Consider the following 185,137-nt stretch of genomic DNA (forward strand, 5'->3'; position numbering starts at 1 on the left):
GGTACGCGCGGTGGCCGATGCCGACGACGTCCTCGGGGTCCACGCGGGCCTCGTCGACCGGGCGGCCGTTGAGGAACGTGCCGTTGTGGCTGCCGAGGTCGTGGATCCGGTACGTCCCGTCGGGGTGGAGGCGCAGCTCGGCGTGGTGGCGGGAGACCACGAGGTCGTCGACGACCACGTCGTTGTCCCCGGCGCGGCCGATGCGGACGGTCCGGTCCGGCAGGGGGCGCACGGAGGTGGGGCGGCGGAAGGCCCCGGTCGGGGCGGACGGCGACACGGGCGCCGGCGCGGGTCCGTCCGCGGCGGCCGGCGGGGGAGGGGCGGCCGCCCCGGCGTCCGACAGGACGGCGGCCGGGCCGTCCTGCGGGTGGCCGAAGCGCAGCACCGTACCGGCGTGCACGTCCCGCTCGGCGACGCGCAGGCCGTCCGCGTACGTGCCGTTGGTGCTGCCCTCGTCCCGGACCGTCCACCGGCCGGCCTCCTCGCGGAACACCGCGTGGTGCCACGAGACCCGGCCGTCGGCGAGGGGGATGTCGCTCGCCGGGTCGCGCCCGACGCGGTAGACGTGGCTCGGGCGCAGCACCGTGGAGCATCCGTCGACGTCGACGACCAGCTCGGGTGCGGTGGGCACGACGGACCGCTCTCCCATGAGGGAATTCTAGCTTTTCGCCCCCTGATGCGCCCGATGGGCGGAGTGTGCCTCCCGGGGGAGGGGAACGCGGAGACCGACCCGACCGCCCGACAGGAGGACCCATGACGCCCGACCGCACACCCGAGAACCCCGCGACCGCCCACCCGAGGCCGGACTTCCCCGAGCAGGAGCAGCCGCACCCGGGCCGCACCGACGCCATGCGGCCCCGCCCCGACCACGGCGAGGAGTCCTACCGGGGCGGCGACCTGCTGCGGGACCGCGTCGCCCTCGTCACCGGAGGCGACTCCGGGATCGGCCGCGCGGTCTGCCTCGCCTACGCGCGCGAGGGTGCCGACGTGCTCTTCGCCCACCTCCCGGAGGAGGCCGACGACGCCCGCGAGACCGCCCGCCTCGTCGAGGACGCCGGCCGCAAGGCCGTCGCCGTGCCGTGCGACATCCGCGACGAGGAGGCGTGCCGGGCCCTCGTCGAGCGGGCCGCGACCGAGTTCGGCCGCATCGACGTGCTGGTGAACAACGCCGCGTACCAGATGGCCAGGACCGAGGGGATCGAGGGCATCACCACCGAGCAGTTCGACCGGGTGATGAGGACCAACCTGTACGGCATGTTCTGGATCACCAAGGCCGCCCTGCCGCACATCCCCGAGGGCGGTTGCGTGATCAACAGCGCGTCCGTGCAGGCCTACAAGCCCAGCCCGCCGCTGCTCGACTACGCCATGACCAAGGGCGCCATCGTCACCTTCACCCAGGGCCTCGCCCAGGACCTCGCCCCGCGCGGCATCCGCGTCAACGCCGTGGCCCCCGGGCCGGTGTGGACGCCGCTGATCCCGGCGACCATGCCGGAGACGGCGGAGTTCGGCAGGCAGTCGCCGCTCGGGCGGCCGGCCCAGCCCGCGGAGATGGCCCCGGCCTACGTCTTCCTCGCCTCGCCCGGTGCGAGCTACATCACCGGCGAGATCATGAACGCCACGGGCGGCACGCCGCTGCCCTGACGGCGCCCCGCCGTGCTCCGGGTCGCCCCGCCCGTCACCGCGCCCGGCGGCGCCTCCGCCGGGCGACGCGGCCCCGGAGCACCGGCGGCCACCTCCTGGTGTCCCGCGGCTCCACGTACGGCTCCTCCGTCGGGGGGAGGCCGGCCAGGATCGCCCGCTGGCGGGCCAGCTCCGCGTCCAGCTCCAGGCCCAGCAGCACCGCCAGGTTGGTCAGCCACAGCCAGACCAGGAAGACCACCGCCCCGGCCAGCGTCCCGTACGTCTTGTTGTAGGAACCGAAGTTCGCCGCGTACAGCGCGAACCCGCCCGAGGCCAGCAGCCACAGCAGCACCGCCACCACGCTCCCCGGACCCAGCCAGCGCAGGCCCTGGCCGCGGACGTTGGGCGCCCGCCAGTACAGCAGGGTCACCATCATCGCCACCAGGAGCACCAGCACCGGCCACTTGGCCACGCCCCACGCCGTCACGGCCGCGTCCCCGGCGCCGATCACGTCCCCGGCGCGGCGCGCGAGCGGCCCCGTGAACACCACGATCACGGAACTCGCCGCCAGCAGCACCATCAGCAGCAGCGTGAGCCCGACGCGCAGCGGCGTCAGCTTCCACACCGGGCGGCCCTCCGGCAGGTCGTACACGGCGTTGGCCGCCCGGATGAACGCCGCCACGTACCCGGACGCCGACCAGACGGCGGTGGCCAGGCCCACCGCCGCCACCAGCCCGCTCGTCCCGCGTGCCTCCTGCAACCGGCGCACCGCGCCGCTCAGCAGATCCCGCGCCGGGCCGGGCGCGAGCTGCCCGAAGCCGTCCAGCAGGGAGCGGGTCGCCGGGTCGCCGGCCGCGCCGAGCGAGGCCACCAGCACCAGCAGGGCCGGGAAGACCGACAGGACCCCGTAGTAGGTGAGGGCGGCCGCCCGGTCCGGGAGCTCGTCGTCGAGCGCCTCCCTGGCCGTGCGCCGCACCACCGCCCGCCAGGACCGGGCGGGCAGGTCGCCCGGACCGTCGTCGTGATTCACCATGCCCCCACGGGTTACCCGCCGCGGGCGGCCCAACCCGGCCGCCGTCCGGAGCGGGCCGGACGGCGGCCCCTGCGGGCGGGGGCTCTCAGAGGGGGACGACCACCTCGTCCGCGGGCGGCGGCCCGGGCGGCGTCCCGTCCCCGAACGGGCGCCCGCCCAGCTCCTCGCGGTGGTGCGGGGAGCGCCAGCCGCGCAGGTCCGGGCCGCGCGGGACGATCCGGGTCGGGTTGATGTGCCCGTGCACGACGTAGTAGTGGCGTTTGACGTGGTCGAAGTCCACCGTGTCGCCGAAGCCGGGCGTCTGGAACAGGTCCCGCGCGTACGCCCACAGCACCCGGTCCTCGGCCAGCTTGTTGCGGTTGCACTTGAAGTGGCCGTGGTACACGGCGTCGAACCGCACCAGCGTGGTGAACAGCCGCACGTCGGCCTCGGTGATCGTGTCGCCCACCAGGTAGCGCCGCCCCGCCAGGTGCTCCGACAGCTGGTCCAGCCGGGCGAACAACCGCCCGTAGGCCTCGTCGTACGCCTCCTGGGAGGTCGCGAACCCGGCCTCGTAGACGCCGTTGTTGACGTCCCGGAAGACGCCGTCCATCCGCTCGTCGATCTCGTCGCGCAGGTGCTCCGGGTACAGGTCGGGGGCGCCGGGGCGGTGCAGCCGGGTCCACTCGGTCTCCAGGTCCAGGGTGATGCGCTGGTAGTCGTTGGTGACGAGCCGGCCGCTCGGCACGTCGACGACCGCCGGCACGCTCACCCCGCCCGGCTGCCCCGGCTCGCGCGCCTCGTACGCCTCGGACAGGAACCGGATGCCCAGCACCGGGTCGCGGCCGTCCGGGTCGAGGGTGAAGCGCCAGCTCCGCTCGTCCTGCACGGGGTCCGCCACGGCCAGCGACAGCGCCTCCTCCAGCCCCAGCAGCCGCCGCACCACCAGGGAGCGGCTCGCCCACGGGCAGGCCCTGCTCACCACCAGCCGGTACCGCCCCGCCTCCACCGGCCAGCCGTCCCGCCCGTCCTCGGTGATCCGGTCGGCGAACCGGCCGGACGCGCGCTGGAAACGTCCCTCGTCACCCATGCGCCGGCGGGTACCCGCCCCGGACCGGCCGATGCCGCCCGGCACGGTCCCGCGGCGGAGGGCCCCCGTACGCCCGGATCACCCGGGGCGAAGCGGTCGGGCCAAAGGACGCCGCCGCGCTCGGCGGACCCGTCGGCCGGTGCCCCGCCGCCGGCCCGGGCCCCCCGGGCGGGGAGGGCGGCCCCTCACCGGGACCCCGCCCTCCCCGCCCGGGCCGTCACGCCCCCGCCGGGCCGATCTCGCACCACACGGCCTTCCCCTCGCCGCGCGGCTCGACGCCCCACCGCGCCGACAGCGCCTCCAGGAGCAGCAGCCCCCGCCCCGACGTCGCCGCCTCGCCCGGCGTGCGGCGCCGGGGCCAGGCGCTGGACCGGTCCCGCACCGTGAGCCGCACCCGCCGCACCGGCTCCGGCAGCACCTCCAGCGTCAGCACCGCCCCGCCCTCCGTGTGCAGCAGCACGTTGCCCAGCAACTCCCCGGTGAGCAGCTCGGCGTCGTCCGCGTACCCGCGCATCCCCCAGTCGCGCAGCGCCCGCCGCACCACCGCCCGCGCCTCGGACAGACCCTCCGGATCCGCCTGGTGCACGTACTGGTGGACGCGCGGCGCCCGTGCCGTGCCCGGGTCCGGACTGCGCCGCAGCACCAGCAGGGCCACGTCGTCGCCCGCCCCCCACCGCTGCCAGAGCCTCCGCGACAGGTGGTCGGCGAGGGCCTCGGCGTCCGGCGGCCCCGCCGCGACCGCCTCGGCCAGCGCGTCCACGCCCCGGCCGATGTCCGCGCCCGGCTCCTCCACCAGGCCGTCCGTGCACATCACCAGCGTCTCGCCGGGCACCAGGTCCAGCCGCGTCTCCGGGTACTCCTCGTCCCCGAACACCGACGCGATGCCCAGCGGCAGCCCGCCCTGCAGCTTCGGCATCCCCACCCGCCCGTCCGTGTGGCGGATCAGCGGCCCCAGATGCCCCGCCCGTACCGCCCGCGCCGTGCCCGTGTCCAGGTCGACCTGGGCGTACGTGCACGTCGCGAACCGCTCGGTGTCCAGCTCCGCCAGGAACCGCGACGCCCGGGCCAGCACCGTCGAGGGCGCGTGCCCCTCGCCCGCGTAGGCGCGCAGGGCGATGCGCAGCTGGCCCATGATCGCCGCGGCGTGGGTGTCGTGGCCCTGCACGTCGCCCACGACGATCCCGACGCGCCCCCTGGGCAGCGGGATCACGTCGTACCAGTCGCCCCCGACCTGCCGGCCGCTCCACGCCGAGTGGTACCGCACGGCGATCTCGCCGCCGTCGATCCTCGGGATGCGGCGCGGCAGCATCGTCGCCTGCAGGCCCGTGGCCAGCTCCCGCTCCTCGTCGAAGAGGATCGCCCGCTGGAGGGACTGCGCGACGATCGCCGCGAGGCCCAGCGCCAGGTTCCGCTCGTCCGCGCTGAACGCCGTCCGGCGCCGGTAGAACAGCACCATGCCGCCCAGCGTGCGCGCCTGCGCGACCAGCGGCAGGTACGCCGCCGCCCGGAACGGCAGCCGGCCCGCCAGCGGGGCGAGCAGCGGGTACTCCCCGATCAGCTCCTGGAACGAGCCGGTGAACAGCGGCCGCCCGCTCAGCACCGTCTCGTGCAGCGGCAGCCCGCTCTCCAACCGCCGCGCCCCCAGGCCCTCCAGCGCCTCCAGGGACTCGCCGCTCAGCGCGATGAGGTTCAGCGAGCCGTTCTCCACCAGGCCCAGCGCCAGCCCGTCGGCGCCGAGCCGGGCGAGGCCGCCGGGCCCGGTCAGCGCCGCCGTCACGTCGTCGACGGTCACCGCCCGCGCCAGGGCCCGCGTCGACCGCTCCACCATGTCGGTCTGGCGCCGGCGGCGCCGCTCCAGTTCCGTCACGAACTCCGAGTGCGTCACCTCGGCGGTCGCGTCGCGGACGATCCCCACGATCCGGTGGGCCCGGCCGTCGCGGTCCCGCAGGATGCGCGCCTGCACGTGCGTCCACTGCCCCGAGCCGTCGTCCCGCACCAGCCGGAAGTGCGCCGCGTACGAGGACCGGCCGCTGGTCAGCGCCTCCTTGACCACGCCGTCCAGCCGCTCCCGCTCCACCCGGTCGAGCCGCCCCACCAGCGTCTCGGGCCTCGCGTCGAAGGCGTCGGGGTCCTGTCCGAACACCAGCAGCCCCGCCACGTCGACGTCGATCGTGCCGGAGCCGAGGTCCCAGTCGAAACTGCCCGTGCGGTTCATGGCGAGCCGCTCGGCCGGCCCGATCTCGCCGCCGTGCCCCCGCTCCCCGCCGAACGCCCGTCTGTCCGTCATCCCCCCCATTGTCGAGCCCGCCGGCGGGCGGCGCCAAGGCGTCGGCGCCGCCCGTCCGCGGCGTTCCCGCGGTCGCGCCGCCGGGAACGGCGGAGGCGGGGCTCCGCACGGAACCCGGCCGCCCGGAGCCCCCGTCGCCCCGGGGCGCACGGGCGGCGGATCGCGCGCCGCGCGCGGCCGGTGGGCGGGGGACGCGGCCACCGCGCGCCGCCCGGTCCCTCCGCGGGGCGCGAGCACCCCGCCGGGCGGGGGCGCCCCGCGGGGCGGCACGACCGTCGTGAAGGAGCCGGGACGCGGACGGCGACGGCCCCCGCGCCCGTGCGGGCCGCCCGCCACCGCCGGCCCCGGGCCGCGACCCCCTTCCGGGAAGCGGTCCGTCCCGAGGTCGCGCACGCGCCGGCCGGCGACGACAATGGCGAGTGCCGGACGAACAAGGAGGCGGCATGACCGAAGAACCCGAGACGAACTCCCGGCGGGGCGGCGTCACCCCCGACGCCCTCCTGCACAGCGGCGCGGAGGGCGAGTTCAGCGCCGAGGACCTGGTCCTGGCCTCCGGACGCGACGTGAACCCCGAGAACCTCGCCTGGGCTGAGCGCAGGATGGCCGAGAAGGGCAGGGCGGCCCTCGACGAACTCCTGCCCTGACCGACCCCGTCCTGACCGACCCCGCCCCGGGAGGCCCGTGCCGCGCACCGCGCCCGGAAGGGCCCGCCCCCGGAAGGGCCCTCCCGGGGGCCGCCGCCCCGCTCAGTCCTCGCCGTCCCCCGCGCGGCCGCGCGCGTCCGGGCCCTCCACCCCCTCCGCGTCCTCCCGGTCCAGGGGGCGCGTCGCCGGCCCCTCCACGACCCGCCCCTCCACGTCGAAACGCGACCCGTGGCACGGGCACTCCCAGGTGGTCTCCGCGTCGTTGAAGTGCACCACGCACCCGAGGTGCGTACAGCGCGCGGACACCGTGTGCAGCGCCCCCTCCCGGTCCCGGTGCACCGCGAGCAGCCGCCCGCCGACCCGCACCACGGCTCCCTGGCCGGGACCCACGTCCGCGGCCGAGTCGGCGTACGCGCCGGGCGTCCGGTCGCCCACGAAGTGCTTCGCCACCCGCGCCTGGAGCCGCAGCATGGCGGGCACCTCCCGCAGCGGGCTCAGCCGCACCGGGTCGTACAGCGACGTCCAGGCCGAGTCCCGGCCCCGGATCCGCGCCGCCAGCAGCGCCCCGGCCATCACCCCGCCGCTCATGCCCCACCCGGCGAACCCGGTCGCCACGTACACGTGCCGCGCCCCGGCGTGCAGCCGCCCCACGTACGGCAGCCGGTCCGTCGTCCAGTTGTCCTGCGTCGCCCACCGGTGGGTGACCTCCAGCGGACCGAACCGCTCCCGCGCCCACTCCTCCAGCCGGGCGAACCGCTCGCCGACCTCGCCCTCCCCGGCGGTGCCCGGCGTGAACTTCTCACCGGTCACGATCAGCATCCGCGTCCCCTCACGCCCGGTGGGGGCCGTCCGGACCGACCGCGTACCGCCCTCCGACGTCAAAAACACCCCGCCGGGGTCGCGGTCCGCCGGGATCGGGCCCGCCACGACCAGCTCCCGCTTCGGCTCCAGCCGGGTGAACAGCAGCGCCCGGTCGAACACCGGGTAGTGCGTGGCCACCACCACGTGCCGCGCGACCACCGTGTCGCCCCGCTCGGTGGTCAGCTCGCACGGCGTGCCCTCCTTCAGCCGCGTCACCCGGGTCCGCTCGTAGATCCGCCCGCCGAGCCGCTCCAGGTCCGCGGCGAGCCCCAGCAGGTACTTCCTCGGGTGGAACTGCGCCTGCGCCTCCATCCGCACCGCGCCCGCCACCGGGAAGGGCAGCGGCGTCCGCGTCACGTACGACGCGGGGAGCCCCGCCTCCAGCGCCGCCTCCGCCTCGGCCCGCAGTTCGTCCGCCCGCCCGGGGTCCTCCGCGTACGTGTACGCGGGGAGGCGCTCGAGGTCGCAGTCGATGCCCAGCTCCTCGCTCACCTCGGCCACGCGCTCGACGGCCAGCTGCTGCGAGTGCGCGTACAGCCGTGCCGCCCGCGCGCCGTGCGCCGACCTCAGGTCCGCGTACACCTGCCCGTGCAGCGCCGACAGCTTCGCCGTCGTGTGCCCGGTCACGCCGGTGGCGATCCGGTCCGCCTCCAGCAGGACCACCGGGTGGCCGGCCCGCGCCAGCTCCCAGGCCGTGCACAGTCCCGCGACGCCGCCGCCCACGACGGCGACCTCCGTCTCCACCGGCCCCGCGAGGGCCGGCCGGGCCGGTCCCGGCGCGTACTCCATCCACAGCGAACCGGACAGCGGGTCGAAGACCATGGACACCCTCCTCCTCGGCGGCCGTACCCGGACCGCCAGCACGGGCCCGGAGAGGTCCGGGGTACCCGGAGAGGACGCATGAAATCCCCGGAGCTGCGCACCCGTCCCCCATGACCCACCACATCAACCCCCCAGACCCCGACCCCGACCGCACCGCCGGTCTCGACGCCGGCGGCTCGGCGGTCCCCGGCGACACCCCGCCGGCCGAGGGCAGCACCTCCGGCGCGGGCCCCCAGGAGACCCACAACCCCCCGACGGGCTGGGCGAAGGCCCCCATGACGATCATCATGGTCCTGGTGGTTCTGGTCGCCGCCCTCTTCATCGTCAGGGCGGTGACCCTCGCCGACTGATCCCGGGCGCGCGCCGCCCCGTCCCGGGGCGGCGCGGGCATCCGTGTCGGCCCGTACGGATCCCGCCCGCAGGGCGCCATACTGGAGGCGCCGGGGAGGCGCAGCGAACGACGGGGGCGACAGCACGCGATGGCGGAGACCAGGGTCATCCACGGCCGCTACCGGCTGCTGGAGGTGATCGGGCGCGGCGGCATGGGGGGAGGTGTGGCGGGCCACCGACGAGTCGCTCGGCCGCAGGGTCGCCGTGAAGTGCCTCAAACCGCTGGGGCCGCGGCAGGACCCGGACCTCCTGCGGGTGCTGCGGGAGCGGTTCCGGCGCGAGGCCCGCGTCGCCGCGTCCCTCCAGCACCGCGGCGTGACGGTGGTCCACGACTTCGGCGAGGCGGAGGGCACGCTGTACCTGGTGATGGAGCTGCTGGAGGGCCGCGACCTCAGCCAGCTGCTGGGCGACAACGCGAACCACCCGCTGCCGGTGCACGATGTCGTCGACATCGCCGAACAGGTCGCCGACGCCCTCGCCTACACCCACAGCCGGGGGATCGTCCACCGCGACCTCAAACCCGCGAACATCATGCGGCTCGCGGACGGCACGGTGAAGATCTGCGACTTCGGGATAGCCCGCCTGGGAGCCGGCCTCGGCGCCTCCTCCCGCCTCACCGGCACCGGCATCGCCATGGGCACGCCGCACTACATGTCGCCCGAGCAGATCGGCGGCGGCCCGGTCGACCACCGCAGCGACCTGTACTCCCTGGGCTGCGTGCTCTACGAGATCGCCACCGGGGCCCCGCCGTTCGACCACGAGGACGCCTGGGCGATCGTCATCGGCCACCGCGACACCCCGCCCGAACCGCCCAGCCGGCGCCGCGCGGACCTGCCGCCCCCGTTCGAACGGATCGTGCTGGACCTGCTCGCCAAGGCCCCCGAGGCCCGCCCCGCCGACGCGGGCGACCTGCGCCGCCGCATCACCGGCACCCGCCACGCCGCCCTGCCCGCCGGCACCCTCCACCGCCCGGACGCGCATCTGCCCGACGCCTACCGGATCGCCCCGCCGCACCGCCCGGGCGCGAACCCCTCCGGGTCCGCCGCCCCCGGACTCCCCGCCTGGACCCGGTCCATGACCGTCGGCCGCCGATCCGTCGCCGCGGTCCCGCCGTACGCGGCGTTCCCGCCGGACGATCCGGCGGGAGTGCTCACCGGCCGGTGGACGATCGGCGCGGCGACGCCTCCGCGCCCGGCGCACCCCGCCCCGGTCACGCCCCCCGTTCCGGCCCTGCCCCCCGTTCCGGCCGCGCCCCCCGCGCCGCTGCCGGCCCCCGCCCCGGAGCCGCGCCTCCTCGCCGTCCTGGCCGGCCGCCACAGCGCGGGGCTCAGCCTGGGCCGCCTGGGCCGCTGGACGGAGGCCGGCGAGGTGCACCGGGCCGTCGCCGACGAGCGCGAACAGGTCCTCGGACCCGACCACCCCGACACCCTGGCCAGCCGGTACGAACAGGCCTTCGCCCTCAGCCGCGCCGGCCGGTCCGTCCAGGCGCTGCGCCTGTTCGGCCGCGTCGCCGAGGGCCGCGCCCGCGTGCTGGGCCCGGACCATCCCGAAACACTCACCGCCCGCCAGGAGACGGCCCACGTCCTGGGCCGGCTCGGCCGCCACGGCGAGGCCCACCGGGCGTACGCCGACGTCCTCGCCGCCCGCGAGCGCGTCATGGGCGCCGACCACCCGGACACCCTGCGCTGCCGCCACAACCTCGCGTTCACCCTCGGCCGCCTGGGCCGCCTGGAGGAGGCGTACCGCACGGCGTACGAGGTGGCGACCGCCCGCGCCCGGCTCCTCGGCCCCGGCCACCCCGACACGCTGGCCACGCTCCACGAGGTGGCCCACACCCTCGGCCGGCTCGACCGCTGGGCGGACGCGCTGGGCACCTACCGGGAGGTCGCCGCGGGCCGCGCCCGCACCCTGGGCCCGGACCACCCCGACACCCTCGCGGCCCGCTACGAGGCGGGCATCTGCCTGGGCCGCCTGGGCCGTGGCCGGGAGGCGCTGGAGCTGTACCGGGAACTGGTCGGGGCACGCACCCGGGCGCAGGGGCCCGACGACCCGGAGACCCTGCGCGCCCGGCACGCCCTCGGGGTCAACCTGGGCCGCCTGGGCCGCTGGGAGGAGGCCCTCGCCGAGGCCCGCGAGGTCGCCGCGGCCCGCGGCAGGACGCTGGGGCCGGACCACCCGGACACGCTGGTCAGCGGCCGGGAGGTCGCCGTGTGCCTGGGCTGGCTCGGCCGCTGGGAGGAGGCGCTCACCGGGTACCGGCACGTCGCCGCGGCCCGCGAGCGGGCCTTCGGCCCGGACCACCCGGACACCCTCGCCAGCCGCAACGACGAGGCGCAGTGCCTGGAGCAGCTCGGCCGGCACGCCGAGGCGGTCGAGGTGTACCGGCGCGTCGCCGCCGCCCCCCGGCGGGCGGCGGACGGCTGAAGCCCCGACGCGGCCGGCGGGCGGCCGGCCCCGCCCGCCACACGGCCGGTGGAACGGCCGGTCCCTTCGCCCCGCCCGGACGGCGGTGCGGGCGGGCACCCGTGCCGGATGCCCGCCCGCCGTGCGCCGCCGCAGCGGTCAGTCGAAGGACCAGCAGGCCCCTTCGAGCTCGGCGACCACGGCGTCACCCGCCTGGGCGTAGCTGCCGTCCACCCAGCAGCCCTTCATGTCCGCGGCGGCGGGGGAGGCGGTGAGGAAGCCGACCGCGAGCAGACCGGCCAGGACCATCGAGACGCGCCGAAGCATGTTTCTCTCCTTCGAGTAGGGGAACTCGCCCCGACTCTCCACCAGCCGCGGCGGGACCGCACGCCGGGACGCGCGACCGGGTGGCCCGAGGCCCGTCCGGGGAACGGAGGGTCAGGTGCCGGGCGGGGGTTCCCGGTGCTGCCCGCGGTCGCGGCCCAGCCGGTTCTTGACCTGCTCCTGCGCGGCGCCGATGTGGCGGCTGTGCCGGCCCCGCGTCTTCTTGTCGGCGTAGTCGCCGGCCTTGTCGACGCCCTTGCCGACCTGGTCCTCGTGGCCCTTCAGCATGTTCTTGATCTTGCCCATCACGGACATGGGTCGTCCTCTCGCCGAGTGGCCCCCCGCCGTCCAGTCTCCCCGCCCCGCCCACCGCCCGCATCCGGTGCGGCACCGTGTCGTCGGGCCCCTCCGGCGCCCCGCCCCGCGGGCGCGGCCCCTCCCGGTGGGCGCGGCCCACCCGTTCCCACCGGGCCCGCCCGGTCGGCCGCGTCCCGGCCGCCCGGAGCGCGGCGGACGGCGTCCGCGAGCGGCCGGGCCACTCGTCCGGGGCGTCCGCCGGGCGCCGCTGCGCGCCCGCCGCCCCGCCCGGCCGCGAACCGGCGCACCGACGGCTCCGCCCCCGTCCCGGGCGGCCGGACCGGCCGGACTCCGGCGTTCCGTACGGGACCCGCCGCAGTGCGCCCGTTGCGGCGCGAACGGCCCCCGCGCGGACGGCTCCGCCGCGGACGGGGCTCCGCAGGAGCGGTGCCGGGACGGCCCGGGTGCCCCGCGCACCCCCTCGGATCACGGTGCTCGACCCCAGGGCGCCGGGCCGGCGGGCGGGGGAGGCCCGGCTCAGTCGGCCGACGCCGTCCAGCCCTCCGCCTCGATCAGCGCCGCGTCCGCCGGCCGCGCCTCGTCGAACAGGGTCCGCCCGCCGTCCAGGACGCGCAGCCCGTCCACGTACACGCCGCGTCCCGTGTAGCGGGCGTCCGCCGTGTACCGCCACCGCAGCCGCAGGGCGCCGACGCCCGCCCACGCCGACAGGTCGGCCTCCAACCGGTGCCAGACCCGCCCCGACCAGCCCGTCACCGATCCACCCGGGCGCTCCACCGGTTCCCCGCCCGGCCGTACGGTGACGAACGGCACCGGCCGCCACCCCCGGCCGGATCCGCCGACGCCTCCAGGACCAGACCGTCCGCACCGGGCTCGGTGTCCCACCACAGGGCGCACCGCAGCCGTGCCCGCCCCGTCGCCGGCCGTACGGCGGGCAGGGCCAGCGTCGCCGTCGAGGCCGGCGCCGTCCCGGCGGACCAGGCGGTGCGGCCGTGCGCCGGCCGCACCGGTACCGCGCGGGCCATGCGGTCGGCTGCGGCGACCCGCGGCGCCGACCCCGAGCGCCAGCTCCGCACCGGGTGCACCGAGTTGCCCAGCAGTACCAGGAACGAGTCGGTCGTCGGGTCCAGCACCAGACTCGTCCCGGTGAACCCGGTGTGCCCGGCCGTGCGCGGCGTGGCCATCGCACCCATGTACCAGTGCTGGTACAGCTCGAAGCCCAGCCCGTGCCCGTCGCCGGGGAAGGCGGTGTTGAAGTCCGTGAACATCAGCTCCACCGACTCCGGCCGCAGGATCCGCGCGGAGCCGTAGGAGCCGCCGTTCAGCAGGGTGCGGGCGAGGACCGCCAGGTCCCAGGCGCGGGAGAAGACGCCCGCGTGCCCGGCGACCCCGCCGAGGGCGTACGCGTTCTCGTCGTGCACCTCGCCCCGCACCATGCCCCGGTCCAGTCCCGACCACGGCGGGCGGGCGTCCTCCGTCGCGGCGACCCCCGGCCGCCAGGAGGCGGGCGGCCGGAACCGGGTGCGCCGCATCCCGAGCGGCGCGGTGATCCGCTCGCGCAGCAGCGCGTCCAGCGGACGCCCGGTGACCTCCTCCAGCAGCAGCTGCAACGCGATCAGGTTGAGGTCGGAGTACCGGTACGCCGTGCCGGGCGGGTCCAGGGGCCGCTCCTCCCACAGCAGCCGCAGCATCCCCTCCCGCGTCGGCTCCCGGTACAGCGGCAGCCAGGCGCGCAACCCCGAGGTGTGCGTCAGCAGCTGGCGCACCGTGACGCCGCCCTTCCCGCCGCCGCCGAAGTCCGGCAGCCGCTCGGCGACCCGCCCCTCCAGCTCCAGCGCGCCCCGCTCCAGCAGCTGCACCGTCAGGATCGAGGTGAACAGCTTGGTCAGCGACGCCAGGTCGAAGACGGTGTCCCCGCGCATCGGGACCCGCCGCCCGGGCGGCAGCTCCACGCCCCGCCCGGTCGTCTCGTCGTACGCCTCGTACCGCACCGCGTGACCGATCGCCCGGTGCAGCGCCACGACCGGTCCGCGTCCCGCGAGGAGCACCGCGCCCGCGTACCAGGGGTGGACGGGGGAGGGGCCGAGGAACCGCTCGGCGTCGGCGACCAGCAGGTCGAGGTGGCAGCGCAGCAGCCCGGCCCGTTCGGCCGTGCCGTGCCGCAGCACCGGCCCGGCCGCCTCCCGCGGGGCCGCGGCCGGGCCGCCCCGCGGCGCCCCGGTCCCCTCCCGGCCCGCCGCGGCGCCGCCCGTGAGGGGACCGATCACCAGCGCACCTCCCAGTGCCAGCACCCCGCCGCCGAACGTACGGCGGTCCATCCCGCCCGCAACCGGCTCCCGCACCGTCCCGCCCTCCCCGTCCGCAGCCCACCGCCCGGATCGAAACCCCCACCGTCGGGCACACCGGGTGAAACCATCCCGCCGGCGCACCCGCGCGTCAAGGAGGCGGGCGGTGGAACTGAGACCCCATCAGCCCCGGTCGGGGTGCGGGCCGGACACCGCGGTGGCAGCGTGGCCGCATGGGCACGCAGACCGGCGGGGACCGGGGCCGCGCCCCCGGCCCGGGGCCCGGGGGCCGGCCCGCCGCGCCGCGCCCGTGGCGGGAGCGCGCCACCTGGGCCCCGCTCGCGGCGCTGGCCGTCCTGGCCCTCGGCTGGGGCCGCGACCTGTCTGGGCCCGCCGTCGCCGTCGTCGGGCTCTGCCTGGCCGGGGCCGTCCTCTCCGCCGTCCACCACGCCGAAGTGGTCGCCCACCGCGTCGGCGAGCCCTTCGGGTCGCTGCTGCTCGCCGTCGCCGTGACCGTCATCGAGGTCGGCCTGATCGTCATGCTGATGGTTTCCGGCGGCGACGAGGCGGCCACCTACGCACGCGACACGGTGTTCGCCGCGGTCATGATCACCTGCAACGGCGTCGTCGGGCTGTCCCTGCTCGCGGCGACCCTCCGGGGCCGCGTCGCCGCCTTCAACGCCGAGGGCTCCGGCGGCGCCCTCGCCACCGTCACCACCCTCGCCACGACGACCCTCGTGCTGCCCGCCTTCACCACCGGCACCCCGGGTCCCGAGTTCACCGGGGCGCAGCTGGCCTTCGCCGCGGTCGCCTCCCTGAGCCTGTACGGGCTCTTCGTCACCGTGCAGACCGTCCGCCACCGCGAGTACTTCCTGCCCGTCACCGCCGAGGGCCGGCCCGTCGACCCGGCCGCGCACGCCCCGCCGCCCACCCGTGCGGCCACCGGGTGGAGCCTCGGTCTGCTCGCGGCCGCCCTGGTCGCCGTCGTCGGCCTGGCCAAGCTCGTCTCCCCGGCGATCGAGGCCGGAGTGAAGGCCGTCGGCCTGCCCACCGCGGTCGTCGGCGTCACCATCGCCCTGATGGTGCTGCTGCCGGAGACGCTGGCCGCGCTGCGCGCCGCGCGCGGCGCACGCGTCCAGACCAGCCTCAACCTCGCCTACGGCTCGGCGATCGCCAGCATCGGGCTGACCGTGCCGACGATCGCGCTCGTCTCCGTGTGGCTGCCCGGACCCCTGATCCTGGGACTGGGCCCCGTCCACCTCGTGCTGCTGGCGCTCACCGCCCTGGTGAGCGCCCTGACCGTGGTGCCCGGACGCGCCACGCTCCTGCAGAGCGGCGTCCACCTGCTGCTGTTCGCCGCCTTCGTGTTCCTCTCGTTCAGCCCCTGAGCGCCCCGGGGCGCGGTCCCCGGGGCCCGGCCTCCGGGGGGACCGGTCCGGGCGGCCCGGTCCCCCCGGGGGGTCACTGCGTCACCCGCACCACCCGCAGCGCCGGGTCGCGCAGGATGTCCCGCTCGCAGAACCGCGCGGTCACCCACCGCTCCTGCGAGTACAGCAGGGTCTGGTCGGCGTGGTGCGGCGATCCCGGGTCGGACGACTGGGAGTACGCCAGCAGCGTCCGCGCGACCGGGCACCGGCCGTCGTCCCAGCCGACCGCCTGGACGTGGCTCGTGCCGTGCCGCACCTCCGTGTAGCCGCCGCCCGCCGCGTTCCACACGGGCACGGTCATGTTCCACACGCCCGTGCCCGTCCCCCCGTGCACGGGGATGCGCCGCCCGTCGCGCACCACGAACTGGTGCTCGCCCAGCGGGGCGTCCAGCGGGATGCCCGCCGCGCGCAGTTCGGCGACCGCCCCGCGCAGCGCCGTGGCGAAGCCGGGCGCGCCGGTGTCCAGGCCGCGGGGCGTGCCCACCGGGTCGGCCGCGGAGAACGGCACCCTCCACCGCCCGGCACCCGTCGTCTCCCGCTGCAGCCGCCCCCAGAACCGGTCGAACAGCAGGGCGCCCCGGCTCCCGGTGTCCATGCGGCGGTCCCAGCGCGCGAGGGCCCCGCACGCCTCCGCGTCACCCGGCAGCGCCGCCGGGCACGCCCGCACCACGTCGTCGGCGGCCAGGTCGGCGGCGGGCACCCGGTTGGCGAACTGCTGCTCCTGGAGGTCGGCGACGGTCAGCCCGCCCCGGCCGGCCATCGCCGCCACGTCCTCGACCGCGCCGCGCGTCCGCAGCGACCGCTCCGTCCCGATGTCGCCGAAGACCCGCTCGTACCCGGTCAGCGGCCGGTCGGCGTTGGCCAGCCAGGCGCTGTCGTTGGAGTTCTCCGCGTACGGGGCGCCGTGGAGCAGCGGCCAGCGGTCCGGTCCCATGATGCCGGGCTGCACCGCCCCCGGGTCGCTCCCCAGCGCGCAGTCGCCGCGCGACCCGTCGAGCACGGCGAAGCCCGTCGCCGGGTAGACGGTGCGGCCCAGCGGGGTCGAGCACCGCTCGGCCAGCTCGTCCGTGATCCTCGGCACGACCTGCGCCTGCGTGAAGAGCGTGCCGCCGTGCCGGTCCGAGGCCACGGTGTTCACCCAGGGCAGGCCCTGGGTGCGGCGCAGCGCCGCCGCCACCTCCCGGGTGGAGCGCGCCTTGGCGAGGCCGAGCGAGGAGTCCACCATGCGGAGGTTCCCCGCGTTGGGGTCGTGCAGCGCGTACGCGGTGGTCGCCGTCCACGGCAGCGGGTCGCCGCCGAAGGACGTGACGACCGGGCCGTACCGGGTCCACCACTGGGTACGGGTCACCGGCTCCCCGTCCGCCACGGGCACGGTCACGGTCCGCCGCACCATCGGCTCGGACCGGCCGTCCACCAGGTACGCGGTGGGGTCGGCCGGGTCGAGGGCCAGCTGGTGCAGGTTCGCGGTCCGGCCGGTGGCGACGGTGTGGCTCCACGCCACGTCGCCGGTGAAGCCGATCTGCACGAGTGGCGAGCCCAGCAGCGAGGCGCCCTGCACGTTCAGCTCGCCGGGGATGGTCTGCTGCGACTGCCAGAACCGGCGGCCGCCGTGCCACGGGTAGTGCGGGTTGCCCAGCAGCAGGCCGCGGCCGTTCGCGGTGGTGGCGCCGGCGAAGGCGACGGCGTTGGACCCCATCGTCGCGTTCCGCTCGGCGAACAGCTCCCGCACCGCCCCGGCCACCCCCTCCGGGTCGGCCCCCGGCCCGGGAGCCGACCCCGGGGCGGGCGGCCGGGCCGCCGTGATGGAGTCGACGAGGGCGCCCTCTCCACCGACGACCGCCAGCGCGTACGCCCGCCGGGCCACGTCCAGGGCGCTCACCGGGCGCACCCACGCCTTGCCGGCGCAGGCGGGGTCGGCCACCTGGTTCTTCCTCAGCCAGGCGTTGTAACCGGCGGCCCAGCCCCGCATCAGCTCCTTCTGCTCCCTGCTCGGCCCGGCGGGCGCCGGTTGGGCGAGCAGCCGCTCCACGGTGCCCGCGTCGCGCACGCCCGTGAAGTACAGGTCGCTGGAGAGGTTCGTGCGGGCGGACGACAGCGACCCGTCCGTCGCGGCGTCCGGACCGAAGTGCCGGGAGCGTTCGCCCCGTACGGTCACGAACCCGTCGGCGAGCACGCACACCTGGTCGGCGGCCTGCGCCCAGCCGGTGCCGAAGCCCAGGCCGGCGTAGTCCTTCGCCAGGATGTGCGGGATGCCGTACTCGGTGTAGCGGATGGTCGCCGACAACCCGTCCGCCGACGGGTGCCGGCCGCCCGCCGCGGACGGCGGGGCGGCGGCGGCCGGCAGCGTGGCCGCGGCCGTGGCGAGCACGGCCGCGGTGGCCGGCAGCAGGCGTTTCAGACTGGTACGGAGGCGCAACGTTTCCCCCAACTCGACTTCGTGCGCGATCGGTTGGTCCATGCACTCATCCGCGCGGGCGCAGTGTCATCCCCCTCGGGACGGATCCGCGATCCGTCTCGGGTACCCCCGGCGACCCGGACTCTCCTCGGGGTTCACCGGAGGTCGACGATCCGCTTGATCTTCCCCACCGACCGCTCCAGCGTCCCCGGGTCCACCACGTCCACCGCGACCGTCACCCCGACGCCCTCCTTCACGGCCGCCCGGACCTCCCGCGCCGCCTGCGCCCGCCGCTCCGGTGCCGCGTCCGGGCGCGCCTCGACCCGTACGGTCAGCGCGTCCAGCCGCCCCTCGCGGGTCAACCGCAGCTGGAAGTGCGGCGCCAGCCCCGGAGTGCGCAGCAGGACCTCCTCGACCTGCGTCGGGAAGAGGTTCACCCCGCGCAGGATCACCATGTCGTCGCTGCGGCCCGTCACCTTCTCCATCCGCCGGAACACCCGCGCGGTGCCCGGCAGCAGCCGCGACAGGTCCCGCGTCCGGTACCGCACCACCGGCATGGCCTCCTTGGTGAGCGAGGTGAACACCAGCTCGCCGCGCTCCCCGTCCGGCAGCACCTCGCCCGTCACCGGGTCGACTACCTCGGGGTAGAAGTGGTCCTCCCAGACGTGCAGCCCGTCCTTCGTCTCCACGCACTCCTGCGCCACGCCCGGCCCGATCACCTCCGACAGGCCGTAGATGTCGACCGCGTCGATCGCGAACCGCTCCTCGATCTCGCTCCGCATCTCCTCCGTCCACGGCTCCGCGCCGAAGATCCCCACCTTCAGCGACGTCGAACGCGGATCGACGCCCTGCCGCTCGAACTCGTCCAGCAGCGTCAGCATGTACGAGGGCGTCACCATGATGACCTCCGGCCGGAAGTCCCGGATCAGCCGCACCTGGCGCTCCGTCATCCCCCCGGAGGCCGGCACCACCGTGCAGCCGAGCCGCTCCGCCCCGCCGTGCGCTCCGAGTCCGCCCGTGAACAGCCCGTACCCGTACGCCACGTGCACGATCTGCCCCGGCCGGCCTCCGGCGGCGCGTATGGACCGGGCCACCACGTCCGCCCACACGTCGAGGTCCCGCTCGGTGTAGCCGACCACCGTGGGCGTGCCCGTCGTACCGCTCGACGCGTGGATCCGCCGCACCCGCGACCGGTCCACCGCGAACATCCCGAAGGGGTACTCCCGCCGCAGGTCCGCCTTGGTGGTGAACGGGAACCGGCCCAGGTCCGCCAGGGACCGGCAGTCCTCCGGCCGCACCCCCGCCGCGTCGAAGGCCCGCCGGTGGAAGGGCACGTTGTCGTACGCGTGCCGCAGCGTCGACCGCAGCCGCTCCAGCTGCAGCGCCGCCAGCCCCTCCCGGTCCAGCCGCTCCCCGGCGTCCCGCAGGTCCTCCGTCATCACCGTTCTCCGTCCGTCCCACACCGGCAGGCCATGCGGCAGCCGGCCGTCCGGTCGGTCCGCTCCCGATCAGTTACCCCGCCGGGCACCTTCCCGGCAAGCCCCCGGCGGTGCCGCCCCCGGCCCCCGCCCGGCACCGCGGAGCCCGTCCGCCCGCGCCGTCGGCCCCGCCCCGGAGGGCGTCCGCCCGCGCCGTCGGCCCGCCGCCGCCGACCCGCAGGGGCGGCCACTCCCGCCGTCGCCTTCGTCGCCCCGTCCCGCTCCGGCAGGCCGGCGCCGCCCGTCGGCGGCGTCGTGCGAACCGGTGAACCGCCCGGCGCGGCACCCCCGGCCCTCCACCGCGCCCCGACCCGCCCGGCGCGCGCAGCCCCCGTACGATGGCCCCATGTCCTTCCTCCGCCGCCGCAGCCCCGCCACACCCGCGGGCCCGGACTTCGACGTCCTGGCCATGGACCCGGGCGACTGGCCCGGGAACCTCGGCGCCGGCCTGCTCCCCGCCCCCGACGGCACCTGCCAGGGCGTCTTCCTCCGCTACGACCTCTTCGGCGGCCGCGGGCCCGCGATGATCATCGGCAACCTGCCGGAGGGGTCCCCGGCCCGCGACCTCGCCGAGGGCCAGATCCCCTTCGAGGCCGCCCAGCTCCTCGCGGCGCTCGACATGGACGAGGACGTCGAGGTGGTCGGGACCGAGGACGTCCCCGTCATGCAGGGCGACAACCTCCTGATCGTGCGCCGCCTGAAGCTCAGCGAGAGCCGGATCTCCTGCGTCCAGTTCGACCGCAGCGACAACGTCCTGGTGACCATCGCCAGCTGGGACCGGCCCATCACCGACGACCTGTACGCCCTGCTCAAGCCGCTTCCCGCGGAACTCTTCCAGCAGGGCTGACCCCGAGGACCGCCATGGCAGCCACGGACGAGGCGAACCCGGACGCGACGGCGCGCGTCGACAGCTGGATCTGGGCCGTACGCCTCACCAAGACCCGCTCCCAGGCCGCCACGGCCTGCCGCGCCGGACACGTCCGCGTCAACGGCGACCGCGCCAAGCCCGCCCAGTCCGTCAAGCCGGGCGACGAGGTGCGGATCTTCCACGCCGGCCGCGAGCGCGTGGTCGAGGTGAGGCGGATCCTCACCAAGCGCGTCGGCGCTCCCGTCGCGGCCGAGGCCTACACGGACAAGACCCCGCCCCCGCCGCCCCGCGAGCACGTCGCCCTCGCGGGCGTCCGCGACCGGGGCGCGGGCCGCCCCACCAAGCGCGAGCGCCGCGAACTCGACCAGCTCCGCGGCGCCCGCCGTTCCTAGACGCCCCGGGCGCAGGGCCGCGGCCGACGGCTCCCCGGCTTCACGGGGGACGAGGGCGGGCCGGCTTCCCGACGGGGACGCGGCCGCCGGGGGCTCGTCGGGAAGCCGCCAGACCGGACGAGGGCCGACGCGGGACCGGACGGCCGCGCGGAACAGGCCGGCGCGGGAGCACCCGGACGGAGGCGCACCCCGCCCGGCAGCCGGTGCACGGCGGCGCCGCGCGTCCGTCGCGCGCGTCCCGGACGCGCGGTGCGCCCCCGTCGCGCGGTCAGCGCGTGCCGACCGCCGCGCGCACGGCCCGCCGTGCCAGCGCGCAGTCGTCGTGCAGCCGCCGCAGCAGCAGCCGCTGCTCCTCCCCGGGCGAGACCGCACCGGGCTGCACGGGGACCGAACCCGCGGGCGGAGCCTCTCGTATCGTGCGCTGCACCGCCGTCTCGTACGTCCGGATCTCCCGCGTCAGGATGAGCATCAGGTTCACCAGGAACGCGTCGCGCGCCGCGGGACCGCCGGCCTGCGCGAGCTGGCTGATCCGCCGCCGCGCGACGGGCGCGTCGCCCAGCACGGTCCACAGCGTCGCCAGGTCGTAGCCGGGCAGGTACCAGCCGGCGTGCTCCCAGTCGACCAGCACCGGGCCGGCCGGCGACAGCAGCATGTTCGACAGCAGCGCGTCGCCGTGGCAGAACTGCCCCACGCCGTGCCGGCCGCCGGCCTGCGCCAGGCCGCGCAGCAGCTTCTGCAGGTCGTCCCGGTCCCGGTCGGTGAACAGGCCCAGCTCGTGGTACCGGGCGATCCTCGACGCGTAGTCCAGCGGCGCGTCGAACGTGCCGGCCGGCGGACGCCACTCGTTGAGCCGCGCCACCGCCCCCAGGACCGCCTTGACGTCCGCCCGGGGCGGGGCCTCCGCCACGTGGCGGCTCAGTGCCGCGGCCCGGCCCGGCATCCGCTCGACGACCAGCGCGCCGTTGTCCGGGTCCGCCGCGATCAGCCGCGGCACCCGCACCGGGGGACGGTGCCGGACGAACGTGCGGTACGCGGCGATCTCGTGCCGGAACCGCTCGACCCACACGGGGGAGTGGTCCAGTAAGCACTTCGCGACGGCGGTGGCCCGCCCCGTCGCGCCGACGAGCAGGACCGAGCGCCCGCTGCGCCGCATCACCTGCACGGGGTTGAACTCCGGGCAGATGCGGTGCACCGACGCGATCACCCTCCGCAGCTGGGCGCCCTGCGGTCCCGACAGGTCGATCCTCCCGCTGAGCGGACCGGTCACCGCCCCCGCCCAGCGCCTGTTCCGGCCCGCCTGGGCCGGGCCCGGGTGCGGACCGCCGCCCGCCGGTACGGTGCGGGGCCGGGGCGAGGCGGACACGGAGGACGATGCTGTGTACATGGGCGAGGCGGATCCCTTCGTGTGCCGACGGCTGCGTACGCTGCCCCGTCCCGCCTCCGGCCCGGCACCCTGGGGAGTGGGAGCCGTCGCCGGGACGGGGTGGCGCGTTCCTACCTGACACCCCGCCACGGGTGGCTGACCACCTTGCGCCCCCTGGCGAACCCTGGCGAATAGTCACCGGTCCCATGACGGAGGGCTACTGTCAACTCAGCCGAGAACCTGGGGGCTTGACGTGGCAGGACAACCCAACACCCGCCTTTCCGACCTGTTCGGCCTCGCCGGCTGGTCGAAGGGCGAACTCGCGCGGCTGGTCAACCGGCAGGCGGCGGCCATGGGCCACCCCCAGCTGGCGACCGACACCTCGCGGGTGCGGCGCTGGATCGACATGGGGGAGACCCCGCGCGATCCCGTGCCGCGGGTGCTGGCGGCCCTGTTCACCGAGCGACTCGGCCGTGTCGTGACCATCGAGGACCTCGGGTTCGTACGACACGGGCGCGCCGGGAGACGGCGGGACGTCAGGCACACCGACAACCCCGACGGGCTGCCCTGGGCACCCGAACGCACGGCCGCGGTCCTCACCGAATTCACGGGAGTGGACCTCATGCTCAACCGACGCGGCCTGGTGGGCGCGGGCGCCGCGCTCACCGCGGGCTCCGCCATCACCAGCGCCATGCACGACTGGTTCCGCACCGACGCCGGAGGTCCCGGTGCCCACGGCCCCTCCGGTACCCGCCGTGTGGAACCCGCGGGGCTGGACCGCTACGAGGCCGCCCCCGTCGGGCTCCAGGAGGTCGAGGAACTGGAGGCCTCCGTCGAGGTGTTCCGCGCCTGGGACGCGGCCAAGGGCGGCGGTCTCCAGCGCAAGGCCGTGGTCGGCCAGCTCAACGAGGTGGGCGGAATGCTCGCCTACCGCCACCCCGACGCCATCCAGCGGCGCCTGTGGGGCGTCGCGGCCAACCTCGCCGTCCTCGCCGGCTGGATGTCCCACGACGTGGGGCTGGAGCCCACGGCGCAGAAGTACTTCGTCATCGCCGCGCACGCGGCCCGCGAGGGCGGCGACCGGCCCCGCGCCGGCGAGGCCCTGTCCCGCTGCGCCCGCCAGATGGTCCACCTCGGCCGGCCCGACGAGGCGCTGGACCTGCTCCAGCTCGCCAGGCTCGGCTCCGGCGACGAACTGCTGCCGCGCACCCGGGCGATGCTCCACACGATCGAGGCGTGGGCGCAGGCGTCCATGGGCCGGGGGCAGGCGATGCGGCGCACCCTGGGCGAGGCGGAGGAGCTGTTCGTCTCCGACCGGGAGGACGCCCCGCTGCCGGTGTGGATGCAGACCTTCAGGTCCGAGGACCTGTACGGCATGCAGGCCCTCGCCTACCGGACGCTCGCCGAGCACGAGCCGTCCGCCGCCAGGCAGGCCCAGCACTTCGCGCGGAAGGCCCTGGAGCTGCGGGTCGACGGACGCGAGCGCTCCAAGATCTTCGACCACCTCTCCATGGCCTCGGCCTGCTTCATCGCCGACGACCCGGAGCAGGCGGACCGGTACGCCCGGCTCGCGCTGGCCGCGATGGCGGGCAACTCGTCCCGGCGCACCTGGGACCGGCTGCGGGAGATGTACCGGCTCACCGGCCGTTACGCCGACTACTCCGGGATCAGGGACCTGCGGGAACGGATCGAGCGCGCGCTGCCGAAGGAGCGGGCGGGGAAGGCGGGGGTCGCAGGGGCCTGACGGGGGCGGGCCGGCCGGAGCGCCGCTCCGGCGCCGGCGCCGCGCCCGGCGGCGCGCCCCTCACGACGGGTCGCCCACCCTGGCCGCCACCACACAGGCGCCGCCGGTGCACCCCGTGCCGCCGAACTCCTCGGCCACCATCCGCACGCACTCCTGCGCGCCGCGCGCGCGGGCGAACCCCGGCGCGAGCGCCAGCAGCCGCTCCGTGTCCGGCGGGGGCCCGTCGGACGCGACCCCGCCCCCGGTCAGCCCGTCCGTGTGGAGCAGCAGCAGATCACCGGGGTGCAGCCGGACCTCGGCCTGCTCGTAGGGGGCGCCCGACGCGGTCGCGCCCAGCGGGAGGCCCTCCGGCCGGTCGAGGACCCGCCCCGCCCCGTCGCGGAACAGCAGCGGGGCGGGGTGTCCCGCCCCCGCCCAGTGCAGGGCCCCCGCCGCCGGGTCGTAGCGGCAGCACAGGGCGCTGCCGAGGGCGGGCTGTCCGGCGGCCTCCACCATCTGGTTGAGGTGCCCCAGCAGCGGCCCCGGCCGGACGCCGGCCAGGGCGAGGCCGCGGAGGGCGCCGAGCAGTACCGCCACCGACGAGGCGGCGGGCACGCCGTGACCCGTGAGGTCACCGACCGTGAGCAGCGCGTCCCCGTCGGGCAGCCCCAGCACGTCGTACCAGTCGCCGCCGGTCCGGCCGTCGGCGGACGGCAGGCGGTGCCCGGCGACGTCCAGCGAGGCGGCCCCGCCCCCGGCGAGTCGCAGCGGCCCGCGCCGGAACGGGAGCACCGTCTCCCGGAGTTCCGCCGCGAGCCGGTGCTCGGCCTCCTGCCTCTCGTGCCGCCGGCGCAGCGACTCGCGGGACTCGCGCACGGCGCGCTCACTGCGGCGCACTTCGCTGACGTCCCGGAAGACCGCCCACATGGACGCGGTGCGGCCCTCGCCGTCGAGGGCCGGCTCGCCCGCCATGTGAAGGGTGCGCACGCGGCCGTCGGCCCGTACGATCCGGAACTCCCCGTCGATCGGCTTGCCGTCGACGAGGCAGTCCGTCAGCAGCCGGGTGAGGAGCGGCTGGTCCTCCGCGAACACCAGGGACGGCAGCTCGTCCAGGGACATCGGACCGGCGTCGGGGGAGCGGCCGACGATCCGGTACAGCTCCTGGGACCAGTCGGCCTCGTCCGTCAGCAGGTCCCACTCGGCGCTGCCGACGCGGGTGAGCGGGGGGCCGGCGGTCCCCCCTCCGGACGGGCGGCCGTCCCGGTCCTCCGGCCGGGGGGCCTCCTCCGCGGTCGCCCCCCTTCGCGCGGGCTGCTCCGGGACGCCCTCCCTGAGCTGCCCCAGGTGCGCGCCCAGGTCGTCGAGCTGGTGCACGGCCAGGTCGTACAGGGCGCGCTGCCAGCGGGCCCGCGGGTCGGTTCCGCCGGACGCGGCGTCCTGGCGCACGGCGTCCACCTCTCCGCGCAGCCGGCGGGTCTGCGAGATGAGGGCGTCCACCTGGCCGTCCTCCGGCGACTGGTGGGAACGGTCCGCGAACAGGGGGGACGGCATGGGGGTACTCCGATACAGGTGCGCGGCCACGGGGGGGCAAGGACCACCCAAGACTGTGACACAGGCACCGAGTGACCGTGCGCCGTTTGGCAACAAGCGGATCGGCCATGCCTTCGGCATATGCCCAGGGCCGGAAGGGTTCCGGCCAAGATGGCCGGAAGACGGGGGGAACGCGGACGAAGGCGACATCCCGGCGGTCCCGGCCTCCCGTCCGCCGCCGGGCCGCCCCGCACGTCGCGGGCCTCCGCCGCGGCGCGGCGCGGCCACCGGGCCTTTCCGCGGCGCGGAGGTGAAGCGGCGCGAACCGGGCACCGGGCACGCCCCGGGGGTGCATCCGCGCGCCGCCCGGACGAGACGCGGGGTTCAGCGGACCGGACGGCGACCGGAGGACGGCGCCCGTGGCCGCGCGGCCCGGCGGGAGGGCCGTCGCCACCGCGCCCCCGGAGCCGCGCCGCCACCGCGCTCGCCGGGGATCCGCGTGCCCGGCTCCTTCCCCGGTCCCGCCACCGCCGCGGAGTTCTCGGCGGCGGTGCCCACGGGGCGTACGCCCCGGCGGCCGGTCCGCCGCGGGGCGGGCCGGTCCCGGCGCGCTCCTCGACGCCGAGGCGGCGCGCCTGCCGCGCCGGGCCGCCCGCACCGTGCTCGCCACCGTCCGGGCGCTCCGCCCGGCGCCCCCCTTCCGCAACCGCCCGACGCGTTCCCGCAGGAGCCGCCGGACCGCCCCCGCGCCCGGGACGAACCGGGCGGAACCCGCGGCACACCGTTCCGGAGGACGTCGAGGAGTCCCCGCGGAGGACGCGGGAGGGCCGTCGCCACGGGCACGGCCCCGCCGCACCCCCGCAGGGCGGCCCCGGCCGCGCACGGCCGGGGCCGCCCGCGTCGTACGGGTTGCCCCGCGGGGACCGGTCTCAGTCGGGCGGCTCCACCGCCCCCGCCTCCGCGCTCACGTCCGTCGGCCCGGGAAGGGCCTCGGCCCGTTCGGCGGTCCCCGAGTCCGTCAGGGTGAACAGCCCGCCGTCCGGGTCGCGCAGCGTCGCCTGCACCCCCGGCTCGTGGGAGACCACCGTCCCGCCGTGCCGCAGCGCGGCCGCCACCCGCCCCTCCACGTCCGTCACCGGGAAGTGCACCTGCCAGCGGGGCCGGATCGCCGGGTCCGGGGCCGCCTCCAGGGCGCCCGAGGACAGCCGCGCCACCGCCCGCCCGGTGCCCCGCAGCACGACCTCGTCGCCCTCGTACTCCACGTCGCAGTGGCCCGCCCGCCCGCAGGCCCAGTCCAGGACCTCCCCGTAGAAGATCGCCGCCTCGAAGGCGTCCCGCGTGTGCAGCCGCACCCACGCCGGCGCCGTCGGCCACCCCTCGCCCCAGCCGGTGGGCAGCTCGCCCTCCCAGATGCCGAACACCGCCCCGTCCCGGTCCGCCGCCAGCGCCCCGCGCCCCAGGGCGAACGCGACCGGCCCGACCGCCACCGTGCCGCTGCGCTCCCGGATGCGTCCCGCCGTCACGTCCGCGTTCCGCACGGCGAAGTACGGCGTCCAGGCCACCGCCACATGGAACGCCGAGGCCAGGGCGCCCATCCCGGCGACCACCCGGCCGCCGGACAGCGCGACGCTGAAGTCCTTCCCGAGCCGCGCGGGCCGGAACTCCCACCCCATGACGGCTCCGTAGAAGTCGTGCGCGGCCTCCAGGTCGCGGGTCATCAGGCTGACCCAGCACGGCGCGCCGTAGAGCGCGCCGCTCGATGTCGCTGCCGCTCCCGAACCCGTGGCAGCCGTCGGTTCTCTGGTCATGTGCCAACCATCCCGGTATCGCCTCGCACGTCGTCCGACCGCTGTCCATCCTGTCACTGTTTGCCCTCTGTGCGCTCCTCGCCCGGTCCCTTCGCGGCACGCGGTGCCGCGCGGCGCGCCGGGAGGCCGGCGGAACGGCGGCACGGGAGAACCCCTCTACGGTGGGGGACCAGTGTTCCCCGGAAGGCAGTGGTGACCATGGCCGTCGGCGCGCCCCGCGTCACCGACCCCCACCCCGACGACGAGGGCGCGCGGCGCGGCGGTCCGCGCCCCGTCCGGCCCGCCGTCACGGCGGGCGTCCCCGCCCTCGCGGCCCTGCCACTCGCCCTGCTGGCCGCGGCCTCCGCCCTGGGCCGGCACGTCCGCCCCTCGGCGGACGAGTGGTGCTTCCTGCCGCTGGTCCGCGACCGCGGTGTCGCCGGGGTCGTCGAGCAGTTCTACGCGGTCGACAACGGCCGCCTCGCCAACGGCCTCCTCGTCGGCCTCTACGCGAGGTTCCAGGTCGCCGGGCACCAGTGGTACGCCGCCGTCAGCGCGGCGGTCGTGCTCGGTCTGCTGTGGGCCCTGACCGCCCTGCTGCTGCGCCGCGCCGGGCTGCGGGCGCCGCGCGGCACGGCGCTCCTGGTCGCCGCCGTGACGGGCGCCGTGTTCCTGCTCGCCACCCCGAACACGTACAAGACCTTCTACTGGCCGGCCGCCTCGGTCTCCCACACCCTCGCCCCGGTCCTGGCCGCCGGGGCCGCCCTGCCGCTGCTCGCGGCCCGCGGCCGGCGGGGCCGGGCCGCCGCCCTCGCCACCGTCCTCCCGGCCGGGGTGTTCATCGGCACGCTCTCCGAGGAGGCGTCGGTCGTCGCCCTGGTCGTGCTCGGCACCGCCGCCGCCCTCGCACCGGGGGTCCTCGCCGGACGGGCCCGCCGCACCGTCCGCGTCTGGGCGCTCACCGGGGCGGCGGGCGTCGCCGCCGGCACGCTCCTGCTGGTCGCCTCCCCCGGCTCGCGCAACCGCCGCGAGCGCCACGACGCCGGGACCGCCTCCATGCTCGCCCCGGACTCCCTCCTCACCTCCCTCAAGCTGTTCGCGCGGATCCTGGGGGAGATCCTCACGACCTGGCAGTACGCGGGCGCCGTCGCCGCGGGCGTCCTGCTGGGCCTCCTGGCCCGCCGCCGCCCGGACGCCGGGCCCGCCGCCGTCCTGCCGTACCGCCCGCTGCGGCTGCTGTCCCTCGGCGCGCTGGTGTTCCTCGTCTCCGGCTACCTGTGCACTGTCGTCACGTACCCGGTGTTCGGCACCCGGGTCCTGACCACGGAGCGCACCTGGAACGACTACCTGCTGCCGTACGTCCTGCTGCTCGTCGCCGCCGGCGCCCTCCTCGGCCGGTCCCTGCGCCGCGCCGGTCGGCCCGCCGCCCTCCGGCGCGCCGCCGCGGCCGTCTCCGCCGCCGTGTGCGCCGCGGCCGTCCTGGGACTGGCCGTCCCGCTGCACCAGCTCGGCGGCGACATGCGGGCCCGGGCCGAGCGCTGGGACCGCCAGGACCGCTTCCTGCGCGAACGGGCCGCGAGCGGCGCCGAGACCGCCCCGTACACGCCGAACACCGTCGCCCGGATGCTGGAGCCGTTCGGCGGGGGCGGCGGGCGCCGGTGGCCGGCGGGCTGCGTCGCCGACTACTACCGCCTGGACCGCGTCACCGACGGCCGGCGCGCTCCGCGGACCCCGTCAGGGGCGGCGGCCCGCCCCCGACGGGGCGGGTCCGGCCGCGGGGCTCCCGGGCGCGTCCCGGTCGGTCTCCCGCACCACGTAGTGGGGGCGCCGCTTCGACTCGTGGTAGATCCTCCCGACGTACTCGCCGATCACCCCGAGCGTCGCCAGCTGCACCCCGCTCAGCCCGACCACGGCCGTGATCAGCGTGGCGTACCCCGGCGTGTCGACACCGTCCAGCAGCGCGTTGGCCACGATCCACGCGGCGTAGGCGAGCGCCGAGAGGAACAGCCACAGCCCGGTGTGCACGGCCAGCCGCAGCGGACGGCTGTTGAAGGACAGCAGCCCGTCGACGCCGTAGTCCAGCAGCCGCCTGCGGCCCCACTTCGACGCACCCGCGGCGCGGCACGCGTTCTCGTAGCGGAAGGAGACCGTGTCGAAGCCGATCCACGAGAACAGGCCCTTGGAGAACCGGTTGCTCTCCGGCAGCGCCAGGACCGCCGCCACGGCGCGCCGCGACAGCAGCCTGAAGTCGCCGGCCCCGTCGACGACCTCCACCTCCATGAACCGCCGCACCAGCCGGTAGTAGGCGCGGCTGAGGACCCTGCGGACCGGGTTCTCGCCGGACCGGTCGCGCCGGGCCACCACCTGGTCGTAGCCGTGCCGGCGCAGCTCCAGCATCCGCGGCAGCAGCTCCGGCGGGTGCTGGAGGTCGGCGTCCATCAGCACCACCGCCGCGCCCCGGGACATCCGCATCCCGGCGAGCATCGCCGACTCCTTGCCGAAGTTCCGGCTGAACGAGGTGTACCGCACCCGCGCGTCGGCGCGGGCCAGCTCCCGCAGCCGCTCCACGGTCCCGTCGCGACTGCCGTCGTCCACGTAGCAGAGCTCGAAGGCGGCCCCCGTGGGCTCCAGCGCGGCCACCACCGCCGTGTGGAAGGCGCCGATCACCTCGCTCTCGTCGAAACACGGAACGACGACCGACACGTCCACCATCGCTGACCCACTCCATGCACGCCGGTGCGGGACGCCCCTCCGGCATCCGCCGCGCGGAGGGTGCCGGAGGGCCGCCGAGGCTGCCTCCGCCTCGCCTCCAGCGCCGCACGGCCGCGGCCCGCCCGCCACCGGGGGAGCCCGTACGGGTGCCGCGCCGTCCCGGGACCCGTCGTACGGACGGCCCCGGCCCCACCAGGGGGCCGGGGCCGGGCACCGGCGCCCGCGGTGTCCGCGCGGGACGGCGGCGGGTGGTCACCCGCCGGCCGCCCGCGCGGCCCTCCTCACCGCGGCGCCCGCCAGGGGTCCGTTCCCGCTTCCGCCGGTCGCGGCGGGGGACCGGCCGGCGGAAGCGGGAACGGACGTCCCTCGTGATCGGGAACCCGGTCCCGGGTCTCCCCTGGTACAACCGGAGACCGGGTTCCCCGCCATGTGCGCGGGACGGACGGTGCGTCCCGCGGTCCGTCCCGCCCCTACGGGAGGGACGTGAACGGTGCCAGGAACGCCCGGGCACCGGGCGCGTCCAGGCGGTAGGCCACGTTGGTCGCGTAGCACGGGCCGTCACCGGTGATCGTCGTCGCCACCAGCGTCCGCTTCCCGTCGAGCACGGCGAAGTTCGGGCCGCCCGAGTCGCCGTAGCAGGCCCCGCCGTTGCCCTGCGGCGCGGTCATCCCGAGCCGCACCCACGCCGTGTTGAGCGCGTTGAACGACACGGGCGCCTTCATCCGCACGCCGCCGCCCGGGTGGGTGTGGCCGCCCGGCCCGCGCCGCGACTCCTGCGTGCCGTACCCGGCGACGGTGAACGACGCCTCCTCCAGGCCCCGCGGGCCCAGCGCGCCGAGCGCACCCGCCCGGGGCAGTTCCGCCGGGGTGAACGACCAGCGGGCGGCGACCTGCGCGGCGGGCAGTTCGACCACCGCGATGTCGTACGTGTCGGAGGCGGAGCCGGGGTAGCGCGGGTGGTTGTGCACGGTCCCCTCGACGGCGACCTCGCGGGCGACGGCCGCCGGGTCACCGGGGTGGCGGCCGGCCGCCTCGTCGAGGGCGCCCCGCACGTCCTGGTCGAGGGAGACGAAGAACCGGGCGTTCTCCGGCCAGTCGGTGGTGCAGTGCGCGGCGGTGAGGAACGTGTCGGCGTCGACCATGGTGCCGGAGCACACCCAGTCGACCCGGTCCGGCGTCGTCGCGTCGCCGTCGTCGTCCCAGGTGGCGACCAGCGCGCCGACCTCGGTGCGCTCGGGCGCCGGGGCCGCGTTGTACGAGTTGATGGCGGAGGACGGCACGGCCGCGCCGACGACGACGGCGCAGGCGGCCGCCAGGGCGGCGCTCACGCGGGCGGGGATGACGCTCAAGAGAAACCCTTCCGGACGGCGAGTGAACAGGTGCTTCTCCTGTGGGGTGACCGAAAGTGAAGCGCGTGGCGCCCGTCCCCGGAAAGAGGGAAACCCCTGGCCCACCCCTACACCGCGCGGGGGTGCGGACGGGAGGAGGGCACGGCCGGGCGCGTCGGGGCCGGGCGGCGGACGGGCGCGCGGGGCCCGGCGGGACGGCTCCCCTCCGCCGGGCCGGCCTCCGCGAGCGGCGGTGAGGACCGGCGGGGCGCACCGCCCTACTCCGGCAGTACGGCCTCCGCCCACGTCAGGTCGGCGGAATCCTCCAGCGTGTGCGGCGTCCCCTCCAGCGCCGCGCGGAGCGCCGCGGCGCGGCGGGGGTCGCCCGGCATCGCGACCAGGCTGACGGCCGGCCCCTCCGGCCCGTCCTGCACGCCCAGGACCAGCTCCTCCAAGGACCCCCGGTCCGCGAGGGCGGCGGTGAGCACGGCGCGCAGCAGGGCCGCGCGGGCGGGGGTGTCGACCGGCGGGGCGCCGTCGCCGGCCCGGGCGTGGACCGTCACCTCGCAGCCCGCTTCGCGGGCACGGCCGACCAGGTCGCGCAGCGGCCCGTCCAGGACGCCCGGCAGGTGCAGCTCGTCGCGGACGGACCGGGCCAGCCGGTCCGCCCGGGTGCGGACGGCGGCCGGGTCGGGGGCGTCGCCCGCGGCGACCGCGCGGAGGAAGGGCACGATCTGCGCGTCGATCTCCCGCAGCCGCCGGCGGTGCTGCTCCGCCCCGGCGCGGGCGGCGGACTCGGCGGCCACGACGGCTGTGCGGTGGTGGTGGGCGTCCAGCACCGCCCCGCCCAGGGCGACCAGGGTGCGCCGGATGACCAGGCCCATCACCACCCCCGTCGCGGGCGACAGCATCGCGGGGAGGACCATGACGACCGCGCTCGCCGTCGATCCGGAGCCCGGGGGGTCCACGGCGGTCAGCACGAGGATGCCCACCTCCTCGCACGCCAGTGCGAGGACGGTCTGGCGGACCGGGCGCACGATGACGAGCAGGGTCAGCAGCGGGGTGACCGCGCCGATCGGCCACGAGCGGTAGTCCGCGACGGCCTCCGCCGGGAGCACCGGCAGGCAGCTCACGGCCCCCACGACCGCGACCGCGAGCAGCGGGAGGGCCACCCGTCCGCCGATCCGGCGGTCGGCCCGGCGGATCAGGACGCAGGTGGCCGTCGCCAGCGCCAGGTACCACAGGAGGTGGCCGGAGAGCACCGGCGTGCCGACGGTCTGGAACACCGCGACGGCGGCCATGACCACCAGGTACGGCAGGCACACCGCCGCGAGCGGGCCCCGCACGTCGCCCACGGCGGCGCGCAGCACCTCCTGTTGCCGGCGCGGGCGCGCCGTCATGCCGCCGTGCGCGTCCGGTGCCGGGGCACTCCAGCGCAGGCACACCGTCGTGCCGTGGCCGGGCCGGCTGCGCACGTCGGCCGAACCGCCGACCTCGGCCATCCTCCGTACGACGGAGTCGCGCAGCCCCAGGGCGGCCCGGCGGACCCGGCCGGGCGCGAACCCGCGGCCGTCGTCCGCCACGGTCAGCTCCAGGCCCCGGTGGTCCCCGTCCAGCCGGACGGCGACGTGCGCGGCGCCGGCGTGCCGTACGTTGCGCAGAGCCTCGACGGCCGCCCCCGCGCAGGCGGCGGCGACCTCGTGCGGCACGGTCAGCTCCGGGGGAAGCGGGTCGTCACCCGCGGTCGGGGGTCGCCGCCCACGGAGGTCGCCGCCAACCCCTCCAACAGCGGTACGAGGTCGGTGGCCGCGCCGTCGTCCGGCCCGGCCCGGCCCGCCGTCAGCGCGGCCACCGCGCGGCGGGCCTCGGCACGCCGCTCCGCGGCCGGTACGCCGCTCATGCCCGCCACGCGCAGCGCCGCCCCGACGTCGTCGTGCAGCAGCCGTTGGAAGTCGCGCCGGCTCCGCCGGGCGGCCCGCTCCCGCGCGGCGTCCGCGCTCGCGTCCTCGTCCTCCCGCATGGCGGTGTCCGCCCGGTCGCCGGCGGCGCGCAGGACGGGGGCCACCGCCGTCGCCGCCACCCCCGCGGCGAGCGCCGGCCAGGCCCCCTCCAACGCGGTCGCCGCGCCCTCCTGCCACCCGGCGGCGACCTGCGCCGCCAGCGCGGCCGCCGACGCCGGCCGTCCCCGGCCCCGCGGCAGGTAGGCCGCGGAGAGGAGGACCGCCACGGCCGTCACCGTGGAGCGCAGGCCCACCGACCACTCGGCGGGCCGATGCACCGCGTACGCCGCGTGCACGACCGCCGCCAGGGCCAGGGCGCACCAGGCGTCGACCGGGCCGATGCGGACGAACGCCCCCCGGTGGACCCAGGCCGTCGCGGCCGCGGCGACCAGCACGGTGACCCCCAGGGGGAGCGGACGCGGACCGGGCGGGACGGACAGCGGGACGGCCGTGAGCCACCAGACCGACGCGATCAGCAGGCAGAGCCCGGCGAACGCGCGGCGCAGGGCGGTCTCCACCCCGGACCGGTGGGTGCCGCGCCGGGTCACCCGGCGGCGCCCGGGGGCGGCGTACCCGGTCCGTCGGAACCGGCCGGGCCGAGGTCGATGTGGCCGTCCGCCATCAGGCGGTACACCAACTCGGAGGTGCCGGCCGGCCGGGTCCCCCGGTTCCTGCCGAACGCCTCGATGGCCCGCCGCCGGTGGGTCCGGACCGTCTCCTCGGTCATGTACAGGCGGCGGGCGATGGCGTCCGTCCTGAAGCCGCGGGCCAGCAGCTCCACCACCTCGAGCTGGCGGGGGCTCAGCCGCACCCTTCCCCGGGGGTCGTTGACGATCTGGTGGGCCAGCCGGCCGGACACGTACGCGTTGCCCGTGTGCGCCGCCCTGACCGCCTCGACGAGCTGGGCCTCCGGATCCTCCTTCAGCACCAGTCCGAGCGCCCCCGCCTCGATGCCCCGGCGCACCACCACGGGGCGGTGCTCGCGGCTGAACAGCATGACCCGCGGGCCCCACGCCCGCAGGCGGCCGACGTTGTCGGCGACGTCGCTGCCGTCGTTCAACTCGATGTCCAGGAGGACGACCGAGGGCAGCGCCGTCACGGCGGACGGCAGCGCGCCCACGTTCCCGGCGCTGCCCACCCACTCGATCTCGGGCGCCGACTCGGTGAGGTACGCCGGGATGCCGCGCAGGATCATCGAGTGGTCGTCGACCGCGGCCAGGCGCGGTCCGTTCGCGGCGGCACCGCCGTCGCCGTCGTGCGGTCCCCGGGTGTCGTCCATACCGCCCCCTCCTCCCGCGGCCCGCCGGTCACCCCGCCGGTCCCGGCCGCCCGGCACCCAGGTCTACCACCGGCGGCCGCCCCGCGTCTGTCCCCGTGGGCGGGGACAGACGGGCGGGGGGATCCGGGGGCAGGGTGTGAACGGGCCCCGGCGGGCCGCGGGACGGGAGCCGGGGGCGTACGGCACCGATATTCAGGAGGACGTTCATGGGCAGGTTCACCAAGCGGGTCGGCACCTTCGACTCGCCGCACTCGGTCGAGGACACGCTGCAGGTCCTCTTCAAGGGCGTCGCCGAGCAGCTCAGCGACCCCTCGCCGGACGTGTCGGCACCCGGCGTGGAGGCGTCGGTCTACCTGAGCCGCTTCGACACCGGCGGCCTGAGCGTGACCGCGGGCAACAGGATCGAGACCTACTTCACCTTCCACGTCGACCTCACGCCCACCGCCGGCGGCTGCACCGGCGAGGCGTACTTCGACCGGCGGATGGGGGCGATCACCCGCTGGATGGGCAACGCCATCGGCCTGACGGGCGGGCTGTCCCTGGTGTTCCAGCGGTGCAGCGTGCGCACCCGCGGCTGGACCATCGCCTGAACCCGGAGGGAGGAGAAGCGATGGGCGAGCTGACGTGCAGGTGCGGGCAGCACCTGGAGCGGTGCTGTTCACGGGGGTGCGGCCGCTGCACCTCGGGGCACCGGTGCCCCCGGCACGGCAAGGACTGGGCCGTCACGACCGGCGGTGGGTTGTTCAGCGCGGGCCGGTCGGGCAGCGGCGACAGGTGCCGCAAGGACCAGGTCCCGGTCGTCAACTGCCCGCACTGCCGCGGGCGGCGAGGCAGGACCTGCGGAACGTGCGGCGGCACCGGCCAGACGTGCCCCGTCCACGGCCGCTTCTGGACGTGACCCCGGCCGGGGCCCGGGGCGGGGCGGCGCGGTGCGGGAGACCGCGCCGCCCCGCCCCGCCGGTGCCGCCCCGCCACCGGCACGGACCGGGACCGTCCGGGGCGAGCGGCCGGGACGGGGGGCGTGGACCGGGGGGCGTGGACGGTCGGGGCCCGGGAGGCGGGGCCGTCCCCCCGGAGCCGCCGGGGTCGGGGTCCGCGCCCGTTCTCCGCCCGTCCGCGCCCTCCGCGCGTCGGCGGGGCGGCGCCGGACCGCGGCCGGGGACCACCCCGGTGCGTCGGCGAGGTGCGGGAGCGGCGGGGGAGCGCCGCGAGCCCGGCGGCCGGTGCGCGGCCGACCGGTGCGTACACGGGACCGGGGCGTGGCGTGCCGCGGGAAAACGTGTCGGCTATGCGCGTGAAGGAGCGCTCCGAGAAGGGGCGCCCCTTCGCGGATGGGCTTTCGCCTCACCACGGCGCCGGTAGGCGCCCCTCCACGCCGTCTTTCCGCTCCCTGCACCGCGCTCCTTCGTTCAGGGGGTTTGGCCGCTTCGACATGTGATTTCGCGATTGTGGGATGGATTCTGGTTCGGCACCGTCGCGCCGCCACGGCCGACGGGCCCACCGGAAGGAGAAATCCATGTTTTTCGCGCGCAAGACGGCTCTGGGCTGCACGGTCCTGCTGGCCCTGGCGTTCACCGGCGTCGGCACGGGCCAGGCGGCCGCCGCGGCCCCCGAGGGCGCCGCCCAGGCCGCTCCGCAGACCCTGGTCCTGCGCACGGTCAAGGACCCCAACATGGTGGCCGACATGGCCTACGGCTCCCCGACCGCGGGGAACCCGGTCACCCTGTACCCCTACCACGGTGGGACGAACCAGCAGTGGGAGGTCGTCCCGGTGCAGGGCGACTGGTTCCAGCTTCGCAACAAGGCGTCCGGCACCTGCCTGGTCAACGGCTACCACAGCGTGGAGAACGGCCACAAGCTGGCCGGCTACGGCTGCAACAGCGGTTACGAGGACCAGCTCTGGACCATGGTCGGCGTCGAGAACACCAACCAGTTCACGCTGGTCAACAAGTACAGCGGCAAGTGCATGGACCAGACCCTCAACGGCACCACGCAGACCCAGCTCACCCAGTGGCAGTGCCACGGCCAGGTCCAGCAGCGGTGGACCGCCGCAGTGGTCTGACCCGGTCCCACCCCGTCGCGGTTCACCGCGGCCCGTCCGCCCGGCCGTCCGGGCCGGGCGGACGGGCCGCGCCCGGCCCGGGCCGGGCGCGGCCGCCGGTGCGGTCCGCGGCCGACCCGTGTCAGTGAACGTCGGTCGATCGCCGGCGAAGGGCGACCGACCGACTTCTGCGCCAGGCGGGGCTGACTCCTCGTGGGTTCGTGACAGTGGGGGATGGCCGCTGTCCTGTCCCATCGGAGGGCGGGCGGTCCCCACGCACCTCGAGCACGGTGGGTGCCGGCCGTCGGCCCCGGGCGCATCGCCGGCTCCGTGTCACAGCCGCGTGGTTGGGTGGCCGCATCCCTGAAGGAGGACCACGTGACCGATCTCAAAGCGGAGTTGCACCGCGCGCTGCAGGCAGGACGGGCCGGTCTGCTCTCCAAGCTGGAGGGACTCGCCGAATACGACATGCGCCGGCCCATGACACCCACCGCCACGAACCTGCTGGGCTTGGTCAAGCACCTGGCGGGCCTTGAGTACGGGTACCTCGGCGAATCGTTCGACCGACCGGCACCAGAACCGCTGGTCTGGGTCGAGGACGGTTCGATCTGGGAAGGCGCAGACATGTGGGCCAGGCCCGACGAGTCCAGCGAGTACGTCATCGGGCTCTACCGGCGTGCCTGCGCGCACGCCGACCGGACCGTCGCGGATCTCGCGCTCGAAACCCCGGGTCAGGTGCCGCACTGGCCCGAAGGCCGCCGGGCCACCACCTTGGGCGTGCTGCTCGTTCGTATGGTCTCCGAGACGGCGCAGCACGCTGGCCACGCGGATGTCCTGCGAGAGCTCATCGACGGCAGAGCCGGACCGGATCACGACGGCTTGGGCGACGATGCCGAGTGGCAGCAGTATCACGCCCGCATCCAGGCGGCGGCCGACGCCCACCGTGCTTGAAAGATGTGTTGAGACCGCCCGGCCTTCGACGAGACGGGACAGCGGCCGTCGATCGGCGGTCACTGGCACGGGCCGGCGGCGGGTGCGCACGTCGCGGGGCGCCGACCGCGTGGAGGAGGCCCGGGCCCCGGTGATCCGCCGGGCGGGTCACGGAACCGCGCCGTGGCGCCGGCCGTCCGGGGCCTCGGCCGGTTCCCGGAAGCCCGGTGCGCCGTCCAGCGACTGCTCCGTCCAGACCGTCTTGCCGTCGCGGGTGTACCGGGCGCCCCAGCGCTCCGTCAGCTGCGCGACCAGGAACAGCCCCCGGCCGCCCTCGTCGGTGCTGCGGGCCCGTCGCAGGTGCGGGGCGGTCGTACTGCCGTCGGACACCTCGCAGATCAGTGCGGAGTCCCTGATCAGGCGCAGCTGCACCGGCCCCGACGCGTACCGGTAGGCGTTGGTGACGAGCTCGCTCGCGATCAGCTCCGTCGTGAGCACCAGGTCGTCCAGCCCCCACTCCGCGAGCTGCGCCGCCGTCAGCCGCCGGGCCCGCTGCGCCGCGGTCGGCTCGGCCCGCAGCATCCACGTGGCCACCCGGTCCGCGGAGAGGACCCGCGTCCGGGCCAGCAGCACGGCGACATCGTCGGTGGGGTGCTCGGGCATCACGGTCCGCGTCACCTTCGCGCACAGGGCGTCCAGGTCGCCCTCCGGCCCGCTCAGCACCCCGTACAGCAGCTCCAGTCCCTCCTCGACGTCGCGCCGGCCGGACTCGACGAGCCCGTCCGTGTAGAGCGCGAGCAGGCTGCCCTCCGGGAGTTCGAACTCGGCGTTCTCGAAGGGCAGGCCGCCCAGCCCGAGCGGCGGGCCGGGGGCAGAGCGGCGAGGACGGCCCGCCCGTCCGGCGTGACCACCACCGGCGGCGGATGCCCGGCCCGGGCCATCGAGCAGCGCCGCGAGACCGGGTCGTACACCGCGTACAGGCAGCTGGCGCCCACGATCTGCTCACCGCCCAGCGGGCCCGTCCCCTCCTGCTCCCCGGCGATCCGCCCGACCAGGTCGTCCAGCTGCGACAGCACCTCGTCGGGCTCCAGGTCGAGGCCGGCCAGCGTGTGCACGGCCGTGCGCAGCCGCCCCATCGTCGCCGCCGCCGGCACGCCGTGCCCCACCACGTCGCCCACCACGAGGGCGACGCGCGAACCGGACAGCGGGATCACGTCGAACCAGTCCCCGCCGACCTCCGTGGCGCCGCCCGCCGGCAGGTACCGGTGGGCGATCTCCACCGCCGGGTGCTCCGGAACGCCCGCCGGGAGGAGGCTCCGCTGCAGCGACAGCGCCGCCGTCCGCTGCTGGGTGTAGCGGCGGGCGTTGTCGATGGAGACGGCGGCCCGCGCGGCGAACTCCGCGGCCAGCGTGAGGTCGTCCTCCTCGAACGGTTCCGGGCGGTAGGCCCGCCACAGGCTCACCACGCCCAGTACGGCCCCGCGGGCGCCCAGCGGCACCGCCATCAGCGAGTGCGCGTCCACCTCGCGCCCGGTGCCGCCCGCGCCCGCCGCCGGGCCCGTCTCCAGTACGGGCCGCCGCAGCCGCAGGCACCGCTCCTGAACCGGCCCAGGGGCGAACACCGCCTCGCCGTCGGGGCGGCGCGCGGCCGGCGGCGGCGGCTCCGTGACGGAGCCCAGCGCCACCCGGTGCAGGCGCGCCGAGGCCCCCGGCCCGGGCTCCCCGCCCCGTACGACCGGCTCCAGCAGGTCCACGGCCACGCAGTCCGCGAGACCGGGCACCGCCACCCGCGCCAGTTCCCGGGCCGTGCGGACGACGTCGAGGGTGGTGCCGATCCGCTCACTGGCGTCGTTCAGCAGGGCGAGCCGCCGCCGGGCCCGCTCCCGTTCGGTCACGTCCTCCACGAACTGGGTGACGCCCAGCACCTCCCCGGCCGGATCCTGCATCCGGAAGGCCGACACGGCCACGAACCGCTCCCGGCCCGGCGGGTCCGCCAGCAGCCGGCACGGCTGCTCGGTGAAGATCAGCGGGCGGCCGGTCTCCAGGACCGACCGCAGCCCGCGCTCCGCGGTCCGCGCGTCCGGCGCCACGAGGAAGTCGCCCATCCGGGCTCCCCGCAGCGAATCCGGGGGTGCGTCCGCGAACCGGGCGACGGCCCGGTTGACCCGCAGGATGCCCAGGTCGGGTCCGTGCACGCTGACGCCGATGGGGCAGCGGCGGAAGATCCCGTCGAGCAGTGACCGGTCGGTCTCCCACTGGATCACCTCGTCCGCCGGCGCACCGACGAGGAACCACTCCCGGCGGTGCCCGTCCCGCAGGACGAGCCGGGCGCGGAAGCCCATCAACAGCGGTGGCCCGTCCTTCCTGCGCACCGGCAGCACCCCGAACCACCCGCCCGCCCCGACGCACGTCGTGACCACCCCCGCGGCGGCGTCCCGGTCCTCCGGGCCGATCAGCACGTCCAGCGCGCGGCGGCCGATGACCTCCTCGGGCCGGTAACCGAGCAGGTCCTCGGCGAGCGCGCTCCAGCCGACGACCGTGCCCCGCTCGTCGAGGACGGCCGTCGCCGCCCGGTGGAGGGAGAAGGGGTCCTCCGGGCTCTCGGTGAACGTTCGCAGCGGCGTGCCCATCGCCATCACCCTCGTACGGGAAGACGGACCCGGCAAGCGCTGCCGGGGCCCGGGGGGACCCCCGCGCCCGGCGGTCACCGCGCGTCCAGCGCCTCCGACAGCTCCTCCAGGGCCTCCAGCAGCCGACGCGCGGCCGCCCGTACCACCGGGTCGGCGGACCCCTCCGCCGCGCCGAGCGCCGCCCGGACCCCCTCCCAGCGCGGCACCCGCCCCTCCCGTACGTCCGCCGCGCCCCGTTCCGCCGCCCCGCGCAGCGCCTCCACCAGCGCCGCGGCGCCCGGGGACGGCGCGGCCGAGCGGTGCGGCGGGTGCGCCTCCAGCACCATCGCCGCCCGCGAGAGCCGGCCGATCGCCCGCCCCGCCGCGTCGGTGGCCGCCTCCGACGGCCCCCGGTGCCGCACCGGCTCGTGCGCGGCCCGGTCCACGGCCTCCCGCCAGGCGATCCGGGCGGCGCGGGCCTCCAGCAGCGCCTCCCGCACGGCGCCCGCCGCGGGCCGGTCCGGCCGTGCGTACCGCTCCAGCACCTCGGCGGCGTACCGGACCGAGGCCGCCAGCCAGTCGGCCAGCCGGGAACGCAGCCGCGGCGTCTCCCACGCCGGGTACACGGCGTAGGCCAGCATCGCGAGGGCCCCGCCCAGCAGGGTCAGCACCACCCGCTCGCGCACGGTCTGGGTCCACTGCGCGCCCGCCATGCCCAGCAGGAACACGACGTACGCGCAGAGGGAGACCTGCATGGCGGTGTACCCGGTCCGCAGCAGCAGGTACGTCGCGAAGGCGGCGGCGACGGCGAGCGCCGCCGACGCGTACACGCCCGGGTCCGCCAGCCGCACCACACCCGTCGCCAGCGCGACCCCCACCAGCGTCCCGGCGAGGCGCGCCACCGACCGCGCGTACGTCTGGCCGAAGTCGGGCCGCATCGACATGACGGCGGTGAGCGGGGCCCAGTAGCCGTGCCCCAGGGGAAGCGCCGACCCGAGGAGGTACCCGGCCGTGGTCACCGCCGTCACCCGGACCGCGTGCCGCAGGTACGGCGAGTCCCGGTGCCGCACCTCCGCCCGGACGTCCCGCACGGCGACCGGGACCAGGCTCAGCAGACCCGGGCGCACGCGGAGCTCCTCCGGGTCCGCCCGCCGGCCGCCGGGCGCCGCGGCCTCCACCACCTCCTCCAGGAGCCCGGCGAGCCGGTCGGCGGCCCGCCGGGCGGGTGCCGTCCCCAGCACGGCGGGAGTGTCCGGCGCGCGCAGCGCGGCGAGGGCGCCGGACGGCACGTCGGGAGGACTGCCGCGCCGGACCGCCCGGGCGGCCGCGTCCAGCACCTCCCCGGCCGCGCCCAGCAGTTCCCGCACGCGGTCGCGGCCGGGCCCCCGCGCCGGTACGCCCACGACCGGGTCGGCCAGTGACGCGAGGACGGGGCGGATCCGCTCGGCCGGTCCCCGGGCGCCGTGCAGCTCGCCGGGACGGCGCCGGGCCTGCCGGGGGTGACGGCGGCGGCGCTGCGGGCCGTCATCAGGGGGGCCGGGTCGAACGGGGCGTACGGGTCGTGGCGCAACCGCCGCGCGTAGTCCGCCACGCCCGCCAGCGCGTCGGCGAGCGCGTCCCGCTGCGGACCCCAGCCGCGCACCGGCAACAGCACGACCAGCCCTGCCTGGACCACCCCGCCCGCGGCGATCACCGCCGCGTGCACGGCGGCGTCCCCGACGGACGTGGGCAGGGTGACCGTGACCAGCATCATCGCCACGTTGGACGAGGCGATCAGCCCCACCGTCGGCCCCTCCGTCCACGCCAGTCCGGAGACGAACGTCCACACGGCCAGCAGCGCGAGGAACGCCGCCGGGTGCCCGGCACAGACGTACCCCAGGAACGTGGACACCGCCAGGCTCAGCCCGGACGCCAGCGCCAGGGTCGGCCGCGGCCGCCAACTGCGCTGGAACGTGGCCATGGCCGCCTGGAACGCGCCGAACGCCGAACTGGCCGCCGTCGCCGGCCCGCCCACGGCGGCGCTCACCAGCACCACCAGCGCCAGCCCGGCCGCCGCACGCAGCGCGGCGAGGGGCTCCAGCCGCCGCCGCTGCACCGCGAGACCCGAGCGGGCGGTCGCCTTCAGGGAGCGGAGCCAGGTCATGGCGCCGAGCGTAGGCCGGGAGGAGGCTCCCTCCCCGTACCCGTCCGGCCGCCCGGCCCGGTGTGTCGCCCCGCCCGCGGACGGTACGCCCCGTGTCCGCCGGGTACCCGGTGGTCCCCACGCCGACCTGGGAGGCAGCATGAACGACGAGACCCCGCGCGACCGGGCCCGCGAGCGGAGCCGCGAGGCGCCCGGTGCCGGCTCGGGCGCCGAGGACACGGCGCACCGCCGCGACGTGCCCGGCACGGCGAGCACCGCCGAGGGGTACCGGCCCGGCGAGGGCACCGCCGGCGGCGAACCGCTCGCCGGAGTGGAGGCGGACCGTCCGGAGGGCGGCGAGGACCCCGACGGCGGCGAAGGCCCGGACGGCGGTGAGGACCCGGACGGCGCGGGCGGCGGCCGCGGGTCCTAGCGGCCCGGGCACGGAACGGCCCCGCGGAGCCCGCGGGGCCGGAGCCCCGCGGTCCGGGGACCTCCGGCCCGCGGGGCCGGGGCCGGTACGGCGGCGCGCACACGGGCCGGCCCCGCCACCACGACCGCGGTGACGGGGCCGGCCCGCGGACCGGCGGGTCTCACTCGGCGAGGACCCGGAACGTCTCCAGCGACCCGTCGGCCGCGTCGGGCACCAGCATCCCCGCGGCGACCCCGCTGCGCAGGTAGTCCACCACCTCCCGGGTGATGACCTCGCCGGGCGCGACGGCCGGGACGCCCGGCGGGTAGGGGCTGATCGTCTCCGCGGCGATCCGGCCCGCGGCCTTCTCCGCCGGCACGTGCTCCGCCTCACCGAAGAACGCGGTGCGGGGCAGCACCGCCTGCTCCAGTTCCAGCGCGCCCGGCTCGGGAAGCCGCACCGGCCGCGGCCGCTCGATGGAGTCGGCTCCCTCGACCAGCGCGCGCAGGGCGCCGCACAGGACGTTCTCGGTCCGGTCGTCGTCGCCGTGCGTGAGGGTCGCGCTGATCCGGAACGTGTCGGCGGCGCCGACGTCGACGCGGCGCTCCGTCCGCAGCCACTCGGCGGCCTGCATGCCGCTGACGCCCAGCTCCCGCACGTCGATGGTGATCTTCAACGGGTCGATCTCCGCCGCGAGGCCCTCCCGGACGACGGCGTCGTCCATGAGCCGCAGCCCCGGCAGGCCCGCGACCACCTCGCGCACGCGGCCGGCCCGGCGCAGCGCGGTCTCCAGCAGCTCGCGCCCCTGCTCGACCATCTGGCGCCGCCACCCGTCGAGCGTGGCGTACACCAGGGACGACGAACTCGTCGTCCCCAGCAGGTCCTCCCGCTGCCGGAGCACCTCGGGGGACACCCGGTCGCCCCGGAGGTGGAAGACGGAGCTCTGCTCGACCGCCCCGCCCATCTTGTGCACGCTGGTCACGACCAGGTCGGCCCCGGCGTCCATGCCCCACACCGGCAGCTCCGGGTGGAACGGCAGGTGGGCGCCCCACGCCTCGTCGACGATGAGCGGTACGTCGTGCGCGTGGCAGGCCTCGGCGGCGCCGCGGACGTCCGCGCACGACCCCCAGTCGGTGGGGGTGATCAGCAGCATGCCCTTCGCGTCCGGGTGGGCCCGCAGGGAGCGGCGCACGTCGTCCGGCTCCGGCGGGTGCGCCAGGTGGCGCCCGGCGTCCCACTTCGGGTGGACCCACACCGGCTCGACGCCGTTGACGATCACGGCCGAGATCACCGACTTGTGGGCGTTGCGGGAGACCAGCAGCTTCTCACCGGGACCGGCCACCGCCAGCATCGCGGTCTTCACCGACAGGGAGCTGCCGCAGGTGGAGAAGAAGGCGTGGTCCGCCCCGACCGCGTCCGCCATCAGCTCCTGGGCCCGGGCGAGCACCCCCCGCGACTCGCGGCGGTCGTCCAGGCCGTTCAGCGACAGCACGTCGGCCCGGAACAGGTCCTCCCCGAGGACCTCCAGCACCCTGGGGTCGACCCCGGGCCCCTGCTTATGCCCCGGAGGTCCGTACACCACGTCCCCGCGCCGCCTGAACTCCTCCAGGGCCTCGAGGACCGGTACCCGGGAATGGTCCATCAGTCGTCTCCTCCGTACGGTCCCCTACCGCCCCCGGGCGCCCCGGGGGCGGTCTGCGGCTCCGGCCGTTCCGGTCCGCCGCCCCGTCTCACAGCAGCGGGCCGAGCGGCCCCAGATCGATGTTCAGGTCCTCCGGTTCCAGTCCGAACCGGGTCCGCAGGACCTCCATGCGGTCCTCCAGCAGCATCAGCGTCATGCCGATGCGCTCCTCCTGGTCCTCCGTCAGGTCCCCGTCCTCCACCCGGCGCAGCGCCTGGCGTTCCATCAGCTGGCGCAGCAGTTCGACCACGGTGAGGACGAGACGGGCGAGGTCCCGTTCGACGGAGTCGGGGTCGAGCTCCACCCGGCGGCGCGGCCCGCTCACCCGGACCGTCCCCACGGCGTCGGCATCCCGTCGCCGACCGAGCTGATCAGCGCCTTCAGGTCGACCCGCACGAGATCCACGTCGGCGATGCTGAGCGTCAGGTCACCGGTGAGGACGACCCCGCCGGCGAGCAGCCGGTCCAGCAGGTCGACGAGGGCGACCCTGCGGTGCTCCACGCTCACGCCGCTTCCTCCTCCTCCGCGATCCCGGCGAACGAGTACGGCGCCCACGGCCCGGTCAGCTCGACCCGCACGCCCTCCTGCCCGTCCGCGCGGCCCACGAGGGCCACGAAGCCCTCGGCCTGCTCGCGGGTGACGAGGTAGGCGGCGTTCAGGACGTTGACCCCGTCGGCGTCACCGGTGAGCCGCGGGTCCTGCGGCGGGTGGAGGACGGCCGCCTCGGCGTGCGCGGAGAGCCGCCCGTGCAGGGTGCGGCCCGTCTCCTCGGCGCGCCGCCGGCCCTCCTCCCGGCCGCTGCGCTCCCGCAGCCGTCGGCGCAGGTACTCCCGCCCGCCGACCGCTCCGGACGGAGCTTCCCGGGGGTGGTGGGCCGGGGGGCGGACGACGTCCGCGCGTAGACCTTCACGCCCCACTCGACCCTCCCGTCGAGCCGCTCCAGCGCCCGGGTGAACCGGTCGCGCCCCTCGTCCAGCAGCCGCCGCACCCCGCTGTCGTCGCGGCACACCGTGGCGAGCCGCAGCGGCAGGGGCGAGGTGACCGCGGTGAGGGCCGCCAGGACGGCGTCGTGGCGGCGGGCGGTGGCGGCCAGCCAGTCCAGGTCCTCCAACCGGGCGCGCAGCGGCCCCTCCTCGAACTCCTCGGCGGGCACCGCGTCCACCACGGCGACCAGGTCCCCGTGGTGGAGCAGCCGGGGCGGCTCGCCGGTGATACCGGCGGCGCCCTCCGGGAGGACGCCGTCGAAGGGCCGGCACACGGCGTACACGTACCGCAGGGGCGGGGTGGGAGTGGTCATGCCGTACGCTCCTCCAGTTCGGCCAGGCGCCGCCGCAGTTCCTCGTTCTCGTTCGCCAATGCGTCGCGGCGGGCGTGCGAGGAGAGCGCCGGATCGTGGCGCCACCAGTCGATGCCCATCTCCTGGGCGCGTTCCACCGAGGCGACGACGAGCCGCAGCTTGATGGTCAGCAACTCGATGTCGAGCAGGTTGATGCGGATGTCGCCCGCGATGACGACGCCCTTGTCGAGGACGCGCTCCAGGATGTCCGCGAGGTTCGCGCCCCCGCCGTCGGACGCGAACGGGGAGGGCGGGCGTCCGGGTGTCGTCATGGGCGGTCGGCCCCTTTCTCCAGTCGGTCGAGGAGTTGGTCCTCCAGCCGGTCGAACGTCTCCTCGTCGATCTCCCCGGCCTCCAGCCGCTCGGTGAGGCGGGCGAGCTCGCGGCGGACGGCGGCCGGGTCGTAGTACTGCCGCTCCGCCTCCTCGACCACCCGCCGCAGCACCCAGGCGGTACCGCGCAGGGGCGCGGCGGGCAGCAGGAGGATCTCTCCGAGCAGGCCCACGGCCTACTCCACGAAGCTGTACGGGGGGAGCGGCCCGGTCACCTGCAGCACCAGGTGCCCGTGCTCCTTGCCCAGGGCGTCGGCCGCGTCCGCGAACGCGCCGGCCCGGTCCCGCTCGACGAGGAAGGACAGGTTCGCCAGCCTCCCGGTGCCCTCCGGGCCGGGCCGGCACTCCGCCGCGGCCTTCTCCAGGGCCTCCTGCACGAGGACCGCGTCGCGCGCCTCCCGGTGCTTCACGGCCGCCGCCACGCGCTCGCCGAGGGCGAGCTTCTGCTCGTAGGTGCCGCCGCCCGCCGCCCGCTGCTCCTGGCTCAGCGCCCGCAGTTCGGGGTTGTCGGCGAGGACCTGGTGCAGCACGGCCTCCTCGTCGTGGACGGCCTTCACGTTGTACTCGACCTTGCCGTCGAGGCTCTGGAGCCGCTCCAGGTAGTGTTCCTCCCGCTCCCGCAGGACGGCCAGGACGGCGTCGTCGTCGGGGGAGACCCCGCCGAACCGCAGCGGGAGGACCGTGCCGTCCGCGCCCGCCGCGCCGAGCACGTTCTGGTGGGCGAGGAGGTCCCGCCGCTTCGGCCGCAGGTTCTCGGGCGCGTCGCTCACCAGCGCGGCGACCCCGCCGTGGGTGAGGACCCGCACGGGGCGCGGCGGGTCGCCCACGCCGTCCACCTTCTCCGGGAGCGCGGGGTGCGAGCTGCGGGTGATGCCGTAGACGTAGGTGCTCACTTCTCCTGCTCCTCCTTCTTCTCCTGCCGGGACGTCGACCGGCCGAGGGTCTCGGACACCGTCTGCGCCGCGCCCTGCAGCGCGCCCTTGGTCTTGCCGCGGGCACCGGACTTGGTCATGTCGTCGACGACGTCCGTGAGCTGCGCCGGCGCCTTGCGGCCGGTCTCCAGGTCGAGGCGGTTGCACGCCTCGGCGAAGCGCAGGTACGTGTCGACGCTGGCGACGACGACCCGTACGTCGACCTTGAGGATCTCGATGCCGACGAGCGAGACGCGCACGAACGCGTCGATGACCAGTCCGCGGTCGAGGACGAGTTCCAGGATGTCGTACAGGCCGCTGCTGCCGCCGGAGCCGCCCGGGGTCGTTCGAGTGTCAACCGTCATGTCTTTCCGCCTTTCTGACCAGGTGTCAGCGGTCGGGTGATCGTTGTCGGTCCGTGCTCTGCAAGGGGCCCGGGGCCGCCCGGCGCGGGGCGGCGGCGTCCGCTCGGATCAGCGGGCCTGGCCGTCGGCCCGGCCGCGCTCGTAGCGGCGGACGCGTCGGTAACCGGTGAGCCCGCCGTCCTGGTCGAGTTCCACCTCGTACGAGGCGAGCAGGCTCGTCGTGTCGGGGATCCGGGACAGTTCGACGACCTCGACGGTCAACCGCCAGCCGTCGTCCGTACGGTGGAAGGACGACACGGACTCGGGTTCCCGCCCGGTGAGCTGGGCGAGTTGCTCGCAGGCGAGCCGCAGGGTTTCGGGTGTGTTGGCCATGACCGCCTCCGGATTGCCGCCTCTCGGGGACCCAAACGTCGGGGACCGGAAGGCGGCGGCGCCCCGGTGGGGAGCCGCCGCCGTACGGGTCAGGCGTGCCGGCGCGTCCGGCCGGCGCCGGTGAAGAGCCGGTACAGGGCGAGCAGGATCACCGAGCCGATGATCGCGGCGACCCAGGTGGAGAGGTCGAAGAAGCCGTCGATGGAGTCGACCCCGAAGAGGACCTTGCCCAGCCACCCGCCGAGGAGCCCGCCGGCTATGCCGATGAGCATCGTGATGATGGCGCCGCCGGGGTCGCGCCCCGGCATCAGGGCCTTGGCGATCATGCCGGCGAGCAGGCCGATGAGGATCCACGCGATGATGCCCATGGAGTCTCCTACCGTCGTGTGCGGATGTTTGCCTCGCCTCAGCGCTTTTACCGTCCCGGCACTTCCAAACCCCCGGCCTGGGGCGGACTTTCTCCCGCACAAGCGGCCGCCGCGTGACTTTTTGGGCATTTTCGCCATGCGGAGCGGCTGGAACCGTTTCAATGCCGTGGTGACGGTCAGTCGCATCAGGTACGCGGTCGTGCGCAGCCGGAGGACCGTTGTACTCACCGACGAGCGAAGGAGACTTCCGTGGAGGACTGGCGACAGTCGGCCGCGTGCCGCGACGAGGACCCGGACCTGTTCTTCCCCGTGGGCACCAGCGGCCCGGCCCTGATGCAGGCGGAGGAGGCGAAGCGGATCTGCGCGGGCTGTCCCGTGCGCGAGCCGTGCCTCCGGTGGGCGTTGGACGCCGGCCAGGACTTCGGGGTGTGGGGCGGCACCGGCGAGGAGGAGCGGCGCGCGCTGCACCGCCGCGCGGCCCGCGCCGCCCGCCGGGCGGCCGGCTGAACGCGCGGCGGACGGCCGGCGGACGGCGTGCGCCGTACCGGTCGGCCGGCGGCGACGGCCGGCGGCGAAGACCGGCCGCCGGCCCGGTGGGTCCGGTGCGCCGCGGACGTCCTCCATCGCGATCCCGCGGCGCGGGATCCGCCCCGCCCCCCTCCCGGAACCGCCCGCCGGTTCCGGCGCCCTCCCCTTGCGCGCCTCCCCGGCGGAATCCCCTCCCTGGAAGGAGGGGGAGCGGAAGGGAGAAGGGGTGGGCCCGTGCGCGGGCGGGAAGGCGCACCGCATGACGGAGAGCCACCCGCCCCCTCCCTGGCGCCTGCACGGAACCCTGCACGCCGCCCTGTGGCGGGTGCCCGGACGCCGCCTCCCGCACTGGCCCCTGCCGGCCGGGGTGGACGCGCTGCGGTTCGGACGGTGGCGCGCGGTGGTGACGTTCTGGGTCGACTACCGGCCGGGCGGCACGCTGGCCTACCGCGAGTTGCTGGTCGCCCTGGCCGTACGGTGCGGCGGGTCCCCCGGCGCCTGCGCGGTGGAGGCGTGGGTGGACGACCCCCGGTCCCTGGTGGGCGGCAGGGTCCTGTGGGGCATCCCCAAGGACCCGGCGGTGTTCGCCTTCACCCGGCAGGCCCCGGGGCTGCTGGGCACCGCGATGCGCGCGGACGTGTCCCCGCCGCGCTCCCGGCCGGCCCCGCCGGTGAGCGCGGTGCACCGCCCGCTCCTGCGCCTCCCCGCCGGACTCACGCTGCGGGCCCGTCTGTTCCAGCCCGCCCCGGACGGCCGGGGGGAGCCCTGCGAGGTGCCGCTCCGCCTGACCGGGACGCCCTGGGTCACCCGCACCCGCCTGCACACCGCCCCGGGCGCCCCGCTCGGCTACCTGGCGGGCCTGCGCCCCCTGGCCGCGTGCTCGCTGCGGGACTTCGACTTCACCGTCGCCCCGGCCCGGAGCGTGCGCACCGGGTGACGCGCCCGCGCCCGGCCGACGCGCGCCGACCCCTCCACCGGCTGCGGGGCCCGCGGGCGGCCCCGACGGGTGCCGGCCGCCTTCGCCGGGGCCGCCCGCGGGCCCCGGGACCCGGTGCCCGGCGCGCCCGCGCGGAGGGCCGCCGTGCCGCCCGGCCGCCGCCGCGCCCAGGGCTCCCGGCACCCGCACCCCGCCCGGTCGGCATGGCGCCGGACCGTCGTGTCCCCTCACCTCCCAAAGGGGGTGAATGTTACTTTTCGCCGCAGAACGCATGTGCCGCGAAGGCAGGGGAGTACCCACGTGAAGGTCGTCTGCGTCGGCGGCGGGCCCGCCGGGCTCTACCTGTCCATCCTGCTCAAGCGGCAGGACCCGGGCCACGACGTCACCGTCTGCGAGCGTGACCCGGCCGGTTCCACGTACGGCTGGGGCGTCACGTACTGGGGCGGCCTGCTGGAGAGGCTCTACGCCTACGACCCCCGTCCGCGCAGGCCGTGGGCGGGAACTCGGTCGGCTGGAGCGGCGGCACCGCCCACATCCGCGGGACGACGACGACCCGCCCCGGCGATGACGGCTTCGGCATCGGCCGCCACCGCCTGCTCGACGTCCTCGCCCGCCGGGCCGCGGAACTGGGCGTGCGCCTCCGTTTCGGCCACGAGGTCGGCGCCGCCGACGAATTGCCCGGCGCGGACCTGGTCGTCGCCGGCGACGGCGTCCACAGCGCCCTGCGCGACCGCCACGCCGACCACTTCGGCACCCGCGCCGCGACCGGCCGCAACAAGTACCTGTGGCTCGGTACGACCCGGGCCTTCGCGACCTTCACCTTCGCCTTCACCGAGACCCCCCACGGCTGGATCTGGTGCTACGCCTACCCCTACGCCCGGGACCGCGGCACCTGCGTCGTCGAGTGCTCGCCCGACACCTGGCGGGCCCTGGGCCTCGACCGGATGGACCACCCCGAGTGCCTGGGCGCCCTGGAGGACCTCTTCGCGAAGCCCCTGGCCGGCCACCGGCTCACCGGCCGGCCGCGGGGCGACGGCCGCGCCCCGTGGCTGTCGTTCCGCACCCTGACCAACCGCACGTGGTTCCGCGGCAACCTGGTCCTCGTCGGCGACGCCGCCCACACCACCCACTACTCCGTCGGCGCCGGCACCACCCTCGCCCTCGAGGACGCCATGGCGCTCGCCGACGCGCTGCGCGCAGCCCCCACCCTGCGCCACGCGCTCACCCGCTACGAACGCGAGCGCACCACCGCCCTGCTGCCCCTGCAGAGCGCGGCCCGCTACAGCGCGCGCTGGTACGAGAACCTGCCCCGGTACGCCCGCCTGGAGCCGCGCGAGATGTTCGCCCTCCTCGGCCAGCGGCACTCCCCCTCCTGCCGCACGTACCGCCGCGGCTGTACTACCGGATCGACCGGACGGCCCACCGGCTGGGGCCGCTGCGCGGGCTCAAGCGCCGACTGGGCCCCAGGATCGCCCGCGGCCTGGAGTCGGTCCGCTCCCGTTAGGCGCCGACCCGGACCGGCCGCCGCTCCGGCCGGTCCGGGTCCGGCGGAGGGCCGCCGCTCCGGCAGGGAACCACCGGGGAGCGCACCGCGCCGGTCCCGGCGGCCGGGGCGCCCCGTGCGGGGAAGGGGACCCGCGACCGGCGGCGTGAGCGGCGGGGGCCGACCGCCGCCCCGCACGGCCGGCTCCCTTCCCGGCCGCTGAGGCACCGCCCTGACCGCGTGGGCGTAGCATGTCCGATACTCTCCGTCACGCCCCCGGCCGCCCCCGTCACGGCCCCGGAAGCGCCCCCACCGGGCCGCACGGCAGCGCCCATGCGGAGGATCCCGGTCATATGGTGGCCGAATACCGCCCTCCCGCCCGTCCGGTCCGGGCGGTCCCGGTCCGGTTCGTACGGGGCGCCGGGCACCGGCCGGTGTGCATTACCTCTCGTTCCGTGACCCGCTGTCACGGCTTCCCTCTAAGCTGCCGTGAGACACGCCGTGGGCGGGCCCCGTCCGCGGCGACAGGAGAAGCCCTACAGAAAGCAGAGTCAGCCTGTGTTCCAGGAGACCCCGATCTACAGCCGGCTCGTCGAGGAGAGAGGCGACGTCCCCCAGGCGGTGCGCGGTGAGGCCGAACGCATACAGCGGGACCTCGGGCGGCTGATCGCCCTGAGCCCGCAGCCCCAGGTCGGTGGTCACCACTACCACCCCCAGCCGGCCCACTAGCCGCGGTGCCACCGCCGTACGGGCGTGGCACCGCGGCACACGCGACCCGGAGGAGACCCCTCGCGCCGCAGGGGCGCCACACGCCCGCTCCGCGCCCCGGGCAGGGCGACCGGAGCGGGACCTGCGCGGAGCGCCGGCACCACCCGACCCCCCGATTTCGCACATCGGCACGCCCTGCCGGGGGAGAAGACCGCGATCCGGGGAAGGCGGAAAGCGTGGACGACAGCGAGGAGGGCCGGGAGCGGTCCAGGGAACTGCTCGACGGGCTGACCGTCGACAGCAGCAGGCCCGAGCAGCCCGTGCTGCTGGACGGGTCCGGCGCGGCCATCGAGACCTGGCGGGAGAACTACCCGTACGCGGCGAAGATCCGGCGCGGCGACTACGAGCGGCGCAAGCGCGTGCTGCAGATCGAGATGCTGAAGCTCCAGCGGTGGGTGAAGGACACCGGCCAGCGCCTCGTGGTCCTCTGCGAAGGGCGCGACGCGGCCGGCAAGGGCGGGACCATCCAGCGGTTCACCGAGCGGCTCAACCCCCGGGGCGCCCGCGTGGTCGCCCTGGACAAGCCCACCGAGAAGGAGGCCACCCAGTGGTACTTCCAGCGGTACGTGGCGCACCTCCCGTCGGCCGGTGAGATCGTCTTCTTCGACCGGTCCTGGTACAACCGGGCCGGCGTCGAGCGCGTCATGGGCTTCTGCACCGATGAGCAGTACGGGCTCTTCCTGAGGCAGTGCCCGCTCTTCGAGCGGATGCTCGTCGAGGACGGCGTCCTCCTCGTGAAGTTCTGGTTCTCCGTCTCCCGGGCCGAGCAGCGGACGCGGTTCGCGATCCGGCAGGTGGACCCGGTGCGGCAGTGGAAGCTCTCGCCCGTCGACCTCGAGTCGCTGGACCGGTGGGACGACTACACCACCGCCAAGGTCGAGATGTTCCGCGCCACCGACACGCCCTACGCCCCCTGGACGGTCGTCAAGAGCAACGACAAGCGGCGCGGCCGCCTGGAGGCGATGCGCAGTCTGCTGTGGCGCTTCGACTACGACCGCAAGGACGAGCAGGTCATCGGCGAACCGGATCCGTTGATCGTGGGCGCCGCGGACACCCTGCTGGAGGCGGGGGAGGAGAGCGCGGCCCTCTCCCCGACGCCGCTCGCCCACCCCGCCGGCCGCCCCGGCGTCCACCCGGAGGACCCGGCGGAAGGACCGGAGGGGGACCCCGGGGACGCGGACCGGCCCAAGGAGGGATCCCCCGGCCGCTGACGCCGCCCCGACCGGCGGACCGCCGGTGACGCTCCGACGCCCACAGGCCGGGCGGCCGTGCCGGTTCCGAGCCGGACACCACGTCGTCTGGTGGCCGGTCACCCGGGCGCCGGTCCGCAGAGCGGAGGCGGACGACGGTTCCCGGCCGGCCGGTGACGCCTGGTCCGCAGGGCCCGCCCGGCCCCTTCCCCGGCAGGAGCCCGGAGGGACGGGCCCTGCCTCCCGGCCGAGGTCGACCCCCTCGGGCCGGGCTCGATCGAGCCGCCGGCCGCCCCGGCCGAACATCCGGGGGAACGCCCCGGAAGTCACGTTCCGCTCCAGCGGAGCCGGGGGCGCCGATGGGAAGGCCGTCACCGGCCGCAAACGGCGGCGGCCCTGCGGGGAAGCCACCCGTGTGGGCGGACGCGGGGGCGAACGGCTGTGGTGGGCGAAGCCTCGCGGGGGCGATCGACGATCGTGGGCCGTCCCTCGCCGGACCCGGGTGAGCCGGCTGAACACCGGACGCTGCCGGGGGACGGGCACGGGCCCGTGTCCGGCGAACGCGGCGCGACGGGACCGCGCTGGCCGCGCCGCTCAAGCCCTGCACGCGGTACGGCCGGTCTCCCCGGGGCCGGTCCGGGCCGTCGGGCGGGGCGGTGGGGCCCGTCGCCCGGCGGGGACGGGCGCCTGGAGCCGAGACGGACGCGCACGGGTGGACCGGCCGGGCGATCGAGCACCACCCGGGCGCAGGTCCGCGGGCAGCTCACGGAGCGCGAGCGTGAGGTCCTTGTGCTCGCGGCGCGTGGCCTTTCCCATGCCGGCATCTCCGAGTACCTCCACCCCGGCAACGGCGCCGTCAAGGCCCGCGTCGGCCGGCTGCTGGGCAAGCTGCGTGCGCGGGACCGCGCGCAGCTGGTGACCGGCGCCTACGAGGCGGGGCCCGTCGGCGTCGTTCATCGATCGGCCGATCGATGCGCAGGACCGGTAAGCGGGGGCGCGGAGCCGGATCGGCACCGGATCGCGCCCACAAACCGGATCGCGCCCATAAAACGGTGTCGGGGAGTCGGTGGGCTCAAGAGCTTGAGGGGCACTCTTTCCCGTGCGATCCGGCGGATGCAGCCACCTCGGGACGACGGCACCGCCGGCCTTCTCCCACCTGCTCTGGCCGTACGGACCGGCGGCCTCGTGGGATACCCGCGCGCATCCACCGAAGGGCAGGTGCTGGACCGGCGGATCCACGCTCCCACCGGAGCAGGGGGCGTCCGGGCCCTCGCCGCCGGGAAGTCCGGCGGGAACGCCGAACGCGAGGAACCGCGGAAGGCCCTCGACCGCCTGCGCGCGGAAGGCGCCGGTGCCCGTAACCGCCCTTCGTCCCGCCTCGTTCAGCAGCGGGACCACCGGGGAGACGAGGAGACGGCCCATGGCCCGCTGGCCGCGCGGAGTCCGCGCCCTGACCGCCGCCGTGACGGCGGCGGCCCTCACCCTGCCGGGCGGCATGGCCGCCGCCTCCGCACCGGCCGCCGGGAGCCGGCCCCCGGCCTGCCGGGGGCCGGCTCCCGAATGCGTACGGGAGGCGCGCCGCGCCCTGGAGGCCGTCCGCGACGAGTTGCGCTGCGACCACCGCGCGCCCTTCCCGGCGATCTACGTCCGGCTCCAGGAGTCGCTGGAGGCGGCGGTCGCCGGCAGCGGGGGCTTCGAGGAGCCGTCCTGGCTCGCGGGTGACCTCAACACCGGTTTCCTGAGCCTGTACTTCGACGCCTACGAGGCCGATCGGGCGGGCCGCCCCGTGCCGGAGGCGTGGCGGGCCGCGTTCGACGCGGCACGCAGGTCCGACGTCAACGCGGGCCAGGACGTGCTCCTCGGCGCGAACGCCCACATCCAGCGGGACCTCCCCCACGTGATCGCCGCGCTGGGGCTCACCCGGCCCGACGGCGGCTCCCGCAAGCCCGACTACGACCGTTTCCAGGCGGTCCTCGACCGCGCCCACGGGCCCGCCGTCCAGGACGTCGCCCGCCACTACGATCCGCTCGTCGCCCTGGCGGACGACCGCCGCAACCCCCTCGCGGGCCGCACCGCCGGCGAGCTCCTCCGCTCGTGGCGCGAGCAGGCGTGGGAGCACGCCCGGCAGCTCGCCGGCGCCCCGGACCAGCGGGCCCGCGACCGCGTCGCACGGAGGATCGAGACGAACGCCGGACGGTGGGCGGGGCTGCTCGGGACCGTCCGCGTACCGGGCTACCGGGCGGTCCGCGACACGTACTGCCGCAGCCGCGGCACCCGGGACGGCCTGCCGTCGGCGTCCGGAGCGGCCGGGCGGTAGGAACCGGCCGGCGCGGTGAGCGGTTCGGCGCGCGGCGGGCGCAGCAGGGCGGACGTCGCGGCGGCGGAGGTCTCGGCGGAGACGCTGCGCGAGATCGGGACCGGACGGGCGCCGGCTCCGGCGTTCTTCCCCGCGGCCGCGCCCGGCGTCTCCCGGGACGAGCCGGCGGCGGCCTGCGCGGACGACCGGGAGCAGGGCGGCCCGGCGGCGTTCAGCGCCTGAACGGCGTCCTCGCGGCCGGGGCGCCCGCCGCGTTCAGCGCGCCAGCCGGTCGAGGGCCGCGAGGACGGGCGCGATGCCGTCCTCCTCGGCCAGGCGGGTGGCCAGCGCCCGGGCGCGGACGCCGTGGGAGCGGTCGGCCGTCGCCCGGCGCAGGGCGCGGGCCAGGGCGCCGGCGGTGAGGCGGCGCAGGGGGACGGCCTCGGGCGCGGCGCCGAGCGCGACGAGCCGGGACGCCCAGAAGGCCGCGTCGAACTGCACGGGCACCGGCACGCTGGGCACCCCCGCCCGCAGGGCGGCCGCGGTGGTGCCCGCCCCCGCGTGGTGGACGACGGCGGCCATGCGGGGGAAGAGCAGGGAGTGCGGCACTTCGCCGACGGCGATCACGTCGTCGCCTTCGACGGCCAGGCCCGCCCAGCCCCGCTGGACGACCCCGCGCAGTCCCGCCGCGCGCAGGGCCGCCACGGTCTGCCGGCTGACCCGCCCGGGGTCCGGCACGGTGGCGCTGCCCAGCCCGACGAACACCGGGGCGGGCCCGGCGGCGAGGAACGCCTCCAACTCGCCGGGGAGCCCCCGCCCGGTCTCGTGCGGCCACCAGTAGCCGGCCACGTCCAGTCCGGGACGCCAGTCCCGCGGGCGCGGCACCACCAGTCCGCTGAACCCGTGCAGCACCGGCCACAGCCGGCGCTCCCGTGCCCGATGGGCCGCGAAGGGGCCGGTCGCCCGGAGCCCGTACCGCCGCCGCAGGGTCCGTACGGGCCCTGCGGCCACCCGGCCGACGGCGGCGGTGACGGCCAGTCCGCTGAGCCGGTTGCCCACCGGGCCCATCGGCCGCACCCCGAGGACCGGCGCCGGGAACTCCCGCGTCGGGTGCTGCGGCTGGAGGTGCAGGCCCAGGCCGGGCAGCGACAGGCCCTCGGCGATGGCGTACCCGAGCGGCCCCAGCGCGCCGCCGACCAGCAGGACGTCGGCCTGCCGGGCGGCCTCCACCAGGGACGCCGTCATGTCGTCGGCCGCCGCCCGGGCCAGGGACGCCAGCCGCACCAGCTTGCCGGCCCCGGTCCTGCTGTCGTGCAGCTTCCGGCCGCGCGCGGAGTGCAGCTCGGCCCGGGGATCGACCGGCAGCGCGTGGAACCGCACCCCCGAACCGGCCATCAGCGGCTCGAACACCCCGTGGGCGGCGAGCGTCACCTCGTGCCCGGCCCGTACGAGACCGGCACCCAGACCCGTGTAGGGGGCCACGTCGCCCCGCGACCCCGCCGTCATCATCACCACCCGCATCCCGTCAGTCTGCCGCCCCGTGCGACGGCGGGACAGGGGACCCGCCCCACCCGGCCGGGTCCCGCGCCGCCCTCCGGCCCCGGGCCCCCGACCCCACGGGCCCGGCCCCCCGCTCCCGGCCCGGTACCGCGGCCCCGCGCCCGCAGCCCCGCGGCGCCGGAGCCGCGCCCCCGGCACCGCGGGGAGCGGCCCCCGGTTCCCCCGCCCCGGATCCGGCGGCGAGCGGTCCCTCCCGTACCCGCCCGGACGCGGCGCGGTGACCCGACCGCGAGGGGAGACGCACAGCATGGACACGGGACATGAGTCGCGGTGGGAGGAGGACGCGATGACGGTGGAGATCGTTTTTGCGCTGGTGACCGCCGCCGTGCCGGCTGGGGTGGTCCCTGCCGTGGCCCGGACCCTCGTCCTGGCCCTTGGCCTGTCCGGTCCGGCGGGGAAGGGCGTGTCGCCGGGGGGCGCACTGCTCGGTGCTGTGGCCGGAGCGCGGCGTCCGGTACGGGTGCTGCTCCGGTTCGACGAGCAGCGCCGAACGGGCCGCTGACGTTCTCTCAGCGGTGATCGTTTCCAGATTCCGTCGAGGACGGGGGCGGCGCGGGCGATGCCGCCCGTCCGGCTGGGGCTGATGGTGACCTGCTGCAGGGTGCGCCGGCGCTGCCTGGGTTCGGCGGCGGCGCGTTCGCCGAGGGCGCGGATGCCTCCGACCGAGCCGTCGACGGCTCGTGTGTCCGTGCGCGGGCCCCGCCCGGACCGGCCCTCCGGACGGCGGACGGGGACGTGGATGCCGGTCCCGGCACCGATGCGGCCCTTGCCGGCCAGGGCAGGCGGGCCGTCGGCCGCGGCTTTGCACAGGGCGGGCGGGCCGTGGAGGCGGGCGACGGCGGTGTCGGGGCGGCGCCGGGCTCGACGCCGGAGACCCGCGGCGGTGTGCCGTTGGGTGCGGCCGGAAGCCGGATGTCTCCGGCGGAGCGGCGGGCCTTGCCCGAACGCCACGGGTCGCCGTTCTCCCGTACCCCGGCCACGCGGTCGCAGCCGGTCGGGGCTCCGTACGGGATGAGGCGGCTCACCCCCTCGCCCCGGCAGCGGTCGAGGGGTGGGCGCGGGCCGGGGCGTGCTCGGCGAGGGCGGCGATGGATCCCCTGAGGGCCGGGATCCCGCCGGGGACGTACACGCCACTGCGTGGAATAGGTATTCCAGCAGGTGAAATGGTATGCCACAGGCGTGTCGTCCGATCTTCAGGGCAGTCGGACAGTGCGAGCGCGGTCGAGCCGCGCACTGGCCTGAGGAGTGACGGTGACACTGGCTGTCGGAGTGGAAGAGGAGTTCCATGTCCTCGAGGTGGAGACCGGGAAGCTGGTCCCGCGGGCCGGAGACGTGCTCCAGGGCCTGCCGAAGGGGCGCTTCACCACGGAGCTCCTCCAGTCGATCGTCGAGTCGAACAGCGACGTCCACACCACGCTGGACGCCCTGTGGGCCGATCTGATCCAGTCGAGGGCACGACTCGGCGGCAGCGCCGCGGGCCACGGCCTGGCGGTGGTGGCGGCGGGCACCGTACCGCTCGCGGACAGCGGGGCGGACCGCGTGACGCCGGACCGCCGCTACCGGCACATGGTGTCGGAGTACCGCCGCATCGCCGACGAGCAGCTGATCTGCGGCACCCACGTGCACGTCGACGTCCCCGACCGCGACACCGCGGTCCGGGCGATGTGCACGATCTCGCCCTGGGTGCCGGTGCTGCTGGCGCTCTCCGCCAGCTCGCCCTTCTGGGCGGGCGCGGACACCGGCTACGCGAGCTGGCGCACCATGCTGTGGCAGCGCTGGCCCACCGCCGGCCCCGCCGGGTGCTTCCCCGACGCCGCCGGGTACGACACCGCCGTCAGCGAGCTGATCGCGTCCGGCGTGGTCACCGACCCGGGGATGATCTACTACGATCTCCGCCCCTCCGACCACCAGCCCACGCTGGAGCTGCGCGTCTGCGACTCCTCCCCGAGCGCCGAGACGGTCGTCCTGATCGCGGCGATCTTCCGGGCGCTGGTGATGCGGGCGACCGCACGCGTCGCCGCCGGCGGGGCCCCGCAGTGCGACGGCCGGCACGAGTGGCTGCGCGCGGCCACCTGGCGGGCGGCGCGCTCGGGCCTGGAGGGCGACCTGGTCGACCCGGTGTCCCGCCGCCCGGCCCCCGCGGCCCGCGTCGTGCGGACCATGCTGACGCGGCTGCGCCCGGAGCTGGAGGAGTGCGGCGACTGGGCGACCGTGCGGGAGCTGACCGAGAAGGCCATCGCCGACGGCAGCGCCGCGTACCGGCTGCGCCGCACCGCCGCCGGCGAGGACCTGCTGGCCTGCGTCGACGAGCTGATCGCCCTGACGCGCGGGCCGGGCGGCCGGGCCGATCTCGCCCAGACGGTCGTCAGGGGCCCCCGGCCGGGCTGCGCCGCGGGTCCGTGGAGCCCATCGGGGGCTGACCCGCGGCCGGGCGCACGGCGCCCTCGCGTACCCGTCCGGACGGTCCGGTGCGGGACACACACCGAAGGAGGAACCCCATGTGCGGCGACACCACACTCGCCTGCCGCATGAACGCCCGGGCCCCGCGGCCGCGCGGCGGCGAGGAGGACGAGGCGCTCCGCGCGGGAGGTGAGACGCGATGTGCGGCCTGAGCGGCGAGATACGGTTCGACGGCGGACGGCCGGACCTGGACGCGGTACGGCGCATGAACGACCGGCTGGCGCCCCGCGGCCCCGACGGCGAGGGCCTGTGGACCCGGGGCCCCGTCGCCCTCGGGCACCGACGGCTGAAGATCATCGACCTGTCCGACCGCGGCGCCCAGCCCATGACCGACGGCCCCGACGGCCTGGTGACCGGTGTCTTCAACGGCTGCCTGTACAACTACCAGGAACTGCGGCGGGAGCTGCGACGCCTGGGTCACCGCTTCGTGTCCACGTCGGACACGGAGGTGCTGATCAAGGCGTACCTCCAGTGGGGCACCGAGTGCGTCGACCGGTTCTACGGGATGTTCGCGTTCGCGCTCCTCGACCACCGCACGGGGCGGCTCGTCCTCGGCCGCGACCGGCTCGGGATCAAGCCCCTGTACCTGGCGGCCGCCCCCGGGCGGCTCCGGTTCGCCTCCTCCCTGCCCGCCCTCCTGGCCGCCGGCGGGGTGGACACCTCGATCGACCCGGTCGCCCTCCACCAGTACCTGACGTGGCACGCGACCGTCGCGGCGCCCCGCACGATCCTCACCGGCGTGACCAAGCTGCCCCCGGCCACGGTCCGCGTGGTCGAGCCGGACGGCACCCACCGCGACCACCGCTACTGGGAGCCGTCGTACACCCGCCGCCCGGAGCACGAGGGGATGAGCGCCGACGAGTGGCGCGACGCGGTGCTGGAGGCGCTGCGCGTCGCCGTGCGGCGCCGCATGGTCGCCGACGTCCCCGTGGGCGTGCTGCTCTCCGGCGGCCTGGACTCCAGCCTGGTGGTGGCGCTCCTCGCCGAAGAGGGGCAGCGCGACCTCGCGACGTTCAGCGTCGGCTTCGAGTCGGCCGGCGGCGAGGAGGGCGACGAGTTCCGCTACTCCCGGTTGATGGCCGAGCAGTTCGGCACCGACCACCACGAGCTGATGGTGCCGTCCACCGAGGTGTCGGGCGCGCTGGACGCGGCCGTCGCGGCGATGGCCGAACCCATGGTCAGCCATGACGTGATCGCCTTCCACCTGCTGTCGCGGCAGGTCGCCGAGCACGTCAAGGTGGTGCAGAGCGGCCAGGGCGCGGACGAGGTCTTCGCCGGCTACCACTGGTACCCGCGCCTCGCCGTGCCCGAGCGGGAGAGGGCGGCGGAGGCGTACGCGGAGGCCTACTTCGACCGCACGCACGCCGACCTCGGCCGCATCGTCCAGCCCCACCTGCTGCCCGGCGAGGACGTGTCGCGGCGGTTCGTGGACGAGCACATGGCCCGTCCCGGGGCGGAGACCGCCCTCGACGCGGCCCTGCGGCTGGACACCCACGTCATGCTCGTCGACGACCCCGTCAAGCGCGTCGACAACATGACCATGGACTGGGGCCTGGAGGCCCGGGTGCCGTTCCTCGACCACGAGCTGGTCGAGCTGGCGGCGGCCTGCCCGCCCGAGCTGAAGCTCGCCCACGACGGCAAGGGCGTGCTCAAGGAGGCCGGACGCAAGCTGCTGCCCGCCGAGGTGGTGGACCGGCCCAAGGGGTACTTCCCCGTACCCGCGATCAAGCACATGGCGGGCCCGGTGCTCGACCGGGTGCGCGACGCGCTGAACGCACCCGAGGCCAGGGCCCGCGGCATCTTCCGGGAGGAGTACGTGGCGGAGCTCCTCGCGGCACCCGACGAGCACCGTACGAGGCGAGGGGCGAACGGTCTGTGGCAGGTAGCGTTGCTGGAGCTATGGCTGCAGAAGCACGGCATCAGCTGACGGGTCCCCGCGAGGACGGCCGGGAGGCGCCGGTCGCGGCGCCCTCGGCCGTTCCCCTGGCGCCGGCCGAGGGCGCCCGCGACGAGCCCGTCCGGCTCACCGCCCACGGCTGCTGGTACCCGTCGGCCGACCCCTACGGGGCGCGGATCGCGTTCGTCTGCGACCGCGGCGGCGTGCCGCAGCTGTGGACGGGCCCGGTGGACGGCGGGGAGGCGCACCTCCTCGACGCGGGCCCCGATCCCGTCTCGGAGGTGTCGTGGTCCCCGGACGGCCGGTGGATCGCCTACACCACCCGGCCGGGCGGCGGGGAGCACTCGCGCGTGCTGTGCGTGCGCCCCGACGGCACCGGACGCCGCGTCCTGGCGGGCGCGGAGCCCGGTACCTCCGCCTACCTCGGGTGCTGGCTCCACGACGGGTCCGCCGTCGCGGTCACCGTCGCCTCCCCGGCCGGAACCGGTCCGGCGCCCGTCACCGCGGCGCCGGCCGGGGAACCGGCCGGGGAGGGCGAGCCGCACGCCGTGGCGCCGCCGGCCGGCTGGAGCGAGCGCGACGGCCACGCCGTCCTGCTGGGCGGCGCGCACCGGGGCGACGTGGACCCCGCCGTCCGCGCCCTGGGGGCCGCCGCCTTCGGCGCGCGGCTCCCGGGCGCCCCGCCCGCGGCGCACCGCCCGCCGCTCCCCGGCGCGCCCACGGTGCGGGCGGGCAACGGACTCGCGGCGTACCTCATCGATCCCGACGGGGTGGCGGCGCCCGTGCTGGTCGCCGTCGAGCAGACGGCCGCCACGCTCCGCGTCTGCGACGTGAGCCGCGACGGCCGGCTGGCAGTGCTGCGGCGAGGGCCCCGCAACCGGCGGGAGGCCGTCGTGGTGCGCCTGGCGGACCTGGAGGCGGCGGCCGCCGTACCGGTCGCCGACGGCGATCCGTGGGTCGGCGCCTTCTCCCCGGACGCGCGCCGGCTCTGGCTGCGCAGCGACGCCGGGCGGGAGTTCGCGGCCCTGCTGGGGGCGGACCTGGCCCCTGACGGGAGCATCACGGGCCTTTCGGCGGCCGCCGAGCGCGACGGGGCGGGCCTGGAGCTCCTCGCCGTGGCCCACGAGGGCCGGGGCGCCTTCCTGGCGTGGAACGACGGCGGGATGAGCGAGCTGGAGTTCCGGACCCTCCCGGACACCGCGGCCGGGCCCGCCGCGGCGCCCGCGGTGGCGGCGGGCCGGGGGGGTGCCGCTGCCCCACGAGGTCGTCACCCGGATCGCGCCCGCCGGTGCGGGCGGCGCGGCCATCGCCCTGAGCGGCTCCCGGCGGCGCCCCGGGATCTGGTGGTTGCCGGAGGCCGGCGCCCCGCTCATGACACCGTGGTCCTCCCGTGACGAGGACGCGGTGCCACCCGGACGCCGCCCCACCCGGCCGGTCCGGCACCGGTTCACCGCGCGTGACGGGACGCCGCTGAGCGGCTGGTACTACCGTGCGCCGGGCCGGGCCCCCAGCCGGCCCGCGCCCTGCGTCATCCACCTGCACGGCGGGCCCGAGGAGCAGGAGCGGCCCGTGCTCGACCCGCTCTACCACGAGCTGCTGGGCCGCGGGCTCGACGTCTTCGCGCCGGACGTGCGCGGCTCGTCGGGCCACGGGCGGTCCTTCGTCGACGCCGACCTCGGCACGGGCCGGTTCGCCGCGATCGAGGACGTCGCCGACTGCGCCGCGCACGCCGTGCTCGCGGGGCCCGCCGACCCGTCGCGGCTGGCGGTGATGGGCCGCTCGTACGGCGGCTACCTCGTCATGGCCTGCCTGGTGTGGCACCCGGAGCTGTTTCGCACCGGCGTGGCCGTGTGCGGCATGTCGGACTTCCGGACGTTCTTCGCCGGTACGGAACCCTGGATCGCCGAGTCGGCGGCGCACAAGTACGGCCACCCCGAACGCGACCGCGACCTGCTGCGGTCGTTGTCGCCCCTGCACCGGGTGGACGCCCTGCGCGTGCCGGTCCTGGCGGTCCACGGCGAGCACGACACGAACGTGCCGCCCGGCGAGTCGGAGCAGTTCGTGCGGGCGGCACGGGAGCGGGGCGTCCCCGCCGAGATGCTGACCCTGCGCGACGAGGGCCACGAGTTCCAGCGGGCCGACAACCGGCGCCTCTTCCGCCGTACCGCGGCCGACTGGCTGGAGCGCCACCTCGCCGGCGGGGGCGGCGGCCCGGCGCCCCTCGGCCACGGCGAGGACTGACCGGCGGGCGCGCCGCCCCGCCCGCCTCCCGGCGCGCCCTTCCCCGGCCTCCCGCCCCGCCGCACCGCGCCCGCTCTTCGGTGCCGCACCCGGCCTCCGGCCGCCCGGCGCGTCCCCGCGTTCCGCCCCGCCCCGTCCGCCGCGGGCCGGGGCGGGCGGGGTACCGCGGCCCGTACGGCGGCGTGTCCCGTTTCGTACAGTGGAGGGCGGACCGTCCCCCTCGGCGCGAGCGGTCCGCCCCCCGCGGGCGCGCCCCCCCTGTACGTCCCCGTTCGGCATCGGAGCCCCCGGCATGGTCACCCAGCACCCGTCCACCGGCGCGGACGGCGCCCAGGAGGGGCTGTTCCCCGTGGACGATCTCGTGCGGGCCGGCGGCGGCCCGGCGCGGACCCGCGCCTTCCGGGACTCGCCGGAGGCCCGCAGGCTGCTGGACGTGCACGAGATCCACGCGGAGCCCGCCGCGGCCGCCTCCCCGCGCGGCCGGCAGATCATCGCGCGCTTCCCCGGGGCCCGGGTGGTGGAGACGGCCTCGCACTGGCGCATCCCCGGACTCCACGGCGACGAGGGCAACGCCGAGAGGTGGGTCCGGATCAAGAGCCGCACCCTCGTGCTCGGCGAGCGCTCCTCCCTGACGACGCGCCCGAACGGCAGGTCCGCGGACTGGATCGCCCCGGGCCTCAGCAACGGGTGCGCGATGGCCTGCGCCTACTGCTACGTGCCGCGCCGCAAGGGGTACGCCAACCCGATCACCGTCTTCACCAACGTCGAGCAGGTCGTCCGGCACCTCGCCCGCCACGTCGCCGCGCAGGGCGCGAAGCCCGCCCCCAACCAGTGCGACCCGCACGCCTGGGTCTACGACATCGGGGAGAACGGCGACTGCTCGGTGGACGACCTGATCTGCGACAACACCGCAGACCTGATCCGCGCCTTCCGGGACTGGCCCACGGCCAAGGCGTCCTTCGCGACCAAGTTCGTCAACCCGGACCTGCTGGAACTCGACCCGCGCGGCCGGACGCGCATCAGGTTCTCGCTGATGCCGGCCGCCGACTCCAGGACGCTCGACATCCGCACCAGCCCGGTCGAGCGGCGCGTCGCCGCGGCCGCGGACTTCCTGGACGCCGGGTACGAGGTCCACTTCAACCTGTCGCCCGTGGTCGTCCGCCCCGGCTGGGAGCGCTCCTGGTCCGAGCTGCTCCGGCAGCTGGACGACGTGCTGCCGAGCCGCGTGAAGGAGCAGGCGCGGGCCGAGGTCATCACCCTCACCCACAACGAGCGCCTCCACGAGGTGAACCTCGGCTGGCACCCGCGCGCCGAGGACGTGCTGTGGCGCCCCGGGATCCAGCAGGCCAAGCTCTCCCAGAACGGCGACCGCAACGTCCGCTACCGCAACGACGTGAAGGCCGCGTCGATCGAGACCCTCCGCGGGCTGATCGCGGCCGAGGCCCCCTGGCTGCGTGTCCGCTACGCCTTCTGACCCGGCGCCGCCCGCCGACGAGGGGCCGGTGGGCGGCGCGGCGGTGCCCCGACCCGGATCCGCCCGCACCGGGGAGGGGCGGCTCCGCCGAACGGGAGGGCGTGGGCCCGCGCCCCCGCCGGTCCGCGCCGCGGGCACGGGTCAGGATCCGGATGAGGGCGCGGGGGCCGGCCGGGGGCCGGTGCCCAGCCGGTGGGCGCGGCAGGCGAGCTGTAGGGCGAGCCGCTCGTCGGCCGTGTGGAGGCCGACGCCGAGGACGGTGCAGGCGCGGGACAGCCGCTGGGCGACGGTGTTGCGGTGGAGGCCGAGGCGGCGTGCGGTGTCCGCGGCGGAGCAGCCGCAGTCGAAGTACGCCTCCAGGGTGCGCAGGAGCTCGGGGCCTGCGGGGTCTTCCAGGAGGGGCGTGAGGAGACCGGCGGCGGTCTCGCGCATGGTCGGTGAGGTGTAGGAGGCCATGAGGACCTGGGTGACGCCGAGGCGGTCGACGTGCTGGACCCCGCCGGGGACGTCGGCGAGGGCGGTGGCGAGTGCGGCGTGGCGGGCCTCCGCGAGGCTGGTGGCCAGCCCCGCGGGCCCCGGGGAGGGGCGTCCGATGCCGGCGACGAGCGGGGTGGCGCCGGCGCGGGCGTGGTAGACGCGCAGGGCTTCGGCGACCCGGGCCACGAGGGCGGGGCCGTCCTGACCGGCCGGGGGGCGGTCGGAGGTGATCCACCCGGCCCAGCCGTCGGAGCGTTCGGCAGGCGGGCCGAGGGCGAGGCCGGCGCCGGCGAGGGCGTCGGTGAGGTCGCCGGCGGCGGGGGGCGGCGCGTGGCGGTGGAGCCGCAGGAGGTGGACGGCGGTGTGCCAGCCGGCGAGGCGCCAGCCGATGCGTCCCGCGGCGGCCGCCGTACCGGCCGGGAGGTCGTCCGCGTGGGAGAGGATCTCCTCCAGGAGGGTGGTGCGGAACCGGGCGTCGCGTTCGGCGCGCATGAGGGAGACGGCCAGCGAGGCGGTGGCGTACGCCTCGGCCAGGCCGAGGGCGGCGAGGGCGCGCTCCCCCCACTGGGGGCCGCCGTGGGCGCTGTGCGCGGCCAGCCATGTACCGGGGGTCCCGTTCTCCGAGCGCAGGGGGTGCGCGGCGAAGGCGTGGCCCTCGGCGGTGCCGGTGAGGGGGGCGGGGACCCGCAGGTGCGGCAGGAGGTCGATGCCGAGCCGGTCCCCGGCGATGGTGGCTCCGTCGGGGGACAGGGCGGCGACGGCGGCGTGCAGGTGGCGGGCGAGGGTGCGGGTGATGCCCTCCAGGGAGGTCTGGGCGCGCAGGGCGCGCGCGATGCCGGTTAGCTGGTGGGCGCGCTGGACGTCGGGGCCCCGGGTCCACAGGAGGAGGGCGGCGGCCGTCTGCGCGCTGGAGTGGTGGGGGGCGAGGAGGAGGGGCAGGCGCATGCGGTCGGCCAGCCGCCGGGGGGCCCGGCTGAGGCTCCCCTCGGGCAGCCCGCAGAGCACCAGGGCGGCCGCGCCGGCGACGTGGTGGCGGTGCAGGGCGATGTCGACCAGGTGGGAGGCGCTGAGGCCGCGGACGGGGGAGAGGTCGGCGCAGGAGACGCGGCCGGGGACGGGGGAGGTGCCGGCGATGTCCGCTGCCTCCACGTCGCTGACGGTGTTGTCGAGGCCGGCGTGCCCGGCGACCGGGAGGAGGTGGCGGGGCGGCTGGGAGGCGATCAGGTCACGGACCGTGGTGCGGGGCATGGATGTCCTGGGGCAGGTCGCGGAGGCCGTAGGAGGCGAGGCCGACGAGGGAGGAGGACGGGGAGCGCCAGGCGGGGGCCGCGGGCAGCGTGAACAGGGCGACGCGCTGGTGCCCGGTGACGGCGTCGGGAGGGACGAGCCTCCAGGTGAGGGGGTCGAGTACGCAGATCACCTCCGGTGTGACGGCCAGGGGCACCCCGTCGTCGAGGACCAGGACGTACTCGTCGCCGGCTTCCAGGCGCAGGGTCCGGGCGGGGTCGGCCCGGTCCTGGACGGTGATGGTGGTGTGGGCGCCGGTACGCGTCTCGCGGCGGCGCACTTCGCACACGGTGCCGCTGCGCAGGGGGGTCCCCTGCCAGCGGGCGACGAAGGCGGCGCGGGTGGCGGGCGGGGCGTCGGCGGCGTGCAGGTAGGCGGCGCCGAGGGCGAGGGCCCGGGTGACGGAGTGGTCGACCACGGCGCCCCGGTAGGTGCGGGCGGCGGCGGGGTGGGTGGCGATGGCGCACCAGCCGCCGAGAGCGGGCAGGGCCTCGCGGACCAGGACCTCCAGGGTGCCGTTGTCCGGGACGTCGACGGTCAGGGTCGTACCGCGGGCGTCGGCGAGCGCGGTGGGCGAGGCCGGGTGCCCGGCGGCGGAGAGGGTGGTCTGGTCCAGGCGTGGGAAGGCGCGCCCCATGGCGTCGGCGTCGATGAGCGGGAGGCCGGTGCGGGCGGCGGCCGCGAGGGCGAACAGGGCGTTGACACCGCCGATCTCCAGGGGCTGGAGCGCGGCCAGGGGCGTGCCCAGCCTGTCGTTGAGGGTGTCGACGACGGCGGTGAACTCCGTTCCGCCGGGAGGCCTCTCGGCCAGCGCGGTGGTGGAGCCGACGGCGCCCACGCAGGCGACCGGGGCGTCGGGGTCGAGGTCCGGCAGCCGGACCAGGGGCACGGGCCCGTACTCGGCGAGTTGGTGGCGGGCCAGGAGGGTCGCGGTGTGGGTGTCCCCGCCGCCGCCGGAGCCCAGGAGGGCGGCCCCGGCGGCCAGGTCCCCGACGTCGTCCGGGGTGACGTGGCGCAGGTGCCCGTGCCGCCGGGGTGCGGGGGGACGGGTGAGGGTGTCCGTCATGGTCTACTTCCTGTCGTTTGCGCACCCGTCCGGGCCGCGCCTGTGGGGACAAGGCCGTCCGCACCGCCGTCCCGGCCGCGCGGTGCGCCGGTCGGCGGTCTGGGAACGGTTCTCGAGCCGGTGGCCGTCGCTGTCGATCGGGACGACCTCGCAGGGGTGTGGCGGGCGGCCGGGGCACGGAGGCGGAGCCTCCCCGCCGCAGGCCCCCGGCCGGCGGCGGCGCGCCGCCCGCGTCGGGGACGGCGGGGTGCGGCGTGGCGTGGGGGATGTCCCGGCCCGGCTACCGGCCGGGGGCGGGCGCCTCGCGGGCGGGTGCCGGGCGGCGATCCGCGTCGAAGACCGTCGGGCGGTACCGCAGCGGGGGGAGGACCGGGTGAGGGCGTACGGCCCGGTGCGCGACCGCCCGCCCCCCGGGGGCCGTGGGCCGGGTGGCGGTCCGTCCGCCGCGGCGGCGCCCAGGCGGGGTGCGGGGCGCTCGTCCGCACGACCGGGGGAAGGCATCGTCCGGCGGGCAGGGGGTGGGCGGGGGCGCCGCGGCGGACGGCGCGGCCGGCTCCCCCGCGCCCGCGCCCGTGCCCGCGCCCGTGCCGACGGTCCGGCGGCCCGGTACGGGCCTCTTCGCGATCTTCCGGAGGCCCATCGCGCCGGGTCCGCGGAGCGGACGGGACCGCCCCGGCTCCAGTCGGCGATGTGGATCCAAGACCACCGTCAGCCCCTCCCTGCCTCCACGAAACCGACAGAAGACTCGCGGTCTCCACGGGTCGTCCACACCCGGAACGGTTCACTTTCGCCTGAAGGAGCTAACGCACGCTCATGCGTGCGATTGTCTTCTGGTTCTGACGCGGGAGGAGGCCGTTCCTCAGGGCGGCCCGCCGGGGCCTCGGCGCGACGGCCGACGGCGTGAAGCGGCCGCCGGGCACCGCTGCCGACGCGGACGGGCGCGGCCGCCGCTCGGGGGCGCGGACCGCGTCGCCTCGCGCCCCCGGCCCCGGTGCCCGCCCGGCGTGCGGCTCCTGGGCGGACCGGGGCGTGCGGAAGGGCCCGGTGGAGGGCCGGGCGGGGCGGCGCGGCCGCCGCGGGAGGGCGACGGCCGCGCCGCGGGACCTGTGCGCGCTCCCGCCGCCGGCGGGCCGGGCGGCCCCGCGCCTGACGGGACGTGCGCCGGCGGACGGTGTCGAGGGGTGCCGGGGCCTCAGACGGCTCCGGCTACGGGGCCGCCCGTCCGGCGGGCCCCCGCGGCCGCACCCGCCGCGCCCGGGTGCCGGCGGCGGGCGCGGCCCCGTTCACGCCGTCACGGCCGAGGAGGTGGCGCTGACCCGGAACTCCGGGTGGTTCTCCACGGTGTTGTGGACCTTGCACCGGTTGCCCGCCCGGACGAGGGTCCGGACCTGCTCTTCGCTCAGCGAGGCGGGCAGGGTGTACGTGACGTGGATGGTGCTCATGCGGACCGGCCTGACCGCGCTGTCCGCCCCCACCCTGACCGACGCCCCCTCGACGGAGAGGCCGTTGGACCGGGCGTAGTCGGCCATGGTGGCGAGCATGCACGCGCCGACGCCGGCGAGGAACAGCTCGGTCGCCATCCACCGGCCGGGCTCGGGGCCCCAGGCGAGGTCGACCTCGCTCCGGCCGTTGCTCGCGGTCAGGTCCATCGTCCCGCTGTGCCGGACGGTGACGGTGTAGTCCATGGTGTTGCCTGCTTTCTGTTTCGTGGGTCCACCGCCGCCGGGCGGCGCGCCGCCCGGCGGCCCGGCGGCGGTGCGCCGCCCGGATCGGTCAGACGGGGCTCGGCACCGGGGCGAGCTCTTCGACGGGCGTGTAGTCCAGGTCGTAGCCGAAGTAGCGGGGACCGGTGAGCTCAAGGCCCTGCGGGGTGCGCCACCGCGGGTCGCAGGGGGCGCCGATGACGCTGACGCGGGCCCCGTAGCGCATGGACTCGGTCGTCACCGGGGCGCCGGTCTCCGCGTCCAGGACGCAGATCAGGTCCGGCACGGTGGCCACGGGAACCCCGTCGCGCAGGGCGATCAGGTGCTCGTTCTGGAACCGCAGCACCATGTGGTGGTCGGTGTCCGCCCCCAGCCCCTGCAGGCGGGCCTCACCGCGGACGAAGCCGCCCTCGGTGCGCCGGGCGACGTCCGCCACCTTGCCGGTGAACAGCACGTGCCCCCGCAGGACGGCCGCGGCCGCCCGTGCCGGGTCGCGGTGCGCGGCCCGGGCGTCCCGGATGGCCCGCCCCAGCTCCAGCGCCCAGCTGAGCGTGGCCGGGACGAGGGAGGCGGCGGCCTGCTCCCCGCGCATCGGGTACAGGGCCATGAAGGCCGCTCCGCCCATCTCCACCGTGGTGGCCCTGGCCAGGCGTTCGGCCCACCGGTTGTCCACGGTGCGCAGCACCGAGGCGTTGCCGTGGGCGTCGGCGAGCGCCATCGGGGTGGCGGCCACGCCGGCCAGGGTGGTGAGGACCATCTGGATCTCGGGGAAGGCCCGCCCCATGCCGTCGGCGTCGATCAGCGGCAGACCGGTGCGGGCGGCGACGGCCAGGGGGATCATGGAGTTCACGCCCCCTGCCTCCAGGCACGCCACGTACTGCGCCGGGCTGCCCAGGACCTCCTGGAGCGCGCCGAGCACCTGCTCGGCCTCCGCACCGGAGGGGGTCTTCTCCAGCAGCACGGTCGGCGCGCCGATCACGGCGACCGGCAGGACGACGGCGGAGGGCTCCACGTCCTCGACGGCGACCACGCGCACCGGCCCGTGGGCGCGGATGGCCTCGGCCGCGATCAGCTTGCCGATGTAGGGGTCGCCGCCCCCGCCGGTGCCCAGCACGGCCGCGCCGCGCGCCAGGTCGTCCAGATGCTTCGCGGTGATGTACCGCATCACGCTCCCTCCCCGGGCAGCAGCAGGTCGCCGACCGCCTTGACCTTGATCCGCACGGCGTTGCCGGGCAGGTACGCCATCGGGTACTCCTCGACCTCCACCACGCGGACGGTGTCCGCGCGGGCACCGGCGGCCACCGCCTTGTCGGCGGCCTCCTCCCTGGCCTGCTGCAGGACCTCCTCTCGGGAGCGGCCCTGCAGGACCTCCACCCGGTCGACCTCGCCGCCCACCTGGGCGATGGCCGCGCCGATGGCGTTGGCGACGGCGTAGTGCTCGGGCCGGACGGTCTCGAAACCGGGCAGCCCGTCGCCCACGATGGCGCTGCCCCCGCCCACCAGCACCACCGGGACGGGGGCGGAGGAGGTGCGCATCCGGTCCACCAGCGCGGCCACCTCGCCCGCGATGTGCGCCACCGCCCGGCGCACCAGGCCCCGGTCCAGCCCCGCGACCGCGTCCCGGTCGCCGAAGTCGACGAGCCCGGCGGCCGCGGCGATGTCGGAGGCGGTCAGCGTGTCCCCTCCGAAGACCATGCTCCGCTCCGTCAGCCGGTGCCCGACGCTGTCGGGCCCGACCTGTACGGCGTCGTCGACGGTCCGTACCAGGCTGCCGCCGCCGATCCCGGCGGCGACCACGTCGGGCATGCGGAAGTTGGTGCGCACCCCGCCGATGTGGACCTCCGTCCCGGCCGGCCGGGGGAAGCCGTTGACGATCATTCCGACATCGCTCGTCGTGCCGCCGATGTCGACGACGGCGCAGTCCGACAGACCCGACAGCATCGCCGCGCCCCGCATGGAGTTGGTGGGACCGGAGGCGAAGGTCGCCACGGGGTAGCGCCGGACGAACTCGACGTCCATCAGGGTGCCGTCGTTCTGCGAGAGGTACACCGGCGCGGTGATGCCGGCCTGACGCAGCGCCAGCTGGAAGGCGTCGCAGACGAGGTCCGCCAGCTCCCCCAGGGACGCGTTGACGAGGGCCGCGTTCTCCCGCTCGACGAGCCCGATGCGCCCGAGCTCGTGGCTGAGGGTGATGCGCAGGTCCGGGGCGCGGGCACTCAGCAGGTCCGCGACCTGCTCCTCCATGTCCCGGTTGACCGGGGAGAACACGCCGGTCACCGCGACCGCCCGGACGCCGGCGCCGACCATCTCGTCCGCGGCCCGCTTGATCTCGTCCGGGTCGAGCGGGGAGATGGGGCGGCCGTCGAACTCGTAGCCGCCGTGGCACAGGTGGTGGTGGACGCCCAGGGCACGCGTCAGCCGCGGCGGCCAGTCGGCCATCGGCGGCACGGCCGCGGTCGCCGGCAGGCCGAGCCGCACGCAGCCGGTCGGCGCCAGCCCGCGGGCCTCCACGATCGCGTTGGTGAACTGCGTGGTGCCGATCATCACCGCGCGGGCTTTGTCCAGGGTGATCGGCGACTGGTACTCGAGCTGCTTGAGGGCGGTCACGATGCCGGCGGTGACGTCGTCCGTGGTGGGGCTCTTGACCGCCGCCACGACCCGGTCACCGTCCATCAGCACCGCATCGGTGTTGGTGCCGCCCACGTCGATTCCGATTCGCACCGTCATGACTGGTTCCCTTCGTGGAAGGTCGGCTGGACCGGGCGGGCCGCGGGTGCCGGCACGTCCTTCGGCCCCCGTACCAGACCGGCTTTCCCGAACGCCGTGTACAACAGGAAGGCGACGCCGATGGAGTTGACCGCGGGGACCCCCCAGGCCACGTGGTAGCCGACGAGGCCGCCGGCCGCCCAGCACACCAGCGCCGCGGGGACCCACTCCGGCGCCGCGGCCGGGATCCGGCCGACGGCACGGGTCCGCTCCAGGTCGGCCCGCCAGGTCTTCACCACGAAGTACTCGGCGATCATGATCCCCGCGATCGGGGGAGTGGCCACGCCCAGGATCGTCAGGAACTCCACGAAGTGGTCGAGGATCCCGACGGCGGACAGGACCGACCCGCACGCCCCGACGGCCAGCGTGGCCGCCGCGCGGGGGACCTTCCGGCCGAGGATCGCGTCGGCGCTGTTCACCACGCCCAGCGAGGACGAGTACAGGTTCCAGTCGTTCACCTTCAGGATCGCCGCGACGAGCACCGCGGTCCCCACGAGACCGGAGGAGGAGGCCACCGCGGCCGCCACGTCGGAGCTGCGGGCCGCGTGCGCCAGCAGCACGCCCGACAGGGCGATCACGTACTCGCCCAGCGTCACGCCCAGGAGGGTCTGCTTGACGACGTCGGCGGAGGTGCGGTTGTACCGGGTCATGTCCGGGGTCATCACCGCGCCGACGATGAAGCCGCCCGCCACGATCGTGGTGCCGGCCGCCAGCGACAGCGGGGGGCCGGCCGGCGGGGAGTCCAGCAGGGCCCCCATGTCGTGCCGGGACAGCTCCGACACGATCGACCAGGTCACCAGCAGCATGAACGCCGGCACCGTCGCATAGGCCGCCCAGGCCATGAAGCGGATGCCCCACACCACCAGCGCGCTGACCCCCAGGCCGCCCACCAGGGCCCACGCCCACTCCGGCAGGACGCCGACCAACCGGTGCAGGCCCTGGGCGAAGACGGCGTTCTGCACACCGAACCAGCCCATCAGGCTCACCGCGATCAACAGGCCCACCAGCGCCGACCCGCCGCGGCCGAACCCGGTCCAGCGCGCCAGGACGGAGGTGGACAGCCCCTCCCGGCACCCGGCGACGCCCACCAGGATGGTGGCGAACTCCAGGACGACCGCACCCAGCGTGATCGCCAGGACCGCGTCCCAGAACGTCATCCCGAAGCCCAGCGTGGCTCCCAGGAGGAACTGGCTGAACGACGACAGCTGGCCGAACCGCTGGGTGGCGACGCTGAACCACGAGTACCGGTGCTCGTCCGGCACCCGCTCCAGCGAAAAATCGTCATTTCCCAAGGAATTTTGTGTGATGGCTTGTCTTTTCATCCCGCCCCTGGCTTCCTCGCCTCATGAACGAACCGTCTGGACAGTAGGGCCCCTTCCGGTTGCGCATAACTGGCATGAAGCACAGCAATCCTGGCATCGCAGTGCACCCTGCACATCGCAAACCGGACAGCGTGTTCCGTGCACCGGGATCCGGACACCACGGCCCCGGACGCGGGGCGCCGGTACACGCCTTCCGCCCTGGCCGACCGCGCGGACCGGGCCCGAACCGCCGCCGCCCGCGCGGCCGGAACGCGGCGCCCGCCGCCCGGACGCGAGGCCCTCGGCCTCCACGGCACCCGGGAAGACCCGGGGCGGTCGTCTTCGCGGACCCGCCGGAGGACCGGAACGCCGCACCTGGAGCCCCGGTCGCGGATGTGCCATGGTGATCCCATGACGTGGGACGGCGAGGAGTACCAGGCGCGGATCGACCGTATCGCCGCGGAGGGAGGGGACATGCACGGTGAGGCCGCGCTGGTTCGTTCCTTCGCGCCGGCCAGGGTTCTCGACGCCGGCTGCGGCACCGGGCGGGTGGGCATCGAGCTGGCCCGCCACGGGATCGCGGTGGTGGGCGTGGACGTCGACGAGTCGATGCTCGCCGCGGCCCGGAGCCGGGCGCCGGAGATCCCCTGGCACCGGCGCGACCTGGCAGGGCTCGAACTCGGGGAGTCGTTCGACGTCGTGGTGATGGCGGGCAACGTGCCCCTGTTCACCCCGCCGGGAACGGAAGCGGCCCTGGTCGCCGGGGCGGCGCGCCACGTCCGGTCGGCCGGGCGCCTCGTCGCCGGGTTCTCCCTCGACCGGGCCTACACGCTGGCCGACTACGACGACCACTGCCGTGCGGCGGGCCTCGTCCTCGAAGCCAGGTACGCGACCTGGTCCCGCGACCCCTACGCGGGCGGGGACTACGCCGTCTCCGTGCACCGCAGGCCCTGAGCCGGGTCGGGGTGACGGCGCCGGCGGGACCGACCCCTACGGGGACGTCGTAGAGGAGCGCGCGGCCGGTACCCCGGTGCCCGTCCCCGGTGCGGTGGGTGCCGGGAGCGGCCGCCGGCCGCGTGAGGCGGTGTGCGGTGTCCCCGGCGGACGGGGCGGCCCCGCGCCCACCTCACCGGGGCTCGGCGGTCCGGCGGGGGTCCGCCGCCCGTAGCCGGTCCCGCTTCCCCGGGAGCGCGTACGGGCTGTGCGCGGCACCGCCGTCGGCGGGATCGCGAAGAGGCGGCCGAAGCTCCGGGCGGACTCTGGGACGCGGCCGGGGTCCGGGCCGGCGAGTCCTTCCTGCGGCCGCTCGCGGCGGAGGGGTCCGGAGCGGCGCCTCACAGGGGTGCCTCCATGTCTTTCGTCGAGCGAGGCGAGGGCTTCTCGGTTCGCAGAAGGTTCCGTCGCGGAGCACGGCGAAGAGGACGCTGACGCGGTGGCGGGCGAGGCGGAGGAGGGCTTGGGCGTGGGCCGGCGCCACATCGCCCGCGGCACCGCCCGCTCGTCCGTGAAGGGGCCGCACGGTCGCGGCGGCCCGGGTGCGCCCCTTCGGCCGCCGGGCACCGGGGGAGCGGACCACCGGCGGCTCGTCGAGGCGGCCTTCTCGCCGAAGGGCCCCCGGACCTCTCGGTCCGGGGGCCCTACCGGGGGTGTCTGCCGGACGGGCCGGCCGCCGTCTCCCGCCGGGGCGGCGCGGCCCGGCCCGGCCCGCACCCCGCGCCTCCCCCTCCGCGCGGGCACGGACGGAGGGGGAGGGACGGATCACACGCCCGCGATGCTCTGGATCCAGGAGCGGTACGCGGTCACGTTCGTGTAGGCGGTGGTGGTCTGGCGGTCGCTGGTCGAGGCGACGCCGACCTGGGCGCCGTTGGCCATCATCGGGCCGCCGGAGTCGCCGCCCGCGGTGATGCCGTTGCCGCGGCGGGCGCAGATCGCCGAGCCGCCGTAGGCGTCGCGGCAGGCCCCGGTGACGTAGACGTCGGCGACCTTGAGGTACTGCGACTGGTAGTCGATCTCGGAGCCGCTCTGGGTGGTCGCCCCCCAGCCGTAGACCTGGACGGCCTGGCCCACGGAGACCGATCCCGGCTGGCCGAGGCGGGCGTACGTGCCCGCCACCGAGCGGTCCAGCCTGACCAGGGAGAGGTCCGCCGAGGGGTGGTTCCGGACGGTCGCGCCGTTGGCCACCGTGCCGCCGCGGGTCTGGTCGAGGCTGCCGATGCGGAAGGACAGACCGCCGTTGACCACGCAGTGCTTGGCGGTCAGGATCCAGGTCGGGGCGATGATGGTGGCGCTGCAGGTCTGCCGGCCGTTGGAGAACAGCCGGGCGGCCCACGGCGCGCTGTTGGCGTAACCGCCGCCGATGATGGGCTGGACGGAGGCGACCCGGGCCGTCTGGGCGGGCGCGCTGGCGGTCGTCGGCTGGGCCGTAGCGGTGGGGGCGAGCCCCAGCACCGCCAGGGCGGTGGCTGCGAGCGCGGGGATCAGTCTGCTGGTTCGCACGTCGGTCTCCTGTGTGGGGGGAACGGTCCTTCGTGAGGACCGCGCCGCACGCCCGTGCGGCGCGCGGACGCACGCGAAGGTTGGGTAAGCCTGTCGCGTGCATGTCAATTACGGCTGCGGTGAATGTGGCAGACAGGCCGCCGCCGGTACAAGGGGTTCGTACGGGAACCGGCCGAACATCGGCGCCGGGAGGGCGACTTCCAGCCAACTCACCGGTGTGCCGACCGGATGTCCGCGCGGTTCGGGCGCGGGGCGGCGGCGCACCGGAGCGGGGGCGCCCACTGCCCGGCGCGCCCGGCCGGCCCGCGGCGACGGAGCGGGCCGGCCGGGGTCAGAGCGACCAGCGGTACTGGTCCGGCACGTGCACGTCGCCGCCGAGTCCGCGCGCCGCCTGCTGCGCCCACGACGGGTTGCGCAGCAGTTCGCGGCCGAGGAGTACCGCGTCCGCCTCGCCGTTGGCCACGATCTTCTCCGCCTGTTCGGCCTCGGTGATCAGTCCGACCGCGGCGACCGGCAGCCCCGCCTCCTCCCTCACGCGCGTGGCGAACGGTACCTGGTAGCCCGGGCCCACCGGAATGCGCACGCGCGGCGCGTTTCCACCGCTCGACACGTCGAGCAGGTCCACGCCGCGCTCCTTGAGGAGGGCGGCGAACCGCACGGTGTCGTCGGCCGTCCAACCCGCCCGCCCCTCCAGCCAGTCGGTGGCCGAGACGCGGAAGAACAGCGGCAGCTCCCCGGGCCACACCTCGCGCACCGCATCGACGACCTCCAGCGGGAAGCGCGTGCGGTTCTCGAAGGAGCCGCCGTACGCGTCGGTGCGGCGGTTGCTGTGCGGGGAGAGGAACTCGCCGATCAGGTAGCCGTGGGCACCGTGGACCTCGACGACCTCGAAGCCCGCGTCGAGGGCGCGCCGCGCCGCCGCCGCGAACTGCCCGACGACGGACCGGATCCGGTCCGGGGACAGCTCCTCCGGTACCGGGTGGCCCCCGGTGAACGGCACCGGGCTCGGGGCGACCGGCCGCCACCCCTGCCCGGCGGCGCCCACCGGGGCACCGCCCTTCCAGGGGCGGTCGGTGGACGCCTTGCGGCCGGCGTGGGCGATCTGGATGCCCGGAACCGTCCCCTGCTCCTTGAGGAACCCGGTGATCCGGCGCAGCGCTGCGGCCTGGGCGCCGTTCCAGATCCCGAGGTCGTGCGGGCTGATCCGGCCCTCGGGGGAGACCGCGGTCGCCTCCAGCAGGATCAGTCCGGTGCCGCCGGTGGCGCGGGCCGCGTAGTGGGCGAAGTGCCAGTCGCCCGCCACGCCCGCCCGCGGCCCGGACGCCTCGGCGCTGTACTGGCACATCGGCGCCATCCAGACGCGGTTGGGGACGGTCAGCGACCGGAGGGTGAGGGGTTCGAAGAGCGCGCTCACGACGGACTCCATTCGGGGCGGTGCCGGATACGATTCGTACGATGGTCATCGTAATACGCCATGCGTCAAACTACGAGGCTCCTCGTACAATGAAGGCACCCGACGAGTCTGGAGCCCTTCGTGACCCGTGTGACCGCCGCGGCCGGCCCGCGCGAGCTCGTCCACCCCCCGCGCGACGAGATCCGGCTCGAAGGCGTGCTCCACGCGCTCTCCGACCCGATGCGGCTGAGGGTCGTCCGCGAACTGGCCGTGGCCGGGGCGGAGGTCGCCTGCTCGCACGTGGACCTGCCCGTCACCAAGTCGACCGGCACCCACCACTTCCGCGTGCTGCGGGAGGCCGGCGTCATCCGCCAGACCTACCGGGGCACCGCCAAGATGAACGCCCTGCGCCGCGACGACCTCGACACGCTCTTCCCCGGCCTCCTGGACGCCGTCCTGGCCGCCGCCGAGGCGCAGTCCGCCCGCCCCGCCGGCTCGTAGCCCGCCGCGGGGCGACCGCGTGGCTCCCGCCCGGCCCGGTGCCACCGGGCCGGGACGTCCTCCACCACCGGCGTGGGGACGCCCCTCCCGGGCGGGAGGCGCGGACCGCGAGTGGGTGGCGTGCCGCCGCGGGCGGGGAGCACGTGCCTTCGCGTTCGGCCGCGCCGCCGCCCGCCGGACCGTCCCCGCGGGAAACGGGCTTCCCGGCCTGCGGCCGCGTTCACCGCGGCCCCGGTTTCCCGCGGCCCTCGCCGAAGGCGACGCGGCGCCCCCGCTTCAGGGGAGTGCCCGGTACTCGGTCCGGTACGGCAGCGGACACGCCGGTACTTCTCCGGGAGACGCCGGCCTTCCGCGGCCCGGCGTTCCCGGTCCTCGACGGCTTGGTCTCCCCGGCCTCCTCCCAGGCCACCCCGGAACGCTGACCAGGTGTCGGCCCCGCCCCCTGCCGACCCCGGGCCGCGCCGTCTCGGCGACACCGGCGCCCGGTTTCACGGCGGCCGCCTTCACCGCGGTGTACCGGACGAGGCGGTTGGGCAGGGCTCCGCGACCACGCGTACCGAACGCCTGCGAAACCCGGTGGGGCGAAGGGGAGGGGACGGGCCGTCGGCCCGGCCGTCCCCCGCGGAATCGGGCTTCCAGCGGCCCGGGGGGCGTCTCAGAGCCGCCCCTGGCCCCGGTGCGGCCGACGGGTCGAAAGGAGGCCCGGTCCACGTCCTTCGCACCATCCTGACCGGAAGGCACGTACACGCCGGAGCCTGCCGCACTGGAGTTCCTCGACCCCGACGTGAGGTTCACCCAATGCCCGCCACCCGACCTCACGCCGTGGGAACGCGGCGGAATCGACCGCCTCTGGACGGAAACCCGCGCGCTCAACCCCGCCGCATTCGACGGACCGCTGGTCGTCGCCCTCGGTACCGACCGCGTCGGGCCAGGGCCGTCGGCGGTGCGGTGGGCGACGATGACGTACCGGTACCGCGCGCTGCGCCGCCTGCGGCCGGCCGGGCAGGTCCCCGGCTCCCTCTTCGTCACCGCCCTCGTGCCCACCGGGAGCGGCCTCGTGATCGGACGGGGGTCACCCGTCACCGCGGCGCCCGGCCGCTGGACCCTGCCCGGCGGCACAGCCGAACCGCCGCCGGCCGGGGAACCCCTGGACACGGAGGTGCTGCGGCGGCACGCCGCCCGTGAACTGGCCGAGGAGACGGGGGTGCGACTCGACGCGGAAAGACTGCGGTTGCGGGGGGTCACCCGCGGCCGGCGGTTCGGAAGCCTCGGCTTCCACCTCCTCGCCCCCGTGACGCCCAGCGCACGCGTGCGCCACCTGCACGCGGGCTCGTGCCCCGTCGGAGGCGGCACCGTGCCGGAGCTCGACGGGATCGCCCTCGTGCCCGCGGCCGGGAGAGCCATCGCCCCGGGGCCGTCCGCGGACCACCTGGCCCAGACCGTCGACCGGTACTTCACGCGGTGACCTCCTCGGCACGAAAGCGGCGGGGCCACCGCGGCCGCAGGGGAATCCGCACCGCCTCCATCGGCATCACCCGCGTCGACGGCCCGACGGCGCGGGCACGGAGGCCGCGCGACACCGGAGTGCGGCGAACGGCGACGGCACGGAAAACGGAAGGCCGGACGTCGAGGAGCCGTCCGCCGCGGTGTCCGGGCCCAGGGGCGCCGGGTCGCCGCGGCAGGACCGAGGGCCCCCGACGCCGGAGGAACCGGGGGCCGCCGCGCGGGAGCCGGGCGTGCGGGTGGGGGCGGGGCGGTCAGGTCCGCGCGATCAGGGCGTAGCGTTCGTCGTCGACCGGGCGGCCCCACAGGGCGGGGTCCGTACTGAGACGCCGGATGCGCAGGTCGCCGACGAGCGGGCGTACCGCGGCGGCCAGGTCGTCGGCGGTGACCCGCGGTGCCAGGGCAGGGTGTCGGCGCCGGCGACGTAGGGCACCGCGCGCTGTCCGGCTTCGCGCCAGCGCCCTTCGACGAGGACGAGGAGGCCGCCGGGGCGGAGGCGGGCGGTCCACTCCCGCAGGGCGGCGTGCGGGTCGGGCAGGGTCCACACCAGGTGGCGGGAGAGCAGGACGTCGAACTCCTCCTGGCCGGTGGGCGGCTCGGTGGCATCACCCACCAGGAACCGGCCCGGAAGACCGGCGGCCGCCAGCTTGGCGCGGGCGGCCCGGACCATCCGCGGCGCCAGGTCCACTCCGGTCACCCGGTGCCCCGCTCCGGCGACCAGTTCGGAGAGCGACCCGGTGCCGCAGCCGACGTCCAGCACGTCCACTGGACGGGGCGGGAGCCAGGCGGTCAGCAGAGCCGCCCATGCGGCACGGGTCTCGGCGGCCCTGAGGCCGTGATCGGGCTCGTCGTCGAAGTCCGGGGCGGCGGCGTCCCAGTAGGCGGCGATGGCGGCGGCGGGGTTCGTCATCCGCCGATCCTCCCGGCCGGCACCGACAGCGGGGGCCGCCGCCGTGGCGGATCGTGCCGACGGTGGGGGAGGGGCCGGTGCGGACGGCCCCGACCGTCAGGTCGAGGGGTACGCGGATGAGGGGGTGCCCGGCGGCGACCACCGGCGTGCGGCGGCGAAGGGGGGTCGCTGTCCACGACGTCCGAACCGCTCCGGCGGTCGGCGGCGGGCGTGCTGCGGCGGGAAGGGGGCCGGTCGGCGGAGCGGCGTTCGGCGCCGGGGGCCGCCGCGGTCCCCGGGGCGTACCGCTGGACGCCGACCGCCACGCCGCGCGCCGCTCCCCGCCGGCCCCGGGAGAGGTTCCGCCTTCCGCCCGGCCCCGCTCGGCGGCCGCGGGCGCGTACGCGCGCCGCCCTCCGGGACCGCTCCCGTCCCTCGTCCCTCGCGACCCCCCGATCCGACGACTTCTCCTGACCACTTGCTGAACCTATCGAATATCGATAGTTTCCTATCGCATTTCGATCGAGAGGGAGAGTCATGGGAAACCTGCCGGTGCTGGCGTTGCGCGCCGTGATCGCGGCACTGCTCACGGGATCGGTCCTCGTACAGGCGGTGATGGTCCCGCTGCTCGCCGTCGACCTGGAGGAGAGCGGCGGGGAACTGGGGCACCTGCGCGTCCCGATCGTCGCGATCGTGCTCCTGGGGATGGTGGCGGCCCAGGTCGTCCTGGTCTGTGTGTGGCGGCTGGTGACGATGGTGCGACGCGGAACCGTGTTCTCCCACGCGGCCTTCCGCTACGTGCACGTCGTGATCGGCGCGACGGCGGCGGCCGCCCTCCTCGTGTTCGGGCTCGGAGTCGTCCTGGCACCGGGTGAGGCGGTCCCCCCGGGCGTGGTACTGCTCGTCGGAGGGGTGGGCGTGGCCGCCCTGGGGGTCGCACTCGTCGTGCTGGTGCTGCGGATGCTGCTGGCCCAGGCCGTCGCGCGCGACGCCGAGGCGGCGCGGATGCGGGCCGAACTGGAAGAGGTCATCTGATGCCGATCGCCGTCGACATCGACGTGATGCTGGCCAGGCGGAAGATGTCCGTGGGCGAGCTCGCGGAGCGCGTCGGGATCACCCCCGCCAACCTGGCGGTCCTCAAGAACGGCCGGGCCAAGGCGGTGCGCTTCGCCACGCTCGCCGCGCTCTGCGAGGCACTCGACTGCCAGCCCGGGGATCTGCTGCGCTGGGAGGCCGACCGGACCGGCCGGACCGACCAGGCCGTCCGAGTCGGCGAGACCGGTGAGGACGGGGGAGCGTCCGGGGCGTGACACCGGTCCGGCGTCACGCCCCCGGCGGGTCCGGCGCGACGGCGGGGCGTGACGCGCCCGTCCGGTTCCCGGCCCGGAGCGCCCGGCGCCCGCCCGCGGTCCGCTCGGTCCCCGGTCCGCGGGCGGGGGTGACGGGGCGTCGGCCCGTCCTACCGCTTCCACCAGGGCCCGGAGGCGTCTCGCAGGGTGTTGGTACCGCAGTGCACCTCGCCCATTCCGAGGTGGTACGTCTCCCAGTCGTCGATGTACGAGACCTTCAGCCCGGCGCGGGTGTACGCGGCGGTGACGGCGGCGGTGAACACGTCCTCGCCCCCGATGACCGGCCCCCACTGCCTGGGGGCCAGGTACCGGTCGCGGCCCATCAGCACGCCGTTCACCGCGCCCGGCACGTAGGCGCTCGTCAGCACGGCCGAGCCCGGTCCCGCCACGCGGTCCCCCGTGCGCGTGAGCCGCTTCTGCTGCCCGTACCGGCGGATCGCCTCCGGCACGCCCCCGGCGCCCAGGCGCATCAGTCGCGGCACGCGGTCGCCGCGCTCGCCCTGCTCCGTGCCGCGCGTGTACAGCGCGGGCACCCGGATCACCTCGGCGTCCGTCACGCCCGTCTCCCGCTTGAGGACCTCCAGATTGGCCCTGATGCGCCGCGCGGCCATCGTGTTGTCGGCGACCAGCCACTTCGAGCCGAGCGCCTGGTCGATGGTCTCCCTGGGCGCGGGCAGGTCCCCGCTCCCCGGCACGGAGAACATCCGCGTCCCGCCGTGCCCCGCCTCCTGCGCGTCCCGCAGCAGCTTCAGTCCCGCCTCCGGGTCCGCGACGCCGATCCGCCATCCGCGCGGCGTGCCCGGCGCGGGCAGGAACTGGACGAACTCGTCGACGTGCCCCACGTGCAGCCACGAGGTGTCCAGGAACAGCGGGTCCTGCAGGCCCTGGGCCCGCAGGAGCGTGCGCATCGCGAGCGCCGGCTTCGAACCGTCGTCGCGGCGCTCGCCCATGATGACGCGGCCGGCGGGGAAGGCGCGCCCGGCGTGGGTGTACGGCGGGATGGTCTCCAGGTTGCCCATCGAGTTCAGGGTCCACTCCTCCGACTCGCGGACCCCCGAGACCTGGACGACGCCGACGCCCTTGCCGCGCATCCGCTCGAACAGCTCCCGGCCGGACGGCCGGTCCGGCTGCGCCGAGCGCAGCATGACCCGGATGAACTGGGGGCGGCCCCCGGGACCGGCCATGCTCACGTACCCGGGCTCGACGAAGTTCTGCGTCCAGATGTCCTCGTACCCGTCGAAGGTGAACGGCGGACCGCCGACGCCGGCCGCCCGGACCTCTTCGGCCAGCTCCCGCACGAACGCCCGCTGCCGGCGGGAGAACGGGTCCGTCCCCGGCAGTCTCGTGACGAGGATCCGCCGGGCGTCCTGCAGGTGGTGGTGCGTGAGCAGGGGAGCCGCGCGGAGCGTGACGTCGTCGGAGGTCGAGGAGGCGCCGGAGGCGACGGTGAGGCGGAGGACGGCGCGGCCGCCCCAGAGCGCGGGGTCCCGTACGACGTCGGTGGCCTCCACGCCGAACTCCACACCGGCCCTCAGCTCGGCGGCCGTCAGGCGCGTGGCGGCGGTCACCCACTCCCAGCCCGTGCCGCGCCTGACGAACACCCTCGTGCTCCTGGCGCCGCCGACGACCCGCAGGGTCCCGCTCGCCGACGCGGACAGGCCCTTCATCGGTACGGAGCGCACACGCGCCAGGTCGCGGGCGTCGGGGGTGCCGTTTACCTTCGTGTCGGAGGCGTCGTTGCAGGCCGCGAGCCGCGCGTCCGACAGGGGCCCGCCGTGCGGGTCCGTCGTCGGGCAGCGCGTCGCGTCGTCGTCGATGTTGGGGAGGAGGACCGCGCCGCGCGCCGGAGTCCAGGTGTCCTCGCCCGCGTCGTCCGTCGCCCCGGCGACGTCCACCCGGCCGTCCCGGTCCACGTCCGCGCGCAGGTCCGCCCGGGGCTGCGGCTCGGCCGCGGCGGCGGGCGCGGCAGGGGCGAGGATGGCCGCGATGACGGACAGGGCGAGTGTCGCGCGCCGCGTGTGGCTCGTACGCACCGTGTGTCCCTTCGTGAGAGTCGATGGTTCCGAGCCGGTAGAGGGCGTACGGCGCACCCGCGTTGCGCGGGGTGCGCGGGGCGACCGCCGATCGGCCGGATCCCGCCCGTGGGTGCACGGGTGCCCGGCGCCGCGCGGCGGCGACCGCACACCCGTGCCCCGCGCGGTGCGTCGGCCGGCGGACGGCGGGCGTCGGAGGGCGGGCGGTGGCGGGGACCGGCTACACGGCGTGCGGCAGCCGGTGCAGACGCACCTCGGCCAGCCGGCCGGACGAGATCCGCGCCGTCATGTACGTGCGGTGCGGCTGGCGCCGCCGGTCGGTCGGCGAGCCGGGGTTCAGCAGCCGCAGCCGGCCGCCGGCCGTGGAGTCCCAGGGAATGTGGCTGTGGCCGAAAACGAGCAGGTCCGTCTCGGGAAACCGTTCGACGCAGCGCCGCTCGCGCCCCCGTGCCGCGCCGGTCTCGTGCACCACGGCCAGCCGCACTCCCCCCAGCTCCGCGTACGCCACCTCCGGCAGCCGCGCCCGCAGGTCCGGGCCGTCGTTGTTGCCGTACACCGCCACCAGCCGGCGCGCACGCGCCTCCAGCAGGTCGAGCGTGGCCGTGTCGACCCAGTCGCCCGCGTGGACCACGACGTCCACGGCCGGCACCAGGTCGAGCAACTCGCGCGGCAGCACCTTGGCGCGCGAGGGCACGTGGGTGTCGGACGTCAGCAGCAGCTCCATGGGCCGACGGTAACGGGCCGCAGGGCCGCCGCAGGCGCGGCACCCCGCTGCCCCGGTGACCAGGAGGCCCGGTTCCCCGAGGCCGGCCTCGGGGACCATCGGTACAGCGGTTGTCAGTGAGAACGACCATGGTCCGGTCGGCGCGAGCGCGCTGATCCGGGCCTCGTATTCGCGTCGGGCCTGCGTTGGGCCGGGACCGCCGGGGCGCCCTGGCCGCCGTCGAGAGGCAGGCAGCGGGCGAGGGGCTGGCGGTGGGGAGCGGGGGCGGCGGTGACGCGCAGGGGTAGCCCTGGTCGCGCCGTAGGGTCGTCCCTCGGTCGAGCACGGTCCGCTCGGCGGGCCCCGGCTCGGTGGCGCGGGGGAAGTCGGCGACCTCACCCGGCCCGTTCCGGGAGCGCCCGCCCGGCGGCCCGCCGGGCGGGCGCTCCCGGCGCCGGGCCGCGCATCCGCGGCGGGGCCGAACCCGCCGCGGATGCGCGGGCCGACGCCCGGTGCGTACGGAAGGGCTCATCGCGCCGGTACGTACGCCAGGCCGTGGGCGCCCGGTTCGCCGGCCCTGGGGACCTCCAGCACGGCGACCGCCTCGAGGGCCTCCAGGTCCACCACCGTCACGGTGCTGGACACGACGGCCGAGACGTAGCCGTACCGCCCGTCCGGCGACGAGGCGATGGTCAGGGGGAACGCCCCGACGGGCACCGCGGCCGGCGCGTGTCCCCGATCCGGCGCGTGGACGCGCAGCAGGCCCGGAGCCTGCGCGCCCAGCCCGGAGCCGCCCGGCCTCGGCCCCGCCGCCGCGAAGCGCAGTTCGCCGGCGAGCACCCGGCCCCGGGAGGTGACGTGCACCGGGAAGACGAGGCCGTCCGCGGGCAGGGTGCGCACTACCCGCCGGGTCCGCGTGTCGATCACGCGCACTCCCGCGCCGCGCACGGCCGGGGCCGCGCCGAAGTCGCCCTTGGGCGCCGCCACGTACACGTGCCCTCCGTCCGGGGACACGGCGATGCCCTCGCTGCCCGGCACCGGGACGCGGTCCTCCTCGCGACCGGTGGCCAGGTCCACGACGGTCACGAAGGGCGCCTCCTTGTTCGAGGTGTACGCGTGCCGCCCGTCGGGGGTGAGGACGAACCAGTGCGGGCCGGGCGCGCCGACGGGTATCCGCCGGACGGTCCTGCGGGTCACCGGGTCCACGGCGACCAGCGCGCCGGGTTCCCCTTCCACGCTGACCCAGAGCAGATCGCGCACGGGGTCGGTGAGGACGCCGTGCGGGGCCTCCTCGGGCGAGAGGTCCAGGACCTCGACGACCCGGTGGGCGTCGGGGTCGATCACCACCAGTTCGCGGGCCCGGCCGGTGTGGGCGTGGTAGTAGCCGGACCGGTAGGTGACCGTGCAGTAGAGCAGCCGCCGCCGGGGGTCGAAGCAGAGTTCGTGGGGTTCGCCGGGGACCTCCAGGACCTCCAGGGGCTCGTGGGCGGCGGCGTCGAAGAACGTCACGGTGGGGCCGCTCTGGCTGACGACGGCGAGCTGGTCGTGCGGAACGCGTCTCATGCCGCCACCCTGCGGCGGTCCGGGCGGACGACTCCAGTGAAACCTGGGCAAGGTGACGTTGCGTCGTGCGCAAAGAACGTGGCGGCGACCGACGGAGCCGTACCGGACCGTGATCGGAGTCACACCGTGGAGTCGCTCGACCTGAACCTGCTGGTGGCACTGGACGCCCTGCTGGAGGAGGGCAGCGTGACCGGCGCCGCCCGCCGACTGCACCTGTCGGCGCCCGCGATGAGCCGCACCCTGGGCCGGATCCGCGGCGCACTCGGCGACCCCGTGCTCGTACGGGCCGGGCGGCGCCTGGTCCCCACCCCGCTCGCCGTGGAACTGCGGCCCCGGGTCGCGGCCCTGGTGCGGGAGGCGCGGGGACTCCTCGCACCCCGCCCGGAGGCCGACCCGGCGGCCTTCACGCGGACCTTCGCCGTCCAGGCGGCCGACCCGCTGCTGGGGCGCGTCGCGCCCCGGCTGCTCGCGGCGGTCGCCCACCGGGCCCCCGGCGTGACCCTGCGGTTCCTGACCGAGGCGCTGGAGGGCCCCGACGCCCTGCGCGACGGGACGGTCGACCTGGAGGTGGGGGTGGTCGAGGACACCGGGCCCGAGGTGCGGACCGAACCCCTCGGGCAGGCGCGCATGCTGGGTGTGGTCCGCCGGGGGCACCCCTGGCGGACGCCGCACGGCCCACCGTCCGGGCCTTCGCGGCCGCGGCGCACATCGGGGTCTCCCGCAGGGGGCGGGTGCGCGGCCCGGTCGACGAGGCGCTCGCCGAACGGGGCCTGCACCGCCGGATCGCGGCGGTGGCGCCGAACCTCGCGGTGGCCCTCCTGCTGTGCCGGGACACCGACCTGGTGTGCCTGACCCCCCAGGGCATCGCGGGTCACTGGCCGGACGCCCTGGGGCTGCGCACCTTCGAGGTGCCGCTGCCGCTGCCCGCGCTGGAGGTGGCCATGGCCTGGCACCCGCGCAACGACGCCGACCCGGCGCACCTGTGGCTCCGCGACAGGGTGCGTGAGGCCTGGCCGGAGTGAGCCGCCCGCCGGGGCCCGGGCCGCCTCCCCGCCGGCGGCCGGCGCGGTACCCCCTCCGGGCCCGCCGGGGCGCCCGCCGCTACGCTCCTCCGCATGACGCACTCCCTCAGCGACCTGCTCCGCGCGGCGGCGGACCGGTCCCTCCCGGTCATACGCGCCGTCCCGGACGGACGCCTCGCCGACCCGACCCCGTGCGGCGAGTACGACGCCCGCCGGCTCCTGGACCACCTGTTCCACGTGGTGGTCAACTTCCAGCTGCTCGCCGCGAAGAAGGCCCCCGACTTCTCCGCCGAGCCGGAGCCCGTGACCGCGCGCGCCGACTGGCGCGGCGCCTTCGCCGCCGAGACCGCCGCGCTGGTGGACGCGTGGGCGGCACCCGGAGCCGAGGACGGGACGACGGGGACGATGGACCTGCCGGCGAAGGTGGTCGGGCGCATGGTCCTCGGCGACCTCGTCATCCACGCCTGGGACCTGGCGCGTGCCACCGGCCAGGACTACACGCCCGATCCGGCGGTGGTCGACGACCTGCTGGCGGTGTTCGCGCAACTGGCCCCGGCCGGGCGGAGGATGGGCGCCTTCGGTGAGGAGCACCCGCTGCCCGGCGGCGGTTCCGGGGCGTCCGCCTGGGACCGGCTGCTGGCGCTGACCGGGCGGGATCCGGGGTGGACGCGGCCGGAGTGAGGCCGCCGGGCGGACGCGGACGTCCGCCCGTACGCCGGCCGCCCGGCGGTGCCGGCCCGCCCGCAGACCGGGCCCCGCCGCGCCGCCGGCCCGCCCGCTCCGTACCGGCTCAGTTCCGCAGCGGCACCGCGCGGGCGGCCCCGCCGTCCGCCGCCGGCGAGCCGTGGACGGAGAGCGGGGTCGCGATGTCCTCCAGGGACCTGCGCTCGGCCGGCACGGCGAGGAAGAGCGCGACCAGGCCGCCCGCCACCATCACGGCCGCGCCCAGGCAGAAGGCGAGCACCGTGTCGGCGACCGCGCCGCTCCCGGTCAGGCCCGCGAAGATCAGCGGGCCGGAGACGCCGCCGGCCGCGGTGCCGACCGCGTAGAAGAACGCGATGGCCATGGCGCGGGTCTCCATGGGGAAGATCTCACTCACCGTCAGGTACGCCGAGCTGGCGCCCGCCGAGGCGAAGAACAGCACCGCGCACCAGCACGCCGTCAGCGTCGTCGCGGTGAGGTGCCCCCGCCCGAACAGCCAGGCGGTGGCGAACAGCAGCCCCCCGGAGAGCAGGTACGTCCCGGCGATCATGGGGCGCCGCCCCCAGGTGTCGAAGAGGTGCCCCAGCAGCAGCGGGCCGAGGAAGTTGCCCAGCGCGATCACCGCGAAGAAGTACCCCGTCGATCCGCTGGGCACGTCGTAGAAGGTCGCCAGGATGGCGCCGAAACCGAAGGTGACGGCGTTGTAGAGGAACGCCTGCCCGACGAAGAGCGCGAAGCCCAGCACCGCGCGGCGGGGGTACGTCCGCACCAGCGTCCGGGCGATCTGCCCGAAGCCGACGCTGTGCCGCCGCTTGACCGTGATCGGCCCGGCGGGTTCCGGCAGCGGCCCGCCGGTCTCCCGCTCCACCTGCCGCTCCACGTCGGCGACGATCCGCTCGGCCTCCTCGGCGCGGCCGTGCAGGAACATCCAGCGCGGGCTCTCCGGCACGTGCCGCCGTACGAGCAGCACGCCCAGGCCGAGGACCACGCCGAGGCCGAACGAGACCCGCCAGCCCACGTCCCTGGGGAGGACGTCGGTGTCCAGCAGGACGACCGAGAGCAGCGAACCGCCCAGGGCGCCCAGCCAGAAGCTGCCGTTGATGATCAGGTCCACCCGGCCGCGGTACTTGCTGGGGATCAGCTCGTCGACGGCGGAGTTGATCGCCGCGTACTCGCCGCCGATGCCCATGCCGGTGAGGAAGCGGAAGACGAAGAACCACCAGGACGAGTACGACAGGGCCGTCAGCGCGGTCGCCCCCAGGTAGACGGCCAGGGTGATCAGAAACAGCTTCTTGCGGCCGTAGCGGTCGGTGAGCCAGCCGAAGAGGAGGGCGCCGGTGCAGGCGCCCGCCACGTAGAGGGCCGCGGCGACGCCCGTCACCTGGGCGCTGCTGATGGCCAGTCCGCTGCCCTCCTCCGAGAGACGGGCGGCCATGTTGCCCACGATGGTGACCTCGAGCCCGTCGAGGATCCACACCGTGCCGAGCCCGATCACGACCATCCAGTGCCACCGCGACCACGGCAGCCGGTCCAGGCGGGCGGGCACCCGCGTCGTGAGGGTCCCGTCCGGGGACCGCCCGTCCTGCGCCATGGGTCACCTCCGCGAGTGAGAAGCCGCATCCGCCTACCCCCGGCCCCCCTGCCGGAAACGGCTCGCGGAAGGCGCCGGGGGAGTCCTGCGGCCGGGCGCCGGGGAGCCCGCCCGGCCCCGGCCGGGTGCGCACCGGCCCGGGCCCCTGGGCCGGCCGGGGCCGCCGTGCGGCGGTGGGCCCGGCGACCGCCCGGGGCACCGGGACCGCCGGGCCCAGGTGGGCCCCGCGCCCCGCAGTCCGGGCCCGCCGGGCGGCGTACCGGCCGGACCGCCTCCAGCGAGGCGCGGAAGCCGTGCAGTCCCTCCGGCAGCGCCGCGCGGACCGACGGCTGCACGGCGGCGAGGGCCGCGGTGAGCGTCCTCCCCCCGGCGGGCACGCAGCTCGCCGAGGCAGGCCTTCGCCGGGGCCGTCGGACGCAGTTCCAGCTTCCGGCGGCTGACTGAGTTCGGCGGCTTCTCGACGAAGCCCAGGGCCTCGAGCCGGTCGCACAGGCGGCTCACCGGGAAGGGGGCGGACCCCAGCGGCCCGCTGGGCGTGCGGGGGGTTGATCCCGTCCTCCCGCTCCAGCGCGTACAGCGCCCTCGGCCGGGTCGCCGGGACGGGGACGGGGAAGACCGCCTCGCGGCCGTGCTCCCAGAACGTCTCCGGCAACTCGACGACCTCGCCCGCCACCCCGGCGGCGACACCGCCGGACCCGCGCGGGGGGCGGTGGGGGCTTCACGTCCACCAGTGCACTCCCGGTCACGCGTAGCCGGCTCGGGCACCGGTCCCGCACCGCAACGCCCGGGACGGGAGCGCACCGCCGGCGACGGGACGCCCGCCCGCGCCGCAACCCCGTCTTTCCGTCGCGCGGCGGCCCGGGGACGCGGCCCTCCGCGGGCGGTCGCGGCGCCGGGGCGGGCGGCGCGGTCCGGCCGCGGCACCGCGGGCACCGCCCCCGTTCCCGGCGGGCCCCGGACCCGCCGGGAACGGGGGCACGCGAGCGGGCCGCAGGGCGCCCGCGGGGCGGGCCGATCGATTCCCTGGGCGTGCGTACGACACGGTAGGCTGGCCGCATTTGCCGCATGACAAAGGTTCGCGGGGGCATCCTGTCGGGCCCAGGCAGCGCTAACGAGGATGGTCATGGCTGAGACAGGCGACAACCCCCGCCCCGTGCCGCGGTCACGCACGCGCCAGACCGGTGCGGTGGGCGAACCGGAGCTGCGCGGACTGCTGGCCGGACTGACGGCGGTGCGGGACGGCGACTTCGGGACGCGCCTGCCCGAGGGGGCGGACGGCCTCCTCGGCGAGATCGCCACCGTCTTCAACGGCATGGTCGACCAGCTGGCGCTGTTCACGTCCGAGGTGACCCGCGTCGCCCGCGAGGTGGGTACGGAGGGCACGCTGGGCGGCCAGGCGGTGGTGCCGGGGGTCTCCGGCACCTGGGCGGACCTGACCGACTCCGTCAACGCCATGGCGGGCAACCTCACGACCCAGGTCCGCGACATCGCGCAGGTGGCGACGGCGGTGGCCAAGGGCGACCTGTCGCAGAAGATCGACGTGGACGCCCGGGGCGAGATCCTGGAGCTGAAGAACACCATCAACACGATGGTCGACCAGCTGTCCGGCTTCGCGGACGAGGTGACCCGTGTCGCGCGCGAGGTGGGCACCGAGGGCAGGCTGGGCGGCCAGGCCGACGTCAAGGGCGTCTCCGGCACCTGGCGCGACCTGACCGACTCGGTGAACTTCATGGCCGGCAACCTCACCTCGCAGGTGCGCTCCATCGCGCAGGTGGCGACGGCGGTGGCCAAGGGCGACCTGTCGCAGAAGATCGACGTGGACGCCCGGGGCGAGATTCTGGAGCTGAAGAACACCATCAACACGATGGTCGACCAGCTGTCCGCGTTCGCGGACGAGGTGACCCGTGTCGCGCGCGAGGTGGGCACCGAGGGCAGGCTGGGCGGCCAGGCCGACGTCAAGGGCGTCTCCGGCACCTGGAAGGACCTCACCGAGTCCGTCAACGTCATGGCGGACAACCTCACCGCCCAGGTCCGCTCCATCGCCGAGGTCACCACCGCCGTGGCCCGCGGCGACCTGTCGCAGAAGATCCGGGTGGACGCCCGGGGCGAGATCCTCGCCCTGAAGGAGACCATCAACACGATGGTCGACCAGCTGTCCGCGTTCGCGGACGAGGTGACCCGTGTCGCGCGCGAGGTGGGCACCGAGGGCAACCTCGGCGGCCAGGCCACCGTCCGGGGCGTGTCGGGCACCTGGAAGGACCTCACCGACAACGTCAACGTGATGGCGTCCAACCTCACCGGGCAGGTGCGGTCGATCGCCCAGGTCGCCACGGCCGTGGCGCGCGGCGACCTGTCGCAGAAGATCACGGTCGAGGCGAAGGGCGAGGTCGCCGCGCTCGCCGGCGTCATCAACACGATGGTCGACACCCTCTCCGCGTTCGCGGACGAGGTGACCCGCGTCGCCCGCGAGGTGGGCACCGAGGGCATCCTCGGAGGCCAGGCGAGAGTGCCGAACGTCGCCGGCACCTGGAAGGACCTCACCGACAACGTCAACTCGATGGCGAACAACCTCACCGGCCAGGTCCGCAACATCGCCCTCGTCACGACCGCCGTCGCCAACGGCGACCTGTCGAAGAAGATCGACGTCGACGCGCGCGGCGAGATCCTCGAACTCAAGACGACCATCAACACGATGGTCGACCAGCTGTCCTCCTTCGCCGCCGAGGTGACCCGCGTCGCCCGGGAGGTCGGCAGCGAGGGCCGGCTCGGCGGCCAGGCCGAGGTGGAGGGCGTCTCCGGCACCTGGAAGCGCCTGACGGAGAACGTCAACGAGCTGGCCGGCAACCTCACCCGGCAGGTCCGCGCCATCGCGGAGGTCGCCAGCGCCGTCGCCGAGGGCGATCTGACGCGGTCCATCACCGTCGAGGCGTCCGGCGAGGTCGCCCAGCTCAAGGACAACATCAACGCGATGGTGGAGTCCCTGCGCGAGACCACGCGCACCAACGAGGAACAGGACTGGCTCAAGACGAGCCTCGCCCACATCTCGGGCCTGATGCAGGGGCACCGCGACCTCGCCACCGTGGCCGGGCTGGTCATGGAGGAGCTGACGCCGCTCGTGTCGGCCCAGTACGGCGCCTTCTACCTGGCGGACGACTCGGCCGGGGACCCGGAGCTGCGGCTCGTCGGTTCGTACGGCCGCCCGGTGGGCGGCAAGGGCCCCGACCGCTTCCGCATGGGCGAGGCCCTGGTGGGCCAGGCGGCCCTGAGCCGGCGCACCATCGTCGCCGAGGGCGTGCCGGGCCAGTACATCAGCATCACCTGCGGCCTGGGGGAGATGGCGCCGGGCAGCGTGATCGTCCTGCCGATCCTGGTCGAGGACCAGGTCCTCGGCGTCATCGAGCTGGCCTCGTTCAGCCCCTTCACCGCGGTCCACCGCGACTTCCTCGAGCAGCTGATGGAGATGCTCGGCGTCAACGTCAACACCATCGTCGCCAACGCGCGCACCGACGAGCTGCTGGAGGAGTCCCAGCGGCTGGCGTCGGAACTCCAGGCGCGCTCCGAGGAGCTCCAGGTCCAGCAGGAGGAGCTGCAGCGGTCCAACGCGGAGCTGGAGGAGAAGGCGGCGCTCCTCGCCGACCGCAACCGCGACATCGAGCGCAAGAACCTGGAGATCGAGCAGGCCCGCCAGGAACTGGAGGCACGGGCCCAGCAGCTGTCCCTCGCCTCGAAGTACAAGTCCGAGTTCCTGGCCAACATGAGCCACGAACTGCGCACCCCGCTCAACAGCCTCCTCATCCTCGCCCAACTGCTCGCCCAGAACCCCACGCGCAACCTGACGCCGAAGCAGGTCGAGTACGCGGGCATCATCCACTCGGCCGGCTCCGACCTGCTCCAGCTGATCAACGACATCCTGGACCTGTCGAAGGTCGAGGCGGGGAAGATGGACATTAACCCCAATACCAGTGACTTAAGGATTCCGGACGCGTCTGGCCTTGGAGGATGAGGTAATAGGGGCGGTGCGCCAGTGGGGGGCGATGGTTACGGCGTCGTCCGGGTCGCGGGTGGGCTGGGGCCACGTGCGGTGCTCGTCGCGTTTGACGCCGAAGTTGGACATCTTGCGTTTGACGACGCGGGGGTTGGTGCGTCGGCGTCGCGGCGGTAAGAGCCGGGCCGCTATTTCGTCGAGTCCGTGGGCCAGCGCCGCCGCGAGGTGGTCAGGGGAAAAGGCCGCCTGCGCGGTGACCTGGCGGCGCGCGAGGCGGATGGTGCGGGTGAAGGACAGCCTGTCGGGGTCGAGGCCGGCCGCTTCGGCGGCGTCGTGCATGAGCGCGCGAATGGCGTGATGAACAAGCAGGTGACCCCAGACTTCCTGCTCGACCCCGCCGGGTGACCGTGAACGCAGGACCTCGGCGGGCCCGCGCTGGTGCGTCTTCAGCTCGTCCAGCGCGTTTTCGAACTCCCACCGTTCCTGGTAGAGGGCGGCCAGCTCCGTCGCCGGGGCGGCCTTGGAGTCGAGGACCGTGGTGATCAGGCGGTAGGGGGCTTCCGGACCGGGCCTGCCGGGATCCTCCAGCGTGTACTCGATGACCCGCACCACTTCCGGATCAGCTCGCTTGCGATGGTCCTTGGCTGCGACGATCTCGGACAGGTAAGAGCCGTCGGGCAGCTCCTCGCGCACGGGCAGCACCTGGTGGGCGCGGACGCGCCACAGCAGGTCCGCTCCGCCGGCCGCCGCGGCCCGCCACAGCTCCAGGCCGGTGAAACCGCGGTCGGCCAGCAGCAGGTCACCCGCCCCCAGGCTGCCGAGCACCTGCCGGGCCAGTACGGGTTCGGACACCGTGCGAGGTCCCAGCGCGGCGGCGGTGATGGCGTGAGTGCCGCACTCGGCCAGCGCCACCACCCGTACCTGCGGGAACGCACACCGCTCGGTGCGATGTGTTGTGGGGCGCCCGAAGTAAGCGGCGTTCTCCTCGCTGTCCGGCACGTCGAACACCGTGCCGTCGACGGCCATCACCCGCCAACTGCGGTAGAAGGCCCCCGGCGACGACTCCGCCGCCAGAGGCCGGGCCACCTCGGCGAACAGGGCCTTCAAGGGCTCGGGGCCAAGTCTCGCGCGGGCCCGTGAGATCGCCGCCGTGGTCGGCACGTTCCAGGACCCTGACCAGCGCTTCACCCATGCCAGCCCATGCGTCAGCAACCGGGCGACCTCTTCATAGCCCTGGCCGGAGAACAAGCACATCGCCAGCACGAAGTAGACCACCACGCGGGGCGGCAGCAACCGGTTGCGCTGACCGGACCGGCCGCACTCGGCCACAACCCTGTCCACCAACTCCGGCGGAAATGACCTCGTCAGCAGCCCGACCGCAATGCGATCCGACAGCCGCTCATCCGTCTCCGGCTTAACCTGTCCCGGCCGCGGCATCTCAGCACCTCCCGACCAGACATCCTACCGACTTGAAGTCTTAAGTCACTGGTATTGACATTAACCCCGAACGAGTCCCCCTGCGCCGCCTGCTCGACTACGTCGAGGCCACCTTCCGGCCCATGACCACGCAGAAGGGCCTCGACTTCGCCATCACCACCGCCCCCGGCGTCCCCGCCGACCTGCTGACCGACGACTCGCGGCTGCGCCAGGTCCTGCGCAACCTGCTGTCCAATGCGGTGAAGTTCACCGAGCACGGCAGCGTGGAACTGGTCATCGAGCCGGTCCCCGACGCCGGGGTCCCCGTCTCCGTCTCCCGGCGCGACGGCCCCGTGGTCGCCTTCCGGGTCGAGGACACCGGCATCGGCATCGCGGAGGAGCAGCTGGAGAGCATCTTCGGCGCCTTCCAGCAGGCGGACGGCACCACCAGCCGCAAGTACGGGGGGACCGGCCTGGGCCTGTCCATCAGCCGGGAGATCGCCCACCTCCTCGGCGGCGCCGTCACCGCGGAGAGCACGCCGGGCCAGGGCAGCGTCTTCACCCTGTACCTGCCGGTGACGCACACGGACTTCCACGCCGAGCTCGAACCGGCCCCCCACCGCGCCGAGCTGGAGGAGGCTGAGCGGCCCGAGCAGCCGGCGAACGGGGCCCGGCGGGGGCCCGCCGCCCCGGCGCCGCGCCCGACGCGCCGGCTGCTGGTGATCGAGGAGCGGCCGCGCGGCCTGCTCTCCCTCGTCGCCGAGAGCGCCGTCGCCGAGGTCGGGGGCGGGGACGCCCGGCCCGACGACGGCGTGGACATAGAGGTCATCCCCGCCATCGGCGCCCAGGAGGCCGCGGCGGCCCTCGCCGCCGAGCCGTTCCACTGCGTCGTGCTGGAGCTGGACATGGCCGGGGGCGAGGCCCTGCGGTTCCTGGACGCCATGGACGGCGACGCCGCGCTGCGCACCGTGCCGGTCCTCGCCCACACCAGCCGCCGCCACGACAGCGCCCAGGAGCTGGACCTGCGGCAGCGGGCGGGCAGCCGCCCGTTGGAACTCCTGTCCAGCCTCGACGAGCTGCGCGAGCGCATCGCCCTGCACCTGTCGGCGGAGCAGCCCGGCGACGTGGTGGTGCCCCTGGTCCGCACGGAGGAGCTGCCCCACCTGACGCCCCTCAAGGAGCTCGACGGGGAGCTCCGGGGCCGCACGGTCCTCGTCGTGGACGACGACGCCCGCAACCTCTACGCGCTGAGCGGGATCCTCGAACTCCACGGCCTGCGGGTGCTGCACGCGGAGAACGGCCGCAGGAGCATCGAGGCGCTGCACGAGCACCCCGAGATCGACCTCGTCCTGATGGACGTCATGATGCCGGAGATGGACGGGTACGCGGCCACCGCCGAGATCCGGCGCATGCCGGACCACGCCGACCTGCCCGTCATCGCCGTCACCGCGAAGGCGATGCCGGGCGACCGGGAGAAGAGCATCATGGCGGGTGCCAGCGACTACGTGACCAAGCCGGTCGACGCCCACGACCTCATCGCCCGCGTGCGCCACTGGATGCGCGTCAGGACCGGCGGGGCGGAGACGACGCGATGACCGCCTCCGACACGAGGAGCGGCTCCGGCCCCGCCGGTGCGCCGCACACCGGCCCCGGTACGGCGGCGGACCGCGCCGAGGGCTCCGCACGGCACCCCGCGCCGTACTCCGCGGCCGCGCCCCCGGCCCCCGGGGCGGAGCAGGACTCCGCGGTCGGCCGGCTGGCCGCCACCGTGGAGCGCCTGCGGCGGGAGGTGCGCGCCGCGCAGGCGGCCGCCGACGGGCGGGCGCTGATCGAACTCGCCAAGGGCGTGCTGATCGAGCGGCTGCGCTGCGGGCCGGCCCAGGCCGCCCGGCAGCTGTCCGAACTCGCCGAGCAGGCCGGGGTGGCACCGCTGGAACTGGCGGCCGACATCGTCAACCAGGCCGCCCGGGACCACGTCGCCGAGGTCGTCGACGACTTCGTCCGCCGTACCGGCGGGACCCCGTCCCGGGAGGACGGCGACGCGTCCGTCGCCGTGCGGCTGCGTACGGCGGAGAGCGCCGCGCTGGCCGCCGGAGACACGCAGAGGATGGCCGAGTCCCTGCTGGAGCACGCGCTGGCGCCGCTCGGCGCGACGGGCGCCGCCGTCTGGACGGCAGGCCCGGACGGATCCCTCACCCTCTCCGGCCACGCCGGCTTCGGCACGGAGGAGGCGGGCCGCTGGTGGTACGTGCCCCCGGGCGTGGCGACGGTGGCCCGGCGGGCGCTCGACTGCCGGGAGACGGTGTGGATCACCTCCCTGACCGGCTCCGGGGTCCCCTCGATCGGCCGCTCCCAGTACCCCCAGGGCGGCCGCGTGGCCATGCCCGCGGGCACGGGCGGCCGCGTCCACGGCGTGCTGGAGATCTGCTGGCCCGCCCCGATCGGCCCGCAGCCCCAGCCCGTGGTGCGGCAGCTGGAGGCGCTCGCCGAGCTCTGCGCGCACACCCTGGAGACCCTCCCGTCCTCCACGGTCTACCCGCCGGGGATCTCGCGGGAGTTCGCCGACGTGTCGGAGCTGGCGGACCTGGCCGACGGGCTGTACGACCCGGCACTGGTCCTCACCCCCCACCTGGACGCGGAGGGGCGGCTCGCCGACTTCCGCATCCGCCACGTCAACCACCGCTTCCAGGACCCGGCCGGCCGCCCGCGCAGCGCGGTCTCCGGCGCGCTGCTGCTGGAGGCCTATCCCATGGCCGCCGGGGAGAGCGACCTCTTCGGCAAGGTGGAGCGCGTCTACGCGACCGGCGAGCCGTTCCGGGCACGGCGGACGACGCTGACGGCGCTCGTCGACCAGGTCCCCCTCGCACTGTTCGCGGACATCAGCGTCAGCCGGCACGGCGGCGGCGTCCTGCTCATCTGGCGCATCGAGGACGAGACCGCGCGCCTCGCCCGCCTGCTGCAGCACGCCCAGCGCCTGGGCCGCGTCGGCGGCTTCGAAGAGGACCTGGCGACCGGCGAGATCACGTGGAACGGCCAGTTGTTCTCGCTGTACGGAAGACCGCAGGCCGAGGGGCCGGTGTCGCTCCAGGACCTGACCTCGTACGCGCATCCGGACGACGGGGTGGCGATCGGCCGGTTCCTGCGGGCGGTCCTGCACCACGGCCGCCCCGACAGCGTGGCGTTCCGGCTGCAGCGCCCCGACGGCGTCACCCGGCACATCAGGGTCATCGCCGAGCCCGTCCTCGACGACGGCCGCCTGGTCGCGGTCCGCGGCGCGTACCAGGACATCTCGTCGCAGCACTGGACCGAGGTGGCGCTCGCCGCGACGCGCGACCAGCTCGCCCAGACCGAGCAGGAGGCGGCCGAGCGCAACCGGCTGGCGCTGCAGCTCCAGCACGCCATCATGCCGCCCACCCGCTCCCCGCTCGACGTGCCGGGCCTCGACGTCGCCGTGCGGTACCGGCCCGCCGAATCCGAGTCGCTGGTCGGCGGCGACTGGTACGACATGGTCGTCCTGCCGTCGAAGCACATCCTGCTCTGCGTCGGCGACGTCGCGGGCCACGGCATCGAGGCGGCCACCGGCATGGTGGTGCTGCGCAACGCGCTGCGCGGGCTGGCGGTCACCGGAGCCGGCCCCGCCCAGCTGCTGTCCTGGCTCAACATGGTGGCCCACCACCTCACGGAGCAGGTCACGGCCACCGCGGTGTGCGGCGTGTACGACCCCGCGACGCGGGTGCTGCGCTGGGCGCGGGCCGGGCACCTCCCGCCCGTCCTGGTGCGCGAGGAGACGGCCGAGCCGCTGCCGATGCCCCAGGGCCTCCTCCTGGGGGCGCTCTCCGAGGCCGAGTACGAGGAGAGCGTGGTCACGCTCGAACCGGGCGACTCCCTTCTCATGTACACCGACGGCCTCGTCGAGAGGCGCGACACCGCCGTGCAGGACTCGCTCAACCAGCTCCTGACCACGGCGCGGGGCCCGGCGCCGTCGCTGGGGAACCGGCTGGACCGGCTGCTGACGCACAGTCGCTCCGACACGGACGACGACACGTGCCTGATCGGCATCCACATCGAGTGAGGACGGACCGGTCCCGCGGCACGCCGCGGGACCGGCGGCCGGCCGGCCGACCGGGCGCGGAGCGCTCCGGTCTGCGGGTGGGGCCGCGGGACGCTTCAGAGGCCTTCCCGCCCCGCCCGGAACCCGGCCGGAAGGCCCCGTGGGGCGGCCCGGGGACGGGAGTCCGGCCACGACGGTTGCCGCTCGGCGGCTCCCCGCCCGGCCGGCGCCGGCCGGGCGGGGAGCCGCACGCCCCCGGACGGCGGCGGCACCGCCGCGCGGGGACGCGCACCGGGCCGGTGGCGCCGGCCGTACCCGCGGCGGGCCGGTCGGGGCCGTCCCCATGCGGACCCCGCGTCGGGGTGACGTTCCGGAGCTCTTCTCGGTGCGGCCGGTGGCAGAGGGGGCCGCAGGGTGTGAAAGGAAGGCCATTTCGCCCGGGCCGTCGGACCGGATGCCGGTCCGAAATTTCCAGGAGGGTGTTTCCGGTTTGCGGACCGTGCACCGGGCCGCTGTTTCCCGTTCGTTCTCGCGGGTCGGCCGGTGTCGCTTTTTCCCGTCGGCTTTCCTTGTTCTCCGCTCCGCTGCTCCGGTGATTGTCTCACCCCTATGGCGGCGCAATTCATTTCGGCCGCCGGCCCCCGGCCGGGCGGACGGGTACCGTCCGGTTTCCTGCACGCCGCGGGCGCGTCGGCGGACCGGTCCGCCGGAGGCCCGCCTGTGCGGGGGAGACCCCGTGCTGCCCGTACTGCCTGCTGCGACCCTCCCTGACGGGGGGACCGGCGGCGCGGCGCACGGCCGGGGCACCCGGGCCCGCCCCGGAAGCCCCGGACATCCGGAGGGCCTCCGCGGCGGGAAACTCCACCGGTCGCCCGCCGGGGCGCCGTTCCGGACGGGGCGGCGGTATCGGGCAAGGAGGCAGGGCCGACACCACTCGGTTGGAGCAATACCCCCGCAGGTTGCGCTTCGTTTACCGGTCGGTGATGGTCGAATGTGGCACTAATGCCTTTCCGGATCAGTGCCGTGACGGCAGACATGACCACGTCCGGCGCTGTGGCCGAACGCGACTGAATACCGGTCACGCAGACGCCCCGCCCCGCCGGGACAACGACACGGAAATCCCTCAGACCCAGAAGGAAAAGAGAAGGATGAAGCTCAAGAACGCCCTCGCCTGCACGTTCGCCGCTCTGGCCGTCGCCGGTGGCGCCGCCGGTACCGCCCAAGCGGCCGACGACGACACGTCGAAGTTCGACAGCAGCAGCCAGGTCCTCAGCTGCGACGTCATCGAGGTCATCGACATCCCGATCCTCTCGTCCGCCGACAACAACATCGACTGCTCCGAGAACGTCAAGGAGGAGGAGAGCAAGTCGGTGCACATCGTGGACGAGGAGAACGCCGAGGCCACCGCGGTGCTCCTCCCGCGCAACCGCTGACCGTGCGGTCCGCCCCCTGAGAGGGGCCGGGCCGTCGTCCACAGGGTCCAGCCGCCCCGGAACCCCCGGGGCGGCCGGACCCGTCGGGCGTTCGGCGGGCAGGGAGCGGCGGTGACGGCCGGGGAGCCGCGCCGGTGCGGGCGCCCCCGGGTGCCGGTGTCCCGTCGCGGCCGCCGCCGTCCTCGGGCCGCGGCCGCCGAACGGCCGCCACCGGCGCTCCGGGCGGGCGGCGGGCCGGCGGGTGAGCGGACGGGAGTACCCCGGGCCGGCCGCGGGCATCCGCAGGGCGTGGAGAATTCCGACGAAAAGCTCCCGCGGACGGCGGCCGCGCGCCGCGGGACCCCGTGGTGGTTCACCGTCCCCGCCGTCCTGCTCACACTGGCGGTCCTGTTCACCGTGGCGGGGCGGTTCGGCGCCCTGCCCGGCTGGGCCGGCCTCTTCGGCGAGGAGACCCGCGACCGCTCCGGGCCCGTGCTCCTCCAGTCCATCCAGGACCTCAGCCGTTACGAGGGCGCCGCGGGCTCCTACCAGATCGTGGTGGACCTGGAGAAGGACGCGAGATTCCTGCCGGACGCCATCCGCGGCACGCGCACGCTGTACGTGGCGGCCGGCACCGTCGGCGCGTACGTCGACCTGGGGAGGACCGGGCCCGAGGACGTCACCGTGGACGAGGCGCGCACCTCCGCCGTGATCCGGCTGCCGCGCGCCGTGCTGGGCCCGCCGGCCCTGGACCCGGAGCGGTCCTACGCGGTGTCCAAGCAGCGCGGCCTGCTGGACCGGCTCGGCGACCTCTTCTCCGACAACCCCAACGACGAGCGTGCCGTGCAGAGGCTGGCGGCCCAGCGGATCGGGGAGGCCGCGCGGGGGAGCGGACTCACCGAGAGGGCCGAGCGGAACACCACCGCGATGCTGAAGGGCCTCCTCGGTTCCCTGGGGTTCGAGCGGGTGACGGTGACCTACGGCTGACCCCCTCCGGGGCGGAGGACGGGCGGGAGCCCCGGCCGGGGGCGCCGCGGCGCGTAGGCTGCGAACCGGCTCGGCGAAACGGCCGGGCGGGCCGAACGAGGAGGAGCCGTCATGTCCAGACCGCCGCTGCCCGAGGACGCCGTCGCCGTGCTGCGCAAGCCGAACCCGGCCGTGCTGGCGACGCTGCGCCCCGACGGCCAGCCGGTTTCGGCGGCGACGTGGTACCTGTGGGAGGACGACGGCCGGGTACTGGTCAACATGGACGAGGGCCGCAGGCGGCTGGGCCACCTCCGCAGGGACCCCCGGGTGACGCTCACCGTGCTGGACGAGGGGTCCTGGTACACCCACGTGACCCTGGTCGGCCGGGTGGCGGAGCTGCGCGAGGACGAGGGACTGGCGGACATCGACCGGCTGTCCCGGCACTACCTCGGCAGGGAGTACCGGCGGCGCGACCGCGGCCGGGTCAGCGCGTGGATCGAGGTGGAGCGCTGGCATGGCTGGGGCGCCCTGAAGGACAACAACCAGGCGGTCTGACCCGGCGGGAACCCGGCCGGTGGGCGCCCACCGGCCGCGCCGGCCCGCCGCACCGCGGTGCGCCCCGTCACCGGCGCCCGCCCTCCGCCGCGGACCGGCCGCGCCCGCCCCGGCGGAGCCGCGCGGCGGCGGGCACCCGAGGGGCGGACGCGGGCCGTGTCCGGGGCGCCCCGCCCCGGCGTCAGGGACGGGGCCCGACCGTCCTCCAGCCGTCGCGCACGACGATGGCGAGCGCCGGGCAGGAGTCCGCCGCGTCCAGGGCCCGCTCGTCCTCGGCGATCTCGGTGCGGACCGGTACGGCGTACGCGTCCTCCAGCCGGAACAGGTCCGGGGCGAGGGCCGCGCAGATGCCCGAACCCATGCACGTCCCGGAGTCGACCCCGATCGTCCAGGTCATCGGCGTCACCACCCCACCGGCATCTCGCGCGGTCCGCGGACCAGCATCTGGTTCTTCCACACCACGTCCCCCGCGATGTGCAGGTCAGGGAAGCGGTCCAGCAGCGCCAGCAGCGCCTCCTGCAGCTCGACGCGGGCCAGGGGCGCCCCGAGGCAGTGGTGGACGCCGTGGCCGAACCCGAGGTGCTGCACCCCCGTACGGGTGATGTCGAGCCGGCCGGGTTCGGTGAACTTCAGCGCGTCGCGGTTGGCCGCCCCGACGGCGACGAGGACCGGCTCACCGGCACGCACCAGGGTGCCGCCCACCTCGATGTCCTCCGTGGCGTACCGGGGGAAGGCGGCCGCGCTGCCCAGGGGGACGAACCGCAGCAGCTCCTCCACCGCGCCGGCCACCAGCTCCGGCCGCTCCCTGAGCAGGGCGAGCTGGTCGGGGTTCTCCAGCAGCGCGTAGACGAAGTTGGGGATCTGGCTCGCCGTGGTCTCGTGCCCCGCGATCAGGAGCCCCACGCAGAGGTCGACCAGTTCCAGCTCGGTGAGCCGGTCGTCCGTGTCGCGGGCGTCGATCAGCGCGGTCATCAGGTCCTGGCGGGGGTTCTCCCGGTGGTCCCGTACCAGGTCGGACATGTAGGCGCGCAGCTCCTCGCGGTTGCGGAAGAACTCCTCGGCCGTCAGCGAGCTCGTGGAGAGGGCGGCGTCGCTCCACACGCGGAACCGCGGCCGGTCCTCCTCCGGAACCCCCAGCATCCGGCAGATCACGGCGACGGGGAGGGGCAGGGCGTAGTGCTCGACGAGGTCGACCGGGGGCCCCGCGGCCTCCATCTCGTCGAGGAGCCCCTGCGTCAGCTCCCGCACCTGCGGGCGGAGCTTCTCGACCCGGTGCATGGTGAAGGCCTTCGCCACGAGGGTGCGCAGACGGGTGTGCTCCGGCGGGTCCATGCTCAGGATGCCCGAGTCCTGCTGCGCCTCGGACTGCCGGGGCTCGTCGTGCCGCCGGGCCTCGGCCCGGCTGAAGCGCCGGTCGCCCAGGACGAGACGGGCGTCGGCGTACCGGGTGGCCAGCCAGGCGGGTTCGCCGTAGGCCATGCGGACGCGTAACAGGCCCGGCTGCTCCAGCGCCTCCACGTACGCGTCCGCGAGGTCCAGCCCCTCGGGTTCGTTGAACGGATAGGCGAGCGGCGTCTGTTCGCGCGCGGTCGTCACGGGCAACCTCCCTGGTGTAAGCAGTTGCTTACCAACCTAGAGTTGGCGACGGCGTCGGTCAACGGCGCCGGGGGATCCCGATCCAGGCGTGGTACGGCGGAAGTTGGGGGTGGCCGGGTGGACGACGGGACGCGGGCCGAGGCGGCGGGTCCCGGGGGCGGCGTACCGCTCCGGGGCCGGGCGGGCGGCGGGTCGACGCGGGAGCGGCTGCTCGCCGCCGCGTCCGAGCTGTTCGCCGAGCGCGGGTACGAGCGGGCGACCGTGCGGGACATCGCGGCCCGTGCCGGCGTCAACCAGGCCCTCCTCTTCCGCCACTTCGGCTCGAAGCGCGCCCTCTTCGGGGAGACGATGTCGCGCGGCGGCCTGGAGCGGTTGCGGGCCACCCCTCCCGACCGGCTCGTGGAGGTGATCCTGTCGAACATGCTCGCGCCCCCGCCGGACCGGGACGGCTCCGCGTCCGGGGCCGGGAGGTCCCTGGAGACGCTCCTGCGGTCGGTGGGGGCGCAGGACGAGGTGGCGGCGGCGCTCGCGTCCCTGAGCACCGACTACGCCCGCGTGCTCGCCACGGTGAGCGACGCCGACGACCGGGCGCTCCGCGCCGACCTCGCCCTCTCATGGCTGCTGGGCATCGGGCTGATGCGCGTGGTCGTCCGCAAACGCCCCCTGGCCGACGCGGATCCCGCCGAGGTCACCCGCCTCGTCACCGATGCCCTGGCCCGCCTCCTGGACGGCCCCGCCCCGCCGCCCGCGCCCCCCCACCCCCGGCCTCTGAATCCGGCCGTGCCGCCGCACGCCTCGGTACGGGTCCCCGGCCGCCCGGACGGCGCCCGCGGACCTTCCGTCCGCCGCTTCGCGCACCGATCCGCCCGACGCCCGCGAGCCGGCTCCGAGCAGCGCGGAGGAGAGGGGGCGCGGCCGGGAGCGGGCACCCTCCTGCCGCGGGGAGACGCCGGGCGCCGGCCGCCGCGCGGGATCAGCGGGGCGCGACCACGGCCGTGATCGTCCTGCCGTCGGCCGTCACCGTGACGGCGAGGCGGCGCTGAGGCGCTGGACGAGGGGCCGGCCGTAGCCCCCGGGAAGCGGCGGCGTCGCCACGCGGAACGGTGCGCGGCAGGACCGGCGAACGGTCGGTGACGCCGATGCGGACGGCGTGCGCGTCGAGCGAGGCGTGGAGGCGGCTGGCACCGCCGCCGTGTCCGAGACGTCGGTGACGAGTTCGGACGTCACCAGGAGGACGTCGTCGACCGCCGTCCCCGGGACGCCTCCATGTCTTTCGTCAGGCGAGGCGAGGGCTTCTCGGTCCGCAGAAGGTTCCGTCGCGGAGCATGGCGAAGAGGACGCTGATGCGGTGGCGGGCGAGGCGGAGGAGGGCTTGGGCGCGGGTCTTGCCGCGGGGCGGGCCGGCCCCCGCCGGCGAGGAGGCGGCGTACGCGGTCACGCGCCGCCGCCGCGGCGGCGGGGCGGTGCGCACGGCTCGTCGCGGTGTCGGGGGCCGCCACGCCCTCCTCCACTCCCGTCGTCTGCCCGCCGTCCCGCTTCGTCCGCCCACCGGGGCGGATCCGGTACCGGCCACCCGCCCCCGGGCACCGCCCGGGGGCGGGTGGCCGAGGCGGCCGCGGTCACCGAGGCGACGAACGTGAAGGACCGGGCCGTGTCGGTGATCTCCGGCAGCCGGACGACCGTCGGGCTCGGCCGGACCGCGAACAGCGGCACCCCGGCCGCCCGGCGCCGTTCCCCGGCCCGCAGGAGGACGTGCAGGAAGGACGAGTCGGCGAACGCGACCTGGGACAGGTCGAGGACCGTCCCCGCGGGGGCGTCGCCGGGGGCGGGGGCGAGCGCGCGGTCCAGGGCCTCGGCCGTGCGAACTCACCGCCGACGCGCACGATCCGTACGCCGGCGGCCGTCGACACCAGGACATCGGGTTCGCCGCTCGTCGGGGCATCATCCCACCGCCCGGCCCCGCCGGGGAGGGGAGCCGGGCGGGCGCCGCGTCCCCGCCGCCGCGCCCGCGACCGGCCGCCCCTCCCGCGTACGCCCCCCGCGTCCACCGCACGCCTGCGCCCGGTCGGCCGCGCGGCCGACCGGGGCCGAAACGGCCGGTGCGCCTCCGGCACCGGCTTGATAGCCCGGCGGCACCTGAGGGATGGTGGAGGGCCTTGTCCTTCGACGGAAGGTGGTGAGGCCCGACTGCCGGGTCTCCGCTCATGACGACTCACGAGGGCGTCACGCCCCTGCAACCAGCCTCCGCGTGCGGTGTGGCCACGTCGTGGGCCCACGCGCCGTACCCCGCCTTCGTCGCGGACGAGACCGGGGGGATCGTGCAGATCAACGGCGCCGCGGCCGCCCTGTTCCCCGGGGCGGTGCCGGGCTCCCCGCTCGCCGACGCCGTTCCCGGGTGGCTCGCCGACGCGCACCGCGACCTCGCCCGGCGCGGCGGCGGTGACGGGGTCCCGGGCCGCCCGGTCGGAGGCCGGCACGGCGACCTGGCGCTGGAGGCCCACCCCACGCCCGGCGTGGACGGGAACGTGGTGTGGTGGCTGATCGACGACACCGACCGGTTCCTCGCCGAGCGGGCCCTGCGGCACGAGCAGGAGCGGACCGCTTTCCTCGCCCAGGCGTCCACCCGGCTGCTGGCGTCGCTGAACGTGCAGCGCTGCATGGAGGTGGCGGTGGAGCTGGCGGCCGGGTACCTGGCGGACGCCGCGGTCCTGATCGCCCCGGCCAGCGGCCGGCGCCACCCGCTGGCCGGTTGCGTCGGCGGGGCGGCCGCGGAGTACCGGACGGCCCGCGTCGACCCCGCCGAGGTACCGGGCCTGAGCGAGGCCCTGCAGGGCTTCCCCCCCGTCCCGTCGCGGTGGATCGACCCGGCGTCGCTGCCCCCGTGGGCGGTGCCCGACGGTTTCGGCGGCCGGGCGGGCTCCGCGGTCGTCACCCCCCCTGCCCGGACACGGGGTGCCGGCCGGGGCGCTGATCCTGCTGCGGCACGGCGACCGGGCGGCGTTCGACGCGGCCGAGGAGGTCTTCGCGGGCCTCTTCGCGGCACGCGCGGGAGCGGCGTTGTCCGCGGCGCGGCTGTACACCGAGCAGGCGGGCATCACCGCCACCCTGATGGCGGAGCTGCTGCCGCCACCCCTGACGCAGGTCCGCGGGGTGGAGTTCGCCGGGGGGTACCGCCCCTCGAAGGACACCGAGCGGATCGGCGGCGACTTCTACGACGTGCACCCCGCCACCGAGGAGGGGCAGGAGACCCTGGCGGTGCTGGGCGACGTCTGCGGCAAGGGACTGGACGCAGCCGTCCTGACCGGCAAGATCCGCAACACCCTCCACGCGCTGTTCCCCCTGACCGGCGACCACGAGCACGTGCTGAGGCTGCTCAACAGGGCCCTGCTCAACAGCCGCCACTCGCGCTTCGCGACCCTCGCCCTGGCCTCCGTCGTACGCCGCGGAGGCAGGGTCCGGCTCCGGCTGACCAGCGCGGGCCACCCGCCGCCGCTGATAGTCCGGCACACCGGCGAGGTCGAGCAGGCCGACACCAGGGGCACCCTCATCGGCGCGCTGCCCCACGTCCGCGCCGAGACCGCCCATGTGGAGCTGGCGCCCGGTGAGACGTGCCTGCTGTACACCGACGGCATCACCGAGGCCAGGGGAGGCCCCCTCGGCGACGTCCTGCTCGGCGAGCAGCGGTTGAGCGCGGCACTGGCCGAGTGCGCCGGGATGCCGGCCGAGGCGATCGTCGAGCGCGTGCAGATGCTCGCCGCCGAATGGGTCGGCGGCAATCCGCACGACGACATGGCGTTACTGGCCATCACCGCTCCCAACGGAGCCCGGCTCACCGCCGTGGACGGCCGGACTCCGGGCAGGTACACGGCATGACACCGACCGGCACGGGGACCGCGGCCGTCCGCGGCCCGGACGACCGCCTGGCGCGGGCGCGCGCCGGGTTGTGGCTGGCCGTGCGGGCGCGGGACGAGCACGCCGCCGGCAGGGCCGTCTTCGACCTGCTGGACGAGGGGGCCGCGGCGGAGAGCGTACTGCTCGACGTCATCGCCCCGGTGCAGGCGAAGGTGGGGGCCGAGTGGGCCGCGAACCGCGTCACCGTCGCGCAGGAACACGCCGCCACAGCCATCCACGACCGGATCATCGCGGCGATGGCGCACCGCGACCGGCCTCCGGAGAGGGGACGCGGCCCGGGCCGGAACCGTGACGGTGGCCTGCGCGGACGGCGAGTGGCACGCCCTGCCCGCGAGGATCCTGGCCGAGGTGCTGCGGGGCCGCGGCCACCGGGTGGACTTCCTCGGCGCCCAGGTCCCCACCCCCCACCTGGTGGAGCACCTGCACCGGACCGCGCCGGACGTCCTCGCCCTGTCCTCCTCGATCACGACCCGGCTGCCCCGGGCGCACGCGGCCGTCACCGCCGTCCAGGCCCTCGGCGTGCCCGTCCTCGTCGGCGGCGCCGCCTTCGGTCCCGACGGCCGCTACGCCCGCCTCCTCGGCGCCGACGCCTGGGCGCCCGACGCCCGCGCCGCCGCGGACCTCCTCGCCCGGGGCGTGCCGCGGCCGCTCCCGGCGGCCCTGCGGCAGGTCGGCGACGACCTGCCGCACCTGACCGACCAGGAGTACACCCTGGTCACCCGCGCCAAACGCCGGCTGGTGAAGAACACCCTCGCCGTCCTGGAGGAGCGGCTGCCCGCCATGCGGACGTACACCGACGCACAGCGGGAGCGGACCGCCGAGGACGTCGCCCACATCGTGGACTTCCTCGCCACCGCCCTCTACACCGACGCGGCGGAGATCTTCACCGGCTTCCTCCGCTGGACCGGCGACGTCCTCGAAGCGCGGCACGTCCCCGCGACCGCCCTGCTGCCCGGCCTCGACGCCCTCGGCGAGGAACTGAAGGACTTCCCGCGGGCGCTGGGCCTCCTCTCCCTCGGCCGGGACGCCGTCGACGGCCGGCGCCCCCGTCCTTCGACCCCCGCCCCTGGAACGCCCACATGACCACCTCGCCCGACGACTCCCTCCGGCTCACCGTCACCGCCGGCGGTCGCGAGCCGTGCGTCGCCCTGGCCGGCGACCTCGACTACGACACCGCCGACGACCTGATGCGCACCGTGCGGGAGCAGCTGGCCGCGCACCCCGCTCCCGACGCCCTGCGTCTGGACTGCGGTCGGCTCGCCTTCTGCGACTCCACGGGCCTGGCCACCCTGCTGATGGTCCACCGCCTCACCACCGGCACCGGCACCGCCCTCCACCTCCACGACCGCCCGGCCTTCCTCGACCGGCTGCTGCGGCAGACCGGCACCCTCGACCACCTGGTCCGTCCGGACCGCGCCGACGACCAGGAGGCGGAGGCGCACACCGGCCCGCCTAGGCAGCCCTGACCGGCCGCGCGCCCGCCCGCGCCTCACCGCGCCGGGCCGGCCGCGCCCGGGACCGCGCCGGAGACGGCACACGCCGGGGCGGTGCTCCACCCGGCGGGCGCCCGCGTCCGCGCCCTTCCCCGCCGCGTCACCGGGCGGTGGCCGTCGCGGTTGCGGGGCCTCTACCGGACGGCGGCCGCCACGGTCGCGGGATCCTCGCCGGTCAGTTCCACGATGCGCTCCAGGGACACGCCGGCCGCGATCGCCCGGCCGAGGAGGGCGTCGCGGCCGTCGGTGTACTTCCGGTAGGCCAGGAGCTGTTCCTCGACGTCGGCGAGCGCCCCCGGGGCGCCGTGGCGCCGCAGCCGGCTCAGCTCCTCGTCGCCCAGGGGCACCGGAAGCCGCTCCGCCCGCTCCGGGATGGCCGCCGTCTCCTCCGGAGCCACCAGCCGAAGCCGCGGGGACGTCGCCGCGACGCCCTGCGCGTCGAGCCACGCCCGCACGGCGGGGGTCTCCATGCACGCGAGTTCGCCGACGGAGGCCGGCGGCACGCCGAGCTGCGTCGCCGGGTCGTCCAGCAGGAACAGGTAGGCGTCGTCGGTCACCTGTGGCTCCTTCGGGGAAGTGGTCGGGGCGTTCGCCGTCCTCCTACCCGGCCGTAGTCCGTTCATCGTCGGCGCGGGCCGGGCGTCACACCTCCGGCCGCCCGTCCCGGCCGAGGCGCGCGGCGGGCCGGGGGACGCCACCTCGCCCGGCCCCGCCCCTCGCGGACGACCGACCCGCCCGGCCGCGTCCGTCCGTGCCACACCGGTCGGCGGGCTCAGCCGCGCGGCGGTGCGCCGCCCGGCCGCGCGCCCGCGGAGGGCGGGACGGGCCCGTACGGAGCCGGCGCCCGGTCCGCCGCCCCCTCCCGCCCACCGGGCCACCGGGCCGGCGCGGTGGGCGGAGCGGGCCGAGGCGGACCGCTGACACTCCTTCGGCCGCCATGGCATCCGGGTTCGGGGGTATGCGGGCGTTCACGGCAAGAGGAGCCCGCGGCCCCGCACAGGGGCCGCACCGAACCACAGGAGGAGTTCGCCCATGTCGCAGGTCGAGGAATCCATCACGGTCGACGTCCCGGTCCGCACCGCGTACAACCAGTGGACCCAGTTCGAGACCTTCCCCGAGTTCATGGACGGCGTGGAGCGGATCGAGCAGATCACCGACACCCTCACCCGCTGGACCACCAAGGTGGACGGGGCGGAGAGGACGTTCGACGCCGAGATCACCGAGCAGATCCCCGACGAGCGGGTGGCCTGGACGACCGTGGGCGGCGATGTGAAGCAGGCCGGCGTCGTCACCTTCCACCGCATCGACGACACCACCACCAAGGTCATGCTCCAGATGGACTTCGACCCCGACGGCGCCGTGGAGACCGTCGGCGACAAGCTCGGCTTCGTCAGGCGGCAGGTCGCCGGCGACCTGAAGCGGTTCAAGTCCTTCATCGAGAGCCGGGGCGCCGAGACCGGCGCGTGGCGCGGCCAGGTCTGAGTCCGCACGCGCCCCGGCGCTCTGCCCCGCGCGCCGGGGCGGTCGCGGTGCGTACGCGGGTACCGCCCGGCCGACGGGCGGCCCCGCCGGGGACCCGGGTCGCCCGGGTCCCCGGCGGGGCCGACGCGGACACCCCGGCCCGGCGCCGGGCGGCAGCGGGCGCCGCGCCCGCGCCCCCGGGCCCGGAGCCACCCCCGCGGTACGGGTGGGTCAGCCGACCTCGCCCTTGAGGTATTCGTTCAGCGCCTGCCCCGGCCGCAGGACCGCCGTACCGCCCTCGAGGTGGAAACTGCCGAAACCCATGAGGGTGACGGTCCGGTCCCGCCGGAGCCCCTGGGCCAGGGCCCCGGCGTCCGCCACCGTGCCGAACAGGGCCTCCAGCACCCGCTCGACGTCGTCGGCCGAGACCTGGCCGCCGCGCTCCGCCGTCTTCCGGGCCGTTGCCTCCGCCAGTTCTGACCTGTCCACGAGCAGCTCCAAGATCCGTCACCGGGATGCGGGGAGGCCACGACCGCCGGAGCGGCCGGCCCCCTCCGACGCTAACGGCAGGACCGCCCGCCGCGCACAGCCACAGGCCACCGGCGCGGCCGAACGGGGCAACCGGCCCCTCGCACTCCGCACTCCGGGTGCGCCGTGGCCCGGGGACCGCCCGGTGCTGACGCGCGGTCTCGGGTACGGGCGCCCCACCGTCCCCGGCCACGGCCGGGGGCGTGCGGCCGCCCGCCTCGCCCGGACCCTCCGAGGTGGTCCCCGCACCGCGCGTGCTGGACCCCGTGCCCCTCGGCGAGGCGCCGTGGCGCTGCGACGTGGGACCCGCCGAGAGGCGGTGGCACCGGTTCCCCGCGCCGGTGGGCCTCCCGCGACCGGACCTCGCGGACCGGCCCCGGATCCCGTACGCGGGCCCGCCACGGGCCGCATCGCCCCGTGAAGCCCGGGGACGCCCCGGTGCCGAGGCCGCCGGGGAGACGGACGCCGAGCCCGCCGGAGGTCAGGGCTCCGGCGCCCTCGAATCCTCCTCGGCGTGGGGGAGGGCCGTGTGCCCCTCCGCCCAGTTGTTCACCCAGCCGCACACGCCGCACGCGTACCGCCCGTTCAACCCCGACACCTGCGATCCGCACGCCGAACACATCGTCGTGGTGATCTCCGGCGTCGTCTGCGTCGCCGCGGTCCGCTCGGGCTCCGGTTCCCATCTACTGGTCATCGCCGGAAGAACCTACCCCTGCCGGCGGGGGCGACGCGCTCGACCAGCCGCACGCCTGAGAACACACCCAGCCACCACCCTGCTGCAATGCGGGCGCACCACACCGTTGGCAATTCACCAGTGATCCTCCATCCGGGCTACGCCGACCCTCGGTCCTGCTCGGCGACCAGACTCCCCCGGCCGGTACGGCCACGGGAAGGGTACGGACGGCAAAAGGTTCCCGGGACCGGACCGCCGCCGCCCGTGCCCGTCCCGGTGACGGGACCGCCACCGCCGGCGCGCGGTGCCTCTCGCCCTCAGGGGCGCGGCAGCCGCCCCCGCGCCCGTGGCGGCGGGCGTCGCGCCCCTCCCCGCGCGGTGTGCGCGCTTCTCGGGCCCGGAAGCCGTCCGGCCCACCGCGTCGTCCCGGCCCATCGCGCCGACGGGGGGACCGGGCGGGCGAGTTCCGCCGAGGGCGGGGCGCCCCGGGAGGACGGGCGGGGCGCCCGAGGAGGGGCGGAGGCCGACCGCCGCGCCCGGCAGGGCACGGCGAAGGCCCTTCACGGCCTCACACCGTGCCCTTTCGGGGTGAACGCCCTGATCAACGCGGCCATGGTGTCCGGCGCGCTGTAGTGGGCCGCGTGCGCGGCGCCCCCGACCTCGGCGATCCGCCCGTCCACGACCTTCCGCGCCACCCTCCGCACCCAGGCGCCGGACGCGACGGGGTCGCCCGCTCCGCGGACGACCAGCGTCGGCACCCTGATCCGGGCCAGGTTGTCCTCGAACGGCCCGGCCGCGTCCCGCAGGGCGTGGCGGAAGGACGCGGCGAAGCGGAGCGGACCGGTCAGCAGGTAGTCGGCCGTCGCCACCGCGAGCAGGGAGAGCGGTTCCCGGGGCGCGTCCGCGAGGAGCCGCCCCACCTGGCACCAGGCGGGCACGTCCGGGTCGAGCGCCGGCCCGATCAGCACCGTCCCGTGCACCAGACGGGGGTGGCGGGCGGCGAAGGCCGCGATGACCTGGCAGCCGACCGAGTTGCCCACGAACAGGCAGGAGGGCAGGGAGAGCCGCCGGTGCCAGCGGGCCATCGCGTCGGCGGTCGCCCCGATGTCCGGCGCACGGCGCACGGCGGCCCGCGACCGCGCGTTGCCCGGCAGGTCCGGTACGAGCACGCTCGCACCGCCCGCCGCCAACCGCCGTGCGAGCGGCACGAAGTACCGCCCCGAGAGCCCGAGGCCGTGCACCAGCACCACGGCCGGCACGCCCTCGTGCGGCGAGGGACCGAACCGGCGGGTGAAGAGGCCGGTGTGCCTTGTCTGTTCCATGTGTCCACTATCGGGTCGCGGAAGCCGCCGGCGGGGAGGCCGCCGGCCATGGACTCCTGCCCGCTTCGGGCCGCCCTCATGAGGGGACGGGGCTTCCGGCACGACCGTTCCCTCCGCGGACCCGGGATCCGGTACGGCGCCGTGCGCCCGCGCGGTCCCCGCGCGTCGCGGCCGCCCCGGCAAGGCGCGCTCTGCGACCGCCTGCTGACGCCACGCCGGCCGCCGCCGGCGTCCCGTCGGGCGGCGGCCACCGCGCGGGCGGGCGACCGGGAGCCCCGCGACCGCCCCGGACCGGCGACGCCGGGGGAGTGGGGGCGCCCGCGCGCCGCACCCGGGAAGCCCGGCACGGCCACCGGCCGTTGCACTCTGGGACGGAGCGATTCGCGTACGCGCGCCACGCCGCCCATGCGATGAGGAGGACCCCATGGACGCCGCCGGTGAGGGACGGCAGCAACTGGACGCGGTCAGCGTCCTCAACGCGAGGAGAACGCTCCTGCAGCTCCTCGGCCGGGCCGGGATCTCCTCCGGCGAGGCGGAGGAACTGGTCGGGTCCGTCGAGGCCGGTGCCCTCGCCCTCGCGCACGAGGAGGTCGGCGCGGGCGGCCGGAGCGCTCCGGGGGGCAAGGGCGAACCCTACGAGTCCGGCTGGCTCGACGGGGCCCGGGCCGTCGTCGACGAACTCGGCGACCTCGCCGCACGGGCCGCGCGCCGCGCCGTCGCCTCCGGGCCCCCGGCCTCCTCCCCGGGCCGGCGCCCTCCGGCCGGGAGGATGGAGGTGGAGCGGGCGAAGGCGGCGGTCGTGCCCCTCTACCTCTCCTTCACCACCGCTTCCGACCTCGATCCGGAGGTCTCCGACCAGGTGCTCGCCGCCGTCCTCGAGACCATGGGCCCCGGGGAGCGGGCCGGGTACGCGGGGCGGCTGGCGGAGTTCGCAGAGGCCCACCGCGTACGCCTGGAGCGGCTATACGCGCAGTACGGACCGGGCAGCGCCACCGCGGTCCACGGCCGGTACTCCCTTCTGCACTCCCCCACCAGTCCCGCCGTACTGGAGCGGCTCGCCGCCGCACCGGAGGCGCTGCGGGAGGAGTGGGACGCGGCCGAACTGCCGCCCGCGTGGCTGGAAGGGCTCTCGGCGACCTGGGACCGGGCGGCCTGACCGGTGGCCGCCCGGTGGAGCGGGACCGCCGGAGGGCCGTTCCCGCCGCCGGCGCTTCCGCCTCCTCAGCCCTTCCGCTTCCCCTCGGAAGGCCTTCCCTCACCCGGCGGCGGTTCGGCCGCCTCACGCCCCGGCCCCCCGGCGTCCCGGCCGTTCCGCTCCCCCTGGCCGTCCCGTTCGCCCCGGCCGCCCGCGTCGTACGGGCGGCCGGGGTCCGCCCGGGGCCGGGTGGCGGAGGCGGGGGCCCGCCGGTCACCGACGGCCGGACGGTCCTTCCCGGACGATCCCGCGGTGGCGCGGGAAGCCGCGGACGGCTCGGGGGCGGGGGCCTGCGCGGTGGGCGAGGGGGAGGGGCCGGGGAGAGGCTCCGGGGAGGGCGCCGGCTCCGCCGTGGCCTGGCGCGCCGGCCGGGAGGCCGCCCCCTCCGCCTCGGTGGGCTGGCCACCGATCGAACCGGTGAGCGTGACCGCGAGAACGGTCAGCACCGCGCCGGCCGCCAGCACGGCGCGGTCGGTGCGGAGCCGGGGGCCTGCGGGGGTGGCGGGACGGCGGGCGTCCGGCCTTCCGCCGGTCCCCGCCCCGCCCCTCCGGCCGCCGCCGGCGAGGGTGGTCACGGGGAACGGCCGCAGCGTGACGTCCCCCGTCCCCTCCCCGCTCCCCCCGCTCCCCCCGCCCTCCGCGGTCCCGTCCCCGTGGGGGGACGGGACCGCGGAGGGCGCGTCCGGCGGTACGGCGGCCAGCGCCCGCGAACAGGCGGCGGCGTCCGGCCGGTCGTCCTCGTCCGACGCCGTCATGGCCGCCACCAGTTCGGCGAGGTCGCCCGGCAGGTCCGGCGGGACGACCGGGGGCCGGTGCAGCCGCGCGACGGCGGCCTCCAGGGGGACGCCCGGGTACTCCACCTCGCCCTTCAGGCACTCCAGGAGGACCAGGCCCAGGCCGTAGACGTCCGCGGCCGGACCGGCCCCGCGCCCGAGCACCTGCTCGGGCGCCACGTACGCCGCGGTCCCCACCAGCGCGCCGGCGGCGGTGCGGGTGGTGGAGTCGAGCAGCCGGGAGATGCCGAAGTCGGTCAGGTACGGGGCGCCCGACCCGTCCAGGAGGATGTTGGAGGGCTTGACGTCGCGGTGGACGACGTGAGCCGCGTGCACGTGTGCCAGCGCCGAGGTCAGCGCGGCCCCGATGCGGCGGACCTCGGCGGGATCCAGGGGGCCCGCGGCGATGCGCCGGCGCAGCGTCGTCCCCTCGACGAGCTGCATCACCAGATAGGGCCGGCCGTCCTCCTGGCCCGAGTCGTACACGGTCACCAGACCGGGGTGCTGGAGCTGGGCCAGCAGACGGCCTTCGTCGGCGAAACGCTCCTCCGGTTGGCCGTCGCCGTCGGGACGGAAGACCTTGACCGCCACCGGCCGCCGCAGCCGCAGGTCCAGCCCTTGGTACACCTCGGCCGTTCCCCCGTGTCCGAGCAGTTCGTCGAGGCGGTAGCGGCCGGCGACCACGTGGGCCGTGAGCCGCCAGTCCGGTGGGGTCGACCACGGGCGGACCTTCATCTGTGCTCCCTGCGCTCTGCCGTCACCTGCCGTCGTCCGCCCGCCCACCCGCCGTCGTCCCGGCATGTCCGGTCCGTGTCCGGCCCCCGCCTCCCGGCGGCCCCGTCGTCGGGCCGCCCGGCCGCAGGCCCGTCCGTGTGCGAGCACGGATTACGCGTGCCCCCTGAGTCCGCGGGCATCCGCCGACCCGGCGGGCAATCCCGAACCGGTGGGGCGCGGGACGCCGCCGTCCGGCCGCCCGTACCCGGAGGACGGCGGAACATCCCGCCGCCGAAGCGCGGACGCGCTCCTGCCCCGCGCACTCCACGTGCTCTGCGCGCTCGGGGCGCTGCTCGAGCGCGGCAGGACCGGCCCGCCCGGTGCGGCCCCGGTACGCGGACGGCCGGCCACCGCCGCGCCCCGGCCACCTGCCCACCGGTACCGCCCGGCGGGGTGTGCGCACCACCGGCCGTGCTCGCCCCGCCGGACCGGGACCGGCGGCACCGGGCGCCGAACGGGCGTCGTCGGACGCGGTGCGGGTGCGGTCGGGAGCCCGGAAACGGAACCGCCTCCGCCACCGGGGCGCGCAAACCCGTGAGAGGGCGGCGCCCCGGTGACGGAGGCGGTCACCGAGCGGTTCCGAGGGGCGGCGGGTGCGGCCTCGACGAGCGTGCACGGACTCACCCGGGCGGACTCCCGCCCGCGAACGGCCGCAGGTCGAGGCGGTGCGTCACGGCAGCGGGCCGGAGCCGGGGACGCCGCCCCGGGAGTGTCCGGAACCCGGCCCCACCACCGGTGTGCGGGCGGGCCGTCCGCCGGAGCGGGCGGACCCGGGGGCCGACGGGTGGAAGACCGTACGGCTGCCGGCGGTGCCCGTGCCCGTGGAGCGGGCAGCCGGACCGAATCCGCCGGAACCGGCGGCCCCCCTCCTCGCCGGCGGCCCTTCCCCGGTCCACCGCGCCGGCCCCGTGCCGTCGCCTACCGTTGCGGGGCCCCACACGCCCGTCGCGCCCCCGGCGGAGCGGCCGGGGGCGTTCCGGGCCGGTGGAGGGGAGCGGGCCGCACGGTCAGCGGTGCTCGTGGTGGCGGGGGAAGAGCATGTCGTTCACCACGTGCACCAACTGGGTCTCCTCCTCCTTGACGTTCTCGGAGCAGTCGATGTTGTTGTCGGCGGAGGAGAGGTTCGGCTGGTCGAGGACCTCGATGACGTCGCAGCTGACGACCTGGCTGCCGTTGTCGAACTTCTTCGTGTCGTCGTCGGCCGCCTGGGCGGTCCCGGCGGCACCGCCGGCAACGGCCAGAGCGGCGAACGTGCAGGCCAGGGTGTTCCTGAACTTCATGGTTGTCTTGCCCTTCGAGAACTTTTCCTTGGGTGCGCCGATGGGGAGCCGCGCAGTCGACCACCGGTCAGGGTGCACGGACCTCTTCGCCGTCACGGCGTCGATGTCCGCAGGGCGCCCGACCCGTGCCCACCACCAAGCGGTGAACGAAGCGCCGTCCGGGAAGGTATTGCTCCGAGTGGGTAGCGCCGGTGCCCTTCCCCCTCCCGAGCGCCCCGCGCGCAGCCCCCTCCCGGTACCGCCGCCCCGCCGTGGAAGGGGCCCGCGTGGAGCGGAACCGCACACGGCGGACGGTACCGGCGGCCGCCGCCCCGCGCGGGCCGGCGCGACCGACGGCCCCGTGGCCCCGCCGGCAAGGCCCCGTGCCGAGGGCCGGCGCCGACGCCTCCCGTCCGGGCCCACCGCGTTCCCGGCGGCCCCGCACCGCCCCGGCACCGTACGGACCCCGCCGCGAGTCGGCAGGCATACTGGACCGGTGAACACCCCGAGGGCATCGTGGCGCAACACCACGCACGACTGGGCGAGCGGGGTGGACTTCGACCACCTCGCCGGTGTCCGCCGGGATCCGGCCGCGTTCGCCCCCGGCGGGGTCCGGCACCTGATCCTCGAAGTCGTCGCCTACGCGGCCGACGAGGCGGAGTCCAACGGCGGCGGACGCTGCACCGTCACGCTCCACCCCGACGGTTCGGTGTCCGTGGCCGACGACGGGCGGGGGACCGACACCCGCCTCGACGAGCACGGCCGGATCGTGCGGAAGCCGATCATGGCGTCGAAGGACCTCCGGTTCTTCGACCACCCCGACGCGCGGTCGCTCCCCGACGGCCGCCCGCGCCGGGGCATGTCCGTCGTCGCGGCGCTCAGCGAGTGGCTCCTCCACACCAACCGCCGCCGGGACGGGGCCTGGACCCAGCGGTACGAGCACGGCGTCCCCGTGACCGGCCTGGAACCTGTCGCCGGCGACGGCACGACCGGGACGGTCGTCCGCTTCCGCCCGGCCGAACCCGTGCGTGCGGCGGGCACGCCGACGGGGGACGAGCTCGTCCGGTACGCCACGTCCTGGCGGCACCTGTCCGTCGAGGTCGACGACCGGCGTGCCGGCTGACCCTTCCGGCCGCTCCCGCCCCCGCCCGCGCCGGAGGGCTCCGCCCCGACGGCGGCGGCGAGGACGTGGCGCTTCCGGCGCGTCCCGGTGCGGGGCTCCCGGGCCCCCGCGGAGGAGGCCCCGGTGAGGCCGGTGGCGTCCGGGGCCGGCCGCTTCTCGTCGGCGGCCGCCCGCAGCATCGCGAGCGCCGGCTGGGCGGAGAGCCTGCCCGGCCGTCACCGCTGCGGCGGCGGCCGGCCCCGGGCGGCGCTCAGCCCTGCAGGCGGCCCGCGATGTCCGCCAGATGGCGGCCCTGGTAGCGCGCCGCTTCGAGGGTCGCCCCGTCCGGCCCCTCGCCGCCGCCGCTGGGCCAGCTGGTGCCGTAGGGGTTGCCGCCGGCGGCGAAGAGCAGGGGGTCGGTGTAGCCGGGCGGGACGATGACGCAGCCCCAGTGGTAGAACACGTTGTTCAGGGAGAGGATCGTCGACTCCTGGCCGCCGTGCCGGTTCATCGCCGAGGTGAAGCTGGTCACGGGCTTGTTGTGGAACACGCCGGCCTGCCACTGCCCACCGGTGAGGTCGATGAACTGCTTGAGCTGGGCGGTGACGTTGCCGTAGCGCGTGGGTGTGCCGAAGGCGTAGGCGGTGGCCCACTCGAGATCCTCGAGCGTCGCCTCGGCCACCCGGTCCTTCGTGGCGTCCACGTGCGCCCGCCAGGCGGGGTTGCCGTCGATGGCCTTGTCGGGCGCGAGTTCGGCCACCCGCCGCAGCCTGACTTCGGCACCCGCGCCCTCGGCTCCCTCGGCCACGGCCTCGGCGAGCGCGTGTACGTTTCCCGTGGCGCTGTAGTAGACGACAGCGACTCGAACACCCATCAGCTGCTCCTCGAGCATCGGTCTTTACGATCCATGGGTGCCCATGCCGGGACGACTCTCACGGTTACCGCCGAACGACCGCCGATCGGACGCATCTGCGCCGTGGCGCCGGTGTACGGGCGCCCGGTGGTCCGACCCGGGCGGGCCGGGCCGGGCCGGTCTCCACCGGCACCGGAGGAGGGGCCGGCCCTCCGCGGCACCGGGGCGGCTCCGTCCGCGTCGGCGGTCGGCGGGCATCCGGTAACGTCGGTGGCGTCGGCCCGCGGCGGCAGGATGAGGGAGAAGAGGGAAGAGGGGACCATGCGGACTCGGCCCGTGCTCGTCTACGACGGAGACTGCGGTTTCTGCAGCACCTCGGTGAGGTTCGCCGAGCGGTACGTCCGCCCCCGCTGCACGGCGACGCCGTGGCAGTTCGCGGACCTGGAGGAGCTCGGCGTGACACGGCGGCGCGCCGAGCACGAGGTCCTGTGGGTCACCCCGGCCGGGACGGTGTACGGCGGATCCCGGGCCGTCGCCAAACTCCTTCTGGGCTCACCCGGGGGATGGCCGGTCCTGGGGGCGGTGCTGACCCTGCCCCTCGTACGGTGGGCCGCCCACGGCGTCTACCGGCTCGTCGCCGACAACCGCCACCGGATGCCGGGCGGCACGGCGGCGTGCGCGCTGCCGGCCCGGCGCGGCACGGACGGGTAGTCCGGCCCCCCGCGGAGGCGGGGGAGCGGACCTCGGGCCCCCACGGGGACCGGGCGCAGGCCGCCCGGTCACGGAGCGCCCCCGTTCCGCCGGGCCTCGGCGGGGCGGCCGGTCTCGGGCACCCCGCCCAGGTCGGCCGCCTCCCCGGTGGGGGAGGGGTCGGGGCCGAGCCACTGGCAGAACAGCACGGTGGCGTCGTCCTGGAGCCGGTCGCCGTGGTACTCGAGCACCGCGTGGACCACACGGCGCAGGGTCTCCGGGACGGACAGGCCGTCGGCGTGGTGGCGGATGAGGAGGTCGGTGAAGCGTTCGATGCCGAACCGGGGGCCGCCCGCGCCGCCGGCCTCGACGATGCCGTCGGTGTACAGCACGACGCGGTCGCCGGGCTGCAGCTGCTCGCGGCACACCCGGCTCTCCAGCCCCAGACCGGTGCCCATCGGATGGGCGGGAGGGCACTGCGGGTGGGCGACCCACCGCCCGTCCCGGATGATCACCGGCGGGTGGTGGCCGCGGTTGACCCACGACAGCACCCCCCGTGCGGGTGTCCAGGGCGGCCAGGATCCCGGTGACGTAGCGCCGCTGGTCGTACTGCTCGATCAGCTCCGCCTCGACGGCCTCGCCGCAGGCGACCAGGCCGCCCCCCTGGCGCCGGGTGTTGCGGCAGGCACCGACGGCGAGGGCGGCGGACAGGCCGGCGGCCGTGTCGTGCCCCATCGCGTCGAAGACCGACAGGTGGACGACCGGGCCGTCGGTGGCGTAGTCGAAGGCGTCGCCGCTGATCCGGTACGCCGGCTCCAGCGCCCCGGCGATCACCACCCGCCCGTCGGCGTAGACGCGCGGCGGCATCAGCTTCCACTGCATCTCCGCGGCGACGTTCAGCGGCTCGACCCGCTCCAGCCGGGCCAGGAGGTCGCTGCTCTCCCGCCTGCTGTGGAGGATCAGCGCGATCAGCGAGGCCAGCCGCTCCATGGCCTCCCGCGCCCGGTCGTCGTCGTGGACCGCGGTGACCCGCAGCACGCCCATGCGCTCGGTGCCGTCCAGCACCGGTACCCACCAGTCGCGGCCCCCCGCTCCGGCGGGTCCGGCGGGCAGGATCCGCCCGTACTGGAAGGCCCTGCCCGCCACCGTGCCCCGGACGGGCAGCCGCCCCCGCCGGCCCTCGGTGCCCGCGCCTTCCCCGGGCAGCAGCCGCAGCACCCGCCGTTGCAGGTCGCACAGGTAGATCAGCACCCGGGGGAATCCCGCCCCCGCGGCGTTCTCGCGGATTCTGGTCGGCAGTGCCTCCAGCGGCATCAGATGGCTGTCCGCCAGCAGGCCCGACAGCATCCGCCACCCGCCCGCATCCCTGTCCGCTCCGGACGAAACCACATCACCCTCCCGGCAGGATCCGGGTGCGTCCCGGCGGGCACACCCGTGTCCACCCGTCACGACTACCCCTGATCACCGCTCCCGACCACGTTCGCGCCGACCCGGTCGCGCCCCGGGGAGGAGGGCTCCGGCCCCCGGCGGGCGGGCCGACGGGGGCGGGCGGCGTGCGCCCCTCCTACCAGGCCCGCATCGGCTCCCCCTCCACCGCCTGCGAGACGAACCCGTCCGGGCCCTTCGCCGGCTCGCCCAGGACCGTCACGCGGTGCATGACGCGGTCGACGTCCAGGTGCGCGAAGTCGGTGGGGGCGAAGTGGCAGGTGCTGCGGTTGTCCCAGAAGGCGATGCTCCCGGGCTCCCAGCGGAAGCGGACGGTGTACTCGGCGCTCGTCAGGTGCTGGAAGAGCAGCTCCAGGAGGTGGCGGCTCTCGAGCTCGGTGAACCCGGTGACGCGGGTGGTCGAGCCGGGGCTGACGAAGAGGGCCTTCTCCCCGGTCTCGGGGTGGACGCGGACGACCGGGTGGACGGCGACCTGCGGGTCCTCGCAGTAGATCCTGAGGATCGCGCGGTCGCGTTCGTCGGAGTGGCGCAGGTTGACCGCGGTGAAGAAGGCGTGCTCGGCGGTCAGCCGGCCCACGAACTCGCGCAGCGGGGCGGAGAGCCCCTCGTAGGCCGCGACCGTGTTGGTCCACTGGGTGTCGCCGCCGAAGGCCGGGGTCTTCTCGGCGCGGAGGATGGACATGTCGGGCGGGTTGACGTACTGGGTGAGGTCGCTGTGCCAGCCGGCGAGCGGAGAGGTCCACTTGCGGCGGTAGTGCTCCTCGAAGTCGGCGCCGTAGCGCTCGGTGTCGGCCTTCGGGTCGACGGTGAGGATCTCCGGGTGGCCCTCGGGGTGGACGCCGTGCTTGCCGCCCTCGCGCCGGGTGAGGGCGCCGAAGCGGCGGCCGAAGGCCACGTGCCGGGCGTGGCCGATGTCCTGGCCGCGGAAGAAGACCACGCGGTGGGTGAGGACGGCCCGGCGGATCTCGGCCACGGTGGCGTCGTCGAGCTCCTCGCGCAGGTCGACACCGGAGATCTCGGCTCCGATGCGGCCGGCGACCTGCCGGACGGTGATACGGGTGAACTCCACGGTCTGGGACACGTCGTTGCCTTTCACAAGCGGGTACACAACTGGTCACACCACCCGCGTCGGGGGTGGTCAGCTCGCGTGCGCCACCCACTGCATCCACAGCGGGAGCAGCAGCAGCGCGACCACCGAGCTTTTGACGACGAGGGCGGCGGACAGATCGACGTCGACGTCGTAGCGCTGGGCGAAGATGAACAGGTTCTGCGGCGCGGGCATCGCGGCGATCAGGACGAGGTAGTGGAGCCACTCGTCCCGGACGTCGAAGAGGTAGCGGCACACCGCGAAGGCGAGCAGGGGGAAGGCCACGCACTTGAAGGCGATGAGCCGGATCTCCTCCGCGGTGGTGCCGCGCACCTGCAGGCCCGTGCCGCCCAGGTGCAGGCCGAGGGCGAACAGCGCCACCGGTGAGGCGCTGTCGCCCACGAACGCGAAGCCGTCGAGGACCACTCCGGGCAGTTCCACGGGCAGCAGGTTGAGCGCGATGCCGGCGTTGCAGGCGATCACGACCGGCGTCGTCAGGGAGGCGGTGACGGCCGTCGTGAGCCGCCTGCCCGGCCCGCCGGTCCGGTCCGGTCGGCCCAGTTCCATGATGGAGATGACGACGAGCGACAGGACGCAGACCTGGAAGAGCAGCACCGGGAAGATCGGGGCCGCGTTCCCGAACAGCATGATGAACACCGGCACGGCGAAGTAGGCCGTGTTCACCTGGACCCCCGCCATGATGCGCAGCGCGATGCCCCGGGGGTCGCGCTCCCCGAAGGCCCGCGCCAGCGCGCCCACCGCCACGACCGCGAGGACCGCCGCGGCCGCGTAGCCCGCGATGGCCCTCCAGTCGAACAGGGCCGCCAGGTCGCTGCGGTAGATGTTGCCGAACAGGAAGCACGGCACGGCGAAGAGGAAGGCGTAGTCGGCGAAGACCTTGGAGCTCTCGGCCGGCACCACCTTCCTCCTCGCGAGGAGGACCCCGCATCCGAAGGCCAGCACCACCGGCGCCAGTTTCTCCAGAGCCTCTACCGCTCCCATGCACGCACCCCTGCTCTCACGGCCCCCCTGGCGGGGCCTCGTCCTGCACGGTGACGGTTACCGCCGCGCCCACACGTTCGGCACGGTCACGTCACTGCGGCCCTCGATCATCTCCCGGTATCCGGTGATCAACTTCCGGATGACGCCGTTCCCGCCCGGGTCGTAGCGGTACCCGTCGATCCGGGAGACGGGGAGGATCTCGCAGGCGGTGCCGCAGACGAACGCGCCGTCCGCCTCGCCGGCGAACGCGGGCGGCAGGTCCCCGACGGTGCACGCGATGCCCTCGCGTTCGGCGATCGCCAGTACGCAGGCCCGCGTGATGCCGTCGATGGTGCAGCGGGTCGTCGGGGTGTGGAGCGCGCCGTCCTTGGTGAAGAACAGGTGCGCGCCGGTGGCCTCGACGTAGTTGCCGCCGTCGTCGAGCAGCAGGGCGTCGTCGAAGCCGGCCCGCAGCGCCTCGTTCTTGCTGACGGTGCCGATCATGTAGTTGCCGGCCGCCTTGCTCTTGACCGGCGCGTACTCCGGGCCCGGGCGGCGGTAGCGCCCGGTGACCAGGGAGATGCCCGTGTCGAGCGCGTCGGCCGCCGCGTAGTAGCCCTCCGGAAGCTCCCAGGCGGCCACCGAGGTGTGCACGGACGTCTTCAGCGCCGCGGTCTGGATGATCTCGGAGCCGCGCCAGGCGTTCATGCGGATGTAGCCCTCGGTGATGCCGGCCTCGGCCACCACCTCCAGGGTCGCCGCGTGCAGCGTCCCGTCGTCGTACTCGAGGTCGAAGTCGAGGATGCGCGCCGAGGTGCGCAGCCGCGCGACGTGCTCGGCCAGCATGAAGGGCCTGCCGCCGTAGACGCGGACGCCCTCGAAGATGCTGGACGCGTAGTGGAGGCCGTGGCTGAGCACGTGCAGCTTCGCGTCGGCCCACTCCACGAGGCGGCCGTCGTACCAGATGCTGCCGGTGCGCTGGTCGAAGGGTGTCACGGTGCCTCCTCAGAGCGCGAGGTCGAAGAGCGGGTGCTGCAGGTCGCCGACGAGGGCGATGAAGCGCCGCTGGTGGTGGGTGAGGCTGCGCACCGACACGCCGTGCAGGGCGAGGCGGTTGATGGGGTACATCACCAGGGTGTTGGCCTCGTAGGGGATGGTGGCGACCTCCTCGACGTACTGCGGGTCGATGTCGAAGCGGTTGTCGCCGTACTCCGAGGCGCTGGTGTAGAACTTGTGCGCCTCGGTCCGGTACCGGTACAGCACGAGGTCGCCGCCGACGGCGTCGTCCTCGGGCAGGCGCATGTAGAACAGGCCGCCGTAGAGCTTGTACGGCTTGTCGACGTGGGGCCCGCGGTAGGCGGAGGGCTTGCCGGTGACGGCCGAGTTGATGACGGCCGTGCAGTCCAGCAGGATGTCGTGGGTGTCGAAGCCGTCCCGGTGGCGGCGGCCGACGCGCAGGTCGCGCAGCGGCCCGACGGTCTCCTCCGCCGCCGGCAGGTTCGCCAGCAGGTCCTCCTGGAAGAGGTCGAGGAACTCCTCGTAGAACGCGGGCGAGGCGTGGTAGGTGACGAAGTCCTTCCACACCCGGGCCATCGTCTCGTCGCCGAGGATCAGCTCGGACATGTAGTTGTAGCGCTCGTTCGAGGTGATCGGCTTGCCGATCTTCCCCCCGATGTACTCGGCGGTGGGCATCGACTTCGACAGCGCGTTGTACAGCTCCTGCGGCAGCGCGTCGCGGACGACGACGTGGGGGAACGGGTTGCGGCGTATGTCGTCCTTGGTGACGTTGGCCAGGAGCGAGGTGATGGCCGGGCCGGTCCCGGGGGCGTGCGTCATGATGGCGTCTCCTTGGGGTGGTGTGGGTGCCTACGGGGACGGGAGTTCGTGGTCGCGCGCGGAGAGCCAGGTCTCCAGCACCAGCAGCGACCAGAGGGCCTCGGCGGCGTGCGCGCCCGGACTCTCGGTCTGCAGGCGGAACAGGTCGTGGACGGCGTCCCTCCGGACGTAGTCGCGGCAGCGGGCGCCGGAGCCGAGGAGGACGTCGCCGACCATGTCGTACAGGGCCTCGCCCGGCCTGATCATCGCCGTGATCGGCAGGGTGAAGGGCTGCTTGGGCCGGTTCACGATGCTCTCGGGCACCCAGCGGCGGGCCGCCTCGGCGACCGGGGCCTTCACCGTGTCCCCGGCCACCTTGACGGCGGCGGGCAGGGCGTGTGCCAGGCGCACCACGGCCGGCTGGAGGAACGGGATGCGGGCCTCCACCGAGTGGGCCATGCTCAGGTGGTCGACGCGGCGCAGGATGTAGTAGGGGAACCGCTCGAACTGGTCGTAGCGCAGCAGGGTCTCCAGCTTGCCGTGCCGGCCCGCGCGCACCCGCCGGTCGAGCTCGTCGCCGCTGCGGTCGCCGAAGAAACCGCCGGCGGCCCCGACGAGCGCCAGGTGGTCGGGGGTGTAGAGCCGCTGCAGGGCCGTCGTGCCGACGGCGGCCATGGTCCCCTGGTACGCGCGGTGCCAGGTGGCGGAGGCGTCCCGGTCGGCCTTGACGAAGCGGGCGTACCCGGCGAACAGCTCGTCGGCGCCGTCACCGGTCAGCGCCACCTTGAACCCGGCCTCGTGCACGGCCTCGAACAGCGCGAAGGTGCTGAGGCTGTGCGGGGCGTTGTTGGGCTGGTCGAGGTGGCGGACGAACCGCTCGACGAGCGCGGGGAACCCGGCGGGGTCCAGCAGCACCTGGTGGTGCCTGGTGCCGCAGTGCCGCGCGGCCTCGGCGGCGAAGTGGCGCTCGTCGGCGGGCCAGTCGCCCTCGTAGGCGATGTTGAACGACGCGACGCCGGAGACCTGCTGCGCGGCGAGCGCCGTGGTGTAGCTGGAGTCCAGCCCGCCGCTGGTGATGACGCACACCGGGACGTCCGCGTCGAGCATGCGGGCCATCTCGTCGCGCAGCACCCCGTCGAGCATCTCCGCGGCGGCCGCGACGGTCGGCGTCCCCCCGGGCCAGTCCGGGTCCGCCGGCTCCAGCGACGTGCGGCGGACGGACAGCCGCCCGTCGGCGAACCGCAGCACCGACCCGGGCTCCAGGGTGTGCACCCGGGTGTAGACGGTGCCCGGACCCCAGACGGCCCTGCCGCCGAGGTACCGGTCGACGGCGAGCGGGTCGAGTTCGTCGGGGAAGTCCGGGAAGCGGCTGAGGGCCCGCAGCTCCGAGGCGAAGCACAACCGCCGGCCGTCGGCGGACCGGTAGTAGTACAGCGACTTCATGCCGGCGTGGTCGGTGAACAGCTTCAGGCACGGCTCCTCGCGGCGGTCGACGATCGCCACCGCGTACATGCCCTCCAGCCGGGAGACGAACGCGTCGCCGTACAGCTCGTACAGCGGGAGCAGGACGTCGCCGTCGCAGTCGCCCTCGAAGGAGTAGCCCTCGGCCGCCAGTTCGGCGCGCAGCCGCCGGTGGTTGTAGATCTCCCCGTTGAAGACGCAGCACAGGCCGTCGCGCGCGAAGGGCTGGTGACCGTGGGCGACGCCCTGGATCGCGAGGCGGTTGTTGCCCAGCGCCCAGCCGTCCCCGAGCCGTACGGTCTGCTCGTCCGGGCCGCCCGACCGCATCGCCCCCGCGACGCGGTCCAGCACGTCGCGGCGCGGGGTCTCGCCGCCGAAGGAGCCGTAGACGCGGCACACGGCTCACACCTCCGTTCGGGGGACGGCGCCGGCGGGCTCCAGGGCGCGGCCGGCGGGGCTCTGACGTGCGGCGGGGTGGTGGCGGTCGAGGAACTCGACGACGATCTCGACCTGCCGCAGGATGTCGTCGAGCTGCGCCGCCGTGGGGTTGACCCCGTGGCCGTCCAGGGCGCTGTTGCCGGTCTTGAGGTAGACGGGCGCGGCGACGCGCACGATGTCGGCCGCCTCGTAGGTGCGGATGAAACCGCCGGACGCCTTCGGGTTGTCCACGTGGCAGTCCAGGGGGATCGCCACCGCCTGGCGCAGCGCCGCGATCATCGGGATGGACAGGTCGCGCACGGGGTTGAAGCTGTTCGCGCCGAGCATCTCCAGCATCTGGGCGGAGGCCGGGTTGCCCTGCCCGCAGTGCGCGGAGACCTTCAGGTGGACGTCGGCGGGCAGGTCGCCGGCGGTGCGGAGCCTGCCGAGGACCCACAGCAGGCCCTCGTCGTAGACGACGAACCCGCGGACGCCGAGGTCGATGCCGCGTTTGACGTCCTCGATGGCGCGCACCAGCTGCTCCTGGCCGCGCAGCCGGTAGCCGATCCGGGAGCCTTCCGGGGTCTGCACGCCCGCGCCGACGTCGTGGACGGCGCGGGGCCCGACGGACATCAGGATCTCCGCCCCGTACTCCTGCCCGAGGGCCACGTAGTCGGCGATCTCGCGGGCGGTGTGCCGGTACATGCCGCGCGTCTCGGTGATGCGGTTGACGGTGAAGCCGCGGCGGCGGCTCTCGGACAGCAGCGTCCGGGCGGCCTGCGGCGAGTTGACCGTGGGCACCTCGATGCGGAAGTGGCAGCCGTCGGGGAAGACGGCCTCGGACCCCGCGGTGCAGGGCGGGTCGCCCTCGGGCAGTCCCATCCGGGCGAGCTGCTCCCGGGTCCGGGCGTAGAACGCGGTCATGGCCGTCACCTCGTCACCTCGATACCGAGTAGGTCGGCCGTGCGGCCGACGATGTCCTCGGCGATGCGTATGGACGTCTCGCGGTCGGGGTGTACGACCTGGACCTCGCCGAAGTTGCCGAGGTTGCCCCGGCAGGGAAGGAGCACGTCGCCGTCGGGGAACCGGACGGTGAACGCGTGCAGGCTGTCGCCGTACTCGGCCGCCCAGCCCAGGTCGGGCACGCGGGCCGGTTTCGGCGTGAGCTCGGCGGCGCCGAACCAGCGGACGGTCGCGTACCGGGAGAACGCGGGCGCGGCGGGCTCGATCTCCTCGTCCAGGTGGACGCGGACGAGGAGTTCGAAGATGTCGCCGCCGCCGGCGAGCGTGAACAGGTTCGGCAGGCAGGACCCCATGATCCGCGGGTTGACCTCGATGAGGCGGGGCGTGCCGTCCTCGCCGAGCATGACCTCGACGTGGAAGACGCCCAGCCGCAGGCCCAGCGCGCCCACGACGGCCTCGGCGAACTCCATGACGCGGTCGTGCTCGTCGGCGCCGATGCCGGCCGGGATGGTCGTGCCGGTCTCCAGCGCCTCGTGCCGGTGCCAGGTGGAGCGCTCGCTGACGGCCAGGCGCAGGAACCGGCCGCGCGCCAGGCCGATCTCGGCGGAGAGGAACCGGCCGCTCAGGTACTCCTCGACGAGGACGCCGGCCGCGTACGCGTCCCCGTCCCCGGCCCGGTGGAGGACCTCGCGGAGCCGCTCCTCGTCCGCGACCACGTGGGCGCCCTCGCTGCCCGACCCCCGGGCGGGCTTGACCACGACGGGGTACCCGGTGGCGGCCGCGAACGCGGCGGCCTCGCGGAAGCCGCCGACGACCGCGTGCCGCGTGGTGTCGACCCCGGCGGCCGCCAGGACCTCCCGGCAGCGGTTCTTCTGCTTGGCGGTCTCGGCGGCGCGCGCGTCGGTGAACGGCACGCCGATCTCCTCCGCGATCCGGGCGACGGGCACCACGAGCGCGTCGACCGTGGCCACGAACCCGTCGATCGGCCGCCGCGCGTGGACGGCCAGCACGCACTCGCGCAGGGCGCCGGGGTCGGTGGCGTCCTCCAGCACGTGGACGCGGTCGACGAAGCGCGCGTACGGGGAGGCGTCGAAGTCGACGTTCTGGGACTGCTCCATCGCCAGGGAGCGGACGAGCGTCACGTGGTGGCCGAGCCTCTTGGCGGCCTCGAACGCCGGGGCGTTGCCGGCCTTCCAGGTCACGAACACCACGTGCTTCGGGCCGTCGGGGCGGCCGCTCCGGTCCTGCGGGTGGGTCATCGGGTCCTCCTCGCGAATCGCTGGCCGATCCGGACGTATCCGGGGACGTCGGTACCGGGGACGGGGATGAAGGAGATGGAGCCGGCGAGGACGTTCCTCTCCGACATGGAGCTGAAGCCGCCCGCGCCGGACAGCACCAGCTCGCCCTCGTCCAGGTGGAGCCACGTGCCGTCGGGCCGCCGCTCGGCGTACTCGTAGCGCAGGTGGTCGGCGCCGTGCAGGACGTTCAGGCGGTAGCCGTCGGAGGCGTACAGGCCCACGCAGTCGTCGAGGTCCATCTCGAAGGGCCGCCCGGTGCGGATGAGGCCCTCGCCGGTGAGGGACCGCAGCAGGTCCTCGTACAGGCCGAACGCGGGGTAGGCGTTGGCGAGCAGCAGCAGGAAGGAACGTTCCTCCGGGAAGATCTGGATGAAGTTGTGGTGGCCGCTGCCGTTGGAGTTGAAGCCGAAGGCGGACGGGCCGAACATCAGCCACCCCAGTCCCCAGGCGTGCATGAAGTGGTGGCCGGGGACGGGGACCTGGGGGGTGCGCATCTGCTCGGCGAGTTCGGCGGACAGCAGGCGCTCACCGCTCGGGGCGACGCCGTCGTCCAGGGCGAGCCGGGCGATGTTCGCGAGTTCCTCCAGGGTGAGGCAGACGGAGAACGAGCCGGCGGCGTCGTCGGCGACGGTCTGCCTCGGCGGGTCGTGCCGCACGTAGCGCTGCGCCTGCTCGTTCCACAGGTAGCCGACGGAGACCGCGCCCCCGTAGTGGCCCCCCTCGACGAGGGACTCGGGGATCTCCCTGATGCCGAGCGGGACGAGCATCAGCTCGTTGACGGCGCGCCGCCAGGGCACGCCGAGCAGCTTCTCGATCAGCGCGGCGACGATGGAGGTGCCCACCGCCGAGTAGGCGAAGACCTCGCCCGGGTCGAAGAGCTGGCCGTACCGGTCCAGGGTGTCGATGTAGGCGTCGAGATCGGGCAGGTCGGTGTCGTGCCAGACCTCGTAGGAGTCGTCGACGCCGCTGGTGTGCGACAGCAGCTGGCGCAGGGTCACCCGGACCGTCTCCCCGCCGCGGCGGCGGAACGCCTGCGGCAGCAGCCCGTCGAGGGGCTCGTCGAGCCCCAGCAGGCCCCGGTCGACCAGGCGCAGCGCGACGAAGGCGAGCATGGGCTTGGTGATGCAGGTGACGCGCTGCCGCGTGGCGGGCCCGTAGGCAGCCCCCGTCTCCGTGTCCGCGACGCCGTGGTACGCGTACTCCGGCCCGTCGCCGAGGAACACCGCCGCCCCGGCCCCCGGCACCCCGTGCCCCCGGGCCGACTCGCGCAGCGTCTCGGCGACGGCGCGCAGCCGCGCCTCGGTGCCGCCCGCGGTGCCGTCCGCGGGCACCCGGGCGCGCTTCCGGCGCAGCAGCGCGGCCTGCTCGGCGAGGGTGCGGTGCTCGTAGACCTCGGCGACGCGGACGGGCCGGCCGGCCGTGTCCGAGAGGCGGGCCGCCAGCAGGTTCGCCAGCAGCGAGTGCCCGCCCACGGAGAAGAAGTCCAGGTCGGACGAGATGTGCGCGAGGCCCAGGAGGTCGGACCAGACGCGGGCGACGGCGAGTTCGTCGGGGTCGTCGCCGGAGAGGCCGGCGGGCGCGCCGGGCACCCGCTCCAGGGGCCGGGCGGCGAGCGCCTTGCGGTCGACCTTGCCGTTGGGCAGCTGCGGCAGCCGGTCCTCCAGGACGATCGCGGAGGGCTGCATGTAGTGCGGCAGCGCGGCCCGCAGGTGCGCGCGCAGCCCGTCGGCGGAGACGGTGCCGCCCTCCAGGCCGACGTAGCAGACCAGCCGGGTGTCGCCGCCGGTGCGCACGGCCAGGGCGGCCACGTCGCGCAGACCCACGGCCTCCCTCAGCACGGACTCGATCTCGCCGAGCTCGATGCGGAAGCCGCGCACCTTCACCTGGTTGTCGCGGCGGCCCAGGAAGCGGAGTTCGCCGTCCTCGGTCCACCGGGCCAGGTCGCCGGTGCGGTAGAGGCGGCCCCCCGGCACCGGGCCGAGGCGGGCCGGGGCCGGCACGAAGGCGGCGGCGGTGCGCTCGGGGTCGTTGATGTACCCGTCGGCCAGGCCGGCACCGCCGAGGTGGAGCTCGCCCGTGGCGCCGTACGGCACCAGCCACCCGCGGGCGTCCAGCAGGTACGCCACCGTGTTGGGGATCGGCACGCCGATGGTGGGTGCGGTGGCCGTGGGGCCGGTGAAGCACTTCCAGGTGGAGTACGTGGTGTCCTCGGAGGGGCCGTAGAGGTTGTGGAGCCGCTCGACCCGGGTCCTGTCGAAGGCGGCGTTGACGAGCTCCTTGGACAGCGGCTCGCCCGCCACGTTCAGCACGCGGGTCGTCTCCGGCACGGCCGCGCGCTGCAGCAGTACGTTCAGGGCGCTGGGCACGGTGTTGACGAGGGTCGGGCGCAGGTCCTCGTCCTCGGTGAGCGCGAGGACGTTGTCGACGACCACCACGCACCCTCCGCGGGTGAGCGGGGCCCACAGCTCGTACACCGACAGGTCGAAGTTGAGGGAGGTGGAGAACAGGACACGGGCCAGCTCGGCGGGGGCGTAGGCGTCCTCCGCCCAGGCGAGGAGCGCGGTCACGTTGCGGTGGCTGATCACCACGCCCTTGGGCAGGCCGGTCGAACCGGAGGTGTAGATGAGGTGCGCGGTGGCGGCCGGGTCGACCGCGAGGCCCGGGGAACGGCCGTCCTCGGCGGCCGCCTTCTCCCACAGCTCCCCGAAGGGGACGGCGGTCGCCGGCAGGCCGGCGAGCCAGTCCGGTGCGGAGTCGCCGTCGTGCACGACGGCGGCCATGTCCGCCGTCGCGGCGATCGCCCTCAGGCGGTCGGCGGGGTAGGCCGGGTCGAGGGGGACGTAGGCGCAGCCCGCCTTGTGGACGGCGAGCAGCAGGGCGACGCTGCGGTGGGTGCGGGCCAGGGAGAGGCCGACGCGGGAGCCGGGGCGGATCCCGCCCGCGGCGAGGGCCCTCGCCAGCCGGTTGGCGTGCTCGTCGAGCCGGCGGTAGGTCAGCACGGTGCCCCGCCACTCGACCGCCGGGGCGTCCGGCGTGCGGGCGGCCTGCGCCTCGACGAGGGCGTGCAGGGGGGTGTCGGAGGCGTACGGCCGCGCGGTGCCGCTGACGCCGGACGTCAGACGGCGCTCCTCGGCCTCCGACAGCACGGTGAGGTCGCCGACGGGCGCGTCGGGGCGGCGGGCGGCGTCCCCGAGGAGGGCGGAGAGGTTGGCGGCCATCCGGGCGACCAGGGCGTCGGAGAAGAGCGCCGGGTCGTGGTGGAGGGCGAACCGGGCCCCGGCCGCGGTGGGCCGGGCCACGAGGAGGAGGGCGAATCCACCGGGGACGGCCCCGGTGCCGTCGTCCTCGACGTACCCGGCGCGCAGGCCCGTGCCGAGGTCGGCCGGGACGCCGGGCGCGGCGGTGCGGGCGGCCTCGCGGTACCGGGCGCCCAGGCCGGACGCCAGCGCGGAGAAGGCGACGTCCTCCGCGAGGTGCGAGCGCACGGCGACCGGCCGGTCGACGGGTGCGCCGCCGGCCCCTCCGGCACGCGCCAGGGCGATGTCCTGCTGGCCGCTGTAGCGGTGCACGAGCACCGTGAACGCGGCGGAGAAGAGGTCCGAGGGGTCGAGCGCCGCCTGCGGGCCCGGCCCGTCGACGGACCAGACGTACGTGCCCGTCGCCGCCCCCGCTGCGGCACCGCCGGCGGTGTCCTCGACGGGCAGTTGCAACGACGGTGCCGCGCCCGCCCCTTCTCCGGTGGATGAGACGGCAGAGATGTCGTCCACGGTCATGAATCCCCTCGCCGATTTTCCTTCGTCTGCCGCGCCGGATGCCGGAGCACCGCCGTACGGGCATGTCGAATCAACTGACACGAAAAGTCTTCCTCGATTCCCGTGGCGGCGTTTCCCGCGACCGTCTCCGTCAAATGGTCCGGCAGGGGGCGGCGCGAAAAGCGTCAGGGGAATATCTGGTCGGAAAAGACAGGTGGAATTCCGGGTGGAACGGCCCCGCGGAGCGGTTCCACCGGTTCGCGGCCGGCGCCCTCAGGCCGCGACGGGGTCGGGCTTCGCGTTCCGCCGGGCCCGGGTCACGACGAGCGGCATGGCCGCGCCGACGAGGGCGAACCCGGCCGCCATGACCGCCCAGCCCACGGCGCCGTACTCGATGACGAGCCAGGTCAGCAGGGCGGGCGCGATCATCTTGCCCATGTCGGCCCCCATCGCGTACGTGCCCTGGTACTGCCCCTGGGCGTGCTCGGGCGCCAGGCCGAAGGACATCCCCCAGCTGCCGGCCGACTGCCGGACCTCGCCCAGGACGTGGGCCAGGGCCCCCGCGAGCAGCAGCGCGCAGGCGAGCGCCGGGGAGGCGCCGTCGGTGAAGGCGAAGACCACGCAGGCGGCCGCGAGGCACAGCGAGCCGGATCTCGACGCCCTGGCGGCGGCCGACGGTTCGTCCGTGCCGCGTGCCGCCCTGACCTGGAGCAGGACCACGGCGATCGTGTTGGTCAGCAGGATCGCGGCGATCACCCAGCGCGGCGCTCCGGTGTGGTGGAGCACCCACAGCGGCAGCACCACGTCGAGCAGCAGGTTGTGCATGGACAGCAGCCCGTCCAGCACGACGAAGGCCAGGTAGGGCCGGTCGCGGAGCACGATCAGCGCGGGCCCGGGACGGGCGGGCTGCGGTGCGACGGCGGGCAGCAGCAGCGTGAGCAGTCCGGTGAGCAGGTACGTCGAGGCGTTGAAGACCACGGCGAGCCGGTAGGCGCCGACCGAGTCGAGTACGAGGAGCAGACCGGCCAGGGCGGCGCCGACGGAGACGCTGACGTTGCTGGTGGCCCTGAGGTAGGCCCGGACGGACACCCGGTCCGCGGGCGGCACCAGGCCGGCGACCATGGCCATCCGGGCGCTGCGGCTGGCGCTGTACGCCACGGCCTGCACGCTCACCAGCAGCACGTACGGGCCGAACCCCCGCACGAAGAGCAGGCCGGCGGTCAGCGGTCCCAGCGCGAGGAAGGACCAGATCTGGACGGCGCGCGGGCCGACCCGGTCGGCCAGGTGGCCCGTGGGCGTGCTCACCGCCAGGGCGACGCCGGCGGCCACGCCGACCCCGATGCCGAACTGGCCGGGCGAAAGGTGCAGGACGGTCGTGGCGTAGATGGCGTTCAGGGCCATCCACAGCCCTTGCCCCAGCGTGTGCACGAGGGTGATGCCGGTCAGGGTGCGCGCCGGTCCGCGCGGCGGGAGAAGGCGGCTCAGCATGACCGGACCGCACCACCGCGTCCGGAACCGGAACTCCGGCCCGGGATCCGGCGTACGAGCCGGTCCCCTTCCGTTCTGCATATCAGAATTTCCGACATGCCCCCCTGCCCCCTCGTTCGAAGCCGCCGCTGCGGCATGACCCGGGAAATTCCCGCGTCCTCGAAGCCAAGATCGTCGGCTTCGTGAGGTCCATCGAAACCGTGTACGGGTTGTCGTGTCCAGATAAATTCACTGTGACGCTTGTCACAGGCTAATCAATATTCCATGCGCAGCTGTTTTTGGGAAAAATTTTTACAGAGATGTCAGTCATATCCGGTTTACCGGCGAGTATGGTTTTCCCCGTGCCGTCACGGTGCGCTTCCGCACCGCCCCGTGGCGGAGCCGGAGGGCCGCTGGCCTCCGGCCGACCCCGCCGGGTGCCGGCGCCCCGGCCGCCTCCGCGCCGTACGCGGGCCGGGCCCCGCGCGCCCGCCGCATGCTCCGTTCGCACCAGCCGCGATGGCGCGCGCCCACGGGGCGGGCGACGGTGGGAAGGCGCCGGCCGCTCCGCCGGCGTCCCCACCACCGAGCGGCGAGGGAGCCGGAACATGTCCGAACGCAACACGATGCTGCGCGCTCTGCACGACGTGGGGCTTGCCGCCTGGTTCGGCGGCTCCCTGATGGGCGCGGTCGGACTGAACGGCGCGGCCCGCGACGAGGGAGGGACGTGGACCGCGACCGCGCGCATCTCCAGCTCCGGCTGGGCGAGATGGACGCCGGTCAACGCCGCGGCGATCGCGGCCCACCTGATCGGCTCCGCCGGACTGCTGGTGGTGAACGCCCCGCGGGTCGCCGCCCAGCAGGGCGTGGCCGCCTCCACGCTCGCCAAGACGGTGCTGACCGGCGCCGCCCTCGCGGCCACCGCCTACAGCAGGGTGCTGGGCAAGAAGATCGAACTCGCCGCCTCCTCGGATCCGGAGGACGTCCGGAAGGCCGCCGAGCACCCGATCGACACCGACCGGGCCCAGCGGGGCCTCACCCGCATGCAGTGGGCCGTCCCCGCTCTGACCGGCGGCCTGGTGGTCCTCACAGCCCTCCACGGCGAGCAGCAGCGCCCCGCCGAACAGGCCCGGGGCATGCGGCGGCGCATGCGGTCCACGAGTCCCGCCGCGAAGCGCCCCGCGGCACACCGGTGCACGGCCGGCTGACCTCCGGCCGCCTCGCGTCCTTCCCCCGTACGGCCCGGCGGGCACCGGGAACGGAGAGGCGGGCGGCCCGGGGCGACCTGAGCCGTCACGCGAGCGGCCCCGGGGCGTCCGCCCGCCGGCGCGACCGGGTGGACGCGTCGCCGCCCCGCGCACTCCGCCCCGGCCCGCCGGCGTCCCCCCGCGGTGACGAACGGCCCCCGTCGCCCGCCGCCCGCCGCACGGAGCCGCCGGACGGGTGCGGGGCCGCCGCCCGTGTCACACCGTGCGGGGCGACCGGCCGGCGACGAGCAGGCGGTGGCCGTGGTCGACGGAGCCCCGGGCCGGCGGCCCGCCGTGGCGGCGGCGCCGACCCCCGGGCGAGCCCCGTGGCCTCCCTCACCGGCGGGGGCCGCGCCCCCGGCGGGCGGGAAGGCCTGCTCCGCTCAACGGCCGGCCACCCGCCTCACCCCTGCTTTCCCCACCCACCCCTCCCCGCCGCGACGGAGACGCCGGTGGGGAGGGGCCGGGCCGCGCCGGGTCAGCCCCGCCCGCGGAGGTCCCGTCCCAGCCCGAACCGAGCGGCCGTGCGATCGGCCAGGTCGGAGACGGCGGTCGTCCCGTCGGTCACGAGGGTGTCGAGTCCGTGGAGCGGGACCTGCTCGCGCACCTCCTCGTCCCAGAGGGCGTCGCGGGCCAGGCGCTCGGCGAGCGCCTCCGCCGGGTCCCCACCGCCCCGGTTGGCCCGGGCGCGAACGGGATCCGCGTAGCGGACGGCGAGTGCGTTCTCCCTGAACCCGGGGGAGGGCAGGAGGAAGACGGCCCGGTCGGGCCGGCGCAGCGGCGGTGCCAGGCCGCGGGGGAGGACCCCGAAGTAGTCGACCAGGACGACGCGGTCGTCGGGCAGGGCGAGGAGGTCCTCGACGGGGAAGCCGGTGGTCTCGCCGTACGGGCTCGGCATGGCCTGGAACACCTGGCGCGCGGTGCGGTCGTGCCACAGGGCTCCGGGCGGCAGGCCCCGCAGGGCGGCGGGCGGCGAGGTCCGCCGCGGGGAACACGCGGCGGACCTCGCCGCCCGCCGCCCGCGCCCACTCCTCCCCGCCCGGGCGGGGAGGACGCACGGCCGTCGTTCGCGGATACGCCGACCGCGACCACCCCGGCACGTCCGGGGAGTTCACCGGCGGCGGGGCGATCAGTCGTTCGCGTCCTCGTCGAAGTCGTCCTTGCACGCCTCGCGTTCGCTCTGCGTCTCGGCGTGCTCGACGCAGTCGCTGAAGTTCCTGAACTCCTTCGAGTCGAAGAACGACACGCCGATCGCGACGATCACCACGGACGCGACCAGCCCCAGTGCGCCGAGTACCGCCCCGGCGATCGACATCCCGCCGTGCGGCGCCCGGCCGCCGCGTGCCCTGCGTGCGCCGACGACGCCGAGGACCAGCGCCGACAACCCCAGCACGACACCCCCGAAGACGGTCCAGAAGAGGAGGAGCGCCGCGACGCCGAGGACCAGCGCGGCGATCGCCAGACCGTTGCCTCCCTTCACGTCGGTGTCCGGGCGCGGTCGCGCGTGGCCGCCGGGGACCTGGGGGCGACTGGAAGAGGACATGCCGTCACACTCGTCTCTGTCACGTCACAACGGGCTTCCGTACGCGTCCCCTTGTGCCCCGACACCGACGGCGCATGTCCGCCTCGCCCCGGTGCGGTACGGGACCGCGGTGGCGCTGTGCGGACGCGGCGCGCACCGTTCCCGGCGGGCGACGGCCGCGCGGGGAACGGTCCGCCCTGCGGGTCGCCGCACGGTCCGATGGCCCTCCGGGTCCTCGAACGGCCCCGGCGGCCGGCGCGCGGACGGGTACGCCGGTCCGCAGGGTGACCGGCCCCTTCGCCGTCGGGGTGGGGGGACGCGGCGGCGGGGCGGAGCGGGCCGGACAGGCCCAGCCGCGGGCGCGTCACCGCCACCGGAGCACGACGTCCCGCCGGCAGGGCGCCGAGGGCCGTGCCGGCCACCCGTCCCCTCCGGGCGGACCGGGCCCTCGGCACCACACCGCTGCGGCGTGCGGCCACCCCGACCGCCCGCGGGCGTGCCCGCCGGCGCTCAGCCGGCCCCGCCGAGGACGGGCACCAGCGGTCGGCGGTCGGTGAACAACCCGTTGACCCGGTGCGCGGTGGCCTCGTCGAGGAAGTACAGGTTCACGACCTGGCCGCCGTCCCCCGTCCAGAAACGCCACCCGTCCCGTTCCAGATCCTCCATCAGGTAAGCGACCACGAGCATGTCCGCCCAGTCGTCGTGCACCTCGGCGCTCCAGCGCCGCGTCCGGCCGTCGACGGTGTACTCGATCCACGCCTCCCCCGACCCGAGGTCGACGTGGTCGCGCAGATCGGTGAAGGCGTCCGGACGGCCGGCGATCCGGCACAGCTGGCGGGCGATCCCGGCGTACGCGCCGGGACCGTGGACGCACTCGGTGTCGAAGTTCCACGCGCGGTCGCAGAACCACCGCCCCCAGGGCTCCCGCTCCACCTCGGCCCCCAGGAGGGACATCAGGACTTCGTACGGCCTGCGCTCGAACAGGTCGCGGGGCAGGGAGTGCAGCAGGTCGTCGACGGTCCTGCCGGCGGCGAGCGGTAGGCCGAGCTCCGCAAGCCGGGATATCTGCGTTTCGAGTTCCACAGCGGCCGATCGTAGTGTCCGCCACCGACGGCGGGGCATCCCGCGCAGATCCTCCGCGGGCGGACTCCGGTGAACCGCGGGACGGGCGAAGGGGCGGGGCGAAACCGCCGGCCGCGCGGTCCTCCACACGGCGGTGGGACCCGGGGGCCGTACTCCCGCCGCCCGCCCGGGGAGGTCCTCGACCCGGTGCCCGGACGGCCCGTACGGGAGCACCCGTCGGCGCCCGGGGACCGCCGCCGGCCCGCCGTGCGGCGGTCCGGCGGGAGGCCCGGGGGCGGGCGCGGCACCCGCGCCCCCGGCCCACCCGCGCCCCCGGCCCACCCGCGCCCCCGGCCCACCCGCGCCCCCGGCCCACCCGCGCCCTCGGCCCGCCGGACGGAGCCGGCGGGCCGGGCGGGGCCTACCGGGAGGAGGGTCCGACCTCGTCCGTCGTCAGCGGGGCCCGCGTGACGGTGGGCTCCGCCTCGAACTGCTCGGCCCCGGCGTTCCCGGCCCCCGGCCGGGTGCGCCCGTTGATGTCGGTCTTCGTCTGGGGGAAGGAGTCCGGTACGCGCACGACGGCCGGGACCTTCAGGGACTCCCGGGTGAGGCGCAGCACCCCCGCCGCGTCCGCCTTCAGCCGGGGGTCGGCCTCCACGCCGCCGGAGCCGGGGAGGTCGCCGCGCGACTTGCCGACCACGTTGCCCCGCCAGGTGAAGTCCTTGGCCGCGGGCACCTGTACGGCCTTGCCGTCGGAAACCAGGATGTTCCCGGTCACCACCACCGCCGACGGCGGCACGTCCCCGCTCTTCACCCGCAGCGCCGCCTGCCGCCGGTGGCGACCACGGTGTTGTGGACCACGAGCGTCCTCCGGGCCGGCAGGTGCTCCTTCCCGTGGTCCCCGGGCCCGATGATCAGCTGGCCCTCGCCCTGGAGGTGGTTGTTGAACACCTCGTGGTCGTCGCCGTAGACCCGGATGCCCGCCGTCCCGAGCAGGAAGTTGCCGCTGACCGTGCTGTCGTTGCCGGAGCGGAGCACGATCGACCCGCGCGTGCCGCCGGTGACCGTGTTGTTCCGCACGACGTTGCCGGAGCACTTGACGGAGACCACCTCGTCGTCGCCGTTGGCCGCCAGGAAGAGGTTGCCCTCGATCACCGCGTTGGCGACCGCCGGTCCCTTCACCCCGTAGCCCAGGCGGATGGCCTCACCGCCGTTGCTCCCGCCGAACCGGTGGTCGTGGAAGAGGTTGCGGTCCACCCGCACCCGGCGCGCCACGGTGTCCCCGGGGCCGTCGATCTGGAGGAAGACGCCCTGGGAGGACTTGTGCCGGAAGGCGTTGCGGTCCACGCGGGTGTCGTCGGCGGTCACGATCAGCCAGGTGTTCTTGCCGGCCGGCTCGTCGAGCTCGAAGAGGTTCCGGGTGATCCTGATGTGCCGGGCGGTGTGCGCCACCGTCAGCGGGGTGCGCTGCCGGAACTGGAACCCCTGGATCACCAGGTGCTCGGCGCGGCCGAAGGCGAAGCTCGCGGCCCCGTCGAAGACGGCTCCGCCACGGCGGGCCGAGGCGATGGTGATGGGTGCTTCGTCCGTACCGGCGGCCTGGAGCACCACCGGCTTGTCCCAGTCGTAGTTGCCCGGAGCCAGTTCCACGCGGTCACCGGGCGCGGCCTTGCCGAGCGCCTTCAGCAGCGCCTCGGCACTGTCCACCGGGATGGTCCGGCCGGTGGCAGCGGCCGAGGTGGCGCCGTCGTCAGCGGACGAGGTCGTGGTCATCGAAGTTCCCCTGCGATCTGTCGTGTCCGCCCGGTGTGCGGGCGGGTCGGCGCGGCGCGGGCACCGCGCCGCTTCTGCGGTCTTGCGTCTTCACTGTCTCTGTCGGTGGTCCGCCGACGCGCCGGGCACCGTTCGTTCGCAAGGGGAGTGTAAGCGTCGCACAGGTGTGCGGGCGCTTCCGGGTCGCCGGGCAACCGCGGTGGAAGGGGGGCCAGTTGGTCTGGACCGGAGCACCGAGGGGGCGGCGCCCCCTTCCACCGCGGTGGTGACGGGGAGCGGCCCCGTACGGGGGGCGAGCGCGGGACGGGTACCGGCGGTGGACCCCGCCCCGAACCCGAACGCCGGATCCCGGACCCCGGAGGTTCGAGCGGGCGGGTGCGGCGCGCGTGCGGCGGACGGCCGCCCACGGTGGGGCGGGGGACCGCGAGCAGCCGGCGACGCCGGACCCGAGCGCCGGCCGCGCGTCGCCCGAGAGCCCGGACGAGCCCCCACCCCCTCCTCCGGCGGGTCGTGTTCGACGCCGGGCCCGTGTCCGTGCCGCCGCCACCCGATCGCCGGCATCCCACGGGGCGCCCCGGCCGCCGACCGGCGTTCCCCCGCCATCGGCCGCGGCGTGACCACGGGGATCTGCGGGGTACACGGGGACCATGTTCTTCTTCAGCAATCGGATCGGGTGCCTGGGCTCCCTGCTCATCAGCGTGGTGGCGACCGCCATCCTGTTCATGATCTTCTCTCGTTGATCCGGTCGCCGGCTCCCACGGGCGCGGTGCCGGGGAACCGGCCCGGCCCCCCGGGGAGAGCGCGGCCGGGAGCGGTGGTCACCCGCCCGCGCGCCCGGCCGGGGGCCCCGTTCCCCCGCTGCTCGCCCCCTCGCCCCGGCCACCCTCGACGGCGATCGCCTCGACGCGTTCGCGGAAACGGGACGGTGGCGGAAGGCTCCCCCGCCGCCCGCGGAACGCCCGGCCGGCGACGCGGCGCGTCGCCCACCGGCCGGCCCGTGTACGGCGCGGACGGCCGCCGGTCCTCGGCGGCACCGACGCCGGGGGCGTACCCGACCACCTTCCGCCGCCCGCCGTGAGCCCGTCCGGCCGTGCCGCCCCGGGCCCCCGCGCCGGCGTACGACGCCGTCGGCCCGGCCGGTGAGGGCGCTTCCGGACTTCCGGGGGCGCCCGGACCGGGTGGAGGACGCGCCGCCGCGCCACCGGCCGCCCCGGAGCCCGCGGCGCGTCGGCGCACTCCGGCCGGTCGCACCGTCCCCCGTGGCGGCGCGCTGCTCGCGCCCGGAGGCGGAAGGCCGGGCGACCGGCGGAGGCGGGGCGGCCGAGGGCGGTCGCGGCGCTCCTCCCACCCGCTCCGCCGCGGCTCGCTCAGGCGTTCGCCCGTCCGTCGACGGGGATGCCCAGCCGGTCGGCCACGGCGGTCAGAGCCGCTCCCAGGGGGAGCGCGACGCGGGTGAGGGCGTGCCGGTCGCCTCGTGTCGGGTCCCGGTTGACGATCAGTACCGGCTTCCCCTCCTGGGCCGCCTGGCGGACGAACCGGAGCCCGGACATCACCGTCAGCGAAGAGCCCAGCACCAGCAGCGAGGCCGCCTCGCGGACCAGTTCCCGGCAGTGCTCGACCCGTCGCGGTGGAACGGCCTCGCCGAAGAACACCACGTCCGGTTTGAGGACGCCGCCGCAGAGCACGCAGGGCACCACGCGGAAGTCCCCGACCTGCCCGTCGGTGAGGTCGGCGTCACCGTCCGGATTGAGCCCGGCGGCCACCGGCTCGAAGCCCGCATTGGCCTCCTCCAGCCTGCGGGCGAGTTCGCGGCGCGGACTGAGGGCGCCGCAGGAGAGGCAGACGACCCGGCCCAGGCTTCCGTGGAGTTCCACGACCCCCTCGCTGCCGGCGGCCTGGTGCAGGCCGTCGACGTTCTGGGTGATCACACCCGAGAGCAGCCCGTGCCGCCCGAACGCGGCCACGGCCCGGTGCCCGGCGTTGGGCCGGGCACGGCCGAAGGTGCGCCAGCCGAGGTGGCTGCGCGCCCAGTACCGGCGCCGGGCACGGGCACTGGCGACGAAGTCCTGGTAGGTCATCGGAGTGTGCCGGCTCAGGCTCCCGCCCTCGCCCCGGTAGTCGGGGATGCCCGACTCCGTGGAGATGCCCGCCCCGCTGAGCACCAGCACACCGCCGGTGCCCAGCGCGTCGGCGACCGGACCCGGATCCGTGGTGCCCGGCGGCAGGCCCTCGGCGGGGGTCCAGCTCAGAGTGGGGCGCATACGCATGCCGCCAGGGTACGGAACGGGCTCCACCACCCGCCCCCGCGGACGGCACCGTCGGCCCGGCGCGCCGCCGACGACGGCGTGGGCGTGGGCGATCCGAAGTCCGCCCGGAAGGGCCTCGGGGACGCCGCCGGGCGGGCCGAGGAGAGGAACCCGTCCACCGGCGCGGACGGGACGCTGTCCCCGGACGCCGTCGGCAACGTCTGCGGGGTCGAGCCGACCGGTGGGGAGAAGACCATCGAGGAGGCGGACCGGGAGATCGCGCGAATCCTCGGGTGGGACGCCAGGGCCGACCCCGACCTCGCCTACGGCCCGGCGGCGGACATCGGTCCGGGCCAGCGGTCCCGCAACGCCCCGGGGCCCACCGGCACCGACTCGCGAAGAGGGCCGGCGGGGACGCGTACGACGCGCTGGAGCCCGCCCTTCAGGGCAGGAACCCTCGACCGGGGCTCGGTTCGGACGTGTCCGTACTCGCCGGGCCGGGACCGGCCCCCGGCGAGGGCCCCCGGCGCCGCGACTGCCACTACGGCGACGGGGCGACCGAGCTGACCGGGTCCGGCAGGAGCATGGAGCGGTCGCGGCCGGACACGTGGGAGCAGTGGCGGTACACAGGACTGCTGCGAGGGGGCGGAACGAGGCGCCGGCGACCATGCCGGTCGGGTCCTCGCCGGGCTGGGGGAAGACCGGCACGGTGATCCGCGCGGCCTTCGCGGAGCCGTCCTCGTCGAGTCGGAGTGCGCGACCGGTGTCCCGCGCGGCCTCCACCTGCGGGCCGCGGGCGCCGCAGGACCGGCCGGTGACGCACGGGAAGCCGCTCCGTGAAGCGTCAGCCCTGCGGCGGCACGGCGGCGAACGCCTCGCCCGGCCGGCTCGCCGGAGTGAAGCGGGCGGCACCGGGCCCGGCCGGCACCAGGGCCTCGCGGACGGCCTTGGCGACGTTCTGGACGGTGGTCACGCCGTAGCCCATGGTGCCGTTGTCCTGCGTCGACACGGTGATCGTGTAATCGTGGCCGGCTCCCTTGGAGGTGCCCAGGCTGTGCACGCGCCGGCCGTGCGCGGAACGCTGCACCCAGCCGTTCTCGACCCGCACGGAGACGGAGGACGGGGCACCGGCCGGGGTGCCCCGGCGCTGCGAGGGGACGCCCCCGCCCATCAGCTTCTGACGCGGTCGGGCGGGTGCCGACCGCGCCGTGCCCGCCCCCGCGCCGCCGGGCCGGGCGGAGCGCCCGCGGGGCCTCGGGGCGTGCCGGGGGACGGGCGGTACACCGACCGGGGGACGCCGGTGTCCGCCGGATGCCGGATTGCCCCGTGTGAGCGGAGAGGTGGCGGGGCACCCCATCCTTCATGCGTATCGTGGTGACCGGAGCGACCGGGAACATCGGTTCCGCCGTCGTGCAGCGCCTGCGGGCCGAGGGCGGGCACGACCTCGTGGGCCTGGCCCGGCGGCTGCCCGAGGGCCCCGACGGCCGTGGAGTCGACTGGCGCTCCGTGGACCTCAGCACCGAGGCGTGCCACGGCGCGCTCGTCGAGGCGTTCACCGGTGCGGACGCGGTCGTCCACCTGGCGTGGGGCTTCCAGCCGTCCCACGACCTCGCCTACCTCGCCGAGCTGGGCGTCGGCGGCACCCGCCGGGTACTTCGAGCCGTCACCGAGACCGGCGTCCCCCATCTGGTCCACATGTCCTCGGTCGGCGCCTACTCACCGAAGAAGGACGACCGTCCGGTCGACGAGTCCTGGCCCACCGGCGGCGTGCGCAGTTCGCGGTACAGCCGGCACAAGTCGGCCGCCGAACGCCTTCTCGACCGGCACGAGACCTCCGGCGCCGGCACGCTGGTCACCCGCCTGCGGCCGGGGATCGTCGGGCAGCGCGCCGCCGGCAGCGCCCTCCTCCGGTACGGCGTGCCCGCCCTGGTGCCCGCCAGGGCGCTCGACCTGCTCCCGGTCCTGCCGATGGACCGGAGGCTGACCATCCCGATGGTCCACACCGACGACGTCGCCGAGGCGATCGCCGCGGTGCTCCGCCGGCGTGCGGGCGGGCCGTTCAACCTCGCCGCCGACACGCCCGTCACCGCGGCGGTCCTCGCGGACGCGCTCGGCGCCAGGCTGGTGCACGTGCCCTCCGCGGTGATCCGCGCCGCGATGTCGGCCGCCTGGCACGCGCACCTGCAGCAGGTCGACACCGGGTGGCTCGACATGGGCTTCGCGCTCCCGACGCTGGACACGACCCGTGCGCGCACGGAACTCGGCTGGGCCCCGTCCAAGGACGGCCCACAGGTGCTCGCCGAGGTCGTCGAGGGCATGAGGCAGGGCGCGTCCGGCCGGACACCCGTGCTGCGGCCACGCACCGTCCCCGGCGCGCTCGGCGACGCGATCCGTCGCGGTCCGGTCGCCGTGCGACGGCGCCCGTGACCGCCGGCACGGCCCCGGCGCACCCCGGACCGCCGTCCCCCGGGGCACCGCGGTCCGGGGCGCGGTGCCCCGGACGGTCGCGTCTGCTCGCGTTGCTCGCCGCCGCCCACGGCGGGCCGGCCCTGGCCGTCGGCGCCGTCACGGGCCTGCTCGCGCTCCGCGGCGACCTGAGCCGTCCCGACGCCGTCGTCGTCACCGCGGCGGTCCTCACCGGCCAGCTCACGATCGGCTGGGGCAACGACCTGTACGACCTGCCACGCGACCGCGCCGTCGGCCGCACCGACAAGCCGCTGGTCACCGGGGTCCTCCCGGTCGGCTGGGCGGTGTGCGCCCTGGTCGTGACCGGACTCGCCTGCCTCGTGCTGTCCGCGCTCGTCGGCTGGCGCGGCGCGCTGGTCAACGTCGTCCTCGGTGCCGGCGCGGGCCACGCCTACAACCTGTGGCTCAAGGCGACCCGGTGGTCGTGGGTGCCGTACGCCAGCGCCTTCGGGACGTTGCCTTCCGTCGTCACCCTCGCCGGTCCTGCCCCGGCCTGGGCGCCGCTGTGGACGGCCGGGGCGGGGGCCGCGCTCGGCGTCGGGGCGCACCTGCTCAACACGCTGCCCGACCTCGCCGACGACGAACGCACCGGCGTACGCGGCCTGCCGCACCGGGTCGGCGAGCACCCCTCGCGCGTCCTGGCCGCCGTACTGCTGTCCGCCGCCTCGCTGCTGGCCGTATTCGGCCCCGCCGGGCCCCTCCGGCATGGGCGTGGGCGGTTCTCGCACCGGTGGCGTTCCTCGTGGCGCTCACGGCGGCCGCCGGTGGCCGTTCCCCCTTCCGGGCGGCGGTGGCCGTCGCCCTGATCGACGTCGTACTGCTCGTGACGGTCGGCTGATGGGGCCGGCGTCCGCCCACTGGGACCTCGTCGTGGTCGGCGCCGGGCCGGCCGGTGCCGCCACCGCCCTGGGCGCGTTGCGCGCCGACCCCGGTCTGCGCGTCGCCCTTCTGGACCGGGCGGACTTCCCGCGGGACAAGGCCTGCGGCGACGGAGTGGCCCCGCACGTCGCGGACCTCCTCGCCGAGGTCGGTGTCACCGGCCTCCTCGACGACCGGGTCCCGGTCGGCCGTCTCCGCCTCGGCCGCGACGGCCTGGTCGCCGAGCGGCGGACGGCCCGGCCGTCGTGGGTGGTGCCGCGCCGGGTCCTCGACGCCCGGCTGGTCGACGCGGCGGTCGCCGCCGGTGCCCGGCTCATCCGGCACCGGGTCCGCGACCTGCGGTGGCGCACCGGCGCGGTGGTCCTGGACGGGGAGTTCTCCGCCGCGGTCGTGGCCGGGGCCGACGGCGCCCACTCGGTCGTCCGGCGCGCGCTCGGCCTGCCCCGCGGCCCGACGGCCCTGGCGCTGCGCGGCTACGCCCCGGTCGCACCCGGGCGGCGCGGCGCGCTGGTCATCGAGTTCGGCACCCGCCACCAGCCGTCGTACGCCTGGTCCTTCGACCGGGGTGACGGCCTCGCGAACGTGGGGTACGGCGAAGTCCTCCGCGCGGACCGCCCGGCACCGACCCGTGCCCGGCTGTTCGAGCGCCTCGAGGCGCTCCTGTCCGGCGCCACCGACGGCGGGCGGGACTGGGTGGGGCACCACCTGCCGCTGGCGACGGCGCGCCTGCCCCTTCCGGCCGGCCGCGTACTGCTGGCGGGGGACGCCGCCCGCCTGGTGAACCCGCTGACCGGGGAAGGCATCCACTACGCCGTGGCCACCGGCATCGCGGCCGGCCGCGCCGCCGCCGCGGCCCTGCGCGACGGGCGGCCCGAGCGGGCGGGACGGCGGTACGCCCGCGCCGCCCGCCGGCTCCTGCTGCCCCACCTGCGCCACACCGCCCTGGCCGCCCGGCTCGCCCGCGACGGGCGCGTCGTCGAGGCCGGACTGCGGGCCGCGGCCGCCGACCAGCGCGTCTTCGACGACCTCGTCGAACTCGGTCTCGCCCGCGGCCGGTTCACCCCCGGCGTCGTGCTGGGCCTGGGCCGGGCGCTCCTCCCTCCCGTCCGTCCGACCGGCCGACCTCAGGAGCCAGCATGACCATACGCGTCCTCAGCGTCCGCGGTGCCCTGCCCGAGCACCGCCACCGGCAGGAGGAGATCACCGAGTCCTTCACCACCACCCTGGTCGAGGGCGCGGTCGACCGCGCCCTCGTCGAGCGGCTGCACCGCAACGCCCGCGTCGAGACCCGGTACACCGTGCTCCCGCTGGAGGAATACGCCCGGCTCGGGGACTTCGGCCGGTCCAACGACGTCTTCATCCGGGCCGGCGTCGAACTGGGGGCGCGCGTGGTCGTCGACGCGCTCAAGGACGCCGGCCTCACGCCGGCCGACGTCGACTACATCGTGTCGTGCACGGTGACCGGTCTGGCCGTTCCCTCCCTCGAAGCCCGCGTCGCGGCGGAGATCGGGCTGCGCCCCGACGTGGTGCGCCTGCCCCTGGTCGGCCTCGGTTGCGTCGCCGGCGCGGCCGGCGTCGCCCGCCTGCGCGACCTGCTGCGCGGCCGCCCGGACGGGGTCGCGGTGCTGATGTCGGTCGAGCTGTGCTCGCTCACGCTCCAGCGTCAGGACACCTCGGCCGCCAACCTCGTGGCGAGCGGCCTGTTCGGGGACGGCGCGGCGGCGGTGGTCGCCGTCGGCTCCGAGCACCCGCTCGCGCGGTCCGACGACCCCGCGCGACCCGAGGTGCTCGCCTCGCGCAGCCGCCTCTACCCCGACTCGGAACGCACGATGGGCTGGGACGTCGGCTCCGGTGGGTTCACGATCGTGCTCGACTCCTCGGTCCCCGACGTGGTGCGCCGGTACGTCGGCGACGACGTCCGCGGCTTCCTCGCCGACCACGGGCTGGCCTCGAAGGACCTCGGCTGGTACGTCGCGCACCCCGGCGGCCCCAGGGTCCTGGAGGCCCTGCAGGAAGCGCTCGGGGTCGAGCGGGACGCCCTGGCGGTGACCTGGGACTCGCTGCGCCGGATCGGCAACCTGTCCTCCGCCTCGGTACTGCACGTCCTGGCCGACACGCTCGCCACCCGCCCGCCCCGGCCGGGTTCCCACGGGCTGATGCTCGCCATGGGCCCGGGCTTCTGCTCCGAACTGGTGCTCCTGCGCGCCCCGGGGGCCGAAGGGTGAGCGGTCAGATCCTGTTCACCGTCCTGGTCCTGGCCGTGGCTTCGGAGCGGGTCGCCGAACTGGCCGTCTCCCGCCGCAACGCCGCCTGGAGCCTGGCGCGGGGCGGCGTGGAGGCCGGGCGTGGGCACTACCCGTTCATGGTGGTGCTGCACACGGGCCTGCTGGCCGGCGCGCTCGCGGAGGTGTGGGTGCGCCGACCGGACGCCGTGGCGGCCCTCGCCTGGAGCATGCTCGTCCTCGTCGCGGCCGCACAGGCGCTGCGCTGGTGGTGCATCGCCACGCTGGGCCGGCAGTGGAACACCCGGGTGATCGTCGTGCCCGGCGCCCCGCGCGTGACCGGCGGGCCCTACCGCCGGCTCCCGCACCCGAACTACGCCGCCGTCGCCGTCGAGGGGTTCGCGCTCCCGCTGGTGCACTCGGCCTGGGTCACGGCGCTCGTCTTCACCCTGCTGAACGGTTTCCTGCTCGCCGTCCGCATCCGTACCGAGGACGCCGCTCTGACGCGGCTGGCCTGAGGGGGCGCGCATGGACCTGCTCGTCGTGGGCGCGGGGCCCGCGGGCCTGGCCACGGCGCTGCACGCGGTCCGGGCGGGGCTGGAGGTGGCCGTCTGGGAGCAGCGGGCCGGCACCGTCGACAAGGCATGCGGCGAGGGCCTGATGCCGGGTGCCGTCGCCGCCCTGGCCGCGCTCGGCGTCCATCCGCCGGGGCGCGAACTGCGCGGCATCCGGTACGTCGCCGGGCCGCGCCGGGCCGACGCCGAGTTCCGGACGGGCCCGGGGCGCGGGGTGCGCCGCACCGCGCTGCACGCGGCGCTGCGCGAGGCGGTGCTGGCCGCGGGCGTGCCGGTCGAGCAGCGCACCGCGCGCCGCGTCGAGCAGGACGGGGACGGCGTGGTGGTCGACGGCGTCCGCGCCGGCCACCTCGTGGCGGCGGACGGCCTGCACTCGCCGATCCGGCGGGCCCTGGGCCTGCACCGGCCGGGCCGCTCCCGCCGGCGGAACGGGATGCGGCGCCACTACGCGCTCGCCCCCTGGAACGACCGCGTCGAGGTGCACTGGGCCCCCGACGCGGAGGCCTACGTGACCCCGGTCGCCGACGACCTGGTGGGTGTCGCGGTGCTCACCGCCGGCCGCGGACCGTACGACGACCACCTCGCCGCCTTCTCCGCGCTGCGGGAGCGGCTGGCGGGAGCGGAGGCCGCCGGGCCGGTGCGCGGGGCGGGCCCGCTCCACCAGCGTTCGAGCGCGCGTACCGCCGGCCGGGTGCTGCTCGTGGGCGACGCGGCCGGCTACGTCGACGCCCTGACCGGCGAGGGCATCGCGCTGGCGCTCGCGCAGGCGCCGGCGGCGGTGCGGGCGGTCGTCAGCGGTGACCCGGCGGCCTACGAACGGCAGTGGCGGCGGATCACCCGGCGCTACCGCTGGCTGACCCACGCGCTGCTCGGCGCGACGGGGGCGGCCCCGGTCCGCGCGGCGCTGGTGCCCGCGGCGCAGCGGCTGCCGTGGTTGTTCTCCGCGGCCGTCGAGGCGCTGGCACGCCCGGCGGGGGAGCGGTCCGGCGGGCTCTGACCGCCGCCGCGGGCCCGCGCGAAGTCCAGCGCTGCCAGGCCGGTGCCGCCACCGGTGTTCACCCTGACCGCCGGCCCGGCGGCGGGCGGCCCGCAGTCCGCCTCCTACCGAAGGAGGCGGACTGCGTGGACCCGTCGCCGTCCCGTACCCGGCCGGAGGCGGTCGCCGGGGCGAGATGTACCCGTCCCCGGCAACCGCACCTCCGCACGGACGCCGCGTCGAGGCGGCCGTCCCGGGGACGGGAGGACCGGGCCGCCGACCGGAAGGAGGCCGACGGCGGCCGGCCCCCCCGGGCCCCGACACCGAGCTCCGCGAGGAGGGGGAGACCGCCGAGCGTCCGGTCGGCTGAGGCCTCGCCACCCGGTACGGCCGACCCCCGACGGCTACCTCGCCGGACTCCGCCCGCGCGCCTCGACGGTCCGGAGCGAAGGCCTCACCGGGGCCGCCTCGCGATCAGGACTCAGCGCGCACCCCGGTCGCAGCGGCCCGCGGGCCGGGCCCGCGTGACCACGTCGGTGGTGCCGGTCGTCGAGTCCAGCCACACCACCCGGCTGGCCCCGACGGCCGCGGGGTGCGTCTGGGCGCCCCGGTTGCAGGAGACACGGCCCTTGTAGGTGCCCGGAGCGCCGGGGGTTCCGGCGGCCGCGAACTGGTGGAGCTTGGGGCTGGCCTCGTTGCTGAGAGGGGCGTCGGGCAGGTGGCTGAGAATCGTCACGCTGTCCTCGGAGACCGTCAGGCCGAGCGCGTACTGCGCGTCCGGCCCGTGTGCGGGAAGGAGGTCAACCGCTTCGGACCCCTTCAGAGTGGCTCGCCGCAGGGTCGTCGCGCCGTCGGCGGGGTCCTCGTCGAGGAGCCAGAAGACGTGGGTGCCGTTGACGGCCGTCGGACCGAGGCTCGTCGTGCCGGGGTACTCCTGGATCACCGTGCTCTCGCCGGTCGCGACGTCGACGACGAGGACCCGCCACTCGTAGACGGCGCGCGCCCCCAGCGCCACCCGCCGCCACTCGCGGTAGGCGACCTTGCCGTCGCTCACCGACGGCGAGTAGGCCCGGTGATAGGTCCCGCCGCCGAACCTCTCGATGTTCGCCGGATCCTTCAGGCTCAGATAGGCCACCGCCGAGCGCCCGCCCACGTTCGCGTAGTTGAAGGCCACGACGTCGCCGTCGACGCCGGAGACGCTTCCGCCGCTGCGGCCGGACCACAGCGTGCGCACGACGCCGCCCGCGAGCGACCTCGCCAGGAGCTCGACGCCGCCGGGGCCGTAGGCCTGCCACACCACGGTCTTGCCGTCGGTGGCCGGATTGGCGTGATATCGGCCGTCGTTGGGGCTCATCAGCTTCGGCTGACCCTTGCCGTCGGCCCGTCCGGCCCACACCGAGTACGGCTCCGAACCGTCCTCGTTGGACCGGGAGGCCGCCCACCAGCCGCCGCCCGCGCCCAGCTTCGTACCGGTGGTGTTGATCCGGCTGAAGAGCGGCTTGGAGTCGATGCCGAGGGCCAGCTCCCAGCCGGGCACGATGCCGTGTGCGGTGAAGGCGCCGCGCAGGGCCCTCAGGGAGCTCCCCGCGACACCGAGGTCCCTGGCGGCGGCGAGGACGGCGGCGCGGCCCTCGGTGAAGCCGTCGAGCGGCGTGAGGTACTCGGTCAGCGCCTTGTACACGATCCTGTCGGTGAGGTCCGCGCCGAGTTCCTCGCGGGCGTCCCACAGGGCTCCGCCGAAGATGGTCGAGTTGAGGTGGACGCCGCCGTTGTCGTTGAGGAAGTCCAGACCGAGGAAGGATCCGGTGGTGGTCCGCCCGTCGGACAGGTCCCGCAGGGCGCATTCGCGGGGGCTCTTCGTCCGGCACAGGCGCTCCCCGACCAGGCCGGAGTCCGGGTCGGTCACCGGGATGCCGTGGACCTCCGCCTCGACGGCGTTGCCGAAGTAGTCGGCGAGGGCCTCGCTGAGGGCGCCGGACTGGCCCGCGTAGACCAGGTTCGCCGAGTGCTCGATCACACCGTGCGTCAGCTCGTGACCGACGACGTCGAGGGCGGCGGAGAGCGGCCGGTACTCCTGGTCCCCGCTGCCGTACACCACCTTCCGGCCGTCCCAGAAGGCGTTGACGTAGGGCTCTCCGAACTCCGTCACACCGACCAGGGAGTCGATCCCCATACCGCGGCCGTCGAGGCTGTCACGGCCGTGCTTGTCACGGAAGTAGTCGTAGACCCGGGCTGTGGCCCAGTGCGCGTCGACGGCTCCCGCCTCGGTGGCGTCGGCGCCGAACTCGGGGGTGGGCGAGGCGAACTGCTCGACGCCCTCGGGCCACTGCCCGCCGACCTCGCCGACGTTCCTGCCGCGCGCGTCCCAGGTGGCCAGGGTCCGAGCGCCGTACTCGTCCGGTATGCGGGTGCGGTCCCGCAGCAGGTACGGCCCGCCGTCCTCGCCGCGGAACACGTCGAGCGGCACGGGGGTGCCGTCGAGCCGGACACCGCTGCCCTTCTCGTCCCCGGCGGCCCGCGCCCGCTGCCCGGCGGCGTCCGTCGGCGACTTCCCGGCCGCCCGGTCCGGCGCGTCGAAGGTCTTGACGCCGCTGTGGGCGAGGACCGGGTAGCCGGCGCGGGCGTCGACGTACACCTCCCGCAGCACCGGTTCGCCGGTGGCCGGAGCGGTGCCGCGTACGGTGACGCGCTGGGTGAGGACACCCGTGCCCATGGGCAGGACGACGAGCCCGCGGGCGGTGCCCCGCAGCGGGACCTCCTCTTCCGCGCCCTCGCGCGGCGCCGTCGCCAGGTGCCGCCCGGCGAGGTCGTCGAGGACGCCGTCCACGGCCCGTTCCACGGCGAGTTCCTCGCCGACCTCGGGCGTCGTCGATACGCTCAGCCCGGTGAAGTACCGGCCGGAGGTGCCGGTGACGATCCGCTCGCCGCCCTTCCTCTCCATGCGCACGACGTACTGACCGCCCAGGACGGGCACGTCGCGGTGCCGCTGCTCCAGGCGCACGGTCTCACGGCCGTCCGAGACGGCGGTCGCGACGGGCACGAGGTCGCGTTCCACGTGCTCGATCCGGTACCGCTCCGGCTTGTCGCCCAGATGGGCGCGGGCCGCCTCCGCCGCGCCGTCCGCCTCCGGGGCACGCTCCCGGATGCCCTGTACCAGGGCCGGTGTGGCCGTTCGCTGCCCGGGGACCACCTCGCCCGGGCTGGGCGGTGGCGGCGCCTGCCCTCCCGCCGCCGCGGCGCCGGCGGGCACCGCCGAAACGACGAGTGCGGCGACGCCCGTCAGCGCCACCGCACCCGATATCGCACTCAGCCGTATTCCACGGCCGCCTCTACGGCCTCTGCCTCTTCTGCAGTGACGCACGGTCCCTCAGCTTTCGCTCGTCGACGGCGCCGGCGACACCGCGTCCCCGGCACAGGGTCATCGAAACCGCGATGTGCCGCTGTATCAACAGGCCCGGAAACCCGGCGGTGACTTTCGGCCGATCGCAACGCACGTGCCCACCTGCCCCCGTCCGGCCACCGGCCGCACCCTTGTTCGGGCACGTTGCCCGAGCCGGCGTACGCCTGCCCCGTACGGCGTGCCGCGGCCGCGCCGGCCGGCCCTGACAGGAGTCACCGGCCGTCTTCCGGTTGTGGAGCAGCCCGCCGCTCCGGGACCAGCGGGCTCGCTCCGGTTCGCGGTGCCGGCCGTCGCCGGGGGCCCCGCAGGCCACCGTCCCGTCGAACGAGCGACTCGGACACCGGGCCGGGCGGAGGGCCCAGTTCAGTGCGCGGTTGCCGTGGTGGAGGTGAGACGGGTCCAGCCGGCGGGTGGCGCCAGGAGCGTGCGGACGTGGGGTTTGCGGGTGCGCAGCCGCACGCGTCCCCGGTGACCGTGAAGGATGAGGTGGCCGAGGTGTTCGAGCGCTTTGACGGCGAAGCCGCTCGCCGGGCACATGCCGTCGCCTTTGCCGAAGGGGAGGTAGGAACGCCGCTGGTCGTCGGTCAACCGCTCCCAGCGCGAGGGGCGGAAGTCCAGCGGCCTGTCCCACACGGCCGGCGACCGGTGGACCGCGTGCGTGCCGATCAGGACGTGCTCGCCTTCGCGGACCGGGACGCCTCCGACATCGTGGTCGGTGGAGGCCACCCTGACCAGGCGCCACGCGGTCGGGTACAGGCGGAGCGCCTCCCTTACCAGCTGATGGATCTGCTCCCGCCGCACCGCGGGGGTGTCGTAGCCGTGCTGGACGCCGAGCATCACCACCCACTCGAGGGCCACGCCGGTGAAGCCGACCGTGGACAGGACGAGGCGTTGCAGCAGCTGCGCGCGGTCGGCCAAGGACAACTCCCCGGGCAGGCCGAGCACCAGATCGACCAGATCCTGCGCGGCACCTTCCCGCGCCGGCAGCCGGCCGAGTTGCTCGGCGAGCCCGGCCCGGACGGCGGGCACCACCCGATGCGACCGCCTCAGCACATGGCCGACGACATCGTCTGCGACGACGCTCGACGTCACGTAGGCGTCGACGAGGGCGTTGATTTCGGTATGCCGCCGGTGTGCGATCACGGGGGCGAAGTACCGCCGGGCCAGTTCGACGCCCCAGCGGTGGTGCCGCAGACGGCCGCGGCCGTCACTCACCTCGCCGAGCGCGGAGCCGAGGTCGAACGACGACGGGAGGTCGTGCCGGGCCAGGACCCCGAGCAGTTCGCGGGAGGCTTCTCTCCGGACCGCCGGGGGCAGCGACCGCGGTCCGAGGCGGAGGAAACCGGACTGGGACAGATAGGCGTCCGCCGAGTCGACGAGCACCTCCCGGGCCGCGTCGGCATCGGCCACGAAGAGGGTGCCGAAGCGGAGCCTGAACGGACCGTCGCGGTCCGCGGCCTGCTTCTCCCACCGCCGCAGGTGCGGCCACAGACTCCTCCTGTCCAGGAACACGATCGTCCGCCCATCTGAGGAGGGCGGGACTCCCGGCGGACCCGCCGGGAGTCCCGCCCTCTCACGGGGAGAGAGGTCAGGCGTTGTGCCCGTACCTGTCGCCGTACTGGTTGCGACGCGTACGCACCTCGCCGCTGAGCGCCCGGAGGCTTCTGACGACCCATGTCATCCCCGCCGTCCTCCCCGCCGGTCGAAGGTGTGCCCGTTCCGGCCGCCGGGCCTCAGTCCTGCTGCCCATAGCCGACGAAGTACCCGTGCCATCGCGCACGCATCTCACCGCTGAGCGCCCGAAGGCCGCTGGTCACCCACGACATCGCCGTCCTCCTCGTTGACCGGTGCTCCCAGGTGGTACCGCCCGGTACGACGTCCTGCCGCTTGCACCGCGCTCGCCGTGCGTGATCGGCTCACCGGTGAACCGGCCGACCGTGAGGGCGTCCACCGGTCCGTGACGCTACCCCCGCCACAGAACCGGGTGAACCACCGGAACCGGCCAAAGGCGGCGGTACCCGCACCCGCGGGTCTTCGGCCGCAAGGCCCGGCGGCCTCTTCGGCGCCGGTGGGAGGGGCGTCGAACGCACCGCCGGACGACCACGTCTTGTGTCCGACATCTCTCCGGCGCTGGGCAGGGCACGACGCCCTCCCTCAGCAACACCGCGCGCGGCCCCGGCCTCCCTGATCGGGATGCCGGCCGTTCCGCACCGCCTGTTCCCTCCCGGGACCCGGCCTCGCGCGGGAGGCACCCGACCGGCCCGCCCCCGCTCCCACCGGACGTCGCCGACGCCGCAGCCCCTCCGCGATCGCCGCCCGGGACGCCGCGCGTTGCGGCGGCAACGGCGGGACCCGCCTGCTGCGAGGGTCCCGAGGGCTGAGTGGTGTCGACGGCGAACCAACCCTCCACGCCTACGAGGCCGCGGGCAACCCACTGCCGGTGGGCCACCAGCGGCAGCGCGGGCGGACAACGCACCTACACCTACAACGGGGCCATCCCGACCTGTGGAAAGTTCCAAGGTCGGCACTGCACGTCGAAGGACGCCAGCGGCAAGACCACGTCCTTCACCTGCGACACCGAGGGCGACCCGACCAAGGTCACCCCGCCCGCAACCGCCTGCCCCGGCGGCACCACCCAGAGCACCATCTGAATGCCTCCAACCGACCCGCCGTCATCAGAACGCTCTCAGGCGCCATCCCCCTGGCCGACCTCGCCTGTGCCCACGAGTACGGCCTGACCCCATCCCCTTCCTCGAGCAGCGCTTGTTGGTGGATTCGAGCAGCACTGTCGGTCCGGGCGTGCGACTTCTGTCCGTGAGGTGTGACGGCACCCGGCCTTGGAGCCAGGCGGAGGCCTTCGTCGTCTGTGACGGCCCGCGGCGGGGATCGCCGTTCTCAGATGTGGAGATCGGGCGGGAAACCGGTCCACCGGAGGCCGGCGGGGAGGTGGCCGGTGTCGTTGAAGAGGAGGACGGAGGGGGGCCGGCCGGGTGCGTAGCGGATGACGGTAAGCGCGGCGTTGGCGTGGTTGACGCCCATCCAGCGCCACTTCGGGGCGTCGAGAGCGGCCCGGACGAGCCAGCCGATGAGGAAATTGTGGGTGACGACGAGTTCGTGGCGCGGCTCGTCGCCGACGACGGGTCCCGCGAACAGCGTGAGAGCCTTCCGGGCCAGGCCGGGGCCCTGCTCGCGTTCCTCGGCCGGGAACTGAGCCAGGTGACCGAGCAGGGCGTCGGCCGATTCCGACGGCAGTTCCTCGTGTTGCGGCATGTAGGGGATGTAGTCGCCGGCCGGCCCCGAACACTGCAGGGCGACGCCGTCGAGCTGCTCGCAGACCAACTGTGCCGTCTGATGCGCGCGTGCAAGCGGGCCGTGGTGGATCGTCGTGAGCGGGGCCCCGCGGAGCCGCTCCCCGAGCAGGACGGCCTGCCGGCGGCCGTTGTCCGTCAGCGCGCCCTCCTCGGGTGAGGCCTCACCGTGCCGCGTGAGATACAGATAACGGGCGGCTAGGGGCTGTCTCTTGTTGTGATCAAGCACGGGGATGGGTGCCGGTCCGGTAGGACTGTGGTGTGACGCGTGCGCAACTCACGGACCAAGAGTGGGAGTTCATCGGGCCGTTCCTGCCGGTCGGCAGGTTCGGCCCGTACCCCGAGCGGCTGCGTGAGCAGTTCGAAGGGGTGATCTGGCGGTTCCGGACCGGCAGCCAGTGGAGGGAGATGCCCGAGCGGTTCGGCGCCTGGCAGACCGTCTACAACCGCTTCATGCGATGGCGGGACGCGGGCGTCTTCCAGGCCCTGCTGGACGAAGCGATCGCCGAAGCCGCCCGCAGGGACGAGATCGACATGTCCCTGGTCAGCGTGGACTCCACCACCACGCGGGCCCATCACGACGCCGCCGGCATGCGGGTCAGCGAACAGACCCTGTCCGCACTCGAGGAGGCGGCCGTGCAAAAGGGGGAGCGTCGAAGGGACAAGACGGGCAGGACAGCGAAAGCGATCCGGTCCGCGCCGAACGCCAACGCATCCGCTTACGACGGCGGGCCCGGCTGAAGGCCGCCCTCCTCGGGCGGTCCCGCGGCGGGCTGACCAGCAAGATTCACCTGGCCGCCGACCGGCGCTGCCGGCCGATGGCCCTCCTTCTGACCGCCGGGCAGGCTGGCGACAGCCCCCACTTCATCCCGGTGCTGAGCAAGGTGCGGGTCCGTCTGCCCGTCGGCCGTCCCCGCACCCGGCCCGCCGCCGTGGCCGGTGATAAGGCCTACTCCTCCCGCGCCAACCGAGCCCACCTGCGCAAACGCCGCATCAAGGCGGTCATCCCGGAGAAGAAGGACCAGGCCGCCAACCGCAGGAAGAAAGGCAGCCGGGGCGGCAGGCCCGTCACCCACAATGCCGATCTCTACCGCGACCGCAACACGGTCGAGCGGGCCATCAACAGGATGAAGGACTGGCGCGGCATCGCGACCCGCTACGACAAGACACCCGAGAGCTACCTCGCCGGACTCCATCTCCGCGCAGCGACCATCTGGATCAGCAGCCTCCTGAAAGCCCAATGATCACAACTGGAGACAGTCCCTAATGCCGACATGGGCGAGTCCTCCGTCAGGGTTCGCGATCTTGCTGCCGTCTGGACGGACGTTGACACGTGCCCCGTAGTTCCGCAGCCGACGGGTGTGCCACCTTCCGGACCCAGGTGCTGGTGAGGTGACAGATGCCGATTCCGATGATCGTGTGGTCGGAGGTGACGGCGGCATGATCGGGGCCTTCCATCAGAAGCACCCCGCTGCCGCCGTGGCAAGTACCTCAGTGAGCCTCTTTCATCCTGAATAGTTGCAGGTCAGTAGTGTGTGGACGGCTTGGACGATGGTGTCGATGCGGCGGGTGGAGCATCTGGCTCGGCGGAGGATGCGCTAGGACTTCAGCTGTGCGAAGGCCCGTTCCCCGGGAGCTCTCAGCCGTGTGTGGTCGCGGTTGAACTGCTGGTAGTGCTCGGGTTGTTCGCGGTGGTTCTTGTACGGGGTGCGGAAGGTGGCGCCGGTTCCCTGGTAGGCGCGGTCGGCCAGGACGAGGATCTGCCGGGTCAGGCAGGCCTGGACGATGCCGTGGGCCCGGGCCGCGGTCAGGTCGTGGGTGCGGCCCGGTGTCGCGCGCGAGAACTACAGCGGTGTGCCGTCGGGACGGGCGATGACCTGCAGGTTCATGCCATGCCGGCGGTGTTTCATCGAGTAGTACGGCTCGTCGGCTGCGATCCGGTCGATGGGGATCAGGGTGCCGTCAACGATGACGTGGTCGCCCTCACCGAGGCCGGTGAGGGCTTCATGGAGACCGGGCGCCCAGTCGGCCAGGACGTCCAAGGTCTCGTCAACGTACCGCCAGGCGGTGGCCTGCGATATTCCGAACCCGGCCCCGAGCTGCGGGAACGTCTCGTTCTTCCGCAAGTGCACCAGCGTGAGGAGTGCCTGCTTGAAGCACCCGAGCTTGCGCCAGCGGGTGTTACGCGCGCGGCGGCGCTCGTACAGCAGCCAGGCGACGTGCTCGACGAGCTCGTGCGGGACGTCGAGCATGGCAGGATACGGAACCAACAGGGCCCCTCCGGTCGCCGGTGTGATGAGTGGAATCACCACGCCAACGACGAGGGGCCCTGCCTCGTCACCACACCCGCTGACCAGCTCATTTAACCCTCCAGCACAGGATGAAAGAGGCTCACTTGACAACTTGGCAAGTGAATCCCACGATGGGAACCTTGTATGACTCGGCACGTTCGTAGGAGCACCCACAAAAGGCTGGCCCGGAAATGCCCGATCTGGATACCGACACCACCACATCCGTTCATGACACCCGCTTACGAAGCGACGAGGCGCTCCGGCTCACGGCCATCACCAAGCGACACCCCGGCCCTCAGGGCACCACGAGAGCCGCGGCGGACGGCATTGACCTGACGGCCCGTCGCAGTGAGATCTTCGGCCTTCTCGGTCCCACCGGTGCCGGCAGGGCCACGACAATCCAGACGCTGGCCGGTCTGCGCCGTTCCACCTCTGGAACCGTGCGTATCCTGAGGGTCGTTATGGTGACCGCTCAGGCGGTCGCCTTGCCCACGATGGCTGTTGCTCCGGAAAAGGTGGAAGCGGTCAGGCTGCCCGCACTGTTCGGCATCGCCTTTCTAGGTCTGACCGTGTTCGGCGGTGTCGACTACCCCGCCGGCGGCCGCCTGGCCTCGCCGGACGCCACCACCAACGTGGGCACGCTAATCCAGCTCGCCGCCCCCTTCCTCAGCGATCCTGCCTTTCCTAGGGCGCTCATGCCGGATGACGCCCGCACCGTGCTGGGCCCGCTTCCGGGCACCTTCTTCGGGGACCCCATGCTCACCCGGATGCCGAACGGCTCGCCCCAGCACCCGGTGTAACTTTCGATCCTGGTGGTGCTCGCCACGGCGGCGGTATGGCTTGCGGTGCGTACGCTCCGCCGAGACCAGGGCGAAACGGCATAACGCGCGACAGGAAAGCGGCGCGAAAGAAACCGGACACTGACGTTTTCTCAGCGAAATAATCTTCGGGAAGTGGGTTGATCAGGGCGTTAAGGGTTGGGTCGGACAGCGGTGGCCCGGGTGCGGACAGACGTGAAGCCTCTGGTAGGACAGTTCTCACCACAAGATCGTCCGTTGCACCAGAGGCTTCACGTTGGTCACCTATGTTGCCATGCTCGACGTCCCGCGCCACGTGGTGGAATACGTGGCCCGGCTGCTGGCCGGCCACCGCCGCCGGATCGGCACCCCGAAGGGCTCCCGGGCGTTGAGCCCGTTCCGGCAGGCCGTCTTCGTGCTGCGCTGGTTCCGCGAGGCCGGCTGCGTGCACTGCCTGGCCCGCGATGCGGGAATCTCGCAGGCCACCGGCTACCGCTACCTCCACGAGGCAATCGACGTCCTGGCCGACCAGGCCCCCGAGCTGCATGAGGTGCTGGACCGCTGCCGCGCGCGGCAGATGAGCCACGTGGTGCTGGACGGCACCCTGATCTCCTGCGACCGTGTCGCCGGGACTACCGAGAAGGGCAACGACCTGTGGTACTCCGGCAAGGCTCGGCACTTCGCCGGGAACATCCAGTTCGTGGCCGCACCCGACGGCACCCCGCTGTGGGTCTCCGACGTCGAACCCGGATCCGTCCACGACCTGCGTGCCGCCCGCATCCATGCCCTGCCCGCCTTGTACGCGGCGGCCCGCGCCGGTCTGCCGACGCTGGCCGACGTCGGCTACACCGGCGCCGGCAAGGGCATCCACACCCCGTTCCGTCCGCACCCCGACATCGCTTCCCCGCTCGCGCCGGACAACCGCGCCCACAACCGGCTCCTGCGCGGCATCCGGGCCCTGGGCGAACGGGCCGCCGCTGAACTCAAGCAGCGCTGGCGCGCGCTGCAGCACGTCACGCTCAGCCCCAGCCGGATCGGACGCATCGCCCAAGCCGCACTCGTCCTCAACAACTCATGGAAGTGACAACCGCTGAGAAAACGTCACTGACGTTTTCTCAGCGAAATAATCTTCGGGAAGTGGGTTGATCAGGGCGTTAAGGGTTGGGTCGGACAGCGGTGGCCCGGGTGCGGACAGACGTGAAGCCTTTGGTAGGACGGTTCTCACCACAAGATCGTCCGTTGCACCAGAGGCTTCACGTTGGTCACCTATGTTGCCATGCTCGACGTCCCGCGCCACGTGGTGGAATACGTGGCCCGGCTGCTGGCCGGCCACCGCCGCCGGATCGGCACCCCGAAGGGCTCCCGGGCGTTGAGCCCGTTCCGGCAGGCCGTCTTCGTGCTGCGCTGGTTCCGCGAGGCCGGCTGCGTGCACTGCCTGGCCCGCGATGCGGGAATCTCGCAGGCCACCGGCTACCGCTACCTCCACGAGGCGATCGACGTCCTGGCCGACCAGGCCCCCGAGCTGCATGAGGTGCTGGACCGCTGCCGCGCGCGGCAGATGAGCCACGTGGTGCTGGACGGCACCCTGATCTCCTGCGACCGTGTCGCCGGGACTACCGAGAAGGGCAACGACCTGTGGTACTCCGGCAAGGCTCGGCACTTCGCCGGGAACATCCAGTTCGTGGCCGCACCCGACGGCACCCCGCTGTGGGTCTCCGACGTCGAACCCGGATCCGTCCACGGCCTGCGTGCCGCCCGCATCCATGCCCTGCCCGCCTTGTACGCGGCGGCCCGCGCCGGTCTGCCGACGCTGGCCGACGTCGGCTACACCGGCGCCGGCAAGGGCATCCACACCCCGTTCCGTCCGCACCCCGACATCGCTTCCCCGCTCGCGCCGGACAACCGCGCCCACAACCGGCTCCTGCGCGGCATCCGGGCCCTGGGCGAACGGGCCGCCGCTGAACTCAAGCAGCGCTGGCGCGCGCTGCAGCACGTCACGCTCAGCCCCAGCCGGATCGGACGCATCGCCCAAGCCGCACTCGTCCTCAACAACTCATGGAAGTGACAACCGCTGAGAAAACGTCACTGAACGGCCACTCACGGTCGCAGCGGTACAGAAAGGCATCATGATGGACGAAAACCAGGCGCGCGAGGCACTTGCCTCCGCCGACGCTGCCGCCGCCCGCATGCGGAAGGCTAGCCGTCACCCCCGTACGGCCCTGATCCTGTTCCTAGGCGTGGTCATGATGGTCCTGACCGCGGTGTACGGCCTACTCGTCCAGCCCAAGGTGCCGTACGCCGTCCCCGTTCTGCTCCTGCTCCCGTTGCTGGCCCTCGTCATCTACACGGCTACCCGACCCGTCCTGCCACGCCACCACCGCGCGTTCTACGCGGTGGCCACAGCGGGTGGGGCGGGTGTCTACAGCTTGACGGTCACCATCGGCTCCACCTGCTTCTCCGGGCAACCTGCCTGGTGGTTGCCCGGAGCCGTCGCCTGCGGGATCCCTTTCCTGGCGATCGGTATCCTGGAGCGCAAGGCCGACCGGTTGGCAGAAGGTGAGTGGTGACACACCCTCGCAAGTCGCTCGACAGCGTGATTCACGCGCCCGTGAGGTTCTCCATCGCCGCCGCACTCGCGACGGTCGACGAAGTGGACTTCAGAAGTCTCCGCGACGCCATCGAGATCACGGACTCGGCCCTTTCCAAACAGATCACCCTTCTGGAAGACGCCGGATACGTCAAGGTCCGCAAAGGGTTCGTGGGCAAACGCGCACGCACCTGGCTCTCCCTCTCTCCCAAGGGGCGCACCGCCCTCACCCGACATGTGGCAGCCCTTCAGGAGATCGCCTTCGGTACCCCACCGGTAAGGGACTCGAACCGGTGAACCTTCCTCTTGATGTTGGTCACCTGGAGACTGGGACGTGAGGTTCCAGAGGGAGTAGTGCCGGGTGGGAAGTAGGAGCAACCGCAGCAGGCGGTACTCGGAGGAGTTCAAGAGGGACGCGGCCGCGCTGGTCCGCTCCTCCGGCAGGACCGTCACCGAGGTGGCCCGGGGACTCTCCCAAGCCCTGACGACGGCCGCCGCGCCGACGACCTGGAAGTGCAGTTCACCGACATCGACTACCTCAACATCGGGTACTGAGTGCAGATTCTACTCCCCGATACGTCTTGATCTTGATGAGCCGAAGAACGGTAGTTGTCACATAAGCAGGCTGGTTGTCACCGACGACGTTGTGGCTGGTTTTCGACCTAAGCCTTGATTCGTGCGGCAGACCTGGCGGCCTGCTCGATCTTCGCGCGGCGGGCTGCACGGGCTTCCTCGTCGATCTGCTTCTCGTATTCGGCGCGCAACCCGGTCCGGCCGTCGAGGCCCTCGCGCAGGATGTCGGCGTGCCCGGCATGCCGGATGGACTCGCCGAGGACATGGATCATGATGGCGAACAGGTTCGTGTTGGAATAAGGCTGCGGCCACCACGGCACGTGGCCGGGGGCGTCGAGGGGAAGCGCGGTGATCGTCGCGTCCGAGTGTTCCCACGTGCGCCGGTAGAACCCGACGATCTGATCGCGGGTCTCGTCCTCGGCCGCCCACAGATCACTGCCGTCGGAGTCCTGCCACCGGGGCAGCGGTTCCGAGGAAGGCCGGTCGAAGACCTCGCCGAAGTACCTGGCCTCGACGGTGGCCACGTGTTTGACCAGGCCGAGGAGGTTGGTCCCGGTCGCTGTCAAAGGTCGGCGGGCGTCGTATTCAGATAAGCCGTCGAGTTTCCAGAGCAGCGCCTCGCGGTCCCGCCGAAGTCTCCCATGTAGGTTGTCTTTCGCGTAATCATCGAACATGCGGCATGAGCCTGCCATGGGCTGTTCGTGGTCTCAAAATCCCGTACGTGGTCAGGGAACTTTCCACCGGCAGTGGGCTGCGGCCCAGTTCCCGGCCCGTCGCGTTGTCCAGGGTGAGCAGCCAGGCCGAGTCGAAGCCGGTGGAGCCCTCGCAGATCACCACCACCCGGGTGGTGCCGTCGGCTGCGGAGATCGCCGTCGGGACGTAGCCGATGCCATCGGACCGCTTACCGGACGGACGGGGTTCGATGGTCCAACGCTCCTTGCCGTCGGCGAGTCCGAACCCGTGGACGGCGCCTTCGGACAGGGCCACGCCGACATCTCCGTCCGCGGTCAGCAGCGAACCGCCGCCCTCCTGTCGGGCACCGGGGAGTTCCCGCTCCCACCGCACCCGACCGCTCCTCGCGTCGACGGCCCGGACGGAACCGCAGGCGACCTCGTGCCGGGCAAAGGCCACCAGACCGACGCCGTCCGAGACCCGGTCGCTCATCGCGCACACCGACATGCGCACCGGTGCGTCGAGAAGCCACTCGCGTTTCCCGCTGCCGGAGTCGTAGGCGATCAGCGCGTCGGTACGCGCCCGGATGACCGTCTTCCCGTCCTGGACCGTCCACGCGCCGACGCCGTGCACCGAGGAGGGCCGGTCCGCCTCGGCCTGCCAGACGGACCGGAGCACCGGGCCTCGCATCCAGAGGTATGCCTGCCAGCCCGGCCACAGCGCCGCCAGCACTCCCGCGGCGGCCAGCAGGGCGGGCAGCGCCTTGCCGGGACGGACGGCGGTGAACTTCTGCAGGGCGAAGACCAGACCGTAGCCGCCCACGACCGTGAACAGGAAGGCCAGCAGAAGGGTCGGCGTGGTGCCATCGGGACAGGGGGTGTACCGCCCCCCGCAGCGGTTGCCGGGAACGGAGCCCCAGCCCAGCACGTGGAACTCCAGCGCCAGCCCGACCAGCAGCCCCATCAGCACGACGACCAGACCTGTGCGCACCGAGGAGCGAGCCCACCACCGCACATCGCTTCCGGACATGTTCCCCCCGTGGAATCCGCACAGCACATCCGTGCCGCGCCCGCCACTGTACCGACCACCTGACGCTCGGAGGGGGTGGTTGAGATCTGTCAATCGAACAGCGTGTCGAGGGTGGTTGGGGTTACTGGCGGGCTGCGGAGAGCCGACCGTCGAAGGTGACGCCGAAGGCGTTCAGGGCGGCCTTCCAGCACCCGGATCTTCGCGTGGGTCCGGTTGACCGCCCGCCGGCCCTGCGCAGGGGCCTTCCACCGTCCCCGGTACGGGGCGCGGGCCGTGTCGCCGGCGCCCCGGTGTCCCTTGTCGGCCCAGCATGGGGTGCCGGCCTCGGGCAGGGCGTCGAAGAGACGGGCGGCGCGGGGACGGGGCGAGGGCGAGGTGGCGCAGGCGTGCGTCGTCGCTGCTGCCGGGTACGGCGGTGAACCCGAACCGGCCGCGGGCGTCGGCCACGAGGCCGGCGGACGTGGCGGCGGCTCTGCGGGCTTCGGCCCACACCTGCGATTGCCACCGCTTGCGGACTTCTGCGGCCAGGCGGTCGGCCGACTCTGCACCCTCCGGGCGCCGCCACTCGGCGGTCGCGGTGGTGGTCGAAGGGCAGCGAGGGCAAATCGATACCCATAATGCTGTAAATCGGACACGATGAAGGTGCGATGACAGCGCGAACCGGCCAGAACCACGATGAGAACCATCACGATGGATCTGACCGATCGGTCTGATCAGCGTGAAGGACTCGCTTCAGCGGAGATGTTCGGCATAGCGCCCGAAACGTCCTGGAACACGGCGTACGGCGTCAGGAGCGTGCCCTGGCCCGATGGCATCCGAACCCCCGGAGGAACCATGCGACACCCCGTGTCCCGGCTGCGTACGCGAGTGTCGGCGGTGGGGCTGGCCGCGCTGGCGATGGCCGCGCTCCCGCCCCCGGCCGCAGGCGCCTCGACCGACCGCTACGAATGGGCCGCGTTGGGCGACTCGTACACCGCCGGCCTCTTCGTCGGAGCCCCACTCCCCCTGCTGGGCGACCCGTCGAGGGACGGGTGCGACCGGACCACCGGCGCCTACCCCGACCTCGTCGAGCGGAAGCTCGCCGCCCGCCCGCTGGACAGGCCCGTGCGTCTGACCAACGTCAGCTGCGACAACGCCGCCATCGAGAACGTCACGAGCGACAGGCAGCAGCCCACCAGCCCAGTGCGGCCCCCCGCAGGCGATCCCGGCAGGTGGCCCCTGGTGGATCCGCAGATCCGGCGGGCCGGGCTCGGCGACCGGACCGATGTCGTCACCGTCGGCGTCGGCGCGATCGGCCTGCCCTTCGGCGGGTGCCTGGAACTCAGCCTCGCCCACAGGTCGTGCAAGGAGTACTACACGAACCCGCCCGAGGGCGTGGAGGGCCTCGCCGCCAAGCTCGCCGGGATCCGTGACGCATACGGTCGGATGCTCGGCGCGATTCACCGCGCCGCGCCGCACGCCGAGGTCGTCACGATCGGTTACCCGGCCATCCTGCCGGAGCGGGGCAGCGCCTGCAGCGGCGGCCCGACGCAGCTCGGCCCGATCACCCCCGCCGACATCGACTGGCTGCGCGACGACGCCCTGAAGGCCCTGAACAAGATCATTCGCGAGGAGGCGGCGAAGCGCGGTGACCGTCACGTCGACCTTTACACCTCCAGCGTGGGCCATGACGTATGCCAGCCCGAGGACACCCAGTGGATCGAAGGGATCTGCGGCGACGCCGCGCCCTTCTGGCCGACCGTGCCGCCCGCCGGCCTGCCGTTCGACTGCGCCGCCATCGGAAAACGCGCCACGCTGCTCCATCCCAACGCCAGGGAACACGCCAACGCCGCTCCCCTCGTGGAACGCGCCGTCCGCGACGCCCTCACCGAAGGCTGACGACCGCCCCGCGGTTCCGCTCCGCCCGGCCCAGGGCGGGGAGGGCAGGGCGGCGAGGACCGTTGCCGCGACGGAGGAGGGCGCGGGAGCCGACCATGTCGCCTTGAGGCGCCTTGAGGCGCCTTGAGGCGCCTTGCGCCGGGCTGCACCGCGGCCGGCGCGACCGCCTCCGCCACACCCAGCCCCTCTCCGTCCTCCAGACCGGCCCCGTGGCGCAGCACCCCGGCCCGCACGGCCGGACGGCCGGCGAGCTCGCGCTGAGGGACGGCCGGGTTCCGGCAGCCGCGCCGCCGCCTCGGCAAAGCCCTGGTCGGCGAGTGATCTTCCGTGGCGGGCTCGTGGCTTTCCAGGCGGGGGAGCAGGCCGACCCCTTTCTGACGGCCTCGGCTGAGACACCCGGTGTATCGGGTCAGTCCGGATGGGCGAGACAGGAGATCCCTTCAGCACGGCCAGCACCACCCCGATACCAGCCGGTGACGATCCGGCGCCGAAGCCGAAGCGGCGGACGTTCTCCGCGGAGTACAAGCTGCGGATCGTTGCCGAGTACGATGCCGCCCCGGCCGGGGAGAAGGGCGCGATCCTGCGGCGTGAGCGGCTGTACCACTCGCACGTCATCGAGTGGCGCCAGGCACGCGAGGCCGGCTCCCTGGATGCCCTGGTCGACCGGCGGACCTCGGCGGTGCGGCCGAAGAAGGCGGCCGAGCAGGCCGAGCCGGAGCGGCTGCGCAAGAAGGTCGCACGACTGGAGAGGGACCCGGCTCGCCGGGACGCGGCCCTGGAAGTCACGGGAAAAGCCAACGCGCTCTTGGAACTGCTCTCCGAGAGCGCGGACTGAAGCACGCCGCCGCACCCGTGATCGATGAGGCGTTCGCGGGTGTCCAGGGGCAGTTGGGTACTACGGCAGCCTGCCGGCTGACCGGGCGCTCACGCGCCACCCACTACCGCCGCCTCAGCCCGAAGCCGAAGCCTGCACCGTCCCCGAGACCCGCGCCCGCTTCGGCCCTCTCGCCGGCCGAGCGGGCCCAGATCCTGGCGCTGCTGAACCGGCCGGAGTACGTCGACCTGCCGCCCGCGCAGGTCTGGGCGCGTGAGCTGGACGCGGGGAACTACTGGTGCTCAGAGCGGACGTGTACCGGATTCTGTCCGCCGCCGGGCAGAACGGTGAACGCCGCCGCCAGGCCACTCATCCGGCTAGGGCGATCCCTGAGCTGACGGCGATCAGCCCCTCGCAGGTCTTCACCTGGGACATCACCAAGCTGCCCGGCTCGGACAAGGGCATCTGGTACCACGCCTACGTCATCATCGACGTCTTCAGCCGCTACATCGTCGGCCACACCGTCGAGCGGGCCGAAACGGCTGAGCGGGCCGAGGAGTTGATCCGCGAGACGATCGAGCGCAACGGCATCGTGCCCCAGACGGTGCACGCGGACCGCGGCACCTCGATGACCAGCAAGAAGGTGTCCCAGATGCTGATCGACCTCGGCATCACCAGGAGTCGCTCCCGCCCCAGGGTCAGCAACGACACCCCGTACTCGAAAAGCCAGTTCAGGACCACGAAGGACACCGCCGACCACCCGGAACGGTTCGATTCGCTGGCCCCTGCCCGGGAGGGGATGGGCGCCTTCATCACCTACTACAACCACGACCACAGACACTCCGGGATCGGCCTGCACACCCCCGCCTCCGTCCACTTCGGCACCGCAGAGGAGGTCCGCGACCAGCGGGCCGCCGCTCTCGCCGAGGCATACGAACGCCACCCCGAACGCTTCGCCCGCCGACCGAATCCACCCGAGGTACCCGGCCAGGTCTGGATCAACGACCCAGCGAACCGCCGGCAACCCGAACCACAAGGTTCACAGCACTGCGAACGTCTCATTTGACTTGACAACTACCGACGCGACTGACAGCGGCCGACGAGACACATGGCGCCCCGGAACTCCAACGGGGCGCCACTGGCGTCACCGGGAAGGGCGACACGGCGGTGCTGCTTGCCATACGATGCGGCACCAAGCCGGGACATGAGGATCACGACTACAGCCTGAGCGGTCTGTGGAGTCTTTGAGTCGCCGCCCGGCGTAGCACCCGTCACGGCACGTTGAGGATGTCGTGGCCGCCGATGCGGCGCCAGACGATGTGCCGCTCACCGGCTGACCGGGCCGGTCCGTAGGACCATGCCGCGCGTCCGTTGCCGTCCAAGGAGAGCTCGTAGATGCCGGGGGCGCGGCGTACGCACGCTTGACGCGGAGGCTGGCGCGGAAGCGTCCGCGGCCGGTGCGCAGGTCGGGGACGAGGGCGTCCAGGACGACGCGGCGGAGGCGCCGGCGCTGGGCGGGGGTGAGGTGCTGGAGGTCGGCGGTGAAGCGGGAGCAGGTCTCGAAGGTGGGCACGGTGGTCTCCTTCGGGCAGTACGACGAAGCCCTCGGCGAATGCCGGGGGCTGCTGTAGGGGGTTCCTTGGCGGTGCGGTGCTCGTTCCTTGGCGGGTGGTGATGCTCAGTGGTGCTGGATGGTGTTGTTCGGGTCGGGGTGGGGGCTGCCGGAGAGCGATGACATTCGTGTCCGGCCCGGGGCCGCGTCCCGCCCGGCGGGATGCGGTGAAGAAGGTTCGGCCGCTGCTCCCGCCTGGCGGGACGTCCCGATGATCGGTCTTTTCTTGCAGGTCACAGCGGTGTGGCGTGGTCTGCATGACAGTGGATAGCAGGGTTGTCCGGGCCGGTGGGATGTACCGCTACTACCTGCGCGAGACCGTCGTCGGCGACGGCCGCCGCCCGGCCCGCATGCCGCTGCGCGAGGCTCAGGAGCGGGCCAGTGTCCCGGTCGGGCGCTGGATGGGCCGCGGCCTTGCCGCGCTCGGTCTCGAGCCGGGGCAGGAGGTCACCGAGAGCCAGCTGCGGAACCTGTTCGGCGAGCGGGGCCGCCACCCGTATGCGGACCGGATCGAGGCCGACCTGCTCGCGAAGGGGGCGTCGGCGAAGGAGGCGTTCAAGGCCGGCGCCCTCAGACGTCGCGTGACGGTCACCGGGGTGGACTTCGTGTTCCGGCCGCGGCCGACGATCTCCCTGTTGTGGGCGCTGAGGGACGAGGAGATCCGTCTGGTGATCGAGGCCGCGCACGAGTACGCGATCGAGCGGGTGCTGGAGTGGAGCGAGGACGAGGTCGCGGTGATCCGCTACGGCAAGGACGGGATCTACCGGGTGCGACCGACCGGCGGTCTGGTCGCCGGCCGCTTCCGCCACTACCAGGGGCGCTCCGGCCAGCCCTTGCTCCATGACCGTCTGCTGTTGTCGGTGAAGGGGCAGCGCCCGGACGGGAAGTGGGGCTTGGCTCTGTTTACGTCGCAGAGCAGCGTTACATCAGCAGTTCGGGAGGCACGGCCCGCGCGAGATGTTCGCGACCGCGGGCAGCGGCTCGGTGATGTCGGGAGGAGAGTCGTCTGCCGCTCATCCGGAGTCTGGGTAAAAGCGCTGGTTACGGGCGTGGGTGGCAGCTGCCGTCGTGACGTTGCCGAGTGCCGGCAGGCGCCTCCCGTTCTCATTGACATCGACGTCCCGGTACGGCGGGCGCCTCCCGTAGTCGTTAACAACTGCTGTCGTGAGTCGTCGATAAAGCCAGACCGGGTCTGACGTGTGCGCCGCGGGCGCCGCGTCAGGCAGACACGCCGGATCCGGCATCGCCGTGCTCGGCGTGTCTGCCTGACTGTCTCCAGCATCCGCAGCTCAGGGAGTCGTCAGTTCGTAGAAGCCCCTGCCGAACGTCGCCGCCACCAGGCGGTGCCGTCCCGCGTCGTACTCGATGTCGTCGACCGGGACCTGCGGCATTCCTCGGCCGAGGCGGAGCCAGCGGCCGCCGTGTGCGGTGCTGGTGAACACGCCCTGGTCGGTGGCGATGTAGAGGATGCCGCCCCGTGCTGCGACCAGGTCGTTGACGGGCGCGTCCGGGAGGTTGCCCGACAGGTTCCGCCAGTGCCGGCCGCCGTCGGTGCTGCCGTACACATGGGGGAGCGGGGAGCCGGAGCGGTAGCCGGAGTGTGTGGTCCACACCCGGTTCGGGTTCTTCGGGTCGACCACGACCCGGGTCACCCAAGGTCGTCCCTCGGCCAGTTTCGTCCAGGTGGCGCCGAGGTTCCTGGTGACCCAGACGCGGCCGTCGTCCGTGCCTGCGTAGACGGTGCGTCCGTCGGATGCCGGGGCGATCGAGGTGATGGTGCCGTAGTTGGGGTGGACGGGGTCGGTGCCCGGGCCGCCGGACAGGTCGGGGCTGATGGGCTGCCAGGTCTCGCCGCCGTCCGTGGAGCGGTTGACGACCTCGGAGCCGTAGTAGAGGACCTTCGGGTCGTGCGGGTCGAACTCCATGGGTGTGAACCAGTTGCGGCGCTGGAACGTCGTCCTGTCCGCGAAGTACGTGAGCGTGTCGCCGCCGTCGGTGGAGGAGAAGCAGTTGCCGTACTGGTAGCAGGCGAAGACGTTGTTCACGTCGGTGGGGTTGATGAGGTTCTCCTCGCCGTCGCCGCCGAGGTACTCGTTGAAGCCGTCACCGCCCCAGGAGCGCAGCGAGCCGTTGTCCTGAGCGCCGCCCGAGATCCTGGTGACGTCCTGCGGGCTGATCGCCGCGCTGTAGAGCTGGGTGTACGGCTGATGGCGGGACTTGACCCAGCCGCCGTCGCCGCGCGCGTCGGAGCGGTAGACGCCGCCGTCGTTGCCGAGGTAGACGCGGCCGGGGCGGCGCGGGTCCCACACCATGGCGTGATGGTCGACGTGCATGCTCGTGTCGTCGGCCGTCCAGGTGTCGCCGCCGTCCTTCGTGGTCAGCAGCGCGACCCCGGCCACATGCACGTGCTCGGTGTCCCGGGGGTCGATCCACACCTTGCCGAACCACCAGCCGAAGCTGGACTGCGAGTCGGTGAGGTCCTGGTTGTCGGGCAGACGGGTCCAGGTGTCGCCGCCGTCGGAGGAGGCGTAGAAGCCCTCGAAGGAGCCGTCGGCCTTGTTGACGATCGCATAGAGCCGGTCGCCCGCGACAGCGAGGCCGATCCGCCCCACGCCGGGGCCCTGCGCGGGCAGCCCGCCGCCGAGCCGCTGCCAGGTCTCACCGCCGTCGGAGGAGCGGAAGACACCCGAGCCGACACCGCCGTACGTCCGCAGGTCGGGGCGGCGGCGCTTGTCCCACATCACGGCGTAGAGCCGGTCTCCCTCGACGACGATCTCGGTGGCGCCGGTGAACTCGTTGGCGCCGGCCAGGATCCGCTCCCAGGTGGCGCCACCGTCCTGCGAGCGGTACACGCCCCGGTCGCCACCGCCGTTGTAGAGCGATCCGGCCGCGGCGACATAGATACGGCGCGGGTTGGCGGGATCGATGGTGATGGCGCTGATCGCCCCGGAGTCGCGCAGGCCGATCGGCGTCCAGTTCCGGCCGCCGTCGGTGCTGCGGTACATGCCGGTTCCCTCGTACGTGATGCTGCCGCCGCCCGGATTGGGCTCGCCGGTGCCGACGTACAGCGTGCCGTCCGGCGCGGTGGCGACCGCCCCCATGGCCTGCGTCCAGCTGTCGGGCCACACCGAGTGGAACGTCTGACCGGCGTCGGTGCTGCGCCAGAGCCCGCCGCTGGCAGCCGCCGCGTACAGCGTGTCGGCCCGCTTGGGATCGAGTGCGAGGGACACGATCCGCCCGCCGATGTCGGTGGGTCCGACGCTCTTCCAGCGCCCGCCGACGGTGGGCAGTTCGCGCGCCTGCGCGGCGGCGAGGTCGTGTGCGTGCCGTGGGATCGACTCTCCCGGCAGGGTCTTTTGCATATAGCGGTACTCGGCCGGGGCGGACGGCCCACGGACGGGCCGGTAGACATCGCCCGGTGGAGGCGGCGTCGCGGCGGCCGGTGCGACGAGCAACGCGGCACCGGTGACCGCGGCGAGAACCAGCGAAAGCAGACCTCTGCCCATTGAGCCCGTCCCGCCCCTGCCCATAGAGTTCATCCCACCCATACATCCCATCCCGACGTCATGGCCACTTCAAGCAGCGGCAACGACGTTACGGGAGAGGGGCGTTGAGCTGAAGAGGGCCTCTTGGGGGCTGAGGTGTGGCCCGGCTCACAGCATCTTGCGCTGGACGAGGAGTGAGAGAACGGGCGTGCCCGGCGGCAGAGCACCCAGACCGTCAGGACCCGGTAACCGATGATCGTTGTCGTGGCCGGGCTCAGCGGGGAGCCCGGGAGGACCATGGCGAACACCAGAGCCGCGTCGATGGGGCCGATGCCGCCCGGTGCCGGTAGGGCTCCGACCGCGGTGCTGGCGACGAGGAGCGCAAAGGTCACCTGCGCCCAGGTCAGCGGCAGGCCCAGCGCGAAGCCGACCGAGGCGATCACGCTTGCCCGGAGCAGCGGGGTGGCGGCGGCTCCGCCCCAGAGCGCAAGGACGCGGCTGGGCCTGAGCCGGTAGTTCGCTGGCGGTTGTAGGGCCGGGGGAGGCGGGGTCCAAGGCCGTTGTCATCGGAGTCGTCCGAGCGCGAGCGCCGCGTGCTGCGGGGCTGGTTGCGCAAGCGGACTGCGTCCCAGGCCCCGGTGCTGCGCGCGAGGGTCGTGCTGGCGTGCGCCGAGGGCCGCCCGAACGCGCAGGTCGCGCAGGGGCTCGGTATCTCGCGGGAGACGGTGCGCACGTGGCGGTCCAGGTTCGCCGCCGACCGTCTCGAGGGGCCGGTCGACGCTCCGCGCTCCGGTGCCCCGCCCCGGATCACCGACGAGCAGGTGGAGCCCCTGGTCGCCCGGACCCTGAACCAGGCACCCTCTTCGGGGGATTCGCAGTGGTCGACGCGGTCGATGGCCCAGGCCGCGGGCATGTCGCAGTCGGCCGTCTCGCGGGTCTGGCGGGCGTTCGGCCTCAAGCCGCACATCGTGCGGACACGGAAGCTGTCCACCGACCCGCAGTTCGTGACCAAGGTCCGCGACGTGGTCGGCATCCACCTGTCCCCGCCGGAGAACGCCCTGGTCCTGGCGGTGGACGAGAAGTCGCAGATCCAGGCTCTGGACCGCACCCAGCCGGTGCTGCCCCTGTCGCCGACGACGCCGGCGCGGATGACGCACGACTACGTCCGGCACGGCACCGCCAGCCTGTCCGCCGCCCTGGATGTCGCCTCCGGCTCGGTCGTAGCCCAGCACCACCGACGCCACCGCCACCAGGAGTTCCTCCGTTTCCTGAAGACCATCGACGCCGCCGTGCCCAAGGACCTTCACCTGCATCTGGTCCTGGACAACCACGCCACCCACAAGACCGAAGCGGTCAAGAAGTGGCTGCTGCGACACCCCCGCTTCCACCTGCACTTCACCCCCACCCCCCGCCTCCCGGCTCAACCTCGTCGAGCACTGGTCCGCCGAGCTGACCTGCCGCAAACTCCGCCGCTCGGCCCACCGCAGCGTCACCGAACTCGGACACGACATCCGCCGATGGATCAACGAGTGGAACAAGAACCGCAAACCGTTCGTGTGGACCAAGACCGCCGACGACGTCCGCGGCACCCTCGCCGCGTACTGCACACGAACTGGCGGCTCAGGACACTGACGTTTTCTCAGCGAAATAATCTTCGGGAAGTGGGTTGATCAGGGCGTTAAGGGTTGGGTCGGACAGCGGTGGCCCGGGTGCGGACAGACGTGAAGCCTCTGGTAGGACGGTTCTCACCACAAGATCGTCCGTTGCACCAGAGGCTTCACGTTGGTCACCTATGTTGCCATGCTCGACGTCCCGCGCCACGTGGTGGAATACGTGGCCCGGCTGCTGGCCGGCCACCGCCGCCGGATCGGCACCCCGAAGGGCTCCCGGGCGTTGAGCCCGTTCCGGCAGGCCGTCTTCGTGCTGCGCTGGTTCCGCGAGGCCGGCTGCGTGCACTGCCTGGCCCGCGATGCGGGAATCTCGCAGGCCACCGGCTACCGCTACCTCCACGAGGCAATCGACGTCCTGGCCGACCAGGCCCCCGAGCTGCATGAGGTGCTGGACCGCTGCCGCGCGCGGCAGATGAGCCACGTGGTGCTGGACGGCACCCTGGTCTCCTGCGACCGTGTCGCCGGGACTACCGAGAAGGGCAACGACCTGTGGTACTCCGGCAAGGCTCGGCACTTCGCCGGGAACATCCAGTTCGTGGCCGCACCCGACGGCACCCCGCTGTGGGTCTCCGACGTCGAACCCGGATCCGTCCACGACCTGCGTGCCGCCCGCATCCATGCCCTGCCCGCCTTGTACGCGGCGGCCCGCGCCGGTCTGCCGACGCTGGCCGACGTCGGCTACACCGGCGCCGGCAAGGGCATCCACACCCCGTTCCGTCCGCACCCCGACATCGCTTCCCCGCTCGCGCCGGACAACCGCGCCCACAACCGGCTCCTGCGCGGCATCCGGGCCCTGGGCGAACGGGCCGCCGCTGAACTCAAGCAGCGCTGGCGCGCGCTGCAGCACGTCACGCTCAGCCCCAGCCGGATCGGACGCATCGCCCAAGCCGCACTCGTCCTCAACAACTCATGGAAGTGACAACCGCTGAGAAAACGTCACTAGCCTCAATACCAGTGACTTAAGACTTCAAGTCGGTAGGATGTCTGGTCGGGAGGTGCTGAGATGCCGCGGCCGGGACAGGTTAAGCCGGAGACGGATGAGCGGCTGTCGGATCGCATTGCGGTCGGGCTGCTGACGAGGTCATTTCCGCCGGAGTTGGTGGACAGGGTTGTGGCCGAGTGCGGCCGGTCCGGTCAGCGCAACCGGTTGCTGCCGCCCCGCGTGGTGGTCTACTTCGTGCTGGCGATGTGCTTGTTCTCCGGCCAGGGCTATGAAGAGGTCGCCCGGTTGCTGACGCATGGGCTGGCATGGGTGAAGCGCTGGTCAGGGTCCTGGAACGTGCCGACCACGGCGGCGATCTCACGGGCCCGCGCGAGACTTGGCCCCGAGCCCTTGAAGGCCCTGTTCGCCGAGGTGGCCCGGCCTCTGGCGGCGGAGTCGTCGCCGGGGGCCTTCTACCGCAGTTGGCGGGTGATGGCCGTCGACGGCACGGTGTTCGACGTGCCGGACAGCGAGGAGAACGCCGCTTACTTCGGGCGCCCCACAACACATCGCACCGAGCGGTGTGCGTTCCCGCAGGTACGGGTGGTGGCGCTGGCCGAGTGCGGCACTCACGCCATCACCGCCGCCGCGCTGGGACCTCGCACGGTGTCCGAACCCGTACTGGCCCGGCAGGTGCTCGGCAGCCTGGGGGCGGGTGACCTGCTGCTGGCCGACCGCGGTTTCACCGGCCTGGAGCTGTGGCGGGCCGCGGCGGCCGGCGGAGCGGACCTGCTGTGGCGCGTCCGCGCCCACCAGGTGCTGCCCGTGCGCGAGGAGCTGCCCGACGGCTCTTACCTGTCCGAGATCGTCGCAGCCAAGGACCATCGCAAGCGAGCTGATCCGGAAGTGGTGCGGGTCATCGAGTACACGCTGGAGGATCCCGGCAGGCCCGGTCCGGAAGCCCCCTACCGCCTGATCACCACGGTCCTCGACTCCAAGGCCGCCCCGGCGACGGAGCTGGCCGCCCTCTACCAGGAACGGTGGGAGTTCGAAAACGCGCTGGACGAGCTGAAGACGCACCAGCGCGGGCCCGCCGAGGTCCTGCGTTCACGGTCACCCGGCGGGGTCGAGCAGGAAGTCTGGGGTCACCTGCTTGTTCATCACGCCATTCGCGCGCTCATGCACGACGCCGCCGAAGCGGCCGGCCTCGACCCCGACAGGCTGTCCTTCACCCGCACCATCCGCCTCGCGCGCCGCCAGGTCACCGCGCAGGCGGCCTTTTCCCCTGACCACCTCGCGGCGGCGCTGGCCCACGGACTCGACGAAATAGCGGCCCGGCTCTTACCGCCGCGACGCCGACGCACCAACCCCCGCGTCGTCAAACGCAAGATGTCCAACTTCGGCGTCAAACGCGACGAGCACCGCACGTGGCCCCAGCCCACCCGCGACCCGGACGACGCCGTAACCATCGCCCCCCACTGGCGCACCGCCCCTATTACCTCATCCTCCAAGGCCAGACGCGTCCGGAATCCTTAAGTCACTGGTATTGTCACTAGCCTCGCGCTTTCACGTGGTGGAGCGTCCGAGACTTGATCAAATAAGCGGAGAGTGCTCCTGACCTGCAACGATGGGATTTGTCTAGGGTCCTGTTGGCTGCACGGAAAGAAGCACTCTCCAGGTGAAGAAGCGTATCGGGTCCTACCCGCGTGTCCGCATCGAGGGCGGCGGCCGGGCGGTGGTCTCGCAGGCCGGGGGCGTGCTGCTGGTCGAGACCGCCCGCAAGTCCGGTTTGGACACCGCGATATCAGCGGCGCTGACGCCGTGGCGGAAGGCTCGGGCGGTGCACGATCCGGGCAAGGTCCTGCTGGACATCGCGCTGTCGGTCGCGCTGGGAGGGGACTGCCTGGCCGATGTCGGCATGCTGCGTGCCGAGCCGGCCGTGTTCGGGCCGGTCGTCTCCGACCCGACGGTCTCCCGCCTGATCGACACCCTCGCCGGCTCCGGTGAGAAGGCACTGGCGGCGATCCGTTCCGCCCGGGCCGAAGCACGCGAGCGGGTCTGGAAGCTGGCCGACGAAAGTGCGCCCGATGCCGACGGGACGGTGACCGTGGACCTTGACGGGGTGCTGGTGATCGCGCACTCCGGCAAGGAGGATGCCGCGCCGACCTGGAAGCGGACCCACGGACATCATCCGTTGATGGGGTTCGTCGACCACGGGCAGGGCGGTACCGGTGAGCTGGTCGCGGCCCTGCTCAGGCCGGGCAACGCGGGCTCGAACACCGCCGCCGACCACATCAGTGCCGCCCAACTGGCCCTGGCCCAGCTGCCGAAGAAGTACCGGCGCGGGCGACGAACCCTGATCCGCACGGATTCCGCGGGCGGCACCCACGAGTTCGTCGCCTGGCTGGCCCGGCGCGGGCGGTGGCTGTCCTACTCGGTCGGCATGGTGATCACTGAGCAGGTTCACCAGCATGTCCTGAAGGTTCCGGCGTCGGCCTGGACGCCGGCCGTCGAGGCGGACGGCGAGGTCCGGGACGGGGCCTGGGTCGCCGAACTGACCGGCGATGTCCTGGAGGGCTGGCCGAAGGGGATGCGGCTGATCGTCCGCAAGGAACGGCCCCACCCTGGTGCCCAGTTGAGAATCACGGACGCCGACGGCATGCGGATCACCTGCTTCGCCACGAACACCGCCGATCGCCGAACTCGAGCTCCGTCACCGGCTGCGGGCCCGCGCGGAAGACCGGATCCGGGCCGCCCGGGCCACCGGCCTGCGCAACCTCCCCTTGAAACGCACCGCCCAGAACCGGATCTGGCTGGAGATCGTGCAGATCGCTCTTGACCTGCTGGCCTGGATGCCGATGCTCGTCCTGACCGGCACCGCCAGGCTCTTCGAGCCCCGCCGTCTGCGGCTTCGCCTGTTCTCCGCGGCCGGACAGCTCGTGACCACCGGCCGCCGGCGGATCCTCCGCCTGGCCCGGCACACTGGCCCTTCACCCGCCACATCACCGCCGGCCTCGAACGACTCGCGCTCCTGCCGAACCCCGGCTGACCAGCAGATGCACCCGTCCCTACGAGAGAACCCTCAGCCGGAGCAGTGGAACCCGGCGTTTACCCGAGACGGGGCTCGGGCCCTCAGCCTGCCCAACTTCACCCTCCAAACGAAGACGGTCCACCGACTCCGTCGGCGGACCGTCACGAAACTTCGAGGTTAACGAATCGACCGATTGACGAGCAAGATCGGCAAGTGACGGCGCGCGACCGGATCGACCCCGGATCACGCCCATAAAACGGTGTCGGAAAACTGATCGGTTCAAGAATTTGAGGAGCACCCTTTTCTGTGCGATCTGGCAGGTGCAGCCACCCCAGGATGACGACGCCGCCGATCTCCTCACCCCCGTCCCGGCCGTACGGATCGGCAGCCCCGTTAGATACGCACGCCTGTCCACCAAAGGGGCAGCTGCTCGACCGGCAGACCCACGCACTCGACGCAGCGGGCCATATCCGGATCTTCGCCGATAAGAAGTCCGGCAAGAACGCCGAGCGCAAGGAGCTATGGAAGACCCTCGACCCCCTCCGCGGGGGCGACACACTCGTCGTCCCGTCGCTGGACCGACTCGGCCACTCCATCCAAGACCTCATCGCGATCGTCTCCGGCCTGCGCAAGCGCGGCACCGGATTCACCTCGCCGCACGAGGCGCTCGACACGACCACACCCGACAGACGCCTGGTCTTCCACGTGTTCCCCAGCCCTCGCCGAGCTCACCTGCGAACCCGTCGTCCAGAGCACCAACGAGGGCCTGGACGCCGCCCGCGCCCGCGGCGCCCGACTCGGCCGCCCGCCAGCCATGACCGAAGAACAGGTACGCCCCGCCCGCGACCTGCTCGCCCGTCCGGAGAACACCCTCACCTCGATCGCGAAGCCCCTCCACGAAGCTCCTCGGCGTCTCCCGCGACACCATCTACAACCACGTGCCCGAACTGAAGGGCGGTCGCCGCGCGCTCGCCGAGACGACCAACGCGGCAGAACTGCCCCGGCCGTCCAGGCCAGAGAACTGATCACCGCCGTTTGCGGCTGGTGACACCGGTTCTTACCGGCACCCCATCAAGGACCACTACGCGCCGGACACGGCCGGGATACCGGGCGACCAGCCGGTGGCTGCCCGGGCCGCCTGACACGGTCCGCCAGCGGCCTTGCCGAACGTGGACGGCACCGCCACGACGTAACCGAAGTGCCGCTTCCATCAAGACGCGTCCCACCGAGCGGGGCCTGCGGCCGGGACCCCACCCTCAGCCCCCGCGCGGACATCGCCGTGAGCGTTGCGGGCGTCATGGCGAGGGCTTGTGCGCGAACACCCACCGGTTTCCCTCCAACGCATCGTTGGGCTCGGGGAGGGGGCCACGCCGGTGCCGGCGGGTGAAATCGAAAGGCGTGTGCATTGAGGTGGACCAGCCCTTGGCCGTCAGGTCGCCCACGGAGTCGGGTCGTGGCCCCTTGTCGAAGAGGTGGAGCAGGTCGATACCGATCTGTTCTCGCGTCGCCGTGTAGATCGGGCTATCACGGTACGCCTGCAGGTCCTTTTCCAGCTTGGCCTCGAAGGCCAGAGCGCTACCTCCGGCGGTCAGCCTGTCCACCGTGTCGACGAGGTACGTCTCGGCGGGACCCGGCAGATAGAAGAGGAGTCCCTCGGCCAGCCAGACACTCGGTGCGGCCGGGTCGAAGCCGACGGTGGTCAGCGCGCTGGCCCAGCCCCCGCGCAGGTCGACCGGTACCGGGACGCGCTTCACCTTCGCGGCAGCCGACAGGTCCGTGAGCACCCGTTGCTTGAAGGCCAGCACGCCCGCCCTGTCGATCTCGAAGACGACGCAGTCGGACGGCAAATCCAACCGGAAGGCGCGGGTGTCCAACCCCGCTCCCACCAGCACCACTTGGCGGGCACCCGCACCGACCGACCGGAGGAGGAAGTCGTCAAGCACCCTCGTCCGCAAGCCGAAGTAGCGGGCGAACCGCCCCCACAGCGGGTTGTCGTCCCCGTCCGGAACCTGCTCGATGCGCACCGGCCAATCCGCGCAGGCAGGGGCCGCGCGCACGAAGTGTTCCGCGTAGGCGTCCTGGGCCAGGCTGTCGTGGCGGTGGGTCTCGACGGCCCGTGCCGCGGCGACCAGGAGGGCGGTCAGGCCCACACCTCCGTCCACGCCTTCCACGTCCGTGTACTGGGGCGCCGTACCTGCCATGCTTCCTCCGTTGGCGGAAGTGGGAATGCGAGATGCTCACTTGCCGGATGGGGCGAGTCCTCGGTGCCGCCTGCCCCGCTCATCGGCTTGCTCTCTCCGGGAGCAGGACGGGTTTGACCACACGGCCCGCGTCGCAGTCACGTTCGGCCTCGTTGATGCCGGCCAACGGATAGGTGCGGATCAACTGGTCGAAAGGGAAACGTCCGGCCCGCCACAGTCCGATCAGCCGGGGTATCAGCACTCCAGGTATGGCGCCCCCCTCGCAGAGGTGGCGAACGCTGCGGCCGCGGTCGAGCGTGCCCGGTTCGAGCGCCAGTGGGGTGTGGAGGCGGGCCACCAGGCCGAGACTGCCGGTGGGACGCAGGGCTTGGAGCGCCTTGTTGATGAGCGGTGGTGAGGCCGTGGTGTCCAGCGCGTACTGGGCGCCGCCGTCGGTCAGTCGCCGGATCCGTTCGGACAGGTCGGGCGAGGCGGCAGACAAGGGGATGGCGCCGAACCGCTCGGCCGAAACGAGCCTCTCAGGATGCCGGTCGACGGCCACGGTCAGTACGCCTGCGGCGGTGGCCGCCATCACCGCGGTCAAACCCACCGCTCCCGCACCGAAGACCACGAGGGTGTCACCGGGACCTGCACTGAAGGTGTTCAGCACGGCTCCGGCACCCGTGAGGGCACCGCAACCCAGAGGCCCGAGCAATTCGAGAGGCAGTGCCGGGTCGACCCGTACAGCGTTGCGAGCCGACACGAGGGCGTACTCGGCGAACGAGGACTGCCCAAACCACCGGGGCGCCAGCGCTTTACCGGCTGCGTCGATGAGCCGCGGCGGTTCCTTGCGCCCCCCGAAGAGGTTAAGGGAAGCGAAGGAGTCGCAGTAGGCGGGAGCCGCGCCGCGGCAGGTCCTGCAGTACCCGCAGGAATCGAAGCTCAGCACGACGTGGTCACCGACACCGATCGCGGCGTCCGGACCACCCCCCGTCTGTACCACGACCCCAGCGCCCTCATGGCCGAGGACGGCCGGCACAGGGCTCCGGCCGGCGGATCGCCGGACCGCGAGATCGGTCCGGCACATCCCGGTGCCCGCGATCTCGACCAGGATCTCGCCGACGGCGGGCCCGGTCCGCAAAACCACCTCCTCGACCGTGAATGGCTTCTCGTACGAGCGCAATACTGCTGCCCGGAACCTCATCGTCACGCCTCCTGCGGGCGGTGGACGACAAATGGCCGGAGGTTGCCGTACAGCCCCCACGGCCCGCCCGCGACGCCGACCCCGCTGTCCTTGACACCCGCGAAGGGCTGGGCGAGAGACAGTTCAGCATGATGATTGACCCAGGCCGTGCCGCATTCAAGCCGCTCGGCCACCGCCTCGGCCCGGTCGAGATCGCTACCCCACACGGAGCCACCCAGTCCAAAACCGGTGCTGTTGGCCGCGTCGACGGCTTCGTCGAGGCTCCGGTACGGCAGCACCGGCAGAACCGGTCCGAACTGTTCCCCGGTCACCACCGCACTGCCGGGCGGCACGTCGGTGAGAATCGTGGGAGCGAAGAAGTAACCCGGTCCCTCCCGCCGCCGGCCGCCGGCCGCCGCCCTGGCACCGTCCGCCAGAGCCTGCTGTGTGACTCGCTCGATCCGGGCCAGCTGCGGGGCGTTGTTGACCGGGCCCAGCCGGGTCTCAGGGTTCAAGCCGGGACCCACGGCGACGGCCTTCGCGCGCTGGGCCAGGGCCTCGACGACCTCGGCATGCAACCGGGCGGGGGCGTAGAGGCGCTTGACCGCCATGCAGACCTGCCCGCAGTTGCGAAACGCCGCCCAGAACAGCCGCTCCGCGATCCGGTCCACGTCGACGTCGTCCAGCAAGACGGCAGCGTCATTGCCACCCAACTCCAAAGTGACTCGGGCGAGCGAGGCGGCCGCCGCTTCGGCGACGGCCCGCCCGGTGGACACCGAACCGGTGAAGGTGACGTGGCGGATGCCCGGATGGGACGCGAGACGGGCACCGAGGGGCTCGCGGCCGGTGACCACGGTCAGGACGTCCTCGGGCAAGACGGCGGCAAGAACCGAACCGAGCAGCCGGGTGGCCAAAGGAGTGAACGGAGAGGGTTTGAGGACCACGGTGTTACCCGCCGCAAGCGCGGGCGCGAACTTCGCCGCCGCGAGCTGGAGGGGAAAGTTCCACGGCACGATCGCGGCGACGGGCCCGAGCGACCGCCAGCGGATCTCGCTGCGCACCGGCCGGCCGTCGACGATCCGCCGGGTTCTGGGCGCGAGATCCGCGAAGTAGCGTAGGCGGGCCACCGTACGGGCGACCTCCGCGTACGACTCGGCCAGGGGTTTGCCCTGTTCCTGGGTGAGCAACCGGGCGAGGTCACCGCCGGCCACCTCCACTGCGTCGGCCGCCACGCGCAACGCAGTGGAGCGTGCGACGGGGTCGGCCCGCCAACCGCGCCAGGCCCGGTGGGCCCGGTCGACCACGGCGTCTAACTCCTCCGGCTGCTGATCGGGAACCTCGTCGAAAGCCTCCCCGGTGGCCGGGTCGACCACGGCGAAACGTGCGGCCCGATATCCGGAGACGCGATCGGCCCCAGAGGTCGGCATGACCACGGTCAGTGAAGGGAGGGGACGTCGACGGCGCGCTCTCGGGCGTGCCGGTCCATCTCCGCCCGGAAAGCGGCCACCAGATGCGGCCGGATCCTTCCGGCATTGCGGTCACCACCCTCACAGACCGCTCCCCGTACGCCCACGATGTCCGTACCGATGCGGGTCAGCGGACCGAGGTCGGCCTGCGTGACACTGCCCGCAAGGGCCGCGAGCCGACCGGACGCGTGAGCCAGCCGGACGAACTCGGCACACACATCCGGCGGAACGTGGTCGAACAACCGCGTCCCGTCTTTGACGGCGGTGTCGAGCATGGCCGCGTCGGCGCCGGAGCGGGCGGCGATGTCGGGTACGGCGAGCGGATTGACGCAACCGATCCGGTGGGCGTCGGCATAGCCCGAAGCGACGACGAGCGCGTCCGGACAGTGATCCTTCACCGCCCGGACGACCGCGCGCATGACCTCGATGCCCTGATCAGGCGTCGTACATCCATAAAGACCGACCTTGATGTACGTAGCCCCCGAAACGACCGCGCCGAGCGCAGCCTGCGCCACCGTACCCGGCTTGTACGGAACATCCCCCACAGTCGCGGACACCGGCTTGTCCGCCGGGACCGCGTCGCGGATCTCCCTGATGACCCAGGGAAAGTTCGCGCCCAAAGAACCCTCATCAGGCTTCTTGACATCGACGATGTCAAGATGCTCCGCCGCCTTCACACAATCCAGAGCCTCCTCGACACCGTCCGGGGAAATGAGAAGCAACACCCTGACCTCCTTCGCCGCCAGTCCGCCCGACCGAGGGACAGGGGACCACGGATCACCTGGCTCCTGTGCGCTGCGCTCATCATTTCCATCACCCTCGGAAACCGAAAGGGCGCACAAAGTGCCCACCGGGTGCTCACGCCCACATACAGTGCGCCGTACATACCGGAATAAACCGCCCCACAGGCAACGACCCGTCCAGTCGGCGAACAACTCGTGGCATTGACGACCAACTAACCTCGCGCTTTCACGAAGCGGGCTGCCCGATGAGCGGTCAGATAAGCAAAAAGCGCCTCTTACCAGCAACAACGAGGATTCTCGAAGTCCTTGTTCCTACCATCGCCAGAGGCACTTCCCAGGCGAAAAAGCGTATCGGATCCTATCCACGCCTCCACGTCGAGGGAGGTGGCCGTGGGATGGTGCCCCAGACCGGGACCATGCTGCTGGTCGAGCGGGGCCGCGCTGCTGATCGAGACAGCCCGTAAGGTCGAACTGGATCAGGCGATATCAGCGGCGCTTGCACCGTGGCGGCAGCCGCGGACGGTGCACGATCCAGGGACGACCCTTTCTGGACGCGGCCCTCGCGGTCGTGCTGGGCGGGGACTGCCTCGCGGATGTCGGAACGCCGCGGGCCGAGCCCGGCATGTTCGGACCGGTGGCCTGCGACCCCACGGTCTCCCGGCCCGTCGACGCCCTCGCCACAGCCGGGCCGAAAACCCTGTCCGCGATCAGGACCGCTCAGGCCGAAGCGCGTCTGGAAGCTGACCGGCACTGCGGCGCCGGATACCGCGGGGGCAGGTGATAGTGAACCTGGACGGGGCGCTCGTGCTAGCCCACCCCGGGAAACAAGACGCCACCGCGACCTGGAAGAAAACCATCGGACACCATCCTCCCACCGCCCTGCGCTACTTCGCGCTCGACGGAACCGACCACGCCAGCCACAAGGAACAGGGCAGCACGATCCGCCGCTACATCATCTGGCGGAACAAGCACCCCGCCGACGAACAGCTACACGAAGTCGTTAACAAGGCGAACATTGCCTGATACGCCACTAGTTACAGACACCCCCTCCCGACATCCTGCCGACGCCCCACCGTCTGCCCGCAACCAACCGTCGGCCGGTGTGCGGCCAGCTGCCCGGCCCTCCCCGGTCGTGTCTCGAAATCCCGGCCCCCGGCTCGGCCCACGGGCCGGCCCCACCCCCTCTCCTCGGCGTGCCCTTGCCGACGGTGGTGGGGTTGAGGGATACGAGACCCGGCCAAGGTGCTGCTCAGACCGACTCGGGCATGGGCGCGGCCCTCGCAGTGCTCATGCCCGGTGTCCAGGGCCTACTTGGCCGGGGCGTGCTCATCGCGCCCCGGCCAACCGGTCCCGCGCCCCCGACCGGGGACGCGGGCATCGCCGCGTCAGCTCTGCAAGACGGTGTAGATGAGGGCGAGGACGGTGGTAGCGGTGGCCATGGCGGTGCCCAGGGCGGGGTTCTGGTAGGCGATCCGCCCGATCGCGATACCGGCAAGAGCGAGCAGGGCGAGAACGGCGAGCACGTACACGATGGACCTCGATGGGATAGCAACCAGTGCGGACAGACACCAGTGAGCCACCCATGACCTGGACTTAGGGGGAAACCGAATGACAGCGAACGACTCCGAAGAAACCGGAAGGGCCACAGAACCAGTCGCGGAGTTCGCCGCCTGGATGCGCGAACTCCACCGGGAAGCGGCAAAACCCAGCTACACCGCCATCGTGCGACGGAGCCGAACGCGGTACCCGGATGCCACCGTGCGGGAGAGCACCATCTCCGACATCCTCAGCGGCAAACGACTCCCCCGCTGGGAGACTGCGGAGCCCATCGCCTGGGCGCTGGGCGGCGAGCCCGCGGTGGCCGCCTGCCTGGAACGCTGGAAACACGCCGACGCCGCCCGCTCCACCACACCCACCCCGCCCACGGAGCGAAACAACCAACCGCCCCCGCCTCAAACAACAGACGGATCACACAACCCTGCCCCACCCGCCCCGACCAACCCAAAACGCACCTGGCCCTGGACGCTAACCACTGCGACTGTCGCCCTGCCCCTGCTGGGCTGGGCCGGCAACGCGATCCTCACCGACACCACCGATGCCCGCCCCCCAGTCACCTCGGGCACCCCTGGTCCAGAACCCTCCGACAGCGCACCCACCACCCGGTCGACGAAAGCGACCCCCACGAGGGCGGTCCAAACTCCCAGCACCGCCCTGCCAGCCCATAGACAGCTGACCGCCAAAATGCACCCGATCGCCTCCTCACCGACCGAGTGGACGCCGGAGAAAGACATCGGCATCAACGTCACCGCCCTGAATGAAAAAGGCGTGAGCTACTTCGTCATCACCCCGGCGCGCAGCTGCACGGCTACAGGAGTGGCGATCGGAGAATCCACCGTCATCACAGGAGAAAACGGCGGCTGGATCCGGCTGATTGTCACCGCCATCGATCCACCCGGCCCCAGCCTACAAAATCTCCCGGTGACCTTTCACATCACCCGTGGAGACGGCGACCCACCCCGCGGCACGAAGGCATGTACCTGACGGACAACAGCGAGGAAAAACACCGGACGACACAGGGCCCGGTGAGCTTGACACAGGACTGGACACGCCTGTCCAATACCACGGCGGACCCTACCACTCTCTGCTGAGACGTCGTGTGACGATATGTCCGTGATGTCAAGCTGGTGGGCGCCAGTCGGCAGGCAGAGCTAGCCCCGGTGCCCGAGCCAACGGGCGGGACCGGTACGACCGGAGGCCCCGGCCGTACGCGTGGGCCGGTGGTTCGGTGCGCGGTGGCGTCTCGGTGTGCTGTGCGGTGGTAGTGCGGTTTCC

136 protein-coding genes and 27 pseudogenes (1 of these 163 only partly in view) are annotated in these 185,137 nt (G+C 74.7%); 77 read left to right on the forward strand and 86 right to left on the reverse strand.

What is annotated here, in order from left to right; translation table 11 throughout:
- Positions 1-649, reverse strand: partial view of an FHA domain-containing protein gene (locus LUW75_RS23405; protein ID WP_250337378.1) — the beginning only. It extends 1,721 nt beyond the left edge of the window; the window shows 649 of its 2,370 coding nt (coding positions 1-649); it begins with the start codon at positions 647-649; the stop codon falls past the left edge of the window.
- Positions 650-753: 104 nt separating this feature from the next.
- On the opposite strand from LUW75_RS23405, the gene LUW75_RS23410 reads away from it, so the two are divergent.
- Positions 754-1,641: a glucose 1-dehydrogenase gene (locus LUW75_RS23410; protein ID WP_250337379.1), complete on the forward strand. Its 888-nt coding sequence runs from the start codon at positions 754-756 to the stop codon at positions 1,639-1,641.
- 34 nt (positions 1,642-1,675) lie between these two features.
- On the opposite strand, the gene LUW75_RS23415 is transcribed toward LUW75_RS23410, so the two are convergent.
- The 3 genes from LUW75_RS23415 to LUW75_RS23425 form a co-directional block, all read right to left on the reverse strand.
- Positions 1,676-2,653 (reverse strand): YihY/virulence factor BrkB family protein, encoded by a 978-nt coding sequence (locus LUW75_RS23415; protein WP_250337380.1) that lies wholly within the window; start codon positions 2,651-2,653, stop codon positions 1,676-1,678.
- An 85-nt stretch (positions 2,654-2,738) separates the two neighbouring features.
- Positions 2,739-3,722, reverse strand: a complete 984-nt coding sequence (locus LUW75_RS23420) for a glutathione S-transferase family protein (protein ID WP_250337381.1) — start codon at positions 3,720-3,722, stop codon at positions 2,739-2,741.
- A 217-nt stretch (positions 3,723-3,939) separates the two neighbouring features.
- On the reverse strand, positions 3,940-6,009 hold the full coding sequence (locus tag LUW75_RS23425; RefSeq protein ID WP_250337779.1) for a SpoIIE family protein phosphatase: 2,070 nt from the start codon (positions 6,007-6,009) through the stop codon (positions 3,940-3,942).
- A gap of 443 nt (positions 6,010-6,452) precedes the next feature.
- Between LUW75_RS23425 and LUW75_RS23435 the strand changes: the two genes are divergently transcribed.
- On the forward strand, positions 6,453-6,653 hold the full coding sequence (locus LUW75_RS23435; protein WP_250337382.1) for a hypothetical protein: 201 nt from the start codon (positions 6,453-6,455) through the stop codon (positions 6,651-6,653).
- Positions 6,654-6,755: 102 nt separating this feature from the next.
- Here the strand turns inward: LUW75_RS23435 and LUW75_RS23440 are convergent, their stop codons facing one another.
- Positions 6,756-8,336: an FAD-dependent oxidoreductase gene (locus LUW75_RS23440; protein WP_250337383.1), complete on the reverse strand. Its 1,581-nt coding sequence runs from the start codon at positions 8,334-8,336 to the stop codon at positions 6,756-6,758.
- Positions 8,337-8,446: 110 nt separating this feature from the next.
- Between LUW75_RS23440 and LUW75_RS23445 the strand changes: the two genes are divergently transcribed.
- Entirely contained in the window at positions 8,447-8,686 is a 240-nt protein-coding gene (locus LUW75_RS23445) for a DUF6480 family protein (RefSeq protein WP_250337384.1), read from the forward strand.
- A 129-nt stretch (positions 8,687-8,815) separates the two neighbouring features.
- Positions 8,816-11,150: pseudogene (locus LUW75_RS23450) on the forward strand (serine/threonine-protein kinase).
- A gap of 138 nt (positions 11,151-11,288) precedes the next feature.
- On the opposite strand, the gene LUW75_RS23455 reads toward LUW75_RS23450, so the two are convergent.
- From LUW75_RS23455 to LUW75_RS23465, 3 genes and pseudogenes are all read right to left on the reverse strand, one after another.
- Complete coding sequence (locus LUW75_RS23455) at positions 11,289-11,456, reverse strand: hypothetical protein (RefSeq protein WP_250337385.1); 168 nt, start codon at positions 11,454-11,456, stop codon at positions 11,289-11,291.
- 111 nt (positions 11,457-11,567) lie between these two features.
- Positions 11,568-11,768 carry an antitoxin gene (locus tag LUW75_RS23460; RefSeq protein ID WP_250337386.1) on the reverse strand — a complete coding sequence of 67 codons (201 nt, stop codon included), beginning with the start codon at positions 11,766-11,768 and terminating at the stop codon, positions 11,568-11,570.
- A gap of 519 nt (positions 11,769-12,287) precedes the next feature.
- Positions 12,288-14,086, reverse strand: a pseudogene (locus LUW75_RS23465) (serine hydrolase).
- 200 nt (positions 14,087-14,286) lie between these two features.
- Here LUW75_RS23465 and LUW75_RS23470 point away from each other — a divergent pair.
- Complete coding sequence (locus LUW75_RS23470) at positions 14,287-15,441, forward strand: calcium:cation antiporter (protein ID WP_250337387.1); 1,155 nt, start codon at positions 14,287-14,289, stop codon at positions 15,439-15,441.
- A gap of 73 nt (positions 15,442-15,514) precedes the next feature.
- Here LUW75_RS23470 and LUW75_RS23475 read toward each other — a convergent pair whose 3' ends face one another.
- Together LUW75_RS23475 and paaK are read right to left on the reverse strand one after the other, a co-directional pair.
- Positions 15,515-17,938, reverse strand: a complete 2,424-nt coding sequence (locus LUW75_RS23475) for a penicillin acylase family protein (RefSeq protein WP_250337388.1) — start codon at positions 17,936-17,938, stop codon at positions 15,515-15,517.
- A gap of 92 nt (positions 17,939-18,030) precedes the next feature.
- Positions 18,031-19,314, reverse strand: a complete 1,284-nt coding sequence (paaK, locus tag LUW75_RS23480; protein WP_250337389.1) for a phenylacetate--CoA ligase PaaK — start codon at positions 19,312-19,314, stop codon at positions 18,031-18,033.
- Between the two features lie 385 nt (positions 19,315-19,699).
- Here paaK and LUW75_RS23485 point away from each other — a divergent pair, with 385 nt between their 5' ends.
- The gene (locus LUW75_RS23485; RefSeq protein WP_250337390.1) at positions 19,700-20,200 is read left to right on the forward strand and encodes a hypothetical protein; all 501 of its coding nucleotides are present in this window, start codon (positions 19,700-19,702) and stop codon (positions 20,198-20,200) included.
- A 14-nt stretch (positions 20,201-20,214) separates the two neighbouring features.
- Positions 20,215-20,613, forward strand: coding sequence for an RNA-binding S4 domain-containing protein (locus LUW75_RS23490; protein ID WP_250337391.1), 399 nt, complete (start codon positions 20,215-20,217; stop codon positions 20,611-20,613).
- A 268-nt stretch (positions 20,614-20,881) separates the two neighbouring features.
- Here LUW75_RS23490 and LUW75_RS23495 read toward each other — a convergent pair whose 3' ends face one another.
- Positions 20,882-21,997, reverse strand: coding sequence for an aminoglycoside phosphotransferase family protein (locus LUW75_RS23495; RefSeq protein ID WP_250337392.1), 1,116 nt, complete (start codon positions 21,995-21,997; stop codon positions 20,882-20,884).
- A gap of 232 nt (positions 21,998-22,229) precedes the next feature.
- Here LUW75_RS23495 and LUW75_RS23500 point away from each other — a divergent pair, with 232 nt between their 5' ends.
- Complete coding sequence (locus LUW75_RS23500; RefSeq protein WP_250337393.1) at positions 22,230-23,720, forward strand: DNA-binding protein NsdB; 1,491 nt, start codon at positions 22,230-22,232, stop codon at positions 23,718-23,720.
- Positions 23,721-23,780: 60 nt separating this feature from the next.
- On the opposite strand, the gene LUW75_RS23505 is transcribed toward LUW75_RS23500, so the two are convergent.
- Together LUW75_RS23505 and LUW75_RS23510 are read right to left on the reverse strand one after the other, a co-directional pair.
- Entirely contained in the window at positions 23,781-25,250 is a 1,470-nt protein-coding gene (locus LUW75_RS23505) for a PP2C family protein-serine/threonine phosphatase (RefSeq protein ID WP_250337394.1), read from the reverse strand.
- A 908-nt stretch (positions 25,251-26,158) separates the two neighbouring features.
- Positions 26,159-27,037 (reverse strand): VOC family protein, encoded by an 879-nt coding sequence (locus tag LUW75_RS23510; protein WP_250337395.1) that lies wholly within the window; start codon positions 27,035-27,037, stop codon positions 26,159-26,161.
- Positions 27,038-27,235: 198 nt separating this feature from the next.
- Between LUW75_RS23510 and LUW75_RS23515 the strand changes: the two are divergent.
- Positions 27,236-28,663 (forward strand): annotated as a pseudogene (locus LUW75_RS23515) (DUF6056 family protein); the annotation flags it as partial.
- 87 nt (positions 28,664-28,750) lie between these two features.
- Here the strand turns inward: LUW75_RS23515 and LUW75_RS23520 are convergent.
- The 5 genes from LUW75_RS23520 to LUW75_RS23540 form a co-directional block, all read right to left on the reverse strand.
- On the reverse strand, positions 28,751-29,728 hold the full coding sequence (locus LUW75_RS23520; protein WP_250337780.1) for a glycosyltransferase family 2 protein: 978 nt from the start codon (positions 29,726-29,728) through the stop codon (positions 28,751-28,753).
- A gap of 470 nt (positions 29,729-30,198) precedes the next feature.
- Positions 30,199-31,077, reverse strand: coding sequence for a trypsin-like serine protease (locus LUW75_RS23525; protein WP_250337396.1), 879 nt, complete (start codon positions 31,075-31,077; stop codon positions 30,199-30,201).
- A 257-nt stretch (positions 31,078-31,334) separates the two neighbouring features.
- The gene (locus tag LUW75_RS23530) at positions 31,335-32,765 is read right to left on the reverse strand and encodes a sensor histidine kinase (RefSeq protein ID WP_250337397.1); all 1,431 of its coding nucleotides are present in this window, start codon (positions 32,763-32,765) and stop codon (positions 31,335-31,337) included.
- A 2-nt stretch (positions 32,766-32,767) separates the two neighbouring features.
- The gene (locus LUW75_RS23535) at positions 32,768-33,574 is read right to left on the reverse strand and encodes a hypothetical protein (protein ID WP_250337398.1); all 807 of its coding nucleotides are present in this window, start codon (positions 33,572-33,574) and stop codon (positions 32,768-32,770) included.
- A 26-nt stretch (positions 33,575-33,600) separates the two neighbouring features.
- Positions 33,601-34,335: a LuxR C-terminal-related transcriptional regulator gene (locus LUW75_RS23540; protein ID WP_250337399.1), complete on the reverse strand. Its 735-nt coding sequence runs from the start codon at positions 34,333-34,335 to the stop codon at positions 33,601-33,603.
- A gap of 206 nt (positions 34,336-34,541) precedes the next feature.
- Here LUW75_RS23540 and LUW75_RS23545 point away from each other — a divergent pair, with 206 nt between their 5' ends.
- The 4 genes from LUW75_RS23545 (at position 34,542) to LUW75_RS23560 (ending at position 37,327) form a co-directional block, all read left to right on the forward strand.
- Positions 34,542-34,925 carry a hypothetical protein gene (locus tag LUW75_RS23545; RefSeq protein WP_250337400.1) on the forward strand — a complete coding sequence of 128 codons (384 nt, stop codon included), beginning with the start codon at positions 34,542-34,544 and terminating at the stop codon, positions 34,923-34,925.
- A 20-nt stretch (positions 34,926-34,945) separates the two neighbouring features.
- The gene (locus LUW75_RS23550; RefSeq protein ID WP_250337401.1) at positions 34,946-35,233 is read left to right on the forward strand and encodes a hypothetical protein; all 288 of its coding nucleotides are present in this window, start codon (positions 34,946-34,948) and stop codon (positions 35,231-35,233) included.
- 618 nt (positions 35,234-35,851) lie between these two features.
- Positions 35,852-36,397: an RICIN domain-containing protein gene (locus tag LUW75_RS23555; protein WP_250337402.1), complete on the forward strand. Its 546-nt coding sequence runs from the start codon at positions 35,852-35,854 to the stop codon at positions 36,395-36,397.
- Positions 36,398-36,754: 357 nt separating this feature from the next.
- On the forward strand, positions 36,755-37,327 hold the full coding sequence (locus LUW75_RS23560) for a DinB family protein (RefSeq protein WP_250337403.1): 573 nt from the start codon (positions 36,755-36,757) through the stop codon (positions 37,325-37,327).
- A 147-nt stretch (positions 37,328-37,474) separates the two neighbouring features.
- On the opposite strand, the pseudogene LUW75_RS23565 reads toward LUW75_RS23560, so the two are convergent.
- Together LUW75_RS23565 and LUW75_RS23570 are read right to left on the reverse strand one after the other, a co-directional pair.
- Positions 37,475-39,942, reverse strand: a pseudogene (locus tag LUW75_RS23565) (SpoIIE family protein phosphatase).
- Between the two features lie 68 nt (positions 39,943-40,010).
- A pseudogene (locus LUW75_RS23570) lies at positions 40,011-42,058 on the reverse strand (FUSC family protein).
- A 139-nt stretch (positions 42,059-42,197) separates the two neighbouring features.
- Here LUW75_RS23570 and LUW75_RS23575 point away from each other — a divergent pair.
- Positions 42,198-42,470, forward strand: a complete 273-nt coding sequence (locus LUW75_RS23575) for a hypothetical protein (protein WP_250337404.1) — start codon at positions 42,198-42,200, stop codon at positions 42,468-42,470.
- 160 nt (positions 42,471-42,630) lie between these two features.
- Here the strand turns inward: LUW75_RS23575 and LUW75_RS23580 are convergent, their stop codons facing one another.
- From LUW75_RS23580 to LUW75_RS23625, 10 genes and pseudogenes are all read right to left on the reverse strand, one after another.
- Complete coding sequence (locus LUW75_RS23580) at positions 42,631-44,091, reverse strand: aminotransferase class I/II-fold pyridoxal phosphate-dependent enzyme (RefSeq protein ID WP_250337405.1); 1,461 nt, start codon at positions 44,089-44,091, stop codon at positions 42,631-42,633.
- An 88-nt stretch (positions 44,092-44,179) separates the two neighbouring features.
- Positions 44,180-44,455: a gas vesicle protein K gene (locus LUW75_RS23585; RefSeq protein ID WP_250337406.1), complete on the reverse strand. Its 276-nt coding sequence runs from the start codon at positions 44,453-44,455 to the stop codon at positions 44,180-44,182.
- Positions 44,452-44,637 carry a gas vesicle protein gene (locus tag LUW75_RS23590; RefSeq protein ID WP_250337407.1) on the reverse strand — a complete coding sequence of 62 codons (186 nt, stop codon included), beginning with the start codon at positions 44,635-44,637 and terminating at the stop codon, positions 44,452-44,454. Before LUW75_RS23590 ends, LUW75_RS23585 begins: the two co-directional genes overlap by 4 nt.
- Positions 44,634-45,427 (reverse strand): annotated as a pseudogene (locus tag LUW75_RS25060) (GvpL/GvpF family gas vesicle protein). Before LUW75_RS25060 ends, LUW75_RS23590 begins: the two are co-directional and overlap by 4 nt.
- Complete coding sequence (locus LUW75_RS23600; RefSeq protein WP_250337408.1) at positions 45,424-45,738, reverse strand: gas vesicle protein; 315 nt, start codon at positions 45,736-45,738, stop codon at positions 45,424-45,426. Before LUW75_RS23600 ends, LUW75_RS25060 begins: the two are co-directional and overlap by 4 nt.
- On the reverse strand, positions 45,735-45,971 hold the full coding sequence (locus LUW75_RS23605; protein ID WP_250337409.1) for a gas vesicle protein GvpG: 237 nt from the start codon (positions 45,969-45,971) through the stop codon (positions 45,735-45,737). Before LUW75_RS23605 ends, LUW75_RS23600 begins: the two co-directional genes overlap by 4 nt.
- A 3-nt stretch (positions 45,972-45,974) precedes the next feature.
- A complete protein-coding gene (locus LUW75_RS23610) occupies positions 45,975-46,691 on the reverse strand; it encodes a GvpL/GvpF family gas vesicle protein (RefSeq protein ID WP_250337410.1) in 717 nt (238 codons plus the stop codon).
- Positions 46,688-47,074 (reverse strand): gas vesicle protein GvpJ, encoded by a 387-nt coding sequence (gene gvpJ, locus LUW75_RS23615; protein ID WP_250337411.1) that lies wholly within the window; start codon positions 47,072-47,074, stop codon positions 46,688-46,690. Before gvpJ ends, LUW75_RS23610 begins: the two co-directional genes overlap by 4 nt.
- 108 nt (positions 47,075-47,182) lie before the next feature.
- Positions 47,183-47,539 (reverse strand): gas vesicle protein GvpO, encoded by a 357-nt coding sequence (locus LUW75_RS23620; RefSeq protein ID WP_462933808.1) that lies wholly within the window; start codon positions 47,537-47,539, stop codon positions 47,183-47,185.
- Positions 47,536-47,814, reverse strand: a complete 279-nt coding sequence (locus tag LUW75_RS23625; protein WP_250337413.1) for a GlsB/YeaQ/YmgE family stress response membrane protein — start codon at positions 47,812-47,814, stop codon at positions 47,536-47,538. The genes LUW75_RS23620 and LUW75_RS23625 overlap by 4 nt, the downstream gene beginning before the upstream one ends.
- A gap of 249 nt (positions 47,815-48,063) precedes the next feature.
- Between LUW75_RS23625 and LUW75_RS23630 the strand changes: the two genes are divergently transcribed.
- The 8 genes and pseudogenes from LUW75_RS23630 (at position 48,064) to LUW75_RS23670 (ending at position 55,259) form a co-directional block, all read left to right on the forward strand.
- Positions 48,064-48,321, forward strand: a complete 258-nt coding sequence (locus LUW75_RS23630) for a WhiB family transcriptional regulator (RefSeq protein ID WP_250337414.1) — start codon at positions 48,064-48,066, stop codon at positions 48,319-48,321.
- Positions 48,322-48,601: 280 nt separating this feature from the next.
- Positions 48,602-49,279: an acetoacetate decarboxylase family protein gene (locus LUW75_RS24430; protein ID WP_284453864.1), complete on the forward strand. Its 678-nt coding sequence runs from the start codon at positions 48,602-48,604 to the stop codon at positions 49,277-49,279.
- A gap of 300 nt (positions 49,280-49,579) precedes the next feature.
- Positions 49,580-50,783 (forward strand): annotated as a pseudogene (locus tag LUW75_RS23645) (FAD-dependent monooxygenase).
- Between the two features lie 537 nt (positions 50,784-51,320).
- Positions 51,321-51,491, forward strand: coding sequence for a hypothetical protein (locus LUW75_RS23650; protein ID WP_250337415.1), 171 nt, complete (start codon positions 51,321-51,323; stop codon positions 51,489-51,491).
- Positions 51,492-51,706: 215 nt separating this feature from the next.
- Entirely contained in the window at positions 51,707-52,741 is a 1,035-nt protein-coding gene (ppk2, locus tag LUW75_RS23655; protein ID WP_250337416.1) for a polyphosphate kinase 2, read from the forward strand.
- Between the two features lie 528 nt (positions 52,742-53,269).
- A pseudogene (locus tag LUW75_RS25065) lies at positions 53,270-53,629 on the forward strand (helix-turn-helix domain-containing protein); the annotation flags it as partial.
- Positions 53,630-54,140: 511 nt separating this feature from the next.
- A complete protein-coding gene (locus LUW75_RS23665) occupies positions 54,141-55,037 on the forward strand; it encodes a DUF5995 family protein (RefSeq protein WP_250337417.1) in 897 nt (298 codons plus the stop codon).
- A gap of 15 nt (positions 55,038-55,052) precedes the next feature.
- On the forward strand, positions 55,053-55,259 hold the full coding sequence (locus tag LUW75_RS23670; RefSeq protein WP_250337418.1) for a transcriptional regulator: 207 nt from the start codon (positions 55,053-55,055) through the stop codon (positions 55,257-55,259).
- Between the two features lie 33 nt (positions 55,260-55,292).
- Here the strand turns inward: LUW75_RS23670 and LUW75_RS23675 are convergent, their stop codons facing one another.
- Entirely contained in the window at positions 55,293-56,537 is a 1,245-nt protein-coding gene (locus LUW75_RS23675) for a glycosyltransferase (protein ID WP_250337419.1), read from the reverse strand.
- Positions 56,538-56,823: 286 nt separating this feature from the next.
- On the opposite strand from LUW75_RS23675, the gene LUW75_RS23680 reads away from it, so the two are divergent.
- The 5 genes and pseudogenes from LUW75_RS23680 to LUW75_RS23705 all read left to right on the forward strand — a co-directional run bounded on the left by LUW75_RS23680 (position 56,824) and on the right by LUW75_RS23705 (position 64,648).
- A complete protein-coding gene (locus LUW75_RS23680; protein ID WP_250337420.1) occupies positions 56,824-57,078 on the forward strand; it encodes a DUF6332 family protein in 255 nt (84 codons plus the stop codon).
- Between the two features lie 749 nt (positions 57,079-57,827).
- Positions 57,828-59,108, forward strand: a complete 1,281-nt coding sequence (locus tag LUW75_RS23685; protein ID WP_250337421.1) for a carboxylate-amine ligase — start codon at positions 57,828-57,830, stop codon at positions 59,106-59,108.
- 67 nt (positions 59,109-59,175) lie between these two features.
- Positions 59,176-60,963, forward strand: a complete 1,788-nt coding sequence (locus LUW75_RS23690; RefSeq protein WP_250337422.1) for an N-acetylglutaminylglutamine amidotransferase — start codon at positions 59,176-59,178, stop codon at positions 60,961-60,963.
- Positions 60,936-63,174: pseudogene (locus LUW75_RS25070) on the forward strand (prolyl oligopeptidase family serine peptidase). Before LUW75_RS23690 ends, LUW75_RS25070 begins: the two are co-directional and overlap by 28 nt.
- A gap of 292 nt (positions 63,175-63,466) precedes the next feature.
- On the forward strand, positions 63,467-64,648 hold the full coding sequence (locus LUW75_RS23705; protein ID WP_250337425.1) for a spore photoproduct lyase family protein: 1,182 nt from the start codon (positions 63,467-63,469) through the stop codon (positions 64,646-64,648).
- 141 nt (positions 64,649-64,789) lie between these two features.
- On the opposite strand, the gene LUW75_RS23710 is transcribed toward LUW75_RS23705, so the two are convergent.
- From LUW75_RS23710 to LUW75_RS23735, 6 genes are all read right to left on the reverse strand, one after another.
- Positions 64,790-66,373: a PucR family transcriptional regulator gene (locus tag LUW75_RS23710; protein ID WP_250337426.1), complete on the reverse strand. Its 1,584-nt coding sequence runs from the start codon at positions 66,371-66,373 to the stop codon at positions 64,790-64,792.
- Complete coding sequence (locus tag LUW75_RS23715) at positions 66,351-67,478, reverse strand: DUF917 domain-containing protein (protein ID WP_250337427.1); 1,128 nt, start codon at positions 67,476-67,478, stop codon at positions 66,351-66,353. Before LUW75_RS23715 ends, LUW75_RS23710 begins: the two co-directional genes overlap by 23 nt.
- 1,283 nt (positions 67,479-68,761) lie before the next feature.
- A complete protein-coding gene (locus tag LUW75_RS23720; RefSeq protein ID WP_250337428.1) occupies positions 68,762-69,163 on the reverse strand; it encodes an OsmC family protein in 402 nt (133 codons plus the stop codon).
- Between the two features lie 88 nt (positions 69,164-69,251).
- Positions 69,252-70,346 (reverse strand): DUF917 domain-containing protein, encoded by a 1,095-nt coding sequence (locus tag LUW75_RS23725; RefSeq protein ID WP_250337429.1) that lies wholly within the window; start codon positions 70,344-70,346, stop codon positions 69,252-69,254.
- The gene (locus LUW75_RS23730; protein ID WP_250337430.1) at positions 70,346-71,908 is read right to left on the reverse strand and encodes a hydantoinase/oxoprolinase family protein; all 1,563 of its coding nucleotides are present in this window, start codon (positions 71,906-71,908) and stop codon (positions 70,346-70,348) included. Before LUW75_RS23730 ends, LUW75_RS23725 begins: the two co-directional genes overlap by 1 nt.
- Positions 71,905-73,239 carry a purine-cytosine permease family protein gene (locus tag LUW75_RS23735; RefSeq protein ID WP_250337431.1) on the reverse strand — a complete coding sequence of 445 codons (1,335 nt, stop codon included), beginning with the start codon at positions 73,237-73,239 and terminating at the stop codon, positions 71,905-71,907. The genes LUW75_RS23730 and LUW75_RS23735 overlap by 4 nt, the downstream gene beginning before the upstream one ends.
- Before the next feature lie 420 nt (positions 73,240-73,659).
- Between LUW75_RS23735 and LUW75_RS23740 the strand changes: the two genes are divergently transcribed.
- On the forward strand, positions 73,660-74,202 hold the full coding sequence (locus LUW75_RS23740) for a class I SAM-dependent DNA methyltransferase (protein ID WP_250337432.1): 543 nt from the start codon (positions 73,660-73,662) through the stop codon (positions 74,200-74,202).
- Positions 74,203-75,006: 804 nt separating this feature from the next.
- Here LUW75_RS23740 and LUW75_RS23745 read toward each other — a convergent pair.
- Positions 75,007-75,744 (reverse strand): S1 family peptidase, encoded by a 738-nt coding sequence (locus tag LUW75_RS23745; RefSeq protein ID WP_250337433.1) that lies wholly within the window; start codon positions 75,742-75,744, stop codon positions 75,007-75,009.
- A 331-nt stretch (positions 75,745-76,075) separates the two neighbouring features.
- Entirely contained in the window at positions 76,076-77,158 is a 1,083-nt protein-coding gene (locus LUW75_RS23750) for an NADH:flavin oxidoreductase/NADH oxidase (RefSeq protein WP_250337434.1), read from the reverse strand.
- A 129-nt stretch (positions 77,159-77,287) separates the two neighbouring features.
- Here LUW75_RS23750 and LUW75_RS23755 point away from each other — a divergent pair, with 129 nt between their 5' ends.
- Positions 77,288-77,638, forward strand: a complete 351-nt coding sequence (locus LUW75_RS23755; RefSeq protein ID WP_250337781.1) for an ArsR/SmtB family transcription factor — start codon at positions 77,288-77,290, stop codon at positions 77,636-77,638.
- Between the two features lie 784 nt (positions 77,639-78,422).
- Positions 78,423-79,103 (forward strand): NUDIX hydrolase, encoded by a 681-nt coding sequence (locus LUW75_RS23760; RefSeq protein WP_250337435.1) that lies wholly within the window; start codon positions 78,423-78,425, stop codon positions 79,101-79,103.
- A 292-nt stretch (positions 79,104-79,395) separates the two neighbouring features.
- Here the strand turns inward: LUW75_RS23760 and LUW75_RS23765 are convergent.
- Positions 79,396-80,051 (reverse strand): annotated as a pseudogene (locus LUW75_RS23765) (class I SAM-dependent methyltransferase).
- Positions 80,052-80,567: 516 nt separating this feature from the next.
- Here LUW75_RS23765 and LUW75_RS23770 point away from each other — a divergent pair.
- Positions 80,568-81,065 (forward strand): DUF2975 domain-containing protein, encoded by a 498-nt coding sequence (locus tag LUW75_RS23770; RefSeq protein ID WP_250337436.1) that lies wholly within the window; start codon positions 80,568-80,570, stop codon positions 81,063-81,065.
- Positions 81,065-81,340 (forward strand): helix-turn-helix domain-containing protein, encoded by a 276-nt coding sequence (locus tag LUW75_RS23775; protein WP_250337437.1) that lies wholly within the window; start codon positions 81,065-81,067, stop codon positions 81,338-81,340. Before LUW75_RS23770 ends, LUW75_RS23775 begins: the two co-directional genes overlap by 1 nt.
- 149 nt (positions 81,341-81,489) lie before the next feature.
- Here LUW75_RS23775 and LUW75_RS23780 read toward each other — a convergent pair whose 3' ends face one another.
- From LUW75_RS23780 to LUW75_RS23790, 3 genes are all read right to left on the reverse strand, one after another.
- Positions 81,490-83,412 carry a protein-arginine deiminase domain-containing protein gene (locus tag LUW75_RS23780; RefSeq protein ID WP_250337438.1) on the reverse strand — a complete coding sequence of 641 codons (1,923 nt, stop codon included), beginning with the start codon at positions 83,410-83,412 and terminating at the stop codon, positions 81,490-81,492.
- Positions 83,413-83,632: 220 nt separating this feature from the next.
- Positions 83,633-84,136, reverse strand: a complete 504-nt coding sequence (locus LUW75_RS23785; RefSeq protein ID WP_250337439.1) for a metallophosphoesterase family protein — start codon at positions 84,134-84,136, stop codon at positions 83,633-83,635.
- A gap of 507 nt (positions 84,137-84,643) precedes the next feature.
- Positions 84,644-85,678 (reverse strand): YncE family protein, encoded by a 1,035-nt coding sequence (locus LUW75_RS23790; protein ID WP_250337440.1) that lies wholly within the window; start codon positions 85,676-85,678, stop codon positions 84,644-84,646.
- A gap of 186 nt (positions 85,679-85,864) precedes the next feature.
- Between LUW75_RS23790 and LUW75_RS25075 the strand changes: the two are divergent.
- From LUW75_RS25075 to LUW75_RS23800, 3 genes and pseudogenes are all read left to right on the forward strand, one after another.
- Positions 85,865-85,930, forward strand: a pseudogene (locus LUW75_RS25075) (hypothetical protein); the annotation flags it as partial.
- 404 nt (positions 85,931-86,334) lie between these two features.
- Positions 86,335-86,700, forward strand: coding sequence for a LysR substrate-binding domain-containing protein (locus LUW75_RS25080; RefSeq protein ID WP_462933809.1), 366 nt, complete (start codon positions 86,335-86,337; stop codon positions 86,698-86,700).
- 93 nt (positions 86,701-86,793) lie between these two features.
- Positions 86,794-87,375: pseudogene (locus LUW75_RS23800) on the forward strand (TIGR03086 family metal-binding protein); the annotation flags it as partial.
- 115 nt (positions 87,376-87,490) lie between these two features.
- On the opposite strand, the gene LUW75_RS23805 reads toward LUW75_RS23800, so the two are convergent.
- Positions 87,491-88,993, reverse strand: coding sequence for an MFS transporter (locus LUW75_RS23805; protein ID WP_250337442.1), 1,503 nt, complete (start codon positions 88,991-88,993; stop codon positions 87,491-87,493).
- A gap of 1,123 nt (positions 88,994-90,116) precedes the next feature.
- Here LUW75_RS23805 and LUW75_RS23810 point away from each other — a divergent pair.
- Positions 90,117-92,966 (forward strand): annotated as a pseudogene (locus LUW75_RS23810) (HAMP domain-containing protein); the annotation flags it as partial.
- 243 nt (positions 92,967-93,209) lie between these two features.
- On the opposite strand, the pseudogene LUW75_RS23815 reads toward LUW75_RS23810, so the two are convergent.
- Positions 93,210-94,415 (reverse strand): annotated as a pseudogene (locus tag LUW75_RS23815) (IS4 family transposase); the annotation flags it as partial.
- A gap of 53 nt (positions 94,416-94,468) precedes the next feature.
- Between LUW75_RS23815 and LUW75_RS23820 the strand changes: the two are divergent.
- From LUW75_RS23820 to LUW75_RS23840, 5 genes and pseudogenes are all read left to right on the forward strand, one after another.
- A pseudogene (locus LUW75_RS23820) lies at positions 94,469-95,989 on the forward strand (response regulator); the annotation flags it as partial.
- On the forward strand, positions 95,986-98,466 hold the full coding sequence (locus tag LUW75_RS23825; protein WP_250337443.1) for a SpoIIE family protein phosphatase: 2,481 nt from the start codon (positions 95,986-95,988) through the stop codon (positions 98,464-98,466). The pseudogene LUW75_RS23820 and the gene LUW75_RS23825, both read left to right, overlap by 4 nt.
- A gap of 1,127 nt (positions 98,467-99,593) precedes the next feature.
- Complete coding sequence (locus LUW75_RS23830; RefSeq protein ID WP_250337444.1) at positions 99,594-99,878, forward strand: hypothetical protein; 285 nt, start codon at positions 99,594-99,596, stop codon at positions 99,876-99,878.
- Positions 99,879-100,166: 288 nt separating this feature from the next.
- Positions 100,167-100,844: a DUF4230 domain-containing protein gene (locus LUW75_RS23835; protein WP_250337445.1), complete on the forward strand. Its 678-nt coding sequence runs from the start codon at positions 100,167-100,169 to the stop codon at positions 100,842-100,844.
- A gap of 111 nt (positions 100,845-100,955) precedes the next feature.
- Positions 100,956-101,378 (forward strand): TIGR03618 family F420-dependent PPOX class oxidoreductase, encoded by a 423-nt coding sequence (locus LUW75_RS23840; protein ID WP_250337446.1) that lies wholly within the window; start codon positions 100,956-100,958, stop codon positions 101,376-101,378.
- A 181-nt stretch (positions 101,379-101,559) separates the two neighbouring features.
- Here LUW75_RS23840 and LUW75_RS23845 read toward each other — a convergent pair whose 3' ends face one another.
- Together LUW75_RS23845 and LUW75_RS23850 are read right to left on the reverse strand one after the other, a co-directional pair.
- The gene (locus LUW75_RS23845) at positions 101,560-101,775 is read right to left on the reverse strand and encodes a ferredoxin (RefSeq protein WP_250337447.1); all 216 of its coding nucleotides are present in this window, start codon (positions 101,773-101,775) and stop codon (positions 101,560-101,562) included.
- 5 nt (positions 101,776-101,780) lie between these two features.
- Positions 101,781-102,974 (reverse strand): cytochrome P450, encoded by a 1,194-nt coding sequence (locus LUW75_RS23850; protein ID WP_250337448.1) that lies wholly within the window; start codon positions 102,972-102,974, stop codon positions 101,781-101,783.
- A 117-nt stretch (positions 102,975-103,091) separates the two neighbouring features.
- Here LUW75_RS23850 and LUW75_RS25085 point away from each other — a divergent pair, with 117 nt between their 5' ends.
- On the forward strand, positions 103,092-103,973 hold the full coding sequence (locus tag LUW75_RS25085; RefSeq protein WP_462933777.1) for a TetR/AcrR family transcriptional regulator: 882 nt from the start codon (positions 103,092-103,094) through the stop codon (positions 103,971-103,973).
- Positions 103,974-104,250: 277 nt separating this feature from the next.
- Here the strand turns inward: LUW75_RS25085 and LUW75_RS23860 are convergent, their stop codons facing one another.
- Both LUW75_RS23860 and LUW75_RS24810 read right to left on the reverse strand, forming a co-directional pair.
- Positions 104,251-104,412 (reverse strand): hypothetical protein, encoded by a 162-nt coding sequence (locus LUW75_RS23860; RefSeq protein ID WP_250337803.1) that lies wholly within the window; start codon positions 104,410-104,412, stop codon positions 104,251-104,253.
- Positions 104,409-104,825: pseudogene (locus LUW75_RS24810) on the reverse strand (STAS domain-containing protein); the annotation flags it as partial. The pseudogene LUW75_RS24810 and the gene LUW75_RS23860, both read right to left, overlap by 4 nt.
- A 353-nt stretch (positions 104,826-105,178) precedes the next feature.
- On the opposite strand from LUW75_RS24810, the pseudogene LUW75_RS23865 reads away from it, so the two are divergent.
- The 3 genes and pseudogenes from LUW75_RS23865 to LUW75_RS23875 all read left to right on the forward strand — a co-directional run bounded on the left by LUW75_RS23865 (position 105,179) and on the right by LUW75_RS23875 (position 108,352).
- A pseudogene (locus tag LUW75_RS23865) lies at positions 105,179-106,847 on the forward strand (PP2C family protein-serine/threonine phosphatase).
- Positions 106,844-107,969, forward strand: a pseudogene (locus LUW75_RS23870) (cobalamin B12-binding domain-containing protein). The pseudogenes LUW75_RS23865 and LUW75_RS23870 overlap by 4 nt, the downstream one beginning before the upstream one ends.
- The gene (locus tag LUW75_RS23875) at positions 107,966-108,352 is read left to right on the forward strand and encodes an STAS domain-containing protein (protein ID WP_250337449.1); all 387 of its coding nucleotides are present in this window, start codon (positions 107,966-107,968) and stop codon (positions 108,350-108,352) included. Before LUW75_RS23870 ends, LUW75_RS23875 begins: the two are co-directional and overlap by 4 nt.
- Before the next feature lie 161 nt (positions 108,353-108,513).
- On the opposite strand, the gene LUW75_RS23880 is transcribed toward LUW75_RS23875, so the two are convergent.
- Positions 108,514-108,936, reverse strand: a complete 423-nt coding sequence (locus LUW75_RS23880; RefSeq protein ID WP_250337450.1) for a DUF6003 family protein — start codon at positions 108,934-108,936, stop codon at positions 108,514-108,516.
- A gap of 475 nt (positions 108,937-109,411) precedes the next feature.
- Between LUW75_RS23880 and LUW75_RS23885 the strand changes: the two genes are divergently transcribed.
- On the forward strand, positions 109,412-109,861 hold the full coding sequence (locus LUW75_RS23885; RefSeq protein ID WP_250337451.1) for an SRPBCC family protein: 450 nt from the start codon (positions 109,412-109,414) through the stop codon (positions 109,859-109,861).
- A 210-nt stretch (positions 109,862-110,071) separates the two neighbouring features.
- Here LUW75_RS23885 and LUW75_RS23890 read toward each other — a convergent pair whose 3' ends face one another.
- The 3 genes from LUW75_RS23890 to LUW75_RS23900 all read right to left on the reverse strand — a co-directional run bounded on the left by LUW75_RS23890 (position 110,072) and on the right by LUW75_RS23900 (position 112,363).
- A complete protein-coding gene (locus LUW75_RS23890; RefSeq protein WP_250337452.1) occupies positions 110,072-110,329 on the reverse strand; it encodes an HU family DNA-binding protein in 258 nt (85 codons plus the stop codon).
- 520 nt (positions 110,330-110,849) lie between these two features.
- Complete coding sequence (locus tag LUW75_RS23895) at positions 110,850-111,062, reverse strand: hypothetical protein (RefSeq protein ID WP_250337453.1); 213 nt, start codon at positions 111,060-111,062, stop codon at positions 110,850-110,852.
- A 539-nt stretch (positions 111,063-111,601) separates the two neighbouring features.
- Positions 111,602-112,363 carry an alpha/beta fold hydrolase gene (locus LUW75_RS23900; protein ID WP_250337454.1) on the reverse strand — a complete coding sequence of 254 codons (762 nt, stop codon included), beginning with the start codon at positions 112,361-112,363 and terminating at the stop codon, positions 111,602-111,604.
- A 424-nt stretch (positions 112,364-112,787) separates the two neighbouring features.
- Here LUW75_RS23900 and LUW75_RS23905 point away from each other — a divergent pair, with 424 nt between their 5' ends.
- Positions 112,788-113,519: a hypothetical protein gene (locus LUW75_RS23905; RefSeq protein ID WP_250337455.1), complete on the forward strand. Its 732-nt coding sequence runs from the start codon at positions 112,788-112,790 to the stop codon at positions 113,517-113,519.
- Between the two features lie 65 nt (positions 113,520-113,584).
- Here the strand turns inward: LUW75_RS23905 and LUW75_RS23910 are convergent, their stop codons facing one another.
- Positions 113,585-115,066 (reverse strand): serine/threonine protein kinase, encoded by a 1,482-nt coding sequence (locus tag LUW75_RS23910; RefSeq protein ID WP_250337456.1) that lies wholly within the window; start codon positions 115,064-115,066, stop codon positions 113,585-113,587.
- Positions 115,067-116,112: 1,046 nt separating this feature from the next.
- On the reverse strand, positions 116,113-116,385 hold the full coding sequence (locus LUW75_RS23915; RefSeq protein ID WP_250337457.1) for a hypothetical protein: 273 nt from the start codon (positions 116,383-116,385) through the stop codon (positions 116,113-116,115).
- A 475-nt stretch (positions 116,386-116,860) separates the two neighbouring features.
- Here LUW75_RS23915 and LUW75_RS23920 point away from each other — a divergent pair, with 475 nt between their 5' ends.
- Complete coding sequence (locus LUW75_RS23920; RefSeq protein WP_250337458.1) at positions 116,861-117,487, forward strand: ATP-binding protein; 627 nt, start codon at positions 116,861-116,863, stop codon at positions 117,485-117,487.
- Positions 117,488-117,737: 250 nt separating this feature from the next.
- Here the strand turns inward: LUW75_RS23920 and wrbA are convergent, their stop codons facing one another.
- Positions 117,738-118,340 (reverse strand): NAD(P)H:quinone oxidoreductase, encoded by a 603-nt coding sequence (gene wrbA, locus LUW75_RS23925; RefSeq protein ID WP_250337782.1) that lies wholly within the window; start codon positions 118,338-118,340, stop codon positions 117,738-117,740.
- A gap of 300 nt (positions 118,341-118,640) precedes the next feature.
- Between wrbA and LUW75_RS23930 the strand changes: the two genes are divergently transcribed.
- Positions 118,641-119,030 (forward strand): thiol-disulfide oxidoreductase DCC family protein, encoded by a 390-nt coding sequence (locus LUW75_RS23930; RefSeq protein ID WP_250337459.1) that lies wholly within the window; start codon positions 118,641-118,643, stop codon positions 119,028-119,030.
- A gap of 68 nt (positions 119,031-119,098) precedes the next feature.
- Here LUW75_RS23930 and LUW75_RS23935 read toward each other — a convergent pair.
- The 10 genes and pseudogenes from LUW75_RS23935 to LUW75_RS23980 all read right to left on the reverse strand — a co-directional run bounded on the left by LUW75_RS23935 (position 119,099) and on the right by LUW75_RS23980 (position 133,717).
- Positions 119,099-120,356, reverse strand: a pseudogene (locus LUW75_RS23935) (PP2C family protein-serine/threonine phosphatase).
- Positions 120,357-120,573: 217 nt separating this feature from the next.
- Entirely contained in the window at positions 120,574-121,536 is a 963-nt protein-coding gene (locus LUW75_RS23940) for a TauD/TfdA dioxygenase family protein (protein ID WP_250337460.1), read from the reverse strand.
- A gap of 57 nt (positions 121,537-121,593) precedes the next feature.
- On the reverse strand, positions 121,594-122,544 hold the full coding sequence (locus LUW75_RS23945) for an AEC family transporter (protein ID WP_250337461.1): 951 nt from the start codon (positions 122,542-122,544) through the stop codon (positions 121,594-121,596).
- A 57-nt stretch (positions 122,545-122,601) separates the two neighbouring features.
- The gene (locus LUW75_RS23950; protein ID WP_250337462.1) at positions 122,602-123,519 is read right to left on the reverse strand and encodes an aminotransferase class IV; all 918 of its coding nucleotides are present in this window, start codon (positions 123,517-123,519) and stop codon (positions 122,602-122,604) included.
- Between the two features lie 9 nt (positions 123,520-123,528).
- Positions 123,529-124,359: a hypothetical protein gene (locus LUW75_RS23955; protein ID WP_250337463.1), complete on the reverse strand. Its 831-nt coding sequence runs from the start codon at positions 124,357-124,359 to the stop codon at positions 123,529-123,531.
- A gap of 30 nt (positions 124,360-124,389) precedes the next feature.
- Positions 124,390-126,198: an asparagine synthase (glutamine-hydrolyzing) gene (gene asnB / locus LUW75_RS23960; RefSeq protein ID WP_250337464.1), complete on the reverse strand. Its 1,809-nt coding sequence runs from the start codon at positions 126,196-126,198 to the stop codon at positions 124,390-124,392.
- Between the two features lie 3 nt (positions 126,199-126,201).
- Complete coding sequence (locus LUW75_RS23965; RefSeq protein WP_250337465.1) at positions 126,202-127,140, reverse strand: U32 family peptidase; 939 nt, start codon at positions 127,138-127,140, stop codon at positions 126,202-126,204.
- A 5-nt stretch (positions 127,141-127,145) separates the two neighbouring features.
- On the reverse strand, positions 127,146-128,438 hold the full coding sequence (locus LUW75_RS23970; protein WP_250337466.1) for an ATP-grasp domain-containing protein: 1,293 nt from the start codon (positions 128,436-128,438) through the stop codon (positions 127,146-127,148).
- Complete coding sequence (locus LUW75_RS23975) at positions 128,435-132,250, reverse strand: non-ribosomal peptide synthetase (RefSeq protein ID WP_250337467.1); 3,816 nt, start codon at positions 132,248-132,250, stop codon at positions 128,435-128,437. Before LUW75_RS23975 ends, LUW75_RS23970 begins: the two co-directional genes overlap by 4 nt.
- A gap of 252 nt (positions 132,251-132,502) precedes the next feature.
- Positions 132,503-133,717, reverse strand: a complete 1,215-nt coding sequence (locus LUW75_RS23980) for an MFS transporter (RefSeq protein WP_250337468.1) — start codon at positions 133,715-133,717, stop codon at positions 132,503-132,505.
- 587 nt (positions 133,718-134,304) lie between these two features.
- On the opposite strand from LUW75_RS23980, the gene LUW75_RS23985 reads away from it, so the two are divergent.
- A complete protein-coding gene (locus LUW75_RS23985) occupies positions 134,305-134,904 on the forward strand; it encodes a hypothetical protein (protein WP_250337469.1) in 600 nt (199 codons plus the stop codon).
- A 517-nt stretch (positions 134,905-135,421) separates the two neighbouring features.
- Here LUW75_RS23985 and LUW75_RS23990 read toward each other — a convergent pair.
- The 6 genes from LUW75_RS23990 to LUW75_RS24015 form a co-directional block, all read right to left on the reverse strand.
- Positions 135,422-135,841: a hypothetical protein gene (locus LUW75_RS23990; protein ID WP_250337470.1), complete on the reverse strand. Its 420-nt coding sequence runs from the start codon at positions 135,839-135,841 to the stop codon at positions 135,422-135,424.
- Positions 135,842-136,072: 231 nt separating this feature from the next.
- Positions 136,073-136,486 carry a DUF4190 domain-containing protein gene (locus LUW75_RS23995; protein WP_250337471.1) on the reverse strand — a complete coding sequence of 138 codons (414 nt, stop codon included), beginning with the start codon at positions 136,484-136,486 and terminating at the stop codon, positions 136,073-136,075.
- A gap of 489 nt (positions 136,487-136,975) precedes the next feature.
- Positions 136,976-137,548: a hypothetical protein gene (locus LUW75_RS24000; RefSeq protein ID WP_250337472.1), complete on the reverse strand. Its 573-nt coding sequence runs from the start codon at positions 137,546-137,548 to the stop codon at positions 136,976-136,978.
- A gap of 400 nt (positions 137,549-137,948) precedes the next feature.
- Positions 137,949-138,341: a hypothetical protein gene (locus LUW75_RS24005; protein WP_250337473.1), complete on the reverse strand. Its 393-nt coding sequence runs from the start codon at positions 138,339-138,341 to the stop codon at positions 137,949-137,951.
- A complete protein-coding gene (locus LUW75_RS24010) occupies positions 138,338-139,300 on the reverse strand; it encodes a polysaccharide lyase 6 family protein (protein WP_250337474.1) in 963 nt (320 codons plus the stop codon). Before LUW75_RS24010 ends, LUW75_RS24005 begins: the two co-directional genes overlap by 4 nt.
- 1,367 nt (positions 139,301-140,667) lie before the next feature.
- On the reverse strand, positions 140,668-141,567 hold the full coding sequence (locus LUW75_RS24015) for an NAD-dependent protein deacetylase (RefSeq protein WP_250337475.1): 900 nt from the start codon (positions 141,565-141,567) through the stop codon (positions 140,668-140,670).
- 84 nt (positions 141,568-141,651) lie between these two features.
- Here LUW75_RS24015 and LUW75_RS24020 point away from each other — a divergent pair, with 84 nt between their 5' ends.
- Positions 141,652-142,113, forward strand: a complete 462-nt coding sequence (locus tag LUW75_RS24020; protein ID WP_250337476.1) for a hypothetical protein — start codon at positions 141,652-141,654, stop codon at positions 142,111-142,113.
- Between the two features lie 277 nt (positions 142,114-142,390).
- Here LUW75_RS24020 and LUW75_RS24025 read toward each other — a convergent pair whose 3' ends face one another.
- Complete coding sequence (locus tag LUW75_RS24025) at positions 142,391-142,717, reverse strand: hypothetical protein (protein WP_349816453.1); 327 nt, start codon at positions 142,715-142,717, stop codon at positions 142,391-142,393.
- Positions 142,718-142,908: 191 nt separating this feature from the next.
- Here LUW75_RS24025 and LUW75_RS24030 point away from each other — a divergent pair, with 191 nt between their 5' ends.
- The 6 genes from LUW75_RS24030 (at position 142,909) to LUW75_RS24055 (ending at position 148,685) form a co-directional block, all read left to right on the forward strand.
- On the forward strand, positions 142,909-143,973 hold the full coding sequence (locus LUW75_RS24030; RefSeq protein WP_250337477.1) for an NAD-dependent epimerase/dehydratase family protein: 1,065 nt from the start codon (positions 142,909-142,911) through the stop codon (positions 143,971-143,973).
- A 92-nt stretch (positions 143,974-144,065) separates the two neighbouring features.
- The gene (locus LUW75_RS24035) at positions 144,066-144,818 is read left to right on the forward strand and encodes a UbiA family prenyltransferase (protein WP_250337478.1); all 753 of its coding nucleotides are present in this window, start codon (positions 144,066-144,068) and stop codon (positions 144,816-144,818) included.
- A 31-nt stretch (positions 144,819-144,849) separates the two neighbouring features.
- A complete protein-coding gene (locus tag LUW75_RS24040) occupies positions 144,850-146,031 on the forward strand; it encodes a geranylgeranyl reductase family protein (RefSeq protein WP_250337479.1) in 1,182 nt (393 codons plus the stop codon).
- The gene (locus LUW75_RS24045; RefSeq protein ID WP_250337480.1) at positions 146,028-147,116 is read left to right on the forward strand and encodes a type III polyketide synthase; all 1,089 of its coding nucleotides are present in this window, start codon (positions 146,028-146,030) and stop codon (positions 147,114-147,116) included. The genes LUW75_RS24040 and LUW75_RS24045 overlap by 4 nt, the downstream gene beginning before the upstream one ends.
- Complete coding sequence (locus LUW75_RS24050) at positions 147,113-147,631, forward strand: isoprenylcysteine carboxyl methyltransferase family protein (RefSeq protein WP_250337481.1); 519 nt, start codon at positions 147,113-147,115, stop codon at positions 147,629-147,631. Before LUW75_RS24045 ends, LUW75_RS24050 begins: the two co-directional genes overlap by 4 nt.
- 10 nt (positions 147,632-147,641) lie before the next feature.
- Positions 147,642-148,685, forward strand: coding sequence for an NAD(P)/FAD-dependent oxidoreductase (locus LUW75_RS24055; protein ID WP_250337482.1), 1,044 nt, complete (start codon positions 147,642-147,644; stop codon positions 148,683-148,685).
- A 460-nt stretch (positions 148,686-149,145) separates the two neighbouring features.
- On the opposite strand, the gene LUW75_RS24060 is transcribed toward LUW75_RS24055, so the two are convergent.
- Complete coding sequence (locus LUW75_RS24060) at positions 149,146-151,953, reverse strand: M4 family metallopeptidase (RefSeq protein WP_250337483.1); 2,808 nt, start codon at positions 151,951-151,953, stop codon at positions 149,146-149,148.
- Positions 151,954-152,427: 474 nt separating this feature from the next.
- Complete coding sequence (locus LUW75_RS24065; protein ID WP_250337484.1) at positions 152,428-153,576, reverse strand: cytochrome P450; 1,149 nt, start codon at positions 153,574-153,576, stop codon at positions 152,428-152,430.
- Positions 153,577-154,448: 872 nt separating this feature from the next.
- Between LUW75_RS24065 and LUW75_RS24070 the strand changes: the two genes are divergently transcribed.
- Positions 154,449-154,715 carry a hypothetical protein gene (locus tag LUW75_RS24070; RefSeq protein ID WP_250337485.1) on the forward strand — a complete coding sequence of 89 codons (267 nt, stop codon included), beginning with the start codon at positions 154,449-154,451 and terminating at the stop codon, positions 154,713-154,715.
- Between the two features lie 244 nt (positions 154,716-154,959).
- On the opposite strand, the gene LUW75_RS24075 is transcribed toward LUW75_RS24070, so the two are convergent.
- Entirely contained in the window at positions 154,960-155,601 is a 642-nt protein-coding gene (locus LUW75_RS24075) for a histidine phosphatase family protein (protein WP_250337486.1), read from the reverse strand.
- A 32-nt stretch (positions 155,602-155,633) separates the two neighbouring features.
- Here LUW75_RS24075 and LUW75_RS24080 point away from each other — a divergent pair.
- Positions 155,634-156,616, forward strand: a pseudogene (locus LUW75_RS24080) (IS5 family transposase).
- A gap of 261 nt (positions 156,617-156,877) precedes the next feature.
- Here LUW75_RS24080 and LUW75_RS24085 read toward each other — a convergent pair.
- Positions 156,878-157,684 (reverse strand): annotated as a pseudogene (locus LUW75_RS24085) (transposase family protein).
- Between the two features lie 170 nt (positions 157,685-157,854).
- Between LUW75_RS24085 and LUW75_RS24090 the strand changes: the two are divergent.
- The 6 genes from LUW75_RS24090 (at position 157,855) to LUW75_RS24815 (ending at position 161,720) form a co-directional block, all read left to right on the forward strand.
- Entirely contained in the window at positions 157,855-158,463 is a 609-nt protein-coding gene (locus LUW75_RS24090) for an ATP-binding cassette domain-containing protein (RefSeq protein ID WP_250337487.1), read from the forward strand.
- Between the two features lie 274 nt (positions 158,464-158,737).
- On the forward strand, positions 158,738-159,544 hold the full coding sequence (locus LUW75_RS24095) for a transposase family protein (protein WP_250333784.1): 807 nt from the start codon (positions 158,738-158,740) through the stop codon (positions 159,542-159,544).
- A gap of 174 nt (positions 159,545-159,718) precedes the next feature.
- On the forward strand, positions 159,719-160,525 hold the full coding sequence (locus LUW75_RS24100) for a transposase family protein (RefSeq protein WP_250336566.1): 807 nt from the start codon (positions 159,719-159,721) through the stop codon (positions 160,523-160,525).
- A 121-nt stretch (positions 160,526-160,646) separates the two neighbouring features.
- A complete protein-coding gene (locus LUW75_RS24105) occupies positions 160,647-161,027 on the forward strand; it encodes a hypothetical protein (RefSeq protein ID WP_250337488.1) in 381 nt (126 codons plus the stop codon).
- A gap of 41 nt (positions 161,028-161,068) precedes the next feature.
- Positions 161,069-161,344 (forward strand): winged helix-turn-helix domain-containing protein, encoded by a 276-nt coding sequence (locus tag LUW75_RS24110; protein WP_250337489.1) that lies wholly within the window; start codon positions 161,069-161,071, stop codon positions 161,342-161,344.
- A gap of 64 nt (positions 161,345-161,408) precedes the next feature.
- The gene (locus LUW75_RS24815) at positions 161,409-161,720 is read left to right on the forward strand and encodes a transposase (protein WP_349816454.1); all 312 of its coding nucleotides are present in this window, start codon (positions 161,409-161,411) and stop codon (positions 161,718-161,720) included.
- On the opposite strand, the gene LUW75_RS24115 is transcribed toward LUW75_RS24815, so the two are convergent.
- Complete coding sequence (locus tag LUW75_RS24115) at positions 161,710-162,294, reverse strand: DinB family protein (protein WP_250337490.1); 585 nt, start codon at positions 162,292-162,294, stop codon at positions 161,710-161,712. The genes LUW75_RS24815 and LUW75_RS24115 overlap by 11 nt on opposite strands.
- Complete coding sequence (locus LUW75_RS24120; protein ID WP_250337491.1) at positions 162,284-163,282, reverse strand: outer membrane protein assembly factor BamB family protein; 999 nt, start codon at positions 163,280-163,282, stop codon at positions 162,284-162,286. The genes LUW75_RS24115 and LUW75_RS24120 overlap by 11 nt, the downstream gene beginning before the upstream one ends.
- Positions 163,283-164,155: 873 nt before the next feature.
- On the opposite strand from LUW75_RS24120, the gene LUW75_RS24130 reads away from it, so the two are divergent.
- From LUW75_RS24130 to mobF, 4 genes are all read left to right on the forward strand, one after another.
- A complete protein-coding gene (locus LUW75_RS24130; protein WP_250333778.1) occupies positions 164,156-165,199 on the forward strand; it encodes an SGNH/GDSL hydrolase family protein in 1,044 nt (347 codons plus the stop codon).
- 418 nt (positions 165,200-165,617) lie between these two features.
- Complete coding sequence (locus tag LUW75_RS24135) at positions 165,618-166,034, forward strand: transposase (protein ID WP_250333777.1); 417 nt, start codon at positions 165,618-165,620, stop codon at positions 166,032-166,034.
- Positions 166,035-166,311: 277 nt separating this feature from the next.
- Positions 166,312-167,079 carry a DDE-type integrase/transposase/recombinase gene (locus LUW75_RS24140; RefSeq protein WP_250333776.1) on the forward strand — a complete coding sequence of 256 codons (768 nt, stop codon included), beginning with the start codon at positions 166,312-166,314 and terminating at the stop codon, positions 167,077-167,079.
- Positions 167,080-167,882: 803 nt separating this feature from the next.
- Positions 167,883-168,821 (forward strand): MobF family relaxase, encoded by a 939-nt coding sequence (gene mobF / locus LUW75_RS24145; protein ID WP_250333775.1) that lies wholly within the window; start codon positions 167,883-167,885, stop codon positions 168,819-168,821.
- A 93-nt stretch (positions 168,822-168,914) separates the two neighbouring features.
- On the opposite strand, the gene LUW75_RS24150 is transcribed toward mobF, so the two are convergent.
- Together LUW75_RS24150 and LUW75_RS24155 are read right to left on the reverse strand one after the other, a co-directional pair.
- The gene (locus tag LUW75_RS24150; protein ID WP_250333774.1) at positions 168,915-171,131 is read right to left on the reverse strand and encodes a WD40/YVTN/BNR-like repeat-containing protein; all 2,217 of its coding nucleotides are present in this window, start codon (positions 171,129-171,131) and stop codon (positions 168,915-168,917) included.
- Between the two features lie 147 nt (positions 171,132-171,278).
- Positions 171,279-171,616, reverse strand: a pseudogene (locus LUW75_RS24155) (lysylphosphatidylglycerol synthase domain-containing protein); the annotation flags it as partial.
- 54 nt (positions 171,617-171,670) lie between these two features.
- On the opposite strand from LUW75_RS24155, the pseudogene LUW75_RS24160 reads away from it, so the two are divergent.
- The 5 genes and pseudogenes from LUW75_RS24160 to LUW75_RS24180 all read left to right on the forward strand — a co-directional run bounded on the left by LUW75_RS24160 (position 171,671) and on the right by LUW75_RS24180 (position 177,684).
- Positions 171,671-172,742 (forward strand): annotated as a pseudogene (locus tag LUW75_RS24160) (IS630 family transposase).
- A gap of 150 nt (positions 172,743-172,892) precedes the next feature.
- Positions 172,893-173,699, forward strand: coding sequence for a transposase family protein (locus LUW75_RS24165; RefSeq protein WP_250333773.1), 807 nt, complete (start codon positions 172,893-172,895; stop codon positions 173,697-173,699).
- Positions 173,700-173,783: 84 nt separating this feature from the next.
- Positions 173,784-174,989, forward strand: a pseudogene (locus tag LUW75_RS24170) (IS4 family transposase); the annotation flags it as partial.
- Positions 174,990-175,380: 391 nt separating this feature from the next.
- Positions 175,381-176,751 (forward strand): annotated as a pseudogene (locus LUW75_RS24175) (IS1380 family transposase).
- 318 nt (positions 176,752-177,069) lie between these two features.
- The gene (locus LUW75_RS24180) at positions 177,070-177,684 is read left to right on the forward strand and encodes a recombinase family protein (RefSeq protein ID WP_250337492.1); all 615 of its coding nucleotides are present in this window, start codon (positions 177,070-177,072) and stop codon (positions 177,682-177,684) included.
- Positions 177,685-178,028: 344 nt separating this feature from the next.
- Here LUW75_RS24180 and LUW75_RS24185 read toward each other — a convergent pair whose 3' ends face one another.
- From LUW75_RS24185 to LUW75_RS24200, 4 genes are all read right to left on the reverse strand, one after another.
- Complete coding sequence (locus tag LUW75_RS24185) at positions 178,029-178,934, reverse strand: SAM-dependent methyltransferase (protein ID WP_250337493.1); 906 nt, start codon at positions 178,932-178,934, stop codon at positions 178,029-178,031.
- A 79-nt stretch (positions 178,935-179,013) separates the two neighbouring features.
- Complete coding sequence (locus LUW75_RS24190) at positions 179,014-180,117, reverse strand: NAD(P)-dependent alcohol dehydrogenase (protein WP_250337783.1); 1,104 nt, start codon at positions 180,115-180,117, stop codon at positions 179,014-179,016.
- Positions 180,118-180,119: 2 nt separating this feature from the next.
- Positions 180,120-181,523, reverse strand: a complete 1,404-nt coding sequence (locus tag LUW75_RS24195) for an aldehyde dehydrogenase family protein (protein ID WP_250337495.1) — start codon at positions 181,521-181,523, stop codon at positions 180,120-180,122.
- A gap of 8 nt (positions 181,524-181,531) precedes the next feature.
- Positions 181,532-182,287: a (5-formylfuran-3-yl)methyl phosphate synthase gene (locus LUW75_RS24200; RefSeq protein ID WP_250333772.1), complete on the reverse strand. Its 756-nt coding sequence runs from the start codon at positions 182,285-182,287 to the stop codon at positions 181,532-181,534.
- 413 nt (positions 182,288-182,700) lie between these two features.
- Between LUW75_RS24200 and LUW75_RS24205 the strand changes: the two are divergent.
- Positions 182,701-183,184 (forward strand): annotated as a pseudogene (locus LUW75_RS24205) (transposase); the annotation flags it as partial.
- Positions 183,179-183,328: pseudogene (locus LUW75_RS24820) on the forward strand (transposase); the annotation flags it as partial. The pseudogenes LUW75_RS24205 and LUW75_RS24820, both read left to right, overlap by 6 nt.
- A 362-nt stretch (positions 183,329-183,690) precedes the next feature.
- On the opposite strand, the gene LUW75_RS24210 reads toward LUW75_RS24820, so the two are convergent.
- Positions 183,691-183,885 carry a hypothetical protein gene (locus tag LUW75_RS24210; protein ID WP_250333771.1) on the reverse strand — a complete coding sequence of 65 codons (195 nt, stop codon included), beginning with the start codon at positions 183,883-183,885 and terminating at the stop codon, positions 183,691-183,693.
- Between the two features lie 28 nt (positions 183,886-183,913).
- Here LUW75_RS24210 and LUW75_RS24215 point away from each other — a divergent pair, with 28 nt between their 5' ends.
- Positions 183,914-184,846, forward strand: coding sequence for a hypothetical protein (locus tag LUW75_RS24215; RefSeq protein WP_250337494.1), 933 nt, complete (start codon positions 183,914-183,916; stop codon positions 184,844-184,846).
- Positions 184,847-185,137: the final 291 nt, after the last annotated feature.

The organism is Streptomyces sp. MRC013, from assembly GCF_023614235.1.
Lineage (GTDB): Bacteria > Actinomycetota > Actinomycetes > Streptomycetales > Streptomycetaceae > Streptomyces.

Coding starts and splice junctions, on each gene's coding strand:
- LUW75_RS23550 (WP_250337401.1), top strand. CDS start 34,946: ATGGGCGAGCTGACGTGCAGGTGCGGGCAGCACCTGGAGCGGTGCTGT.
- LUW75_RS23970 (WP_250337466.1), bottom strand. CDS start 128,438: ATGACCCACCCGCAGGACCGGAGCGGCCGCCCCGACGGCCCGAAGCAC.
- LUW75_RS23445 (WP_250337384.1), top strand. CDS start 8,447: ATGACCCACCACATCAACCCCCCAGACCCCGACCCCGACCGCACCGCC.
- LUW75_RS23555 (WP_250337402.1), top strand. CDS start 35,852: ATGTTTTTCGCGCGCAAGACGGCTCTGGGCTGCACGGTCCTGCTGGCC.
- LUW75_RS23710 (WP_250337426.1), bottom strand. CDS start 66,373: ATGCCCCGCACCACGGTCCGTGACCTGATCGCCTCCCAGCCGCCCCGC.
- LUW75_RS24030 (WP_250337477.1), top strand. CDS start 142,909: ATGCGTATCGTGGTGACCGGAGCGACCGGGAACATCGGTTCCGCCGTC.
- LUW75_RS23580 (WP_250337405.1), bottom strand. CDS start 44,091: ATGGACCATTCCCGGGTACCGGTCCTCGAGGCCCTGGAGGAGTTCAGG.
- LUW75_RS23715 (WP_250337427.1), bottom strand. CDS start 67,478: ATGACGGACACCCTCACCCGTCCCCCCGCACCCCGGCGGCACGGGCAC.
- LUW75_RS24430 (WP_284453864.1), top strand. CDS start 48,602: ATGACGGAGAGCCACCCGCCCCCTCCCTGGCGCCTGCACGGAACCCTG.
- LUW75_RS23980 (WP_250337468.1), bottom strand. CDS start 133,717: ATGCTGAGCCGCCTTCTCCCGCCGCGCGGACCGGCGCGCACCCTGACC.
- LUW75_RS23540 (WP_250337399.1), bottom strand. CDS start 34,335: ATGGACGACACCCGGGGACCGCACGACGGCGACGGCGGTGCCGCCGCG.
- wrbA (WP_250337782.1), bottom strand. CDS start 118,340: ATGGGTGTTCGAGTCGCTGTCGTCTACTACAGCGCCACGGGAAACGTA.
- LUW75_RS24185 (WP_250337493.1), bottom strand. CDS start 178,934: ATGGCAGGTACGGCGCCCCAGTACACGGACGTGGAAGGCGTGGACGGA.
- LUW75_RS24215 (WP_250337494.1), top strand. CDS start 183,914: ATGACAGCGAACGACTCCGAAGAAACCGGAAGGGCCACAGAACCAGTC.
- LUW75_RS23470 (WP_250337387.1), top strand. CDS start 14,287: ATGGGCACGCAGACCGGCGGGGACCGGGGCCGCGCCCCCGGCCCGGGG.
- LUW75_RS23440 (WP_250337383.1), bottom strand. CDS start 8,336: ATGGTCTTCGACCCGCTGTCCGGTTCGCTGTGGATGGAGTACGCGCCG.
- LUW75_RS23600 (WP_250337408.1), bottom strand. CDS start 45,738: ATGACGACACCCGGACGCCCGCCCTCCCCGTTCGCGTCCGACGGCGGG.
- LUW75_RS23895 (WP_250337453.1), bottom strand. CDS start 111,062: ATGACCAGTAGATGGGAACCGGAGCCCGAGCGGACCGCGGCGACGCAG.
- LUW75_RS24135 (WP_250333777.1), top strand. CDS start 165,618: ATGGGCGAGACAGGAGATCCCTTCAGCACGGCCAGCACCACCCCGATA.
- LUW75_RS23455 (WP_250337385.1), bottom strand. CDS start 11,456: ATGCTTCGGCGCGTCTCGATGGTCCTGGCCGGTCTGCTCGCGGTCGGC.
- LUW75_RS23900 (WP_250337454.1), bottom strand. CDS start 112,363: ATGGAACAGACAAGGCACACCGGCCTCTTCACCCGCCGGTTCGGTCCC.
- LUW75_RS23520 (WP_250337780.1), bottom strand. CDS start 29,728: ATGGTGGACGTGTCGGTCGTCGTTCCGTGTTTCGACGAGAGCGAGGTG.
- LUW75_RS23510 (WP_250337395.1), bottom strand. CDS start 27,037: ATGACCAGAGAACCGACGGCTGCCACGGGTTCGGGAGCGGCAGCGACA.
- LUW75_RS23495 (WP_250337392.1), bottom strand. CDS start 21,997: ATGTACACAGCATCGTCCTCCGTGTCCGCCTCGCCCCGGCCCCGCACC.
- LUW75_RS24190 (WP_250337783.1), bottom strand. CDS start 180,117: ATGAGGTTCCGGGCAGCAGTATTGCGCTCGTACGAGAAGCCATTCACG.
- gvpJ (WP_250337411.1), bottom strand. CDS start 47,074: ATGACGGTTGACACTCGAACGACCCCGGGCGGCTCCGGCGGCAGCAGC.
- LUW75_RS24115 (WP_250337490.1), bottom strand. CDS start 162,294: ATGTTCGATGATTACGCGAAAGACAACCTACATGGGAGACTTCGGCGG.
- mobF (WP_250333775.1), top strand. CDS start 167,883: ATGACAGTGGATAGCAGGGTTGTCCGGGCCGGTGGGATGTACCGCTAC.
- LUW75_RS23905 (WP_250337455.1), top strand. CDS start 112,788: ATGGACGCCGCCGGTGAGGGACGGCAGCAACTGGACGCGGTCAGCGTC.
- LUW75_RS24130 (WP_250333778.1), top strand. CDS start 164,156: ATGCGACACCCCGTGTCCCGGCTGCGTACGCGAGTGTCGGCGGTGGGG.
- LUW75_RS23420 (WP_250337381.1), bottom strand. CDS start 3,722: ATGGGTGACGAGGGACGTTTCCAGCGCGCGTCCGGCCGGTTCGCCGAC.
- LUW75_RS24105 (WP_250337488.1), top strand. CDS start 160,647: ATGCGGAAGGCTAGCCGTCACCCCCGTACGGCCCTGATCCTGTTCCTA.
- LUW75_RS23930 (WP_250337459.1), top strand. CDS start 118,641: ATGCGGACTCGGCCCGTGCTCGTCTACGACGGAGACTGCGGTTTCTGC.
- LUW75_RS23705 (WP_250337425.1), top strand. CDS start 63,467: ATGGTCACCCAGCACCCGTCCACCGGCGCGGACGGCGCCCAGGAGGGG.
- LUW75_RS23770 (WP_250337436.1), top strand. CDS start 80,568: ATGGGAAACCTGCCGGTGCTGGCGTTGCGCGCCGTGATCGCGGCACTG.
- LUW75_RS23955 (WP_250337463.1), bottom strand. CDS start 124,359: ATGACGCACGCCCCCGGGACCGGCCCGGCCATCACCTCGCTCCTGGCC.
- LUW75_RS23785 (WP_250337439.1), bottom strand. CDS start 84,136: ATGGAGCTGCTGCTGACGTCCGACACCCACGTGCCCTCGCGCGCCAAG.
- LUW75_RS23740 (WP_250337432.1), top strand. CDS start 73,660: ATGACGTGGGACGGCGAGGAGTACCAGGCGCGGATCGACCGTATCGCC.
- LUW75_RS24180 (WP_250337492.1), top strand. CDS start 177,070: ATGACGACGCCGCCGATCTCCTCACCCCCGTCCCGGCCGTACGGATCG.
- paaK (WP_250337389.1), bottom strand. CDS start 19,314: ATGACGGAGGACCTGCGGGACGCCGGGGAGCGGCTGGACCGGGAGGGG.
- LUW75_RS23625 (WP_250337413.1), bottom strand. CDS start 47,814: ATGGGCATCATCGCGTGGATCCTCATCGGCCTGCTCGCCGGCATGATC.
- LUW75_RS23425 (WP_250337779.1), bottom strand. CDS start 6,009: ATGACGGACAGACGGGCGTTCGGCGGGGAGCGGGGGCACGGCGGCGAG.
- LUW75_RS24015 (WP_250337475.1), bottom strand. CDS start 141,567: ATGCGTATGCGCCCCACTCTGAGCTGGACCCCCGCCGAGGGCCTGCCG.
- LUW75_RS23485 (WP_250337390.1), top strand. CDS start 19,700: ATGTCCTTCCTCCGCCGCCGCAGCCCCGCCACACCCGCGGGCCCGGAC.
- LUW75_RS23435 (WP_250337382.1), top strand. CDS start 6,453: ATGACCGAAGAACCCGAGACGAACTCCCGGCGGGGCGGCGTCACCCCC.
- LUW75_RS23475 (WP_250337388.1), bottom strand. CDS start 17,938: ATGGACCAACCGATCGCGCACGAAGTCGAGTTGGGGGAAACGTTGCGC.
- LUW75_RS23995 (WP_250337471.1), bottom strand. CDS start 136,486: ATGTCCTCTTCCAGTCGCCCCCAGGTCCCCGGCGGCCACGCGCGACCG.
- LUW75_RS23415 (WP_250337380.1), bottom strand. CDS start 2,653: ATGGTGAATCACGACGACGGTCCGGGCGACCTGCCCGCCCGGTCCTGG.
- LUW75_RS23725 (WP_250337429.1), bottom strand. CDS start 70,346: ATGCGGTACATCACCGCGAAGCATCTGGACGACCTGGCGCGCGGCGCG.
- LUW75_RS23830 (WP_250337444.1), top strand. CDS start 99,594: ATGAAGCTCAAGAACGCCCTCGCCTGCACGTTCGCCGCTCTGGCCGTC.
- LUW75_RS23805 (WP_250337442.1), bottom strand. CDS start 88,993: ATGGCGCAGGACGGGCGGTCCCCGGACGGGACCCTCACGACGCGGGTG.
- LUW75_RS24010 (WP_250337474.1), bottom strand. CDS start 139,300: ATGACCACGACCTCGTCCGCTGACGACGGCGCCACCTCGGCCGCTGCC.
- LUW75_RS24055 (WP_250337482.1), top strand. CDS start 147,642: ATGGACCTGCTCGTCGTGGGCGCGGGGCCCGCGGGCCTGGCCACGGCG.
- LUW75_RS23975 (WP_250337467.1), bottom strand. CDS start 132,250: ATGACCGTGGACGACATCTCTGCCGTCTCATCCACCGGAGAAGGGGCG.
- LUW75_RS24025 (WP_349816453.1), bottom strand. CDS start 142,717: ATGGGCGGGGGCGTCCCCTCGCAGCGCCGGGGCACCCCGGCCGGTGCC.
- LUW75_RS23730 (WP_250337430.1), bottom strand. CDS start 71,908: ATGACGGTGCGAATCGGAATCGACGTGGGCGGCACCAACACCGATGCG.
- LUW75_RS23675 (WP_250337419.1), bottom strand. CDS start 56,537: ATGCGGGTGGTGATGATGACGGCGGGGTCGCGGGGCGACGTGGCCCCC.
- LUW75_RS23910 (WP_250337456.1), bottom strand. CDS start 115,066: ATGAAGGTCCGCCCGTGGTCGACCCCACCGGACTGGCGGCTCACGGCC.
- LUW75_RS23720 (WP_250337428.1), bottom strand. CDS start 69,163: ATGGACTACACCGTCACCGTCCGGCACAGCGGGACGATGGACCTGACC.
- LUW75_RS23885 (WP_250337451.1), top strand. CDS start 109,412: ATGTCGCAGGTCGAGGAATCCATCACGGTCGACGTCCCGGTCCGCACC.
- LUW75_RS24150 (WP_250333774.1), bottom strand. CDS start 171,131: ATGGGCAGAGGTCTGCTTTCGCTGGTTCTCGCCGCGGTCACCGGTGCC.
- LUW75_RS23680 (WP_250337420.1), top strand. CDS start 56,824: ATGGACACGGGACATGAGTCGCGGTGGGAGGAGGACGCGATGACGGTG.
- LUW75_RS23410 (WP_250337379.1), top strand. CDS start 754: ATGACGCCCGACCGCACACCCGAGAACCCCGCGACCGCCCACCCGAGG.
- LUW75_RS23775 (WP_250337437.1), top strand. CDS start 81,065: ATGCCGATCGCCGTCGACATCGACGTGATGCTGGCCAGGCGGAAGATG.
- LUW75_RS23990 (WP_250337470.1), bottom strand. CDS start 135,841: ATGCCGAGCCCGTACGGCGAGACCACCGGCTTCCCCGTCGAGGACCTC.
- LUW75_RS23490 (WP_250337391.1), top strand. CDS start 20,215: ATGGCAGCCACGGACGAGGCGAACCCGGACGCGACGGCGCGCGTCGAC.
- LUW75_RS23545 (WP_250337400.1), top strand. CDS start 34,542: ATGGGCAGGTTCACCAAGCGGGTCGGCACCTTCGACTCGCCGCACTCG.
- LUW75_RS24045 (WP_250337480.1), top strand. CDS start 146,028: ATGACCATACGCGTCCTCAGCGTCCGCGGTGCCCTGCCCGAGCACCGC.
- LUW75_RS23460 (WP_250337386.1), bottom strand. CDS start 11,768: ATGTCCGTGATGGGCAAGATCAAGAACATGCTGAAGGGCCACGAGGAC.
- LUW75_RS23790 (WP_250337440.1), bottom strand. CDS start 85,678: ATGAGACGCGTTCCGCACGACCAGCTCGCCGTCGTCAGCCAGAGCGGC.
- LUW75_RS23840 (WP_250337446.1), top strand. CDS start 100,956: ATGTCCAGACCGCCGCTGCCCGAGGACGCCGTCGCCGTGCTGCGCAAG.
- LUW75_RS23845 (WP_250337447.1), bottom strand. CDS start 101,775: ATGACCTGGACGATCGGGGTCGACTCCGGGACGTGCATGGGTTCGGGC.
- LUW75_RS24040 (WP_250337479.1), top strand. CDS start 144,850: ATGGGGCCGGCGTCCGCCCACTGGGACCTCGTCGTGGTCGGCGCCGGG.
- LUW75_RS24195 (WP_250337495.1), bottom strand. CDS start 181,523: ATGCCGACCTCTGGGGCCGATCGCGTCTCCGGATATCGGGCCGCACGT.
- LUW75_RS23965 (WP_250337465.1), bottom strand. CDS start 127,140: ATGACCGCGTTCTACGCCCGGACCCGGGAGCAGCTCGCCCGGATGGGA.
- LUW75_RS23985 (WP_250337469.1), top strand. CDS start 134,305: ATGTCCGAACGCAACACGATGCTGCGCGCTCTGCACGACGTGGGGCTT.
- LUW75_RS23575 (WP_250337404.1), top strand. CDS start 42,198: ATGAACGACGAGACCCCGCGCGACCGGGCCCGCGAGCGGAGCCGCGAG.
- LUW75_RS23875 (WP_250337449.1), top strand. CDS start 107,966: ATGACCACCTCGCCCGACGACTCCCTCCGGCTCACCGTCACCGCCGGC.
- LUW75_RS24090 (WP_250337487.1), top strand. CDS start 157,855: ATGCCCGATCTGGATACCGACACCACCACATCCGTTCATGACACCCGC.
- LUW75_RS23665 (WP_250337417.1), top strand. CDS start 54,141: ATGGCCCGCTGGCCGCGCGGAGTCCGCGCCCTGACCGCCGCCGTGACG.
- LUW75_RS23505 (WP_250337394.1), bottom strand. CDS start 25,250: ATGCCGTCCCCCCTGTTCGCGGACCGTTCCCACCAGTCGCCGGAGGAC.
- LUW75_RS23945 (WP_250337461.1), bottom strand. CDS start 122,544: ATGGGAGCGGTAGAGGCTCTGGAGAAACTGGCGCCGGTGGTGCTGGCC.
- LUW75_RS23690 (WP_250337422.1), top strand. CDS start 59,176: ATGTGCGGCCTGAGCGGCGAGATACGGTTCGACGGCGGACGGCCGGAC.
- LUW75_RS23915 (WP_250337457.1), bottom strand. CDS start 116,385: ATGAAGTTCAGGAACACCCTGGCCTGCACGTTCGCCGCTCTGGCCGTT.
- LUW75_RS23825 (WP_250337443.1), top strand. CDS start 95,986: ATGACCGCCTCCGACACGAGGAGCGGCTCCGGCCCCGCCGGTGCGCCG.